This is a genomic window from Prevotella intermedia ATCC 25611 = DSM 20706, assembly GCF_001953955.1.
Classification (GTDB): Bacteria; Bacteroidota; Bacteroidia; order Bacteroidales; family Bacteroidaceae; genus Prevotella; species Prevotella intermedia.
On sequence record NZ_CP019300.1, the window covers coordinates 288,357 to 519,042 of the forward strand.

Consider the following 230,686-nt stretch of genomic DNA (forward strand, 5'->3'; position numbering starts at 1 on the left):
AAGTATGCCGTTGGTGGTAACTACTTTCACGTCGGAATTGTAAGCTAAGCCAACTACCGTTATCAGTCCTTTGTAGTCTGGGCGGACAGGGTTTGGATAGGCGTAGGCATCGCCGTTGTCTGGATTGTCAGACGGTTTTGTTGCATCGCCCATATACGAACAAAGTCCTTTGTCTGTTCCGAAGAACACTTCGCCCGTCTTGTCGTCGATGGCAATGCTCTCTATGTTGTTTGAAAGGAGCTTGCTGTTGCTGCTCAGGAAGTGTTGTACCTGCTTCATATTGTCGGCACTGATGAGGTAAGCACCGTTGCCATTCGTGCCAAACCACTTGCGTCCGCCGCCATCAATCGCCATACACGAAATGTCTACGCCTGCCAATAGGTAGTCGGCAAGGTTTGTTCCGTCGTTGCGTGGCACCTTTATCTGCTCGAAAATAGCCTCTGAAGGGTTTTGCATCTGCTCGGTAGTGAGTCGGAGCGGCCCTACGTTCGTGCCTATCCAAAGGTTCTGATAGGCATCTTCCTGCACGCAACGCATTTGTATAACCATAATGGACGAGCCGTCTTGGTTCTTGAAATTATGGAAAACGCTTAGCTTGTCGGTTTCAGGATTATAGCAGAACAAGCCCGGTGCTTCGTAGTGGCTGTTTACAAACCATATTAAACCGCGGCTGTCGAGAATGGGTCGGCGCATCACTTGCAGGCTTAATCCCTTGTTCATCAGCTCTGGTTTAGAGTGGTCGGTCATAGTTCCGTCGGGCGAAAGCTTCAGCAATGAAGTTGTTTTGGTACCGCTGTTCAGTATCCACAAGTTGTTTTTGCGGTCGAAAACCAATCCTTGAATTGGCACATAGTCGTTGCCCAACTCCATACCTTTATTTATGGTGGGGCGCAGAAGACTGTTGTCTTTGTTGAAATACCTCTTTAACTTGCCGTTCAGAAATTCGTATAAGCCTGCTCGTCCGCCCACAAATACGTGTTCGGGGTTCCGTGGGTCTACTGCCAAACAGTTCATATCGTGATAGTAGTAGCCTGTTATCTTGTCCAATTCGTCTTGGAAGATGCTCCATTCGTCTTTCTTCAACACCTGAACGGTGCCTGCTTGGTTGAGTCCTACTGCGCCCGGCTCGAACGCTCCGCCCGTTGTATAGAGGCGGTCGTTAAGATATTGCATAAAGAAAAAGCGGTTGTACTTGGGTCCGCCTGGCAGTAACGGCTTCACTTTCTCCATCAGTTCGGGCGCAATGGTTTTGCTTTGTGCAACGAAGTCGCCTGTTCTTTTCCAATTGTTTCTATCCAATAGGTTGTCGGAAAGCAAGGCTCGGTAGAGTCCTCGTTCGCTGCTTGCAGCGTAAATATAATTGCCTTCGATGTAAGTATAGTCTACGTTGAAGCCAAGATTGTAGGTATCGCTGATTTCAGCCCTGCCAACGTTTATCTTCAACACGCCAAATCCAGTTGAAACGTAGCAATATGCCCCATCGGTATAAAGACTGTTTATCTTCTTGTTGGCTGTCATCGCCTTTCTGTAATAGTCGGGCAAGCTGACGATTTCGCCTTTCTGGGTAAGCATATCTATGTTTTGGTTGGCATAAACGATAACCAAGCGTTTGGCAACGTTGTTCCATGCGATGAAGTCAATGTCGGTATCGTTCAGTCCGTTTACCTTGTCGAAGGTCTGAATGCTGTTGTCCTTTTCGTTGTAAGTGTAAAGATTGTCGGACGCAAGCACATAAAGCAGGTTGCCGCCCTTCTCTATCCACTGCACATTGCTGTATGCCATATAGTTTTTCCACGTACCTATGCCACTGCCGAAAGTGTGGAGCGGAAGCACAAGAAGCAAGCAAGCGAGTGCAAATATATATGTTCTTTTTATCATTTTCTTATCGAATTATAGTGTAAGAAATAAACGAGTTTATAGATATTAAACAAGAAAACACTCGGATTATTGCCTTTAAGGTTGTGTTTTAATGGTTTATGTAGGAGTTTGTAAAGCCACGCCCCTACCCTGTCGGTGTGCATTTTGTGTAGCTTTTCAGCCATTTCCAACAGGTTTGAATAGCCTTTCAGCTCTGTTTGGAAGGTGGAAAGGGTGCGCAGGGCTTCTTCTGTCTTGTGTAGAAACACTTCGTTGGGTTCGAAATCGTCGAACAAAACGGGGTTGTCAATGTGGTTTACATGGGCGTTTAATGCTTTGAAGCGTTTTCCAAGCAACACATCTTCAAAGCCGTAGTGCTTTATTTCCTCGTTGTAAGGGGTTGTTCCTACCAGCTTTCGGTGCGCCATAAAGTTGGTGCTGAGGTGCTGATAAGGTGTTTTCCTTCGGTTTTCGGCACTGATAGCTTCTTTTGAAGCGTGCTCGTAGCGGTATCTGAGGTTGTTGCCCCATCTGTTTTCGTCTTCAACAATGCTGATTCCGCCCACTACGACGTCGCCTTCGGCTTGCAGATAGTTGTGTATGAACTGGGTATTGTTGAGCGAAAGGTCGCCGTCGATGAATAAAATCCATTCTTTCGACGATTGCGAAACAAGATAATTGCGGATTGCCGACCGACCGACGTTGCGTTCCCGCTCTATGTAACGCACACCGTCGAGGCGCGTAATGGCTCTGTTTTCGGCTATGAACCGTTTGTCGGGCGATGCGTCGTCGGCTACAATAATCTCGAAATCTGCCCCTTCTGCTACACACTGTCGCTGCAATTCGCCGACGAGTGCGGTGCAAATGCAGTTGTAAGTGGGCAGCAGAATGGACAAACTCTTACTCATTACAGTTGCTTTAGATATTCGGCGAGCTTGCGAACGGCACGAGCTCGGTGCGAAATTTGGTTCTTAATGTCTTCTCCAAGTTCGGCAAAACTCTTGTCGTAGCCCTCTGGAACAAAGATAGGGTCGTAGCCAAAGCCCTCCGTTCCCGACTTTTCGGTGGCGATATAGCCCTCTACCCTGCCTTCAAACTGATGTTCCTTACCGTCGATAATCAACGAAACCACCGTGCGGAAGTGGGCTTTCCTGTTTGTTGTATCGCCCAACTTATGGAGCAGTTTGCGCATATTGGCTTCGCTGTCGTGGTCGGTGTGCTCGTCGTAGCGTGCCGAATGCACACCCGGTTCGCCGTTAAGGGCATCTACTTCAAGCCCTGTGTCGTCGGCAAAGCAATTCAAATGATAGTTGTCGTAGATGTAATGCGACTTTATGCTTGCATTTCCTTCCAATGTTTCGGCTGTTTCGGGTATGTCCACATCGCAGCCAATATCCTTTAGCGACACAACATCAAAGTCGTTTCCGAGAATGTCTTTAATCTCAGAAAGCTTGTGTTTGTTGTTCGTTGCAAATACTATTTTCATTTTATTGTTCGTTGTTTGTTGTCGGATAGACTTGCGAAAGCACCTTCTCGGCATTCTTTGTGTTCACTTTTATGCTGTCGAAGCCTTCTCCGAACACACCTATTACTGAACTCTGACTGACAAATGCCGATGGGTCGATAATCTTAACGATGCGGAAAATAGACTGACTTTCGTTGCGTTTTGCCATTAAGCAGATTACTTTCACGTCCTTTCCAGTGTACCAGCCGTGTCCGTCGAGTATGGTTATGCCTCGGTCGCGCTCTTGCATAATGGCGTCAGCAATCTCTTCATACTTCTTTGAAAAGATGAGAAACTGCACCGATTGACGTCTTAGGTTCATTACGTGGTCGAGCATAAAGCACTCAATAAACATAGTACACAAACCGAAAACAACTTTGTGTAAACGTTCTACGTATGTTCCGAACTGTGGGAAAAGCATACAACTGCCGATGATGCATATATCGACAGCCATCAATACCTGCCCCAACGAAATGTTTTTATACTTGTTTATGCAGGCTGCCACAATATCCGTGCCGCCCATACTGCTGCCATTGAGGAAGATAATAGCCATTGCCGTACCCGTAATACAGCACCCCACGATGAGCGACATAAACTTTTGGTCTTCGCCCAGTATCTTTACGAAGTGTCCGCTCGCATCTACGGGCATTAATTCTTGGGCAAATTTCAGCATAAAATATAAGACCACGATTGCATAAATGGTCTTCATCATAAACTTAAAGCCCAAGATTTTCAACGCAACACCTAACAATGCGAGGTTGACAATCATATAAGTGTTCTCCAGTTTAAACTCTGTTGCATAGTAAATAATGGCTGATAAACCTGTTACACCACCTGTTACAATTTCGTAAGGCATTAAGAATACCGTGAATGCCGCTGCATACAGAAGCAGACCGAGTGTTACTAAGACGTAGTCTTTTACCTCGCTTCTGATTAATTGTTGATTTACTGTCATATCCTGATAATCATTGAGCACATTCGTGGCTGTACTTTCAGTTCACGAATGTGCCGTTTTTATTTTATTTAAAAACGATATTTACAATCTTCTTTGGTACAACTATCACCTTTACGATAGTCTTTCCTTCTGTGTATTTCAAACTTCTTTCGTCGCTTACAGCTGCCTTTTCAATGTCTTCCTTGCTGGCATTGGTTGGGAAAGTCATTTGGAAGCGAGCTTTTCCGTTGAACGAAATGGTCAGCTGAACTTCGTTTTCAGCCAGATTGGCTTCGTCCCAAGTCGGCCATTGTGCATCGCAGACGCTGCCATTCTCGCCGATAGACTCCCATAGTTCTTCGGCAATGTGTGGCGCAAACGGTGCTATCAGTATGAGCAATGTGCGTAATAGTTCGCGATTGTTGCATTTTTGCTGTCCCAACTCGTTCACACAAATCATGAAAGCAGAGATAGCAGTGTTGTAAGAGAACTGTTCTATGTCGCCCGAAACCTTTTTAATGAGCTTATGCACGCTCTTCAGCGATTCCTTTGAAGGCTCGTTGTCGTTCAATTCCTGCTGATACAGCTTCCAGAATTTCTTCAGGAAGCGGAAACAACCGTCGATACCGTTGGTGTCCCAAGGCTTGCTTGCCTCGACAGGTCCAAGGAACATTTCGTACAAACGCAAGGTATCGGCACCATATTGCGCTACAATGTCGTCGGGATTGACAACGTTGAACATCGACTTCGACATCTTTTCTACCGCCCAACCACAGATATACTTACCGTCTTCAAGTATAAACTCGGCGTTTTCGTATTCGGGTCGCCACGCCTTGAAAGCCTCAACGTCGAGCACATCGGCATGGACAATGTTCACATCTACGTGGATAGGCGTTGTTTCGTATTCGCCTTTCAGTCCGTGGCTCACAAATACGGGAGCTTTGGAATGGTCGTCTGAATTGATACGATATACGAAGTTGGAACGTCCTTGTATCATTCCTTGGTTCACCAACTTTTCGTATGGCTCTTCCTTGCAGCTGTAACCGTAGTCGTAAAGGAACTTGTTCCAGAAACGGCTGTATATCAAGTGTCCTGTTGCATGCTCTGTTCCGCCTACATAAAGGTCTACATTCTGCCAATATTCGTTGGCTTCCTTGCCCACCAAAGCCTCGTCGTTGTGTGGGTCCATATAGCGAAGATAGTATGCAGAACTGCCTGCAAAGCCCGGCATTGTGTTCAGTTCCAATGGGAAAACAGTCTTGTTGTCTATCAATTCCTTGTCTACAATCTTCTTGTTCTGTTCGTCCCAAGCCCAAGCCTTGGCGCGTCCCAATGGCGGCTCGCCCGTTTCGGTAGGTTCAAACTTGTCGATTGAAGGCAATTCGAGCGGCAAACAATCTGCTGGAACCATATAAGGCATACCGTCTTTATAGTAAACTGGGAAGGGTTCGCCCCAATAACGCTGGCGTGAGAAAATAGCATCGCGCAGGCGATAGTTCACTTTCACTTTACCCAAACCTTGTTCTGTAACATACTTCTTGGTAGCTTTAATGGCTTCTTTCACCGTAAGTCCGTTCAAAGAGAAGCCTCCTTCAACTGGTTTCTCGGGACTATTGATGACGATACCTTCTTTTGCGTCGAAGCTTTCTTCCGAAACGTCGGCACCTTCGATAAGCGGACGGATTGGAAGACCGAAGTGTTTGGCAAACGCATAGTCGCGGCTATCGTGCGCTGGCACTGCCATAATTGCACCTGTGCCATAGCCTGAAAGCACGTATTCTGATATATAGATAGGCAAATCCTCGCCCGTGAAGGGGTTAATGCCATGAGAACCTGTGAAGACACCTGTAACTTTGCGGTCGGTCATACGGTCGCGCTCGGTTCGTTTCTTCACGTACGCCAAGTATTCTTCTACCTCCGCCTTCTGTTCGTCAGTCGTAAGCTCTGGAACCAATTCGCTTTCGGGTGCAAGCACCATAAAGGTTACACCGAACATTGTGTCGGCACGTGTCGTAAAAATGGTGATGTCGTGTTCTATTTCCTTATCGCCTGCGGGTGTAAAGCTTTTAAATACAACCTCTGTACCCTCTGAACGGCCAATCCAGTTGCGCTGTGTCTCTTTCATAGAGTCCGACCAACTCACCTTTTCCAAGCCGTCTAACATACGCTGGGCGTAAGCTGACACACGCAAACACCATTGTTTCATTTTCTTCTGAACAACAGGATAGCCGCCACGCTCGCTGACACCGTCTACAACTTCGTCGTTTGCAAGCACCGTTCCTAAACCCGGACACCAGTTCACCATTGTTTCGCCAAGATAAGCGATACGGTAGTTCATCAGCGTTTCTTGCTGTTCCTTCTCGCTCATGCTCGTCCAATCGCGGGCAGAGAACATTTTTTCTTCGCTCTGTGCTACGTTGAGGTTGAGTGTCCCTTCTTCTTCAAAGTGGCGAACGAGGTCGGAAATGGGTTTTGCCTTGCCCTCGTTATAGTCGTAATACGACTCGAACATACGCTGAAAAGCCCACTGCGTCCAATGATAGTACTGTGGGTCGCAGGTGCGCACTTCGCGGTCCCAGTCGAAACAAAAGCCTATTTTGTCCAACTGTTCGCGGTATCGTGCAATGTTCTTGTCGGTTGTGATGGACGGGTGCTGTCCTGTTTGAATGGCATACTGCTCGGCAGGCAATCCGTAAGCGTCGTATCCCATTGGGTTTAACACGTTGAAACCCTTCAGACGCTTGTAGCGTGCATAGATGTCGCTGGCTATGTAGCCGAGTGGGTGCCCCACGTGTAGCCCTGCTCCCGATGGATATGGGAACATATTCAGCACGTAGAACTTTTGCTTGTTCTTATCTTCAACAACCTTATAGGTTTTGTTTTCAACCCATTTCTTCTGCCATTTCTTCTCAATGTCTGTGAAGTTGTATTCCATTCTTATGTTTGTTTTATTTTTATTTCGTTGTCTGTGAACCATAATTTCGGTAAGGCGAAACGGCTTCCCCCTACCCTATGCTTAGTCCATTTATTAACAATGTGTTACTATCCAAGTTGCAAAATTACAAATTTTAATAGGTATAACAAGTCTTTTACCGAATTAATTTGGTGAAAAGCGGAAAAGAACGGGCAGTTGAAGGTAATTGTTTGGTAGAAATAAGATGGGATATGGTTTTCCTTTTTTGCTGCTTGAGGGCGGTGTTGGGGTAAGTTGGGGCGTGGTTTATTGCTTTCTTGGCACTGGATAAGAAAGGGTTTATATAGTGTTTCTAGTCTTCCTAGGATTTCTAGAAACTTTCAGCCAACACGTGGGAAAATCGCCTCGGTTTTGTAAAGATAATTCGTTGAGAAAACGGTAATTTCGATTTTGCATTGCGAAAGCGGCTCTTTTGCAACGCAAAACCTACGCTTTTACCGTGCAAAACAGCCGCTTTTGCAATGTAAAACAATAGGTTTTGTAATGCGCTGATAAAGAAGATGTTACACGATAGATATACTTTGAAAAATTCTTTACACTATTTCTACCCCTGTAAAGTAAGGTGTATGGGTAGGAGTTTGTACAGGTTTGTTTTGCAGTAGATGTTGTTATTTAGACTTAATTGCAGTATAAAATAAACTATATTACAAGTTTAACCGCTCAATAATGGCACTTGGGGCTATGCTGTACATACATTCGAAGTCGCCACGGTGGCACGGTTTGTTGCCGAATACGGAGCAAGGGCGGCATTCCAGTTCGGTGTTTTGCACGGCATCGTCCTCTTTTTGGTTCCAGCCGAGGAAGCCACAGTAAGGGTGAGTAGCTCCCCAGATGCTTACAACGCGCGTGCCGACGAGCGAAGCAAGGTGCATATTGGCACTGTCCATCGAAATCATTGTGTCGAGATGGCTTATCAATACGAGTTCTTCGTTCAGTCCGTGCAGCACTTCCGATGCACAAGTGCAGCCTTTATACTTCGTAGCCCACGTGTTGAGTATCTGTTTTTCTTCCTTTCCACCGCCAAAAAAGAATATTCGGAGATTGCTGTATTCGGTGGAAAGCACCTTTACCACCTCTTCCATCTTCTCTTTTGGATACATCTTGCCGTTGTGGGCAGCAAAGGGAGCAATGCCTATCCAGCGTTCGCCGTCGGGCTTTTCACCTATTATATTAGGGAGCTGCGACAGCTGATTGCCACCGTTTGCGAATAAAGAAGTGAAAGAAAGGTCGATGGGATAGCCCAGTTTGCTTAAAACTTCTGCGTAGTTCTGGAACGATGTGGGCTGTTGTTCCATTACTTTATCCTTCTGTCGGCACAGCTTGCGCTTACCGTTCTTGTGCTTGTCGATGTGCGCTGTCTTGTATCCGCAAAGGGTAAAGCGTGTTCGTATGTATTTCGAGCGTAGCACATCGTGGAAATCGGCAATGGCTGTAGGCTGTTTTGCCTTCAGCCTGCCGTATAGTTGGTTCAGTCCCTTAATGCCCTTGTATTCGTTTTTCAAGTCGGCTGCAATGAAATCCACATTCTTTGGCATATGGCTGAAGAATGCTTTGGCAAATGGACGGGAAAGAACGCTGATGCGAAGGTCGGGATATTGATGTGTAAGGGAATAGACCACAGGAACCGTCATAGCAACGTCGCCCATAGCAGAAAACCGTATGATGATGATGTGGTCGGTCTTCACCTTTTACTTTTTGTAGAGTACAGGGTTTGTAGCTGGGTCGTTGTACATCTTCATCTGGCGATAAACCTTCATGTACTTGCGTCCTGCCTGAATGTCGTCGAGCAATTGGTCGATAGCCGTTCCAAGATCTACCTGCTGTTCGAGCAGCACGTTCAGCTTGTTCTGGCACTTCTGAATGTGTTCTGCCGATGCGTCGGTGCGTTCAGCTTGCTCCTTCATGTGGTATATTTTGAGCGCAAGAATAGACAGGCGGTCTACTGCCCACGCCGGACTTTCAGTATTGATAGTGGCTCCTTCCTGTATTTTCACGTCCGAATAGAGTTGGCGGAAGTAAGAGTCAATCTGTTCTACAAGGTCTGTACGGTCTTGGTTGGAACGGTCGATGCGACGCTTCAAGCTCATTCCGTCTTCAGGAACGATGTGCGGGTCGCGTATAAGGTCTTCAAAATGCCACTGAACCGTGTCAATCCAACACTTCAAATACAATCTGTTTTCAATAGAATCTCTTTCGTATGGATTATTAATAGGTGTGTCTACATTATCCGTGATGTGGTAATCGCGGATAGCTTGATTAAAAATCTCATTGCAATGTTCCGTAAATGACATATTTCTGCTCTTTTAATTTTTCTGCAAATATAGTTCAAATAAATCATATACACAAAATAAAAGCAAGGCATTTTTATCCGAGAAAGCCTCAATGTTGTAAAAAATACATTAAATTGATGTGCCAATATGGTTGAGAACGATGTACCGAACAAATGGAAGTAATGTTATAATCATCTATTATAATGGCTTGATTTAGCGCAATATAATATCAAAAGTGCTGTTTTTATTGCACAAATGTATATGTTTTGTGCATAGATGAGTGCTTTTTTAAGCAAAAAATTTGCGTGTATGAAAAAATTATCTTTCCTTTGCAGCCGAATTTTAGAATTTAGAAAGTTAATAGTAAACATTTTAAAACTTAACAATTATGTCAGAAATTGAATCAAAGGTAAAAGCAATTATCGTAGATAAGCTCGGTGTAGACGAGGCAGAAGTAAAGCCAGAAGCAAGTTTCACAAACGACCTTGGTGCTGATTCTTTGGATACAGTAGAACTTATCATGGAGTTTGAGAAGGAATTTGGTATCTCTATTCCAGACGATAAGGCAGAAAAGATCGCTACTGTAGGCGATGCTATTGCTTATATCCAAGAGAACGCAAAGTAAGAAGATATATAAATGATGGTTGGGAGCTTCGGCTTCCAACTGACTTTTAATCTTTAACATTTACTTATTTCTTACTTAGGTTTCGTTCATTCAGACTCTAAGACAAGAAAAAAGAGTTAAGGAGTTAAGCCAATCGTTTTACTTACGTTTCATAAGTGTATAGTAGAACCCTTTGCTTAACTCCTTAATTCTATATCTGAAAGAAACCTAAGAGCGTCTCGTAATCACGATGACAGAATTTAAATCAGCAAATTAATGGAATTAAAAAGAGTAGTAGTAACAGGACTTGGTGCAGTTACTCCATTGGGAAATAATCCTGAAGAAACTTGGAAAGCAATGCTTGAAGGTAAGAGTGGTGCAGCTCCTATTACTTATTTCGATACAACTAATTTTAAAGCAAAGTTCGCTTGCGAGGTTAAAAACCTTAATGTGAACGATTATATCGACCGTAAAGAAGCGCGTAAGCTCGACCGTTACACACAGTTGGCACTCATCAGTGCCATTCAAGGTGTAGAAGATTGTGGCATCGACTTGGAGAAAGCCGACAAAAATCGCATCGGTGTGGTTTACGGAGTTGGTATTGGCGGTATTAAAACCTTTGAAGAAGAAATCGGTTATTACGCACTTCATAAGGAAGACGGCCCTAAATTCAATCCTTTCTTCATACCAAAGATGATTGCCGACATTGCTTCTGGACACATCAGCATTCGTTTTGGTTTCCACGGTCCTAACTTCACCACAACATCGGCTTGTGCATCGTCTACCAATGCTATTGCCACAGCGTTCAATTTAATTCGCTTGGGCAAGGCTGATATGATTGTCAGTGGTGGTGCTGAGGCCGCTATTACCGAGGCAGGAGTAGGCGGTTTCACTGCAATGCACGCACTTTCAACTCGCAATGATGACCCAGAACGCGCTTCACGTCCATTCTCAGCAAGCCGAGACGGCTTCGTTATGGGTGAAGGAGCAGGCTGCTTGATTCTCGAAGAGTTAGAACACGCAAAGGCTCGTGGTGCTAAGATATACGCAGAGTTGGTTGGTGAGGGCGAATCTGCCGATGCTCACCACATCACAGCGTCTCACCCAGAAGGCTTGGGTGCAAATTTGGTAATGCAAGCAGCACTCGACGATGCAGGTTTGAAGCCCGAAGACATCGACTACATCAATGTTCACGGTACATCAACTCCTGTTGGCGACGTTTCAGAAGTAAAGGCTATTGTTCAGCTTTTCGGCGATTCTGCCTACAAACTCAATATTTCGTCTACCAAGAGTATGACAGGACACTTGCTTGGAGCTGCTGGTGCAGTTGAAGCAATGGCTTGTGTGCTCTCTGTTCAAAACGATATTATCCCTCCAACAATCAACCACGAAGAGGACGATAAGGACGAAGAAATTGATTACAATTTGAATTTTACGTTCAATAAGGCTCAAAAACGCGAAGTACGTGCTGCACTTAGCAACACATTCGGCTTTGGTGGCCACAATGCTTGCGTGATTTTCAAGAAGTATGCTGAATAAAATAATAGATAGAATAAAGCTCCCTTTCCGCAAGGAAAAGGAGCTTTATTTGTCTTTATACCAAATAATAGGGGTGCTTCCTCACAATCTTTCCTACTATAAAACGGCACTCTTGCACAAGAGTGTGGCACGAAGGAACGAGAAAGGAAAGCCCGTTAACAACGAACGCTTAGAGTTTTTGGGCGATGCCATATTAGATGCCATCGTGGGCGATATTGTTTATGAGCATTTCCCTGGCAAACGCGAAGGCTTTCTTACCAATACTCGCTCGAAGATAGTGCAGCGCGAGACCCTCAATAAGTTGGCGAACGACTTGGGAATAACGAAGTTAATTCTGTCAAGCGGGCACTCGCAGTCGCACAATAGCTATCTTGGCGGCAATGCGTTCGAGGCTTTGGTAGGCGCGTTATACCTTGACCACGGCTACACAGCCTGCATGAAGTTTATGAAACGGCAAATCTTAGGCGAGCTTATCAATATTGATAAGGTGGCTTATAAGGAAGTAAACTTCAAGTCGAAACTCATAGAATGGACACAGAAACACAAGATAAATCTTGAGTTTAAGCCGCTTTCTTTCGGTAAAGACAAAGAAGGCAGCCCCACTTTCAGCTTCCAAGTTGTATTGGAAGGCATTGCCTGTGGCGAAGGAAATGGCTATTCAAAGAAGGAAAGTCAGCAAGAAGCAGCCAAAATAACCCTCCAACGTATTCGCAAAGAGGTGAATTTTGCTGATGGAATATTTGAAGCCAAGAAGAACCGCCTTGCTTTGGAAGAACCAACAGACTCCGACACCGTTGCAACAACGGAAGTGGAAGAACTCATATTGCCGTCGAGTACAGTGCAAAGCGATACCCTTTCCGTTGTAGAAACGCAAGAACAACCTTCCGTTATTGATGTAAACGAGAAAGAAAACATCATCGCCGAAGCCGAAGCAAAGGCGTTTCAGTAGCAAGACAGAGGCGAATAAAGCCCACGTAAAGTATGCTCAAGATTTAGAACCGAAGTGCAAAATAATGTTCTATTGATGATTAATATCAAAATAAAACAGTATTTTTGCACCAAAAGAAAATAAACGTTTATTTAGAATATGGCATTAAAATGTGGTATAGTAGGTTTGCCAAACGTGGGCAAATCTACACTTTTCAACTGTCTGAGCAGTGCCAAGGCGCAGGCAGCCAACTTTCCTTTCTGCACGATAGAACCCAATTTGGGGGTTATTACCGTGCCCGACGAGCGTTTGAACAAGCTCGCCGAAATTGTTCACCCAGGGCGAATAGTGCCTGCTACCTGCGAGATTGTAGACATTGCAGGTCTTGTTAAGGGTGCAAGCAAGGGCGAAGGATTGGGCAACAAGTTCCTTGGCAACATTCGCGAATGCGATGCTATCATTCACGTTATTCGCTGTTTCGAGGACGATAATATCGTTCGTGAAGGCGGTGCAGCAGTAAATCCGATTGAAGACAAGGAGATTATAGATACCGAACTCCAACTGAAAGACCTTGAAACCATCGAGGCGCAACTTGCCAAACAGCAGAAAATGGCGGCTGCAGGCAACAAAGATGCCAAGGTAATGGTGTCTGTGCTCGATGCTTATAAAGCGGTGCTGGAGCAAGGCAAGAACGCCCGTAGCGTGCAATTTGAGAGCAAAGAAGAACAACAGGCAGCTCACGACTTGTTCCTTCTTACCACAAAGCCTGTGCTTTACGTTTGCAACGTGGACGAAAACAGTGCAAAGGACGGTAACGAATACAGCAAGCAAGTAGAGAAAATCGCTGCCGAAGAAGGCGCAGAAGCGATGATTATTGCTGCCAAGACCGAAGAAGACATTGCGTCGTTAGAGAGTTACGAAGACAAGAAGCTCTTCCTCGACGAACTCGGATTGGAGCAAAGCGGTGTAAACCGCCTCATTAACAAGGCTTACCACCTCTTGAATCTTCAGACATTCATCACCGCAGGCGAGATGGAAGTAAAGGCGTGGACGTTCCAGAAAGGTTGGAAAGCCCCTCAATGTGCAGGCGTTATCCACACCGATTTTGAGAAAGGGTTCATTCGTGCAGAGGTTATCAAGTACGAAGACTATTTGAAGTACGGTTCTGAAGCTGCCGTCCGCGAAGCTGGAAAGCTTGGCGTAGAAGGCAAAGAATACATTGTGCAGGACGGCGACATTATGCACTTCCGTTTCAACGTATAGTTCAGGGAGGAATAAAAGATGCTGAACAATCTGCTTTATATAGCTTGGCAACCCGACGAATACCTTGTGCGCTTCGGCTCAATGGGCATTCGTTGGTACGGAATGTGCTGGCTTGTGGGCTTTGCCGTTGCATATTTCCTTATGCGATGGCTCTTCAAACGCCACAAGATAGCCGACGAAAAGTTCGACCCGATGTTTGTTTACGTCTTCCTTGGCGCATTTATCGGTGCCCGATTGGGGCATTGTTTCTTTTACGAACCGCAAGACTTCTTCGACTCGTGGCAGCATTTCGTTGAGATATTTCTCCCTATAAAGTTCCTTGCTGGCGGCGGTTGGAAGTTCGTAGGCTATCAAGGCTTGGCTTCCCACGGCGGAGTTATCGGACTCCTCGTTGGTCTTTACCTTTACATAAAGCGCACAAAGCTGAATGCTTGGGTCGTGTTAGACTTTATGGGCATCTGTTCTACCGTAACATCGGTGTTCATTCGCTTGGGCAATCTGATGAATTCGGAGATTATCGGAAAGGTAACCGATGTGCCTTGGGCGTTCGTTTTCTACGATGTCGATACCTATCCGCGCCACCCCGGACAGCTTTACGAGGCGATTGCCTACTTTGTTTTCTTCTGGGTTATCTTCCTTATTTATAGGAAATATCCTAAGAAAGTGGGTACAGGACTTTACTTCGGCTTATGCCTTGCGCTTATTTTCACTTTCCGTTTCTTCATCGAATACACAAAGGAAGTGCAAGTAGACTTCGAGGCTGGCTTGCCAATTGATATGGGACAGATACTCAGCATACCGTTTATAGCACTCGGTATATGGTCGGTTATGCGGTCGAGAGGGAAAGAATACAATGCGTAAAATATGCAATAATATAAAAGGTAGGAAGTTTTTCCTGCCTTTTTTTATTCCCTTCTTACCTTATTTTATGTGAATAATCTTTATAATGTGAAATAAAATGTGTAAGTTTGCAAATGAGTAAAAGCGTCCATCAGGAAATTGATGGTTCGACAAAGCTCAAATTTTTGTTGGTAAATAAATAACAAGCGTTTGCTGTTTATTCTATAAAACGTTCTGGAAACTTGGCCGTAGAAAGAACCAATGCAGTTGGAATAAGTTGTAAACGTCTGCGCAATATGCGTGGGCGTTTAACTTATCTTCTGCATTGTGGGTTCGGCCAAGTACCTCAGAACGTGGATAAGTTTGCGTCCACGTTCTTTCGTATTTGGTCGTTCCTCGTTTTTAATTGAGTATTCGGTATTCGTGCAAAGTAACTTTTACTATGGCGAATAAAACTTTAACCTTAGCCAAAAAGGCTAAGAACGATGAGTTCTACACGCAACTTGGCGATATAGAACGAGAAATGAAACACTACAAACAACATTTTAAGGGAAAGACAGTGCTGTGCAACTGCGACGACCCACGTGTGAGCAACTTCTTTAAGTATTTTGCTCTGAACTTTGAACTATTGGGCTTGAAAAGGCTTATTGCTACTTGCTACAAGAGTAAAGAAATCAATACCTTCTCTCAAAACAATTCGGAACAAGCCGTTTATATTGTTTACGAAGGCGATAAAAACGACAACCATATCGTTGATAATGAAGAAATAGAGGTTAAACCATTAAAAGGAGATGGCGATTTTCGCAGCAAAGAATGTGTAGAACTATTAAAGCAAGCCGACATAGTCGTTACTAATCCGCCCTTTTCTTTGTTCCGTGAGTATATTACACAGTTAATAGAGTATGATAAAAGTTTCATTGTAATAGGTAATTACAATGCAATAACCTATAAGGAAATATTCCCTTTGATAAAAAATAATAAGTTATGGCTCGGCAATGGCTTTTCAGGCGGAAATGCTTATTTTAATATTATCCCTACTGGGCGTACATTTGCAAATGGTGTATATGATGAAAGTACACAGTTAGTAAAGTTCCGTAACTGCTGTTGGTATACGAATCTTGATATTCAAAAACGCCATGAAGAACTTATTTTGTACAAACGTTATAGTCCAGAAGAATATCCAAAGTACGATAATTATGATGCTATCAACGTTAATAAAGTAAAGGAAATACCGATGGACTATGATGGAGTAATGGGCGTTCCAATAACTTTTATGGATAAGTACAACCCTAAGCAGTTTGAAATAGTAGGCATTGATAGATACGTTGCAGATAATCCAAATTATGGACATCGCTTTACTATTAGTGGAAAAGAGATTTATGCAAGAATATTAATTAGAAGAAAGACTTTATAATATTGTTGTTTGTGAAACAAAAAAGAGAGCATAATAAAATATATATAGAAAGCTTTATATAGTAAGTAATTATGAAAATAGAATTAAAACCTATCAAATTAAAAGACCTTTTTCAAGGATATAAAGATGATGCCGAAGAGGGTGTAGTGGCTTATGGCGAACTTCTTGATGTTCGTCCGAAATATCAACGTGAGTTTGTTTATAAAGACGAACAACGCAATGCTGTAATTGACACGGTGCGAAAAGGCTTTCCTCTCAATGTAATGTATTGGGTGAAAAAAGACGATGGTGGCTTCGAGGTGTTGGACGGGCAGCAGCGCACGCTTAGTATTTGCCAATATCTTAGCAACGATTTCTCTATAAAAGAAGAGTATTTCCACACCCTGACAGACGACCAACAAGCGCAAATACTGGATTACGAACTAATGGTTTACTTCTGTGAAGGTACCGACAGCGAGAAGTTGGAATGGTTTAAAACCATCAATATAGCTGGAGAAAAGCTCTACGACCAAGAATTGCGCAATGCTGTATATACGGGAGAATGGCTCACCGATGCAAAACGCCACTTCTCGAAGACAGGTTGTCCTGCTATGGGATTGGGCGATAAGTATGTGAAAGGTGTAGCAATACGCCAAGAAATTTTACAGCTTGTATTGTGTTGGATTAACGATGGGGCGAAAGGAACACCCGATGAGAAGATACGACAATATATGGCAGACCATCAACACGATGCCAATGCCAACGAATTGTGGCTCTATTTCGTGCAAGTTATAAACTGGGTGCAGACCATTTTCCCAACTTACCGACGTGAAATGAAAGGAGTGCCATGGGGAATACTTTACAACGAGTTTGGACAACAGCCGTTAGACACAAAGAAACTTGAAGATGAAGTTGCGAAACTTATGGCAGACGATGAAGTGCAGAACAAGAAAGGCATTTACGAATATGTGCTTACACGAAACGAAAAGTATTTGAATATTCGCACTTTCGAGCAGCGTATAAGTCGTGCGGTATATGAAAAGCAGCAAGGAATTTGCCCTATTTGTGGAGAACATTTCGATATTGAAGATATGGAAGCTGACCATATTATACCTTGGCACAAAGGTGGAAAGACGGAAAAAGACAATTGTCAGATGCTTTGTATGAAGTGTAATCGCACTAAATCGGGGAAGTAGTTTTTTAGATGTAAAGGAGTTGTTATAGCAGAAAATAGCCCTTGTTTTGTAAAGATAATTCTCTTAAAAAATGATAACTGCGCTTTGGCATTGCGAAAGCGGCTCTTTTGCGCTGCAAAACCTACGCTTTTACCGTGCAAAAGAGCCGCTTTTGGAACGCAAAACAATAGGTTTTGCAAAGTGTTGATAACGAGATAGTTAGACAGTGGATATTGTTTTGAAAAATATTTACACCTTATTTGCTGTTTGGAAGTACAATTCGCTTGATTTCGTTGAGCTTATTCAACGCCTCAACAGGTGTAAGGTTGTTGATGTCCAAGCCTATGATTTCGTCGCGTATCTGCGTCAGTACAGGGTCATCGAGTTGGAAGAACGAAAGCTGAACCCCTTCCCTACTCTGCTCAAGCTTCTCTGCCGACGGCTTTCCTACACTGCCTACCTGCGCATTGTCAGCTTCCAATTCTTTCAAGACAACGTTCGCACGCTTCACAATCGACTTTGGCATACCGGCAATGTCGGCTACGTGAATACCGAAAGAGTGCTCGCTGCCGCCTCGTTCCAGTTTTCTCACGAAGATAATCTTGCCGTCCACCTCTTTCACAGATACGTTGAAGTTCTTTATTCGGCGGAAGTTCTTTGCCATTTCGTTCAGTTCGTGGTAGTGCGTGGCGAAGAGTGTACGTGCCGCAGCACGCGGTTGTTCGTGCAGATACTCTACGATAGCCCACGCTATGCTGATGCCGTCGTAGGTACTTGTGCCACGTCCAAGCTCGTCGAAGAGTACCAACGAGCGGGGTGTAACATTGTTCAGAATGTTCGATGCCTCAGTCATTTCAACCATAAAAGTAGATTCTCCGAGCGAAATATTGTCGGAAGCACCCACTCGTGTGAAAACTTTATCGACCAAACCGATTCTTGCGCCCTCTGCTGGGACGAAACTACCTATCTGCGCCAATAGTACTATGAGTGCGGTTTGACGCAACAGAGCCGATTTACCAGCCATATTCGGACCTGTTATCATCATAATCTGCTGTTGCTCGTTGTCGAGATATACGTCGTTGGGTATGTATGGTTCGCCAAGCGGCAGTTGGGTTTCTATTACGGGGTGGCGGCCTTTCTTTATGTCAATCACCATACTGTCGTCTACCACGGGGCGCACATACTTGTTTTCTTCGGCTATGTTTGCGAATGCCAACAAGCAGTCGAGGCGTGCCACAAGGTTGGCATTGATTTGTATTTGCGGGATAAACTCCTGCATATCCTGCACCAATTCGTTGAAAAGACGTGCTTCGAGAGCGAGTATTTTCTCGTCGGCACCAAGTATTTTGGCTTCGTATTCCTTCAGCTCTGGGGTAATGTAGCGTTCTGCCTGCGCAAGGGTTTGCTTGCGAATCCAGTCGGCAGGCACCTTGTCTTTAAAGGTATTGCGCACTTCAAGGTAGTATCCGAAAACGTTGTTGAAGCCTATCTTCAGCGAATTGATGCCTGTTTGAGCCGCTTCTTTCTCCTGAATGTCGAGCAAAACCTGCTTTCCGTTGTCGCGAATGGAGCGTAATTCGTCCAGTTCGGCGTTGAAACCGTGCGCAATCACGTCGCCTTTGGCAACCAAGTGTGGAGGGTCGGGCTTTATTTCCTGCTCTATTCGGTCGCGAATAGACTCGCAGAGGTTCAGCTGTTCCCCTACCCGCTTCAAGGCTTCGTTGTTCGCATAGAGGCAAGCGGTCTTCATTGGCTGTATCGCACGTAAGGCTATCTTCAGCTGAACCACCTCTCTCGGTGACACTCTGCCTGCTGCCACCTTTGAAATGATGCGTTCCAAGTCGCCCATACGGTGGAGTTGGTCGTTCAGGCATTGACGGAAATCGGGCTCGCGGAAGTAGTATTCCACTATGTCCAATCGCTCGTTAATGGGCTTTACGTCCTTCAATGGGAACACAAGCCAGCGATGCAGCATTCTGCCACCCATTGGTGTGATGGTTCTGTCTACTACGTTGAGCAGCGACGAACCGTCCTCCTGCATGGGTGCGACAAGTTCCAAGGAACGAATGGTGAAGCGGTCGAGTCGCACATACTTCTCTTCTTCGATGCGAGCGAGCGACGTTATGTGGTTGATGTTGGTGTGCTGGGTCAGTTCCAAGTACTGCATAATAGCCCCGGCAGCTATTACTCCGTTGTTCAGATGGTCTACACCGAAACCCTTTAGGTTCTTTGTTCCGAAGTGTTTCAGTAGTTTTTGCCGTGCAGAAAGGTCGGTAAACACCCAGTCTTCCATTTCATACACACACAGGCGTGTACCGAAATGGCGTTCAAAGTCAGACTTTCGGGCACGGTCGTACAGCACTTCCTTTGGCGAAAAGTTGCCAATGAGCTTTTCAACATAGTCGAACGTGCCCTCACCAGTGAGAAATTCGCCTGTCGAAATGTCGAGAAAGCTCACACCACAAGAACCTTTGCCGAAGTGAACAGCCGCCAAGAAGTTGTTTTCCTTGTAGTTCAGCACGTTGTCGCCCATAGCAACGCCAGGCGTAACAAGTTCCGTTATGCCTCGTCGCACCATTTTGTCTTCGGCAGACAAGCCCCGTTTGCCCTTCAAAGCCTCACGTTTCTTCTTCGGGTCTTCGAGTTGGTCGCATATTGCTACACGTTTTCCAGCACGAATAAGCTTTGGCAAGAAAGTGTCGAGTGCGTGATGAGGAAATCCAGCCATCTCGTCGCCCGCTGCTGCACCGTTGTTTCGGCGTGTCAGCGTTATGCCGAGTATTTTAGAAGCTTCTATGGCATCGTCGCAATACGTTTCGTAGAAGTCGCCACACCTAAAGAGCATTAACGCATCGGGGTGCTTCTCTTTCATCGAAAAGAATTGTCGCATCATCGGAGTGAGCCCTTTGTTGTCTTTTGCCATATTGTTTTTACCTTTCTTACCTTTCGTTGTCGTAATTCGTGAAATGCAAAAATACGAATTTTCGGCATATTGTCCAAACGATAGCCAATTTATTTGGGCTTTGTCTGATAGTCTGTTTCAAGAAATCGGCACTATAATCTGAAACCGATTCCGAGCCTTGCATTGTAAGTCGTTGTGTGGCAATTGGGGCGATAGCAGTAATGGAAATTGCGGAAAACAAAGAGCGAAGAAGCCTCCATAAACCAATGTTTCGACAACGAAATTTCTATTTTGGGTTGTAAAAGAAAGGTTACTGCCCTGCCACGGTCGCCCATAACGCTGTAATCAACGTATTCTTTTGTTTCGTCTTCATCTTCGTAGCTATGCCAAGAAGCAAGGTATTTCATATCGGAAAGTAAGCGAAAGCGGACGAAAGACCCATAATCGATGCCCGAATAGTTTTTAATGCTGTAACCGCTGCCCACGCTGTAATCGCGGTTGTAGCGGTTGTCGTGATAATCGGATAGGGCACCGCCCAGCAAAACACCATTGAAGTATAGCTCGGAAAAGCATTTAAATCGTCCTGACTCATAGTACCACGCTACACCAACGCCCATACTTGCGGCTTCAGACACCTTATAAGGCACGGTGCCCTTGATGGAATCGGTGGAGTAGAAGTCGAAATTCTGATACAATCCTATGGTTGCCGTGCTGTTATTGGTTTGCAGCAATGGCCATTGGCGCAGCTGTCCGATGATGTTTGCATTGCTGACGAGCGATAGTTCCATACTGGGACTAACCCCTAAGTCTACTCTAAAGAAGTCGTAAGGGCGTTTGTTAGAGGCATTGACGGGCGAACCGTAAGAGAAACTGATGTTGAAAACAGGCCGATAGTCAGGCTTTATACCTGTGGTATGGCTGTTGAGCATTTGCGCGCTTCCGAGAATGGAAAAGTGGAGTGGGGTATTGTTGATTGTTTCCAGACTGCTGCGAGTGTTGGTTGTGCGGAAAGCGGTGCCCGTTACCATTCGTGTTAAACCTCGGGAAGGGTTCAACACCATACCGATTATTTCGCGAACGACACGCTCACAGCCACGTTTGCGGTTGTCGAAAATGCGGTTTGAAATTCTATGTAGTACTTCGCCCATAGCCAATCCACCTGCCGATGTTGCCAAAAAGTCGTTGATGGAAGGACGTTCCATTTCTCCGCTGATTTCCCACATCAAGCTTCCACCAACGACGTAGGGTATCGCCTCAACGTAGGATAAGCCGTTGCTACGTGCTGCGTTGTAATAGATTGAGCCGTGATAGGGGTGCGAAAACAAGTTGGTTCTGAAGATATCGCTGTCCCAATACCATTTTGTGGGCGACAGATTCCTACCTATCGTCTTCCACGTAACCTTTGAAAAGGGGGCGTCGAGTATGTATCTGTCGAAAGCGAGAATAGCAAGATTAGCACCAACTACGTGTGTTGCGGTGCGCCAAGGATATTTCCGAACTGCTGTATCTTCGGGAATAGAGTCTTGCTGCTGTGTTATCTCTATTTTAATTGAATCCTTATAATTATCAAGCTGTGTATTACTGACGGTTGAATCCGCTTGAGCGGCAAACAGATTGGCCAGCAATAATATATTTGCAAGTAGCATCTATACAGTCTTTCTTGGCGTAAAGATAGCCAATATTGTGATAATCAAATAAAAAGACAGATAGGTTTTAACTACAATTATGATTAGAAGAATGCTTTATTGTTTTTTTAATGGTCGGTCTATATTTACCGAATACCGATATATAGTTTCGCTTTTCCGAATAGAAAGAACCCTTTAGCTGTCTGTTCTGCTACCCTTGTATTCTTCGTTTCATAGGCGGAAAACAGACGATAATAATGTAAAAGTTTTTCACAAACATAAATCTTGTGTAACTCGTTAGTTATCAATGCGTTGCAAAACCTATTGTTTTGCGTTCCAAAAGCGGCTGTTTTGCACGGTAAAAGCGTAGGTTTTGCATTGCAAAAGAGCCGCTTTCGCAATGCCAAATCGAAATTATCGTTTTTCCTATAAATTATTTTTACAAAAGTAGAAGGCAATTACAACTTTTAGAGAAATATTCCGTTAAAAGGGTAGGGCAGTCAAAGCGATTGCCAATTAAAACTTAAAGAAAAAGAAATTATGATTCTTACAACAACTCCAAACATCGAAGGTTATAAGATTTTAGAGTACAAAGGACTTGTAACGGGTGAAACAATTATTGGTGCAAACTTTATAAAAGACTTCTTTGCAGGTATCAGAGACATTGTAGGCGGACGCAGCAAGTCGTACGAAAAGGTGTTGCAGGAAGGCAAGGAAACTTCTGTTCGGGAAATGATGCAACGTGCGCAGGAATTGGGCGCAAACGCTATTGTGGGCATCGACATCGATTATGAGACAGTAGGGCAGGGCGGTTCGATGCTGATGGTGGCTTGTTCGGGCACCGCAGTGCGTATATAATAAAAGGAATTAAAGCGTAAAGGGCAATTTCAAGAGGTTGTTTTTATCCTTCTGATTCCCTTTGCGCTTTAACTCCTTGTTTAGCTTTTATCTTTTATTTATCCAACTTCCAAGTTACGCCGTCTTTGGTATCTTTCACTTGGAAACCAGCTTCGGCAAGAGCGTCGCGTATCTGGTCGCTCACAGCCCAGTCTTTATTGGCTTTTGCTTTCGCACGCAAGTCGAGCACCATATCCACTACTTTGCCGTAAGCAGCCTCTCGTGCGTCGTTGTTGGCACCACGTTCGTTTACCAAACCAAGAATATCGAAAGCAAAAAGACGCATCGTTTCGCTGAGTTCCTTTAGGTCTTCTTCGCTGATTTGCGCTTTATGGTCGATAAGCAGGTTCACTATGTGGCACGCCTCGAACAGATTTGAGATGACAGCAGGTGTCATAAGGTCGTCGTTCATTGCATCGTAGCACTTTTGGCGCAATGCCGCAACGAACTTCTTGGTATTCTCGTCGCTTGCTGCAGCAGTCTGAATGCGTTTCAAATCCTCTATGGCGTTCATCAGTCTTTCGTATCCTTTCTGTGCAGCTTGCAGGGCTTCGTTCGAGAAGTCTACCGTTCCGCGGTAGTGAGCAGACAGAATGAAGAAGCGAATGGTCATAGGCGAATAAGCCTGTTCTAAGGTTTCGTGGTTGCCTGTGAAGAATTGCTCCAACGTAATGAAGTTGTTGAGCGACTTGCCCATCTTCTGTCCGTTGATGGTAATCATATTGTTGTGCATCCAATACTTCACCATTTCTTCGCCCTGCGATGCCACAGCCTGTGCTATCTCGCACTCGTGGTGAGGGAAAACCAAGTCCATGCCACCGCCGTGAATGTCGAAATGCTTGCCAAGATACTTTCTTCCCATTGCCGTACATTCGCAATGCCAGCCCGGGAAGCCGTCGCTCCAAGGCGAAGGCCAGCGCATGATGTGTTCAGGCATAGCCCTTTTCCACAATGCGAAGTCTGTTTGGTTTCGCTTTTCGCCCACGCCGTTCAGCTCGCGCGAGTTATTTATCATATCAGTAAGGTTACGACCAGACAGTACACCGTAGCGATGGTCCTTGTCGTACTTCGCTACATCGAAGTAAATGCTGCCGTTGCTTTCGTAAGCGTAGCCGTTTGCCATTATCTCCTTCACGAGTTCCTCTTGCTCAATGATGTGTCCTGTGGCGCGAGGCTCTATTGATGGCGGCAGAACGTTAAGCGCACGCATTGCATCATGATAGCGATTGGTGTAGAACTGCGCAATTTCCATAGGCTCAAGCTGTTCTAATCGTGCCTTCTTTGCTATCTTGTCGTCGCCGTCATCAGCATCGTGTTCCAAGTGTCCTACGTCGGTTATGTTGCGAACGTAGCGCACTTTGTAGCCAATATGCTGCAGATAACGGAACAAAATATCGAATGTTATCGACGGACGGGCGTGTCCCAAGTGTGGGTCGCCATATACAGTAGGACCGCAAACATACATTCCTACATTGGGAGCAGCTATCGGTTGGAAGCGTTCCTTCTGCCGATGCAGCGTATTATATATAACTAAATTCTGCATTTGTTTAGTTCTTTATCATTAATATTAGGTGCAAATGTACAAAATAAATAGGAGTTAGCCTACTTATCCATTAAGTTTTATTATCTTTGCATTATATAAAGCCTTGACAACAAGGTAGAGAATTAAGAATATATATGCGACAAATAATTCAACATTTCACCGATAACGACGCTTATACGTTTAGTTGTCAGTACTACATATTGCAAACCTATCCTCGCGCTGAGGTGGAATATACATTCTTCGACCGCAATGAAACTGTCTATCCAATGGGATTTGCCGAGCTGCTGAACGAGCAGTTGGGATATATGCCCAACGTGATTATCACGGAAGAAGAGATTGCTTTCATGAAGAAACGTATGTATTATCTGCCCGAATGGTACTTTACCTTCCTTCGAGGTTATCGCTTCAACCCTCACGAACTTACGGTTACACAAGACGAGGAAGGGCATTTGGACGTAAAAGTGCGTGGTAAATGGTACTCTACCATTATGTGGGAGATGCCCATTTTAAGCATTGTTTCGGAGTTGATGCACAATCTTCAGGGGCATATAACCGCCTATAACCCTAAGCGAGAGTATGAACGTTGTGTAGAAAAGACGCGTAAAATTCTTTCAAATGGGTTGATTTTAGGCGATATGGGTACGCGTCGCCGTATGTCGTTCGACCACCAGAATATGGTCATTCGTACGATGAAGGAGGTCTATGAGCAAGGCGGATACACCGACGACAGCGGCTTTCACCCTTGGACGGGGCGTTTTACAGGAACGAGCAATGTTTATCTTGCGATGCGATACGACCTTATTGCCATTGGAACAATGAGCCATCAGATTATCGAATTTGAAGAATGTGTGAGCGGAATATTTGAATGTAACTTCAACGTAATGCGCAAATTCAGCGACGTTTACGATGGCGACAACGGCATTTATCTCTACGATTGTTTTGGCGACAAGGTGTTCTTCAGCAACCTTTCTAAACGTATGGCGATGATGTTTAACGGTTTGCGTGTAGACAGCGGCGTAGAAGAAGAACAAGTAGAGAAGATTATTGCAAAGTATAAGTCGCTCGGAATCGACCCTGCCACCAAGCAAGTGGTGTTCAGCAACGGTCTTAACATCGACCGCGCCATAGAAATTCACAAGTATGTAGACAGCAGAATGAAAGACAGTTATGGTATGGGAACCTACCTTACCTGCAATGTTGAGAACGTGGAACCAATGAATATCGTCGTTAAACTCACCCGAATGCGCATTACGGAAAGTCGCGAATGGAACGACTGCGTGAAGCTATCGTGCGACAAAGGCAAAACTTTGGGTAACCCCGCTAAGTGTGCTTACTTGCAAATGATGATAGGGTAGGGAGGCGATTGTTTTATTTTCAAGTTGTCTGAACGCTATATTCAAGCTATCTGAACGCTACTTTCAAACTGCCTGAATGCTACTTTCAAGCTGTCTGCACGCCACTTCAGAGCTACTTAAAGCCTATAACAGCAGCGCACGGGCAAACTCCCAGACCACGATACCTGCTGTAACGCTTACGTTTAGAGAGTGTTTCGTGCCGAACTGTGGTATTTCAAGGCAGCCATCGCTTAGGTCTACAACCGATTGATGCACACCTTTTACTTCGTTTCCAAGTACTACGGCGTAGTGCTTTTGGGCAGATGTGTCGTTGTTGATGGGCGAAATATGCTCCGAAAGGTCTTGCAATGCGGTTGAACCCTCTACCTGTTCGACGCTGTAAACGAAGTAACCATTGTTTTTCAGCTGTGTTACGGCATCTTCGGCATTGCTGAAATACTGCCAATCAACCGAGTTTTCAGCCCCTAAAGCCGTCTTGTGTATCTCCGCATTGGGAGGTGTAGCCGTTATTCCGCAGAGGTAAATCGCCTCGATACGGAAAGCATCGCACGAACGAAACACGCTGCCAACGTTGTAAAGCGACCGTACATCGTCGAGCACGACAACGAGCGGGAGCTTCCGACTCTGCTTAAATTCCTCAAGCGAGAGGCGGTTCATTTCTATGGTACGTAGCTTTCTCACTTGCCTTTCATATTGAATGCCAACGCGTAAGCCTTTATCTTCTTCACCATCGACAGCAGTCCGTTGCTGCGTGTAGGCGACAGATGTTGATGCAAACCTATGCGTTCGATGAAATAAAGGTCAGCATCGAGTATTTCTTTTGGCGTATGTCCGCTTACAACCCTTATGAGCAGGGCAATGATACCTTTTGTAATAAGCGCGTCAGAATCGGCTGTAAACACCAGCTTACCGTCTTTAATATCGCATTGCAGCCACACGCGGCTTTGGCAACCGTCTATTAAATTCTGTTCGTTTTTATATTCTGCATCAAGCCCTTCAAGGTCGTTGCCGAGGTCGATAAGCATTTGGTACTTATCCATCCATTCGGTAAACTCGGCAAATTCTTCTATTATTTCGTCTTGTATTTCGTTGATTGTCATCTTCCTATTCTGTTTCTTGTTTATCTAATCATCTGAATACGACGGCCTTTATGGCGTCGGTTGCCAATCAGGTTGTCCACTTCCCATATACCATTTCCGCAGGCGAGTATGCCGAAAGCTGCTGCCGAGGCGGTGAAAGCCGAATAGTTCAGCGGTGCTTTAATGCCTACAGACGTTGCCATTGCGATGGCAAAGACAAGTATCATCAGTCCTGAAAGCGATGCAGTCCACTTTAATTTCAGTCCGACAAGCAGGCAGAGGGGGAGCAGAACCTCAAGTATGGTAGCTGTCCATGCCAATACGGGAACGGCATCGGCAGGAATATAGGGTATCAGCGATTGTGTATAGGCAACGAATTTATCCATGTCGCCCCACATACAGAGTTCCTTTGCCCATATTCCGAAGCGGTCGGCTACCGACGAAAGCATTGAGGCGGCTACGGTAAGACGTAGGAACAGTTTGGCAATTTGTCGTAGTTCTATCATTGTTTATCGTTTTTTTGTTTGCGTTTTTACTCTATATTAGTCTTCAGAAGCTTGTAAACCTTATCGTTCGGGCGCACCTTGTCGGGCACCGGGACAGACACTCGCCAGCCCTTTTCAGCCTTTTCAACAGGCTTTAGGTCGTAGCGTATTTCGCTTGCGTCGAACTTCAGTATGCCCGTTGTGGGTCCTGTGATGAGCATTTTCTGTTCTTTCTCTATCTCAGAAGCCTCCACCGCAATTTCAGCTACGCCGAGTTTAGAGAAGTATTTCATAACTTTGCCCACCAAAACTTTCTTTTCCGTAGCCTTGTTGCCGTAGTTCTTTGTCCATTCGCCTAAGCGTTGGCCTTGGTAGTAGCCGTCCCAGAAACCACGGTTGAACACGGTTGAAAGGCGTTCGTCCCACTTGTCTTTCTTCTCTTCGGTGTAAGTGCCGTCGAGTACGCTCTGTATGGCTTCCTTGTAGCACGTTACAACCTCGTAGACATATTCGGGACCGCGTGCCCGTCCTTCTATCTTGAAGACCCTTACACCCGCCTTCATCATCTTGTCGATGAAGCGAATGGTTTTCAGGTCTTTCGGACTCATTATGTATTTATTGTCGATTTCGAGCTGATTACCTGTTTCGTTGTCGGTAACGGTGTACGAACGGCGGCAAATCTGTGTGCATTGTCCACGGTTGGCAGAGCGGTTCGAGTCGTGCAGACTCATATAGCATTTACCCGAAATAGCCATACAGAAAGCACCGTGGCAGAACATTTCTATGCGAACCAATTCGCCACGAGGGCCACGAATGTCCTGTTCCTCAATCTGTCGGTATATTTCTGCCACCTGTTCCATATTCAGTTCGCGTGCCAACACTGCCACATCGGCAAACTGCGCATAGAATTTCAACGCCTCGATGTTCGATATATTGAGTTGTGTAGACAGGTGTACTTCCATACCCACTTGGCGACAATACACCATGACGGCTACGTCGCTGACGATGACGGCAGTGATATTGGCAACCTTTGCCGCATCAATAATCTCGCGCATTGCGTTGATGTCTTCGCCATAAATAACGGTATTCACCGTAAGATAGGTCTTAATGCCTCGTTCGTTGCACGTTTCTGCAATCTCTTTCAAGTCTTCTATGGTGAAGTGATTAGCAGAATGCGACCTCATATTAAGCTGCCCAATACCGAAGTATATAGAGCCTGCTCCTGCCTGAATGGCTGCTGCGAGACTTTCGCGTGAGCCAACAGGTGCCATTATTTCATATTCTTGTATATCCATACTTATCTTTTACGCAGGCAAAGTTACTACAAAATAATGAGAATGATTACGATTTGCGAGTCAAACCCATAAAATTCGTTCGTTGGAGAAGGATTTTCAACTAGTACTTCTAGTATTCCTAAGATTTCTAGAAATATTTAAATGAATATATGTAAAATCGCTTTAATTTTGTAAAAATAATTCCAAAGAAAAACGGTAATTTCGATTTGGTATTGCGAAAGCGTAGGTTTTGCGTTGCAAAAGAGCCGCTTTTACCGTGCAAAACCTACGCTTTTACATTGCAAAACAATAGGTTTTGCAATGCGCTGATAGCAAGATAGTTACGTAATAGATGCGCTTGCGAAAAATATTTACACTGTTTTAGTGCGCTTCGAGCCAATTTTCCCCCCAACCAGCATCGGCTATCAGGGGTACGTTGAGCGGATAGGCATTCTGCATTTCCTCTATCACGATGCGCTCCACTCGTTCTTTTTCGTCGGGAAATACCGAGAAGTTGAGTTCGTCGTGTACCTGTAAAATCATTTTCGAGCGTATGTTTTCGCGTTTGAAACGTTGCCAGATGCGCACCATAGCCACTTTTATGATGTCGGCTTCCGAACCTTGTATAGGGGCGTTGATGGCATTTCGCTCGGCTTCCTCTCTTACAGTTGCGTTTCGGCTGTTGATGTCGGCAAGGTAACGACGACGGTGGAAGATGGTTTCGGCGTAACCCTTTTGCCGTGCTTCCTCTTTCGCACGCTCCATATAAGCCTTTACCTTCGGGAATGTGTTGAAGTAGCCGTCTATCAGCTCTTTTGCTTCGCTTCTTGAAATGCCTATTCGCTGTGCCAAACCGTGAGTAGTAATGCCGTAGATGATGCCAAAATTGGCTTGTTTGGCTTTCTTTCGCTGTGTGTCGGTTACGTTTTCCATATCTTCGTGCCATATTTTGGCAGCCGTAGCACGGTGAATGTCGAACCCTTTGCGGAAGGCTTCCATCATGTTTTCGTCTTCCGAGAGATGCGCCATGATACGAAGTTCTATCTGACTGTAGTCGGCAGAGAAGAACTCGCAGCCGGGTTCGGGTATGAAACACTTGCGAATTTCCTTGCCATCGTCTGTTCTGACGGGTATATTCTGCAAGTTTGGGTTGCTCGACGACAGTCTGCCCGTTGCCGTAAGTGCCTGATTGAACGACGTGTGTATATGTCCTGTTTCGGGTTTGATAAGTTTTGGCAAGGCGTCAATATAGGTGCTGAGCAGCTTTTTAATGCCTCTGTATTCCAGTATCTTATGTACGATGGGGTGTTTGTTCTCCAAACTCACCAGTACTTCTTCGCTTGTAGCATACTGTCCTGTCTTTGTCTTCTTCGGTTTCTCCATTATCTGCAGCTTTCCGAACAGCATTTCGCCCACCTGCTTGGGACTTGAGATGTTGAAACTCTCGCCTGCGAGTTCGTATATCTCCTGTTCGTATTGGTTCATGCGTTCGGTAAAGATGCGCGAAGTTTCTTCTAAGGCAGCCGTATCTAAGCGTACGCCGTGCAGTTCCATATCGGCGAGCACGGGCACGAGCGGCATTTCTATGTTCCAGAACAAGTCTTCGGCTTCCACTTCCTTCAGTTTCAGTTCGAGCACGTTCTTCAGCTGCAGCGTAATGTCGGCATCTTCGCAAGCGTACTCGTAGATTTCGCTCGGTTGCAGGTCGCGCATGCTTTTCTGATGCTTCCCTTTGGCACCGATAAGGCTTTCTATTGGAATGGTTTTATAGTTCAAAAGCGTTTCCGCCATGTAGTCCATGTTGTGCCGAAGCTCGGGTTGGATAAGGTAGTGTGCAATCATCGTGTCGAACAACTTGCCCCTTAACGTTACGCCATATTTGTGCAGAACTTCGTAATCGTATTTAATGTTCTGCCCAATCTTCAGAATTTTCTCGTCTTCGTATAGCGGTTTGAATATATTTACTATCTTTAAGGCTTCTTTACGATTAGCAGGAACGGCTACATAAAATGCCTCTTTTTCGGCTACCGAGAAGCTTAAACCCACCAATTCTGCATCGATGGCGTCCGCCGACGTAGTTTCTGTGTCTAAACAGAGAAACTCTTTTGTAAAGAAATAATCACAAACATTCCGTGCTTCTTCCTCATTCTCAATTAGTTTGTAATTGTGTGGCACTGCTGAAAGGCTGCAGGAAGGGGCTTTTTTTGCGTCGCCTGCATCTTCGGGCGCATTTTCTGCAAATAAATTGAGCTGCAAATTATCGCTTTTTTGCGCTTTTTGACCGCCTTTAACAAACTTGTTAAGAAGTGTTTTGAACTCTAATTCGGTGAAGATTTCGCGTAGTTTGTCTTCATCGGGTTGTTTTATCTTCAGTTCGTCCCATTCCATATTGAACGGAACATCGGTACGAATGGTTGCCAAGAACTTCGACATCTTGATGTCATCGACGGCAGCTTCCACCTTCTCTCTTAACTTTCCTTTTATCTGGTCGGTATGTTCGAGCATATTGTCGATAGACCCAAACTGGTTGATAAGCTTTGCAGCGGTCTTTTCGCCCACACCCGGACAACCTGGAAAGTTATCGGCAGAGTCGCCCATAAGTGCCAAGAGGTCGATTACTTGGGCTGGGGTAGGGATACCGTATCTGTCTTCTACCTCGTTCATACCTACCACATCGTAGCCTCCGCCGTGCCTTGGACGATACATATAGACGTTCTCTCGGATAAGCTGACCATAGTCTTTGTCGGGCGTAAGCATAAAGGTGGTAATGCCCTTGCTGCCTGCCAGCGTTGCTACCGTACCGATAATGTCGTCCGCCTCGAAGCCATCGACTTGCAAAATAGGTATGCGCATAGCTTCGAGAATTTGCTTTATGTAGGGAACAGACAGCTTTATGTCTTCTGGTGTTTCCTCTCTTTGTGCCTTATACTCGGGGAATGCCTCGTGTCGGAAGGTGAGTCCGTGGTCGAAAGCCACGGCAATGTGTGTGGGATTTTCCTTTGTCAGCACTTCGTTCAGCGTGTTACAGAAACCCATAATAGCCGATGTATTCACTCCTTTTGAGTTGATACGCGGATTTCTGATGAGGGCATAATACGACCGATAGATAAGTGCGTAAGCGTCGATGAGAAACAGTTTGTCCATTGTAAAAATATTATTTAAGGGTAAAATTACTAAAAAAATGCCATAATTACCGATATTATTCATTATTTTTGTATCAAAATAATTTTTGAATGGATTATCTGTCGATTATAAAAGAACCGATAAGTCAGGAATTAGACGACTTTATCTCACTGTTTAACAAAGCGTTAATGCACGAAGAAGGGCTGCTTTCGAGTGCGTTGGAGCATATACGGAACAGGGGAGGAAAGCGTATGCGCCCGATGCTGATGTTGCTGATGGCAAAGAATTTCGGCGAAGTTACGTTCGTGGCGCAGCACGCTGCCGTTGGATTGGAGCTGCTGCACACTGCCAGTCTGGTGCACGACGACGTGGTGGACGAAAGCGGAGAGCGCAGAGGACAGGCATCGGTGAATGCCACTTATAATAACAAGGTGGCAGTGTTGGTGGGCGACTACATTCTTTCGACGGCACTGCTGAATGTGGCTTATACACAGTCGGAAGACATTGTGCGCGACCTTGCAGAGTTGGGGCGCACGCTTTCTAACGGCGAAATATTGCAGCTGACCAACATTTCTAATCAGGAAATATCGGAAGAGGTATATTATCAGGTAATAAACCAGAAGACAGCGGCTTTGTTTGAGGCGTGTGCGGTGATTGGCGCAAAGGCGGGCAAAGCATCGGAAAGCGATGTTGAGGCTGCAAGACTGTTCGGACAACGCATCGGAATTATCTTCCAGATACGCGACGACATATTCGATTACTACGATTCGACCGAGATAGGAAAGCCTACGGGCAACGATATGTTGGAAGGAAAGCTGACGCTTCCTGTTATTTATGCGTTGAAATCTACAGGCAACAAGAAAATGATGGCGTTGGCAATGAAGGTGAAAGAGGGCACGGTAAATGCCGATGAAATCGCCCAATTGGTAGCTTTTGCAAAGGAAAGCGGCGGTATAGAATACGCTGAAAAGAAGATGTTAGAGTTCCACAACGAGGCTTTACAGTTTATTTCAAACTGCGTGCACGACGAAGCGATAGCCAATGCGCTGAAGGCGTACTTGGATTTTGTGATTCAACGGAAGAACTAAAACAAATTGCAATGATAGTAAAACGTCTGCGGGATAGCTTGTTTAAGGGCTGTCCCGCAGATGTTTTTTACGGGCAACCAATCTGATAGGGCAGTAAGAATTATCCGTTTAATGTGGCAGTTGAATACACGAATGCAACTACGCATACGGGAATGCCAATAGTGGTATTTTACTTTGGTTTTGTAAAGATAATTCGTAGGAAAAACGGTAATTTCGATTTTGCATTGCGAAAGCGTAGGTTTTGCAATGTAAAAGAGCCGCTTTTACCGTGCAAAACCTACGCTTTTACAATGTAAAACAATAGGTTTTGGAAAGTGTTGATAATAAGGTAGTTAAGTAATAGATATTCTTGTGAAAAATATTTACATACATTTTGCTGTTTTTCTGCTTATATGATAGGCAACATTGCTGCATTTTGAGCTTTGTCAAACCTCAACAAGAACAACTGCAATGTTATCGTTTCTTCTGCTGAATTGGTATATAGGGCAATGTTGTTTTATTGAATCTATGAAATAAAAAATCCCGATTTCAACGCTGAAATCGGGATTTTTGTATTGTTTGAACGGAGGTTTAGAAGAACTTAATCTCTTTGCCTTCAATATCGCTGAGCAGCAGGTTGGTCAGACGACTGGTGCCAAGGCGGAACCAATAGTTTGTGAGCCACTTCTCGCCGAGAATTTCTTTGTAGATGGTATAGAAGATGATAGCGTCCATAACGGTATTAATGCCGCCTGCAGGCTTCAAACCTACCTGAATGCCCGTCTTGTCGTAGAACTCCTTAATCGCCGTACACATTACGTAAACAGCCTCTGGAGTTGCGCTAATCTTCTCTTTGCCAGTGCTTGTCTTGATGTAGTCGGTACCTGCAAACATAGAGAGCAGGGCGGCAATCTTGATGTTGCGGACGTTGTTGAGGTCGCCTGTTTCGAGGATAACCTTCATAGGTATGTCGCCGCAAGTCTGCTTCAGTTCGCTGACTTGGTCGCAAACATCTTCATAATCGCCCGAAAGGAACTTGCCCACAGGCAATACGATGTCAATTTGTGTAGCACCGTCCTTGATGGCAAGTGCGGTTTCGATGGTCTTGACTTCGAGGAATGTTTGTGAAGATGGGAAGTTTCCCGTTACGTTTGTAATGTCTACGCCGTCTACTTCCAAGCTGTCGGCAATGAGTTTTGTGAAGCACGGATAAGCACAAACGGCTCCAACGTGTGGGAGGGTAGGGTATTCCTGTGCAAATTTGTTCACTTTTTCGACCATTGCGAGCACTTCTTCCTCTGTGTCGGTAGTCTTGAGAGTGGTTAATTCGACACTTCCGAGAAGGAATTTCTTAACGTCTAAGGTGTCGTTCTCAGGTACTTTCTCTTCAATAATCTTTTTTACTGCTGCCTTTACTTCCTCGTCTGTAATGTCAAGGTTGTATTGTTTCAGCATTTCATCATACTTACTGTTGGTTTGGATTTTACCTTCGTTGTTTTGCATAATGTCTTATAGTTTGTTTATTATAATACTTCGTCTTTGTTTTGCTATTGTAATTCTTCGGTATTTGTAGGTGTTTCCGCTTGCGTTAGCTTTTTGTTTTGCTTGTGTCTGTCCTTGTCGCGGGTTGTTTTCTTGTCGAAACTCTTTTGCAGTTCCGCTGTAAGGTCTACGCCCGTTTGGTTTGCCAAGCACATCAGAACCCACAGAATATCTGCCATTTCTTCGCCAATATTGTGCTTTTCGCCTTCCTTGAAGCTTTGGTCGCCGTAGGTACGAGCCATTACACGTGCCAATTCGCCCACTTCTTCGGTAAGACAAGCCATATTGGTAAGCTCACTGAAGTAGCGCACACCATACTCGTGAATCCATTTGTCGATGAGCTTTTGCGCCTCTCTGATGCTTAATTCGTGGTGCATTTTGCTATTCTTTGTTCTTTGTGTCCATACATATTGTAACAGGACCGTCGTTCAGCAATTCTACTTTCATATCAGCACCGAACTCCCCTTCGCCCACAGGCTTGCCCATAACGAGGCTCAACTCCTTGCAGAAACGTTTGTAAAGCGGAATGGAAATCTCGTGTTTGGCAGCGTGAATGTAGCTTGGACGGTTTCCTTTCTTGCAACTTGCCATAAGCGTAAACTGCGAAACGACAAGGGCTTCGCCGCCTATTTCCATAACGCTCTTGTTCATTACGCCCTGCTCATCGTCGAAGATTCTCAGGCTTGCAACCTTGTTTACAAGCCATTTAATGTCGTCTTCTCCGTCGTTTTCGCCTATGCCAAGAAGGATAAGTAAGCCTTTTTGTATCGCTGACTTTACATTGCCATCAATTGTTACCGATGCGTGCTTTACACGCTGAATTACAACTCTCATACCGCAAAATTACTTATTTTATTTTGATTATTAGGGGTTTAAGTGGAAATAATTGTATAACAGCGTTGCTCTCGTGCTGCCAATAATCTCTGTAAGTTCTTGAATGTCAGCCTCTTTAATCTTTTTTACGGTCTTAAAGTGCTGCAACAGCTGTTCTTTACTTTTGCTTCCGATTCCCTTTATATCGTCTAACTCGCTGTGTAGCTGATGTTTCGAGCGTTTGTCCCTGTGGAACGATATGGCGAAACGGTGCACCTCGTCTTGTATTTGTGTGAGAACTTTGAAGAGTTCGGAGTTCGTTGGAATGCCGATTGTCTGTGGTGGAAATCCGTAAAGCAGTTCGTTGGTTCTGTGGCGGTTGTCTTTTGCCAATCCTGCAATGGGAATAGCGAGTTGCAATTCGTCTTCAACAACGGCTCTAACTACCTCCATTTGTCCTTTTCCGCCATCGGTTATGATGAGGTCGGGTAGGGGTGTTTCGCTTTCTATCATACGTTTGTAGCGTCGTCGCACTACTTCTTGCATAGACGCATAGTCGTCTGGACCTACAACAGTCTTGATATTGTATTTCCGATAGTCCTTTTTCGAAGGCTTCATACCTTTATATACCACGCAGGCGGCTACTGCATCGGTGCCTGAAATGTTCGAGTTGTCGAAGCATTCTATTTGGTACGGTAGCTTTGGTAGCTTTAAACGGTCTTGCAATTCCTTCATTAAGCGTGTTTGACGCTGTTCTGGATTGAGCTTCTCTGCCTGCTTTAGGCGGTCGAACTTATGCTGTTTTGCGTTCATTTCCGACAGTTCGAGCAAGTGTTTCTTATCGCCTCGCTGTGGAATGAAGAAGGTTGCGTCTTTTATATGAAAGTCTAATTCAAAGGGAACGATAATCTCTTTTGCAGTGCTTTTAAAGCGTTCGCGAATCTCCGGAATAGCTTCGTTGAGCAGTTCGGCATCTGTTTCCTCTAATTTACGCTTGTATTCAAAGGTGAAACTCTGATTGATGGCACCGTTTGTAACGTGCAGATAGTTGATGAAAGCGTTCTTCTTGCTGTCGTCGTTTACAATAGAAAAGACGTCTACGTCGGCTATTGTGTAGCTTACTATCTCGCTCTTGGCTGCAAAATTCTCCAAGGCAATGTAGCGTTGCTTGTACACTTCCGCTTCCTCAAAGCGCAATTCTGCAGCACATTCCTCCATTTTGGCTTTCATTAAGCGTTGCACCTCGCGTGTATTACCTTTCAGAATTTGACGTGCCTGCGCCATATTTTGCTGGTAATCTTCGTACAATTGCTTGCCAATACAAGGCGCACCGCAGTTTCCAAGATGATATTCCAAGCAAGGTTTATACTTCTTTTGCTCTATTCCTTCTTTTGTTATGGGGAACCGACACGTACGCGGCTTATAGAGTTTCTTTACTATTTCGAGTATGGCATACATGCTGCTGATGTGGCTGTAAGGCCCATAGAAACTGCCATACCGCTTGTTTATCGTGCGAGTGTTGAAGATTCGCGGGAAGTACTCGTTTGTTATACAAATGCTGGGGTAGGTTTTGCCGTCCTTTAGCAGCACATTGTAGCGCGGTTGATATTGTTTTATAAGCTGATTTTCTATCAATAGCGCATCTTCCTCGCTATTTACAACCGTGTAAGTTATATCATGGATTTTAGAAACCAACACTTTCGTCTTGAAGCGGTCGGTTTCTTTGTGGAAGTAAGACGACACTCGATTCTTCAAGTTCTTAGCTTTGCCCACGTAAATAATGGTGTGCTCCTTGTCATAGTATTGATATGTGCCAGGCTTGTTGGGCAAATTCGATACTATGTTCTTAAGATAAGCCAATCGTTTCTGATTTTCTTCTTTTGTCATTCGTCTAACTTCTTTATATTAAAGTGTTTTATATGTATCTTGTTTCACGTGAAACAAAGATGCTATTTTGCACTCCTTTGCTCTCTTAAATTTTGTTTTAAGCGGATTGCTCAATTACTTTTAGACAGCGAGAACCGAAAGACGGCAGTGCTGTGTCTTTCGGTTCGCTTGTATTTTATGTCTCTTGCAAAGGTTAGGAATCTCTATTCTACAAAGCAAAAGCACTTATTTTGCGAGATAGAAACAACTATGCTGCAAGATTGCAAGGTTTGTTTTGCTGGATAGAGTAGGGCTTCTATGAAAGGGAACGAAGCACCGTTCTACTCTCAACGTTGCTTAGAATTGTAGCAAAGAGGAAATTTCTATATCCTCGTCGAATGTATTACGGCAATCGGGGAACTCTTCTTTAAGCTCTATAATAAAGTTGCAATAAACCTTCTTGGGCTTGAACTTCTTTACAAGATTGCACGCAGCGCGCATCGTTCCGCCCGTAGCAAGCAAGTCGTCGTGCAACAGAATGACATCGTTTTCGCTGATTGCGTCTTTGTGAATCTCTATTGTATCAATGCCATATTCCTTCGCATAGTTCTCTTGTACGGTTTCGCAAGGCAGTTTTCCGGGCTTACGGCAAAGCACGATGCCTGCTCCAAGACGCAAGGCGAGTGCAGACGACATCACGAAGCCACGACTTTCGATTCCTACAATCTTCGTAATTCCTTTGTCTTTGTATAGTTCATACATTTCGTCCGTTATCTCTTTAAGAGCTTCGGGCGACTTAAATAAGGTGGTAACATCGCGAAAGTTTACGCCTTTGATAGGCCAATCGGGTATGCACCTTAGGTTGTCGAGTAGTATTTTACTATTCATATTCAATTAGTTATGTATTTGTTTTCTTGTCAATTGTTACACGTGAAACATTTAATAATTATCTTCCCATAAGCACTAAAAGTACATTTATGTCGCTTGGACTTACGCCAGGGATTCGGCTTGCCTGCGCAAGCGTTTCGGGTTGTATGCGCTCTAACTTTTGGCGGCACTCTGTTGAGAGATCGTGTATTGCGCTGTAATCAAAGTGTCCTTTTATCTTGATGTCTTCAAGGCGGCGCATTTTCTCGGCAAAAGTGCGTTCACGTTCGATGTAACCTTTATATTTTATTTTTATTTCGGCTGCTTCTGTAATCTCTTCCTTTCTATTTGGCGATGATTCCAATATTTCTTTAAGGTGGGGTAGGTGGTCTGCTAAACCATACAAGCTGACACCTGGGCGTGCTATAAGTTCGGAAATCTTAACCGAACCTTGTATCGCAGAGCTGCCAATACTATCCAGGAAACCATTAATTTCGTTCGATTTAATCGCTGTTTTATTGCAATAGTCGATAATGCGCTCTATGTTGGCTTTCTTATGCAGCCACCAATCATAGCGGTCGCGCTTTGCCAAGCCTATTTCGTAGGCTCTTTCGGACAGTCGCGCATCGGCATCGTCTTGACGAAGCAGTATTCTGTATTCGGCTCTTGATGTGAACATACGGTACGGTTCGTCCACTCCTTTCATCGTTAAATCGTCGATGAGTACGCCAATATAGCTCTCGTCGCGTTTCATAATGAAAGGTTTGCTGCCTGCACATTGCAGTGCAGCATTCACTCCTGCTACCAAACCTTGTCCGCCTGCTTCTTCGTAGCCTGTTGTTCCGTTTACCTGACCAGCCAAGAAAAGTCCTTCAATAATCTTCGATTCCAACGATGGTTTCAGTTGTGTGGGGTCGAAGTAATCGTATTCGATAGCGTAGCCTGGCCGATACATCTTTGCATCGCGCAAAGCGGGTATCTTTCGCAATGCCTCTAATTGAATTTCCCACGGCATAGACGAAGAAAAACCATTCAGATACATTTCGTTTGTGTCCACACCTTCGGGCTCAAGGAAGAGCGGGTGCGTGTTTTTATCGGGGAAAGTTACAAGTTTGGTTTCGATAGACGGACAGTATCGTGGTCCTGTGCTTTGTATTTGTCCGTTGAAAAGGGGCGAATCTGGTACCCCTTTCCGTAGGATTTCGTGTGCCTCCTCGTTGGTATTGCATGTCCAACAAGGCAGCTGTGGGAGCATTCTGTGTTGTCCGAAGTATGAAAACTGATGATAATCGTTTTCTCCCGGCTGTGCTTCCATCTCGTCGAAGTGCACCGAACGTTTGTCGATGCGCACAGGTGTTCCCGTCTTCATTCTGTCTTTCCGCACTCCCCAGCGCGTTATGCTTTCGGCAAAGTTGTGCACGGCAGGTTCGGCACAGCGTCCGCCTTCCACCTGTCGCTTGCCAATATGCATCAGTCCGTTGAGGAATGTGCCTGCCGTAACGATTACCGTGCGTGCGAAAAGTTCTACTCCCCATATCGTGCGCACACCTATGGCACGCCCATTTTCCACGATTAGCTCGTCGGCTTGGTCTTGGAATATATCGAGATTGTCGGTATGGTCGAGTATTCTCTTCCATTCCGTTATGAATTTCTCTCTGTCGCACTGTGCTCTTGGGCTCCAGACAGCAGGTCCTTTTGAGCGGTTGAGCATACGAAACTGTATGGCTGTGGCGTCGGTAACAATGCCCATCTGTCCGCCTAATGCGTCGATTTCTCTCACAATCTGCCCTTTTGCTATGCCTCCCACTGCAGGGTTGCAACTCATTTGGGCAATTTTGTTCATATCCATTGTTACCAAACACACCTTTGCGCCTATGTTGGCAGCTGCCGTGGCTGCTTCGCAACCAGCGTGCCCACCGCCAATGACCAGCACATCGTATTTGAAAGTAATGCTCATTCCGCTTTTATTTTTCGGCAAAAGTAAGAATTTTTATTGAATTATGCAGCACAATTCCGACATATTGCTATTGCAAACTTGTTTCCTTTTATAATTTTGGACATTGTGTTCTCTTCGATATGCTTTTTCAGCTGTTGTTGGTTGTGTTGCCGAAGAATATGTTTTTAATAGTTAAAATAATAAAACAAACGCCTTCGAATTGTTAAATTCGGAACCGTGAAACACGCCAATACTTGCGTTTTTTCGCACAACAAGAAAGTTGATTGCAAATAAGGGCACTTTTTGCGTGCAATATTTATCGTTCTGTCAGTCAGCCGTTAAGATGCTGTTGTGGGTATATGTGTGAAATGAAAACGGCTTTTAGTTATGGATTATAGGGTATAAAAAATGATAAAAGGAATAAAATGGTAGGTGAAGGTGCATTTTTGGCAATTCAAAAATGGCTCTTTTGCAACGCAAAACAATGGGTTTTATAACACGCTGGATATTAAGCAGTTACACAACAGATACGCTTGTGAAAAATATTTACAACTATATTGTCTTCTTTTCGCCTATTCCATAAGGTTTACAAGAGCGCACAACGTCCCCCTTTTTCAATAAAGGAAAACAGATGAAAAGCGATTGCCGTTTCCCTTTTATAGCGGAAAAGCGATGAAAGTTCTTCTTTTTTCAGACTATTTTTTGTATTTTTGTCCTCGTAAAGCATTACCGACTATGGAAAAACTTATCCACTATGTTTGGAAACACAAACTATTTCCGCTTGCACAACTCGCTACTATCGACGGGCAATCGGTAGAAGTGATAGACGTCGGATTGCCCAACAGCAATGCAGGACCCGACTTCTTTAATGCCAAAGTGAAGATAGACGGCACATTGTGGGTGGGCAATGTGGAGATACACGATAAGGCTTCCGATTGGTTTACACACAGGCACGACACCGACGCACACTACAACAACGTCGTTTTACACGTTGTAGAACAAGCAGACACTACGGTACGGAAACAAAACGGCGATGTTCCGCCACAGCTTGTACTACCCGTTCCGCAAACTGTAAAGCTGAACTACAAGGAGCTGCTCAGTGCCGATGCTTATCCGCCCTGCTATAAGATTGTTCCTGAACTATCGAAACTGATGGTTCATTCGTGGCTGAACGCATTGCAAACCGAGCGGTTGGAACAGCGCACAACTGCCATCTCAGAGCGTCTGAAGGCTTGTAACGGCAACTGGGAAGCCACTTACTTCGTGTCGTTGGCACGCAACTTCGGCTTCGGAATAAACGGCGATGCCTTCGAACAATGGGCTAAGTCGATTCCGTTTCACGCCGTAGACCATCATCGCGACGACTTGTTTCAAGTAGAAGCGATATTTATGGGACAGGCAGGGCTGCTTCAAGCCGATGCCCTACCTAAGCAACACCACGAAAAAGCAATTGCCGATGCATACTTCCAACGGTTGCAAAGCGAGTACAAATACTTGGCACACAAGTTCTTGCTCACACCGATAGACGCTCAACAGTGGCGGTTTCTAAGGTTGCGACCGCAGAATTTTCCGTACATTCGCATTGCACAGCTTGCACAACTCTATTACAACCGACGGTCGGGATTGGCAGAACTGATAGATTGCACCACTATAAAAGAAGTTACAGAACTGCTGCAAACACAGGTAACACCCTATTGGGAAACGCATTATACCTTCGGCGGCAACGACAGCAAGCAGGCGAAGAAGAACCTGTTGAAAGCGTCAATAGAACTCATTATCATCAATACCGTCGTGCCCATCTTGTTTGCTTACGGCAGATACAAGATGTCTGAAAAGCTCTGCGATCGCGCTTTCGCATTCTTGGAAGCCCTGAAAGCCGAGAACAACCATATTGTAAGAATGTGGGAAGAGGTGGGTCTGAAAGTGGAAACAGCCGGCGATTCGCAGGCTTTGATACAACTGAAAAAAGATTATTGCGACCGTAAGGAGTGTTTACGGTGCAGAATAGGATATGAATACTTAAAACAAAAGAAACAAGAACAATGAAAAAAAACACTAATTACATCTACGAAACCCGAATGGAAGTGCGCGACTACGAATGCGATATACAAGGTATTGTGAACAACGCGCACTATCTGCACTACACGGAACATACACGCCACCGCTTTATTCAGTCGCTTGGCATCAGCTTTTCAAAGCTGCACGAAAAGGGCATAGACCCTGTTGTGGCTCGTATGAGCTTGGAATACAAGACACCATTGGCTTGCGACGATGAGTTTATATCACGATTGGCGATGAAGAAAGAAGGCATTCGCTACATATTCACACAAGACCTTTACCGTGCAAGCGACGAACGTTTGTGCTTCCACGCCGATGTAACGCTCGTTATACTGACCAACGGAAAGCTCGGCGAAAGCAAGGAATACGACGAGGCTTTCGCACCTTTCCTGAAGCAAGAATAAAATAACAGGAGCAAAAACAAACAGAAACGATGAAGCAAGAACACCTCTATGCCATTGCATTGACACGCACAACAGGGTTCAATCAGCCTGCTTTGCTCGAACTGTACCAAAAGGCTGGGTCGGCAACAGCAGTCTATGAGCATCGGAACAACATACGCGACATATTGCCCGATGCCTCGCAACACCTTGTGGAAGGACTGAAGAAGCTAAACGACATACTGCCTTTTGCCGAACGTGAATTGCAGTACGATGAGCAACACGGCATAGAAGTGCTTTGCTTCAACGACGATAATTATCCGCAACGTATGCGCGAATGTGCCGACGCACCGTTGGTTTTATACAAGCGTGGTACCGCCAACCTGAACAAACAGCGCACACTGAGCATCGTAGGGACACGCAATTGCACGCCATACGGACGCGATTTGATTCGTGTTTTCATACGTGAGCTGAAGTCAATCTGTCCCGATGTGCTCGTATTCAGTGGCTTGGCGTATGGCGTAGACATCTGTGCACACCGCGAAAGTCTTGCAAATGGATTGGATACGGTGGGCGTTGTGGCGCATGGATTAGGCACTATCTACCCACGAATGCACACCGAAACAGCAAAGGAAATGAGCCAAAAAGGGGGCGGAGTTATTACCGAATACACCACGAATACGCAACCTGTGCCCAAAAACTTCGTGCAACGCAACCGCATAGTTGCAGGTTGTGCGGACGCAACATTGCTTATTGAATCGGCAAACAAGGGCGGAGGACTTATTACGTGCAGCATTGCGCGCAGCTATAGCAGAGATGTGTTTGCCTTCCCTGGTGCTATCGGTGCGGAATACAGCGAAGGTTGTAACAATTTAATTCGTGATAACGGCGCAAGTCTTGTTACTTCGGCTTACGATTTCGTAAAGGCAATGAACTGGGACAACGACATAAAGCTCGAAAAAGCACAACAACGAGGAATCGAACGTTCGCTGTTTCCCGACCTTACCGACGACGAAAAGGCGATTGTAAATGCACTGCAAAAGCAAAACGACCTACAAATCAATATGCTTTCGGTACAGGCAAACCTACCTATTGCCCGCCTTATGGCTTTGCTTTTCGAGTTGGAAATGAAGGGAATAGTGAAGACAATGGCTGGCGGTTGCTACCATTTATTAGACTGTTAAAGTCGATTTCACGGGGTTGAATGCTCCATAACGCACTTCAAGCTAAGGCATTCCAACCGTCTGCACATACTTTTCTACCACCGCAGCCTGCTCCCGATAAAAGGCTTTCTGTTCCACTTCGCTCGCAGCAACCACCTCTTCCAAGCTGGCAGAGAGGTTCTGCATTTCCCACGTAATTGAATATTTGGCTGCTTTGCGTGCAGCAATACACTTCTCCAATTCGTATTTTGCATACGGTTTATGATTGTTGAACAGCAGATTAGCGAGCGTAAAGCGCAACCGTTGTCGGAATTTCTCTTCTCGCTGCGTGGCAATGGCACGCGTCAGTAAGGCTATTTTAAGCTGTTTGTCGGTTATCAACTCTGCCAATTTCTGATAAAGGTACGACTGATGGTGGTTTCTCAGCAAATGCCGATATATGTTTATCGCCTTGTCGCGCTTCCCCATAATGGTGTAAATCGTTGCTTTATAGCGTTGATTGTTCGGATTGTAAGGACTATGCTTCAACGATTCGGCAAGAATGGGGGCGGCTTTCAGTGCCATTTCCACCGTAGGGTTTCCCTCAACTTCCTTGAACACTTTGCCAACAATACGCATTCCCAACGACTGAACGGGGTGTCCGTTGCTCTGTGTCATCAACCAATCGTCGTCGGTCAGCTTCTCTATGCCCCATTTGGATATGAAATCGAGAATAGAAAAAGTTGTACTATGGTCGAAAACAAACATGGCAGCGCGCAGCATCGTTGCCTGTCCGCGCAAACTACTGTCGTCCATAGTCGGATAAAGCCTCAACAAGCTTTGAAATATCTTATATGCTTCTTCCAATCGGCGTTGCTGATAGCGCAGCCGCATAACGTCTACACCTACCCAAAACATCGCCATCGTGGTGTAATGCCCCTTGTGTGCCGCATACATAGGGCGGATAGCGTTGTACGCTTCTTCTATCTTGCCTTGCTTTCTCAGTTCAAATACGTCCTTCACTTCCATAGTATCGCTCCTTTCCCTCTGATGTTTACATATCACAAAGATAACAAAAAATATTTACGATACACAATTCAGAGCATAAAAAACTGAAATTATGAATTAAAGATAGTACCTTTGTCGGCAAAAATAATGGTATGAAATATTTATTGGTATCAGATATTCACGGTTGCCGTCCTGCCTTGGAAAAGGTGTTGAAGTTCTACGACGAGCAGCGTTGCGACATGCTTTGCATATTGGGCGATATATTGAACTACGGTCCACGCAACTCTATTCCCGAAGGACTCGACCCCAAAGGCATTGTAGAACTGCTGAATGCACGCGCCAAAGACATTGTGGCAATTCGTGGAAACTGCGACGGCGAAGTAGACCAAATGCTGCTCAACTTCCCTATTCTTGGCGATTACCTGCTGTTGGTAGACGAAGGCAAGAAGCTGTTTCTTACACACGGACACGTATATAACAAGGAGAAGATGCCACAAGGGCAGTTCGATGCCGTGGTGTATGGGCATACACACCTGTGGGAAATTACACCACAAGCGGGCACAATCGTCTGCAACACTGGCTCCATTACCTTTCCGAAGGGAGGCAATGTGGCAACATTTATGACCTATGAGGGGGGTACTTTCACCGTCTACGATATGGAAGGAGCGGTGCTGAAGCAATATACGCTGTAACGAAAGTCCCCACCCTTCCATCATTACGAATACGAAACGAGCCGCTGTTCCTGCACTATGTGGGAACAGCGGCTCGCCGTTTATAACGTATTGAAGACCGTTTTACAACAGTGCTTCTATCTCTTTAGGCAGATTTTTTATCTGTGCAGGGTTCTTCACGACAATGTTGTTGCGGTCGATAAGATAGATAATCGGCGTTGCAGTGGCTGCACTGGTGTAGGCTTCGCTAATGCCTGTGTTGTCGTAAACGTTAATCCAAGGCAGACTCGCAACGCTTTCTTTCCAGAAATGCACGTTTTCATCGAGAGAAACCATATAGATTTCCAATCCTCTTGCGTGATATGCGTCGTACAGTTCGCGCATCTGCATAATGTATTCAGGCGACTCTGGGAGCGAGAAAGCGTGGAAGTTAAGCAACACTACCTGTCCTTTCAAATCGGTCAGATGGTGCATCTTTCCTCTGTTATCGCGCAAAGGCAAGTCGATTACGCCCGTTTCTTCGGCTCTAATCTCCACTTGTTGCTTATTGGCAGACGCAATACGGTCGTCGCGCATACCCTTAATTGTAATATTGTGCAAGTTCTGTCCACGTTCCGAATGAGGATAGAAAGTGTCCCAACTCGTTGCTACCGCACCGAAAACCTTATTGTCTTTGGCGTCCTTGGCAGGGTTGAAGATGAGGCGTGCCGCATTGTTTACGACAATGAACTGAAAGAGTGCAAAGTAGCTGTACGCCTTCATCGGTTCCTTGTAAATGTAGTTGAGGGCTACATCTTCCTTGTAAGTTTGCACAAGCACCTCTACAATCGAGTCGGCAACTTCGGGTTGATGGTTGTACAGTGCCTGACATTGGGTTTGCAAGTTGATTTGCTTCAACGCCAGTTCCTTTATTTTCTCGTTCTCATACGACCCATTGACATCGTATTCGGTTGCCATTTGCGGATACTTTGCCGTTACCTTGACCGTTTCGGTAGAGTCGATGGCAATGTTTATAATCTGTTCGGCAATGCGCAAACGGTAAAACTCGGGGTTGTCAATCTTGTCGCCTGCAAACGAGAAAGCACCTTTCTCGTCGAGCTTCACCGAGTCTACGGTGGTAAAACCTGTCAGACCGTTGTGCTCAAAGTAAAGCACAGAGTCTTGGGCGTTACCGATTGTTCCCTCAACGTGAAACTTCTCGCCGACACAACTACTAATCAAAGCAGTCATTCCCACAAGGAAACCGCCTGCAACTATTGTTTTGATTATATTTTTCATTACGTAAAAATATGATTTATACGTGCAAAGGTAATTCTTTTAATGAAAAATACCAAAATGAATGTATGAAAATTGTCGTCCGTCAGCCCCACCGATTGTGTTTATCCGCATTGTCTTTATAAAACAAAAATAGCACATTGTCGAATTACTTACGTGTAAATAATTCTTTTTCAACGTGTAAGTAAATATTTCTTTACGTGTAAATAAATATTTTTCTACACGTAAATAATTTGGCAAACAAACAGTTTCGGTAGGCGCAACTCCCTTTCGGCAAGCAGAAAAGGTGTGGGCGATGCGCTATTTTCCGCACAATAAGTTCGCCATTGACAAGATAATGTTGTAACTTTGTGTAGAAATAAATGCACTACGATGAAGAAAGAATGGATATTTTTAGCATTTTGGCTGGTTGTTTCGAGCTTTGCAGTGTTGAATTTGCAAGATAGAAACGGCAAGAAACCTGTGCAAGCAGGCAGCAAGCAGTCGCAAAAGTCGGCAACAGCACAGTATATGGAAAAGCAAGGATTGGTGGATATAAAGAGCGTAGACCCCACTATAAAGGTGGCTTTGATGTATGCACGAACCGACAATTTCTGCCATAAACTGCTCTATACCAACCTGCGCGAAGCCTACGCACTACCACAATGTGCTGCAGCCTTGAAGAAAGCGCAAGCAGAACTGAAGCGACTTCGTCCCGATTTAAGCCTCATCATCTTCGATGCGACACGCCCAATGAGTGTGCAACAAACGATGTGGGACGCCGTAAAGCATACCAACCACAGCTTTTACGTGTCGAACCCTGCCAACGGAGGGGGTATGCACAACTACGGAATGGCAGTAGACATCAGTCTTTGCAAAGCATCGTGGAGCGAAAAGCAATGGTGCGACGGCGCAACACCTTGTCGGATAGATACCATTCCAATGGGTGTGAAGGTGGACCATTTGGGCTACGAGAGCCACATCGACAAGGAACAGCAGCTATTGGCAAAAGGAATACTTACGAAAGAAAGCCTTGAGAACCGACAGTTGCTGCGCCGTGTAATGAAATCGGCAGGCTTTCAGCCGTTAAGAACGGAGTGGTGGCACTTCAACCTATGCACACGTGCGTGGGCAAAAGCAAACTTAAAGGTAGTGAGATAACTTTTTCCACATCATTATACACAGCACTTGGAAACTTCAGAATTTATCCGACAGCACGCCAACGACGACGTTAAAACGCTCGCACTCTTAGGAAAACGCTTTCCGAAGGTGGATTTGCCCTACGCACTCGACCAAATAAGAGGGCGGCAATTGGCACGGACGAAGCTGCCTGCGTGGGCGAATACGGAGGGCATTGTCTATCCGCCGCATCTGAATATGGAACAATGTTCGAGCGAACAAACCGCTTTGTATAAACAGGAAATCGCCGTTCGCCTGCTGAAAGAACTTCCAGCGGAGAGCGAACCTACATTTGCAGACCTTACAGGGGGCTTCGGTGTGGACTTCTCGTATATGTCGAAACCTTTCAAGAAGGCACTCTATGTAGAACGAAACGAGCAACTTTGCAGCATTGCGACACAGAATTTCAAGTGCTTGGGATTGAATAACATCAGTACAAAAAACGGCGATTCCATCGAAGTTTTACATCAGTTAGACAGCGTTTCCGTTCTTTTCTTAGACCCTGCACGCCGCAACAGCAACGGCGGCAAGGTGGTTTCGATGGCTGATTGTGAACCTAACGTATTGGAATTGTGCGATGAAATGGTGAAAAAGAGCCATTTCGTGGTGCTGAAACTGTCGCCTATGTTAGACTGGCACAGTGCCGTTTCACAACTGAAATACGTTACGGAGGTGCACATCGTATCGGTTGGAAACGAGTGCAAAGAGCTTTTGTTGGTGCTTACCGACAGAAACAAGACGGCGAAGGGCTGTAAAAGCAATACGATTCAGATATTCTGCGTAAACGACAACGATGTTTTCAGCTACGAAGAAGGTATTTACAGTGAGGGTGAAAACATACTCCAACAACGCATTTTCGACCGAAACGCCAACCTTCCACCCTATCTTTACGAGCCGAACGCTTCGATAATGAAGGCGGGGTGCTTTGCTCAGCTAAGCGAAACATACGGTGTGGCAGCCTTAGGGCATAATTCCCACTTGTTTGTTTCGCCCGACTTCCTGCCCCATTTCCCTGGTAGAAAGTTCCAAATCGTAAATGTCTGTACGCTGAACAAGAAAGAATTGCGCCGTGCTTTGGCGGGTATGACGCAGGCGAACATCGCCGTGAGAAACTTTCCGATGCGGGTTGATGAACTGAAAAAGCGACTGAAACTGCGCGACGGAGGCGAACACTACATCTTTGCAACCACACGTGGCGACAAGGAACATATACTAATAATAAGCAAAAAAGAGGTGTAAATTTGGCAATATTGGTTAAAATGAGTACCTTTGTATGTTCAAAAGTAAAGTATGAAAGAAATATAACGATATGTCATCAATACAAATCAAGAAGGTAACGAACGGAGAAGACCTAAAATCTTTTATAGAATTTCATTACGACCTCTATGCTGGTAGCCCCTACGATGTGCCCAATCTTTACAAAGACGAATGGGACACGCTCTCTAAAGACAAGAATGCAGCTTTTGATTTCTGCGAAGCTGAATACTATTTGGCATTTAAAGACAACAAGATAGTAGGGCGTGTGGCAGCCATTATCAACCATAAAGCCAATCAGAAATGGGAACGGAAGGACGTTCGCTTTGGCTGGATAGACTTTATTGACGATATAGAAGTGTCTACGGAATTGCTCAATGCCGTGGCTGATTATGGCCGTGCAAAAGGTATGGAAACCATTGCGGGTCCGTTGGGATTTACCGATATGGACCCTGAAGGTATGCTTACAATGGGCTTCGACCAATTGGGTACTATGGCAACAAGCTACAACTACGACTATTATCCAAAGCATATGGAGGCAATGGGCGGTTGGGAAAAAGACGTAGACTATCTTGAATACAAGATAAACGTGCCCGATGCCATTCCCGAAAAGCTTGTAAAGCTCTCTGAAATGATTCAGAAGAGATACAATCTGCGCATCAAGAAACTCACTAAAAAAGATATATTTGAAGGCGGTTACGGCAAGAAGATTTTCAATCTCATCAATAGCACGTACAAAGACTTGTACGGTTTCTCTGAATTAACCGACCGTCAAATCGACCAATACATAGCACAGTATTTCCCATTTGCCAACTTGGAGTTTATCACCGTGATTGAAGACGGCAACAAAGACAATCAAATCGCAGGTATGGGCATTACTTTACCTTCGCTTAGCCGTGCTTTGCAGAAGTGCAAAAAGGGACGATTGTTTCCTTTCGGCTGGTGGCACATGTTGAAAGTAATTAAGTTTGCGAAGACAGAAGGCATAGACCTGCTGCTCTTGGGCTTTCTTCCTGAATACCGTGCAAAGGGTGCAAACGCACTGTTGTTTTACGATTTAATCCCACGTTATATCAAACACGGCTTTAAATGGGGCGAAAGTCAGGTGGAAATGGAAACCAATGGCGGTGTGCAAAGTCAATGGGACATGTTCGATACCGTGAATCACAAACGCCGTCGCTGCTTTAAAAAGAGTTTATAAAGAAGAAACAGAAATACCGTTTAAACGAAAATATGGCCGAAGAAAGCAAAAAGACAGTAGCATATACCGACGATAACATTCGACATCTTTCGGATATGGAACACGTACGCACCCGTCCTGGTATGTATATCGGGCGATTGGGCGATGGAAAACTGCCCGAAGACGGTATCTATGTGCTGCTGAAAGAGGTTATCGACAATTCTATCGACGAATTTAAGATGAACGAAGGCACACGCATAGAAATAGAAGTGGAAGACAATCTTCGGGTTTCAGTGCGCGATTATGGGCGTGGCATTCCGCAAGGAAAGCTCGTTGAGGCGGTATCTGTGTTGAATACGGGTGGCAAATACGACTCGAAAGCATTTAAAAAGAGTGTCGGACTGAACGGTGTTGGTATAAAAGCGGTGAATGCGCTAAGCACAAAGTTTGAAGTAAAGAGCTTCCGAGAGGGCAAAGTGCGCTCATTAACGTTCGAAAAAGGTATTAAAAAGACCGATAAAACTACGAAATCGAACGATGAGCAGGGCACTTACATCTACTTTGAACCCGACAACACGCTCTTTAAAAACTACAGTTTCCAAGACGACATTGTCGTTACTATGCTGCGAAACTACACCTATCTGAACACAGGACTTACCATTATGTATAATGGGCATCGCATTCTAAGTCGCCACGGATTGAAGGATTTGCTCTCCGACAATATGACCGTAGACCCGCTTTACCCCATTGTTCACATGAAAGGCGATGACATTGAGATTGCCTTTACGCATACAAACCAATACGGAGAGGAATATTACTCGTTCGTAAACGGGCAGCACACCACGCAGGGAGGTACGCATCAGAGTGCATTTAAGGAGCATATAGCCAAGACTATCAAAGAATTCTTCGGCAAATACGAATATGGCGACATCAGAAATGGTATGGTTGCCGCCATCGCCATTAATGTTGAGGAACCTGTTTTCGAATCGCAGACCAAGATTAAGCTTGGTTCTACGGTGATGGCACCCGATGGCGACACCATCAACAAGTTTGTTGGCGACTTCATAAAGACCAATGTCGATAACTTTATGCACATTCATAAAGAAGAATTTACCGACATTTTGGAAAACAAGATAAAGGAAACCGAGCGCGAACGCAAAGCTATGGCAGGCGTTACGAAGTTGGCACGCGAGCGCGCAAAGAAAGCAAACCTGCACAATAGAAAGCTTCGCGACTGCCGTGTGCACTTCAGCGACGTGAAAAACGAGCAGAAAGAAGAAAGCTCTATCTTCATTACTGAGGGCGATTCTGCCAGCGGAAGCATTACGAAAAGCCGAGATGTGAACACGCAAGCCGTATTTTCGCTGCGTGGAAAACCACTCAACTGCTATGGTCTGACCAAGAAAGTGGTGTACGAAAACGAAGAATTCAACCTCCTGCAAGCAGCTCTCGACATCGAAGACGGCTTAGATACATTGCGCTACAACAAGGTTATCGTAGCCACCGATGCCGATGTAGACGGCATGCACATACGTTTGCTCATCATAACATTCTTCCTTCAGTTCTTCCCAGAGCTGATAAAGAAAGGGCACGTCTACGTTTTGCAGACGCCATTATTCCGCGTACGCAACAAACGCACTAAGATTAAGAACAAGCAAATAATAGAGGAACAGGACGCAAAGCGACTGAAAGGCGAGAAGAAAAACGACCTTATCACGATTTATTGTTACACCGAGGAGGAAAGAATAAATGCGATTGAGGCTCTCGGACCTGACCCAGAAATCACTCGATTTAAAGGTCTTGGAGAGATTTCTCCCGATGAATTCGCCCATTTTATCGGTCCCGACATGCGTTTAGAGCAGGTTACGCTGCACAAAAACGACCAAGTGAAGAACTTGCTGGAGTACTATATGGGTAAAAATACAATGGAACGACAAAACTTCATCATCGACAACTTAGTGATAGAAGAAGACCTTGTGAATGACGTTCCAATGGAATAAAATAAACTTAATTGCACAATAACAAACCCCAAACGGACTTACAACCCTACTTGAAATAAGAACTGAAGATTATGAAAAGAAGTTTTCTTTTATCAATAACGCTTTTGCTGTTCAGCACTTTTGCTGCTGCACAAATCAATCTGAACCTCGGCAGCGACTCGCCTATGCGGAAAATGCAGATGGCAGAGATAGCTATTTCCAACTTCTATGTAGACGATGTGGACGAGCAGAAAGTGGTGGAAGACGCCATTCGTGGTATGCTGAAAGGGCTCGACCCCCACTCTACCTATACCGATGCGAAGGAAACAAAGGCTATGAACGAACCTTTGCAAGGCGACTTTGAAGGTATTGGCGTGCAATTCAACATTATCGACGATACGTTGGTGGTTATCCAAACTGTCGTGAATGGTCCCTCGGAGAAGGTGGGCATCGTTTCGGGCGACCGTATCGTTATGGTGGACGACACGTTGATAGCGGGCGTGAAAATGAACCGCACCGACATTATGAAGCGTTTGCGCGGCAAAAAAGGCACAAAAGTAAAGTTGGGCATTGTGCGCCGTGATGTAAAAGGCATACTGAACTTTATCGTTACACGTGCAAAGATACCCGTTCACACACTCAACGCAGCCTATATGATTCGTCCGGGCATAGGTTACGCACGTTTGGAGAGCTTCGGTATGAAGACCCACGAGGAGCTAATGGAAGCCGTAGAAAAGCTTAAACAGCAGGGTATGCAACGTTTGATACTCGATTTGCAGGACAATGGCGGCGGTTTCCTCGAAGCAGCGGTGCGCATAGCGAACGAATTTCTGCAAGATAACGACATGATAGTCTACACGGAAGGTCGCCGTGTGTCGAGACAGAGCTACAAAGCACGAGGCAACGGACGACTGAAGGACATTCCTGTCTATGTCTTGGTAAACGAATTGAGTGCTTCGGCTGCCGAAATAGTTTCAGGTGCGATTATGGATAACGACCGTGGCACTATCATTGGGCGTCGCACTTTCGGCAAAGGACTGGTTCAACGGCCGTTCGAACTCGCCGACGGAAGTATGATAAGACTAACCGTAGCACATTATTATATTCCGAGCGGACGCTGCATTCAGAAGCCTTACAAGAAAGGAGACAAGGTAGATTACGATATGGATTTGGAGAACCGACTGAAGCACGGCGAACTAACAAATCCCGACAGCATTCACTTTGCCGACTCGCTGAAGTTCTATACCGTTCGCAAACATCGCCCAGTATATGGTGGCGGTGGCGTTATGCCCGACTATTTCGTACCGTTGGACACCACAAAGTTTACGTCGTTCCACCGCAAACTTATGGCAAAGAACCTCATTATGGACGCTTTCTTGAAGTATGTGGACAACAACCGCAAGACATTGAAAAAGAACTACAAGACCTTTGATGACTTCAAGAAGAACTACGAGTTGCCCGTCAGTCTTACCGACCAAATCATTGCAGAGGCTAAAAAACAAAAGATAGAACCGAAAAATGCCGATGAACTCGAAAAAACCGTGGCTTACATGCGCCACCAACTAAAGTCTCTCGTTGCACGCGACCTATGGGATATGACTGAATATTTCAGAATATGGAACGAGCAAAGCGACATTGTTCAGAAAGCAATTGAAGTGATTGAGGCTGATATGAAGAAGTAATTGCAACATTACAATAACCTAATAAAGCGAGCGTAATAGTTATTTAACGAGCTTGGGAAAGTTCTCTTTAATATCCATTACGCCTAAAAATAATCAGAAACTGCTCACTTTCATCTTTATATGCATCGGGTTTCTCCCAATAGTACAAAGCTCGATGCCATAGAGATGTTCTATTTATTATTTAGCATTCATACTTCTATTTTTCTAATTTATGACACTGCATCAAGCATTGTATTCCTGTAAGTAGCCTAAAATGATATAACATTATATAGTTATAAACAAGCAAACAATCTTCTTTTAAATAATCGAATCTCTGGTTTAGTTTATTAAAAAGTTTAGAATAATATTTATCTTCACTCATAATGTTTGAAATTTGTGTGCAAAAATTGATGATAAACTTGATATTACTACCTGTATTGCTATCCTCTATTTGTTCTAATTCTTTTAATAAAGCAATATTATCAATTTTCTTTGGTTGACTATTAGCAATCGAATAATTCCCTGCTTTTATATATGTGTTACAATGATGTCCATATAATGCAGATACCTTTTGAAAATTAGAGAAATCAATAATTCTTTTCGCTTTATGTGCTTCTAAAAGTTCTCTTATATCGTATAATGCTGGTGATACATATAAAATGAGGACTTTACTCTCAAGCTTTTGGTTAATACGCATTAATAGTTCTTGCTGTTTTTGATAAATCTCATACCGGTAATAAGGCTCTCCCCACAAATGCCATTCCTTTCCCCTAGCACTAGATATATATTCTGGCTTTTTATATTGGAATAGTACATTTACTTTTATTTTTGGAATTTTTTTCAGCCAAGAGCTTTCAAAGTTTTCCATTTCTTCAGCTATTTTATGCAAATCTATTCCACGATTATTAGCACTATTTGACATAGACATGAACAAATTCCATAACTGATTATCTCTCGTTAATACAGAACTATCAAACCCCAAAAGACCTTCTAAGATTTGTCCTGGCGGAAAGAAGGTATCACTTCTATTAGACAGCTCAATATTAAAGTAGCTCTCGTATGTTTTTTCTTCAAAATTTACTTTCATATGCTTTCTCGTTTACTTCTTATATTTATAGTATTCCCCGTTTTAAATAGTCTATACATTGATTAAAACTCTGTCAAGGGCAACTTTTGCGAAGTTCCATCTTGACCTTACAAAGATATATAAATTCTTTCATACGCCTCAGTGTTTCCTTATTTTTTTTTATGTTAATACACTATATTTATAGCAGGAAGTAAAATGACAAGACTTGAATGAAGACGTTTATATAAGTGCAAAGTTACGATTTTCTCACTCTTATAACTTTTTAAACTACTTTCTTATACTGAGCTTATGTCACATAAGCCCGCAAATCATTTTATCTCCCAATTTCTTTACGTGTAAATAAATTCTTCTTTACACGTAAAGAAACATTTACTTACACGTAGAAAAATAATTATTTACACGTAGAAAAATAATTATTTACACGTAAATAATTTGTCGGTGTGCCGTTTTTGCAGCTTTATAGGGCAACAATACTTGGGTGTAAATACGTTTAAAGAAAAGAGAAACGGCTTCCGTGAAACATTCACAGAAGCCGTTTTATTTGACTCTTTGCTTAGATTTTTACGACCTTTACGCTGCCATTAGCAAGCCTTAGCTTAGCAACGTAGACGCCACGATGAGGCAGAGTAAGCACAACTTCGTTGCTGCCGACTTGCTTGTTTTCGCTTACCAAGCCACCAGCAGCATTGTATAGCTCTACCGAACTGATATTGGTATCGGCTGTTAAGCGCACTTCGGTTGCACTCAGTCTGACAACCGTGAGGTCTGCGCTTGCAGTTGTAACGCCTTTTATTGCATCTACAACGTCTGGATAGTCGCCTTCGATATTGTCGCCCCATAAGAACAGCCAGTTATTGTCGGCATACGACTTCTCCGAACCTTTTCTTACGTGCAAGTACACCTTATTGAATTCAACATCGCCGAATACCTCTTCTCCGAGAGTAGGAGCTGTTTCGCGATAGCTATAAATATCTTTCAAGCCGTGGCAGGCATAGAAAGCACGTGGACCAACTCCTATTACAGAATCGGGCAGGCTTACTTTCTGCATACTATTGTTGTAAGAAAAAGCATAATCGGCTATGTAAGAGGTTTTTGGTTGAAGCAAGAACTCCGTCTTAGTGCTCTTGCAAGGAATTGCCATCAGGTAGAGTCCGTTGCCGTTTTGGCTTCTGTAATAAAGCGCATTGTCCTCGTAAATCAAGTAGTCGTTCGTAGTAAAGTTGAACGTTGCCATACCGTTGTTCGACAATGCGCCCGTACCAACCTTTTCAAGGTTCTTAGGGAGTGTTATCGCCTTAATGTCCTGACACTCGAAAAACGCCATTGAGCGGATTAATTTTGTTTCAGCTGGCACAACGAAGTTATCGCTTTTCGCTGTCTGTGGGCACTCGTAGAGCGTGGTTTTATCCTTAGAATAGAGCACGCCACCGTCTGCCATCATATACTTACTGCCTGCAACAACGGTGAAACCATCGAATTCGGGACATTGCAAGAACAACTTTGCGCCTGTTTTTTCTATCGATGCAGGAAGTTCGAGTGTTTCGATAGCGATACAACGTTGGAAAGCATTGTCTTTTATTTCTTTCAAACCTTCGTTCAGTTTCACGTTAGTCAGCACCTTGCAGTTGTAGAAAGCACGCTCGCCAATGGTTTCTACGCCCGTAAGCGTAAGCGAGGTAAGCGAAACACAGTTGGCAAAACAGGTTTCGTCTATCTCTTTCAGCGTTTCAGGGAACTTCACTTTCATAAGGTTAGAACAAGACATAAACGTGCTGCGCGAAAGCTTTCTAAGTCCTGTGGGTATTGTTATCTTCTTCAGGTTTTCGCACAATACGAAGGCATTTACACCAATGGAATCTACCGAGTTTGGCAATTCGATGGTCTCAAGGTTCGTGCAATCGCTGAAAGCCTGTTCGCCAATGGTCTTCAGTTTGCTATTCGGTGCAAACGTAACCGACTTCAGTTCGGTAGCATAGAAGAATGCACACTGCCCTATAACTTCGAGCGAAGCTGGACATTCGATACTTCTGACAGATGATGTTGCAAAGGCATTCGGAGCAATTTCGCGTATTCCTTCCGGAATTTTGTAGTCTTTGGGCACACCGTCGCCTCTCACCAACACTTCGCCTTCGATTACCTGTGCCGACAAAACCGCTGGCACAAAGGCTAAGGCTGCTAACAATAAAGATTTAATCTTCATAATGACATTGTTTAGGAAATAAATTAGAACTCTTGTTTTATGCTTTTTTCTTTCCTCTATTCCCTCTTTAGCCAGAGTTCATAACTAAAGGAGAAGTTTACTACAATTACAAAGGTAACAATATTTTTACTTTCTGCCACCCCTTTCAGCGTATTTTATAAGCAGCCAAAAACACAGCGGCAAGACGGTAGGAACTTAATGGAAACAACCTACGTTATGAACGAAAAGAAGACAATAAAACTGTAAATATTCTTCGCAAACGAAAGTGTCGCCTAACTTGCTATATATCAACACCTTACAAAACCTATTGTTTTGTATTCCAAAAGCGTAGGTTTTACACGATAAAAGCGGCTGTTTTGCGTTGCAAAACAGCCGCTTTCGCAATGCCAAAGCGCAGTTATCAGTTTTTAACGGAATTGTTTTTACAAAATCAGCGTAGTGCCAACGCTTTATTTTCGTTCTCTTCCATTATCTCACGTTCGCCTGGCCCTTTATCGTTGATGCCACAAAGATGGAGCACACCGTGGATAATGACGCGGAAAAGCTCGTCTTCGTAGGTCTTTCCGAACTTTTCTGCATTGGTACGAACGGTATCGAGCGATATTATAATATCGCCATTGAGCACGTTGCCCTCGCAATAGTCGAAGGTAATGATGTCGGTGTAGTAGTCGTGTCCAAGATATTCGTTGTTCACTTCCAATATTTTCTCGTCGTCAACGAACATATAACCAATCTCGCCCACCTTACGGTTGTGGGTCGCTGCCACTGCTTTTATCCAGCGTGTGGTATCGCGTTTACCTATCTTTGGGAGCTTTACACCCTCTGCGTTGTATGTTATCATTCTTCGTTTGTTTTATCGTTTCTGTGGCAGAAATTCGCTAACGTCCCTGCCAAAGTGTATAAGTTCGCGCACAAGGCTTGAGCTGATGCTGGCAAACTGTGGTTCAGCCACAAGCAATAAGGTCTCCATACCGCCCAAAAGACGATTTATGTCTGCCTGTTCGCGTTCGTATTCAAAGTCTTTTATGCTGCGCACACCCTTTATAAAGAATGTGGCTTGCTCACGTTTGGCGAAGTCTACGGTAAGGTCGGTATAGGCTTTCACCTCTATCTTTGGCACATCGGCATAGAGCTGCTGTATGGCAGACACACGTTGGTCGGTGGTTTGCATATATTGTTTGCGCTCGTTTACGCCTACACCAATGACTATTTTGTCGAACAAAGGCAATGCCCGACGCACAATAGAGTCGTGTCCGACGGTGAAGGGGTCGAAACTTCCCACAAACAAACCTATCCGTTCTGTGTGCTCGCTGTTGTTTACCATATACTTTAAAGTTTTGTTCGTAACGGTTAGTGAAATCTTCTTCAGCATCAATACCTGCCTGTTCTACTTGCTATCGAAAAAGTACATAGAAATGACTCTTCGGCTTACTGTTCACTACCATAGTGTTGGTAGATGGCGCAGAGATGGTTAATCCGCAGCAAGTATTTATGCGATGCTCGCCCGCATAGGTCAAAGACGAGAAGTAATATTCGGTATGGCGTTCGTATGGAACAAGTTGCGACAAAGCATAGTCGAACCGTTTCGTCAGTTCTGCATCGCTGGCGCAAAGACGATGGACATAATCGGCGAAATCGAAGAATACCACTGGGGTGTAGCCATCGAGAACCTGCAAGCCTGAACCGACATCGGTACCCAAGCGATACTTGTTGTGAACGACATCGAGCACCTTCATCATTTCATCTACCTTGCGGCAATCGGTTACAGAAATTGTTCCGTAATGGTAGTCAGTGCTGCCGATGGAATAGTTGGAATAGAAGTTATAGAAACTTTCTACTGCATTCTTGTAGTCGGGTTGCGTAGGCGATAGGTACTTCCACATCTCACGATAAGGCATTCCGTGCCCCATTATCTCGGTTGGACAGCCTATCAGGTAGTCGGTAACACGGTTCAATTCGTAAGCCGTTTCGATATTCGCCATATAGCAATCGTCGAAGAGGAGGAACTGCAAATGGTTTACTTTGGAACGTCGTATTCCGTCTGCCAAATCGTCGATATTCATCTGAACAGCTCCGCCACCGAAGTAACGGCTCTGTCGAGTAATGGGCAATCCCATCTTCTCGTTTCTATCTCGGGCTGCTGCAATGCGACGTTGTACAGATTCAGAGACTTTTTCGGCATATATCCAGCCTACACCGTGCGAGCCAATCATCATAGAATAAATGTGTGCAGGAGCAACCTCTGCCACCTTATTCAACAAGGCAGCCATCTTGTCGGAGGTATTCATAGCACCGTCGTCGTAGGTTTTGAGCGTGTCGTTATAACACTTTCCGTCGCGGTAAGTAACATTGATAAGATGGCTTTTATCCATCGAGTTGGCTATTAAAATAAGCAAATTGGTATTGTTCAAGCCTCCTTGCTCAACGATTCCTTTCTTCATATCCTTGATATTGTTCACGAAGAATTCATACAAGTTCTTTCCTGAACCCGTCCAAGGCATATAAACAAAGATTGTTTTCTCTTTCGTGGAGGGCGTATCGTCAGGGTCGTCGCCCCCTTTGCTGCAGGAAACCAAGGTCGCAGCAACAAACATACACAAAAGCATAAAGACACTGCCAAGGTGTTTAAACGACTTTTGGCACATTGTAATTGGATATGGAGAGAAGCATTTCATTGTCTATCAATCGGAATAATATTTCTATTTGACTTGCAAATATAACAATAAAATAATAAAATCGTTGGTTCACAACCGTTTTTTAAGTATCAAACCATAATATTTACGGTTATTTCTGCCCACTAAGAGCTTTAGCTGAGATAATAGTTTAATGTGAGTTCGACGAATTTATCGGTTGTTTCATCGTGCGCAAAACTGCTTTTATACCCCACAAGTATAGTGCGTTTATATACCACTCGTGGTATACACTTGCACCCCACTCGTGGTATATGTTCGTACCCCACTCGTGGTATACATTTGTATATCACGAGTGGGGTACAGCAACAACAAATTTACAGACAATTACCATTCGTAGAACTCACATTCATATACTACTAAAAATCCCACAAGGCTTATGCTTTGTGGGATTTTAATATAAGCTGAATGGACTTTAAAAGCCATTCAATACTTTACAGTAATTACTTTAGTCGGCAAGTTTTGCTTTGATAAACTCGCGGTTCAAGCGAGCAATGTTAGCAATAGACTCGTTCTTTGGACACTCTGCTTCGCATGCACGGGTGTTTGTACAGTTACCAAAACCGAGTTCTTCCATCTTCATAATCATAGCCTTTGCACGTTTAGCAGCCTCTGGGCGACCTTGTGGAAGGAGTGCCAACTGGCTTACCTTAGAAGAAAGGAAGAGCATTGCTGAACCATTCTTACATGCTGCAACGCACGCACCGCAGCCGATACACGTAGCGCAATCCATTGCCTCGTCAGCATCTTCCTTAGGAATGAGGATTGCGTTAGCATCTTGTGGCTGTCCTGTACGAATGCTTGTGTAGCCACCAGCTTGGATAATCTTATCGAATGCACCACGGTCTACCATACAGTCCTTGATTACTGGGAATGCAGCAGAACGCCATGGCTCAACTGTGATAACATCGCCATCGTTGAAACGACGCATATAAAGCTGGCAGGTTGTAGCACCTGTAGCAGGTCCGTGTGGGTATCCATTGATGTAAAGAGAACACATACCGCAGATACCTTCGCGACAGTCGTGGTCGAAGACGAAAGGTTCTTTGCCATCTTCGATAAGCTGCTCGTTGAGGATATCCAGCATTTCGAGGAATGAAGTATCACCTGTGATGTCCTTCATCTCGAATGTATCAAAATGACCTTGTGCAGTAGGTCCGTTCTGACGCCATACTTTAAGCGTGAAACTTATTGTTTTTTCCATTACGTTGATTTCTTTTTAATGTGTTGCAAAGCAACTTTGACCTAAATTAGTTCTTGTAGTTACGTGTTTGAACCTTAATTGCCTCGTACTCGAGTGGTTCCTTGATGAGTTCAGGCTCAGCGGTATCGCTGCCCTTATACTCCCAGCAACCTACGTAGAAGTAATTTTCGTCATCACGCTTAGCTTCACCTTCTTCGGTCTGATATTCTTCGCGGAAGTGACCGCCGCAGCTCTCATTGCGTGAAATAGCATCGTAAGCTACGAGCTCGCCCATTGTAATGAAGTCGCGAAGGTGGATAGCCTTGTCGAGTTCGACGTTGAGTCCTTCCTTGCTTCCTGGTATAAAGAGGTTGGTTTCGAACTCCTTACGTATTTCCTTCATCTTCTGCAAACCTGTTTCCAAGCCTTCTTTTGTGCGACCCATTCCTACGTAATCCCACATAATACGGCCAAATTCCTTGTGGATAGAATCTACACTACGCTTACCCTTGATGTTCATAAGGCGGTCGATTTCGTCTTGAACGCCCTTCTCTGCCTTAACAAACTCTGGGTGGTCGGTAGGAATCTTGCCCCAAAGAGATTGGTCTGCCAAGTAGTTCTGTATAGTATAAGGTAATACGAAGTAGCCGTCTGCCAAACCTTGCATCAATGCAGAAGCACCAAGACGGTTAGCACCGTGGTCAGAGAAGTTACATTCGCCAATAGCGAAGAGTCCCTTAATGGTGGTTTGCAACTCGTAATCAACCCAGATACCACCCATTGTATAGTGGATAGCAGGGTAAATCATCATTGGGTTGTAATACTTAACGCCATTGATTTCCTTAGCCAACTCGCCTGGATTTACGTCGGTGATTTCCTCGTACATATCGAAGAGGTTGCCATAACGCTGGCGGATAACGTTCAAGCCAAGACGGTTGATGCTTTCAGAGAAGTCGAGGAACACAGCCAAACCTGTGTTGTTTACACCGAAGCCGTGGTCGCAACGCTCCTTGGCAGCGCGTGAAGCCACGTCGCGAGGCACCAAGTTACCGAAAGCTGGATAGCGACGCTCCAAGTAGTAGTCGCGCTCTTCTTCTGGAATATCTGAACCTTTCTTTGTTCCTGCCTGCAATGCCTTAGCGTCTTCGATGTTCTTTGGAACCCAAATACGACCGTCGTTACGCAACGACTCTGACATCAATGTAAGCTTAGACTGCTTGTCGCCGTGAACAGGAATACAGGTTGGGTGAATCTGAACGAACGCTGGATTTGCGAAATAAGCACCCTTGCGGTAGCACTGAACAGCTGCTGTACAGTTGCAACCCATAGCGTTGGTAGAAAGGAAGTATGCGTTACCATAACCACCTGTAGCGATAACAACTGCATTTGCAGAGAAACGCTCAAGCTCGCCAGTAACCAAATTCTTGGCAATGATGCCACGTGCGTGGTCGTCAACCACAACAACATCTTCCATTTCGTAGCGTGTGTAAAGCTTCACACGACCATCATTAACCTGCTTGCTCAATGCAGAATAAGCACCGAGAAGAAGCTGCTGACCTGTCTGACCCTTTGCATAGAATGTACGTGATACCTGCGCACCACCGAAAGAACGGTTTGCCAACATACCACCGTATTCGCGTGCGAAAGGTACACCCTGTGCCACACACTGGTCGATAATGCTGTTTGACACTTCAGCCAAACGGTAAACGTTTGCTTCACGAGCGCGATAGTCGCCGCCCTTTACCGTGTCGTAGAACAGACGATAGATAGAGTCGCCATCGTTCTGATAGTTTTTTGCGGCGTTGATACCACCTTGTGCAGCAATTGAGTGTGCACGACGTGGTGAGTCCTGAATACAGAAATTGTAAACAGTGAAACCCATTTCGCCAAGCGATGCTGCAGCACTGGCACCTGCCAAGCCTGTACCAACTACAATAACATCGAGCTTTAATTTATTCTTAGGATTAACCAAACGCTGGTGAGCCTTATAATTGGTCCACTTCTCTGCTACTGGTCCTTCTGGGATTTTTGAATCTAATATTTTAGCCATAATCTTGTATCTTTCTATTAGAATTTAATGAATTAAGCAACACAACAAAGACTTGGTGCGCAGCCAAATGCAAAAGCGAGTACAACAATCAAGAAACCTAACATAAGAAGTGAGGTGTAAACCAAACCAATCACCTTCCAACGATTGAACCAAACCTTACCATTGATACCGAGAGTCTGCATAGCCGACCAGAAGCCGTGTGAAAGGTGGAACCAGATAGCGCAAATCCAAACAATGTAAAGTACTACAAAAACAGGATTAGCAAATGTTTCCTTAATGTAAGCGAAGCCGTCTGCTGGGTGGAACTGTGTGTGCATGCCCACAATTTCAGCAAACATCATGTTGTACCAGAAGTTGAACAAGTGAAGCAACATACCCAAAAGGACAATGATACCCAATACCAACATGTTCTTAGATGCCCATTCTACCTTCGGACTTGAACCTGTTACAGCGTAGCGTTCGTTGCCACGTGCACTGCGGTTCTGTGCAGTAAGAATGAATGCGTAAACGATGTGAGCCACTGTCAGTGCTCCCAGAGCCAACGTAGCCACTACCGCATACCAATTCGCACCGAGAAATTCACAAATCATATTGTAGGCCTCTCCAGAGAAAAGCGCAACAATATTCATCGACATGTGGAATGTCAGAAATAGAATAAGTGCAATGCCAGTTACGGACATCACAACTTTTCTACCAATAGAAGAATTGATTAACCACATAAATTGTTTTGTTTTTTTAAATATTTAAACTGTTAGAATTAATTGTCTTTTTCGTGAACGCACACATAACAAGGTCTGCCAAAAAGTGCAATCCCTATATAGCAATACCCATAAGTTGGTATCAAATGGGGGCGTATCCGATGCAAAAATACTATAAAATAATGATTAAACAAACTTTTTCTTTAAAAAACAGCCGTAAAATACCTACTGTAAGCGTAATATTGACAACGTCTAAACAAGCCACGAAAAACGAAATGTAATTCCAAACACAACTATAAGGATATGTAAAGAAGAAGAACTGCAAGAAAAAGCGACAAAAGTTAAGCGGAAACAGCATTTGCAGCTATAACAAGTAAGCGACCGTTTCCAAAAATAAAGAACATTCTATTCTTAGAAGCAACAGACAATCCAAGAATACCATAAAAACCCATAAACAAACTGCAAAAGCCACCAGCAAACTTTAAAACTATTTAAAATCTATCGCCAAATTTAACACGAGAGAAAACAACGAAATAGAATCGTGAAACATTAAAGCCGCTTTCGCAACGTCAAATCGAAATTATCGTTTTCTTAACGAATTATCTTTACAAAATCAAAGCGATTTTTACGTGTTAGTTTAAAGGTTTGTAGGAACCTTAGGAAGATTAAAAATACTATGTGAAAACATTTTTCCTCGGTGTTAGGAACGTGATGAATCATACTCCTACATACATTGTGTGCCTTTCTTCGCTGTGCTATTGTGGCTAAAAAGTAATAAGAAAGGCTGACCCCAACGTCAATGAATGAATACAAGTGCGCTTGCCTTGTGCGCGATAAGGCATCAGGTCATAGTCTAAAAGTAGGCGAATGCCATAGCGTCGGCGTGCTCTGAACGTCAGCGAGAGCCCTGTTCCGAAAGCAAAACTATGTTGCGAGTCGATTAAATAGTTCGTTAGCTGCAAGTCGGGATAGTGCACACGCTCTGCCAAAAGCTTGCTTCCAACGAGCCAACGCTCCGAAAGTGGGTAGGAAAAATATGCACCGCCACTTATCCTCCATGCATCGAAAACATTGTCTTCAGCCTTCACCTTGTCTACGATAACCGAAGTACGTGTAACCCCAATTCTTCCTCCGACGCCTACATACGGATTAAAGAAGTAAGCACCTTCGATAGTCGAGGTGCAGCCCGACGATACTTTAAACTCCGAATGTTGCCCAATGGGGTACGAACCTAACGGCAAGCTAATCTGAAAGTTCAAGCTAAGGAACGATGGGTTTAGCATCTTGTCGAACGTTTCATTGTTGTTTACATTGTTCAGTCCACGTTTTTTGAATATCAAATCGGCAAAGTAGTAGCCCAACTCCGTAGAAAGAATGCCTATTCCTGCACCTGTCAAAACGTCGCTCAGCCAGTGCTTGTTGTTCGCCATGCGCATAAGACCTGTGGCTGAGGCTACGGTGTATGCCCCAATGCCTATCCAAGGGCTTTTGTGCCCGTACTCTTTGGTCAGCATCGTTGCGGTCATAAAAGCCGTTGCAGTATGTCCCGAAGGATAAGAGTGCCTGTCTGTGCCATCAGGACGCTCCACGTGGGTGGTATGTTTCAGCGTGTTTACGATGCTTGCCATTACTGCTACCGACAGCACATCGGAAGCAAGCATACGTCCCCAGCTGCTTCTGCTTTCCTCGCCGCCCAATTTTAATCCCAGCATAACGGCGGCAGGGAGATACTGGGTATAGTCGTCCAAGTGTCGATGAAACTCTGGCAGGTAGTCGTTCCGCAATCCTCGGAAGTGCTTATTCTGTCCTCGCACAATGAGACCGTTTATAATGAGCGGTGCACTTGAATAAACAATCTTATGGAAACGGGTGTTGCTGATGCGTTCGAGCGCATCTCCGACTTTCTGAATGACGATACTGGTATCTACTTCAGCGCACAGACTGTCGGTCAAACCTCTTGAATATGTGTGTTTGATGGTATCATTAAACGAGCTGTACGCCTTTGCCTGACAGCAAAGACATACCAATAGCACAATCAAAAAATATATCCTCTTAAAACAAATCATTCTCTTCAGTCAATTCCTCAATGGTAGTTGAAATTTCAAACTAACCTGTAAAGTGGCTGCAAAATTATAACTTTTTTGTGAGAATATGGTCTAATGCAATGTAAAAAGTGTATGAAAATGATAGTCGAATAGCTGCGAAAGCATTAAAAATAATGAATATTTTTTGTGTTATCTACTAATTCTGCTAACTTTGCAGTAGCATAAACGTGTTTTTATAACGTTTTTACGACAAAGTGAAACTACACAGATTACGATAAAAGAATGAAGATAGCACTAATAGGCTACGGCAAAATGGGGCATATGATAGAACAGATTGCCCTTGAGCGTGGCCACGAAATAGTTTGCAAAATAGATGCAGACAATCAGGAAGAGTTCGACTCTCCAGCTTTTGCAGCTGCCGATGTAGCCATCGAATTTACCACTCCAACAGCCGCTTACGGCAACTATTTAAAAGCTTTTGCGCACAACGTGAAGGTGGTTAGCGGTTCTACGGGTTGGCAACACGAGCACAAAGCCGACGTGGAACGCCTTTGCACAGAGGGCGGACAAACCTTGTTTTGGGCAAGCAACTTCTCTATCGGGGTGGCTATCTTTGCAGCGGTAAACCGCTATTTGGCTAAGATAATGAACCAATACCCACAATACGATGTGGCAATGGAGGAAACTCACCACGTTCACAAGCTTGATGCGCCTTCCGGAACAGCCATTACGCTGGCAGAAGGCATATTGGACAACATCGACCGCAAGGCGAAATGGGCAAAAGGAAAGCAAGTTGCTGCCGACGGTAGCGTTACTTCAGCAGAGCCAATGCCTGCCGACGTGCTCCCGATAGCTTCTGTCCGACGAGGTGAAGTGCCCGGTATTCACAGCATAAGCTACGACTCTGAAGCCGACAGCATTACGATAACACACGATGCACACAACCGAAAAGGCTTTGCTTTGGGTGCTGTATTGGCTGCCGAATATACAAAAGAGCATAGCGGACTGCTATCTACAAACGATTTGTTTCAATTCTAAATAACAACGTCCACAGCGTGGGACTGACATAAGAATAATTTTATAACCAATGATTGACAAAGAAAAAGCAAAGCTCGACCCCAAGAAACAGTGGGCAAAGTGTATTATAGTATCGGTGCTCTACCTCGCTTTCCTCCTTTGGGTGAAGAGCTGGTGGGGGCTCATCGTGTTGCCGTTTATCTACGATGCATATATTACGAAGAAGATAAAGTGGCAATGGTGGAAAAATTCAGACGGTCCCGTGAAGTTCATAATGGGGTGGGTAGATGCCATTGTCTTCGCCCTTGTAGCCGTTTACTTTATCAATCTTTTCTTCTTCCAGAACTATGTGATACCTTCTTCTTCGCTTGAGAAGTCGTTGCTCACGGGCGATTACCTCTTCGTATCGAAGTTGAGCTACGGTCCCCGCATACCACAGACACCGCTTACGGTGCCCCTTACACAACATACGATGCCGTTCTTCAACATAAAGAGCTACATAGAGTTTCCACATTGGGAGTATCGCCGCGTGGCAGGATTGGGCAAAGTGCAGCTGAACGATATTGTTGTGTTCAACTATCCTGCGGGCGACACCATTATGAGCGAGCCCCAATACCAGGCAGACGACTATTATCGTATGGTCTACGAAGCAGGAACGAGCCTCTTGATGCAGCAAAATCCGAAGTTGGCAACTGCCAATAAGAACGCATTACAGCAGCGCGCGTTCTACGACAAGGCGTATGCGCTCGGCAGAAACTACATAGCCAACAACGTAATGACGTACGGCGAGATAGATTCGCGCCCCACCGACCGTCGCGAAAACTATGTAAAGCGTTGCATTGGCTTGCCGGGACAAACCTTGCAGATAAAGAATAAGATTGTATATTTGAACGGAAAGCCAAACAAAGAGCCCGAAAACGTGCAATATACCTATATGGTAAAGTTCAACAACATAACGGCTGCCGACCTGTTGGGCGAACAATACGACGACTTCCGCAAGGAATTGGGCATCAGCAACGAAGATGTGCAAAGCCTCAGCCGCCTGCACGGCTTTGATGTAGAGCAGGGATTGGTGCTGAATCAGGCTGCCTTGCAGTACGATGGCTATATGCCGCTTACCAAACGTGCCGTGGCTGCATTGAAACAGCGTGGCATAGTGAAGGCAATACGCCCCGTAACCGACAAGGATATATATTCTGGTTCGAACTATCCGCGCAATTCCGACCTTGGCTGGAAAGTATGGACGCGCGACAACTACGGTCCTGTGTGGATTCCTGCAAAGGGCAAGAGCATTGCACTGACATTGGACAACCTGCCTGTCTACGAGCGTTGCATCAAGGTTTACGAGGGCAACAAGCTCGAAGTAAAGCAAGGAAAGATTTACATTAACGACAAGCCTGCGACGTCGTACACCTTCAAACTCGACTACTATTGGATGCAAGGCGACAACCGACACAACTCTGCAGATAGCCGTTATTGGGGTTTTGTGCCCGAAGACCACATCGTGGGCAAGCCATTGTTCGTATGGTGGTCGAGCGACCCCGACCGTCGTGGCTTCGGTGGCATACGTTGGAGCCGCCTGTTTAAATGGGTTGATAACATAAAGTAATATCATATTTGCGAACAAGATAGCATTGTCTGAAAGGTCTGACGGGTCAGACTTGCCCGACAATGCTATTTTCTTTTTATCCATCTCTTCCTTTACAACAATTCGATTATGCCAGCACTGCTTTCTTCTGCCTGCTTTGCGCCCATTCAGTGGTATCAGAAACTGAACCGATACGATGTGTGCCTGATAGAGCAACACGACCATTTCGTGAAGCAAACCTATCGCAACCGCTGTGTGATAGCTACGGCAAACGGCGTGCAAACCTTGTCGATACCCGTAGAAAAGTTCGACGACGTGAAGTGTGAAATGAAAGATGTGCGCATCAGCGACCACGACAACTGGCGTCATCAGCATTGGAACGCACTGCTGTCGGCTTACGGCGAAAGTCCGTTCTTCGAGTATTACCAAGACGATATTCGCCCTTTCTATGAAAAGAAATGGAAGTTTCTTTTCGATTTCAATATAGAAATCACCCATACACTCTGCGAATTGCTCGACATACAGCCCGACATTCGTCCTACCGAAGAGTTTCTACCAATGGACAAAGCTGGCGAAACCGCTCTGCCTTATGCCGATTTCAGAGAGGCGATACGCCCGAAACGCCCCCTCGCTGATGCCGATTTCGTGCCCAAACCCTACTATCAGGTATATGAGCAAAAGATAGGTTTTCAGCCCAATCTCAGCATTCTCGACCTGCTTTTCAATATGGGCAACGAATCCATATTCTACCTTTAGTGCGTTGCCTGTTTACTTTTGTTTATTATTTTTACAAGTAATTGCAACGCAACCGACTCTCTGTATAAGATTTAAACCGTAATTTTGCAGCGGCAAATTGATAGTTTATGCAGCAGAGAATTTTACTATTCATAATCTTACTGACGAGTTTTCCCACCGCCTATGCCCAGCAAGTGCAGGTCTGCGACGGTGCAACCAGTCTGCCTATCCGCAACGTTGCCATTGCCGTAGATGGAAAACACTTTGGCAAGACCGACTATCGGGGACTTGTGCGCTTGCCCGATGCCTACGAAACTGCAACTTTCTCTTGTCCCAAATATCACCCCGAAACGCTGACACGTGCAGAAGTGCTGAAAGATACAGTATTTCTTTTTCCCGAAAAGAACTATCTTGACGAAGTTGTGGTATGGGGCAAGCACATCGTAAACGGCAGAGAAATGTTGAAAAAACTACCGAAACGCGACATTCTTGAGAAGGCTCCACAACACAGTGTAGGAGATTTTGACTTAGGTTTAATGCTCGACAAGCGTCTCAGGCGCGACAAAGAACACGTTAGAAAGCAACGCGAAGTGTTCAAGAAGTTCGATGGCATCAATGTCGGCGACCCTATCTTGCGTGCTTACCACGAAGCAATGGCAGAGCAGAAACGCAAGAAAATGGAGAAAGAAATAGAGGAGAAGCACAAGAATGCAGATGGTAAAGTAGAGAAATAGCCCCACTTTCCGTTGCCTATATAATAATCAACATTTGTCTTTAACATATTCTCTGCCTATTTTTAAGTATTCCCATACCTGTTTTTTAGTGTATTCCGAGCTTGTTTCTCTACACTTTTATCTTGCCAAAACATCACACTACCAAATTCTTTACGTGTAAATAATTCTTTTTCTACGTGTATGTAAATATTTCTTTACGTGTAAATAAATATTTTTCTACATGTAAGTAAATTGTCAATGTTCAGTTTTCCCTGGGAAGCAATAGTATGATTGACTTAAAGTCTGTATTGATAATAATGGCAACTACTTGTATGATATTAATCGGAGTAGTCGTATTATTCCAATAAGTTAAGAGCCTTAGGCAACTTCGACAAAGGAGTTACGGAGTGCAGGCGGCAGTCCGTACAATCCCTTATAGAGTATGGAGAATAAGGGAACATGTCCTACAACATCTTGAGTGGTTGCACAAAGTGCTGTATATGTTGGGGCTTTTAAGCCCCTCACTATGATTCTATTCAAGAAATATTGTAAATTTGTATTAGTTTACGTGTCGTAAGGTTACCCAAATGTCCGTGTAATCCTTAAGAATAAAGGATTCTTTAAATATGAAAGTACTACAAAGAGTCCTGTCGAAGCGGGGCAAAAACGAAATAATCCCACAGTCCAAAGGGTATGAGGACTGTGGGATTATTGATTTTTAGATACTGTAAGGCTATTTTGATGAGATAATCTTTTTCGCCTTCAGATGTTATTCAACTTTTTCAAAGAGATGTCTTTTCCTGTCTTAGAACCAGAAACCGCTGTTGTCGTGTGGTGCAGGTTCGCCGTTCAAGCGATAGTATAGCTCGGTAAGTGCTTCTTTATAGGTCATGTTAAAGCTGAATTTCAATGTGTTGATGAGACGTTTGAAGAAAGCAGGAACTTCGTCTTCCTTCATATCCAAAGTAACGTTTGCTTCGCCCTCGCCCAATTCGCTTCTGTCCATATAAACCATTACAGGAATGGTTATCGTAGGATACCACTTTTCGTTTTTGAGTTGCTCTGGTGTAGGAGTCCAATCAGGAATCTTCGAATACTTTTCTACGGGTTTTCCCCAATTATCTCTGAACTCTAAGTCCTTTAGGCGTACATTCTTCTTATTGTGGCTTTCCATCAACATTATCTTGAGATTGCAAGTCTGGCGGCAATATCCAAACGATGCGATACCTTTGAAACCGAGTGGGTCTTTAAGTCCGTTATAACGTGCTTTCCCACTGTGAATGGTTTCGTTCCAAGGTGTTGGGTCTATATAATCGTAGCGCATAAACTCGCGGTTGGCAGGATTGTCGAGCTTCTTGTCGAAGTCGGGGAATGCCTTTTGGTTCTCTACCACGAAGAAATGTTGATAATGGTCGCTCTTTCCGTTTTCTATGAACTGACCGTTGATTAAGTTTCCTGCCTCATCGTAGTATTTAATGTCCAATGCGTGGCTCACAGTTGCTTCAGAGTTATGCATTTGATTGTAGCTCATTGCATAGAGGTAAGGAGGATTTTTAGCGTCAGCTACCCATTTCCCGTTTTGCATTGTAAAGACAAACACTTGCGGTGCGTCCATCTTCTTAACACCATCGTACATTTTATTCTCATGGAAAACTCCATAGCCGTGCAGGTGTCCTTCGTAAACGTTGATTACTACCTTTGCAGGTTTGGGGCCTACAAGTTCTTTAGTCTTATCTGTTGGCTTTACTTCGTCTTCGCTACATGCTGTAAATCCGCCAGCAACGATAAGGCTCATTGCTACGAACAGCATAGATTTAAATACTTTTTTCATCATTGTTTTTTATTAATGGGTTATTGTTATATAAGTTTTTATTGTTTAAGACCTTATCAGTCTTCTATCTCTATGGGAAGTTTGACACTCAAATCCCACAGGGCTTTGTTCAGCTGAGAGGGCGATGGTGCCCAGAAAGGAGAGGCTTTGCCGTCTTTGCCGAACTTTGTTAAGTTGCCAGAGTGCATCAAAGCCACTTTCAAGTTAAACTTTGTGCCTGGCTGCAAGAAACGTATGAAACCGAAAAAGCCCATAGGGTTGCTTTCGCCGATGAACTTTCCTTTGTATGAATCGGCGTAAGTGTATTCGTAAGGCAGTTTTGTGCGGTCTCTTACCAATACATTGGCCGCGCCGTCGTTTACATAATACATAAAGAAATGCTGGTGAATCTTGTCTTGTTCGTTATCGTAGAACTGGTGATTCATGTGTTCTCCTTTTGCGTTGTAGTAGTCCATACGCAAGGAATAAACCACATCGGGGTGCTTCTTCGTGTTTTTTACAACGAATTTGGTCTGTCCTCCGTCGCCTGTCTTGAAGTTTTCGCCTTTCACAACTTCCCAAACGATTTTCTGAACATTGCCTGTCGGCACGAAATCTGCCTCTTGTGGCATATTCTCGAATGCTGCTCCGCTGCGCAGTTTGCCCTCTGTGAGTGTGAAGACAGACTGTGTAGGGTCTTCGTGCAACTTGTTTTCTTTCTCGTCTTCTGGCTTTTCAGGATTGCAAGCAGAGAAGAAACCAATACTGAGCATACCTAATAAAATAGGAAAAATACTGTTTTTAATTTTCATCTTTTTACTTTTTATTGTTTACTTATTATACTTCTGTCTTTATTTAGAACTTCCAACCCAAGGTGAGCCTGATGTCTCGTCCGAGGTCGTGCGCATAGTATCGTGCGCGGTTGGTATATTCCTTATATTCTTTATTGAAAATATTGTCGGCTGAAACGAATATTCTGAGAGCGTTATGCGCATCTATTTTCCACTCTGTTCCCACTTCAAAGCCAAACAAACTGTAAGATGCAGGTGCAAAGTCGATAAGGTCGGTGGCTGCATCGAAGCGGTGCTGGCGTGCAACGAAGCGATGTTTAAGTTCCAACCATGGCGCAAACTTTCCTGAAAGCTTAGGGGTGTATGTCAGACTGTGGTTGAAACGGAACGACGGAATATAGGGCAAGTAGTTGTTTGTATGTCTTTCGTTTGCCCAAATCATTGCCGAAACGAAATGATATTCCACTTCTGCAAGAGGACGAATGCGCAAATCAAGGTCTATTCCCCGAATAAACGCATCGGTTTGCATATACTGGAACAATGGATAAGTGCCCGAAATAACCGTTACGTGTTGGCCTTTCATCGGGCGGTCGTATATGTAGTTCTTCACCCACTGCAAGTAAGCGTCGAGCCGAACATCAAGAAACGTGCTGCGATATTCAGCCGATGTAACCCACTTGTAGCTGTTCTCGGAATTCATAGTAGAGTCGCCACGCACGAAACGTCCCGAACCCAACTCGTTGCCGTTGCTATACAGCTCGAAAACGTGGGGCGCACGCCATGCCAAACCCAAGTTGGAAGTCAGCGTCAGGTTGTCGGTGGCATGGTAATGGCCGCCTATGCTGTAAGTGAAATTAGAGAAAGTGCGATGCCCGCCATAGTAGTCGCCCGTCCAGTCGTAGCCTGCTGCCTTCGTGTCCTGCCAATCGAAACGAATGCCTGCCTCTGCTCCGAGCCTGTTGCGCTCGTACTTTTGGAAAGCGTAAGCCCCTAACTGGGTTTCCGTATGGTTCGGAATAATGGGCACAACGCCTGTTCCTCGCTGGTTGGAATGGCTTGTATTGGTGAGCTGCGCACCTATTTCGCTTTCCCAAAGTCCATAACTCTTGCGCCAACGCAAATGGTTCTGCAACGATTTAAGGTGCATGCTCACAGCTGGAATGTAGGAAAGGTTCATACGTCGAATGCGATTTTCCTCCCTATCGTCCTTCTGAAACGATGCCAACCAATAGAATCTGCCATACTTCTCGCTATCGTAGAACAGTTTCAGCGTGGCGTTTGTGTGAATAATGTGCTGGAATGGGTAGTCGATGTGGCGTGTATAAGGTGTTATATCGACTGGTCTTCCTATCTTGATGCGCTCTGCAAGCAAGTCCTCGTCGCCCATTTGAGCATTGAATAGCACACCTAACTTCAGGTCGTACCGACTGAGATAGCCTTCTATACGGAAGTTCTTATGGCGATAGCCCAATGCCGTTGAAAAGTCAAACTCGCGTGTTCCCGTGTTGTTCAGCAGGTAATTGGCAGACCGCTGGTCGCCGCTGTTGGCATAAGTAGCCTGAATGCGCCACGCCAACGAGGGCAGAAAGGGCATAGAACCTTCGGTATTGCCCACCACCTGATAGCGATAGCCGTTAGAACCGTACATACTCGACAGCTTTCCGCTTGCTCTTTTCTGTCCGTAAGGCAACATATCCTGTTCCATTACCACAATTCCGCCGAGGGCTTCAGAGCCATATCGCACCGCTTCAGCCCCTTTCACAACTTCTATCTTCGAGCTGCTGTTCTTATCAACCTCTGGTGCGTGGTCGGCACCCCACTGCTGTCCTGTAAGCTTGGCACCGTTATTGACGAGCAAGATTCTATTTCCGTACATACCGTGGATAACTGGCTTCGACACGGTACTGCCTGTCTGAATGGAGCTGACACCGCTGACACGTTCCAACATCGCACCCAACGACTGCCCCATGGAGCGTTCTATGATTTGACTGTTAAGCTGTGAACTTACAACATTGTTGCTAACGAGTTTTCGAGTGGAGGTTACTTCCACTTCGTCCATAAGGTGGGCTTTCTGCATTGTAGTATCTGCGTATGCCGTAACATTATTTTGCGGTTGCTGCGCAAAGCCGTTTGCAGGCACGCCAATATACAATCCCACTACGCCCATAACTGTGTAGACGAGCTTTTTCATATTCTTCACTATGAAATAATAATAAAATAAATGGTTAAATGCTGTTCTCTCTGTATTGCAAAGCAGCGTAACAGTGCGGTATCTACTTGATAATATAGCCTCACAGGCATATACAACGATGTGCAAAAAGGCACTATGACAATACAGCAAAGCCTACAAACACAACGTGTTGCAAGCATAAAAAGCGTTCTAAAAACTATTTAGAAACTAAGCAAAAAAGGGAGGAGCGTGTGCGTTTACCGATTCTACCGACCTGTAAACTATAATGGGTTCTAACGCTTGAGGCTTGTGAAAGAGGGTGCAAACCGTTATCGGAACAAAGCTGAACAGTTTCACTGCATCGGCTTTGTGCATCGTAAAGTCGCAGACAAAACAAGATGCGCCTACCTCCGCATTGTTCGTGGTAGCCAGTTTCTCTATGTGAACCTCTTCGTTGTGGTGGAAGTGCAAATCTTTTATAGCAAGTACAGTCGTGAACGTTATCAATAACATCCACGCCATAAGCATTTTCGAAAGATTTGTTCTTCTCATTTAAGTTCTGTTTGCGTTCTCTAAGGGTGATTTTGGTATGCGTAATCCTCTCTGTCCGTAGGGATTTTATGCCCCGAAACATTCATCTTAATGCCTGTTTATTGCATCAGATACTTTGCAAAAGTATAGAAAATACTGGAAACAACCCAAGCAACTCTGTCTTGTTTATATCTTTTTAACGCTACATACACGTATCTGTTATAAAAATTAACCCATTCAGAAAACACCCATATATATAAGGTGTAAAACCTAAAAATAGCGGTAAAATGACAGAAAACACCTATTAATGAAACATTTTCAGCAAATAATTGCAAAAAAGTTAGGTGGTTATTGGAATATTTGTACCTTTGCATCGATTCTATTACTATAACAATTTAATAAAAAATATCACACAAATACTATATGGAGAACTTGGAAGCAATAAAGGTTTCGGGGGAGAGAGTGTCTTCTGAACATCTGAATGCAAATAAAGTTTACTTCGCAACAGAAGTTTTAAACGATAGTAACGTAATGCCAATTTACAACAAATTGTGCATGGTACTTGACATATACGATGTTAAGCACGAAATCGTTGAAGACCCTACAACGCATACTTGTAAGGTTTTGAAACCTTCTTGGCTTGCCAATAACGGAAAGATGGCAGACCACGTGGAATGTCTTGTGCGCTACATTGGCAACAAACGCGTGCTGATGACCAACTGTGCAGAGTACAATGCAGAAGTGGCAGCAACCTTGAAAGAGAAGTTAGAAGCCGACGGCTACGAGGTTGTGGAACTCAGCTATTCGTCTTGCGCAGGTGTCCGCGATGCCAAAGATATGAGCTGGGCATACATCAACTACATTCAAACATCGAAAGTAGTAATCGTACCTATGCAGCGTGCAAAGGAAGACAAGGAAGCTTTGCGCCAAATAAAGGCTTGCTTCCCCGACTTGGCAGTAGTGGGCGTCTATGCAAAGCCCTTCTTCAGCGACGAGGGCGAGTTTATCTGTTACAGTAAGAGCATTAAAGAAAACGCAATATCGTAACATCAATTGAACGTTAAAACAAAGAAATAAAAGAGGCTGTGTCGCAATATCGCAACACAGCCTTAATTGTTTATCCCCCCTCAAGTATCATAAAGAAACAAGAGAGATAACACTTCGGCAAAGGTTTATTAGGCGAATAGTTTTCTCTTTCTTGCTAAAGGTGAATATTTTGTTATCATTGCTCTTTGTTTTGTTTATTATTGGCAGTAGCAAGTCATTCGGAGATAGTGATATAACGAAACCCTTGCTGAAGAGAAAGAGCCTTTTACGAGCAATCTTACTTTTAAGTAAAGATGAATTCGATATAAGAAATTACATTAACATAGTCTAATTGTCTCAAAAAAGTTACCTGAAGGGCACTATAAAAGGAAAAGAGTTGCATAGATTTTGCAACTCTTTTCCTTTTATAGTGGACCAGCTAGGGCTTGAACCAGGGACCTCCAGATTATGAGTAAGACAGATTGATGTTTTGTGATTTTTAATATAAACTTTATTGCTGATTAGCAAATAGTTACTATCTTTGTGCCAGTTTATGATACTCTGTAAAACCCCGTATCAAAACGTCTCTGTTTTCCCTTTGTTTTCCCGATAATCATCGGAAAATATGGGATTTTGGAAGAAAATGAGGGTACTTGTTTTCCCATTGTTTTCCCAAAATAGAGAAAAATGTGAAGTTGAAACCTCCAGACTATTGGCAGAAATGGCAAAGAAATTAGAAACAACTTATAAGAGCGCAAGATTCGGAATTTGCACCTATGCGCTCATCCTTGACAAGCGTCATCCGAAGAAAGACAGAAACACGTTTCCTGTCGCAATGCGCTACACCATAGACAGAAAGTCATGGTACAACTTTGTGGCTGGCGAGTTTACGAAAGAGGATTTTTCAAAGATATGTACGCTCAGTGCCAAGGCGGTTCGTTCAGAACTCTATGACAAGAAGGTGGAATTTGATGCCATCTTTGAGAGGCAAGTAGAGCTTATTGAGCGTCTGGGAAATAGTCTGACGCTCGATAGAATTAAGACTGCCATAACGGGTGTAGACACATCCAAGGAAGCTTCCTTCTTTAGCGTATGGCAGGATAGGATTAATTTCTTTAGGACCAACAACAATGGGGAGCAATACACCACTGCTGAGTCATACGAGTGTGCCATGAAGTCATTTCAAAAGATTCTCTGGGACAGGCCAATTACAGGCTTTAAGGTAGGGAAGGAGGATATTGAATACTGGAGCAACGGAATGCAGAATGGTGTATTGAACGAGAAAGGTGAGATGATCGGTCAAATAAGAGAGGCAACAAGAGGTCTTTATCTCCGAAACTGTCGTGCCGTCTGGAATGAATGCGTATCGCTGGGCTATCTTACTAATCAAGAATATCCATTTTCTAATGTCAAGAAAAAGAAGCTCGTAGCGATACCTGTCGGCGACACAAGGAAGAACCACTACCTAAATGTCCAGCAGATGACAGAACTGTATCGGGTGTTTATAGATAAACGCTATCCTGACACATGGAAGAAAGGTTATGTTGAAAATGCCCATTATTCATTGGGATTGTTCCTTGCCCAATACCTGTGTAACGGTTTCAATATGGCCGATGCAGCCGAACTTAAGTATTCGAAATTCTATTTCGACTCGGGCAGGAAAGCATTCAAGTTCAAACGGGTGAAGACCAGAAATCGCACAGAAGGGGGCGGTGAAATAATAATCCCCATCATAGAACCATTACAGAAAATTCTTGATGAGATTGCCGCAGAACCAGTTCTAAATGGCTTCGTATTCCCTGACATTCTTCAGGGTGCTACGCATAAGGCTATTAAGCGCAAACGAATCTCTCAGGAGAACTCAAATGTGCAAGACCGCGTCATCAAAATCTCTCAGGATGTATTAAATTGGGAGGTTCGCCCATCGGGAACATGGTGCAGGCATTCTTACGGAACAAATCTAACCCATGCCCAAGTAGAGGACAGGTATATTTCACAGAGTATGGGACATTCGACAGACAAGACCATTACAGAAAGATACATTGCTCAATATCCGTTGGAAACAATGTTCGAGTTTAATAGCAAATTGTTGGATATGGAGCCAAAAGTAACAGTGGAGGACATCAAGAACATGACGGAGGAGCAGAAAACAGAGATGCTTCTTAAACTCTTGGAAAAGAAGTAGAACATAGCAAAGGAGAACGGATATGAGACCTTTTGAGGATTCCCAGAAGAATGCCATGAGAGAAGCCATGGAACGTGTGTTTTCGTGGAAGCAGGAGCATACAGAAGAATACTCGCGCTTCTCCCCGGATATGATGAAGGTGGAGCGCAACGACTTCAGTTGTCTTGAACGTATTTTCAAGATGGCTGTTGGCTTTGTGCCAGCCTCCGTGCTTATCGAATGCCAGAAGTTGTTCGCTTCCAATTCGGAAGTTGTCTTGTCTGCCGACGAAAAAGCAGCTGCCGCCACTCGTGTTGTCGATGAACTGATGAAGCTGAAAGGCTATTTGCGCTTCGGGGTATATACGGAAACCATAGGTAAAAAGAGTGATGCCAACCTTGCGCAAACTACAGAGCGAGGAGAGCAGTTCTTGATTAGGGAATTCAGTCTAGCAGACGAAGACCAGAGCGAGAAAGACGACGAGCATATTTACATCCCCTTCGTGACCGCTCAGGAGTTTTGGGATTCATTGCCTTCCTTTATTCAGATGGCGGTATTCACTCTAGGCAAAGGACATTCTGCCGATGAAATGGCTACTCTATCAAAACGTGAGTTCGATATAAGAAAGTTGTTTTAAAAGTTGTAGGAGTGGAATATTTTTTGTACCTTTATACTTGTAAACCAAAGAGTTACAAACAAATACCCACTCCTATGACTGATACAAATTTAATAGAAATATTCTGTATATTCGACGATTTTTGCAAGTATTTTACTCCAGAGTTGAAAAAACATACGCTTCAGGTACCCGGCAAGCGGCACCGTAACCGTGTTTCCCGTATGTCAGACAGTGAAATCATGACCATTCTGGTCCTGTTCCACACTCACCGCTTCCGAGACCTCAAGTCCTTCTACTTAGGCTATATCTGCCAGCATATGCGTGGAGACTTCCCACATCGGATTTCCTACAACCGCTTCGTCGAGCGACAAGCACAGGTCGCACTGCACCTGTTGCTGTTTCTCCAGACATGTGCACTGGGCAAGTGTTCAGGCATATCCATCATTGATTCCACACCACTGGCTTCCTGCCACATCAAGCGTGAGCGGCAGCACAGGACCATGAGGGGCTGGGCGGCAAAGGGAAAGTGCACCATGGGCTGGTTCTACGGCTTCAAGCTACATCTTGTCATCAATGACAAGGGAGAGATTATCCAGTGGAAGCTCACGCCAGGAAACGTAGATGACAGGGAGCCACTGAAGGACAAACGCTTCACCGAGAGGTTGTTTGGGAAACTCTTCGCAGACAGGGGGTATATCAGTCAGAACCTCTTTGAGATGCTCTTTGTGGACAATATACATTTAGTGACAAAGATAAAGAAGAACATGAAGAACTCCCTGATGAGCCTGTATGATAAGTTGTTGCTCAGAAAGCGTTCTGTGATAGAGACGGTGAACGATGAACTGAAGAATGTATGTCAGATAGAACACACCAGACATCGCTCTTTTGATAACTTTGCAACAAATCTGATAGCAGGACTCATTGCATACAATCTGTTGCCAAAGAAGCCAGAAATGAACATAGAAATAATTGATAAAAGCAGAATAATTGCATAGAGCTTATATCGAACTCACGTTATCAAAGAGAATCATGCTCTCTGCCATCCAAGCGTTGCCAGAGATGTTCATCAAAGTTCGCAATCAGATAATGGCAGGTAGCAATTCCTTATTGATGTGTACGTTGTACTATGTCTGCTATGACCACGGACTGCCCAAAAGTGCGATGGCACTTAGCAAGGTTAGCCTTGGCACCAAACAGACTTCGTATATTCGTGAAAGCGTCAAAGCCATCGTTGAAAGCCTTGTTGAGACCAGTATCACGAAGGGACTCGACAAGAAAACAGAGTGGACCAAGCAGTCCAAGGGTGTTGAAGATTCAGAGTTGCGCCAAGCGATAAAGACCACCCTTGCCAATACGCAAGGCAAGCATGGCCGCAGAACCATCCTGCAAGAAGAACGGAGCCTTGATGACATTCTCATTGCAGATGACGAGCAAGCTTTGAAGGAAGCGATAATGACTGCACTCAATGATATGGAACACGAATATGAGACAGCCTACATCAAGGCGGCACTCATCCGATCCAATCATCTTAGTTCTGACATATCCTTTGCGGTATTCCTACGTGCCATTTGTTCTTTCGCTGACAAGGAATACAAATACGACCCAGCCCAGAGGGTTGATTCCTTCATTATGTATGAGAAGAAGAATTTTGAGGCTTCCAAGAGTTCAAAGTGGCAACGTGGAAGAAGGATTGTATCGTATTTGACAGAAGTGTTTAGGGCAATGCCAAATACAATAGACAAACCCTAGCAAAAGTATAGGTTATGGGAAATAATGATTCGTGATAAAAAAGTGCAAAAAGATTATAAAAAACTAAAGGTTATTAATTTCGTTTTATAGAAAATACCTAACTTTGTAAACCAAACTTTATAAGAATATATACTTCTTATTAAATGTAATTTATATGAGTATTAGTAAAGATGTCATCAAACAGTGCCTGATTAGTAAGCAGCGCGAAGTGGATGAGGCGGTACTTGTGAACCGTCCTACAGACTTTGAAGAGAATGGCAATTATGTGATAGTTGGCGTGAGGCATGCGGGTAAGTCGTATCTGCTGTATCAGCGCGTGCGTCAGCTGCAGGAGGAAGGAAAGGGATGGGACGAGATTCTGTTTGTGGACTTTGAGGATGAGCGTCTGGCGGAATTCCAGACGGAAGACTTTAACAGTCTGCTGGAAGCCCATCTGGAACTGTATGGTAAGAAGCCGGTGGTGTTTTTGGACGAGGTGCAGAACATTCCGCATTGGGATAAGTTCGTGCGTAGGTTGACTGATGCGAAATACAGGGTGTATGTGACAGGTAGCAATGCGAAGATGCTGAGCAAGGAGGTGGCGACTACGTTGGGCGGACGGTTCTTTATCTACGATGCGTACCCATATTCATTCAAAGAGTATCTGGCAGCGCAGCAGGTGGAACTGAGGGAGCATTGGGAGTATGACACGATTCAGAGAAGTGAGGTGAAGCGGCATCTGAATGAGTATTTCTATTACGGCGGTCTGCCAGAGATCCTGTCGTTTCAGAACAAGCGGGCTATGCTTTCAAGCTTGTACCAGAAGATCTACCTAGGTGACATCTGCGCCCGAAATAACATTAAAAACGACAGAGTGCTGAACATCTTGATCAAGAAAATGGCAGAAAGCGTGAAGCAACCACTGTCGTATAACAGGCTGAAGAACGTGATAGTGGCAACGGGGTCGCCCATCAGTGTGCCTACTACGATAGACTATGCGGATTATGCCGCTGATAGTTGGCTAATATTGCCCATGGAGAATGAGATTGGGAAGCTGACGGAGAAGGAGACACAGAAGAAATACTACTTCGTTGATAACGGTTTACTGAACCTGTTCCTGATGAACTCAGAGACATCGCTACTGGAGAACATGGTGGCGGTGGAGCTATTCAGACGATACGGCAAGGAGAATGTGTATTATCTGAATGCTGACAAGGAGATAGACTTCATAGTACCTGACGAGAAGCTAGCCATACAGGTGTCCTACAGCATCAAGGATGAGACCACTTACAACAGGGAGGTGCCACCACTGGTCAAGTATGCCAAAGCGCACGAGGACTGGAAGTGCCTGCTGATTACTTACGATGAGGAGGGCACGGAAAAGGAAATACCCGTGGTACCGGTGTGGAAGTGGCTGATGAAGGTGTGATGAATAAGTGGAGGATGAAGGAAGATAAGCAGGATATGTTTCAGAAACTATTGGAGCTAATGGAATAATGCAGGCATGTAAATCAGTATGTATAGGCTATGAGAGCAATAATAAAAACATTTGAATCAGGAGCAGGCGACTGTATCTTTCTCGTAATGAAAGATGAGACGGATGGCAGCCGTTTTCATATTATGATGGACTGCAATGTATTGACAGATGAGATAAAAGCTTATATACGTGATGAACTTTACAAACATATAGATGTACTCATAGTTACTCATATTGACAGTGACCATGCTAATGGTATAACCAAGCTAATGCGTACCCCTGATTTTGCAGAGATGCAAATAGGGATGATTCTGTTCAATGGGTTTCAGCCGCAAACGGAACAATCTCAGCTATTGCCATCCGAAACTATAGCAAAACTAAAAGCAGTGACTGAATTATTGCCACCGACGGTAGATGAAGCATTGCAAAAAACGAATGGAATGGATGCGGCATGTTTAATCACTGAGTTGAATAAGCATCCACGATGGAAAGTCGTATGGAGACAAGCTCCGATATTGGCAGGGGAAACGATACCGCTTGGTAATGATGAAAAATGGGGAAGACTGAGAGTGCTGTCTCCAACACAAGATGTGATGGACAATTTGCTACACGATGTAAAATTGGAATATGCCAAAAGATTAGGTTCTGCACCTCCAAATGAGGATTTCTTGGATCAGGATAAATACTACGAATTGATGCTGCGACTATCAGAATTACGTAAAAGGCCTTCTTTGTCAAGAAAAGTCAATGCTGCAGCCATCACTAAAGAAACGCTGATTAATAACGCAAAAACAAATGCAGAAGAAAATAGTGTTACCAATGCTAATAAAGCTTCACTCGCTTTCTGTTGGGAAGGTGGTGAAGAGCTGAAACGCATTCTTCTGATGGGAGATGCCGTATCATCACAAGTCGTGAATGAATTAAATGATATCGATGATGACAGAATATGGTTTGAAGCTGTGAAGGTGTCACACCACGGGAGCAAGCATAATACTAGTATAGAACTAAATGCTAAAGTTGATTCGGCTCACTACTTCTTTACAGGCGGAAAAGATAATGAGGGGCCAGATGTTGAAACTGTTGCAAAAATAGTTATGAAACCGCTGGCTGAGGGAATAGTACAACGGGAGATTCATTATAACCATGAGAAAGGAATCAACCTTTGGAAAGAACTGAATAAAGAAAATGCAATACAATTGCTTAATAATCATCATACACAGTTGAATACAGACAATACATATGAATTTGAATATTGACAATTACGGAGACAAGGGTGTAGTTCCCGTATTTTGTGGAAGCTATGTAAGTGGCACAGCTTTCTTTGTAACGCCAACACACCTGTTAACAGCAGGCCATGTAATAGCTGAGTATATTTTAGACAAAGAGGCAATGGTTGCAGTGGTTGTGGAAGAGGAGTACAAGGTTTGCCGCGTACTTGTACATCAAGCCAACCCTGATGTCGCTATTTTGGAATGTGTTGACTATATATGCCCTAATGAGTATGTACTGCCATTACTAGCCAGTAAGTTTAAAGAGAGTATTGATTTGTTGATAGTCGGGTATCCGAGAGAACTGGGAAACGGCGTGGATTATTTCGGGGTGACTGTAAAAAATAGTCGGGAGAAAGCAGACCTTAAAGGGGGCTTTGACCGAATGGTTGTAAGAACTGACAGTTTTGGCTTCAATAGCTATGAAGGTTTTTCTGGGTCGCCAGTGATTAATGACTTCGGAATGGTTGTAGGTATAGAAACAGACCAACTCTACTATTCGTTAGGCTATCTTTCCATCGCAGCCATTAAAGAACTGGTTGAAAAGGAAACAGAAATCAGAATAGAGGAGAATAACGATTTATATGATAACACCCCGTATGGTCTGAGAAGGAGTTATAACCACATACGAGAGCACACTGCCGACATGCTCAAAACACGTTATAATGACAAGGTTCATGTAGAAAATGAGGAAGTAGAAAAGACAATACAGCGATTTTGCGGCTATGGATTTGAAGAGGAACGGGTTGAAATACATGATGAGTATAAGGCTTGGTATGATAAAATGGCTGGTGTCAGACTATCATATATTGATAGTATCACTCAACTTGTAAACTATTTACAAGATGGAATTATCACAGATGGGGTCAAAGGCGAAATGGAGAAGCTATTTAATTTGAGGGATAGCGAAAAGAAACTCCATGCTGACCACAGTAAGGAGTTGCGATCCATTTATAAAAAGATATATACATGGCTTCGTAATAAGAGGTTATACGAAGAAAGACAATTTATGCACGTTAGTGGTACTGCTGGGTGCGGAAAGTCTCATTTGCTTTATAGGGAGGCTCTTGAAATAAGTAATTGCCAACGGATATATATGCTATTAGGTTCGGAATTTTCATCCTTGGAAGATCCAGAGAATACTATAGCACGTGTTATGGGGTGGAAAAGTAGTGATCCGCTTAAAGAACTGAATGATGAACTTGCACATGAAGAAGGGAAAACTGCAACTATCATTATTGATGCTCTGAATGAAGGGGCGGGTACTCACTTTTGGATGGAGCAATTACCAATTCTAAAGAACAAGATTTCCCGTTACAGTCATCTGAAGATGATAGTATCGCTTAGGACGCTTTCGAAAGAAGACCAACTCAACGATATCCTGAGAGACGATTGGCATTCTTTGAGGGTAGAAGGTTTTAAGAACCGCAAAAAGGCAATCGGGAATTATTTCGAGGCATACGAGATTATGACGAACGAAGCACCATATACAAAAATAGCGGAATTCACCAATCCGTTATTTCTGAGAATGTTTTGTGAAACTTACTATAGTCAGACACAAGAAGAACGAGAGAAGGTATTAAGGCTTCCCATCTATAAGCGATATTTAGAAAAGCGTAACTACGAAATATCTGACGGCGTGGATGAAGATGTAAAACGGGATATAACCAGCAAGTATATATTGTGGGTTGCACAACGCTCACTTGAACAGTTCCAATGTGATGACTTGCCAAGGCAATTGGCTTATAAGCGTTCTTATAAACTTTGTCCTTTCAGGACGTGGAAAAATAGCCTATTGAGAAACTGTCTAGAAGCCAATCTGCTTCGTGAATATACTACTGAAAAAGATGACTTTGTAGATTTTGAGTTCGATTCGATGGGTGACTACTTGAAAGCAGAACGTCTGCTGAGCCGTAATTGTGATGACGGCGACCGCTTTAAGACACTCGTTAGAATATACGATAAAATGGATGCTGATTATAGTTCGAATCAAAATTGGCAGAAGAAACTTAATTTTGTAAAAGCCTTTCTGAGTGTATGGAACCCACCTGCAGCTATATGGCAAAAACCTGAGTTCATGAAAGGAAAACTGACGAGTCTATTGTTAAGCAGTATGCCTTTACGTAATCAGCGAGATGAAGAGAATACACTTACTTCGGATATTATAGGGAGTATCCTTCAAAACAATCCTGACTATATCCAACCCGAACTTATATTGCAGAACATTGAACTGTACAGTACGGGGCTGATGGATAAAGTACATGCTAAGTTGATGGATATGACTATGTCTGTGCGCGACTTGGCATGGACAACCAATGTGAACGGATTGTTCGATGGAGCGTATTATCAGGATCTTTTAGAACCTCTACAACTTACCTTGCAGCACGAAATAGAAACGTTGCTGACGGTTGAAATATGGATGCTGAGCACAAGTTTCCCTTATTTAAGGGCTTATATGATGAGGAAAGTGAAAGAACTATTATCAGAGCATGCAGACAAAACAAACGAAATGATAGTCAAGTTCCATGCTGTGAATGACCCGTATATCCTATCAGGCCTATATACCGCGGTTTATGGTGTAATTGTCAGCGTTGACAAAGCTGATTTCAGCAGAGGTGTTGCAGAACAAATTTTATCTTACCATTACGGAGAAGCAGGAAAAGCGCCACAAGACTTGATGGTTAGGCATTGGACACTTAAGATTCTAGAGTTGGCTAATCATCAAGACCCTACAATAGATGCATGGAATAAAGCTCAACCGCCTTATAATGTAACTGAAGATATTTTTGCAGAGATGCCCGAAGATGACTACGAGGCTGATGGATATTTTGGTGAAACATATGGTGGAAAACAGATTACCCGTTCGCTGTTTCATTGGGACTTCAGCCGTTACATTATCGGAACAAACAGTAACAACGTATCCAGAATCTTCTTCCGCGACGGAAAAGGCGTGAGCTTGAGGAAAATTGAGTATGCAATAGCTTATTTGATAAAGCATAAGTTTGGATGGAATGATGAGTTGGGAAAATATGATTCAGATGTGCCATATCAAACTCGCGCAGAGAACTCTGTAGAGCGTATAGGAAAGAAATACCAGTGGATAGGTCTGTATAGGGTCTATGCCTATCTGTGCGATACTTGTCAGATAAATATTAACCTCTGGTCTGCACGAGAACGATTTGCAGAAAAGAACTACCCTTGGTATGCCAGAGAGCATGATTACTACGATCCTACGCTCACGGATAAGGATTTGACTTTGGAGAAGTCACACCAACTGTTTGATGTGTTACGACCAGCATCGACGATGAAGCAAATTGCCAAAGAATGGTTGCAAGATGAGCGCCAGATGCCTCCATTGTATTTTAGCTTGAAAGATCACGATGGAAAAGAGTGGATTGTTTTACAAGCCTATAGTACCATTAAGGAAGAGAAGGGTGATGATAAACGTGAGCAATTTGTGTTATACAATGGAGCGTTTGCAAATAAAAATAATTTTGAGAAGCTGAGATCTTGGGCTTCGAACGCGAATTTCTATGGACGTTGGATGCCAGAGCATAGTGGTAGCATTGATTACAGATGGAATGAATATCCATGGGCAGATAGTTATTTGCAATTAGGGGACGAGGACGACGAAATCTTTGATGAAGGTGGCGGAGAAATGAAATTGGCTTACGAAGCCCAACTACAGGAGGATTATAAAGGGATTGATGATGATCATCGATTTATGAGTACGGCATACATGCCATGCAGAGATATGATGGAAATGTTTGGCTGGCATACAGCTGAACGCGGTATTATTCGCGATGCACATGGCAAAATTGTAGCAATCAATCGAAATATACCAGGTGATCCTCTGCATGCGTTGTTGGTATTACGAAGCAAACTGGATGAATATATGGAGGCTAAAGGTTTGGTGTTGTTCTGGAGTCTGGTAGGAGAGAAGCAATATGGCAACCATCCTCATGCGTTAATAGCATGACTGACAGGAGCTGCTGCTTATAGGACGGGTGAGGAAATAGACGAGATACAACCATTGAGGAATGAACCACCAGCACCGCCAAGAGAACGTGTGAAGCTAGAGAAGAAAGATTTTCCATCAATATCAGAAGAATTACTCGATCAGATGAATGAAATGGACGAAAATGAGCTGATGAAGATGATGAGTGAGGGCGTGTCGAAAAAAAGGAAAAAAGATAATAAAGATACTGAATAAGAATTGCAAATTCAAGTAAAAGAGGGGTGTTATAAACTTCTTGTATTAAATAGTTGCACGAGATATAATGATGGTGACTGAGATAAAACAACTGTTTGCTGAAGAGTTAACCTTGTTGAAGAAGATTCAAAAGTACGGGAAAGAACAGCCACAGGGTAAACAGGAACGGGTTGAGAAGGTTAAGCTACTCCTGTTATACCGTATCTACTCAAATCTGTATTCATCACTGCTGTTAACTGCGCAAGTCTTGAAAACTGGAAAAATTTCATTTTTTCAGTTACCGATAGGATTGTTGTTGCGTTGTTGCTTTACCGATTGTTTGTTCACCCTATACATACAGCGTGCTGGCAAGAAACGAGCTTACGAGGAACTTAATCTGAGAACAATAGAGTATGCCAACTCTATGTTGGAGCGCAAAGAGGTATACAGAGATCAAGTGAAAAGTACGGGAAAGATACTTGATGATGTCTTTATAGACCATTTGTGGGAGTTGACAATGGAAGATAGTTTCTTGGAACAGCTGACATTTGACGATAATCTGGAAGAGTTGACGGTAATAAAGCAATCGAAACAACAATTGAAATATGAAGGTTTTTCGAGGGTAAAGAGTGTTATGACCAAAGATGTTGTGATCTTCTTGTCTAGGATTCCTGAGATTGAAAAGGTGGCAACACGATTGTTTCACTATTACAAGTATTTCTCGCAATATGAACACTTCTCGGAGAACGGACAAGGGGATGTGCTCGCGTCATCGAAAAAGGACGGTAATGATAATATCCATTTACCTTCGGCCATCCGAGCATTGAGCGATGGGGTGGAGATTGTGATGAATAATCATGGCAAATAACGAATGAAAAGCGGTGTACAAATGGAAAAAGTAAAGGAAGCGATAGATTTTGCACCTTTATGCCGAAGGCATTAGAGCAAACTTAGAGCGTTATACGGAGGAGGTGTTGAAATTACACTCCCATTCTAAGAAAACCAACAATCGAGTTTATACCACATTTGCATTTTACGAAGGTGGTGTTGAAACGCCCCTTTGTTTCTGCTTTCAGAGTCAAAAATCCATAAAAAAGAATATAAAAGGAGACTCTTTATGATTTAAAGCGATTTAATTTCGTAAAAGTGATTTATTTTCACTACCTTTGTGGCATAAAACCGAATGACATGGAAGATATAAATCGTATTAAAGTCGTATTGGTAGAGAAGAAGCGTACTAACAAATGGCTTGCAGAGCAAATGGGTGTCAAGCCCTCCACCGTTTCTAAATGGTGTACAAACACTTCTCAGCCAGATGTTACAAGTCTACTAAAGATTGCAGACTTATTGGAAGTAGACATAAAAGAACTACTTGTAAGAGAGTATAAACAATACCTGCCTTCACAGGAAACAAACTAAGAGTAGGTAGATATTCACTAATAATAAAAGATACCTTGTATATTTGAAAGTGTCCATTTACTTAAAGAGCTATTTGGTAGCGAAAGATAAGAAAAGAACATGCGATATGGAATAGACATATTTTCTGGTGCTGGAGGTTTGAGCCTTGGAGCGGAGATGGCAGGAATAAAAATTAGTACCGCCATTGAAATTAATCCTCATGCAGCTAAGACTTTCTTGCAGAACCATAAAGGAGCGAAAGTGTTGCAAGGCGACATACAAGAGATAGAGCCGCAGACATTGCATAATGGCAAGAAACCAGTTTTTGTCATTATGGGTGGGCCACCTTGTCAAGGATTCTCATTATCCAATACAAGGACGAGAAATATGGACAACAAGAAGAACTTCCTTTTTCTGGAGTTTGTCCGTTTTGTGAAAGAGTTGAGACCCGAATGGTTTGTATTGGAGAATGTTTGGGGAATAACAAATATCAACGAAGGTAAAACCCAGACGATGATTGAGGATTATTTTCGGACCATCGAAGGCTACGACAATATTTCTTCATCCATTCTTTGGGCTTCCGACTATGGTGTTCCCCAAAACAGGAATCGATTCTTCATGGTGGGTAACAGGCTTGGCATTGACTTCAAATTCCCTGAGAAACATACCGCAAGAGTTACAGTAGACGAGGCCATCAGCGACCTCCCTTCCTTGCAGAATGGAGAGATGCTTGACGAAGCAGCATATACCCTATCGTCAGAAGATGCGAGCGATTATGAACTGTTAATGCGACAAGGATCAGACAAGGCGCGTCAAAACTATGTATCGAGAAATAACGATTTAGTTATTGAGCGCTACAAGTACATTGGGCAAGGCCAAAATTGGCGAGCCATTCCAGACCACCTTATGCAGAACTATGCAGACAAAGGTCGATGCCATAGTGGAATCTACAAGCGTCTGAGGGCAGACCAGCCTTCGGTTGTAATCTCAAATTACAGGAAGAGTATGCTCATACATCCTTATGAAGATAGGGGAATCTCGGTGAGAGAGGCTGCAAGGCTTCAGAGTTTCCCAGACACCTTCATCTTTGAAGGTCCGCTTATGCACATCCAACAACAAATAGGCAATGCTGTCCCTCCCCTGTTGGCTAAAGCTGTTTTTCAACAAATCATCAAACAAACCAAAGAACATGAGCAAAGATAGAAGGCACATACCGAAGGCTTCGACTTTGATGGGGTCTCTTCGCTCTATGGGCTACTCATTTGAGTCTGCTGTAGCAGATGTTGTTGATAATAGCATCAGCGCACATGCACAGAATGTCCGCATATTGTTCCCAACCAATCCTATGGATGAATTGGCTCTTGGCATTATTGATGATGGAGACGGGATGACTGCTGATGTTCTATTTGAGGCGATGCGCTATGGCTGCTTGTCAGCAGAGGAAGAACGCACAGAAGAAGACTTGGGGCGTTTTGGAATGGGAATGAAGTCGGCTTCGCTGTCTCAATGTCGTTGTCTGACTGTGGTGAGCTACGAAGACAAGACTCTGAATGGCTTCACTTGGGACTACAATCATATTCTTGAAACCCAGGATTGGATGATAAAAGAGTTGGAAAACAAAGAAATCGATGCGCTACCCTATATTGCAAAACTAAAGGAACAAAAGAAAGGTACAATCGTTATCTGGCAAGACTTCGATGTGTTGTCCAATTCAAGTGGAGGACAAGTCTATTCCACATTGGTCGATTTACGTTCCACATTGGAAAATACTCTTGCTTTGATTTACCATCGTTATCTGTCGGGTATCGGAACTTCACGAATTCATATCTTTATCAATCAGCTTGATATAAAGCCATTAGACCCATTCCTTAAACAGCATCCAAAGACTACTGTCAAAAAAGAAATCGAGTTGGATATAATGGACAGCTTAGGAATTGAAAGGATGATAAAAATACGTCCGTTTATCCTGCCTTTTGCAACAGAGTTGAAAGAGAAGGACAAACAACTCATCGGTGGTATTGAGAACCTTCGAGCTAAGCAAGGATTTTACATATATCGTAACAAAAGATTGATTATTTGGGGTACATGGTTTGGGATGAAGCAGCGTGCGGAATTAACTAAGAATGCTCGTATTCGTGTTGACATCCCCAATTCGCTCGATGATATTTGGTCTATCGACATAAAAAAACAACAAGCTTCTATCCCAAAACAAATACTTCATAGATTAAAAAAAGCAGTGGAGGATGCGCTTGAATTCTCTGTCCGTCAACAGACATATCGAGGAAGAACAGAAAAAGTAAATGATAGTATTGATTATATTTGGGATAGGAAAAGAGGCAGAAATAACACATTCTTCTACCAGATAAATCGTGAAAGCAGGTTTTTTCAGTTCGTTCGCGATAAAATGAGTGATAAAGATTATGGATATTTGGAGATGCTTCTTAACGAGATTGAAAACAACTTGCCTATCCAGCAGTTGTATATAGACAAGAGCAACGAATCTATTTCTGCACCGGAAGAGACCGATGAACGACTGGATGATGTGTATCAGATGGCTGTGACATTAGCGACTACCATGATGAACATCCGTTCAGACGGGTGGGAAGCAATAGTCAAAGACCTAATGAATTCTGAACCTTGGTGTAAATATCCTTCTATAAAAGAGAAATTACTCAAAGAAAAAACTCAGTAACATGACAGAAAGCCAATATATAGACCTAAGACAGTTGACAAAAACCCTTATCAACCTGTCTGTATCACAGGGTAAAGAACTTAAGCCTGACGATATAGACACCTATATCAATCAGGCTGTCATGCTATCCAAACTAGATTGTGAAGAAGCCACAAAGACACGTCTTTACATTGATATGGAATATGAATATAAGATTGTCCACAACAAAGGGCAAGCGATATTCAACGATTATGATGAAAAGCGTGAGTGGTACTCCTATTTGGAGATACAGGACAACTTCTTCTGGTCGAGATACAAGGATTATCTCATCAACCATTCTTCTATCAGCCGTATTAGCATCAACTTACTTGAAGATGTGACATTGCCAGGCATTATGAATTGTCTCGGCAATCCCAATGATGCTCTGGACGTCCCCCGTCTCCGTCGTGGACTTATCATCGGTGATGTGCAATCAGGCAAGACAGCAACTTATACAGGTTTGGTTTGTAAGGCAGTTGATGCAGGTTATAAGGTGGTTATTCTGCTTACAGGCATCACAGAAAACCTACGTAGACAGACGCAGGAGCGTATTGATGAGGGCATCGTAGGCATAACCATGAAGAAAGAAGGCAAAGTTGAGAAATACCCACGAGTCGGTGTGGGCTTAGACAACAAACAAATCAGGGCTACATCTGTTACGTCAACGCTTAACGATTTCGTTGGCAACTGCAACAAAATTACAATGTCATTGGCCAGCAACTCCTTGGTACTGTTTGTCATAAAGAAAAACGTTTCGGTACTTCAGAGACTTTTCAATTGGCTCAGAGAACAAAATATCGATCCCGTAAAAGGATATGTGGATGTACCAATGCTTCTTATTGACGATGAAGCAGACAACGCATCTGTGAATACTCGCAAGGATGAGACCGACCCTACCCGCACTAACAAGCTCATCCGGCAAATTTGTAATCTCTTCATGAATTCCACATACGTAGGATTTACTGCCACACCATTTGCGAATGTGTTCATTGATCCTGACTCTGTAGACTCCATGCAACATGCGGACCTCTTTCCAGAGCACTTCATTTATGCATTAGAGGCTCCGTCCAACTATGTGGGGGCAGATAAGATATTTTATCCAGAAGGAGCCTATTACCGTAATCTGCGCTATATTACGGATATCACAGAACCAGATTATGCCTCAGAGGAGTATAAAGACCTAGCTCAAAATAATCCAGAAGTGCTCAATTCTGGAGCATTCTACTATAAACACAAAAAAGAATGGGATGGTATTTTGCCAGACTCCCTGCGTGAAGCTATTCTGTGTTTTTGTCTATCAAATGTCGTCCGTGATTTACGAGGGCAAAGTAAAGAACCCAGAAGTATGCTGGTAAACATGTCCCGTTTTATTCACGTTCAAAAAGTAATAACAGAGCAAATCGCTGAATGGTTTGAAGAATTATTCAACGATATTCGTATTAATTTTAACGACGATTCAAGAAAGAATCTCCACTTACCATTATATGTAGAATTGAACTCTATTTGGGAAAAGCATTTCAGTCAAGTCAATGACGTGACATTTGAACGTGTCTCACAGAAAGCATCTCTATTGACAGCATTGGAAAAGATAGAGGTTAAAATGGTAAACGGCTCTAAGCAAAGTGCATCGCTCAATTACAAAGAGAATCCATCACTACGAGTGATTGCAGTGGGTGGTCTTGCTCTTTCACGCGGATTGACACTTGAAGGACTGATGGTGAGCTACTTCTATCGGAATACTGCGACTTTTGATGTTCTGATGCAGATGGGACGTTGGTTTGGTTACAGACGAGGTTATGAAGACCTCTTCCAAATATGGACGAGCCACACAAGCGCCTTGTGGTATGCCGAAGTTGCAAAAGCTTCAACAGAACTGAAAAACGACATCCGTGAGATGTTTGACCAGCAACTAACCCCAAAGGATTTTGGTATTAAAGTTCGTGATAACTGTGATGAGTTGCAAATCACAGCTTCAAACAAAATGAGGACTGCTACCAGCAAAGATATGATGTATTCTTTCTATGGTAATATCTATGATACGCCATACATCACTTCAAAGATAGAGCACAACAAGATAAACACGCAAAGGGTTCAAGAACTTGCTTCCTACCTTCTTGCACAAAGTTATCCACTCAGATTTACTGATTACAGGAAATCCGGCAAGGATGTAAAAGACACTTCCGATGGTAGCTCCCGATACTTTGCTGATGTTCCTAAAGATGTTGTTATTAATTTTTTGCGCAGCATTAAATATTCAATGGCAAATCCTCGCTTTGATGCAAATAACATCATCAGTTTCTTGGAAGATGAGGATACGGAAGGTGTTGATTTGTGGGATATTGTGTTTGAAAGTGGTAAATCAACAACACATTACGATGTGGAAGGGCTTCGGCAGGTAAAATGTATGGAGCGTTCTATCTGCAGCACCACGCGCAACATCATACAAATTAGTACGCGTCGTCGTGTAATGACAGGAAGTATGGAGGGACGTTTTGCTCTGTCACAAGAAGATATTGAAAGAGCAGAAAATGCTCAGCGCAGTCAATGGGAAAAAGATGGCGAGAACAGTCAAGGTAGAGATATTCCTGTTAAGGCCTATTTCAGATTTCTTCCCAAGCGGAAGCCCATGCTGGTAATTATGTTTATCAAACCTAAAGAGGCTGACAGCGAAGAAGAAGATATGTTATGTAAATACAGAGAAGCACTTGGCGAAGACTGTATCGTAGCTTTTGCGGTAGGTTGCCCGGGAGTTCGAGATGAGGGCAAAGCCATAAAATACCAAGTCAACAAGATATTCCAACAACTGAACATAGAGGGTGAAGAACCCGAAGAGGAGGATGACGATGAATAATAACGAAATTTATAAAATATTCAAGGAGGATTTCCCCAGTCGCCACTTTATAAGATTTGGTGATAACCGCCACCTGAGTCTATACATAGGACGTGATGACGACGCACGATATGCCTTTGATTTCAGAGGGAAATACAAACCTGTCAGAATCTCTAGTTCTGATGTGATTTTTGTCGAACAGTATAAAGAAGGAAACATGCTGACTCTGCGTTTCTCACTTGAAAACAATAACCTGCTAGAGTATTTCTGCACCTTCTGTCAAGATCTTTTGGATTCAGTTCGAGCGACGAACGATGATGAAACGGCATATCATACTCTGCGGTCACGTTACTATTCATGGAGGCAACTGTTCCGACCCGACAATGTCCACATGACGGAAACTGAGATGATGGGCTTGATAGGCGAGCTTCTTTTTTTGAGAGACTACATGATACCTAATAGAGGAATTGACAGAGCTCTTGATAGCTGGATGGGGCCAGAGAAAACGCATAAAGATTTTTCAGACCAACAAGACTGGTTTGAAGTGAAAAGCATCAGTTTCGGCAAAGAAAGTGTTCGCATTTCTTCCATTGAGCAACTTGACAGTGACATAGATGGCACATTGGTTGTTTTTGAACTGGAGAAAATGAGTCCATCTTTTGATGGTATTAGGATAAACGAACTTGTCAATAGTATTATAGCTTTGTTGGTGAATGCTCATCAGCGGGAAACCTTTATGGCAAAGCTACAACTATTTGGATTTGATTTCTCTAACGAAAATGACTATTTGGTATTTGCTTTGAAGAATATGTACAAATACAAGGTCGACACCCAAAACTTCCCTCGTTTGCATCGATCTTTGCTGCCCAATGCTATTACACGTGCTCAATATGAGTTGCTTTTAACAAAAATAGAACCATTTAAACTCAACTGATATGGAAATCGAAGAATATCGCAAACAGTTTATCGATGAGATAAGAAATGATGCTAGTCTGGAAGGTTCTGATCCAGAAAGCTACTTCATCGAGCGTGTCCTTACAGATCTTGAAGATATTGGGGAACTAAGCGATCCTATTCCTATGTCGATTGAAATTAGGAATACAAGAAGGCAGATTCTAGCCTTTGATGGATATTCATATGATGAAGCAGATGGAGCTTTAGTTCTTATTGCTAGTGAATTTACTAATCAGCGCGATAGCGCTCCAACTCTGACTAACACACGGATTGAGGAATTGCTATCGTATATGCAGAGATTCATAGAAGAAGCCATCAATGGAAACATTCGCAATTTCTGTGATGATTCCGACCCAGCTGTAAACATTGCCAGCGAGTTTAAGAAAAAGATAGGCAAGGGAATGACGGCAACCGAAATCTTGCGTTTCAAGTTTATCATCATATCAAACTATACTCTGAGTAAACAGGTTAAGAACCTAAAACGTCCAGACTTCTTGGGAAGACCTGTGGAATTAAACGTTTGGACATTAGAGCGATTCTTCCAGACATTTGTCTCTAACTCCAGTGAAATTCTTGAGATTGAGACAAAAGACTATAACTGTGATGGTATTCCATGTTTGAAAGCTGATTTGGGTAATCTTAGTAATTATGATGCATACCTAGGAATTATTCCTGGAGAATTCCTTGCTAAAATATATTATGACTACGGAAGCAGATTACTTCAAGGCAATGTTCGTGCTTTCCTGAGTTTTAGAGGTAATGTTAATAAGGGCATACGAAGTACCATTATGAAGCACCCCGAGAACTTCTTTACCTACAACAATGGTATAGCTATTGTTGCCCGTTCAGTAAGGTTTTCTGTAGATGGTTCTAAAATAACTTATTTCAAGGATTTGCAAATAATCAACGGAGGACAAACTACTGCAGCCTTGGCGAGTGCTATCATCAAAAATGAAGCACCGAAGGGCATGAATAATTTGTTCGTACCTATGAAGTTGACAGTGCTGAATGTTGAAGATGACATGTCAGAAGAACAGGTGCAGAATTACAACGAACTGACCAAGACCATTTCAGAATGTGCTAACAGTCAAAATGCAGTTAAACCTGCCGACTTTTTCTCTAACCATCCTTTCCACGTAAAGATGGAGCAATTATCACGCAAGCTTATGGCTCCACCAATAGGTGGCAATCCTTATCAAACAGTCTGGTTCTATGAGCGTTCTCGTGGTAAGTGGGAGCAGGAACAGATGAAGCTGACTGCGCATCAAAGAGACCTATTTAAGCAGAAGAATCCCAAAGACCAGATGATAACAAAAGAGAAACTGGCGAAATGTTACAATGCTATTCTCATGCATCCTGACCAAGTTTGTAAGAGTTCTGCTGACAACTTCAAAATCTTTGCTCCTTTTATTGATGGCATATACGAAAACGACCGAGACAGCATCAACGATGAATTTTTCAAGAAATGCGTATGTTCGATCATCATTTTCGACAAGCTTGACAAACTCATTAGCAAAGAAGAGTGGTATCCTAAAGGCGGTAACAAAGCGCAGATTACGCCATATACTATTTCCAAACTGATGACTCTTCTGCCCAAAGATTCTGATATTGATTGGGCGAGTATTTGGAATAAGCAAACTCTATATCCAGCTTTAGCAACCGAACTTCTTCGTCTGGCATACTTTACACACTGCTATTTAGAAAAGAAAGCAGATGGTGGACTTGTGCGTAGCTTATCTCGCCTTGTTGGAACATGGAATGATTTCAAAGCTGTAGAGTTTACGCTATCAGATGCCTTCGTCAGCTCGTTAATTTCGAAAGAAGAAATAAAGGCAACGGAACAGGCAGCCAAACGAGCTCACAAATTTAACTCCAAGATTGACGCCTCTGTTGAGATATTCAAGCTTGGTGCCCCATATTGGATTGGAGTCTATAATGCATTAACAAAAGAAGAACTTCTTTCTTACGGTGATTGTGATTTCATTAGGAGTATAGCATCTTATATTGGTAGAGGCTCTCTGCCAAGTCTTGCTCAATGTCGCAGACTCTTGAAAATAGTTGAGAAGGCAGAAGAAAAGGGATATATTATGCCATAGAGATACAATATTACAGAATGAAGAGCCTATGATGGCATCAGAGGACATTCCTGAAGGATATGGAAATAAAGCAACAGATAATACGTTATAAAAGATATGGCACTTACAATAGAGGAATTAAAAACGCTGATACAGAGTGACGAACATCGTCAGCTGGAACTGAAGAAGACAACAGGTGAGCTGAAGGATGGCATGCATACGGCTTGCGCCTTCTTGAATACCGAAGGTGGCTGGCTCCTCTTTGGCGTTGCTCCAACATCATTGAAGATTCTGGGGCAGCAAGTCACAGACAATACTCAAAGGGAGATTGCACAGGCACTGAGTTACATGGAACCGCAGGTTGATGTACGGGTAGAGTATATTGACGTTCCCGAAAGACCAGGTCATAAGGTGATTGCCATGCACTTTGAAGGATGGGCATGGGGTATGGTGCCTTATACTTATCACGGTTGTCCTTACTATAAAGTGGAGAGTACAACGAAAGAGATGCCGCGTGACATGTATGAAGAGCGGTTACGCAGGAGTAAACCTGATTTGTTTGCTTGGGAACGGCAACCATCGGAATTTACTGACATCAGTTCTCTGGATGAGAAACTGATACGTGGCGTTGTACGTCTTGGTGTTGAGAGGGGAAGGTTGTCTGATCTGGCTCTAACCGAACCCGTAGAGGATGTATTGGGAAAATGGAAGTTGACTATAGGCAACAAGCCTCTGAATGCAGCTACAGCACTCTTCACAAGAGATACAGGAATGTACACGCAGTTCACCATGCGCCTAGCCCGTTTTCGGGGAACAGACAAGAATGAGTTTATAGATAATCAGCGAGTGGAGGGCAATATCTTCGTATTACTCAATGAGGCTATGAATTTTTCCGCAAACACTTGAATATGCATGGGAAGATTGTCGGACTAGTTCGTGATGAATATCTGGAAGTTCCAGCAGAAGCTCTGCGTGAAGTGGTTCTGAATGCACTTTGCCACCGTCAGTACGAACGATATAATCTGACTATAGGCATCGCCATCTACGATGACCGCATTGAGATTGAGAATCCTGGCATTTTGCCGCCTCAGATTACACCAGAGAATATCCTTCAGCCTCATATCTCTTATCCATACAATCCGCTTATAGCTAATGTGCTGTATAGTACAACCTATATTGAGAACTGGGGAGCGGGTGTGAAACGCATCATGGAGGCTTGCCAAAAGAGGGGCATTCCATCACCTACATGGACTATCAATGGCGGTTTTGTTGTGGTGACATTCATGAGACCAGCAAAGGGCATTACTCAAGATGGCACTCAAGAAGACAATCTTGATAAATGGATTGAAAATCAAATTAGACAGAATCCTCAAATTACAACAGAGGAACTGGCTAAAATGAGTAAAAAAGGTCTGAGAACTGTCAAGCGCCATATAGCTAAAATGCCTCACATTCGTTATGTAGGTAGTGGTTATAGTGGTCATTGGGAGGTACTTGACAAAGAATAGAATCTTCGTTGCGGTGTGGACAGAGATTCTAACGACATAGGCCTGTTGTCATCAACGATCGACCAAATCAAAGAGCAGTTCCGTCTGAAGCTGCTCTTTGATTTGCTTATTGACCATAATACCGTGCTATTAGCATGGCTATGCCCCCTGCCATTACAGAGACTCCGATGGTAAAGAAGAACCAGAAAAACCATTGAGCATAGTGACCGAGGTAACAGCCATCAAACTCTTTATATCGGTCACGTACTTTCCTGCGTTCTTGAACAAACATGGCATTGACCTCACGGATATGTTCTTGCATCTTGACAAGCATCCATTTGTGTTCCTTGTCGAACGTGTCTTGAATATTCTGCCAATCAGCATCAGACACATTCACTGACACCCTCAACTTTGTGGGCGCATCTTCCATGACTTGCTCGATATGCTCGTGGATGATGTCAACCCTGCCACTGATGGTATTAACGACATTACCTAGTTTCTCCTCGGCTCGCTGATACTGCCGGATTACCGATTCACATTGAAGCGTAGCATTCACACAAGTATTGGTAGCTTTATTGATGTTGTCACTTAGTTCCTTCAGTTCAGGCACACGACTGATGATGTCTTGTTCGGCATCCTTCTCTTGAATTTCCTCCTGAACTTCGTTGAACATTACATCGAAGTCAAGCTTGTTCTCATTGTTTTTACTTTTTCTTATCATAGATATATGTGATTGTTTTAACGGTGGAAACCGCGTTTAACTGACTTTGGCTTGCACATGGAATGAGCCATCTGAAGGCATCGGCGAGCATACTGACGCTCATCCTCATCATCCTTTTTGCCCCAACCTGATTCGAGTGCCGAGCCGCCACCACCTCCGCAAGATTCGGACATGGATGTTGCGGCATCAATGTAGTCAACGAAAAGAAGCATGGCGGTATGAGCAACGTTCTCGACAATGGCGGTATCATTGCCATCAGGAACCTGGGCCTCATTGAGGAAAATATCCTTGACCGAATTGGGAATCTCAACAGCCTTGCTGCCAATAGGTGTATCGATGTTGAATATAGTGAAGGATGGCACAGGCTTTGCCTGGACTCTTGGCTGCACCTTGGGCTGAGTAGATATCATTGTTTGAGCAGTCGGACGAACAGAACGGCTGCTTGGGGTAACAGTCGGTGTAGATGGTTTCACCTTAACTTGAGCAGGCTTCGGATGGAACTTCTTCCATGTGGCTTCAAGCTGTGATACCATGAACTTTCGACCGATTTCAGAAGCCTTGAATACTGAAGCATTCTTGCTAATGGTGTAGCCAACAAGTTGCTTACTCTTGTCATAACGAGGTGTCACATCATAGCCCTTCATGCGAAGCATCTTGAAGTAGAAGTCTATGTCAAACTCCTGCATCTTCTGAAGGGTATATTCGCAAAAGTCAGCAATCTCTTCCTTCCGCATATCACGAATCTCCAGAGGTTGCTGCCAGCCATGCCTCATGTTGATGATTTCCGCAGCCATCATTGCCCTCTTGTGAATATCGTGAACATCGTTGGTATTGCCATCAAGGTCAACACGGCAACAGTCCAGATGCAGGTGCAGCGTCCCAGACTTCGAGTCGGAATGCAAGCCAGACACATTCATTGAATTGCGGAAATTGGTCTTCACTTCCTTCTTCATGCCCTTGGGGAGGAGTCCGACGGAATCCAAAGTTTCCAAAGCTTCATCGCTAAGGCTCGCCCAGTCATTCATGGTGAAGTTCTCTGCCTCTTCCTTTGAGGGGGATATTACAAACGTGGTCATGAAACGTTCCAACTTTCGCCCGACAGTCCTGTCCTGCTGATGCAACTGGCAATGATGCTTCATCATGTACCAAATGGCGGTCGGGGCGATACCTTCAGGCATGTGGTTCACCTTGACCACTTTTGCCTTATCTTTCTCCAATGCGTACCTTACGGCATTGCCGCCGTATGGCACGACTCTTGCAAGCATAATCATGATACGTTCCTTTCTTTGGTCTATAGAGATGATGAGATATTCTCTTCGATGCTATACCAATGTTGGATGAGTTCTGCAACAGACTTAATCCACCATGTCATGAACTTCTCCGTCTTGAATAGTTTCAACTTTTCCTCATCCGTCATCTTGGAAAGGACGTTGGCTATTTTTATCAGGTCAGTTCTCGCATAGACAAGGGAATTAAGGGCATCGACCTCTTCCTTGGAGAGCCGCTGTCGTGGATGATGCTTCAATCCTGTTTCGGTCAGATAGCGATTCAGGCTTATGCCACATTCCTTGGCAAGTGTTTTGAGTTGCAACCAGACTTCATCAGTACACCTGAAAGCGTGTACCTTGGTTGGCGGTTTCTTGGTAATATGTTTCTTCTTCATTGTCAATGAATTGATTAAAAGGGATGAATATAAACTGATTAGAAAGAAGGACAAGGTCTGCGAGCCTGCGAGTAGCCAAAAAACTTTTAGGAGTGCAATAACAGGGACACCTGTTTTGTACTACAAAAGGATTTCTCGAAAAGTCCCTCTAAAAAATCGGAGCTTTTAACAATAAAGTTCCCCTCAGGGCTTAGAGGACTGTTTCGGTTTCCCTTGTAAACTGTATCGGCAAACACCCCTTGAGAAGGTTTGTGATGCAGCTTACAGCCTATGTCCTTCAAGACTGTCATTGGTCGCCGTGAAATCCGTTAGTACAGTAGTTGTCATCGGACTTCTGATGGAAGCCGTCGTTGCCTGCAGATGGGATGGCGTTTTGCTGTAGGACCTGTCCTTCATTCTGTGCTGATGCTTACTCATTTCTTTTCCCTCCATTCCGAATACCATAGGCTTCTTCTTTCGAAGAGAGTATGCCATCGGAGTGAGAGGAATTGTCTTTCTTTGGTACATGGGAAGAATTTTCACCCGTCCCAAACTTACTCACATTGCCACTATCATTAGATTGTGGTGATGGATGGGACACATGAGCGTCGGCTGACGAAATCTTGCCCATGTTTCCTTCTTGGGAATTTTAGCCATCCAAGCCAGAACCATCCTTACCCTTGATGATGCCATCAGCTACCTCAGTTGTGATGACCCTTGCAGGGGGAACATCCACACGAACGATTTCAGAGCCATTGGCATCCCTTCTTAATGCAAACGGATTCTTGACAAACCTGTCATCCACATACCAGCCCGAAAGAGAATGAAGTGTATGGATGCGGTTTTCTCCAATCTTCTGCGAAGAAGAAATACCCAGAGACTCCATTAGCTCTAATAGCTTTGGCACCGTCTTGCGGTCTTTATCCCAAAGTTTGGCAAGTTGGGTATTGTCAACCATCACTTGGCCGGGCAAGATTTCAACCTGTTGGGGCTTACTCAGTGATACAAGTTTAGTTTCTCGTTCAGCGAGAACTACAAGCGACATAAAGTATTCCATGCGATCAATCTTGTACTTCTTACTGCGTAGATACTCCAGTTGTTCCTCGGACAACGTGAAGCAATAATGAACCTTTTCCTTATCCATATAAATTTAATTTTAAGATTTGTCTGCACGATAAGTACCATTGTTGAATACAATTTTCTCTACCATTTCATTGAGTCTGTCGGCTATTCGATCACCATAACACTTACGAATCTGTTTTGGAGTAAGATTGGTAGTAATGATTGTGAACAGTTGTTCATCATATCTCTTTGTCAGCAAGTCTATGACTGGAGTCACCACGTTGCCAAAATCCATAACCTCTTGCGGTTCGGTGCCAAGATCATCAATGCCAAGCATGTCCTTTTGAGAGAGTCTGATGAATGCTGGATAGTCCGTTCTGCCAAGATAAGCAATATATTTTGAGTCAGTAATTTGAATGCCATAATTGCCTTGGCCATTAGGATTTGGAATGGCGAGATAGTTCAGCAGCTGCTGGAATGCTTTGAGCAAAGTGCTTTTCCCGTTACCGCATTCGCCACATAACAGTATACCAAACTTACTACTGCTACTCGTCAACCAGTTAGCCACCTGTCGCAATTGCGACTTGGCATGATCGTTCTCATAGAAACTGCGGTGGCGAAACTCCACTTCTGCCATAATTGCAGCAAGCAGACAATCGTATGCCTGTTCTGCTGACATAGATAGCCTAAAACGTGGTTTCATAGTCCTTCGCTGAAGCAGTATGGACTTCAACCGCTCTACGTCTATTTTTGATGGTACTTGAATCATAATAAGAATTTGGAGTTTGAGGTTTAAAATATTCTTTGTCTTTATCTTTATTATTAAGCGTCAAGTCATGCGTCATGTTAGCCGTCAATTCAAGTAGGAAATATTCAGACGGTAGAAAACGTGATTTCCCATTAGAGAATTTTATAAGCCCCTTCTCAGCAAGATGCTTTCTAGCAGTTATAACAGTCTGCTTTGACATGCGAAGCGTCTCACATATATATAATGTAGAGCATGGCACTGGCATGTTCCAGTAGCGAACATTACATTTGTTTACCAGTAATGCATATAACGCCACTTCACTTGCAGGAAACGAACAAACTGATGCTACACGCCAAAACTGGTTCATATAATCAATGTACGTCATACCTTTTAATATTTGATTCTCGACTTAGACCTTGAACGTTCCGGCTTCCTTCGCAAGGCTCAATGCCAACTCGGAGTCAACGACAATCTTACGACCCACTTGAGTGATAGCAGAATCAATCACACCGCTTTTCTTGATTCTGTTAGCAGTGGGTATGCTGCAACCGAAAATTTTGGCAATGCCAGCGATACCATGTTCATAGTGTCTCTCTGGTACCACCTCGGCAGATACCTTTGCCGGTTTCTTTTCTGCGTTCTGGAGAAGTAGAACAAATTCCTCTCCTGACATCATGCAGATAGGCTTTTCGAGCAACTGCTCTATTGTAACGAGTCTTGTCATACATAATTCTTTTTTAGTCCGCCAGTTGTACTTCCTGACATTCCGATTAAACTTATGTTGTCGGTTCATGAACCATCGTTGAACTCCCGTGGTTTGGAATTCGTAGGCAAAGGTGGTCTGTTTAAGTCGGTGAATAATTATGACTGCTATTGGCCAAAAACTGAGCAAGTTTTTTCTGTATGGTATTTTTACAGTAATTCACAAATAAGCATAGCTATTCACACCGAAAACTGAGTTTTCTGTGTCAAATGATAGGGGACATTATGAGTGGACAGAAATATGGAGTGAAAAGACTAAGAAGATGGGAAAAATGTTTTCCCAACTGTTTTCCCATCGCAATTTTGATACTCTGCGAGACCTCGTTTACATATTTTACTTGTGCTGATATGATGCCAAGTTTAACAAAAAATCATGGAGTTATCAAAATGGCTGTGTTTTTCCATTGTTTTCCCGAAAAGAAAAATCAGTAACTTGAATTTCTTCTAAGTTACTGATTTTCAACGTGGACCAGCCTGGGCTTGAACCAGGGACCTCCAGATTATGAGTCTGTTGCTCTAACCAACTGAGCTACAAGTCCAGTATTCGTTGAATACGGCTGCAAAGGTAATGAATAAATTGGGAAAACGTGTATGGTGAGGGGATATTTTTAAGCGTTTTAACACATTTTGCGTACTGCAAGGCATAGTTTTGGGCTATTTGGTGTATCTTTGCACTGCAATTCGTTAGTCTGTTTTATGCCTTTGTAGAGCATTTCACACTTGCACAATACGTTTTGAACGAATGCTTGCGGACTTAGATAGGAAGCGTTTTATAAAATGAAAACAATATTTCTTAAAGATATAAGTACTGATAAATTGAGGTTGGAGAAACCGTCAGTTGCCACGATAGGCTTTTTCGATGGTGTGCATCTCGGTCATCAGTTTCTTATCAATCGACTTGCTGAAATGGCAAAGCAAGATGGTTTAGAATCGATGGTGATAACTTTCGACCGCCACCCTCGCCAGGTTTTGCAGAGCGACTACCAACCCAAAATGTTATCTACACTCGACGAGAAATTAGAGAAGCTTGAACAAACAGCAGCCAACCATATTGTTGTACTTCATTTTGACAAGGCTTTGTCGCAACTTACATCGAAGCAGTTTATGGAAACCGTACTTCATAAGCAACTCAACGTGTGTAAATTAATGATGGGTTACGACAATCGTTTTGGACATAACAGAAGCGAAACTTTCGATGATTACGTACTTTTTGGCAAAGAAATAGGTATTGAAGTGTTCCAAAATACAGCCCTTTCCATGGGCGATTTCAATGTAAGTTCTTCGGTTATCCGCCGATTTATCGAAGCGGGCAATATGGAAGAAGCCACTCGGTGTTTGGGCATTCCCTATTCGTTGCGTGGCAAGGTTGTCGGTGGCTATCGGAACGGACGCAAGTTAGGTTATCCAACTGCCAATATAAATATATGCGAAACCGAAAAGCTGCTTCCCACAATGGGTGTCTATGCCGTGCGTGTTCGTATTGCAAACAATGAGAAAGAGTATGGAGGAATGCTCAATATTGGTACCCGACCCACTTTCAACGGCACAGATTTATCGGTGGAAGTGCACATTTTTGACTTCTCTGACAACTTATACGACCAAACGATACAGGTTAGTTTTATCAGTCGTGTGCGCTCCGATAGGAAGTTTCCAACCTTAGATGCACTTGCAGAACAAATGCAGTTGGACGAACAACAGATAAAAACTATTTTAGAAAAACAATAGAAATAAATAATAAGAGAAACAACTATGGAGCAAAAAAGCATTTTAAAGAGCCTGTTATATGTCGCTCTTTTCGTTTCATTATTCTTCGTTATACAGTTCATCTTCCAGTTTTCCGCCATTGGTATCTACGCTTATTTGAAGGGTATAGACTTTAGCGAAGTAGCAGAAGACATGCAGGCGGGGCAATACGCCGATGTAATTGTGATTTCTTATTTACTTTCAAGCATTACCATTATTCTTCTTTTTATCAAGAAAGAGTGGTCGCCTATTTCCCGCTCTTATCTTCATTCAAAACCTTGGGGTGTATTGTTTTGGACGGCGATGCTTGCTTTAGGTCTCATTCTTCCTGCACAGTTTATCTACGAAAAGGTACAAATTACGGTGTCAGAGGACATGGTGCAGCTCTTCTCGGGCATTATGAAACAACCGCTTGGCTACCTTGTGATAGGCATACTTGCCCCTATTGCCGAAGAGTTAATATTCCGTGGTGCTATATTGCGTGTTTTGCTCGATGTTTTCGGCAGAAAAGGCAGATGGCCAGCCATAGCCTTAACGGCTTTACTCTTTGCCGTGATACATGGAAATTTGGCACAAGGCACACACGCGTTCGTCATTGGAATAGTCTTAGGTTGGCTGTACGTGCGCACTCGTAGCGTACTTCCTGGAATTGTGTTGCACTGGGTGAATAACAGCACTGCTTACATTATGTTCCACCTAATGCCCGATATGGAAGACGGAAAGCTCATCGACTTCTTCCACGGCAGCGAGAAAACGATGTATTTAGGCTTGTTCTTCTCGCTCTGTATCTTCGTTCCAGCAATTTTCCAATTGGCTGCCCGTATGAAGGGAGCTGACGAATAAAGCCACTTTATTTTGCCTGTGCCCCTTTGCAACATAGGTTGAAAGTAGGTGATAGAAGTGTAAGAAATTTTCATAAGTATAATTACTGCGTAACATTCTCACCACCAGTGTATTACAAAACCTATTGTTTTGCATTCCAAAAGCGGTTGTTTTGCACGGTAAAAGCGTAGGTTTTGCGTTGCAAAACAACCGTTTTCGCAATGTCAAAGCGCAGTTATCACTTTTTAAGAGAATTATTTTTACAGATCTGGACAGAAAAGCTCGCACTTTCTTATTGAGAGGTTGCTTAAAAGAATATCTATAGGATTGCTTATTTAACCAGCTTTCTTATGCCAAGCTAACATCAGTAAGTAATGGCCAACAGATGTGTTTCTATTTACGAAAATTCAATAGAGCTTCCCCAAAGTCTATTATCGAAAAGGTAGAAATACGTACAAACAAAGCATATCAAGAGAGAAAGATAAGTAGATATAAGAAATATTTTTCTAACAGTTTGTTTCTTTTCTCTTGCTTCATCACTTTGTAGAATTGTTCTCTTGCGTCTGTCATTTGTTTTAATAGCTAAAAATTAGGGGACACTGTTCTGTGTCCCCTAATTCAATTATCATATAATATTTTATTCTTTATGCACCCTTCACAAGGTACATATTTTCAAAATAAAATATCTCGTTCCAATCTTATTGAAGCGGATTTTTAATAGTCCCAATGTGATTGGTTGCCGACTTTCTCTCCTATTTCGCTTCCTTCTTCTTCGAAGAAATCGAATTCCTTGCTACCTATTTCTTCGTTAGGGTCATAGTCTCCACCTACGCCAGGACTAGCTGTTAACATTAAGTTCTCTATTGCCAAGCGATTCTTAATGGTCTTTGGCACTACATATATTTTCTTTTCCATTGTCTTCGTATTTTTATCTGATTACTATTTTCTTTCCTTTATGGATATAAATACCCTGCTGTGGCTTGTTAACACGCTGACCATTGAGGTTGTAGTAAGCATTGTCGGCGTTCTTCTCTTCTGCATCAATCGTTACAATGGCATTTGTAGTGTTATCGTCAGAGAAAGAGAACTCTACCTTAGAACCAGCAGGCATTCCTTCTATCTTGGCATAAGCCTTGTGTACAGGGATAGAAACGGTGCTAGCCATAGCCTTTTTAAAGATACCTTTCTGCATTACATAGATAACCTCGTCGACTGTTGATGCCCCTACATTGCGAGGATTTACAGTAACACCATGCATAATGTTGTTGGCAATGGTGTAGTTCTTGTCATCGTCCTCACCGATAGCGTAGTAGAAGTCGCTTGGTGTGGTTTCGTTGTCGAGAGCCTTAAGCAATACGCCTGTATAAGCAGGCACATAGCCAAAGTTACCGTTGCCAACGCCGTTCACATCTACACTTGACATTCTGATGTGGTAAGTAGAGGTTCCATAGTCACCATTGCCTGGCTTCACTTCGCCCAACTTAGCAACGAAGGCACCTATTTTAGCAGTACTCTTTTCTCTGCTGTAGATGTTGAAGTCTACGTCAAACTCACGAGCAAACGTTCCGTACTTGTAACTGATCTTCACGTCCTTAATTTGGTAATCAATTTGTGAGGTGAAGTTGAATTTACTCGTTTCCTCCTTATCGGTATCTTTGTTGTAGACAGTCTTAGCCCACTTTTCCTTATAGGTATCGAGCGCTGACTTCTTTACATATATTGTGGTTGTTGGTGCAAACTCGCTGTAGTTAGTTCCTGTTTCGTCTAACTCGAAGCGAGTGGTACTCAACATCTCCTTGGTAGGATTGCTCTCGATGAAGAACACGCTCTTCACAGTGCTCTCGAGCTTATTTTTGTCTTTGCTGGTGATGAAAGCCTTGGCACCAATGTACTTGACATCTTTTCTCACCACTACTTCCTGAACTTTCTCGCTTAGACCTTCGAAAGCGTAATCACCTATCAGGCTCACGTTGTAAGTCTTGCCTTCATGCTTGATACTTGTAGGCAACACAAAGGTGTGGTCTTCGCGTTTCGTGCTGAGCATATCTACGGCGTTGTCTGACACAGCGATATATTCCTCACGACCTTCGGTGAACGACTGTCCTATGCCTTTAAACTTCTTGTAGAAAGCTTCGGCATTATATTGGCTATAGAGTTCCTTGCGAACGTTAATGGTGATGTTCTTGAACATTTCAGGAGCCTGAGAACCATCGTCGAACGACATTGTATTCTTCGACTGATTGATGTTGTTCGGATTAATCATCTTATCGCAGAGGAAGGTAATAGTATTCAAGTTCTTGCAGAGACCGAAAGCACGTTCACCAATTGTAGTTACCTTGTTAGGAATTGTAACATTGGTAAGTTTGGTACAATCGAAGAAAGCGTAATTTCCAATCTTCACTATAGATGGAGGGAGCAATGTGAAATTGCTGTTCGCCTTTCCAGGAGGGAAGATACGAAGTTCTTTCTTGTCTTTTGACAGCAAGTAGCCGTCTACGCTTGAGTATACTTCATTCTTCTTGCTTACATTGATATCTGTCAGGTTGTCGCAATACTTAAACGCTTCAGGGTCTATCTTGGTTGTGAACTCGGTTACATCAATCTTGTTGAGAACCTTACAGCTACGGAAAGCTTCGCGTTCGATGGTCTTCACCTTCTTAGGTATGCTGATACTTGTCAAACCACAGTCGGCAAAGGCACCTGCGCCAATTTTTTCAATATCTGCATCATCATGAAACTTCACGGTGGTCATATTCTTACAACCACTGAAAGCATTAAGTTCTATATTCTTCACTGACTTGGGGAAGTTGAATGATTCAAGTTTCTCGGCATTGGCAAAGGCATTAGACTCAATGGTTTCCAAATCGCAGCTACCCTCAATATTGAAATTCTTGAGTTTCTTATTTGTCGCAAATGCAGAGGCTTTGATTGTCTTCAGCTTCGAACCTTCAGGAATTGTGATTTTCTCTAACTCCCCACATTCGTAGAAGGCAGCAGCAATCTCGGTAATAGAAGCTGGCAAAACCACTTCTTTCAATTTATCGCAAGCTCGGAACACATCGGCTTTGAGTTCTTTAACTTTAGAAGGGGTTTGAAAATTAACAGTAACAAGTTCTTTCATATTACGGAAAGCTTCCACACCGATGGTTTCCACTGTGTTAGGAATATCCATTGATTTAAGTTTGTTTGCCCCTTGGAAGGCTTTCTGTGCTAACTCCTTAACAGTTGTTGGGATATTGTACTTTTCTCCGTCCTTAGCAGGTGGATAGAAATAGAGGATATCCTTGTTTTTAGAAAAGAGGACGCCTGCTTCGTCAGTAAAGTCAGGATTGTCTGAATGCACCTTGTATTCTTTAAGTTTTGAACACTCCTCAAAGGCTCCTTCTTTTAATCCAGTTGTTCCAGTCCCTTTTAAGAGGGTCTTAGGTATCGTAATCGTCTCGAGCTTCTGTGGTTTGTAAAGTGCAGATACTTCCATTGTTTCCACATTATTCAAATCAAGAGAAGTCATATGTAGATTAAGCATTATTGCAAATACAGCAATCCTCTTGATGTCAGCTGGAACCTGGTAAGCCGCAGTAGTTTTTGCTCTTGGATAGCAAACCAACGTTTTCGTAACGTCATTGAACAGTACGCCATCTTCGACTCTATAGTTTGTTGTACCACCAGCAGGCATCTCAAATTCTACCAAGTTGGTAGAAACAACAATAGAAGGGTATTTCTCTTGTACGTCTTTCAAATTCTTAGGTAGCACTATCTTCGTAAGATTGGTAATGCCGTGAAAAGCATTGACGCAAATTCTTTCCACTTCGCCGTCAACCGTATAAGTGCCAGTTGAATTTCCCTCCATTACTTTTGATGGAACGCAACGAAGTTCTTTTTTGCCTTTCGTATAGAGTGCGCCTTTGTCATCAGACTCAAATACGGTATGACCAGACTCAACAGTACACTTGGGAACCTCTTCCACCGCCGACCATGCCGTTTCTAATATTTGTGTTACACTTTTGGGAATGTTTATTTCGGTGAGTTTCGCACCCTTGAAACAATCATTGTTTAACTTTATAATGGTTTCAGGCAATTTTACAGAGGTAACCCCAAAAGAAGTATAACCACTTTGGAAACCCACCTCGGTAACCTTGAAAGTTGTTCCCTTATTATCGTTTATCGTAGCAGGAATCTTCAACGCTCCAGTTATTTTTGTGCCCAAAAACATTAAAGAAGCGTTTTCCTTTTCTGGCACAAGAACTTTGTAGTAGGTATTACCATTATCGAACGAAACAATCTCATGGACTGTGTAAGCCCAAAGGCTTTGGGGTATTGCCATGAGCAGCAATGGTAATAATAAAAATCTAATTTTTCTCATATTTATCATTTAACGTGATTAATCTTACCCTCAAGCTAATTTTGTCCATACTTACCATTGGACTACTCTTAATACTTAAATAAAGATGAAATTCTTTCAAACTATGGTTTACCCATATTATCCTTAGTCATTGATTACATAATGTTTGCAAAGTTAAACATTTTATTGAAAATAAACAAACTTTTATTGAAAAAATACATTATTGCTATGCAAAACAGACTCACCGCTTCCGAGACCTCAAGTCCTTCTACTTAGGCTATATCTGCCAGCATATGCGTGGAGACTTCCCACATCGGATTTCCTACAACCGCTTCATCGAGCGTCAAGCACAGGTCGCACTGCACCTGTTGCTGTTTCTCCAGACATGTGCACTGGGCAAGTGTTCAGGCATATCCATCATTGATTCCACACCACTGTCTTCCTGCCACATCAAGCGTGAGCGGCAGCACAGGACCATGAGGGGCTGGGCGGCAAAGGGAAAGTGCACCATGGGCTGGTTCTACGGCTTCAAGCTACATCTTGTCATCAATGACAAGGGAGAGATTATCCAGTGGAAGCTCACGCCAGGAAACGTAGATGACAGGGAACCATTGAAGGATAAACGCTTCACCGAGAGGTTGTTTGGAAAACTCTTCGCAGACAGGGGGTATATCAGTCAGAACCTCTTTGAGATGCTCTTTGTGGACAATATACATTTGGTGACCAAGATAAAGAAGAACATGAAGAACTCCCTGATGAGCCTGTATGATAAGTTGTTGCTCAGAAAGCGTTCTGTGATAGAGACGGTGAACGATGAACTGAAGAATGTGTGTCAGATAGAACACACCAGACATCGCTCTTTTGATAACTTTGCAACAAATCTGATAGCAGGAATCATTGCATACAATCTGTTGCCAAAGAAGCCAGAAATGAACATAGAGATAATTGATAAAAGCAGGATAATTGCATAGAGCTTATATCGAACTCACGTTCTCATAAAAGCAATATGCCGTAAGTGCAGAACATAAGTTCATGATAAAGTTATGTACCGAGCGGTGTCGTGAGTGTACGAGGTTAGCTTTGTTCTTTAGCAGTTCATTAATGCACTCGATGATGTATCTTTTTCTCATCATAATCTTGTCCCATACAGGCATAAGCTTATTCTTCATTCTTGCTTTAAGTCCATGAACGAGCCCGATACCTTGACTGAACAGACTCTCGAAGAGTTCCTGTTTGATGTATCCTCTGTCAGCAAATACCTTTCCATAGAGAACCTTTGCAAATACCGACCACACTCTCCTATCCCTGTCATCTACGTTTGCCCCTGTAAGACAGAACGTTATGACTTCACCGGAATCATTGCAGAGCAGATGCAGCTTGAATCCATGACACCAGCCCATGGTACCCTTTCCGTTCTTGGCAAGACCAGCAAACACCTTATTGAAATGCCGTCTTACATTGTGACATACAGGAATCATCGTGCTGTCAACGAACGTTATGCCCGTACACCTGCCGAAGGCATGGAGCTTCATGAACAACATCATCTTGAGGAACACACGGGGCATGAGTTTCACAAAACGGTTATAGGAGACGGCAGCAGGGAATTCATGCCTGAGCCAGCCACGGATACAGTTCTGATAATACTCCTTGAAATTACGATATGTACCGAAGTGATAGCACACAAGGATTGTCATGATTTCACTCTCAGAAAGCCTTCCCTTACGATTCCTGCAACGTTTTCCATTGCTGTTATAGGACGGTAAACATAGGTTTTTACTCAGTACAACATTCAAATTCTTGTCAAACTCATCAATAATACAGAATATTTCCGTAACTTTGTCTTTGGTAATCATCGCTTGGTTGTTTTGTAAGTTATTGATTTACAAATATAAAGTTACAAAAAACTAATGAGATTTCCAACTTTTACAAGGACATTCTTAACCCGAACTCGCGTAAAATTATTATATTTTTCTGTAGAACTCGCATTTTGGTGTCTCAAAATTGAGTTTCTGTTTCGGCGTAGAGTCAACCAGCAAGTGCAAAATTACAAAACTTGTTGTTTTGCAATGCGTTGATAATAAAGCATTTATGCAATAGATATGCTTGTGAAAAATATTTACACCATCATCGTTTGTTTTTCGCCTACGCAACAAGTTTTGTAAGCAAGGAAGAACAAGCATCCAAACAGTTTTTCGGCGTAATGGACATTTGGTAGGCTGAAACCTCTTAAATGTCCTTTATTTATTACCTTTGCAGCATTTGAAAGCTTATGAATAAAAAAACTGTATATTCTGTAACAGTTCAAATGTTAAAAAGAATGGTCATCGGCGTAATGTCCAGATGTACTTTTGCAGGGATTGTGGCAGGCAATTTCAAAGTGGTCATCGTATAGACAATGTTTGTTTATGGAATGACTATCTGACCGAGAAACGAACTATTTCTGAGCTTTCCACTCTTCACAAATGTTCAGAAAGAACCATACGCCGTAGGCTAAATTCTGTGGCAGACAGCTTCACTCCCATCTATCCTGAATCTGCGACAATAATACTGGACACGACCTACTTCTCCAAGACCTTTGTGTGATGCTCTTTCAAGATGCCGCATCAGGCAGGATGCTTCATCGCAGGTTTGTCAGGAACGAGACCAACAAGGAATACCTTGAGGGACTCAGATGCATTGAGGAGGGTGGAACTCGGATAAAGGCAATGGTGTGTGATGGGCATGTCGGGCTTTTACAAGCTGTAACATCCTGCCCTGTACAGATGTGTCAATTCCATCAGTTGCAGATAGTCAGGAGGCTTCTTACCAACAATCCGCATTTGCCAGCAGGCATCGAGCTGCTGGCATTAATGAGAAGCATGTTCTCTATCGGGAAAAAAGAATTCACATCAGGCTTTGATAAATGGTGTGACGAATGGAAAGAGTTCCTTGATGAACGAACTCTACTGATCTCAGGCAAGACCACCTATACACATAGAAGGCTGAGAAGTGCAAGGCGTTCGGTAAAGACACACCTTAAATGGCTATATACGTATGAAGAATATCCTGAATTAGAGATACCCAATACAACAATTCTATTGGAAGGATTCAACTCACAACTTAAAAAGGCACTGCGTAATCATAATGGAATGAAGGAGGTTAATAAAAACGTGAGTTCGATATAAGCTCTATGCAATTATTCTGCTTTTATCAATTATTTCTATGTTCATTTCTGGCTTCTTTGGCAACAGATTGTATGCAATGAGTCCTGCTATCAGATTTGTTGCAAAGTTATCAAAAGAGCGATGTCTGGTGTGTTCTATCTGACATACATTCTTCAGTTCATCGTTCACCGTCTCTATCACAGAACGCTTTCTGAGCAACAACTTATCATACAGGCTCATCAGGGAGTTCTTCATGTTCTTCTTTATCTTGGTCACCAAATGTATATTGTCCACAAAGAGCATCTCAAAGAGGTTCTGACTGATATACCCCCTGTCTGCAAAGAGTTTTCCAAACAACCTGTCGGTGAAGCGTTTATCCTTCAATGGCTCCCTGTCATCTATGTTGCCTGGCGTGAGCTTCCACTGGATAATCTCTCCCTTGTCATTGATGACAAGATGTAGCTTGAAGCCGTAGAACCAGCCCATGGTGCACTTTCCCTTTGCCGCCCAGCCCCTCATGGTCCTGTGCTGCCTCTCACGCTTGATGTGGCAGGAAGCCAGTGGTGTGGAATCAATGATGGACATGCCTGAACACTTGCCCAGTGCACATGTCTGGAGAAACAGCAACAGGTGCAGTGCGACCTGTGCTTGTCGCTCGACGAAGCGGTTGTAGGAAATCCGATGTGGGAAGTCTCCACGCATATGCTGGCAGATATATCCTAAGTAGAAGGACTTGAGGTCTCGGAAGCGGTGGGTATGGAACAGAACCAGAATGGTCATGATTTCACTGTCCGACATACGGGAAGCACGGTTACGGTGCCGCTTGCCGGGTACTTGAAGCGTATGTTTTTTCAACTCAGGAGTAAAATACTTGCAAAAATCGTCGAATATACAGAATATTTCTATTAAATTTGTATCAGTCATAGGAGTGGGTATTTGTTTGTAACTATTTGGTTTACAGGTATAAAGGTACAAAAAAAATATTCCACTCCTACAACTTTTAAAACAACTTTCTTATATCGAACTCACGTTAAGAAAAAGAAGTTCATAGATGGGTTTCTGAATATAAAAAAGTAGGCTGGAATTACCAGCCTACCAAATGTCCATTACGCCAGTTTTTCGTATTCGGAAAGGCAGGGTTAAAGCAATAAAAAAATAAAAAGCCGACACCCAAAGATGTCGGCTTTTGTTCTATTGTCTTAAAAAATTTGAGATATGAAACTTCACAGCTTCGTACTTGTTTTATTAGAAAATGATTTGTTTTATAGAGAAAGCATCAAATGATATTCTTATTTAATTGTACTCTGTTTCAGTGATTGCGCTGACCTTTTGGGTTGAATCTACCTTTGCAGAGTCGGCTTTTGCTACTGCGGAACCTTTAGGTGCCTTGACCGTGTTCGACATTTCAACAGGCTGTTGAGCAGTAGGCGTAGTGTTGGTGAATGTTTCCTGCAACGCATTCTGAAGTGTCAGCAGAATGGCTACAACCGCTGCTGCCTTGAACAATGGCGTCAAGCGTTTGCGCATTGTGATGACACGAGCCTTTACAGGTTGGTCTTCGTTCACCATTTCGAGTATCTTTTGGTCAAAGTCATCGCCCAGTTTGTCGGTTGCCTTCTGTTCTTGTGCGTAGCCGAACAAGTCCTTATAAGGCAGCAAATTGGTAGGAACTTCTCCTTGAGAGAAGAACAAGCGCAATATCTCTTCCTCTTGAAGAGATGTTTCGCAGCGCCAATAACGCTCCATTAACTGTTCTATGTACTTATAATCCATATTGTTCTATTTTCTGAAATCTTTGTTTTACCGCTTGGCGGGCACGGAAAATGTTTACCTTTACCTGTTCTTCCGTAATGCCTAAGATGTCGGCAATTTCTTTGTATTGCTTGCCTTCAAAGTCGCGCAACTGCATACAGGAGCGTTGTTTTTCGGGCAGAGAGTCTACAATTTCCTTTACTACACGCAGCCTGTCTTGGTCTATCAAGCGGTCTTGCGGAGTGGAAGTATGCACTGTGTCGAGTTGTTCCTCCTCGAAAGAGTCGTTTTGGTTGTCTCGCTTCTTCAGCCTGTCGAGCGAAAGGTTTCTACATATCCGCAAGCTGTAGGCTTCTATGGAGTCGATATTGCTCCATTCGTAGCGTTTGTCCCAAACTTTTATCATCGTGTCCTGCACTATGTCCTCTGCTTCTTCCCTGCTGAGAGTTATGCGGAGGGCAAGTCTGAAGAGTTGATTCTTCAGCGGTAACACATCGTTTCGGAAACTCACTTTTTTCATACTCTCTGTTTGTATGACGAATTAGTTGGGGTAGAAGTTACAAGAACAAGTGTAAAAAGGCTATATTTTAACCTTCGTTAAGAACCTGAATACTCTTTCCTGCCGAAAGAAACAATAGTTGGCACCTTGCGCCAATGCACCTATGTTGGAGTTTTTACTCCAAATAGGTGTAGCCGTAAAGTCCGCTGCGGTAGTTGCTAAGGAATTCCTTGCCCTCTTCGAGCGAGATTTTTCCTTGCTTAACGCTCTTTGTTACCCATATTTCGAGCTGACGGACGAGTTTCTTCGGATTGTATTGAACATATTCGAGTACCTCTTCCACAGTTTCGCCATCGATGATTTGGTCGATGTGGTAGCTACCGTCTTTCACTGAAAGGTGCACGGCATTGGTGTCGCCGAAAAGATTGTGCAAGTCGCCGAGTATTTCTTGGTAGGCACCAACAAGGAAAACGCCAAGATAGTAAGGCTCGTTGCGGCGCAGCGAGTGCACAGGCAACACGTGTCCGGTACGTCCTCCCGTTACAAAATTTGAGATTTTGCCGTCGCTGTCGCAGGTAATGTCCTGTAAAGTGGCTTTTCGTGTAGGGCGTTCGTTCAATCGCTGGATAGGCATAACGGGGAAAAGCTGGTCGATAGCCCAACTATCGGGGAGCGATTGGAAGAGCGAGAAGTTGCAGAAATACTTGTCGGCGAGCAGTTTGTCTAAGTTTCGCAGTTCGTCGGGTACGTGCTTCATACTTTTTGCCAGTATGTTTATCTCGTGGCAAACGCTCCAATACATTGCTTCTATTTCGGCACGGGTTTTCAAATCTACCAATCCGTGCGAGAAAAGCTCTAAAGACTCTTCGCGTATCTGCTCCGCATCGTGCCAGTCTTCAAGCATATTGCGCGAGTTTATGTTGTCCCAAATCTTATAAAGCTCACGTACAAGCTGGTGGTCGGTATCCTTTGCCTCAAATTCTTCCGACATTTCGGGGAGCGAAGCTGTTTCCAAAACGTTGATGACAAGTATGGAATGGTGGGCTGCAACGCTACGACCGCTTTCGGTAATGATGTTCGGGTGTGGTATTCCGTGCTTGTTCGATGCGTCTACGAAGGTAGAAACACAGTCGTTCACGTACTCTTGAATGCTGTAATTCACAGAACTCTCGCTGCTTGATGAACGCGTTCCATCGTAATCGACGCCCAATCCACCGCCACAATCTACGAAATCGACATTGTAACCCATCTTTTTAAGATTGGCATAGTATTGCGCAGCTTCGGTGAGAGCGGTTTGAATACGGCGTATTTTCGTAATTTGCGAACCGATATGGAAGTGGATAAGGCGCAGACAATCGTGCATTCCTTTCTCGTCGAGCTTATCAAGAGCCTGCAAAAGCTCCGATGCCGTGAGGCCGAACTTCGATGCGTCGCCACCACTTTCAGCCCATTTGCCTGAGCCAGTGGTCGCCAGTTTAATACGAATACCTATGTTTGGCATTACATTAAGCTTCTTGGCAGCTTTCGCAATAATATCTATTTCGTTCAGTTTCTCTACCACAATGAAGATACGCTTGCCCATTTTCTGAGCCAAGAGCGCAAGTTCTATATAGCTTTGGTCTTTGTATCCGTTGCAGATAATGGGCGAATCGCTCTGGCACTGCACAGCTATAACGGCGTGCAATTCAGGCTTTGAACCAGCTTCCAAGCCGAGATTGAACTTCCGACCGTGCGAAATAATCTCATCAACGACAGGTTGCATCTGGTTCACCTTGATAGGATAGATGATGAAATTTTCGCCTTCGTAATTGTATTCCTTCCTTGCAATATCGAAACAAGACGATGTTTTCTCGATACGATTGTCGAGAATATCGGGGAAACGAAGCAAAACGGGAGGCGTAACATCGCGCAAGACCAACTCGTCCATTATTTCGCACAAGTCCAACTCTGTATTATCCTTGCACGGTGTAACGTAAACGTGCCCAGCTTCGTTGATACCAAAGTAAGAAGTACCCCAACCATTGATGTTGTAAAGTTCCTTCGAATCTTCAATAGTCCATTTTTTCATAACCTATCTGTTGTGTTTATAGAGAGCCTTTGCGCCGTTATGGTGCGGTCGGATTTCGCTCCCGATAATGAAATCGTATTGTTGTTTATTATTTTTCTCTATTCTCTGTTAAGTCTTTTTGCTTATTCCTGTCATCGCAATAAGCTGTTCTGCCATCGTATTTACCTTTTCGCGATTGTCCATCAAATGCACTTCGAGAATGTGCTTTGCCTTCATATAGAAAGCATTACGCTTGCTTATCTGTTCATCTACAAAGGCTTTGACCTCGTCGGACGACTTCCCTATCAGCAGTGGACGAACATTCTTGCTCATATTAAGATGCTTGCAGATAATGTCGGTTGTAGCCTTCAGATATACCGTTTCGCCCTGTTGGTTCAGATAGTCCATATTATCGAAGAAACAAGGAGTGCCTCCACCGCAAGAGATAATGACGTTTTCAAACTCTGCAACTTCGTGCAGCATATTGCGCTCTATGGTTCTGAACCCCTCTTCGCCCCGTTCTCCGAATATCTGTGCTATGGTTTTGCGCATTCGGGTCTCTATGTACCAATCCAAATCGTAGAACGGAAAGCCCAGAATCTTGGACAATGCCCTACCGAGCGTGGTCTTCCCCGCGCCCATATAGCCTATTATGATAATTCGTTTCGGATTGTTTTGTAGGTTCTCCGCCATTCTTCACCATTCTGCCTTCCCCGTTAAGGAAAGGCAGCAGTATGTTTGTTTATTTGCGTCCGCGCCTTGCCTTGGGTTCGGGCGCGTTCTTTATAATGTCCTGACACTCTTCGTAGGTAAGTTCGGAAGCCTTCTCGTGCATTGCCTTTGGTATGCGGTAGTTCTTTCCGTCGTATGCAATGTAAGGGCCGTAACGACCGTTCATCACTTCCAACTTAGGGTCTTCGTCAAACTGTTTCAGGTGTCGCTGCGCATCTTGGAGACGCTTTGACTCTATCAACTTTATAGCTGTGTCGAGCGAAACCGTAAGCGGGTCTTCGTCTTTCGGCAGCGAGACGTACTTTTTGTTGTGCATTATGTAAGGGCCGAAACGTCCTGCGCCTATCACAACGTCGGTTTCCTCAAACTGTCCGATAGTACGTGGCAGCTTGAACAGTTCCAATGCGTCGTCGAGCGTAAGTGTTTCCATACTCTTATCGGCTGGAATCTGCGCAAAACGAGGCTTATCGGTGTCGTCGGCAGTACCAATCTGCACAACAGGACCAAAGCGACCAATCTTTACAAATACAGGTTTGTTGGTCTTAGGGTCGATGCCCAGCTCGCGTTCGCCTGCCTTATGCTCCGACCGTGCATTCATTACGGCTTCCACTTCTGGGTCGAAACGCTTGTAAAACTCTTTCATTGCAGCATTCCAAGTCGCCTTTCCTTCCGAAATCTTATCGAACTCCTGTTCCACCTTAGCAGTGAAATTGTAGTCCATAATGTCGGGGAAGTTCTCCATCAGGAAGTCGTTTACCACAATGCCAATGTCGGTTGGAATGAGCTTTCCCTTATCGGCACCCACCATTTCTTTCTTGTTCTTTGAGGTAATCTTCAACGCCTGCAAGGTGTCTACCACGTATATGCGCTCTTCGCCCTTCTTATCGCCCTTCTGAACATACTCGCGTTGCTGAATGGTTGAAATGGTTGGAGCGTATGTTGATGGGCGACCAATGCCCAATTCCTCGAGCTTATGCACCAAACTTGCTTCTGTATAGCGGCTTGGTCCCATAGAATAGCGTTCGGTAGAAACAATGCTGCGTCGCTCCAACATCTGACCTTCGCTCATAGTGGGCAGTGCGTGAGATGTGTCTTCGGTTTCGTTTTCATCGTCGGTAGATTCGCGATAAACTTTCAAGAAACCGTCAAAAGCGATGACTTCGCCTGTAGCTACGAACTGAAGTTTGTCCGATTCGCGTCCTTCAGCATCTAAAATACCGATGGATACGGTGGTTTTATCAATCTTGGCATCTGCCATCTGAGACGCCACAGTGCGTTTCCAAATAAGGTCGTAAAGACGCTTTTCCTGACTCGTACCATCAATTCCGTGCGCACTCATATCGGTAGGACGAATAGCCTCGTGGGCTTCCTGCGCACCTTTGCTGCTGGTATGGTACTTGCGAGTCTTGCTATATTCTGCCCCATAAAGGGTTTCTATTTCGTTTTTTACAGTGCTGACGGCAAGATTAGACAGGTTTACGCTGTCGGTACGCATATAGGTGATGCGTCCAGCTTCGTACAGTCGCTGTGCCACCATCATCGTCTGACTTACCGTAAAGCCTAATTTGCGTGCTGCTTCCTGTTGCAAAGTCGATGTTGTAAACGGAGGAGCAGGAGTTCGTTTCAGCGGTTTCTTGGCGATGGAAGATATTTGGAACGATGCGTTCTTACACTGCTCAAGGAATGCCAAAGCCTCTTCGTGAGTGGCAAAACGCTTGTTCAGTTCTGCTTTCACTTCGTTTTTCGTGCCGTCTTCGCTGGTTGCAGCAAAGATAGCATTCACTCTGTAATAGGGTTCAGACTTAAACGCCTGTATTTCGCGCTCGCGTTCTACTATCAATCTTACGGCAACACTCTGCACACGACCTGCACTCAATGCTGGTTTCACCTTGCGCCACAACACGGGAGACAGGCGGAAACCCACCAAACGGTCTAACACACGGCGTGCCTGCTGTGCGTTTACAAGGTTCATATCCAACCGACGTGGGTTCTGGATAGCAGCAAGAATGGCTGATTTCGTGATTTCGTGGAACACGATACGGCTCGTTTTCTCCTCGTCGAGCCCTAAAACTTCGCAAAGGTGCCAACTTATGGCTTCTCCTTCGCGGTCTTCATCGGACGCCAACCAAACCTTTTTAGCGGCTTTAGCATTTTTCTTGAGTTCTGAAACAACCTTCTTCTTCTCGTCGGGAATTTCGTAATTGGCTTCCAAAGTGTCTAAATCCACACTTAATTCTTTCTTTTTCAAATCACGAATATGTCCGTACGACGACATAACCTTAAAGTCTTCGCCCAAGAACTTCTCTATTGTCTTTGCCTTTGCAGGGCTCTCTACTATAACTAAGTTTTCTTGCATATCAGCATTAGTAACATTATTCAAGGACGCAAAATTAAGCAAACTTTTTGCATACACCTTATATATATGGACTATTTTTTGTTTTTTTAAGAATACCGTTCCTTAAACCATTACATCAAACACTATGATTCAGTGGGACTTTATCAAAGGGGACAGCTCTCTTTCTTCGCTTGCGACTGATACTAAAACAGCCGCTGTTTTGTAAAGAAAATTCTCTTAAAAAGTGATAACTGCGCTTTGACATTGCGAAAGCGGCTCTTTTGCAATGCAAAACAGCCGCTTTTACCGTGCAAAACCTACGCTTTTGGAACGCAAAACAATAGGTTTTATAATACCTTAAAAATGAGATAGTTACACAATGGTAACGCTTGTGAAAAATATTTACACCTTTATTACCTTCTTTTTACTTATGCTATGAGAGGCGAAAGGGTAATTTACACCTGTTCTTAGGGAATTCATGGTGTCTTTAAAACGACAGCATCATTTTGCAATACCTTGAATTTCTTCCAACGATACACGTCCCAACAAGTTCACAATCGTAAGTTCGTCGCGTTCAACATTCAGCAGTACGTACTCGTTCTTGCCGTTCTGGTATTTCTTTTCGTATATCGTAACATCTTCGCCATTGCTTTTCGTTTTCATCACGACGGCGTACTTTGCTTGCTTGTAATAAGCGAATGCAGCATTTTTTATACTGTTGATGAGCGAAGGACGCTCGCATTCCAACACGTGAATATGGTCTAATCGCTTTGCAATGCGGCTTATGTCTTTGTTGCCCACTTGTACATTGCCCATCATTTTCAGCATTGTTGCCGAGATATAAGCCGTTGATATTCCTTCCTTATCGTCGTACTTGTCGAAGAATGCTTTCTGTGCGAAGGTACAATTGAAAGTAAAACCGAATAGCAAAAGTAGTAATATCTTCTTCATTTCTATTTGTCTGTTGATTGTTTTGTTATGTTATTGATTGATTCCAACCCCTTGTTGAGCGATACGGAGAACTTGGTGAGTGCCTTGTTTGCTGTGGCATAAGCATCTTCGGGGTTATCGTAAGTGTCTGTCTTCTCGATATCCGACAACTGTTTTCCTTCGTGTTTATCGACAAAAACACCTACTGCCAGCAATATCAATATACTGGCTGCAATGCCTACCACCCAACGCAAGCCTGCCTTGCGTGCCGTTTTGCGCGCCGTAGACTCTACCGTGTTCCATTGATTTATTTGTCGTTCTATCTTGTTTTCCAAATCGAACGGCACTTCAATGGCAGCATTTTGCTGCAGCGCAAGGAACATTTCGGCTTCCTCGCGCAACTCCTCGTCTACCTCGTTGTTACAGAAGTACTCCGCAAGACGTTTTTCCTCGGTTTCATCGGTCAATCCGTTGTAAAACCGCTCCAATAGTTTCTTTGTTTCCTTCGTTTCCATTATCGCTTTATTTCCTTTATTCTTTCTCTTATTTTCTTTCGTGCCCTACTCAGAACAGAACGTAGATTGACTTCCGTAAGTCCTGTTTCGGCACTGATTTCTTCGTATGTCCGCCCTTCCACATCACGCATAAGCATCACCTTTCCTTGCGGGTCGGGCAGCGCAAGTATCATTGCTCTGATGCGTTGCCATTGGTCTTGCGCGTCAATGCGTTCGCTTAGGTTCTCGGTTGCTTTGTGTTGCATTTCGCTAACGTCCCGTTCGGCTTCATCAATGTGCTTTGTACGTTTTATATCGTAGAATATTCGGCGCAACGTCATAATGCTGTAAGCCTCTGGGTTGTCGATGTCGGCAAGCTGATGGCGACGTGTCCAGAGTCGCAGAAAGGTTTCCTGCACGAGGTCTTCGGCAGCCTGCGTATTGCCCGTCAGACGCCATGCCACCACATAAAGTCTGCGATGGCACGGCAAGAAGATTGCTTTGAACTGCGAGGCTTCCATTTATAACTGTTTCGTGAGTGTGTTTACTTCTTCTTTTTCTTGCTTTGGCTATTGATAATCTCGCTGAGCTTGCCCAATGGGATTTTACCTTTCACCAATACAAGGGAGCAGTCGGAGCCTTCAGCATCAATGACAACAAGTTCGCGAACTACGCCATGCTTCATCTTAATCTGAACACTTGAAAAGCCATCTTTCTTGTTCTGCCTGACAAGTTCGTGGTAGTTTCTGTTGTTTATGCGCTTTGCCCGTGTCCAAAAGTTTCTTTTCACATCGTCTGAACATCGGTAAAGGTCTAACGTCTTTACCGATTTGATGCACTTCAGCATAGCCTGCGCATCTTCGTCGCTATCTTTTATAAAGGTCTTGGCAAACGCAAACAACAGCTTTCCTACGTGGCTGTACTCTGCATGCTTGGCGTTTTTAAATGTCGCCATTAGGCTATGCACGTCCTCGCCCACTCGTTGGCTGGCACTTACGGTGCTCGTGCTTAGAACAAGAACAAATATAAAAAGTAGCTTTCTCATATTCTTACTTTGATGTTGCACTATCTATGATGCCATCAATGTCTTTCGGAGCGATGTTGCCATCTATTACTACAAAGGCGCATTCGTCCTCTTCTACGGCGTAGATAACTATACGTTTGATAACTTCATCGGTACCTTGCGTCATAATTCTGACCTTTGAACCTTCCGAATTCACTTTTACCATTTCGTCGTAGCCCTTCCAATTGAAGGCTTCCACTGCCTTTTGAAATTCTTCCTTTGTAGCTTTGGTAGCTTCTTCGAGCGACAATACGCGCAGATGGTCTATCTTATCTACCCAATTTTGTGCATCTTTATTGCCCGAAGCCTTTAAGCCAAGAGCCAGCAATTCTTTAGGAACGTCTACCAATTCTACGTTTTCGTGATTTTTGAACTGCTCAAAAATGCTTTCAACGTTTTGTGCTTTAGCAACCATACTTACTGCCAAGAGGGCAAGTGAAATGAATAATGTTCTCATAATCGTATTCTTTTAAAGAGTTTTTAATTTGTTTGTATTGGTATAGACGTAAGTTGTTGCGATTTTGTGGCAAAGAAAACAAGAAAAAATACTTTTTATTTGATTTTTTCTTTATTGCAGTTTAGAGAAGTCGTACTTGAGGTACCGCACGGGCACCTCAAGCCATTGTTATTCAAAGAGCGAAGGTTCGCCTACCGCCGAACCGCGCATTGTCTTGCCAAGATGTTCGTAAGCCAACTCTGTTGCCATACGTCCGCGTGGCGTTCGCTTGATGAATCCTTCCATAATAAGATAAGGTTCGTAAACCTCTTCCAGCGTTCCTGCATCTTCGCCGATAGCCGTTGCAATGGTAGAAACGCCGACAGGGCCTCCACGAAACTTGTCGATAATGGTCAGAAGTATCTTGTTGTCTATCTCGTCAAGGCCGTATTTGTCGATATTCAGCGATTGCAACGACGACTGTGCGATAGCGTGGTCGATGGTTCCGTTGCCTTTTACCTGTGCGAAATCGCGTACACGACGCAGCAAGGCATTGCAAATACGGGGCGTACCGCGTGAGCGTCGGGCTATTTCAACGGCAGCATCGCCTTCAATAGGCACCTTCAACAGGTTGGCAGAACGCTTTATAATGCGACTCAAAGTTTCGGGCGCATAATACTCTAAATGCAGATTAATGCCAAAACGAGCACGCAAAGGAGCCGTTAAAAGTCCGCTGCGAGTAGTCGCTCCAACGAGTGTAAACGGATTTAAGTCTATCTGAATAGAGCGTGCTGAAGGACCTTTGTCTATCATAATGTCGATTCGATAGTCCTCCATTGCCGAATAAAGGTATTCTTCAACAACGGGAGAAAGGCGGTGAATTTCGTCAATGAACAGCACATCGTTGGGTTCGAGCGATGTAAGAATACCTGCCAAATCGCCCGGTTTATCGAGTACAGGACCCGAAGTAATCTTAAAACCGACGCCCAACTCATTGGCAATAATGTTGCTCAACGTGGTTTTTCCCAGTCCCGGAGGCCCGTGAAGCAACGTGTGGTCGAGTGGTTCGCCACGATATTTGGCAGCTTCAACAAACACCCGAAGGTTCTCTACCACCTTGTCTTGCCCGCTGAAGTCGTCGAACTTCGGCGGTCGCAGTGCGTTTTCAAATTCCTTTTCGGCTGTTGTAAATCGCTCTTCTCTTATATCGAAATCTTCATTCATACCTTCTTTCGTCTGTCTTTATCACGAATAAATAGACTTGTAGTTTGCAAAGATAGCCAATAAAAACGAGAAACGAAGTGGGTTCCTCCATAAAACATTTAACGTTTTCGGTGGCTGTATTCACGTCAAAGTGTCCGCAAACGTTCTCTGCAATTCTCCAAAATACCGATGAGTTCGTCCATTTTGTTAGCTCGAAGCATCGCAATTCGTGTTTGCTTGAAATCAGGAACACCTTTGAAAATGGGCGACGCAGCAAGGTGTCGGCGGGTATGCAATATGCCTCTATACTCGTCAATCTTCTCTACATTGATGCGCAACATCTCTTCCAAAATGTCGATTTTATCGTCCAAAGTAAGTTTTTGGGTATCTGGAGCATCGGTTTCGCTAAACAACCATGGGCAGCCAAAGGTTGCTCTGCCTATCATTACGGCATCTACGCCATAGCTGTCGAAACGCTTTTGCGCATCGGAAACGCTGGTTACATCGCCATTTCCTATTATCGGAATGTGTATGCGTGGATTTTTTTTCACTTCACCTATAAGCGTCCAGTCGGCTTCACCTGTGTACATCTGTGCGCGGGTGCGACCGTGGATAGTCAATGCCTGTACTCCACAGTCCTGAAGTTGTTCGGCAAGGTCGGTTATAATAAGGTTGTTATCGTCCCAACCCAAGCGTGTTTTCACCGTAACGGGCGTGTTTACAGCCTTCACAACCTCGCGTGTTATCTCCAATAGCAACGGTATGTTCTTCAACATACCCGAACCTGCCCCTTTATTGGCTACCTTCTTCACGGGACAACCAAAGTTTATGTCGATTACATCGGGCTTTACCTGCTCTACTATCTTGGCAGCCTCAACCATCGATTCAACATCTTTTCCATATATCTGAATACCTACAGGGCGTTCCTCTTCGTCAATAACAATCTTGTTGAGTGTCGATTTTATACTACGTATGACTGCATCTGCCGACACAAACTCTGTATAGACCATTGCCGCACCGAAGCGTTTGCACATTTTACGGAAGCCTATATCGGTTACATCTTCCATCGGTGCCAAGAACAAAGGACGTTCTCCAAAATCTATCGTTCCTATTTTCATACTGCAAAGATACTGCTTTTTATTTGAACTACAAGCGTTAAAATGCACTCACAAAAACAGTAGAAGTCAACCAAAAGTCGCTACAGACTTTCCTGAAACCCCAAAAACGCACAATAAACTTCGTGTTTTACCTTGGTTATTCGTACCTTTGCAACTACCAACAATCAACTAAACAGATAAATCAATTAATTGATTATTTCAATATTTATAGTCGAACAATTTTAAAACATCACATCATTATGAAAAAAGTCTATTTAACTTTTGTGTTCCTAATCGTGGGTATTCTCACATCGTTTGCCCAAAGTGCTGGCTGGATATTCCAACCTGGCAGTGAAGGACCTTGGTTTGAAAAGGAAATCGAACAAGGAAAACCAATGGAGTATTACGATTATGGCGGCCCCGAAAAAGGTATGCGAGGCAACTATGCTTACACCCTTCAACGTCTGAAACCAAGAAATTCAGACTCGCATATTACCATTATATTCGAGAAAATAGAGTTCGGCGAAGAAGACGAACTTCGCATTTACAACGGATTAATCGAGCTTTCTTGCGAAAAAGACCCCGACAGTGGCGACTATTTGTGGGGTTGGGCAAAGCAAGAACCGCTCAAAATAATCAAGGGAACACCTGAAAATCTGCCCATCAGAATAAGTTCAACCGCTGCCGATGGCGGTCTTTCGGTTGGTTGCTATGCTGCTACCACTATGCCAGGGTGGAAAGCGATGGTTTATTGCGTGAAGAACGGAGACCCCGAACCAAGCATTGAGACTCCCGAAGATAAGCCAAACTTCACCTTAAGGGTAGACCCGAACGCAAAGATTGAATACGACGAAGATGGCGAACCTAAGCCAATCTATCTGTATTTAGAGATGAAGGGCATCAAAGACAACCAGAACATTCAGATAGAACAGGACGGACAGAAGAACGACTACACGCTGAACAAGAAGGTTACCAACTCTATACAGTTGGAAGTAGAGCCTAACGACGTCATTAAAGTGTACGCCGACTTAGCTGCCTTCAAGGCACAAGCAGGCAAGTTGGTAACTTGTGAGTTAGGAAAGAACGTCCACCTGGAAACCCTTGACCTTATGATGAACAAGATTACGGAGCTCGATTTGTCTCAACTTCCTAAGCTTCGCGAACTTGCCATCACCGATAACCGACTGACAACCATCGACCTTAGCAAGCTTCCTGAACTGGAAGAGTTCTATGGCAGCTACAACAAGGTGGGCAAATTAGATATAAAAATGAACCCCGAGCTTGAAGTATTGGCGTGCGCTGGTATGGGATTGACAGAATTAGACCTCAGCAAGAACCATAAGCTCGAAAACATTACGGCAGGAAACAACGACTATACCACATTCCCCGATTTAAGCAACAAACCTTATTTGAAGTGGATTGATATGGAAGATTGTGGCATGAAGGAACTTGACGTAACAAAGTTCCCTAAGCTGAAATTCCTCGATTTATCGGGCAATCAGCTTACAAACATCGACCTTTCAAAGAATCCTTTGCTCCGCAAACTCGACTTGGACAACAACCAACTCGATGCTTGTACCATTAACGACATTCTCTTCACAATTCCAAAGGCTAAGAAAGACGATGAGGCAGTATTGCTGATAAAAGGCAATACAGGCTCGGCTACCTGCGACAATGCACTGTTGGAGGGCAAGAACTGGAAGATGAACGTTACAGGCGATGGCTCTGGCTGCAACACAGTGCGCCTGCGCTTCGAGGAAAATACGCAAGGTTCTTTCAAGACAATCGTTGAAGAAAAGAATGTTCCTGAATGGACACCTATCGAAAAAGGCAAGGACGTGAAGATTGAAGCTACACCAATTTCAGGTTATAAGTTTGTAAAGGCAATGCTCGACGGCAAGGACATTACTGGCAACACGTTTAAAATCAACCAATATGGCGTTTTAGCAGCCGTGTTCGATGTTGACAACGGCATTCACAACGCTCAGGCGGAAGCCGTGAAAGTGGTACGCCACAACGGCAACATCGTTGTTATGGGCTTGCAAGCCGAAAAGAACTACAACATCTACGATGCATCTGGTAAGCTGCTTAGCACAGGTCTTACCGATGCAAACGGCGAAGCTACCGTATCTTTGCCAGCAGGACACATTATTATAATACGACAAGGCAACCTTGCTATTAAGGTTATGCAATAATCAAAACATTGTTTCAACAACAATCAACCGTTTTTTCAAGCGCGTGCGTCAGACTATTCTTTGGCGCACGCACTTTTCTTTTTCTGCGCACATAGAGTTCTCTTTCTTATCTTTGTTATAGGCTCGGGAACGTTTCCTTTGTACTTTGCAACTTTATCTTCTCAAGTTTTGTGTTGTATTTATCGTTCTTAAGAATGTGACAAATCACACCCTTACAAGGCTTTCCCCAATATTTTATTTTGTAAAAACAGCACATTGGCAAATTACTTACATGTAAATAATTCTTTTTCAACGTGTAAGTAAATATTTCTTTACGTGTAAATAAATATTTTTCTACACGTAAAGAATTTGGCAAATAAAAGTTTTGATGGGTAGAACTGCCTTTAAACAAAGCCAAAGGGCGTAGTTGTTATGCTGTGAAATAAGGAAAATGTACGGTTCGTTATTGGGGACTGAAGCGTATAAGGATAAGCTTGTGTAAGTGTTTTAGTACAAAAAACGGGTGTGTCAAGTTCTGTTTTTGACACACCTGCTTGTTTTATTTCGTTTCTTAAGCGATTGTTCCGCTGTTGCTTTTTGCTGTTTTGCTCTTTACTTTGAACTTGTCGAAGCCGTGCCCGAATACACTCATTACCTGACTTTGCGTTACAAAGGCGTGTGGGTCGATATCGTTGATGAGGTGGTAGAGCATTCTGGCTTCTCGCTGGCGTGTAACAACCAATACCACTTTCGTGTTTTGTCCGCTGTAATAGCCGTGCGCATCTATCGTCGTGCAACCACGATGGGGTGGCGTTTCTGTAATCTGCTTGCATATTTCTTCGTATCGTTCCGAGATAATAAGGAACTGAACAGACCGCCTGCCTGCATTTACAACTTGGTCTAACACGAACGACACAATGGCCAAGCAAAGGTAACCATAGATTACACGCTCCCAATCTTTCAGCACTACATAACTTAATGTAACGATAGAGGTATCGACCAAGATAAGCACACGGCCGAGAGAGATGTCGTGATATTTATTAACGATGGCTGCTACAATGTCGGAACCGCCCGAACTACCGTTGTATGAGAGGCAGAAACCTAAGCCTAAGCCGCAGAACAGCGAACCTATGAGGGCAACCATAAACGGCTGGTCGTTCAAGATAGTAGGGTTTGGGAAAGCCTCGCGCATAAATCCTACCGCGAAAGTCATAACCAATACGCCGTAGATAGTTTTAACACAGAACCGCCAACCAAGTGTCTTGAGGGCGAACGACAAAAGAAGAGCGTTCATAACGAAGTAGGTAACAGATACCTTAATATCCCATGCCCAAAACAAAATAGACGACAAACCTGCCACGCCACCTGTACTGATGTTGTTGGGTAGTAGGAAGATGGTCCAACCAATGCTATACGAGATACACCCGATAGCAATCATAATGTAATCTACGATTTCACGATAAAGTACCTTTTTTGTAATTGTAATCCCCATTGAATAAGTCTATTTATTTTTTGCAAAAGTACTTATTTATATCGAACAAAGCGATTTTTGCGATATAAAAAATGCCTTCATAAAGCATAAATAGCAATATGAAGGCACTTAATTACAGTTTTGTTTCTATTTATTATCTTGTTTTTTGTGTTGGCATATTGTTTTCTCGAGATAGGTGCGAACTACTTATTTTACCCTTAAAGCGCGGGTAGCATTGAGCACGGCAAGCACCATTACGCCCACATCGGCAAACACTGCCATTCCCATTGTTGCGACGCCGACGGTAGAAAGTGCAAGCACTGCCACCTTAATACCGATGGCAAACACTGCGTTCTGGCGCGCTATGCCGATAGTACGACGAGAAATACCGATGGCTTTGGCTATTTTTGAAGGTTTGTCGTCCATTAAAACGACGTCGGCAGCCTCAATTGCAGCATCGCTTCCGAGTGCTCCCATCGCTATGCCGATGTCGGCACGAGCCAATACGGGGGCGTCGTTTATGCCGTCGCCGACAAAGGCGAGTGTGCCGTCGGCAGGCTTTTCGCCCAGCAAGCGTTCTACATACGCCACCTTGTCGGCAGGCATCAGCTCGCTGTAATGCTCGTCTATGCTCAGTTGTTCAGCTACAAACGCAGCCACTTCCTTGCGGTCGCCCGTCAGCATTACGGTTTTTTCTATGCCCGCTTTCTTCAGTGCGGCAATCGCAGGTGCAGCATCTGATTTTATTTGGTCGGATATTACGATGTGTCCGGCATGTTCTCCGTCCAACGCAACATATATCGTAGTGCCTTTAAGGTGTTGGCATTTTTCGCAAGTTGCTATCGTTGCACCGATTGACTCCATCATTTTCGCATTGCCGACACACACTTTTTTACCGTTGATTTCGGCAAAAATACCTTGCCCGGCAACTTCTTTCGTGTTTTCTATCTTACATTCGCACGACGTTCCCTTGTGGGCATTGCGCAGTGCTGCCGCAATGGGGTGGTTGGAATACTGCTCCACGTGGGCAGCAAGATGCAGGAGTTCTTGTTCCGAAAGTTCGTTCGGGTGAACGGCTTCGACCTCGAAAACGCCGTGTGTAAGCGTACCCGTCTTGTCGAATACAATTGTTTTGGCACGGGCTAATGCTTCCATATAGTTGCCACCTTTTATAAGAATGCCGACGTGTCCTGCACCACCAATACCGCAGAAGAACGACAACGGAATAGAGATAACCAAGGCACAAGGACAACTTACAATAAGGAAAGTAAGCGCACGGTAGAGCCAAGTAGACAGCGCATCGCTGTAGCTTGCTGCAAAAAATGGCGGAATGAACGCTAAAAAGAGGGCTGAAATAACCACGATTGGTGTGTAAACACGTGCAAAACGACGAATAAACGATTCGCTTTTCGACTTGCTTTCGCTCGCTTCTTCTACCAAATTCAATATCCTTGATGCGGTAGAATTGCTGAAAGTCTTGCTCACTTTCACCTTCAACAAGCCCGAAATATTCACACAACCCGACACAACAGCATCGCCAAGCGTTACATCTTTGGGTATGCTTTCGCCTGTCAGGGCTACCGTATTCAAACTTGAGCTGCCCTCAACGACCTCGCCATCGAGTGGAATCTTTTCGCCTGGCTTCACCAAAACCACCTCGCCAACGGCAACGGTAGCGGGGTTTACCACAATGGTTTCGCCGTTTCTTTCCACATTTGCCGTATCAGGGCGTATATCCATAAGGTCGGAAATGGAGTCTCGCGTCTTGTCTTCGGCGTAGTGTTCAAACAGTTCGCCCACTTGGAAGAACAGCATAACGAAGACACCTTCCAAGAATTGCGGTTCTCCGTTGGGCAAAAAGCCGACCACGAAGGCACCTATTGTGGCAACAGACATAAGGAAATTCTCGTCGAAAGGGTTGCCCTCCATAATTCCTTCCACCGCTTCGCCCAACACATCGTAGCTGATAAGCAAGTAAGGAATAAGGTAAACAACAAGCATTTGCCACGTTGGCAAATTGCAATTGCGCTCTACAATCCATGCCAACAATAGCAGCACGGACGTAAGAATGATTCTTATAACTTTTTTCTTCATCGCTTTTTATGTTTTGTTACTGATTTCGATGCAAAGGTAAACAAAAGGTTGCGCAACCAAGTTGCAAAGTTGCCGTGCGCTCATCGAATTGGAATGAGAAAGTCCAACGAATCGTACATAAATGCCTATCGATTAGGGTGAAATGGCTGAAAAACAAGTTAAAGCAAAAAATAAATGGACTTTTATTCGTCTGTTCAGCAATTAATCCTTAATTTTGTGCGATTTTAAAAAGTTATGCGGAATAAGTAAACGCTTCACAAGGCAAAACTATAATTGTTCTTTTGCCTTTTTGTGGTCTTTACTTTTCCTTATGATGTTAGGTCAAAACAATAAGTATTTTAAATTTTAGATGAACGTAATTACGAAAACTCTTCAATTGGCTGATGGAAGAAACATCACAATTGAAACTGGAAAGGTTGCAAAGCAAGCCGATGGCGCGGCAGTAATCAGAATGGGAAACACCGTGCTCCTCGCAACAGTTTGTGCAGCCAAAGAGGCAGTTCCAGGTACAGACTTTATGCCTTTGCAAGTAGATTATCGCGAGCAGTATGCTGCCGCAGGCCGCTTCCCTGGTGGTTTCACAAAGCGCGAAGGCAAAGCCAACGACGACGAAATTCTCACATCGCGTCTTGTAGACCGTGTGCTTCGTCCTCTTTTCCCTTCAGATTATCACACAGAAGTGTTCGTTACAGTAATGCTTCTTTCAGCTGACGGCGTTGATATGCCCGATGCTTTGGCAGGATTTGCAGCATCGGTAGCTATGCAATGCTCGGATATTCCTATCGAACACCCAATCTCTGAAGTGCGTGTAGCACGTGTAAACGGAGAATATATCATCGACCCAACCTTCGAACAAATGGAGGAAGCCGATATGGATATTATGGTTGGTGCCACCAAGGACAACATTATGATGGTGGAGGGCGAAATGGACGAGGTGTCAGAACAAGACCTTATCAATGCCCTCAAGGCAGCGCACGACGCTATCAAGCCTATGTGCGAAATACAGGAAGAACTTGCAAAGGAACTCGGTACAGACGTTAAGCGCGAATATTGCGACGAAGTGAATGACGAAGAGCTCCGCGAGCAGGTGAAGAAAGAAACGTATGATGCTTGCTATGCACAGGCACAGAGTGGCGACAACGACAAGAAGCACCGCGAAGAAGTTTACGACAAGATTAAGTCGGACTTCATTGAACGCTACGATGCAGCACATACCGACCTTTCGGAAGACGACCTCGAGGAAAAACACGCACAGATTGAACGTTACTACGCTGATGTACAGCGCGACTCAATGCGCCGCAGCGTTCTTGATACAGGTAAGCGCATGGACGGCCGTGCATGCGATGAAATTCGCCCAATATGGTGCGAAGTAGACCCACTTCCTATGCCTCACGGAAGCGCATACTTCCAACGTGGCGAAACATTGGCACTCGCTACTTGTACATTGGGTACGAAGTTGGACGAGAAGATGGTAGACAACGTGCTCGACAAGAGCTACCAACGTTTCCTTCTTCATTATAATTTCCCTCCTTTCTGTACGGGCGAGGCAAAGGCGCAACGTGGTGTTGGCCGTCGCGAAATTGGTCATGGACACTTGGCTTGGCGCGGTTTGAAGGGCATGATACCAGAAGATTTCCCTTACACAGTGCGCCTTGTAAGTCAGGTGTTGGAGTCTAACGGCTCTTCTTCTATGGCTACCGTATGCTCTGGAACACTTGCTTTGATGGACGCTGGTGTGCCTATCAAGAAGCCTGTATCGGGTATTGCAATGGGCTTGATTAAGAATCCAGGTGAAGAAAAGTATGCCGTACTGAGCGATATTCTTGGCGACGAGGACCACTTGGGCGATATGGACTTCAAGACAACAGGTACTCGCGACGGTATTACAGCGACACAGATGGATATTAAGTGCGACGGACTTTCGTTTGAAATCCTCGAGAAGGCACTTATGCAGGCAAAACAAGCTCGCGAATACATTCTCGGCAAGATAGTAGAAACCATTTCTGAACCACGCGAGGAGATGAAACCACAGGTTCCACGTATTGAAGCACTCGAAATTCCAAAAGAATTTATCGGTGCTATCATCGGTCCTGGCGGTAAGATTATCCAGCAGATGCAGGAAGAAAGCGGTGCTACCATCACCATAGACGAGGTTGATGGCGTTGGTAAAATCCAAGTTTCTGCACCTAACAAGAGTGCTATCAACGCAGCAATGGGCAAGATTAAGTCGATTGTTGCTGTACCAGAAATCGGTGAGGTTTACGAAGGAACAGTTCGTTCTATTATGCCTTACGGTTGCTTTGTTGAGATTATGCCAGGCAAGGACGGCTTGCTCCATATTTCAGAAATCGACTGGAAGCGTCTCGAAACTGTTGAAGAAGCAGGCATTAAGGAAGGCGACAAACTTCAGGTTAAGCTCCTCGACATCGACCCTAAGACTGGTAAGTACAAGCTTTCACGCCGTTGCTTACTCGAAAAACCTGAAGGCTATGTAGAGCCACAGCGTCGTCCACGTGCCGACAGAGGCGAACGCCGCCCACGTCGCGACGACAACCACCGTTCATAATCGTAGGAACGACAACCATGTTGTGGTTCCAATCCTACTTGACGGACTATTTAACGATTGATTTTAGATAGTTTACATAACTCCAAGTCCCGCAAACTCAAAACGAGTTTGCGGGATTTTTGTTTCTTGCCCTACACGTGAGTTCAGCATAAGAAAGCAGGATAAGCAAGCAATCGTATAAGTATTCTTTCGGTAAGCCTCATAATAAAATAGTGAGAGATTTTCAATCTAACTTTGTAAAGATTATTTTGTTAAAAAGTGATAACTGCGCTTTGACATTGCGAAAGCGGCTCTTTTGCAATGCAAAACCTACGCTTTTACCGTGCAAAACAGCCGCTTTTGGAATGCAAAACAATAGGTTTTGTAATGCATTGATGAACAGATGGTTAGACGATAGTCGCTCTTGTGAAAAATATTTACACTTTTATTATCTTCTTTCCGTTCATAAAACAACTCGTGTTAATCTACCGAAAGCCCGATGAAACCGTAGACTTTTGCATATAAAAGCTATGAGATGGTTAGGTTATTGAACAAGTCTGGTATGGTTATAAGATGAGTACGGCGGCTGTACAGTGGCTTTGTACTGAAACAATCATATCTCTGCAGTTCCATCGTTCTGCATTCCTTGCCTAATAAAAGCAGTCTATTTCTTTGATGTTTCTACTATTTCCATTACCTTTGCATATATTAAAAACTCGAAGATATGGACAGCAAAGAATTGTACAAACTATACGAACAGCACCCTGTTATAACAACCGACAGTCGCAATTGCCCCGAGGGCAGCATATTCATTGCACTGAAAGGAGCTTCGTTCGATGGTAATAAATTTGCAAAAGCTGCATTGGAAAAAGGTTGCAGCTATGCCATTATCGACGAAAAAGAGTATGCCGAAACGGGAAACGACCGCATTATACTCGTAGATGACGCCCTTGTTGCCTACAAGGAAATAGCAAGGGCACACCGCCGCACATTCCAAATACCTGTAATAGGTATTACGGGCACAAACGGAAAAACCACTTCAAAAGAACTAATATCGGCTGTACTGGCAGAGAAATTCAATGTTTTGCATACCGAAGGCAACTTCAACAACGATGTGGGAGTGCCTAAAACCTTGCTGCGTCTGCGTCCCGAACACGAAATTGCCGTAATAGAAATGGGAGCATCGCACAGAGGCGACATTACGAAACTGGTTGAATATGCAGAGCCTACTTGCGGACTGATTACCAATGTGGGTTGTGCGCACCTGCAAGGATTTGGCAGTTTTGAAGGCGTAAAGCAAACCAAAGGCGAACTGTACGACTACCTGAAATCGCACGACTGTCTGCTTTTCCTAAACGAAAGCAACGCCGATTTGGCAGAAATGGCTGCGCAACGCGATTTTGAACGTGTGGTTTCGTATGGTCAGGACGAAACAGCGAATGTGCAAGGTGAGGTGGTAGACTGTGCGCCTTTCCTGCGTTTCCGTTGGCACGAAGCAGGGGGCGAATGGAAAGAAGTGCTGACCCACCTTGTCGGTGCATACAATTTAGACAATATGCTGGCTGCCATTGCCATCGGTTTGCACTTCGGTGTTGCGCCACAGCAAATTTGCCACGCATTGGAAAACTATATACCGAGCAACAACCGTTCGCAACTTACTGAAACACCGAACAACAAACTCGTTGTAGATGCCTACAATGCCAACCCTTCGAGTATGGCAGCAGCCATAGAAAACTTCCGTTTGATGGCAGTAGACAACAAGATGGCAATACTTGGCGATATGCGCGAATTGGGCGAAGCAACTGCCGAGGAACACCAAAAAGTGGTAGACTTGCTTGTGGCAGCAGGCATTACGAACGTTTGGCTTGTGGGCGAGGACTTCGGAAAAACCGATACTACCTTTAAAAAGTTCAAGGACGTTGAGGAAGTAAAAGCGGAAATAGCCCGCTGTCAGCCCAAGGAACACTACATATTAATAAAAGGTAGCAACGGCACGAAGCTATACGAACTGCCCGAACTGTTGTAGGAGCCCTTACAGAAATAGAATCTCGATGCGTTTTTAGCTTAATTAACCTGTAAAAATATGAAGTTATTATTGATATGAAGCGACCTGTACACAATTTGAAACCTACTCTACCCAGTTTCTTTAAAACTATTTTCTGTGCGCTTTATATCTTTATAGCTGGTTTTTCTGTTGCGTTTGCTGGCGTAAATCCTGCCACTGTTCATAGCAAAATGCAGCAATTGCCAAAAGAGAAACAATTGCCCTATTTGCGCAATATCTGCGATGATGCCATTGGAAAAGACGACAAAAAGCAATACGAACTATTGAAAATTTATATTGCAGAAGCACAAAAGCATACTTCAATACCCCATGAGTTGTATGGCTTGAAACGTTTGATAGGCTATTATTACAATTACGACAAGACCAAAGAACTCCAGAAAGAACTGCCCGAAGCTATGAGTAAAATGATAACTCACGGCTATACCGACTACTATTATGAAATGTGGTCGCTTTTGGTAGAACAGTATTTCTACACTGAGAAAATCATTCATGCACTTTCAGAGGCTAAAGAATTGTTTGCCGATGCGAAGAAACGGAAAAACGGATATGGGCTTGCTGTGGCAAACAACCTATTGGGAGAAATCTACGCAGGTATGTACGATGGTGTCATATCGTTGAAACACTTCGCCATTGCTCTTGAATATGCCAAGAAACTGAAACACAATAACCGCCTGCTCGTACTGATTTATTCAAACTATACCGATGCTTTGTATAATGAAAGAAAATACGACCAAATGCTAAAGGTTGCTCAGGAGTGGGAGAAAAAGCTAAACGATTATGCAGAAAAGACAAAGAAAGAAGGCAAATCTTTATTGCTCTTGACACCGTGGTATTCTTATTGTTACCTTTCAATAGCTGACGCACAAATGCAATTGGGTAACTATGATGAAGCTAATGGGTATCTGCAAAAGGTTGCTTCGACCATAAACACTCAAACCATAAGGGTAAAATCGGCTTACTATCATAGTATAGCGCAGTTTTGGGCGTGCAAGAAAGACTATAAGAATGCTCTGAAATACAGCGATATTTGCTTGAAAATAAGTGCCGAAATTAACGATGCTATGGGTATGAACAGCCTACTCATCGACCACGCCAACATCTTAAACAGTGCTGGTAGATACAAGGAAGCATCGCAACTATACAGCAGTTTGATGGAAAAACGCGATAGTCTGGAAGAAGAATATATGCGTAACCAACTCAACGAAATGAGCGTGAACTACCAATTGGAGAACGAACGAGCAAACAAAAATCAGGCAAATGCAAACTTAGCCATATCCTTAGGTGCGCTGTTGGTATCTATATTATTAGGTGTGATTTATTATATTTACACACGAAAGCTCAGACAACGGGAAAAGATAATGTTTAAAACTGTGCAACGTTTCAAACTGACGGAACGCTTGAACCTTGCTTCGCTGGAAACTTTATCCGAAGAAAAGCTAACGATGGAAGAACGTTTGTTTATAGAAACTTGCCAAATGATGGATAGGGACAAGCCTTATCGCGACCCAGACTTTAATCGCGATACGATGGCTACGCTGTTAAATACAAACCGAACATACTTAGGAAGTGCCATCAGGAAGTATGCCGACGGACTTACCATATCTGAGTTTATTACGCGCTATCGCCTACGCTATGCAGCTGCATTGTTGGTAGGGCGGCCCGATATGAACATTAACGACACAGGATTGATGGCAGGGTTCAATTCGCGAAGCACTTACAACCGCCTTTTCCGTAACTTCTTCGGTGTATCGCCCACCTCGTTCCGCGATATAAAAATACAATCTACTGACGAACAAAGAACCGAAATGGAGGATATGTAATGCATACGCTTACACTTTTTGCCGTGTATTGAGCCAACGCAAAGGGGTAGTACCTTCCAGTCGTAAAAAGATTTGAATGAAGTAGCTGCTTGACGAAAAACCCACTTTATAAGCAATCTCCTCTATCGTGAGCGTTGTGTCCGACTGCATAATTTGCTTGGCTTTGCGAATACGCAAGCTGCTTATCCAACTGCTGAAGTTAGAATTGTAAGTCTCGTTAATATATCTTGATAGGTAACTGCGGTTAGTTTTTATTTCACGAGCTACCGAATCAATAGTCAAATCCGAATTACAGTACTCCTCATTTGAAAGCCAAATACGCATTAATCCCTTTTGTGCTTCGGTTAAAATATCTTCCTTTTTAATGCTTGAGGTACGGGATTGAGTTTTTTTCAACAAGATTTGTTGTTCGTAACTTAATCTAAAAGAACGTTCTACCCTTTCAAATACGAACGAATAGTTAATGAACGACACGGCTATATAGACATTCATAATGGTTGCTGCCACAAAGTAAACCACTCTAAATATATAAGGTGCAAAAAGCACTACAACGCTGAAGACTCCAAGAAGAACAATGAACATAATGCTTCGGCGTATCCAAAGCACGAAATTATACATTTGGTCGGTATAATAATTATCGAGTTGTGCACGCGCTATCTTATGCAACCTAAGGAAGCGAAGAACACAAACAATGGTAAAACATATCAGCATACCCCCTCCGACAAAAGCCAATATTATTTGAAACGTATGATTCTTAGTGGTTAGAGATGTCAGACAGGTGGCACATACTGCGCACCACGACAACAAATCGAATAGCACACGTTTGAATGTTCCGAAAGAATGGTCGAGCAAATGAAAGAAAGCTAAACATAAAAATATAAGCTCCATATAAAAGAAAGGTGTATCGAAAGCAGCAAGAACTTCTGCTGGAAGTGTATTTTTAGGTAGTGTCCACCCCAAAAATATCTGCGAAAAGAGAAAGAAAAAAGCCACCACCATAAATCCACGCGACCTCCGATAAGGTGCAAATATTTTCCGTTTCGGAATCCTCATAAATATAAAGATGAAGATGAATACAAGATATATGCCCCACGAGGCATTTAATATGCTTTGCACTAAGTTTTCTATTGTCATATATACGTTTTTATTAGTTGTTTGTCAAATTTACGAATTTTATTTTAAAAGAATTGCTCAATTTCGTAAATATTATGCCTTAAATGAGCAAGTATTTGTTTTTCAGTTTATTATAATACATTGTAATATTGATTTATTATCTATTTTCGATAAATTTCTGCAATTTTAATAAAGTATTAATATAGCAATTTTACGTTTTTAGAATATCTTATTTAACGTTTTTATGATATTAGAATCGAGTGGAAAGGCTATTATATATTTTTGCAGAAAAATAACAAGCCTGCATTAAGTCAGCATGAAAATAAATGTAAAACCAAAACAATTATTATTATTATTATTATTATGAAATTAAAAAGACATTACTATCAAGCGAAAGAAAGAAGATGGTATCGCACCATTATGCTTCTTTTCTTATTGTGTCTATACGGACACACGCAAGCACAAAATGTAACCATTAGTCCCAAGACGGGTAAGCTGATGGCTGCATTAACAGAAGCTAACGAAATCGGATTTGAGAAAGGTTGGTCATCTCTTTGGCGTCACGAACAAATTCCGTTGTCATTAACAGTAGCAGACTATGGTGACCTTACACCAGGTGGGGAGCTGAAGAGACCCGCTGGCAACATTGCTATTCACAATGACGAATTGATTTTAGTGGGCGGAAGAAGATACAACCTATTTATGGAAGTTTCTTTGCCTAAAGGTTATCGCATTACAAGTTATACGCTTGTAATGAAAAACAACTTAAATGGTAAGACTGTAAAAGATATGCCATTTGGCAATGTAAAGAAGCAATTGTACGAAACCAATGCAAGTTTTGATATAGCTGGTTATAAAGCTACATCTGGAGAGATTAATGGTTTTAAGGAAGATAATAAGGAATACACGATTACTCGTACATCAACCGCAAGTGGTGATATGGGCAACCAGCTTTATTTCTGTTTGGATAAAGGAAACGCAGATGCGTTTTTTGGTGTAACTATTAAGTATTTTGAAATTCACTTTACTGCCGAAGGCGACTTTACAGAACACGTAGTGCCTGTATCGCTTGGTGCTATGCCAAAGCCTACTGTAAGCTGTTATGAAATGCCATTTACCACATCGAAGCTTGACATTGGCCCTATTCAGTCACGTGAAAAGAATGGTAAAACTTATTACAGCTACGACTATAAAAATGTTGCTGACCTTACTGCAAATATGATTATTTATCAGAAAGATGCAGTAAATGGCAATAAGCAAGCTGCTGATGTTGCTCCTAACAAGCATATTTCTGCTTTTGTAATGGACGGCAAAACTCATTTCGGATTAGGGAACGATACTTACTTTATTGAAACACCTACAACTGCTAAGACTGCACATGGCGAGAACCTTTTGTTAGGTTATCGCATTGTAGGTGCAAAATTCAACTGTGCATACGCTAAAGCTCGAAACTATGCAGAGTTTATAGTAAGTGGGAAATTTTTTGGCAAACCTCATTACTTGACGGCAACAGGAGGTAATAATACTGATTATGCACAAGCTGCCAAATGGTTTATTGATGATTATGGCCATATGCGTACAGGAAATAACTATTTGAAGGTAGATGATTCGGGCACAATATCTGTAACTTCTAATAAAAATGGCGCAAGTGTGCTACGTAGAGATGGCGACAATATATTTTTCGGTAACAAGAGATTGAGTTATGATAGAAGAAAGTTCTTTTTTGGCTCATCAACATATAATGTAGCATCTGCTAAAAATACAGGAACTGATTTTACTGTTAATTCTTACGGTGCACCTTACATTCTGAAGATTTACGATAAGACGGGTAAGGAAATTATACAAGAAATTGTCATTAACAATGCTGACGCTACCGGTACTTACGAACTCACGGGTTTGAACAACGACGCTGTTAAGTTTGAAATTACAGGATTGACAGGCGATGATACGAAAGCGGTGGTTTCTGTTGATGTAACAATGCAAGCACTCAACCCATTCATACACAGTATTGATATTGTGTGCCACGATTGGCAGAATGTAGGCAAGATGACACAAACCTTTACTGCTAACGACTTCTCTGTACGTGGTGGCAAGTTTACTTTCTATGTACCGAAAGATTTCAGCATCAAAGATGGCGAACAACAACCATGTAAGTTTACTTTTGAAAACTTGTACAGCCTCTATGGCGATAATACCTATTATACGGGAACACCACAGCAAAAGAACGGTAACGCACGTTACGTCTTCATTGAGTCGCCATATGACAAAGCATTCAATGGCTTGTATGCCCCAACCTACAACCCTAATGCCGACTACAAAGATAAGGTTCAAGCTATCGTAAGTGGTACAAAGGCTTTCCGTTTTAACAATGCTGACGAATTGGGTAATGACAATCATAGCACTGAAATCAGATACTTCAAGGAGTTTCCATTCACAAAAGATGATTATGAGAATACTACCCATGGTGAATTTAAAGAGTTGAAGTTAAAGGAAAATGGCAGCGAAGTGCGTTACTTGTTCACCGCGGACGAAACGCGCTACAACATTTCTCCAGCTACTGCAACCGAACACCGTAGCCACGCCTACTATGTAATGGACATTCAATTGATAATCAAGGAGTATAAACCTAAGTTCACATGGACTAAGATTTATACATCAACATGCTACGATGAGAATGGCAAGGACGTTGAAAAACCACAATATGGTTTGGAACTTGGTACTACAGAAGTAGACGAAGATAGCAAGATGGGCTATTTGACTATAGAACAAATTAATAACATTCTTCAAAATAAGACTGATGAATTAGGAGCGGAAGAGGGCGAACCTCGTCCAGCAGACATTGAAAAGCTAGACCAAGTGCTTTATGTTGATGCCAGCGACCTTAAGACGGTAGTTTATAAAAAGGCTGCTGAGGGTGCTAAAGACGATTTGGACAATACGATGAGCCTACTCGGCAAGAACGCACTCTTCTACTTGCCAGAAAATCTTGCTCCTGCAAAGGACAACTTCGCAACAAAGACTGGTTCAGGCGAGTTCCGTGCATGTAAAGACATTGTGCTTACCGACAAGAAACCTTTCTATGCACCATACGATATTCGTGTAGATGCTGCACAAACAGCAACTTATACTCGCAAAATAACTGTACCAAAGAATGGTAAGGTTGCATTCGCTTCTGTTATGTTACCATTTGCACTTAACGTACAAGATGGTGTACATACCAATGCCGATGGTCTATGTAAATTTAGATTGAGCACGATGAATGAGAGCAATTGTATTACTCTTGAGCAAGGCGAAGCTACATCACCTAAGGACTATAAGGCAAAGGCTAACTTCGTACCTATTACAGGTTCTTCAACAGTGGCTAACAAGCCTTATATGGTAGAAGTTCTGACAGCTCCTACAAACGAAAAGATTTCGTTCATAGCAAGCCAGAAAGGTTCTACTGTTGTTACAAGTAAAACTATGGACAGCGACTCTTACCTCTTCAAAGGCGAAACTGCAAATGGTAAGATTGGTCCATACGATGTGAGCTTCACAAACTATGGTTCTTACTCTGGAAAGAAGATTGATAAGAATAAGAAAATATTCTACTTCTCTGGCAACATGTACTTGTGCTCAAGAAACTTAAGCCCTAGCTTGAATTGGCTGTATGTATATCCATTCCGTGCATTCTACGAATACACAGGTGGAGCAGATGCTAAAGACTTGAACGGTATGTCGATTAACTACGACGACAGCGAAGGTGAAACTACTGGCATCGAATACTTGCAGACACGTCCTGACTTGGCTGTACAGGCTGGCAATGGTACCATTACCTTCACAGCAACAGCAGACAGAAAGGTGAATGTTTACACCGTAACCGGTACTTTGGCTAACAGCGTAAGCATAAAGGCGGGCAACACCGAAACCATCAATGTTCCTGCTGGCATGTATGTGGTAAATGGAGTGAAAATAATCGTTAAGTAAGGAAGGAGTACAATCATGAAAAAGAAATATATAGAGCTCCAAATGGAGTGTATGCAAATGCAATACGAAGGCAATCTGCTTGAAGGTAGTTGGAATGACCACGCAGATTCAAAGGAATTTGATTTCGACTTCGATGCAGAATTTGATAATTACGATGACGATGAGATTAATACTTTAAAAGATAAGAAAAACTCATGGGACTATTAACTTACGTACCACTTAACTATCTATGATTAGTTATTAATTTATTTAATTGCTGATGTTTGAGTAAGAGGGTGTCCAAGATAGCGATTTTGGTTCACCCTCTTATTTCGCAATGTCAAAGCGCAGTTATCGCTTTTTAACGGAATTTATTTTACAAAATTACGGTGAATGTTGTGTTGGGAAGGGTAGGAATTATTATATCCTTCCTTCTTCACGATAGGAGTAAAAACGTTGGTCGGCAACAACGATGTGGTCTATGAAATGTATGCGCATAGTGTCGGCAGCCTTCTTTACGGATATGGTTATGCTGTCGTCTTCTTTGCTGGGTGAGGGGTTGCCGCTGGGGTGGTTGTGGCACAAGGCAATGGCGGTGGCGTTTTTCAGCAGTGCTTCTTTTAGAATGATGCGCACGTCGATGGCGGTTCCTGTTATGCCTCCGTGCGAAATACACTTTGCTTCGATAAGGTCTAACTTTTGGTTCATCAGCAAAATCCACGCTTCTTCTACGTCTTTGTCTTGCAGTTTCGGGTGCATATAGCTGTATATGGCAACAGCCGAATTGAGGTTAGGGCGTTTTGCAACATCTGCTGCCTGTCGTCGTTTTCCCAATTCGCAGGCGGCAAGAATGGTAATGGCTTTTGCTTCGCCTATGCCGTTGTAGGTTGTAAGGTCGGCAATGGATAGTTTTCCAAGCGTATTAAGGTTGTTCTCGCAGTCTGCCAAGACACGCTTCATTAGTTCTACGGCACTTTCGCGCGGCGAGCCAGAGCCTATCAGAATAGCCAACAGTTCGGCATTCGAGAGGGTTTCAGCCCCAAGGTTCATCAGCTTTTCGCGTGGGCGGTCTTCTTCTGCCCATTTGTTGATGGTGAGTTTCTTCTTTTCCATCACGCAAGACAGTTATTTGTAGAAGTTCTTTTCAAAGGCTGCAAATTCGTCTTTGCCCTTTATGCAGCGTTTCCACCACGCTTCGAGAAATCCGAAACCGTAGCCCATAAGCTGTACAAAAGCTGCACGAATGCTGAGGAAACCTATCTTTATGCTTTTGTTCTGAAGAGTGCTATCCAACAAAATCAGAAGCGAATAGAGTAGGACGGGAATGATGGCACATATACAAAGGAATATGCCAATGGCTTTCGATGCAGAAGAAAGAGATGGTGCGAACGAAAAGAAAAGCCCGATACAGAGAAGCAAGACAAGGAAGATGACGCCCACCGTGAAGACCATTGGCAGCAGATGGACGAGCTTCAGCGACTCTGGATATTTCTTATAAAGGTTGATGCGTGCAATGCCCGAGTTGTATACTTGGCGGTAGAACTTTCTGAAGTCGGTGCGGCGTTTGTGCCATACCCACGCTTCGGGAAAGAGTCGGCAGCGTTTTCCTGCCTTGAAAATGCGGATAGAAAAGTCTATGTCTTCGCCAAAGCGCATCTTGGAAAACCCTTTGAGTTCCATATAGACGTCGCGGCGTATGCCCATATTGAAAGAACGGGGATAGAACTTGTCTAATTTCTTCTTGCCACCACGGATACCGCCTGTTGTAAAGAACGAAGTCATAGAGTAGGAAATCGCCTTTTGGGTGTCGGTAAACGAATCGTGGGCTGCGTCAGGGCCGCCAAATGCGTCGGCAGGTTCACGCTTCAGCTCCTCTTCAATGGCGTTTAGGTAGCCCTTGGGCAACACTACGTCAGAGTCGAGAATGAGCAGGTACTCGCCCTTTGCACGTTCAGCACCATAGTTGCGGCTTTGTCCCGGCCCCGAGTTAGGCTTCATAAAGTAGTGCAAATCAAGTCGGTCGGCATATTTGTTGCAAACCTCGTCGCACGGTTTCTGCGAGCCATCTTCCACGATGAGCACTTCAAAATCGGTGAAAGTCTGGTTCAATAGGCTCGACAGAAGTTCGTCTACTTCGTCTGGGCGGTTGAAAACGGGAACGATGATGCTGTATTTCATAATACTTGGGCGATGTTAGGGTGTTACAAGGTGTTATAGAAAGAACAAAAGGACAAAAAGGTGGGCTTGACGTCCTTACCTTTTTGTCCTTTTGTTGTATTATGCGTTTACACGACCTAAGTAGCTTCCGTCGCGTGTATCAATCTGAATGACTTCGCCTTCGTTGATGAACAATGGCACACGAACTACAGCACCAGTTTCAAGTGTGGCAGGCTTTGTTGCGTTGGTGGCAGTGTTGCCCTTTATGCCTGGCTCGCTGTGTGTAATCTTCAATGTTGTCTTGACAGGCATTTCGGCTGAAAGGATAGTGCCGTCAGAAGTGTCTGTAACAACTTCTACCACATCGCCTTCCTTCATGTAGTCAGCACCTGTAATCTGATGGAGAGGAATTGGGATTTGTTCGAATGTTTCTTGGTTCATGAAGATGTAGCCCGTTGGGTCTTGGTAAAGATACTGATAAGGGCGACGCTCTACGCGTACATCTTCGAGTTTGAAACCTACTTGGAACGTACGCTCGAGTACACGGCCATCAGATACATTCTTCAGTTTTGTAATCATAACGGTGTTACCCTTGCCTGGCTTTCTGTGTTGAAAGTCGATACAAGTCCAAATCTTTCCATCAAGGCGGATACATGTTCCGATTTTGATTTCCTGTGAATTAATCATAATCTGCTTATATATAATTTGTTATTTATTTGTTACGGAATAATTTGCTTTGCGGTGCAAAGATAAGCAAAATATAGAAAAAAACATAAATTATTTTGCTAAAAAACTTTCTTTTCTTGGTTAATTGAAAAAGAATGAGTAATTTTGCAGCCCATAACGTGAGATTATGTCTCGGCGTGATGTTTATAATCGCATAATAACATAAAAAAGAATATAAAGCAATGAAAAGAACATTTCAGCCTCACAACCGTCGTCGTGTAAACAAGCACGGTTTCCGTGAAAGAATGGCAACAAAGGACGGCCGTCGCGTATTGGCAGCTCGCCGTGCTAAGGGTCGTAAGAAACTTACAGTATCTGACGAGCATCACGGAAAATAATCTGAAGGGCTTGCAGAAAATTGAGTTGAAAACGGAAAGAAGGAGAGGATATTCTTTGCTTCTTTCCGTTTTTTTCTTTAACTTTGCCCCTATAATAAGTTATTAATAAGGTAAGATGACATCAAAGGATTTTGTCCATAGCTTTTTCAGCACCTACATTTGGGGAAATATCCTCGCAATAGTCATTCTCGTAACGATGCTCTCGATAGGAGTCAGATACGGAATTGACTATTATACCCACGTTGGCGAGTCTATCGTTGTGCCCGATGTGATTCATAAGCAGTACGACGATGCACTCGATATAATGGACAAAGTGGGACTGACAATGGAGGTTGCAGATACTGGATACGTAAAGGAATTGCCGCCAGACTGCATTCTTGAACAGACGCCGGCAGGCGGAAAGCGTGTGAAATCTACACGTGTCATCTATGTAACCATTAATGCAGCCACTGCACCGACCCTTCCTTTGCCCGACCTTGCCGACAATAGCTCGCTTCGAGAAGCGCAGGCTCTGTTGCTCTCAATGGGCTTTAAGGTAGGCGACCCCGAATATATATCAGGCGAGAAAGACTGGGTTTATGGTGTTTTAGTAAATGGAAAGCTCGCTCAAGCAGGCGACCGTGTGCCTAACGACGCAGTTATTGTATTGCAAGTGGGCGACGGCACGCGCGATGCAAATGATACAACGAGCCACCGTCCTGCAGTTCAGTACGAAGAAGTACAGGTGGAAGAGCCCAGATACGAGGAATATTACGATTGGGTAGAAGTGCCTGTGGACGAGAATGGCAACGAAATTAAAGATGGCGACGGCACTCTGCCACGCACAGTACCGTCGGTTCCACCGCAGCAACCTGCATTGCCGCCCGACCACAATGCGCCAAAGCCAACCGATTAAGTAGTATGATAGACGACGAGGAATACTTTGACGACGAGCTGATTGACAATCTTTTGGACGCAGACGAGGCTGTTACTGGTGGCGAAGAACTGTACGAGCACTTTCGTATAGAGGTGGATAAAGGGCAAGATGCTGTACGAATAGACAAGTTTCTCTTCGAGCGAATGCAGCATTCCAGCCGCAACCGCATACAGAAAGCTGCCGACGCAGGCAGCATTCACGTAAACGGAAGCCCTGTAAAGAGCAGCTATAAGGTGCGACCGAACGACGTTATCACCTTGATGCTCGACCGTCCGAAGCACGATAACACCATTGTCGCAGAGGATATACCGCTTGACGTGGTGTACGAGGATAGCGAAATAATGGTGATAAACAAGCCCGCAGGACTTGTTGTGCACCCCGGAGCAGGCAATTTCCACGGTACGCTCATCAATGCAATAGCCTGGCATCTGCGCGATTTGAAGGATTTCGACCCTAACGACCCTGCCGTGGGATTGGTTCATCGCATTGATAAAGATACAAGCGGATTGCTCTTGATAGCCAAAACCCCCGATGCAAAGACGTTTCTCGGCAAGCAGTTCTTCAATAAAACCACGCATCGAAGTTACACGGCCTTGGTTTGGGGAAACTTTATCGAAGAAGAAGGGCGCATAGAAGGCAACATTGGGCGTGACCCAAAGGACAGATTGCGTATGAATGTGTTTGTTCCAAATTCTGGAATAGGCAAGCCTGCCGTTACGCACTATCGGGTTTTGGAACGATTTGGCTACACTACGCTCGTCGAATGTATATTGGAAACAGGAAGAACCCACCAGATTCGTGCGCACATGAAGCACATTGGGCACCCGCTGTTTGGCGATGAACGCTATGGAGGTGCGGAAATACTGCGCGGACAGCGCACCGGCACATACAGAGCCTACATACAAAACTGCTTGAAGTTGTGCAACCGCCAAGCCTTACACGCACAGACGCTCGGCTTTGTCCACCCACGAACAGGGCAGCAGATGGACTTTACAAGCGAGCTTCCCGACGATTTAGCAGCCGTAATAGAGAAATGGCGAAATTATATAAACGGTAAACAAGAACTGTTGTGAGTTTCTTCGACAAGAATCCTTGCAAGGTTAAAAACAAAAGAATATAGAATGAAAGATATGAAACGTACAATAGCCATCGTTTGTGGTGGCGATTCTTCAGAGCACGATGTCTCTCTCCGTTCTGCACAGGGGCTGTATTCCTTCTTCGACAAAGAGCGTTACAACATCTATATAGTAGATGTAAAGGGCACAGACTGGCACGTAAACCTTGACAATGGACACGTTGCAGCCATCAATAAGAACGATTTCTCGTTCAATAACGGTGCACAGACCGTCTTTTTCGACTATGCGTACATTACAATACACGGGCGTCCGGGCGAGAATGGTATAATGCAAGGATATTTTGAGTTAATAAACATTCCTTATTCTACCTGCGACGTGCTGATGTCGGCACTCACTTTCGATAAGTTTGTGCTGAACCGATATTTGAAATCATACGGTATTCGTGTGCCAGAGAGTATCTTGCTGCGCATCGGAGACGAGTATGACGAAAAGGAAATCGAAGCGAAGATAGGTATGCCTTGTTTCATTAAGCCAGCAACCGACGGCAGCAGCTTTGGCGTTTCAAAGGTAAAGAATGCCGACCAGATAGCTCCTGCCCTCCGCAAGGCGTTCATGGAAAGTTCGGAAGTTATGGTTGAAGGTTTCCTCGACGGTATAGAAATAACGCAAGGTATCTATAAAACGAAAGAAAAATCGGTTCCGTTCCCCATCACAGAAGTGGTTACGAGCAACGAGTTCTTCGATTACAACGCCAAATACAATGGCGAAGTAGACGAGATAACACCTGCCCGCATCAGCAATGAGTTGGCTGAAAAGGTAACAGAAATAACCTCTCGTATCTACGATATTCTGCATGCGAATGGCATTATCCGCATTGATTACATCATAACGAAGGACAACGAGGGCAACGATGTTATCAATATGCTCGAAGTAAACACCACGCCGGGAATGACAACCACAAGTTTCATTCCGCAGCAAGTGCGTGCAGCAGGTCTTGATATTAAGGACGTGCTGAGCGATATAGTGGAAAATCAATTCTAAACATATATTCATATAAGGCGCAAACCGTAAGGATTGCGCCTTTGTTGCTTTATAGCGACGTTCAAAGAATAAGCAAACACATAGTAAAACAAGTTATGAAAACACCATCTGAATTTGACGATATACGACCTTTTGAGTCAGAAGAACTGCCTGAAGTCTACGACAGACTGCTTGCAAGCGAGCAATTCCAGCAAGTGTTGAATTATCTTTATCCCAATGTTCCCATTGAGGCGATTGGGCAGAAGATGCACCAATGCAAAACCAGTCTTGAGTTTCAGAAGGTTTTTGCTTATCCTTTCCTCAAAGGACTCATCAGCAAGGCAAGCACAGGCTGCGAGATGGACTCGTCGGCAATAGACAATACGAAGCAATATACCTTTGTCAGCAACCACCGAGATATTGTGCTCGATTCGGCTTTCCTTTCCGTATTGCTGATAGACAATAAGTTTGAAACTACTTGCGAAATAGCGATTGGCGACAATCTGCTATCGTTACCGTGGGTGCGCGACTTGGCACGACTCAACAAGAGTTTCATCGTGAAGCGTGGACTGACGCCCCGAGAACTGATGCTGTCAAGCGTAAAGATGGCACGCTATATGATTTTTGCACTTAAAGAAAAGCACGAAAATCTGTGGATAGCACAGCGCGAAGGGCGTGCCAAGGATTCCAACGACCTTACACAGAAGTCCATTCTCAAGATGTTTGCACTGGGAGCAGAAGGCACATTACTCGAAAAGCTGCAGCAGTTCCACATTGTTCCACTTGCCATTTCTTACGAATACGACCCTTGCGACTATCTGAAAGCTGCCGAAATGCAGGCGAAACGCGACGATGCGAATTGGAAGAAAGGTCCGATGGACGATGTTGTAAGTATGCAGACAGGAATTATAGGCTATAAAGGTGCTATCCATTACCAAGCAGCCCCTTGCATCGACGAATATCTGGAAACGCTGAAGGCGGCTACGGATATGTCGAACGGACAAATGTTAGACGCCATTTGCTTGCACATCGACAAGGAAATACACCGCAACTATCGCCTTTATGCCAACAACTATGTTGCGCTCGACGAACTTGAAGGTACGGTAGCTTATACCGACAAGTACACCGCCGAAGACAAGGCAAAGTTCGATGCCTACCTCGAAAAGCAGTTGGCAAAGATAGAAATACCCAATAAGGACGAGGCGTATCTCCGCCAACGTATGCTCGAAATGTATGCAAACCCTACCCGCAACTACCTAAAGGCGAATGCGTAAACATATATTTTTCTTGTTAGTTGCAGCCCTCGTGTCGGTTGCCTGCACCAACGACGCCTTCAAAACAGGCGATTCGGAATATTCTTATTTACGTTCCGACTTCGTTGAGGCTGCTACCGACGGCACCGCCGCCTTTGTTTCGGCAATCACCGACGATGGCGATACACTTTCGCTGCACCCTCCTTTGCGTGCGAAATGGGCGACGAAACCCGATACAACCTATCGGGCGCAACTGCTGTATAACAAGAAAGATGCAGAAATAGAACCTGTCTTAATCTCTAAAGTGTATGTTTTGTCGGTTCAGCAACAGCCCAAGACCGAACCTATAACCACCGACCCAGTGGGCTTTACGAGTGCGTGGCTTGCTAAAACAGGCAAGTATATCAATCTCGAATTGGCTTTAAAGACGGGCAAAATCAATGCCGAACAGCAACCGTCGCAGTCGTTGGGCATAGTCTTGGAGTCGGTCGAGGCGTTGGAAAAGGGTGCAAAGAAATACAAACTCCGCTTACAGCACAAGCAAAACAATGTTCCGCAATACTACACGGTGCGCACTTTCGTAAGCATTCCTACTGACTTTTTCCATAAAGGGGATAGCGTAGAGTTGCACATAGATACCTATAAAGGCGAAGTTATCAAAGGCTTTATAATGAGCAACAGCAGGTAGGGAGGTAATTTATCGCGTTCTTTTACCTATGAATTCTAGTCTTCCTAGAATCTCTAGATATATTAAGCAACACGTAGATACAGCCTTGATTTTGTAAAGATAATTCCACCGAAAAATGATAATTTCGATTTGGCATTGCGAAAGCGGCTCTTTTGGACGGCAAAAGAGCCGCTTTTACCGTGCAAAACCTACGCTTTTACAATGCAAAACAATAGGTTTTGCAACACGCTGAAAGCAAGGTGGTTACGCAATAGTTTCGCTTGCGAAAAATATTTACACCTTTATCGCCTTCTTTTCGCCCAAAAAGCAGGTTCTCATCATCAATTTTCCACCCTTCTCACGCCTATGTTCTGAAAGGCTGTTTAGAGCGTTTAACCCAATAAGAAAAGGCAAGTGAAATTGTTTTCACTTGCCTTTTCTTATGTCGGGATGACTGGACTCGAACCAGCGACCCCTACGTCCCGAACGTAGTGCGCTACCAACTGCGCTACATCCCGATGTTTTCCGTCTTGTTTCTGTGCATTTATATCTTCTGCAAAGTTATAAAAAAAAGTAGAATTGCAGAAACTTTTACTCAACAATCGAATAAATATTCTCGTGCTTTTGCCTGCCTTTTACTTTGTAAACTGTTTGCTCATATAGCGTACAGGATACCATACAGCAAGCCAACCAACGATGATGACGGTAGCGAAAATGCCGACAATGTCCCACGGGTGCACGCTGATGGGGTAGGCATTCACTACAAAGTTGCCTGCTTGGTCGCCCAATTTCACCAATCCGTAAGTCTGTTGCAGCCAGCAAAGCAGCAGTCCGATGGCAATGCCGATGATGGCTCCTGCAGCCGAAATCATACGTCCCTCAAACAGAAACACTTGATTTATTTGCTTGTCGGTAGCCCCGAGGTTGCGCAAAGTCTGCACGTCGTCCTTCTTGTCAATCATCAACATCGAGAGCGAACCTATGATATTGAAGCACGCCACCATAAGAATGAAGGTAAGGAAGACGTATGCGAAGAGCTTTTCGATGCGCATAATGTTGAACGTGTCGGCTTGTTGCTCGTATCTGTCTTTCACAACGAACTTGTCGCCGCCAATTTCTTCTATTTCGTTCTTCACCTTATCAACGTCTTCGCCTGCTTTAAGGCGTATTTCGAGCGAAGTTATCTCGCCCTGACGATTGAATATTCTGCGTGTAAAAGCCAACGAAGTAACGATGTAATTGTTGTCGTACTTTCCCTGTTTCACTTGGAAGACTGTCTTCGGCGACAGTAACGAGTCTGCTACGAAGGCGTTTGTAGGGTTCGATGCATCGTATTGACCTTTGCGTTGTGGCGCGTAGATGTGCAAATAGTTGTTCCATTCCACGCCAGTGTTCAGCTGTTGCGCCACGCCAATGCCGAGAACGCCGTAGTCTAAGTTGGCTACATGCAGTTTAAACTCTCCCTCTCCGAAAAGAATGTCGCTGATGTGGGTGAGCGAATCGAAGTTGTCGGCTACGCCTTTCACCATTACCATCATCTGTCTGCCTTGGTAGGTAGCCAATGCTTGGTCGGTTACACACTCCGTGGCAACCTCTATGCTTGGCAACGACTTTATTTTTTCCAGTGTAGGGTCGTCTGCTGCTATCGCCTTTCCCTTTGCCGCTTCCACCTTTATCTGTGGGTCGAAGTTGGTAAAGAACGATGCCACGAGGTCGGAAAACCCGTTGAATCCACTCAATACCACTACCAACGCCATAGTAGCAACGGCTACGCCAATCACTGAAATCAGACTGATGACATTGATGGCGTGGGTGCTTTTCTTAGAAAAAAGATAGCGTCGGGCGATGTAAAAGGGAAAGCTCATTACTTTTTCAATAATTCATCAATGCGCTCGATATAGTCTAACGAGTCGTCAAGGAAAAATCTTAGTTCAGGAATGATGCGCAACTGATTGTGGACACGCTGCCCAAGGTCGTAGCGTATCGTCTTTTCGTTTGCGTTGATGTTCTTCAACAGCTCTTCTGCCTTGTCGGAAGGGAATATGCTTAGATACGCCGTGCAGACGCCCAAGTCGGGACTTACCTTTGCACGTGTTACGCTGACCAACACGCCATGCATTGCGCGTGTCTGACTTTGAAATATGCTTGCCAACTCTTTTTGTAGGAGTCGGGCTATGCGGTTTTGTCTTGTTTCTTGCATTTTGTTCTTATTTTATTGCAAATTTACAGCAATTCTCTCACATATCAAAATAAGCCTCTGAAAATTAACATAGCTTGTGCGTAGAATGGGGTTGGTATTTCTTTTAGAAAAAAGCTCTTTTATATTATTCTTTGTATATGCCTGTTTATTAGTTGGTTATGTGCTTTTGTAGTGTTGGGGGTTGAAAATAATAGTATAAAAGAATGTTAATTATGCGGGTAGAGTAGGGGTTTTGCTTTTTTCGCTGTTTTATAATCGAAGTTCAGCGGATACTTCAGAAGTTAGTAATGAACTTTTTAAATACAATATATGCTTTTTTCTACAGATTAAGTTAATGTAACTATGTGATGAATAAGTTGATGCCCTTCGTTGTTGAAACGCGGGGCACCACAAAAAAGAAAGACAAGACTGTCTACAAACCCTGAAGGTAAACTGAAGCTGAGTAGATTTTAATCATTTTTCGAAAAGTCTGAAGAAAACCAAGAACCTACTTAAATATAATCTACAAATCGGAGAGGGCGCATCTGAAAAGATGCGCCCTCAATGTTTCTGTATGATATATGAATGTTCTGAACAGTCGCTGCTGTTTGCGTTAAAAAAACACTATTTAGGCTTAAATTGAAAGAAAAATGCTATATTTGCGAAGAAACAAAAGAACGATTATGCAGAAATATGCCGATTATATTGAAGAGATTGAAATAGATTCGCTGTGGGCAGGCTTGAAGCACATACGCTGGACACTCGACCGAAAGGTGAATATTCTGAGTGGTATCAACGGTGTGGGCAAGAGCACCATATTGAACAAGGTGATAAAAGGGCTTTCGCAAGGGGGCGAATTTCCAAGCCATATGATGAAGGGCGTGCATATAAAGGTGTCGCCGAGAGATGCAAATTGGATAAGGTACGATATCATACGTTCGTTCGACCGCCCACTGCTGAACATCGAAAGCATAAACAAGGTAGACCTGAACCTTACCACCGAGCTTGACTGGCAGCTGTTCCAATTGCAGAGAAAGTATCTCGACTATCAGGTAAATGTGGGCAATAGGATTATAGAGGCATTGCAAAGTGGCAATGGCGAGGCTGCTGCAAAGGCGCAGACCTACTCTGCACCGAAGAGATTGTTTCAAGACATAATCGACGAATTGTTTGTAGAAACGGGCAAGAAGATTGTGCGTTCGGAAAACGAGATACGCTTTTCGCAGGTTGGCGAAACGTTGTTCCCCTACCAGCTGTCGAGTGGCGAAAAGCAGATATTGGCGATTTTGCTCACCGTCTTGGTGCAGGACGGGCTGCCTTACGTCTTGTTCATGGACGAACCGGAGGTGAGCATGCACGTAGATTGGCAAAAGAAGCTCATCGCACTGATATTGAGTTTGAACCCGAATGTGCAAATCATACTCAGCACCCACAGCCCGGCGGTTATCATGGACGGTTGGATTGACAAGGTAACCGAAGTCAGCGAGATTACGATAGGATAGGTCAAAGGAGAACGAGCGATGGGAAAACGGCTTAAGGATAATTTATCGTCGGCTTACTTTGATGCGGCCAACTACCTGAATGGCCGCAATGCGCGAAAGCGGATAGTGGCGTATGTGGAGTCGTACGACGATATATTCTTTTGGCGCACGGCACTTAGCAGTTTCGAGAACAAGCACCGTTATTTTGAAGTAATGCTTCCTTCGCGCCACACGCTGACGAAGGGAAAACGCTCGGTGCTGATGAATTTGATTTCGGAAAATGTCGGCGAAAGTATGATAGCCTGTGTAGATGCCGACTACGACTATCTCCTGCAAGGTTCCACGTCGATGTCGCGCGCCGTAAACCATAGTCCTTACGTGTTTCATACCTATGCATACGCCATCGAAAACCTGCAGTGCTATGCCGCTAGCCTGCACGATGTGAGCGTTGCTGTTACGCTGAACGACCGTGCCATCTTCGATTTTGAAGAGTATCTGCGTCTTTACAGCGAGGCTATTTTCCCGTTGTTCGTGTGGAGCGTATGGTTTTACAGGAAAGGAATTTATGGAAAGTTCACCATTACCGATTTCAACCATATCATAGAAATGGGCAACTTCAGCTTTCAGACGGCTTATGCGAACATAGAGAAGTTGCGCCGAAAGGTGGCAAGGAAGATACGGCAGTTCCAGCACGAATATCCCGATGCCAAGGCTACCTACTTGGCTGTGAAAGAGGATATAAAGCGATTGGGTGTAACGGCACAAACCACTTATTTGTATATACAGGGGCATCATTTGTTCGACAATGTGGTGGTGCCCGCTCTGAAAAGAGTGTGCGACAAGCTTATACGCGACCATGAACAGGAGATTTATCGCAATGCGCGACACATTGTGCAACAGAGAAACGAACTTTCAAACTACAATCACAGCATAGAAGAAATTGTACCAATGCTGCGGCGCAACGTGGGCTATACCAACAGTAAACCTTATTTGCGTTTGAAAGCCGATTTAAGAGATTTCTTAGACGGAAACAGCGAGGAGTAAGCTGTTATTTCCGTTTTCCACATCTACTTCTTTAATTTTTCTGATAAATATGGTGTCATATTCGGACAGTTATGATGCCATGTTTGGACAATTATGTTTCCATATTCAGACAAGTATGACGCCATATTCAGACAAGCATGACGCCATATTCAGACAAGCATGACGCCATATTCAGACAAGCATGACGCCATATTCAGATAAGTATGACGCCATGTTCAGATAAGCATGACGTCATGTTCAGATAAATATGACGTCATATTCGGATAAATATGACGTCATATTCGAGCAAATATGACGTCATATTCTGGCAAATATGACGTCATATTTTTCACGCACTGCTAAGTCGTTGAAATAGAGTAGATAAGAAGTGCCTTTCCAGTACAGGTTTTTTCTCTAATTTTCTTTCCAGAAAGAAGGGGTGAAAAGCACCAAAACCGAGAAGAGTTCGAGACGTCCGACAAGCATCAGGAACGAGCTAATCCATTTGGCAAAGTCGGGCAGTTCGTTCCACGACATCGTTGGGCCAATCTCTAAACCTAACGTAGGTCCCACGTTGCCAAGGCAGCTTAGCGTTATCGTCATCGAATTGGTGGAGTCGATGCCTGCCGCAATCATCGTAAAGGCACAGATAACGGCAAGGAAAAGGTACAAGCCGATGAACCCCAATAGGGTTACACGCTTGGACATTTGAACATTGTAGCCGTCTATTTTCATCGGCAAGACAGCATTCGGGTGGAGTATTTGGCGAAATTCGTTCTTCACAACCTTCAGCAACATCACGCCGCGAATGCTCTTGATTCCACCGCTTGTAGACCCCGACGAACCGCCAAAGAACATGCAGGCTGCCAGCACCACCCACGTTACATGAGGCCATTTGGCAGCATCGTCGCTGTAAAGTCCTGTGGTGGTGATGAACGAAACCACTTGGAAAACAGAGCTGCGAAAGGCATGCTCCACTTCGTAGTTGCATTGGAAAATGAGTTCCAGCATGATGAAGACCGTGAAAGCCGCAATCATCGTCGTGTAGAACTTGAACTCGCTGTTCCTGAACAGTTGCTTGAACTTGAAGCCTGCCACAGATGTGTAGAGCAAAGTGAAGTTCACACCCGATAAGAAACAGAAGATGGTGCAGACATACTCTTCGGCAGGCGAATGGAACGTGGCAATCGAGCCGCTTTCCGTACCGAAGCCACCCGTTGCAGTGCTTGTCATGGCATAGTTGAAGGCGTCGAACCAGTTCATGCCGCACACCTTGTAGCTCAATATACATGCCACGGTGAGTACGAAGTAAACTATCCATATCCACTTGGCACCTGTGCTGAGGCGAGGGTGGAGCTTGCTCTTAATCGGTCCGGTAGACTCTGCTGCAAACACCTTGAGCGAACCGCCGACGAGCGAAGGAAGTATGGCGATGGTGAAGAACACAATTCCAAGACCGCCAATCCACTGCGTCAGCGAACGCCAGAACAGCAATCCCTTCGGTAAATGCTCGGGATAGTCCACGATGGTGGCTCCAGTGGTGGTGAAACCCGACATCGTTTCAAAGAAAGCATTGGTGAAATCTGGAATGTCGCCACTGATTAGGAAAGGCAGCGTGCCGAAAAGCGAGAATATAACCCACGCTACTGCCACCACGAAGTAGGCGTCTCGGCGACCAATGGTGTTGTTGGCGTGTCTGCCCATCAAGCGGAAGACGGCTCCTGCCATCACGGTGATAAGGATAGCCCATAGGAAAGCCACAATATCGTTGTCCTTGTACCACAGCGAAACGAATAGGCAAAGCGACATCAGTAAGGCTTCTATTCCTAAAAGCGCACCTAAGATTTTCGATATAGTTTTTAGATTGAGCATTGCTAACCTTTCTTACAGTCTTTAATTGAACAGTTGTTCCACCTTCTTCATGTTGGTATTGTAGCAGAATACGACTACAATGTCGCCCGCCTCAATTTGCGTATTACCCGAAACGAGCATACCCTCCTCGTGGCGAACCAGTCCGCCAATGGTCATTCCGCTTGGCAAATTCATGTCCTTGATAGGCTTTTGCGTTATCTTAGAGCCTTGAACGGGAATGAATTCGGCAACGTCGGCATCGACAGACATAAGGAAGCGCACGTTGTCTACGTTGGCATCGAGCAGCATCTGATAGATGTAGCCTGCGGCAATTGCCTTCTTGTTGATGATGGTACCAATGTCCAAATTGGCTGCCATGTCTACATAGTCGAAGTTTTCTACTGCTGCAATGGTTTTCTTGACGCCCAAACTCTTTACAGCCAAGCATGCAAGAATATTCGTTTCGGCATTCGGCGTAAGCGCAACAAAGGCTTGCGTGTGGCGGATACCCTCTTCTATGAGCAAGTCGGTGTCGCGTCCGTCGCCATTGATGACAAGCTGCGACTCGTCGAACATTTCGTTCAGGTATTCGCAACGGTCGATGCTTCTTTCTATAACCTTTACGTCCATGTATTCGGGCATTATCTTTACCGAACGGACAGCCGTGCGTCCACCGCCCATAATCATTACGTTTTTCACATCGACATAATGTTCTTTGCCCGTGAGCTTGCGTATGTAAGGTATGTATTCCTTAGTCGTCATGAAGTAGGCGAGGTCTTCCTGTTTCAGCGTCTCGTTACCATCGGGAATGATAGTTTCGTTCCTGCGCTTGATGGCTACAACGTGGTAAGGGTCGTTGGGGCCGCTTATGTCCCTGAGCGGCTTGTCTAATATCTCGCAAGTCTTGCGGAGCTTTATGCCCAGCATAACCAATGCACCGCCTTGAACGTCCCAGCGTTGGCGAACCCACGACATTTTCAGTCCGTTTATTATGTCTTTTGCCGCCAAGAGTTCGGGGTAGATGAGACTGTCAATGCCCAATTGCTTGAAAAGCTCTTGGTTCTTAGGCTCCATGTATTCGGGGTTGTCAATCTTAGCCACGGTCTTTTTTGCGCCAAGATTGTGCGCCATGGTGCAGGCTGTTATGTTGATGGTCTCTTTGAGGTCTACCGCAATAAAGAGGTCGGCATGCTTTACACCTGCTTCCTGCAGCACTTTTATGCTTGTCGGCTTCCCTTGCAATGTAAGAAGGTCGTAGTTCTGACCAATCTTGTTCAAGTTCTCTTCTTGCTCGTCAATAAGTATAATGTCGTACTTGTTGCGAGAAAGAAACTGTGCCAAATAAGTTCCAATGGCGTATGCTCCTGCTATAATTATCTTCATACCTCTGTCCTCCGTGTGTTGCTTACAATCTTTTTTCTATTTCCCGCTTTATGCTGTCCTTGTCAATTCCACACAATTGGCGGAGTTGCTGCACTGTTCCCTGCTCGATAAATTCATCGGGAAGGGCTAACCTTTGCACGTGTATGTTGTGGTTGTGCTCGTTCAGCCATTCCATAACGGCTGTTCCGAGTCCGCCGTTCTTCGCTCCGTCTTCCACGGTGATGACTTTCGAAAAGTTCTGTCCTACCTCTTCGAGTATGTTTTCGTCTATTGGCTTCAAGAAACGCATATCGTAGTGGGCAATGCGACCTGTGCATTTGTTTTCTTGTTCCAACTCCTCGATTGCTTTCTGCGCATCGTGTCCCACAGGGCCAATGGTAAGAATGGCTATGCTTTTCGTAGCTTTCTCTTGGTCGGTGCCGAAAGTCTTGTCGTAAAGTTTACGTCCTGTGCCCACTTTTACCTCTTCTAATGGGCATTGCCAATCCACCAGTACGCCACCGCCACGAGGGTATCTTATCACGAAGAAACCTTTTTCGGGCAATTGGGCAGTAAACATAAGTCGGCGCAATTCGTGCTCGTCCATTGGCGAAGCAATGGTAACGTTCGGGATAGGGCGCAAGAAAGCCATATCGAAAGCACCGTGATGGGTTGCTCCATCTTCGCCAACGAGTCCTGCGCGGTCTAAGCAGAGTACAACGGGGAGGTTCAAGATGGCGGTATCGTGAATGATGTTGTCGTAAGCGCGTTGTGCGAAAGAACTGTAAATGTTGCAGAATGGTTGCAAGCCGTCCTTTGCCATACCTGCCGAGAAGGTCATGGCGTGTCCTTCGGCAATACCTACGTCGAAGGTGCGGTCTGCCATTTCCTTCATCATAATGTTCATTGAGCAGCCTGTCGGCATGGCAGGCGTAACGCCAACAATGCGTGGATTGCTTCTTGCAAGCTCTAAAAGAGTGTGCCCAAACACATCTTGGAACTTTGGTGGCTTATTGCTGTCGTCCTGCACAAGACGCTGTCCTGTTTCGGGGTCGAACTTTCCAGGTGCGTGCCACACCGTTGCGCTCTTCTCGGCAGGTTCGTATCCCTTGCCTTTCGTGGTGTGCAGGTGCAGCAGTTTGGGGCCTTTCATATCCTTAAGTTGGTTCAACACCCTTACCACTTCCTTGACATCGTGCCCGTCGAATGGTCCGAAGTAGCGTATGTCCATACCCTCGAAGAGGTTCTGCTGTTGGGCAAGAGCCGACTTGATGGCGTTGTTCAGACGAATAATGCCCTTGCGTCGCTTGTCGTTCAGTATGCCTTTGGCGTGCAACCATTGCGATGCCTTGAAACGAAGCCTGTTGTAAGTTTCGTTCGTATCGAGGTTGAGCAGGTATTGTTGCATACCGCCAACGGCTCTGTCTATCGACATGTCGTTGTCGTTCAAGATGATGAGTAAGTCGTTGGGCTGGCTCGAAGCATTGTTCAAGCCCTCGAAAGCCAAGCCACCGCTCATCGCTCCGTCGCCGATAATGGCAACTACGTGGCGTTCGGGGTGGTTTGTCATCTTGGCAGCTACTGCCATTCCCAATGCTGCTGAAATGGAATTGGAAGCGTGCCCACAAGTAAACGTGTCGTATTCGCTTTCTTTTGGAGAGGGGAAAGGCATAAGTCCGTCTTTCTTTCTGTTCTCGCAGAAGCATTCGCGACGATGCGTTAAAATCTTGTGTCCGTATGCCTGATGTCCTACGTCCCATACAATTCTGTCGTCAGGTGTATTGAAAACGTAATGGCAGGCTACGGTTATTTCGGTTGCGCCAAGACTCGATGCGAGGTGTCCGGGGTTTACAGCCACCTCGTGAATGATGTCCTTGCGCAGTTCTTCGCATAGTATAGGGAGCTCGTCTATGCTCAATTTTCTTAAATCGGCAGGCGAGTCAATCTTGTTTAAAAGTTTGAAAGTATTCTCGTTCGACATTATTATAATGTGATAATAAGTGCAAAGGTAATCCAAATAGCTTGAACGGCAAAATAAATATAGGCGAATTTAGGGTAATACCGACTTATTGTGAGTAGCCGACGAAATAGTTTGCGATATGTGCAGAAAGGTTCGGTGGAAATGGAAAAGTGCAGCAGTTTTCCATTGAGGTAATTCGGACAGAATGGCACGAAATATCTCTGATTTTGTAAAGATAGTTCTGTTAAAAAGTGATAACTGCGCTTTGGCGTTACGAAAGCGGCTCTTTTGCGATGCAAAACCTACGCTTTTACCGTGCAAAACAGCCGCTTTTAGAATGCAAAACAATAGGTTTTGTAATGCGTTGGTAACAAGCTGGTTAGGTGATATGGATGTTTTGAAAAATTCTTTACAGTCCTATTGCTTTGTTTCTGGTTGTAAAATACGAAATGTGAGAGAAGTTATATTGCTCAGATATGTATAGAATGAGAGGTTCCTTTATAAAAAAAAGAGGGCAAGCCAGCGATGGCCTGCCCTCTTTTGGATTATGAATAATCAAGTGTGTGTGCTTCTTTTCGTAATCGTTAATAGACCCGATATTATCTTATTAGCGTTTCAGTTTGAACAGCAAAGGTGTGTTTCCTGTTTCGATTGCAACACGTCGCTCGCCGAGATACATACCTGCCATTTGAATGATTTGCATTGCCAGCTTGTCTTTTCCGACAGCTTGTGCTGCCGAACTTTTGCTATTAATTAGGAAAAGTGTCTTGATTTCTTGCTCCTTGCCGTTGTAGTTTATTTTGAAAGTAGCAGGAAGCGGATTTACTAACATTGTTACAGGGTCTTTACGCATAAAGCCTATGTTGCATTTTAGGTCGATGGCTCCAGCTTCTTCTATTGCTTTTTTCAGGTTTCCGTTTTCTAATATTCCTGCAATTGCCTTGGTGGGAAGGTTCTTAATAGTGAGCATAGTGCCAGAGTTGAGGCTTACCGAAACGGGCAGACTGTCTTTTTCTAATTCGTGTGAATTGTTTTTTCTCTTGTTGAAAAATACGTATCCCGTGTATTCGCCCTTTACACTTTCGTATGCAGCTTGGGCTTCTGCAGGAGTAAGATCGTTTTCTGGTTCGTCAGCGTTGCATGATGTCATACCGAGCATTGCTATGCCAGCAAATGCAACCAACATAATTTTGCTTAAATTCTTCTTCATAATTGTTCTTTGTTTCTTTTGTTGTCTTTTCTATTTATTATGCACTAAATGGAAAAAGCAGGAAAACATTGCTTCTGTTGTGTGAAAAAATGAAAAGAAGCAATGTTTTCTGCTTTTTTAGATAAAGACGTGTATGTATTTCTACATTATCTTCTATCGTTTGCCTTAGTTTCTGTTACCGAAGAAACGGAGCAGGTAGAGGAAAAGGTTGATGAAGTCTAAGTACAGATTCAACGACCCAAGCAATGCTATTTTCTGTGCCGATTCACCTGCATCGGGTGCACGCATCACCATTTCCTTAATCTTTTGTGCGTCCCAAGCTGTCAGACCTGTAAAGATAAGTACTCCTAATCCGCTGACAATCAAGTCGAACATAGTGCTGCGGAAGAACATGTTTACCAAGCCTGCAATGATTAAACCAATGAGTGCCATAAACAAAATGCCCCCCATCTTGGTTAAATCTTTCTTTGTGGTAGTGCCCACAATAGCCATTGTAGCGAATGTTCCTGCCGTAATGAAGAAGGTTTTGGCAATGGAAGCAGCAGTGTAAGCTGCAAAAATCCAGCCCAAAGTAAGTCCGTTCAAAACAGAAAAGATAATGAACCACGTTGTGGCAGCTGCCAACGAGAGTTTCTGAATGCGTGCAGAAAGGTAGAAAACAATGCCCAATTCTGCAAAGATGCAAATCAGTAGTGGCGCCATTCCGTTGTAAAGCATCATCAACATTGCCTCCGATGTACCAACACCGTATGCCACAACGCCTGTAATAGCCAGTGCCATTGCCATCCATGTGTAAACCTTGCGCATGAGTAAAGGCCATGTGCGCGACATTTCTAACTCACTGTAACGGTCTTTGCTTGTTTTTGAAAAATTGTCAAAATCCATAATTTGTCTTTTTTTATTTTATTTTTTCTATCTCGTATTGCAAAGAATATGCCAACTCAACATCAAGAAGGCGTGTCTTAAATCATTTTGCAAATATACTTTAAAGCTATGATAAACGCAAAAAACCACTTCTTTTTTATGTTTCTTTTATTTTTCTGATGTCCAAAATCTGATGCGATAGATAGACTTTTGGCTTTCCTGAAGCTGAAAAACGTGGGGTCATGATACTTCTCATGTCTCTTTAATGATGTAAATCTGACTATATATTATAAGGTGTAAATTGTTTCGCTTGTTGATTTATGTCAAATCTCTCCTGCAAAATGCAGTTTTTTTCATTTTTCTTCTTGAAACATTTGGTGCGTATTGTTTTTTGTTATACCTTTGCACTCGCTTTCAAGAAATGCCGCCCTGCGGTTTCTTTTTAGCACATTCGTTCTTTGAGAAGTTTTACATATACAGAGAAGTAGTACAAGAAGCGTCTGCCTCGTCTTTGATGTTGGCAGATGGGTAAAAGAAACGTCCTATCATTTTTCTTGATTTTGGTGTTTTGAACTTGATACTTCGGATGAGGGTTCTGAGCAGAGACAAATGGAGTGCGTCGCCTCGCTCGTCATGGTATGGGTTTTCCTTTACTTATATGACGAGTGCTTGTGATTGCATTTTCTTTATATGATTTTTTACAATGGAGAGTTTGATCCTGGCTCAGGATGAACGCTAGCTATAGGCTTAACACATGCAAGTCGAGGGGAAACGGCATTATGTGCTTGCACATTTTGGACGTCGACCGGCGCACGGGTGAGTATCGCGTATCCAACCTTCCCTCCACTCGGGGATACCCCGTTGAAAGACGGCCTAATACCCGATGTTGTCCACATATGGCATCTGACGTGGACCAAAGATTCATCGGTGGAGGATGGGGATGCGTCTGATTAGCTTGTTGGTGCGGGTAACGGCCCACCAAGGCTACGATCAGTAGGGGTTCTGAGAGGAAGGTCCCCCACATTGGAACTGAGACACGGTCCAAACTCCTACGGGAGGCAGCAGTGAGGAATATTGGTCAATGGACGTAAGTCTGAACCAGCCAAGTAGCGTGCAGGATTGACGGCCCTATGGGTTGTAAACTGCTTTTGTTGGGGAGTAAAGTGAGGCACGTGTGCCTTTTTGCATTTACCCTTCGAATAAGGACCGGCTAATTCCGTGCCAGCAGCCGCGGTAATACGGAAGGTCCAGGCGTTATCCGGATTTATTGGGTTTAAAGGGAGTGTAGGCGGTCTGTTAAGCGTGTTGTGAAATTTAGGTGCTCAACATTTAACTTGCAGCGCGAACTGGCGGACTTGAGTGCACGCAACGTATGCGGAATTCATGGTGTAGCGGTGAAATGCTTAGATATCATGACGAACTCCGATTGCGAAGGCAGCGTACGGGAGTGTTACTGACGCTTAAGCTCGAAGGTGCGGGTATCGAACAGGATTAGATACCCTGGTAGTCCGCACGGTAAACGATGGATGCCCGCTGTTAGCGCCTGGCGTTAGCGGCTAAGCGAAAGCATTAAGCATCCCACCTGGGGAGTACGCCGGCAACGGTGAAACTCAAAGGAATTGACGGGGGCCCGCACAAGCGGAGGAACATGTGGTTTAATTCGATGATACGCGAGGAACCTTACCCGGGCTTGAATTGCAGACGCAGGATACAGAGATGTTGACTCCCTTCGGGGCGTCTGTGAAGGTGCTGCATGGTTGTCGTCAGCTCGTGCCGTGAGGTGTCGGCTTAAGTGCCATAACGAGCGCAACCCCTTTCCTTAGTTGCCATCAGGTCATGCTGGGCACTCTGGGGACACTGCCACCGCAAGGTGTGAGGAAGGTGGGGATGACGTCAAATCAGCACGGCCCTTACGTCCGGGGCTACACACGTGTTACAATGGCCGGTACAGAGGGACGGTGTAATGTAAATAGCATCCAATCTTGAAAGCCGGTCCCAGTTCGGACTGAGGTCTGCAACCCGACCTCACGAAGCTGGATTCGCTAGTAATCGCGCATCAGCCATGGCGCGGTGAATACGTTCCCGGGCCTTGTACACACCGCCCGTCAAGCCATGAAAGCCGGGGGTGCCTGAAGTTCGTAACCGCGAGGAGCGACCTAGGGCAAAACTGGTGATTGGGGCTAAGTCGTAACAAGGTAGCCGTACCGGAAGGTGCGGCTGGAACACCTCCTTTCTGGATTGGGCTTTTGTTTGTTAGTATCTTAATTGTTCGATACACTTTTTTGAGAGAGGGATATGGAGTTTCCCTTCTTGGCTACACACTCTGATATGTTTCATATATTGAATGGAAGACAAGGTTCAAGGCCTGCACGGCAACGGTTCAAGTCCGCCATCTTCACTTTTCGATGCATCTCATGCTTCATGCGTTTTGTTGCATTGACATCGTTCTTTGACTTATTGACACAAGCAAGACTGTAAAGTAAGACATTTCATTCCGCTTTTTTGTGGAGTGGTTATAGATTTCAAGATACAGCTGAAAGTATGAGCAACCCTGTGGCGCGTATTTCATATATGTGCCACTTGGCGAATAGAAAGTAACTAAGGGCGTATGGCGGATGCCTAGGCTCACGGAGGCGATGAAGGACGTGATAAGCTGCGATAAGCTCCGGGTAGGTGCAAATGACCTTTGATCCGGGGATTTCCGAATGGGACAACCCAGCACTCTGAAGGAGTGCTATCCTGATTTTCGTTCAGGAGGCTAACGCAGGGAACTGAAACATCTTAGTACCTGCAGGAAAAGAAAATAACTTAATGATTCCCCCAGTAGTGGCGAGCGAACGGGGAACAGCCCAAACCCACGACGTGGCAATGCGCCGTGGGGGTTGTAGGACCACGTTGTCGTACTCTGATTGTGAGGAGAACGTTCTGGAAAGTTCGACCGTAGCGGGTGACAGTCCCGTATCCGAAGCATGATGAGGCGTAGTGTCATCCTGAGTAGCGCGGAACACGAGTAATTCTGCGTGAATCTGCCGGGCCCATCCGGTAAGGCTAAATACTCCCGTGAGACCGATAGTGAAGTTAGTACCGTGAGGGAAAGGTGAAAAGCACTCCTATTAGGAGAGTGAAATAGTTCCTGAAACCATACGCCTACAAGCGGTCGGAGCATATTTTTTTATGTGACGGCGTGCCTTTTGCATAATGAACCTACGAGTTACCATGCCCAGCGAGGTTAAGGGGTTCAGCCCCGTATCCGCAGTGAAAGCGAGCCTGAACAGGGCGTTCAGTTGGGTGGGGTAGACGCGAAACCAAGTGATCTACACTTGACCAGGTTGAAGTTCCGGTAACACGGAATGGAGGACCGCACGGATAAGCGTTGAAAAGCTTCCCGATGAGTTGAGTGTAGGAGTGAAAGGCCAATCAAACTTGGAGATAGCTCGTACTCCCCGAAAGGCATTTAGGTGCCGCGTGCGATGTTCTCCGTGAGAGGTAGAGCGACCGATAGGTCAAGAGGGCTTCACCGCCTATCGAGACCTGACGAACTCCGAATGCTCACGGACCGTAGTCGTGCAGTAAGGGGGCGGGTGCTAAGGTCCGTCCCCGAGAGGAGAAGAATCCTGACCGTCGTCTAAGGTCCCCAAATTCTGTCTAAGTTAGTCTAACGAAGTCTGGTCCCAGTGACAGCTAGGATGTTGGCTTGGAAGCAGCCATTCATTCAAAGAGTGCGTAACAGCTCACTAGTCGAGGGTCCGGGCGTGGATAATAATCGGGTATGAAGTCAGATACCGAAGGCGCGGGATAGCAATGTATATTAAAAGTATCGGTAGGGGAGCATTCCATATGCGTTGAATGGTGATGGTGATTGATCCTGGAGCGTATGGAAAAGCAAATGTAGGTATAAGTAACGATAAAGGGGGTAAGATTCCCCCTCGCCGTAAGACTAAGGTTTCCCGGGCGATGCCAATCATCCCGGGGTTAGTCGGGTCCTAAGTCTCAGCCGAACGGCGATGGCGATGGCAGACACGGTCAATATTCCGTGACTTGCCCATTCAGCGATGTGGAGACGGAGCAGTGACACTGTCGCGCCCTTACGGATATGGGCGTTGAAGGCTTTAGGCTATGATGGGTGCAGGCAAATCCACACCCTGAGCTGATGGCCGATAGTACGGTTTTCCCCTCGGGGCGAACCGATAGCACAGGTAATCATACTTCCAAGAAAATCCGCTAAGCTCAATGTTTGGGCAACCCGTACCGCAAACGGACACACGTAGTCGGGTAGAACATACTAAGGCGTTGAGAGATTCATGGTTAAGGAACTAGGCAAACTGACCCCGTAACTTCGGGATAAGGGGTCCTCGTTTTTTACGAGGCGCAGAGAATAGGTCCAGGCAACTGTTTAACAAAAACACAGGGCTGTGCCAACTCGAGAGATGATGTATACAGCCTGACACCTGCCCGGTGCTGGAAGGTTAAGAGGAGAGCTCAGACTTTTGTCGAAGGCTTGAATTGAAGCCCCAGTAAACGGCGGCCGTAACTATAACGGTCCTAAGGTAGCGAAATTCCTTGTCGGGTAAGTTCCGACCTGCACGAATGGTGTAATGATCCGGACGCTGTCTCAATCATGATCTCAGTGAAATTGTAGTATCGGTGAAGATGCCGATTACCCGCGATGGGACGAAAAGACCCCGTGAACCTTTACTACAGCTTAGCATTGACCTTGGTCATCCGATGTGTAGGATAGGCCGGAGGCTTTGAGGCGCGCACGCCAGTGTGCGTGGAGCCATCCTTGAAATACGGCCCTTTGGCTGTCTGAGGTCTAACGCGCTTGTTGCGCGGACATTGCTTGGTGGGTAGTTTGACTGGGGTGGTCGCCTCCAAAAGCGTAACGGAGGCTTCCAAAGGTGCCCTCGGGTCGATTGGTAACCGACCTCACAGAGTGTAATGGCATAAGGGCGCTTGACTGGGAGGCAGACATGCCGAGCAGGCAGGAAACTGGGGCATAGTGATCCGGTGCAAGTGTATGGAAACTGCATCGCTCAAAGGATAAAAGGTACTCCGGGGATAACAGGCTGATCCCCCCCAAGAGCTCATATCGACGGGGTGGTTTGGCACCTCGATGTCGGCTCGTCACATCCTGGGGCTGGAGAAGGTCCCAAGGGTTGGGCTGTTCGCCCATTAAAGTGGCACGCGAGCTGGGTTCAGAACGTCGTGAGACAGTTCGGTCTCTATCTATCGTGGGCGTTGGAGTTTTGCGTGGTTCCGCCACTAGTACGAGAGGACCGTGGTGGACAGACCTCCGGTTTGCCAGTTGTGCCGCCAGGTGCACCGCTGGGTATCTGAGTCTGGTATGGATAAGCGCTGAAAGCATCTAAGTGCGAAGCCTTCCGCAAGATTAGAACTCCTCATAGGGTCGTCACAGACGATGACGTTGATAGGGTGCAGGTGTAAAGACAGCGATGTCAAAGCCGAGCACTACTAATTGCCCGAAGCTTTCATTCCGGTGTTTATTCTTTTAGCTGTACGTGTCTTGTATGGCTTGTTTTACATATCCTTGCTTGTGGCATGGTCACCCTTACGGTGTGCTGAGGAGCACACTGACGGTTTTATCAGGTGGTTATTGCGTCGGGGTTCCACCTCTTCCCATTCCGAACAGAGAAGTTAAGCCCGATTGCGCCGATGGTACTGCAATGCAATGTGGGAGAGTAGGTAGCTGCCTTTTTTGTATTGAAGCCCCGACTGCGATGAGTGGTCGGGGCTTCGTGCGTTTATATAGCTTTTAGCAAGAGCTTGTATATGGTAAGATGGTTCCCTTTCATCGAATAGGGAATAGGCGAGTGCATTTTTTTAGAAATCGCTCTTGTTATTTCATTAGGAGGGCTTTTTCTTTCATAACCTCTGCTCCTATAATCTGATTCAATTTAGAGCCTATAATATCATCAGAGTAAATACTCTGCCAATGGCTTTCAAATAATGGCTTTTCTATATTGCAACTTCCTGAAGAGTCAAGAGCGTAGATGATGAGCCTTTCCTTGTCGCAAATGCCCATTAAGTTAGAGCGTAACATACGAGCGTATGACAATGCTTGGCGAAATGCTTTTTGTTCCTCTAACATTGATGAAATGTCTAGTTTAGCTTCAATTACCAGCGGAGCACTTTCAAAATGTTTAGCCCCTTGTGGGAAGAATACAAAGTCGGGAATAGCCTTCTCTTTTATCCCTGCTTTTAGCTGTAATTGTCTTGTCCAATCAGAAATGTGATAGCCTATTCGTTTTAATATGGGAATAAGAATATTCTCTTCTATATCCTTTTCTTGTTTAATTTCCCCAAAATCAATTGCTTTGCCAACATAGAGTTGGGGATAATTATCAGTTTTTACACCCTTTTCTTCTGCTAACCTCAATAACTCTGAATAGTCTTTGGCTGAAAATGCTACTCCGTTTATTCCTTGTAAATTCTTACGGACAATAGGTTGCTGCGAGAAATAAGGATCATTCTTCAAGTCTGCAAACGATATCTGTGGAAGTCTTATCCCTTTACATACAGTCGTTCGGCAATGGTAATAATCGAAAGGGTTAAAGATACCAACAGATTCTGTACGCCAAATAGAATGGATAAAACTTCTTGGCGATGTGCAATATATAATAACGAGGTCTCCTTTACGTGTTCTCTCGTTGCAAGCCCAAATAGATGTTTGGGCTTGTGAATCTTTCCCTAATGAATCGAGAAACTCAAAATCTCCTTTGCCAGATCCTCCAGTTAGCCATACATTTGTAGGTGGTGGCAATTCTTCATTCTCTTGTTTTTCTTCTTCTGACAAGACTCTTGCTCCGTAATCGTATATGCAGGCGCAGACTTCAGCGTCTGTTAGTCCATTTTCTTCTTGAAATTTATTTATTGCGCCACAAATATCATAGTAGTACATTAAATATTCTTTATAACTTTTGGTGCGAGGAATAGGTGGCAGTTCTATACCCAACGCATCACAGCTTTTTTGAATAATATCAAATCTACGTGGAAGAAGAATAGGCTTGAAGTAAGCATTATAAAAGTATAAGTACATTGATAGAGCATCTATTGTAGCTGCTTTTTGTCTGAATTTATCTGCTTTGATAAAATAATTTTCTTCAAACCAAACAACCTTTTCTTCCTGAAATTCAAACTCTTTTAAGTCATAGGATTCTACAAAAGTTTCGAAACTCTTGCGCTCGGAAAGTTCTTCGATTAAGAGATTCCGTTCGGAAAGGTTAACTCTGTGCACATATATAAAATCTGTAAAATACTGAGGTTCGATATCACTGTCCAACTTTTGTAAGAAAGTTGCTATGTTCTCTATTTCTTTATGAGTATCGTTTGGTTCAGGATTAAACATTGCAATTGCATTTTGTCCATCTGCTGACTGCTTATAGTAATTCCATAATGTTTTGTTCATAGTTTTATTTTATATATTTATCTCTTGGTATTGTTCGTCATAGAACGAAGATGCAATAATTAGAGATGTCTAAAATATTGATGCGATACTTCTTTACATAAGCCTTGTAGCGTAAATCTACTATCAATAACAGAGTATTAGAACTTATCGGTAACTATGGCATCTTCTTGTCTGTATATCAGTACTGCAAATGTAATTATTTCTATTGATAAAGGGAAATATTAGAAATAGTTTTTTGTATGATAGTATGATGAAAGTTGTCCTTGCGAATGTTTTATCATAAAAAGTTGATATTTTTTGCTGAAATATTTGGTGGATTAAAAAAAACGTCGTACTTTTGCACTCGCTAAAAAGAAATAGCAACCTGCTTCAGTAGCTCAGTTGGTTAGAGCACCTGACTGTTAATCAGGGGGTCGTTGGTTCAAGCCCATCCTGGAGCGCAAAGAGAGGATAGTCGTAAGGCTATCCTCTCTTTTTGTTTGTATTCTGTTGTTGGGTTTAATATGCTTGGGTAGTTTAGGCGTGTTTTTAATACTTCAACGGTATTGTTCTTTAATGGGGTGGCGTTGTGTCTTCTCGGAGCTGGACTGTAGGTCAGTAGAGTTTTGGTGGAAAGGGTGGTTTCTTTCTTGTTGTTTTTGGTAAGCGTTCTGTAAAAAGCATCTTGGTTTTGTAATAATAATTCGTAGAAGAAATGGTAATTTCGATTTGACGTTGCGAAAGCGTGGGTTTTGCGATGCAAAAGAGCCGCTTTTACCGTGCAAAACCTACGCTTTTGGAATGCAAAACAATAGGTTTTGTAAAGTGTTGATGATTAGGTGGTTAGGCGATGAATGGTGTTGTGAAAAATATTTACAGTGTTGTTGCGTTTTTCTGCTTATAGAATGATGTGTGTAAGGGGAGTAGGGACAGCATTTGAAACGTTTGTTCTATTCTGTAGGATTGCACTGTATGACAATTCTTTTGCTGCGTTTTTACAGTTCCACTTTATACCAGTAGGCTTGCAGGCAAATAGCTTTGAATGGTTTGTTGCTGTGGTAGCTTTTGTCTTTCGTATGGAAGTCTGTTTGTAAAAAGATGTTGCATAGTAACTTGCACATAGAATAAGAGAATCGTTTTATTCTGATTTTCTATTTTGAGTTTGTAGAGTATAGTGTGCATATAAACAGAGTAGAATAATAGCAAGCGTAATTGTTAATTGCTGTGTTTGTTGGTTGTTTTTTTTATTTTTTCTTGCATAGTATTATTATTTAGTTTATCTTTGCCCATTGGAAAAGAAGAATATTAGGTTCTTTGCAAATTTAACTACAAACAATTTAACAACAAACAATTTTAAATTATGAAGAATTTTTTACATTTGAGAGTTTTGGTGGTAATGCTTACTGCCGTTTTAGGAGTGTCTAACAGTTTCGCTGACAATGATCTTGACGAACAACTTGTTTTTCTTGGTCAGAAGATGACAAAAGAAAATGGTAACAAACTTGACTCTGAACGTAAGTGGGTTAAGTCTGGAACTGTGAAGTTTGATGCTGATACTCGTACTATTACATTAGAAAACGCTGAGATTGTTGTTACTGCAGAAAACTGCCCTCAGTATCAATCAGAAAGCGGTACTTGGTATCCAGTTATCGGTACTTTCCGTTTTTATTGCCCAACTGACAATATTACTGTGAAGTTGATAGGTAAAAACTCTATTACGACAACTCAGACAGGTTTTGTGATGCTGACATATCAAGATGCAGAGTCTGTGAATATTGATATGACGGGCGGAGGTAGCCTTACTATTAATGCTGGATTGAATGGTATCGATGCCAGACATACAGGTACACTTAACATAAAAGACGTAGATATGAACATTAAAGGAGCCAGATGTGGTATTTGCGGCGGATATGCAAGTCGTTTGATAGTTGATAACTCAAATATTACATCTGAAGGTAAATACGGCGCAATTTGCTCTTTCAAGAAGTTTTCAATGAAGGGTGTAAAGTGTGTTTCACCTGTTCCAGACCCCAGTGCAACTCCAGAAGATGAAGAGGACCCACAAAGTACTAAAACCGTTTCGTTTGAAAAAGGCGGTGTAACCAATGCGTATGGCACTCCATGGGGCTTGGTTGTTTTGGAGCGCGAAACGACTGGTATTGCTACTAAGCCAGCTGTTAAGAACAATGTAACAGTAGTTGCTGTTTACGATGTATCTGGCCGATTGCTCAACGATTTGCAGAAAGGCATCAATATCGTTCGTTACAGCGACGGTAGCGTGAAGAAGATTGTTAAGTAAGCAATGTTGAAAAACGAATTTGCATCGAAAGAACAGTAGTTTATGAATGTTTGAGTATGATGTAGAATTCGTTCGGAATACTTTAGGAAACTCATATCCGCAATTAGGTTATGAGTTTCCTTTAAACAAAAAAGAAGTTAAGGTAACTTTAAAGAAGTTTGCTATTGTAACTTGTAGAGTTGGGAGAATTTTAGACTATAAATATAATAGAATTAGAATTACTTTAGAACTAAACGTATAATCTTATGAAGAAAATATTGCTTTTACTTGTACTCTTTTCAGTGGGAAGTATAGTACGAGGCAATCCTGTGAGTTTGGAGAAAGCACGCCAAATAGCTTTAAAGTATATTAAAGGCAACAGTGCTCGCTCCCCCCATATGCACGCACAAACTTCAAACGCTGTAAAGAGCGTGCAACTCTCTACCGATGCTTATTATGTTTTCAACGTAGGGAGAAATGATGGATTTATTATTGTAGCTGCCGACGATAAGGCACCAGCCGTTTTGGGACATTCTTACAACGGTACATTCGATGAGAAGAATATTCCCGACGGAATGAAATGGTGGTTGGAATGTTGTCAGCGTTATGTGAAATATGTTGCTACCCATAAGCAACCGACAATGTTGGCAAAGCCAGCAAAGCTTCAGGATTTGTCAGGATTGATGACTACAAAATGGAATCAGACAAGTCCTTATAACCTCAGATGTCCGAAATTCGATGAAGGATATGCTGCAACGGGCTGTGTTGCCACTGCAGCAGCGCAGATTTTGAAGTATCATGAATGGCCACAGAACGAAACTTCGGTGATTCCAGGCTATGAATCAAAAATGCAGAAGTACGAACAAACTCTTCAAGACCTCCAACCAAAGAAATTCAATTGGGGAGCAATGAAGGATAGTTACAAATTTCAAGAAGATGCGGACGAGGTTGCTTGGCTTATGCGCTATGTTGGACAAGCTGTGAAGATGCAATACTCTCCTAAGGAATCGGGTGCCAATGTCTTGCTGACATCGTTCAAGGAATATTTCAACTATGCAGCTACGGCACAAGAAATAGAACGCTCGTTATATACGGAAGCTGAATGGCAGCAGAAAATCTATGACGAGATAAAGGAAAAACGCCCTGTGTTGTACACGGGTGGTAAGTTTGATGTTGTGTCTGGAGTCATTGGTTATCACGCCTTTGTTTGCCACGGATATAAAGATGGCAAGTTCCTTATAAACTGGGGTTGGGGCGGTTTGTCAGATGGCGAATACGATTTGTCTGTGCTCAATCCGACCTTACAGGGAACAGGTTCGTTCTCTGGTGGCAGCGGTTACACCATTAAACAAGCTGTCATTGTTGGTTTGAAGCCAAACAAGACGGGTCAGCAGCCTGAGAATGCTACCAATACCATCTTTGTGCAAGATATAAAAGACGTACAAGACAAGTATCAGCGAGCAGACAATTCTGCAGATTTTGTCATCGACAGAATTGGCTTGAAGGTCTTGGCAAACAATTACACGAAGCAGAAGATAACATTTGGCTGGCAGCTTAGAGATGCAGAGAACAAGCCAGTAGAAGGCACTGCAATTCTTGGTCAGGTAGATATTCTTAATATGATGCCCAACAACCGCACATACGAATGTGTGAGCAATTCGTTGACTTTTGGTAAGAATCTGTCTGCGGGGATTTATTATCTTGTTCCAATGTATGCTGCCGAGTCAGATGGCGGCAACACTTGGAAGCCTTGTGTAAACTCAAGTATGTATATCAAACTTGATGTTAAAGATAAGGAAATGCTTGCTACAGCTTTCAGCAACAGAAGCGATGTGGAATGCAAAACGCTGACACACGAAGGACAAGCAGAAGAAAATATCGAAACAAAGATAACTGCAACGCTTCTTAATAAAGGTATATCAAATACCGTAACTGTATATCTTTACGACGCAACGATAGGCAAGAATGCGAATGCCGTTGGCTTTATGATAGATGCAAAAGCAGAGCAGAAAGTTGAAATTCCTTATACTCCTAAAACAGCGGGCAAACATCGCGTTGAACTCTATGCTGATAACGTAAGGAAAGTGAAGATAGGCGAATTGGAAATAGATGTTAAGGAAGGCTTAGATGCTGAATTAACGCAAAGTGGCTATAAGATTAAGAATGCCCAAGGCAATGTTGTAATGGACAAATTTGAATGTGATGTTACAGTAGAAAACTGGGATAGTAAACCTTATAAGAACAAAATCATAGCCATTCTTTCCGACCGCAGTTCTGCCAATGTGGAAGTATTGACCCAAGATGTTGATATTGCTGCAGATGAAGCACAGAAACTTACATTTACCTTTAGTAAGATGGAAGATGGTGGCGAGTACTGTGTGAAGATTTATTATATGAAAAAGAATCTGCAAACAAGACTTTCTCTCGCTGCTCCGCCATATTATACATTCCGTTTGAGCAATGGTATTGAGAATGTAGAGAGCGGTAATGCAGAGAACGGTATTGTAACAATCTACCGTATTGATGGCAGCGTGGCAGCACGTGTGAAGCAAAATGTCGTGAAGCAGACGCTGAAAGAAATGCCTCATGGTGTTTATATCATAAATGGTAAGAAATATCTGAGCTATTAAAAGTATAAGAATGTCTAAATTTAATATACATAAACCGTAACTAATTGGAGGCAGTGTAGGCTTTCGAGAGCAATCTTAAGAGCCTATCACTGCATAAGATTAAAAAAGAAACTATAAACTATGAAACATTTATTTATGTCATTAATAGTAGCTTCTGCCTCAATGTCGGCAGTAGCACAAGACATACAGATGATGGATACACCAGTCCTTTCAGGAGTGGTGGCAAAGGCTAAACCACAAATTGAAGCAAACCAACGTTTAATAAGCGATTATCACGAAGTAGGAGGATATGGGAATGCTCCATTTAACAATGGAGAAAAAATGATAGGTTCTTTCTACTCTCAAGAGATGTTGAAGCCTTTTATTGGTTGCAAGGTTAAATCAATTAGAGTACTTTCTGCAGATGCAAGTCGTATCCAGAATGTTTTTATTAAGGAAGGAAACACAATATACGATGCCGAAGAAGTTAAGGCAGAGGGAACACTTGGCAATTCTATTGGCGACAATTGGTACGAAGTTAAGCTAAGTAAGGAAATTGAAATAACAGCAGAAACTAAGGGATTTGCAATCGGATACAATTTGGTTGCTGGCAATCAAGGTAAAATAACCGTCGGAAAGAATGGTGTAAACTCTTATAGAGGCAATCTTTACACTTATTTTGGAGCAACGAATGAATGGATAAACCGTTCTACAACCCAGCCATTGACATTACCATTGCAATTGGTAGTAGAACCTGCTGCTGGAACAACTATGAGCGAATTGGTGGTCAGCCATATCGAATTGCCAAATTATACTGAGGTTGGAAAAGCCATTAATGTAGATTATTGGCTAACCAATGCAAGCTCAACACCGATAAACGACTTTGAACTTGACGTTCAGATAGACAATAAGAGCGTAAAGACCATAACGGTGGAACAAGGTGTTGGTGTTGGAGAAACTAACAGGAAGTTTAGTATTGCTGAACTTCAGCCGAATATCTCTACTGCAGGTAAGCACAATCTTGCTTTGGTATTGAAGAAAGTAAACGGAAAGGAACTTAAAGATGTGAAGGGCGTTGAGAACAATCACAAGGTTCTTTATTATAAAGAGGTGGTTGCACGTCAAAAGACATTGGTGGAGGAATATACTTCTGAACGTTGCAGAAACTGTTATAGAGGTGTTCAGAATATTAAAGAACTTAAGAAGCGACAGCCTGATATGGTGATGGTTGCAGTACACCTTAACGAAACTGCATATCCTGATGATGTAGCTGCACCAGAGAGCCAGTTTATCAAACGAATGGCAAATGTCCGTGGCTTGCCTTCTTTTGCTTGCAATAGAACTGCATTTATTTATAATAAACAGGAAACTATAGCAAATCCTAATATTGCTGGTGAGTCTTCTCCTGAACTTACACAGGTGATTGATAATTTCTACAATTTTTCAAAGAAGAATACTTGCGTGTTCTCAACACTTGGCATCGTGAACAAATACGATAAGGACAGCAGGAAGATTAACATAACAGTAACAGGCACAGGCGTGAACAAGGCGAAGGAGTTGCTTGAAGACTATGCGCTCTTTGTACTTGTTACGGAGAATAATGTAGACGGACACCAAGGCGATGAAAATGGATTGCTCGTGGAAGCTAAGCACCAAGATGTACTTCGTGGATATGTTTCAGATGTAAAGGGCGACAACGACCTTGTGTGGGAAGGTGATAACTTCACAAAGACTTACGACTTTGCCATACAGAATGATTGGAAGCCTGTTGATTTGGAAATAGTAGCATTTATTGCTCCTAAAATAAAGGAAATCGGTGTGAATCTTGAGAGCTTGGCTGTGCAGAACTGCATTAGTGAGCCTCTTGCGAAGGACCCTAATGCTATTGAAAATGTAGCGACAGACTTGCCTGCAAAGGAAATTGGACGCTACAATGTCAAAGGTCAGCGCATATCAGCACCACAGAAGGGATTCAACATAGTGAAGTTCTCTGATGGCAAGGTGTTGAAAGAAATAGTCAAGTAACGATTAAAAGAGATATGCTGTTCCGCAGAAATGATGGAACGCATATCTTTTTATTCCAACGAATGCAAGACATTTTTATTTATTAACAATTAATACATCATGTTATGAAAAAAACTTTTTTATCACTTTTAGTACTACTTACTTGTGCTATCAGCACAGTTAGTGCGCAATTACCATCGGTAACGCTTAAGGACATTAATGGCAAAACTGTACGTACAGATACTTTGTCAAATAATGGAAAGCCATTCATTATTGATTTTTTTGCAACTTGGTGTAAGCCTTGCAACCGTGAGCTGAAGGCTATTAGCGAAGTATATAATGAATGGCGTGAAGAAACTGGTGTGAAAATCTTTGCTGTTTCTATTGACCAAGCACAGAATGTGAACAAGGTGAAGCCACTTGTAGACGAGAACGGCTGGGAGTATGAAGTGTTGCTCGACCCGAACAGTGAGTTTAAGCGCGCTTTAGGCATACAGATGATTCCTTATGTTCTTATTTGCGATGGCAAGGGGAATATCGTGTACAAGCACAACGGCTATACAGAAGGAGCCGAAAACGAGTTGATAGAGAAAGTTCGTGAACTTGTAAAATAGCAAATAGTTATGAAAAAAAGTATCTGGTTGCTATGTTTGCTTGCTCTTGGTGCAGTAAAGGCTACTGCACAAGAGCAGGACGATACCGACAACGGGAAGGTCTCTGTTACAGGAAGTATTCAGAGCGATATTCTTATCCCACAGGAAGACCTCAAGATTGGGTCGCCCAAGTACAAAGACAAGGTATTGACGAACTCTTTTCTCGACCTTAATCTCATTAGCAAGAATGTAGATGCGGGTGCTCGATTTGAATTCTTGAGATTCCCATTGCCAGGTTTCGAAAAGGATTATAAAGGGTATGGCGTGCCTTATTTTTATTTGAAAGGAAAGTTCGAGAAGCTTGAAATCACATTAGGAAGCTATTACGAGCAGTTCGGTTCTGGTTTTATTCTTCGAACTTACGAAGAGCGTAGTTTGGGAATAGACAATTCATTGTTAGGAGCACGAGTTGTTTACAAACCTTATAAAGGTATTGTGATGAAAGCCATAACTGGCGAACAGCGTAGATATTGGGCGCACAACGACTCTTGGATAAATGGTGCTGACCTTGAATTAAACCTTGGCGAATGGTTCAGTGGATTGCAAAAGAGCGATACACGCATTATGTTAGGAGGTTCTTTCGTAAACAAATACGAGAACAACAAGGACGACAACATCATGGTAGACCGTACACACAAGTTAAATCTACCACAGAATGTAAACGCATGGGACGCTCGTATTCAATTGCAAAAAGGCGGATTCAATGTACTTGCCGAGTATGCAGAGAAAACACAAGACCCTTCGTTTACAAACGGCTACATCTATCGTAAGGGAAATGTGGCTATGCTTTCTGCCTCTTATTCACAGCGTGGAATGAGCGTTCTGTTACAAGCAAAACGTTCTAACGATATGGCTTTCAAGAGCGACAGAAACAGCATTGGTGTATCTTCGTACATCAACCACTTGCCAGCATTTACCCAAGACCAGACCTATGCGCTTGCGGCATTCTATCCTTATGCAACCCGTCCTGACGGCGAGTGGGCATATCAAGCACAGTTAGGCTACAAGTTTAAGCGCAAAACTTTCCTTGGCGGTCCTTATGGAATGAATGTGAAAGTGAATTTCTCACACGTTCATGCCATTGACAAGCACACCAACCTCGCAGGTTCTATAGACAACGCTACTGTAAAAGGTTCAAAAGGCTATGGCTCTGCCTTCTTTAAGTGGGGCGACCAAACCTATTATCAAGATTTGAATATACAGCTTGAGCGTAAAATCTCTAAAGCATTCAAGCTGAATTTGATGTATATGAACCAGTTCTACAACAAGACTGTGGTAGAAGGTGAAGGCGGTATGATACACTCTGACATCTTTGTTGCAGACGGTAAGTACACTTTCTCGCCAAAGGTAAACCTTCGCGGAGAGGTACAATACCTTTCTACAAAAGAAGATCAAGGCAACTGGTGGTTCGGTTTGCTTGAATTGGCAATCGTTCCTCATTGGATGTTTACAATAAGCGATATGTATAATTCTGGTGACAGCAAGCTACATTACTATCAAGGATTGGTAACTTTCAATGCTGGTGCCCACAGGTTGCAGGTTGGCTATGGCCGTACACGTGCAGGCTTTAACTGCTCTGGCGGTGTATGTCGCTATATACCAGCAAGTAGAGGTGTTACAGTTTCATACAATTATAATTTCTAAACAAGACATAAAATGAAAAGAATAATTCCATTACTAATAGCGTATGTGGCAATATTTTTCTCTTCATGTGCAAATGTAGATGAAGGCGATAGATATATTAAAGTAGAATCTTCTGAAGCTAAGCGTGCCGTACTTGTTGAAGAATTTACGGGGCAGAGATGTATAAACTGTCCAGAGGCGCACGAACAATTGACAAAGATACAAAAGGAATATGGAGAAGACAAAGTTATCGCTGTTTGCATACACGCTTCTGCGTTGGCGGTGTCTCCATTGAAAACAAAGGTTGGTGAAGAATATTATAAGCACTGGAAGGGCGACGGTATTCCGAGTGCCATTATTAATCGCTCTGGTCGTATGCAGCGAGTAAGTGCATGGGCAGGTATTATTAACAGTGAACTTCAGAAACCCACCTCTGTTTCGCTTTCTATGACCAACAAGTACGATGCTGCTAATCGTCAATTATCAATTGATGTGAATGCGTTGAGCCGAGAAAAGTTCGATGGCAAGTTGCAAATATGGATAGTAGAAGATGGTATTGTTGCCAAGCAACTTCTTAAAGACAATCGCGTTGATGCCAACTATGTTCACAACCACGTATTCCGTGCTGCTGTAAATGGAACATGGGGGACAGATATTGCTTTACAAGAGAATGTTGAAGCAAAGAGCAACTTCTCTATTCAGTTAGACGCAAAATGGAACGAGAAGAACGTTTCAATTGTAACTTTCGTTTACAATGATTCCGGTGTGCAACAAGTGGTTAAACAACATGTAAATAGCTAATGATATTTTTTAAGTTAATAAGAAAGGGAAAAACAATGAAAAGAATACTATTTTTAGCAGCTGTGTTGCTCTCAATGGGTATGGGTGCAATGGCTCAAAGTGCAAAATCTGCACTTCAGTTTGTTGATGACAAAGGAAATGTAATAGCTGATGGAGCTGTTTTTGAAGTTACTGAAGTGACAGTTGATACTGACTTTGGTACAACTTATATGAAACCCCATCTGTTTGTAAAGAATGTAGCTCCTCTGAGTAAAACGGTAGCGGTGAAGCTTGATTTAACTTCTATGCCTTATGGAAACTTTCAATGTTGTGTGGGGCAGTGTAAAACATTTGAAGGGCCTTCTGTGGAAATGTCAGATACAAAGGCTGTAAATCCTGGTGAGTCTTTAGATATTCAAGCAGAATGGTTCCCTACAGGAGAAGCCAATTCTCCAACAACTTGGATTGCAACGCTGACAACAGGTTATGCTGAACAGACAAACAGCCCAGATGGAGTGCCTGAAACTAAGATGACAGACGAAGGTCCTTCAGTTAAAGTTAAGTTCGTTTATACTCCAACAGGTGTTGCCTCTGTTAAAGACAGCAATGCAACTGTAACTGAAGTTGAGCGTTACAATGTTCAAGGTCAGAAGATTTCAAAGCCTTGCAAGGGCATTAACATCATCAAGCTCTCTAACGGAAAGACCGTTAAGAAATTGATGCAGTAATGTGCAATGATGGGCAGAACTATCTACTCTAAAGAAGCAAAGGTCTTGTAATTTACTAAGTTCGTATAAATACAAGGTTATATAAAAGCCATATCTTTTTCCTGTTAAGGGATTAAGATATGGCTTTTTTTGTTTTAACGTGAGTTTGAGAATTATAAGTGTATGCAACAATGGGAAATCGTTAATTTATATTAACTATTCGGTGGAGGTGTAGGTATAGATAACGACAAGTCCTACTTTCGTGGGGCACGAAAGTAGGACTTGTGCCCCACAGGTTATACTTTAGTTGTTATTAACATTTCGATTCTTTTTGGAGTATAAAACATTCAGCACGATAGTCTATTTGTCGAACTTACGTTGTTTTTTATAATCGCATCAGCTATTTCCTGTATTTTTGAAGGAAGGTAGATAGTGCGTGGCGAATGGAGCGCAATCCAAATTCTTCGGTGTGTACTTCTTCAAGGTCGAGCCACAATGCTTCTTCCGCATCGTCGTTGGCTTGCAGTTCTGTTTCGTTGCTGACTTTACAGATGAAGAACGAATCGAGTGTAGGCACAACAAAACCACTGTATTCGTATCGGTTGGGGAGGGTGGTGAAAAATTCAAATTCCGTAACTGTCAGTCCTGTTTCTTCTTTCACTTCGCGTATCAAGGCTTCGTCTATGGTTTCTCCAATATCGGCAAATCCTCCTGGCAAGTCGAGCGTTCCCTTTGCAGGTGCCTTGCTGCGACGCAGCGTCAGCAGTTGTCCTTTGCTGTTCAGAACGAAGGCTGCAACGGCAGCACTTGGGTTCAGGTAGTATTCAAAGCCACAGCGTTTGCAGCGTTTGCTTTTCTCGTCTTGTTCTTCAAAGCTGCTGCTGCCACATACGGGGCAGTATCTGAATTTCTCTAATACGTGCATTGATTTTACTCTGTTTAGTAAGTTGTTAATATAAAGTCTATATTCTTTAAAAATAGTTTAAGTGCAGATTGAATCGTCTGCTATGTTTGCAAATATACTAAAAACTCTAAACATTCAGAATTATTCCACCGTTTTTTACTAAATTTGCCTATAATACTTGATTTTTGCCCATCTTTTACAGCGAGGCAGATAATTTTCAGAAATAAAGACAATGAATTTTAAGAAGTTCTTTTTAGTAGCAGGCTTAGCAGCCACCACAATGTTTGCTGCTGCACAAAGCAGATTTGAAGTGAAACTATATAATAGTCGCCAGCCTTATAACAACGGCGATAATATGGACACAGCCAAGGTGCGTGTCTATTTGCCTATCGACCGCGAGGCTACCGGCAGAGCGGTTATTATTTGTCCTGGCGGCGGTTACAGTTCGCTTTCTATGGATACGGAAGGCTACGACTGGGGCGAGTTCTTCCAAAACCAAGGCATTGCTGCCATTGTTCTGAAGTATCGTTTGCCACACGGCAATCCCGAAGTGCCCATTGCCGATGCCGAGCAGGCTATAAAACTGACACGTATGAATGCAGCTTCGTGGAAGATAAACCGCGACAATGTGGGCATTATGGGCTTTTCGGCAGGCGGACACTTGGCTGCTATGGTAGCAACAGCATCGAAAGGCGAGGCAAAGCCCAACTTCCAGATTTTGTTCTATCCTGTTATTTCCATGATGGAAGGATATGGACACGAGGGAAGTTTCCACAGTTTCTTGGGCAAACGCCCTGGCAAGAGCGAGCAAAAGAAGTATAGTGCCGATATGAATGTTACCCGAATTACACCTCGTGCCTTCATCGCACTTAGCGACGACGACGACACTGTACCACCTGCAAACGGCGTAAACTATTATACCGAACTTTATCGCAACGATATTCGCGCATCGCTCCATGTATATCCTGGTGGCGGACACGGTTGGGGCAGCAAGATAGGCTTCCGCTATCACGAGGAAATGATGATGGACTTGAAGGCGTGGCTTAGAAGTTTCTAATGGGTATTGAGGCGGAAAAATGCACTTTTTAAGGAATTTAAAAAGTGCATTTTTAGCGAAATGTAATAAAAAAGACGTACATTTGCACCCTAAAAGAAACTATAAACAAAATACTCATCTAATAAAAATGAAAAGAAAAGCGATTGCAATAGCACTGCTGTTGCTAAGTGTGCTGACCGTAAGTGCGCAAGAAGAGATAGTTCGCGACAAGAGTGTTTATCTTGAAGTCTTTGGCCCTTCAAACTATATTGGCGTAAATTACGACGCTCGTTTCAGTAAAAACTCCAAATGGGGGTATCGAGTTGGTTTCGGCTTTGGTTATTCCGGTTCTTCAGATCCATTAGGCAACGCTTCTACCCGGGCTTATTCTGTGCCGTTAGGAGTGAACTATTTTGTAGGAAACAATAAGCACAATTTGGAACTTGGCTTAGGTGTGAATGTGGGTCTCTATAATGTCCACGACTATATATTGGAAGGAATGGATGGAAATGATGCCGCTAGAAATCCTTGGCTTTTAGGTGTAAAGAGCGTTCCTACGAAGGATACCAAATTCGGTATGTTTGGTTTTGGAACCGTTGGCTATCGCTACACAGCCAAAAAGGGCTTTCAGTTCCGCATAGGTGTTACTCCAGCCCGAATTATTGCTGCCGATAACATTTACGACCGTAAGACGGTGTTAATGCCTTACATTAGCTTCGGTAAAGCCTTTTAGCGACTCTTCGCAGTCCATTTTGAGGCGAGAAGAAGCTTACAGATATGTAAAAATTCTTCATAAGAACACTTGTTGTCTAATCTTCTTATTATCAATACATTATAAAACCTATTGTTTTGCATTCCAAAAGTGTAGGTTTTACACGGTAAAAGCGGCTGTTTTGCATCGCAAAACAGCCGCTTTCGCAATGTCAAACCGAAATTGCTATTTTTTATCAGAATTATCTTTACAAAATTGAAGAGCTTTTTAAGCATCTCCCTTGAATAATAAAAGGAAAAGCAGTTCTGCATAAAATCTCTGCCAAACTCGTTTAACAGCAGTGCAAATAAAAAACAAATGCACCGATGAAGCTATTTACACGTTTCATCGGTGCATTGCGTTTTAATCGATTAAGGAATTATAAATACATCTTTTACAATACAATGCCATATCCTATTGTTAAGACCCAATTGCGGTTGCAGATATTTTCCTCTATGTAGTTATAGACTTTCGTTAGTCCGATATTGTATCTAAGGTCTAACGAGAACTTGTTATATTCGTAGGAAAAGCCAATAGGTATAGAGAGGTTGGTGCGTTTGTAGACCTCTGTGGTGGTGCCACTTGATTTCCCAGAGCCTTCGTTGTCTGGCATCCAAGTGTTTCCATTCTTATTATAAACTTCTGTTGTATTTTTGTTTTTTCCTTTTAATAAATATCCTATTTGAATACCGAAATCAAAGGAAATAGAAGCGTTTTGCCATTTCATTATATCAATCGTTGCCATAATTGGTAACTGCAAGTAATGAAGTTGAGAAGAAAAATCTTTTATATCCCATTTTTTTGCTTCGCTCTCAATTGTATAGTCAGCGAGCTTGCTGCCCTCTGTGGAATATAGAAGTCCAATGCTTGCTCCTGTCTTTTCGGTAATTTGCTTGTGCAACTCAGCCCCAATCGTATATCCAGACTTAAATTTACTTTTTGTCAGTTTCGATGGTTCATATTCTGGTTGAACTGGTATTTGCTTGCTGTATTTGCTGATATTATAGCCTAAGCGTGGATACAGTGTTATATCTCCCTTACTGCGTTGAGCAGTTATGGTTATACAGGAAATGCTAAAAAGCAACAATAGTGCCCATTTTCTCATAGAATGTTTATTTTAAGAATTAATTCTCTTTTCTTATTAAAACGTTCTTTTCTCGTTCGTTATTATTTCTATCAATACATATACTTAGTCTTTCTTCTTGGAAGTAAACCATCTGAACACTTCGCCAAGCAGCAGAACTCCCGATGAGGCTACGATGATGATTTCCCAATCGGTAAGACTTAATGGCGTTACGCTGAACATCTGACCGCCCAACTCGACGATGAGGATTTGTCCGATGAGTATCATCAGGACGATAAAGCTAAAGCCTCGACAGCCTTTAAAGTGGAAAGCACTTCGGTTTGTTGCAAAGGCACGTGCGTTAAACATATTCCAAAATTGCAGCATTATGAACATTGTGAAGAACAGACTTAACTCGTAGGGGGTGAGTTCTTTATGATTGCTGAAGTTGAATTGCAGCAAGTCGGTCATTTGTCTTATATCCGAATGTTCCAATACATACAGGAAAGCCAAGAGTGTGAGGAAGAAAATGCCACCAAGCGTGCCGATGCGTATCCACATGTCGCGCGTAATGATGAATGCGTGGCGGTTGCGTGGCTGGTCGTCCATCACCTGTTGCGATGGTGGCAATGAAGCCAGTGCCATTGCTGCAAAAGTATCCATAATGAGATTTACCCACAACATCTGCGTAACCGTGAGCGGACTCTGTGTTCCCATGAAAGCACCTGCCAGGACAATGAGGCACGCCACAACGTTTACGGTAAGTTGGAAAAGAATGAAACGCTGTATGTTCTGATACAGACTGCGCCCCCACATGACAGCACGGCCGATGGAAAGGAACGAATTGTCGATGATTGTGATGTCGGAAGCCTCTTTGGCAACACTCGTTCCGTCGCCCATTGACAGTCCTACGTGTGCAGCTTTCAGCGCAGGGGCGTCGTTTGTTCCGTCGCCCGTAACGGCTACTACTTGGTTGAGCGACTGCAAGCACTCTACCAAACGCTTTTTGTCCATTGGCTTTGCGCGTGCTATAATCTTTAAGTCGAGCACACGTTGCTTCAGTTCTTCGTCGGTAAGGGCTGCAAATTCAGGACCTGTAATGATGCTGCGGTCGGTGTCTTCCTCCGTCCATAAACCTACCTGTCTGCCTATTTCCTTTGCTGTTCCAGGTGTGTCGCCTGTTACAATCTTCACACTGATGCCTGCGTCGATACATTCTTTTACTGCAGCGGGCACCTCCTTGCGTACAGGGTCGGCAATGGCAACGGTGCCCAAGAAGCAGAAATCAGCGGCTATGTCGGTTTCGCCATTCATTATTTTGGCAATAATGCCTGTGCTCAAATCGGTTGCAACCGCTTCGGGCAGTTCGAGATAGGCAAAGCCCAAGGTACGCATAGCCTTGTTCTGCCACGTTTGCAGCTGTGCGAATATCTCGTCCCACGACGTGTTGTCTGCTAAAGAGGTGCAGAATTGTTGGATAATGTCGGTTGCACCTTTCACGTAAAGTATGGTTTTGTTGGGCAGCAAAGCCGACCGCACCATCGTAGCCATATACTTTCGTTCGGTAGAGAAGGGGAGTTCGTCTACGATTTCAACATCGTTGCGCATTTGCTGATAGTCAGACCCTTGCTCGCGCAGCCATAAAAGCAACGCTCCCTCGGTAGGATTGCCCAAGGCAACAGGCTTTTCGGGGTTGGAAAGGTCGAGTGAAGCCGTCGAGTTTACGGCAATTCCTTCTTTCAGCAGTGCTTCGTACGTAGCGTTTTCCCTGTTGGTTTGCATGGCGTAAACGCGCATTTGGTTTTGCGTGAGCGTACCTGTCTTATCGGTACAAATCACGGTTGTCGCACCCATTGTTTCGCAAGCGTGCATCTTTCTTACGAGGTTGTTGGTTTGAAGCATTCTGCGCATCGAGTACGCCAAGCTCAGTGTAACCGCCATTGGAAGTCCTTCGGGTACGGCGACAACGATAAGGGTAACACAAATCATAATGGTGTCTAAGAAATACTGAACGAAATGCACCCAGTCGAAGGTGTTTTCGTTGAAATACATCAACAGACGCCCTACCAATATCAATGTTCCCAAGACGTAACTTGCCCACGTTATAAGTTTGCCAAGTCTGTTCAGCTGTTCTGTGAGTGGCGTTTTTACACTGTTGTCTATCTGTGCAGCCGTGAAAACCTTTCCGTTTTCGGTTGCATCGCCTACACGTGTAACACGGAAAACGCCGTGCCCCTCCATTACTTTCGTGCCACGCAGAACGTGGTTGGTGGGGAAGGTGGCATCGTTGTCGAACTCTTCTGGCTTTATACCCTTCTTGCAAATGGGTTCGCCCGTAAGTGTAGACTCGTCCACGCTCAGCGATACGGCATTGAGAAGCTCGCCGTCGGCTGGTATGTTTGCGCCTGTGTTGAGCAGGACAATGTCGCCCACGACAACTTCGCGCTTGGGAATGTTCGTCGTGTTTCCGTTTCTTATCACTTCTACAAGTTCCTCATCGTCTACTTGATTTAATATGGAGAAGGCTTTGTTGGCTTTTTCCTCGAAGAAGAAAGCCAAACCCGTTGCAAGCAAAATGGCTATGAAGATACCCACAGGCTCAAAGAACGCCTGCGTTCCTTCGTTGAGACCAAAATGCTCGTAAAACGATATGCCGATAGAAAATACACCTGCTACAAGAAGAATGACGATGAGAGGGTCGTTGAACTTTGCAATAAATCTTTTCCAAAGTGGGGTTTGCGCAGGGGGAGTGAGAATGTTTTCTCCGAACTTTAATCTACTTTCTTCGACTTCCAGTTCATTAAGTCCTACATAATGTTGTTTGTGTTCCATAAAAAACAATGAATAAAGTGCAAAGATAATCAATCTATTAGAAATAGCAACTTATTTTCTGCAGGAATAAAGCCATATATAAAGAAAAACTATAAAACATTTGGTAGACTGCGGATTTATTGCTAACTTTGCATCGTTCAGTGGAATGAGGAGCTTTTAGGAGTTCCTCATTTTTCATATTTTAATGTGGGATTGGTAATGGTTTTAAATTAAAAACTGCCCCACGATAAAATTGTAAAAGTTCGGTGGTAATAATCAGAATCCACCTAAAACAGTATATGATAGATAAAAACGTTGTTAAAAAACTTGTTGATGAATGGTTGGAAGGTAAAGAATACTTCCTTGTTGACATTCAGATAAGCCCCGATGCCAAAATCGTAGTTGAGATAGACCACGCCGACGGTGTGTGGATTGAAGATTGTGTAGAGCTGAGTAAGTTCATTGAAGAACGCCTCTCTCGCGACGAAGAAGACTACGAACTCGAGGTTGGGTCGGCTGGTTTAGGGCAGCCATTCAAAGTTCCACAACAGTACATCAACTTCATTGGAAAGGAAGTGGAGGTGTTAGACCAAGACAGACGCAAGATAAGAGGAATCTTGAAAAGCGTTGAAGGTGAAAAGTTTGTGGTTTCGGTCAATGAGAAAGTACAGGTGGAAGGAAAGAAACGTCCTGTGAAGATGGACGTAGATCACGAGTACGATATGAATGAAGTAAAATATACAAAATATATAATTAGTTTCAAGTAAAACTATGGCAGCAAGAAAAGAAGAAGAACGTCCGAATATGGTCGAAACCTTCAAGGAGTTTAAGGATATGAAGAGTATCGACCGCACAACATTGGTAAGCGTTTTGGAAGAGAGCTTCCGCAACGTTATTGCCAAGATATACGGCTCGGACGAAAACTTTGATGTTATTGTAAACCCAGATAAGGGCGACTTTGAGATATATCGCAACCGTGTTGTTGTTGCAGACGGCGAGGTGCAAGACGAGAATAAGGAAATCAGCTTGACCGATGCACAGAAAATTGAACCTGACTATGAGGTGGGAGAAGATGTTTCGGAACCTGTAGACTTTGCCAAGTTCGGTCGCCGTGCTATTCTTAACCTTCGTCAGACGTTGGCTTCAAAGGTTTTGGAATTGGAACACGATTCGTTGTATAATAAATACAAAGACCGTGTGGGACAAATTATTTCTGGCGAAGTTTACCAAGTCTGGAAGCGTGAGGTGTTGCTCGTAGACGAAGACAATAACGAGCTGATTCTGCCTAAAGGCGAACAAATACCACGCGACCAATATCGTAAGGGTGAAACCGTGCGTGCCGTAATTCTGCGTGTAGACAACGAAAACAATAATCCGAAGATTATTCTTTCGCGTACTGCGCCAACATTCTTGGAACGATTGCTTGAAGCTGAAGTTCCTGAAATAGAAGACGGACTTATCAGCATTAAGGGCATTGCCCGTATGCCAGGCGAACGTGCAAAGATTGCGGTGGAAAGTTACGACGACCGTATCGACCCTGTTGGTGCTTGTGTCGGTGTACGTGGTAGCCGTGTTCATGGTATCGTGCGCGAGCTTTGCAATGAGAATATAGACGTTATTAACTGGACAGCAAATACAAAGTTGTTTATACAACGTGCCTTGTCGCCAGCTAAGGTGAGCAGCCTTACTATCGATGAAGAGAACAAAAAGGCAGAAGTATATTTGCAACCGGAAGAGGTTAGCTTGGCAATCGGTCGTAGCGGTATGAATATCAAGTTGGCAAGTATGCTGACAGGATATACCATTGATGTGTTCCGTGAGCTTGACGAGCAAGCTGCTGAAGAGGATATCTACTTGGACGAGTTCTCTGACGAAATAGATAAGTGGGTTATCGACGCTATCAAGTCTATTGGCCTCGATACTGCTCGTCAGGTATTGAACGCTCCTCGTGAAATGCTGATAGAGAAGGCAGACCTTGAAGAGGAAACCGTTGATAACGTATTGAATATATTAAGAGCAGAATTTGAAAGTTAGGTGTTGTAAGGTAGATGCTTCGCATAGAAGCAATATCATAGGAAGAAGGGCGTAGCATCTATCTTTAAAGTTTGAGAACAAAAACATAACACCACATTCAAAAAGAAAGAAAATATTAATGAGCATCAGATTAAACAAAGCAATTCGAGAACTGAATATAGGACTCCAAACGGCAGTGGAGTTCTTGGAGAAACGACAGGAACTGGGCGAAGTGAAGGGAGACCCGAACTTCAAGCTCAGCGATGACCAATTTAAGGCACTTGAAAAGGAATTTAAAACCGATCAGGCAGTAAAGAACGACGCTGCTAAAATCTTCCAAAAGAAGCAAAAGGATAAAGTGCGCACAAAAAAGACGACCGAGCAAAAGGCGGAAACAATTACTAAGCAAGAATTTCCAAAGTTCAAACCGCTTGGTAAAATCGACCTCGAACAGCTTAATAAGCCTGTGGCTAAAACATCTGCTGCTCCTGAGGAAAAGAAAGAAGACAAGAAAGAAGCGGGCGTTGCCGAAAGCCCAAAGAAAGAAGTAAAGGTGGAAACTGCTCCGTCAAAGGTTGAAAAGCCAGTAGAGGCAGAGTCTGAAAAGCAAGAAAAGCCACAAGAGAAGCAAGTTTCAATCGATACAAAGAAAAGTCCGAAGAAAACTGAGGAAGTTCAAAAGACCGAGACTCCTAAGGCGGAAACCTCAAAGAAGGAACCTATGGTTGAAACAGAACAAGAAGAAAAGAAGAGCGAAAAAGAAATGGAAGCTGAAGACAATGGCATTTTCCAAACGTCAAACGAGAAGAAAATGCTGAACCAGCCAAAGGTGAATATCTTAGGTAAAATAGACCTTAGTAGCATTAACCAAAGTACGCGCCCAAAGAAAAAGACAAAGGAAGAGCGCAGAAAGGAACGTGAAGATAAGTCTGCGCAAAATGCGCAAGGAAAGAAAAAACGTGTTCGTATAAATAAGGAACGCGTAGATATAAATGCTGCTGCAAACCAACAACAAGGCGGTAAGCGCAGTGGAAAGAAGAATAACAACGACAACAATGCTAAGAATGCTGCTGGCGGAAAGAAAAACCGCAACCGCAATCAGAAGCCATTGGAAGTTGATGACGAAGCAGTAGCACGTCAGGTAAAAGAAACACTTGCACGCCTTACAAGCAAGAGTCAGAATAAGAAAGGTGCCAAGTATCGTAAGGAGAAGCGTGAAGCCGTTCAAGAGCGACTGAGTGCTGAGGCTAAGGCAGAGCGCAAGGAAAGCAAAACACTGAAGCTGACAGAGTTTGTTACCGTTTCAGAGTTGGCTACAATGATGAATTTGCCAGTAACGCAGGTTATTTCAACTTTGATGTCGGTTGGTATAATGGTGTCAATCAACCAGCGTCTCGATGCGGAAACTATTAACTTGGTGGCTGACGAATTTGGTTTTAAGACCGAATACGTAAGTGCAGAAGTTCAGGAAGCTATCAGCGAAGAGGCAGATGAAGAAACCGACCTTGTAAGTCGTGCACCTATCGTAACGGTAATGGGACACGTAGACCACGGTAAGACATCGTTGCTCGACCATATCCGCAATACTAACGTGATTGCTGGTGAAGCGGGTGGTATTACACAGCACATCGGTGCTTACAGTGTAACTCTGAAGAGTGGACGTAAGGTAACATTCCTCGATACTCCAGGACACGAAGCGTTTACCGCTATGCGTGCTCGTGGTACACAGGTAACCGATATTGCCATCATCATTATTGCTGCCGACGACTCTGTTATGCCTACCACGAAAGAGGCGATAGCGCACGCTCAGGCAGCAGGTGTACCAATGGTATTTGCCATTAACAAGGTTGATAAACCTGGAGCTAATCCTGATAAGATACGTGAAGACTTGTCGCAAATGAATCTGCTTGTAGAAGAGTGGGGCGGTAAGTATCAATGTCAGGAGATTAGTGCAAAGAAAGGCTTGGGTGTAGCTGACTTGCTTGACAAGGTTTTGCTCGAAGCCGATATGCTCGATTTGAAAGCTAATCCTAATCGCAATGCAACAGGTACGGTGATTGAATCTTCATTGGACAAGGGACGTGGCTATGTAAGTACGGTGCTCGTTTCTAACGGTACGTTGAAGGTTGGCGACAATATGATTGCAGGAACATCGTGGGGACGCATCAAGGCGATGTTCAACGAACGTAACCAACGTGTAGAAAAGGCTGGTCCTTCTGAACCTGTTATCATTCTTGGATTGAACGGTGCACCGACAGCGGGTGATACATTCCACGTTATGGAAACTGAGCAAGAGGCGCGCGACATTGCCAACAAACGTGAACAGTTGCAGCGCGAACAAGGCTTGCGTACACAAACACGCTTGACATTGTCGGATATTTCTCATCGTATCGCCCGTGGCGAGTTCCACGAAATGAACATCATTGTGAAGGGTGATACCGACGGTTCTATCGAAGCACTTGCAGATTCATTCATCAAGCTTTCTACTGAAAAGGTGAATGTGAACGTAATCAGCAAGGCGGTTGGACAGATTTCCGAAAACGACGTGATGCTCGCTGCGGCTTCAGATGCTGTCATTGTCGGCTTCCAAGTGCGCCCTTCTGCCGATGCCCGTAAGTTGGCAGACCGTGACGGGGTAGAAATCAACACCTATTCAGTTATCTACGATGCGATTGACGACGTAACGTCAGCGATGGTCGGAATGCTTGACAAGGTGAAGAAGGAAATCGTTACTGGTCAGGTGGAAGTGCAACAAGTATTCAAAATATCAAAGGTTGGTACTGTTGCGGGTTGTATCGTTACCGAAGGAAAGGTACACAGCAAGGACAAAGGACGCGTTATTCGCGATGGTATCGTAATCCATACGGCACCAATCAGTGCGTTGAAGCGTTACAAAGACGATGTGAAGGAAGTTGTAACAGGATTGGAATGCGGTATTTCGCTTGTTAATTACAACGACCTGCAAACGGGTGATATGATTGAGACATTCACCGAAATAGAGGTAGAACAAAAACTCTAAGATATGTGCCAAACCGCCTCTCATTTCCATAGGAAAAGCGAGGCGGTTTGTATTTTGGTAACAAATGTTACGGAAAAGAATATCGGCACAATCTTTGTCTGCATATAATATATTATGTATAAGGTGGCTCAAGAAGAATGAAAAGCAGATGTTGGAATTTGCTTTTCATTGGTTCAACCGCCTAATAAAAAGGTAAAAAGTAAATGTCAGAAAATAATAGTAATGAGTATGTAAGGAAGGTGGCTGAACAGAAATACGAGTTTGGTTTCACTACCGATGTACATACAGATATTATCCCGAAGGGCTTAAACGAAGATGTCGTTAGGCTTATTTCGGAGAAGAAAGGGGAACCTGAATGGCTCCTCGATTTTCGTTTAAAGGCGTTTCGCCATTGGCAAACTATGGAGATGCCAAAGTGGCCGCATCTGAACTTGCCTGAAATAGACTATCAGGCGATTTCCTATTATGCCGATCCATTGGCGAAGAAGCCTAAGAACAAGGAAATAGACCCCGAATTGGAAAAAACCTTCGACAAACTTGGTATTCCACTTGAGGAACGGTTGGCATTGAGTGGTGTGGCAGTAGATGCCATTATGGACTCGGTGTCGGTGAAGACTACTTTCAAGAAGCAGTTGGCTGAGAAAGGAATTATCTTTTGTTCGATTGGTGAAGCCGTGAAGGAGCACCCCGAATTGGTGCGCCAATATTTAGGAACGGTCGTTCCCTACAAGGATAACTTTACGGCGGCACTCAACTCAGCAGTATTCAGCGATGGCTCGTTTGTGTATATTCCGAAAGGTGTTCGCTGTCCGATGGAGTTGAGTTCGTACTTCCGTATCAATGCGATGAATACGGGGCAGTTTGAGCGCACATTGATTATTGCCGACGACGATTCATATGTGAGTTATCTTGAAGGTTGCACGGCTCCGATGCGCGACGAAAACCAACTTCATGCAGCCATTGTCGAAATCGTCGTACTGGCGAATGCGGAAGTGAAGTATTCAACGGTTCAGAACTGGTATCCGGGCGATGAAAACGGCAAAGGTGGCGTGTTGAACCTCGTAACCAAGCGTGGCGACCTGCGTGGCAAGAACTCCAAACTCTCGTGGACACAGGTAGAAACGGGCTCGGCTATTACGTGGAAATATCCGTCGTGCATCTTACGTGGCGACAACTCGCAGGCTGAGTTCTATTCCGTAGCCGTTACCAACAACTATCAAGAAGCCGACACGGGCACGAAGATGATACATTTGGGCAAGAACACAAAGAGTACCATCATTTCAAAAGGTATTTCGGCAGGCAAGAGTCAGAACTCCTATCGCGGATTGGTGCGTGTTGCGCCCAATGCCGACAATGCGCGAAACTACAGTTCTTGCGACTCGTTGCTTTTGGGTTCAACCTGTGGCGCGCACACTTTCCCTTATATGGACGTGCATAACGATTCGGCAATCATCGAACACGAAGCCACAACATCGAAAATCAGCGAAGACCAACTGTTCTATTGCAATCAGCGAGGAATTCCTATGGAAGATGCTATCGGGTTGATAGTCAATGGTTATGCGAAAGATGTGCTGAACAAACTTCCGATGGAATTTGCTGTTGAGGCGCAAAAACTTCTCTCCGTTACCTTGGAAGGTACGGTGGGCTAAAACGAAAGATACCGAACAGACTCCAAAAAGATACCGAGCGAACTCCAAAAAGATACCGAGCGAACTCCAAAAAGATATCGAGCAATCTTCAAAAAGATACCGAGCGATTTTAAGAAGACTCTCGAACTGCTTTTTCATAGTAGAAAAGAAACAATACGAAAGGTATGGAATACCCACTGAAAAGGAACAAACAGATGAAAAGAAAAATGCTGACGGCAGGACTGTTCTTAGCCGTTTCTGTTTTGAATGCTCAAGACTGGCACCCCAAAACGTGGCAGAAATACGTCATAGAACAGAAAGTAAAGAGCGACACACTCTGTGCTTCGCAAACGATTATGACTTACCGCAGAGCCGACGACGTGAAGATTGCACCGCAGGCTTTTCGCTGTGGACCTTTCTATGTTCCCGACCCTCCAAGTCTGTTTGCAGAGCAGGAAAAAGCTCTTGAAAGAGCACGTTGGGAAGATAGAGACTATACTTTCGGACAAGCAATGGGAGAAGTCTTCTTAGAATTCGTAGGAAATGTCTTTGTAGGAGCATTAGATAATTTATTATTCAAGAAACGATAATACAAAAACAATATGTTAGAAGTAAGAAATCTGCACGCTACTATTGCAGATAAAGAAATATTGAAAGGCATCGACCTTACCGTTAAAGATGGCGAAATACACGCCATTATGGGACCGAATGGTTCAGGAAAATCAACCCTTAGTGCAGTGCTCACGGGCAATCCGCTGTACACCGTAACCGATGGTTCGGCAGTGTTCAACGGTAAAGACCTCTTGGAAATGGGCGCAGACGAACGTGCCAACGAAGGCATCTTCCTTTCGTTCCAGTATCCAGTGGAAATTCCGGGCGTAAGTATGACCAACTTCATGAAAGCTGCCGTGAATGCAAAGCGCAAGTATCAAGGCTTGGAACCTTTGAAAGCAGCCGACTTTATGAAACTGATGCGCGAGAAACGTGATCTCGTGGGCTTGGATTCAAAACTCTCGCATCGCTCCGTAAACGAAGGTTTTTCGGGTGGTGAAAAGAAACGCAACGAAATTTTCCAAATGGCAATGTTGCAGCCAAAGCTCAGCATCTTGGACGAAACCGACTCAGGTCTCGACGTCGATGCTATGCGCATTGTTGCCGATGGTGTGAACAAGATGCACACTTCGGAAACTTCAACCATCGTCATTACCCACTACGACCGACTTTTGGATATGATAAAACCAAGCGTAGTACACATTCTGTACAACGGACGCATTGTAAAGACAGGTGGTCCTGAACTTGCACGCGAAATAGAAAAGCGTGGCTACGATTGGATAAAAGCGGAAGCAGATAAATAGAAAGGCTGAACATGCAAAGCGAAAAACAATATATAGACTTATATAACGAGGCGCAAGGAATGATAAAGCAACATTCCTGCGACGTCTTGAACAAGGTGCGCGACAAGGCTTTCGAGGATTTCAAGGCACAGGGCTTTCCCACGAAAAAGGTGGAACGCTACAAATATACCGATATTCCAAAGCTGTTCGCACCCGACTATGGATTGAATTTGCAGCGATTGAGAATGCCCATCAATCCTTACGAAGACTTTAAGTGCGACGTTCCAAACCTAAGCACTTCGGTCTATTTCGTTGTGAACGACCAGTTCTACAACGACCAGTTGCCCAAAGCACAGCTCAACGACGGCATTGTTGTCGATAGCTTTTCAAACGCCATTAAGACGCATGGCGAAATCATAACCAACCATTATGCCAAGCTTGCTGATACTGCCAAAGACACCTTGACGGCTTTCAACACAATGTTGGCGCAGGACGGCTTGTTCGTTTATGTGCCGAAAGGTGTAAAATCCGACCGCACCATACAGGTTATCAACATTCTTCGTTCCGATGTAGACCTTATGCTGAACCGTCGCATACTCATCGTACTTGAGGAGGGAGCGGAACTTTCAATGCTCTTTTGCGACGACTCTGCCGACGACCGCAAGTTCCTTGCCACACAGGTAATTGAGGCATACGTTGGCGACAATGCAAAGTTGGAACTGAACTGTTTGGAGGAAACCCATCTGAAGAACGTGCGCATTTCAAATGTTTACATCGACCAGCAAAGCAACAGCCGTGTGTCGCACAATATTATCACGCTTCATAATGGAGTAACCCGCAACAAGCTCGATTTGACTTTCAGCGGGGAAGGCAGCGAATGTTTCCTGAATGGTTGCGTAGTTGCCGACAAGCATCAGCACGTTGATAACAATACCGTCATCAACCACGCAGTGGGCAATTGTACGAGCAATCAGCTCTACAAGTATGTGCTCGACGACCACGCAGTGGGTGCTTTCGCAGGTCTTATCTATGTGGCAAAGGACGCACAGAAGACACTCTCGCACGAAGTGAACCAGAATCTGTGTGTCGCTTCTACTGCCCACATGTACACCCAGCCTATGCTCGAAATCTATGCAGACGATGTTCAGTGCAACCACGGCTCAACGGTTGGTCAGCTTAACGATGCCGCCCTCTTCTATATGCAGCAGCGTGGTATCGACAAGCGCGAGGCAAAACTCCTTCTTGAGTTTGCTTTCGTGAACGAAGTAATCGATAAAATGGAACTTGTTCCGCTCCGCGACCGTCTCCACCACTTGGTGGAAAAACGCTTCCGTGGCGAGCTCGACAAGTGTGGCGGCTGCAAGCTGTGCCAATAAAAGAAGTAAAGATGATGTACGATATATCTAAGGTGCGTGCCGATTTTCCAATCCTTTCACGCACGGTCTACGGAAAACCGTTGGTTTATCTCGACAATGCGGCAACCACGCAGAAACCTCTCTGCGTGTTGGACGCCATGCGCGACGAGTATCTCAACGTAAATGCAAATGTGCATCGTGGCATTCATTGGCTTTCCCAACAAGCTACCGACTTGCACGAGGCTGCGCGCGAAACGGTGCGGAAGTTCATCAACGCCCGCTCCACTGCCGAAATAGTGTTCACGCGTGGCACCACCGAGAGCCTTAACCTTGTGGCTTCTTCTTTCTGCGAAGGTTTTATGCAGGAGGGCGACGAGGTTATTGTTTCCAACGTAGAGCATCATTCCAACATCGTGCCTTGGCAAATCCTTGCCCAGCGTCGTGGCATAGTTCTGAAGGTAATCCCTATCGACGACGAAGGTGTGTTCGATATGGAGGCTTTCCAACAGCTCATTACCGAGAAGACAAAGCTCGTCAGTGTAGCCCACGTCAGCAACGTAATGGGTACGATTAACCCAGTTCGTGAAATCGTTCGCATTGCCCACGCCCACGATATTCCCGTAATGCTCGACGGCGCACAGAGTGTTCCTCACTTTGCGGTCGATGTTCAGGAGTTGGATTGCGAGTTCTTCGCTTTCAGCGGGCACAAGGTTTATGGCCCTACGGGTATTGGCGTGCTTTACGGTAAGGAAGAATGGTTGGACAAGTTGCCACCTTATCAGGGTGGTGGCGAGATGATAGAGCGTGTCAGCTTCAGCGGTACAACCTTCGAGCGTCCTCCTTTGAAGTTCGAAGCGGGTACCCCCGACTATGTAGCCACCCACGGTTTGGCAACTGCCCTTGACTATGTTGCCGAGCTTGGAATGGAGAACATACATCAGCACGAGCAAATGCTTACTGCCTATGCCATAGAGCAAATGCGCAGTATTCCCGATATTCGCTTCTTCGGCGTGCCCAGCGATGCTACTGCTGTGGTATCTAATCATGATGCTGCCATAAGTTTCCTCGTTGGCGATATACACCCAATGGATTTGGGAACACTTCTCGACCAACTCGGAATTGCTGTGCGCACAGGTCATCATTGCGCCCAGCCACTTATGGAACGTTTCAATATTGCAGGAACAGTCCGTGCTTCCTTCGCACTCTATAATACAAAAGAAGAGATAGACACCCTTGTGGCAGGCATTGAACGAGTGGTCAAGATGTTTTAGCAGATAGTCTTTGAACAATTAGATTCTGACGATTGTCATTCGTCGAAATAACTCTTGTTTTGTAAAGGATATTTCCTTAAAAAATGATAACTGCGCTTTGACATTGCAAAAGCGTAGGTTTTACAATGCAAAAGAGCCGCTTTTACAGGGTAAAAGCGGCTCTTTTGGAATGCGAAAACGTATGTTTTGTAATGTCTTGATAGTTAATAAGTTAATTGGTAGATGCGCTTGTGAAAAATATTTACACTTTTCTTGTCTGTTTTCTTCTTAATTATAAAAGGTGTGCAGGGGTAATTTTGTTCATTTCTTTAGCTTCCATACGCACACCAATAGCCACGCCACGAGCCCTGCTTTCAGTAAAAAGCTGTTGGTTGTAGCGAATACCGATAGAAACAAAGCTATCTGTGCCTGCGTCAGTAGCGAAGCCTGATGGCTGCTGACTTCTTCTTCCAGCATTGCACTGTAATATTTCCGCAACCATTCTGCAGGGGCTGTTGCCCACGCTCTGATGTTACGCACCATTTCCAAACTTTCGCTGTTGCTGTTGGCAGTTGCCATACTTATTTCTCTTTTCATACTTATTTCTTTTTGGTTTTTCTTTTTCTGTTGGCAAAAATACGCTACCTTTGTGCAATATATGTTCAATCCCATAAAAAGTTTAGTTATATAAAGTTAATATGCTGAAGAATGCTTACTATATAAATAAGGTGGAAGCAGGTTGCGATGAGGCAGGGCGTGGCTGTTTGGCAGGCAGCGTCTTTGCTGCAGCCGTAATTCTTCCGCCCGATTACGAGAACGAATTGCTGAACGATTCTAAACAACTTTCGGAGAAAAAACGCTATTTGCTGCGCTCTATGATAGAGAAAGATGCCCTTGCTTGGGCGGTTGGAGTGGTTACGGCAGCGGAGATTGACAAGATAAACATTCTCAATGCCAGTTTTCTTGCCATGCACCGAGCGTTAGATACGCTTAGTGTTCGCCCCGAAGCCATTATTGTAGACGGCAACCGCTTTAAGCCTTACCAAGACGTGCCGCATACTACCATCGTGAAGGGCGACGGCAAATATCTTTCCATTGCTGCGGCTTCAATCCTCGCAAAAACCTATCGCGACGATTATATGAAAGCGATTGCCGAAGAGTTTCCGCAATACGATTGGCGGTCGAACAAAGGTTATCCCACCAAGAAACACCGTGCAACCATTAAGGAGTATGGCATTTCGCCCTATCATCGTAAATCCTTCACCCTGCTTCCGCCCGAAGAATTGAGTATTGATTTTGAAATGTAGTTTCTCAATTTTGGTTCTATGCGCTATTCCAAACTTCAAAACGAACTTCAGCTTATTCTGCTGCTTGCCGATTCTGTAGGCTATTCTGCCGTTGAATTGAGCAAAAAGATGAATATCTCTCGTCGGCAAATCTATTATTTGCTCGATTTTATAAAGTCGGCAGGGTTTATCCTTTTCAAGCAAGGCGACAAGTATCACATCGACCGCCGTTCGCCTTTCTTCACCAATCTGTCGCAAACCCTTCAGTTCACCGATGCCGAAGTGCGCACTATATATAATGTGTTGCTTATGACGGGCAACAGCAGCGATATGGTGAACCAGCTGCGTGCAAAACTCGACCGTGCCTACAACTTTTCGCATAGTGTAAGCACGGCAAAACAACAGGCATATATTAATAATGTGAAAATCATTACGCATGCCATCGAAAATAAGAAGATGCTTCGCCTTGTAGGCTATTCCAGTCCGCATAGCCATTCTGTTTCCGACCGTATTGTTGAACCTTTCTTTCTGATGAATAACAACCAAGATGTGCGTTGCCACGAGATTAAGTCGAAGATGAACAAGACCTTCCGCCTTAACCGTATGCAGCGCATCGAGGAAATAGACGCTCCGTGGATATACGAGGATTGCCATCGACAGTTATTTACCGACATTTTTATGTTCAGTGGCGAAGAACATTATAACGTAAAGCTTTGTTTGGGGCAACTCGCTCACAATCTTTTCTTGGAAGAATACCCACATGGGGCAAAGTATCTCTCCGTTATCGACGAGAAACATTGGCTGCTTGATATTGAAGTTTGCGACTTCCGTGGGCTTGGTCGCTTTGTTCTCGGTCTGTATTCAGATATTGAAATTCTTGAGAACGATGCCTTTAAGGAATACATACGGCAGACACTTGCGGCTTATTTGGCAAAAGAGTGAAACGTTCACTCTGTATGCTTACATTATTATAAAAGTATCTGTCAAAACCTTTAAGGCACACATCACATAGTTTGTTATATTTACATCTTTTTCCATTCTTTCTAATCACAATTACGTTTTTGCGCTCTTATCCATAGACAAACGGTGCCTTAACACCTTGCAAACTAACATTACAAAGCGGTTTCAGCCACCTTTCATTAAGGTTTAATCCCTTTCTTGTTAATAAAAGTAAAAAAAGAGGTCATTTCATTAAATTTATTTGTTCCGTTACGTACGAAATACTATCTTTGCAATTACGTTAAAAGATGAAAACACTTTCGTTTTTAACTAAGCTATGAGAAATTGGGACAAAATCCCAAGCAAAAATGAAACAATAACTGTTAATAATTAAATTTTAAAGTGAGAGATTTTATGAAAAAAAGACTAACAATGTTTCTCGCCTGCCTTTTCCTAAGTTTAGGAGTGGCTATGGCACAGACACATGTTACGGGTGTTGTTATCTCGGCAGAGGACAATCAACCTGTAATTGGAGCTTTTGTTAAGGTGCTCGGTACTACTGACGGTGCTCAGACCGACCTTGATGGTAAGTTCGAGTTGAAGGTACCTGCTGGTGCAATGCTCGAGTTTTCATATGTAGGTATGACTCCTAAGAAGCTAAAGGCTGCTCCAAACATGCGTGTTGTTCTCGAATCAGACAGCAAGACCATGGAAGAAGTTGTGGTAGTAGCTTATGGTACACAGAAGAAATCAGCATTTACTGGTTCGGCTGCCGTTGTAAAATCTGGTGATATTACAAAGGTACAAGTAACAAGTGCTGTTGATGCTTTGAAGAATAAAGTATCTGGTGTGCAGATGACACAAAGTTCTGGTGACCCAGGTTCTTCATCAGGTATCCTTATTCGTGGTATCGGTTCTATCAATGCTGGTGGTTCTCCTTTGTATGTTGTAGACGGTTCACCATTCGACGGTGATATTAAGTCTATCAACCCACAAGATATCGAAAGCATGACAGTCCTCAAGGACGCTGCTTCTGCTGCGCTTTATGGTGCTCGTGGTGCTAATGGTGTAATTATTATTACAACAAAGGCTGGTCGTGCAGACCGTGGTACCATCACTGTTGATGCCAAGTGGGGTTCAAAGTCTCGTGCAATTCCTGACTATGATTATATCACTGACCCCGCTGCTTACTATGAAATGTATTATAAAGGTCTTTATAACTATGCGGTATCTCCAGACGGCAAGGGTATGAAACCTGAAAAAGCATACATTTGGGCAAATAAGAACCTTACAAACTCTAGTAGCTTTGGCTTGGGATACAACGTTTACACATATCCAGCTAATGAAAAACTCATTGGTACTGATGGTAAGTTGAATCCTAATGCAACTCTTGGTCGTATGGTAACTGGTAAAGACGGTCAGCAATATTGGCTCCAACCAGACAACTGGATTGATGCAATTTACAGCAACGCTCTTCGTCTGGAATATTCTGCAACAGCAGTAGGTAATACTGATAAATCTACATTCTATGGTTCTGTCAACTATTTGCAGGACGATGGTATTACCGTAGCTTCTGACTACCGCCGTTTCACTGGTCGTTTGAAGGCTGATTACCAAATTAACGATTGGTTGCGCATTGGTGGTAATATGAACTATTCTCACTATTCTACACATTATGCAAATGGTGGTACTGGTGACTCTGGTGATTCTGGAAATATGTTTGCCTTTACTCGTATTGCTCCTATCTATCCTTTGTATCTTCGTGATGGAAACAAGAACATTATGCGCCATGATGCATCAGGTCTTGAAGCTTATGATTATGGCGACAATACAAGTACAGGTCTTGGTTTGCTACGTCCATTCTTGAGTGGTTCTAATGCCTTGTCAGATAACCGCGTAAACCTTGATTTTACTGATGGTAATACTTTCAATGGTGTTGCTACTGTTGATGTTCGTTTCTTGAAAGACTTAACTTTCAGAAGTGTTAATAGCGTTTACTTGAACGAGTCACGTGGTAAGGGCACAACGAATCCTTGGTTTGGTCTTTATGCTACCGAAAAAGGCTCTGTTTCTGTACAACATAGCCGCTCTTGGTCATACAACTATCAACAAGTTTTGAATTGGAAGCCTGTATTTGGCTTACATGACTTCGATTTTATGGTTGGCCATGAATACTATCGCTTTACGTCTACAAGTTTGAGTGGTACCAAGACTAATATGTTCGATTTTGACTATTCTGAACTTTCTGGTGCTGTTGTAACAAAAAATACAAACTCTTCTAGTGGTTTTTATAATACAGAAGGTTGGTTCGGTCGTGTAAATTATAGCTATGACAATAAGTACTTCGGAGAAGTATCTTATCGTCGTGATGCCTCTTCTAGATTCCACCCAAACCATCGTTGGGGTAACTTCTGGTCATTAGGTGGTGCATGGCTTATCTCTAAAGAGTCTTGGTTCAATGCTCCTTGGGTGGACGAATTGAAGTTCAAGGCTTCTTATGGTGCACAGGGAAATGATAATATTGGTGCATTCCGTTATACAAATACCTACTCTATCGTTCCTTCTGATAATGCTGTTGCTACAGTTAAGAGATCTCGTGGTAACGAAAAGATTTCTTGGGAAAAGCAAGGTATGTTTAATGTTGGCTTCGACTTCTCGTTCTTCCGTCAACGTTTGAGTGGTAGCATCGTTTACTTCGACCGTTCTACAAAAGATATGCTTGCATTCTTCTCATTGCCAATTACTTTTGGCTGGGCAGGCTACTATGATAACATTGGTGATATGAGTAACCGTGGTCTTGAAGTTGAGTTGTTCGGTGATATTATCCGCACACGCGACTTTAAATGGGGTGCACATTTGAACTTGACAACTTATAAGAATAAAATCACTCGTATTGCAGATGCAAATAAGACAATGTGGGCTGATGGTGCTCCAGGTTACCAAAGTGGTCGTTACTTCTATGGTGAAGGTCAGTCAATGTACACATACTATTTGAAGAAATATGCTGGCGTAGATCCTGAAACTGGTAAGGCTCTTTATTGGCAAGACAAATACAAGAAGAATGCTGCTGGCGAATTTGAGTTGGATAAGAATGGCCAACCAATCGTAGAAGAGAGGGTTAAGGTAGAGAATACAGAAAAGGCTACTTACCATCTCTGTGGTACATCTTTGCCTGACGTATATGGTGGCTTCGGTACAAACTTTGCTTGGAAGGGCTTCGATTTCTCTATTGATTTCGGATACCAACTTGGTGGTCAAGTATATGATGACAACTACGCTGCAGCAATGAACCACAACCGTGGTAGTGCTATGCACGTTGACTTGTACAAGGCATGGTCTCCTGAAAATAAGGGTTCTAATATCCCACGTGTACAACACCAAGACCAATATACAAACGCATCTTCTGACCGTTGGTTGACATCAGCTTCTTACTTCAGTCTGCAAAATATCAACCTTGGATATACTTTGCCTGCAAAGTTAACACGTAAATATGGTGTTTCTAAGGTTCGTATCTATGCTGTAGGTGACAACTTGTGGCTATGGTCTAAGCGTAAGGGTCTTGACCCACGCCAATCTATTAATGGTGGTGTTTCAAACGTACTCTACTCTAATGTTAGAACAATTTCTGGTGGTATTACAGTAACATTCTAAAAATATACGAAAGAATATGAAAAAAATAAATAAATCAATATATGGTGTCCTTTTAGCTGGTCTTACCTTATCTGCAATGACCGGTTGTATTGATGAGGCAGAGCCACGTAATGGTACTGTTACTCAGGAACAGCTTGGACGTTCCGCAACTGCGACAGCTTCTATTGTAAATGGATTGCCTGCATATGGTAAAACTGTTTGGAACAGAGACTATCACTTCTCGTATGGAACTTCGTCTATTATGCGTATCCGTGATGTCATGACTGACGACTATGTGGTAAAAGACCACGACTATAATCAGTTTAGTGCTTGGGCTGCAACCAAGGCTCTTGGTCCTTCTTATCTGATAGGTCAGTATGTGTATACATTCTATTATAGCTATGTTTTCGCTTCAAACTTGGTCATTGCTGCTGTTAATCCTGAAAAGGCATCAAACGAGCAGTTAGGTTACCTTGGTTTGGGATACGCTTACCGTGCTGCTAACTATCTTGATTTGGCACGTATGTATGAGTGCTTGCCAACGGATGTAAATCCTGCATGTACAAATGAACAAGGATACAATGTCAAGAATCTTACAGTTCCTATTGTTACTGATACTTTGAGCGAAAAAGCTTCACGTAATAACCCTCGTGCTACACATGAAGAAATGTTTAAGTTTATCGAATCTGACTTGAACAATGCTGAAAAGTATATTGTGCATTTAGTATCAAATAACAAGAATACGCTTCCAGACTTGGCTGTTGTTTATGGTTTGAAGGCTCGTCTTTATATGTGGAATGAAGACTATGCGCAAGCGAAGGAATATGCTCGTAAGGCTATTGATACTTATGGAAAAGCTCCTATCTCTGAAGCAGACGCTACTGACGTTAAGAAAGGTTTCAATGACATTTCTAAATGGATGTGGGGTGCTCAGTACACATCAGAAGATTATGCTGTGAAGACTGGTATTATAAACTTTACCTCTTTTGCTTCTAACGAAACGGCATTCGGTTATGCTGGAAATGGTCCTATGAATATGATTGGTAAATCATTCTACGATAGAATTAGTGACACAGACTGGCGTAAAACAATGTGGAAGGCTCCTAACGGCTCACCATTGGAAGCAAAGAATAAGTATATAGATGGTTCGGCGCATAAGATTGATTTTAAAAAGAGAATTCCTACATACGGTTCATTAAAGTTCCGTCCTAATGAGGGTAATTATTATGAATCTCCAGTCGCTACAGCTTCTGCTTATCCTTTGATGCGTGTTGAAGAAATGTATTTCATCGAAGCTGAAGCAGCTGAACGTGTAGCTGCGGGTACTGGTATTGCTCTTCTTGAGAATTTTATGAAAACATATCGTGATAAGAACTATACTTATACAGGCACGGATGCTATTGATGAAATTATCTTCCAAAAACGTATTGAACTTTGGGGTGAAGGTCAATCATTTTTCGATATCAAGCGTGCTAACTTGTCTGTAACGCGTGGTTATCAAGATACAAACTTCTTTGAAGATTGGAGATTTAACACTAACGGTCGTCCTGCATGGATGAACTTCTGTATTGTTAGCTTGGAAGAAAATGATAACCCTGCTGTTAAGGGTAAGAACAATCCTGACCCCTCTAGGGCTTATCCACTTTGGAAAGAATAAGAGTTGCTATAATTAAGTTTATTATGATTTTATAGACAAAAAATTAAAGTAACTATTATATAAAAAAGCGAGGGTGTGTAAAAATGGCGCACCCTCGTTTTCATATTGAGAATAGTAAAGTATAAAAAGATTTTTTACGCATTTATTAAACTTAAAAACAAAATTCATTATGACGCAATTTAAAACTATTGCACGGAGAGCCGTGTGGATTTGGTTGCTGATTGCATTGTTTGGTGTAACAAGTAACTTGCATGCACAGGTGCAGGAACTTGATTTCAGTAAACTGGACGATGCCCAACCATTACAAACTTTATCGCAAACCAAGAAGTACAAGGAAGCTATTGGAAATACTTGGTTTAGTATATCCAACGTTAAAACTGGTGTTTCTTGGAGTGCACCTTTTTCCAATCAAGAGTTTAGTCTTAATATATCTTTACCAACTATAAAGAAGTTGACAGAGAATTTTAAGTCTTACTTGGTTTCTCCAGCATTGAGCTTAAAGGATATTGCTGGTAAGCAATTGAATTTAGAGTGGAAGACAGGAACTGTTAAAGGCGATACTAAGCTTTCGGTTATTCTTATTAATAAGAAAGGTGAATTAATCGACAAGATTGGCGATGTGCTTCCTACATCATCTAATTCGGCGTATGAAAACTATTCTGTAGCAATCCCTGAAACAGTAAAGGATAAGGGCATTGGCTTTGTTGCTTTTTATATGGAAGGCAATAAAGATAGTTATGCGCTCTTTAAACTCAAGAATATTGAGACAGGAGAGAAGTCTGACCCTATTGATATTACTGCGGAACCTGCTGAACTCGATTTCGGTTCAGTTGGTATAAATCAAGTATCTGAAGAGAAGTTTACTACCATTACTGTTGCTAATTTTAAGGGCGAAAAGATAATACCTGTGTTAGAAGGACAGGACAAAGATGACTTTATTGTCAGAACAGAGACAGGTGATGCACTATCTGCAACAGGTGGAAAGTTGTTTGTAAAGTTCCAACCAAAAGCAGTTGGCAATAAAACTGCAACGATAACAATAACTATTGGCAACAAGGTTGTAACCATAATGTTGAAAGGTAAAGGTACAGATGAAGCTAAACCCGACAAACCTGAAAAGGAGTTGTTGGAAAATCAGTTCTTCTGGGACTTCGATACGAACAATATGCCTAAGAACTGGGAAGTTAAAGGTGAGCAAATCTTTAAGCGTGAAAAGCGCGACAGTTACCATTCAGACACAGGCTTTGGTGTAGGAATTAAGACAGGAAACGATAAAGGTTTCTTGAAACAAGTAATTGATTTACAGAAGAACGATGTTACTCTTGGCGATGAAATAGAATGCCAAATTCACTATACCACCATTTCAAGTGCTAAGAAGGAAGGGCCTTTGCGTCTTGCACTTCGTTGGCTCAACGACAATAACGAAGTAGTGAAGTGTGGCGAAGATGCCTTTATCAACAATCCTAAAGTATTCTTTGGTAAGATGAAGTCGTGGGGAACATTGACTTTCCGCACCATCTGCCCTGAGAATGCAACGAAGTTAGAGTTTGCTGTTGAAGTACAGGAAAACAGTGAAGTAAGTTTAGACGACTTCAGTGCCAACCGTATGCCTGCTTCTGAAGCTAAGGCTACGCCACTTATCGCCATACTCCCACAGGTACGTACAATCTATGGTGAGGTAGGAGAGACCGAAACATACGACATTGCTATCCAAACGATGCACTTGAGCCAAGCACAGAAACCAAACTTCAGCGGTGGCGACAAATATACTTTGGCAAGCAATATGATGAAGCTCGATATTGAGGAAATAGGAAAGAACCAATCTGTAAGCGCACAACTTATCGTTACTCCAACAAAGAAAGGTGCTTTCAAAGATACTGATTCGTTTAAGCTGAGTTTTGCAGGTGCTGACGAAACGCATAACAGCAACTTGGTGCTTATAGCTTACTTTATGGAGAAAGGCAAGAAACCATCTGTTAAGTTGTCTGAAAAGACTCCTATTACCGAAATGAAAGCTGAACCCGGAAAGACGGTTACACAAAACTTGGAGTTTGATGTAAAAGATATAATCACCGATGTAAAGCTTGCCATTGAACATACCTCAGAGGTAAATTGCTTCAAGAGCAACACCAACATTTTTATGTATAACAAGAGCAAGGGAACGCTCTATGGCGAACCTAAGCTCCGCATCGACTTCCGTCCGCTTGCCGTAGGTACATACGAGGCTACACTTGTGGTTTCAACAATCTTGGGCGACACCGTTCGCTACAACTTGAAGGGTATCTGCGAAGAAGCCACAGCAGGTACAAAGGTTGAGAAGTTCACAGCCAACACCATTGAAGAGCGTTTTGCGAAAGAACCCGAATGGAAGAACTTCGGCAAGTACGACCTTGGCTATTGGAAGATAGAAGGCAAGTGGAACGGCGCAGGCGATATTACGCTGAACAAGGGCGGCATGCTCTATTTTGACGATGTTTTGATAAACGGATTGAACAAGGTGAAGATGACTCCAGCCACTGCTGCCACTTCTTTCCGTGCCGAATATTCTATCGATGGTGGTGGGCACTGGCTGCCTATGAACAACGAGGGCAAGGCAAGTGCTACCGGTGAGTTCACGCTCGACAGCCATCGTCCTACACTCGTTCGCTTCGTGAATACCACCGAAGCTGATGTAAATGTAAACACTGTACTTTTCTATCATAACGATAGCGAACAGCGCACTGCCTTCAACGATATTGCCAAGGCTATGATAGCAAATGCCGATGCTACACCATTGACGCTTCTCAACGAACGATTCGACGGTATGCGCCACAGGCAAATCCTAAGCATACAAGGTTGGCAAAACCTGATTATGCGTGGCGACCGTCCATTCTGGGTGTGGAAACAAAGAGAAAACAACCTTGTCGATGGTAAGATACAGCACGAAGGAGCATACATTACGTTCTGGAAGACGGGCGTTGTAGACCACAACCCATACGAGTCTTGGCTTGTTTCGCCAACACTTTCTTACAAGCAGGCTGCAAGCAAGTTCCTCACCTTCAGCCTCCGTTTCAACGGTTTAAGCAAGGACGAACAGCACGAAGAGTTCTTCCAAGCATACATCATCACCGAGAAAGACGGCGTTATAAAGGAGCAAGTGCTCGATATTGAGAAGTACAAGCCAGCTGGCGTTGAAATTGAAAACGAAACTTGGTTGAACTATCGCATAGACCTTTCAAAGGTAAAAGACATCAATATCGACGATAATTTCCACCTTGCATTCTCTTTCTACAGCAAGGAAGGTGGCAACTACTCTGCTTTGAACTGGATGATTGACAACGTTTCGTTCGGTCGTACCGACTTGCCCGAAATCACTGTCGATAAGGAGTTCCTCTACGTTCCATACAAGATGAAGCAGAAGACAGACCCAGTTGTGTTTAAAGTAACAACCAAGAACAACCCGTTTGATAATGTAAGTATCGTGTTGTCTCCTTCAAAGATGAAGAAATATTTCCAATTACTTACTCCAGAATTGGCTCCTGAAGGAGGCGATGCTTCGTTTGTTTTCTATAGCGAAGACAATAAAAAACATGCAGCAATGTTCATAGTTCAAGTTCCTGGTGCCGAAACAGTAATTGTGAAAGCACTTGCCGACCTTTATACAGGTATTAATAGTGCAGAAACACCCAACAAAACAGAAACTCCCTATATTGTTGATAAAAACATTTGCTTGTCTAATAAATACCAGAGTTATAAAATCTATTCAACAACAGGACAACTTCTGCAGCAAGGAGGCTACGAGTCTAATATTAGTATAGCCAACTTACAGCATAGCATTATTATTTTAAGACTATTTGATGGTAACGAAACTAAAACTTATAAGTTGCACAATAAATAAACATCAATAAAAATCAACTGGTTATTAGGGTTATTCAAACTCTAATAACCAGTTTTTTTATCACAAAGTTTCTTTCTCAACAATGTATATTTGCTAAGTTTCAAGGTTTTTTCGATATTCTGTATCCAATAGTCAGCATAACATAGCTTGGAATGTTGTTGTAAAATGTTTCTTCTCTTCCTTGTCCATTCACAATGTATGTGTGGTTCGAGATATTCTGTAGAATGTCGTAGCCTGTAATGCTGATGTTTAGCCTATCGTGCATAAATGTTTTTATGAGCGATGCATTCCAGACAAGACAGTTGTTGTTGGAAGATTGGTCGCTGTATCTTCTCCTGCCATACATTTTCAGGTCGGTGGCAAACTGTATATCGTAAGGAAGCGTATAGTTGCCAGCCAAACCGTAGTAAAAGTCGCAAACACTGAACGTCTTAAAATAGCTGTTCAAACTTTTCGAGTTATGAATATCTATATTTCCTATGAAAGCTATGCGCAAACTATTTTTCTGTACAGTGAGTTTTATACCATCGGTAAAATAGAAGTTACGCACTTTGCTTATGCCGTAACTCTGAATGGAGTTTAGGGTAACGAAGTCTACATTGTTGTTGAGTTTTAAACTCATATTGTTTTCTAAAGTCCATATCCTTCTCTTGTCTAAGCAGACTGAAAAGCCATTATTAAATTCAGCAGTCCAATTACCATTTATATTGCGTGGCTGATAAGTGTAAATTCCTGTTGTTGTGTTATACGACATTGCATTGCCCACAGCCTGATGAAACAATTTAAAGTCGGCACTTAAATAATACTGTCCTTTTAGTTTCTGTATAATGTTGCCATAACTTGCCGAGAAACTGTGCGTCGTAGTATTCTGCAAATCACCATTCCCCATATAAACCGACAACGGCTTCGATGTATCGGTTACTCTTATTGTTTGTTTCAAATCGGGCGTTGTAACTTCCATGTTGTATGCCAGTTGCCAATTTTTTCCATTTGCACCTCTGAAACTATACGAAATTGTAGGCGTAAAAAGCCAGTCGCGTCGAGAAACCAATGTGTCAATATCACTGCGCAGATAATTCATACAATTATGCTTATAAGCCAATGGTAATAAAAAATCTATCCGCGTAGTACCTTTTCTACCTTCTTTATCATAGAAAATCCGCATTGTTCCACTATGCACGTGAAATCTATTCCATGTTTGGTAGCTGTTGTTCAAGTCCATAGCCAACAATAGTGAATCTCTTGTAGAAGGCAAATCCGTGAGCCGATGTCTGCTATTTGTCCACCCCGAAAGCTTATCTAACCGGTACCTGTTAAAACTGTCGTATTGATAATTTTGCTGATAACCGTAACTTGCATTAAAGTTCCAATTATTTAGCAGATGAATGTTATATGCCAACTTGGCTGCAATATTATAGTGGTGCGAAGGCTCATTCACATATTGGTGTTCCGTTTCATTTGTATTTGTTTGCATAAACTGAAGCTGGTAACCATTAAAATTCTTTTTGCGTTCCTTTACGTACGATGCTTCTGCTTCTAAACTAATATTGTCTCCCCATGGAAGTTTTTTCGAAACCTCAAGTGTCTGCCATATTCCATAACGATAAAATCGGTTGTCGCTGTCTTGTTTATTGCTATTTACAAGCTGTTTCTTTATAGTGGAATCGTTTTTATTAAAGACGTCATTCAGCAAATCTTCTGTATTCTTAACGCTGTTGAAAGGATTAGCTTGGAAAGTTGCCAATTTCGAATTCAGTGTACCCGATGTTTTCCAATATTCAAAGAATGTAGATGCATATAGATAGAACGATTTAGAGACAATAAAATCGTTTTGCGCTGTAATCGAAGTTTCTTTCCCATTTGTATGCAGAGTAGACGCAGTATAATTGTTATGTGTAGGCAAGAAAGTCGTGGTAATAGTTTTAGCATCGTAATTACCATCGCGCCAAAGTGTCTTTACATAAAATTCGTTGGACACCGACTTATCTGTATTTTTTAGAAACCAGTCTAAACCTGCAATCTTGAAACTTAAAACTCCGTCTCCTGCTTTATAAGCGTCCCATTCTCCATCAGAACCCGGACGCAAATCTTGGTTAATATTATTGGCACTACTAAAAAACGACAAGCGCGAAAGTGGAGTATATCTTAGTCCGAATAGTTTTGTATTGTAACGTTTGTGTGTAGCAAGACCAGCCTCGGCATTTACAATATAGCCTGTAGCATATTCTTTTTTAATTGCACGTCCATTACAAACTCTTTCTTCTCGTTGTTGTAACCTAAATATTGGTTCTTCTCATTCGTTCGGTTATAAAATTTTATATTCTTTACCGTGTAAGCCGGGAGATTTCTCAACAATATCTTTTGGCTCTTCTCTCCCTTCATAAATTTTTCTCCTTGCAGCAAAAGATTATCAACCTTCTTTCCATCTTTGAATATCTCTCCTGCCGAATTAAGTGTTACCGAAGGCATTTGCCTGATAAGTTCGTCGAGCATAGAACCATTGGGCAAATTAAAAGCGTCTGCATTATAAACAACTGTGTCGCCTTTAAAAACTATCTTTACTTTAGTAGCTTTTACCACAACTTCGTCTAATTCGTTCACCTGTTGTAGTTTCGATTTTCGTTTCATATATATTGTTGGAACTTGGAACGACTGGTTTCTTGCAATATACTTCACATTATAATTAGAAAAAGCCGATTCGTATCCAGATTGTTCCGCTTTAACAATATACTTTTTAGGAGAGGCAGGAATATTGAAACTGTAATAAGATTCCATATAAGTTTTATCCTCATCAATGTATTTCACGGTTTGTTTATCTATAATGGTACTGTCTTCATCCATCAAAATCACAGACACATTTTTTATGCCTCCGTTTGTAAATGCATCTCTCACATATCCCTGCAGCAAAATGGTTCGTTCTTGTGCTTTTGCCCCTATACATATAAAGAGCAGAAGCAATAATAGTTGTTGTGGTTTGATAAGCATAGGTATATTGTTCTTAGTTTTTATTATTATTTGTGAAGAAGTTATTTTCTTACGGATAGATAAAATAATTTTATCTTGTTGTTTATTCGTAAAGGCAAGAATTACATACTCCCCTTTCATTTCATTGTTGGTCCAATTATTTGGGCAGATCGTAATAATATGCTTTTTCCTAATATTCTCTACGTACAAATTTATAAATATTATTCCAAAAAGTTATCTCTTTTCTTTGTTTTTAATAAATATCAACTATTAACCGTCGTGTTTTTATACTTACTTTATTACTAAAGTATATTTAGACTCCCATTCTAAAACTTTATTTAACTGTGCTTATTCTTTTAGTAGCTCACCATTTGTAGCGTCTATTTGTATAGAGAAAATAGCTAAAAATGGAGTTTGCAAATTGTTAGTTGTCAGATAATTATATGGAGGGTGGAATTTATAATAAGAAATTATTTTTTTTATATTATAAAATTATCGTTTTTATATTACAAAAAAATAATTTTCCATATAAAATTAGGCACATATAACCAATGGTTTTGGACAACTCTTTTTGAATATTGCCGACTCTACAATAATTCAAGTGGAAAGCATAATTGTGTTCCCCCTATTTGGCTTTTTTAATTTGTAGATAAAGACACAGAAAAAACGCTTATAGCTATGAGTATCGGTAGAAATGGTGGTGCGCTAAAAGCTAAAGTATAAATACACCTTATTATATTAACAGGAAAAGAGGAATATAGTGTAAATATTTTTCGCAAACCCATCTATTGCTTAACTCTTTCATTGCCAGCAGTTTACAAAACCTATTGTTTTGCATTCTAAAAGCGTAGGTTTTGCAAGGTAAAAGCGGCTCTTTTAGCCCGCAAAACCTACGTTTTCGCAACGCCAAAGCGCAGTTATCGCTTTTTAACAGAATTATCTTTACAAAGTTAGATGGAAAATCCCACCAAATACCTTCGGTAATCAAAATGTACCTCAACGCCCTTTTTGTAAAATTAAAAGTTTTATAGGTGCAGCAATTGTGTTGAATTGATAGATATGTTTGCCTGTATTGACGCAAGTTTGGTTACTGTTAACAGCATCTTGGTGTATCTATAAACAAAAAGCAACTCCTTTTAGCTCCTTTCTTATCAATGTGTTATTACTTGTCGTTACTTCCTTTATGATATGGTATGTTTTAAATTGTTATAAATTATTCTTTATATTTTTTTTTTGAAATAAAATCTTTGCAAAAGCTAATAAAATAGAAGAAAAATTTTGTTGGTATGTGTTTTATACCTATCTTTGCACGCATAGACGCATATAACCAATACTTAGCGAAGTATTCAATATATAAGGTAGGCTTTATTATGTGAATAATTAGATATGGGCGTACCAAACTATTGTGAAGCAAAAATTAGAATTAGATAATAATAAAAACTTAAAAATGTATGAAAAAAGTCTACTATTTTCTTTTCTTGGCGGTCATGGCTCTAATGTCAATGAACGCAATGGCTGACATTCCTATTAAGTTAGACATAGATGATGCCAGTAGAGTTACGGTAAAAGTCAATTATGCACCCGTTGCGAATATAGTCAATGGTGTGAATAATGTGACGGTTCCGCAGTATGGTTCTGTTCAGATAGAAGCCAAAGAAGGCTTTTATTTAAAGCGAGTTTATAAGCCGAACAAAGACGGCGAGGCTCTTGAACAAACTATTTCAAACCTTACTAATTGCAATATTTATCTGTCTGATGCCGACAAGGACTTGACTTTTACGGTGAAGTCGGGTGTGTTTGCCGATGCTCGTACTGCATCTTGCACCGTTAAGGTTGATAATGCAGCTAAGGTAAGAATGGAACGTTACGAATCGCACACGATTGTAAACCTGCAAGATGGTGATAATATCGTGAAGTGGATTCCTAACGTAGAGAAGACTTTGATAGTTGGTAATGCCAACTATGGAGATATACCTATTTATAAAGTAACGCTCGATGGCGTGGAAGTAGAAAGTTCTGGCAATCAGTTCTTTGTTACACCTAAAGAGGGTAGCATAGTTGTTGTTATGGCAAACTATCCTGATGTGGACTGCCCTGTGAAGTTCAACTTCTCAAGCGACGACATAAAGCCTATTCTTACCAAGGTTACAGCCGATGGTAAAGAAATAATCAATTATACTGATGCTAATTTTACGGTAAAGGCTGGAACAAAGCTGGCACTTACTTTCGATAAAACGAACTACGCTTTGGAATCGTTCAAGGTCAATGATGTTGCAACAAGTGTTTATGGAACCTTTGAATATCTTGTGAAAGCTGCAACCACTTTCGACATCAAGGCACACAAATATGCTACAATAAAGGCAACGCTGAATGTTGATAAGGCTGAAAACATCACGGTTTATGAAGGCAGCAGCTATAATAATAAGGTGATAGCCATTAAAGATGGCGACAATACCATTGAACTGAACGAAGCCAACAGTATGATTCAGATAAAGCCGAACAGCGGTTGCAAAATAGAAACGCTTAAGGTAGACGGTAATGCAATGAGTGCTGGTGGCGATGGTTCTTACGAGATTAGGCTAACCGATGGTATGAAGATAGAGATAACAACTTCTGCCATTGTACGCGACCAAAAGGCAATTGTTTATATCGATGACATAAGTCTTGCTAACTATGGCTTCCAGTTCTATCGTTCTGACCGTTCAGCAGTTACAATGCAGAGTGGAGAAAACACGTTGATGTTCTCTGCCGAAGATAATCCATTTATGTTTGGTGCCTATGGCAACGACCTCAGCAAGATGCTTGTACAGTTGAATGGAGAGAAGATTAAGCCTTCTTATGAAGGCGGAACCAGCTTTGAAGTAACATTGAAGAACGGCGACCGTTTGGATATTCTGCTAAGTGGTCCTACTGGAATTGATGGAGTTCAACAGCAGGTAGGTAATGGAAAGACAGTGGTTTATCGCTTTGACGGCACTCGTGTAGCGGGCGAAAACCTTCCATCTGGTTTGTATATAATTAATGGTAAAAAAGTTATAATTAAGAAGTAATGAGAAAATTAGGGTTTATTATTTTATGCTTGTGTACGGCTTTGACTGCTTTTGGTCAGTCTAAGCTCGACTTGCAGAGTCAGATGATGCTATTGCAGATACGGAATACAGCGATTCCTACATACAATAGCCGCACACGTTCTTTTGAGCGTCCGAGAGAAGTTCAGCAGAATGTTATGGCAATGGTGGAGTTTAAGGGACAGAATGCCCTTGATGAGCTTGATGCACAAGGTGCCAAGGTACTCAGAGTGCGTGGTGATATTGCCATCGTCATGGTGCCTACTGCCGACGTAGAACGCATTGCAGAGTTGAAGTGCGTACGCCGATTGGAGTTGTCGCGTCCTGTTTATCAGAAGATGGACATTGTTCGTAAGACGATAGGTATTGATAAAATACATCAAGGAATTGACCTTCCACAGGCTTATACTGGTAAGGGCGTTGTAACAGGTATTGTTGATGGCGGCATCGACCCTAACCACATCAACTTCCTGAAGCCTGACGGCACTACGCGTTTCGGTTATATCAGTAAGATAACGGCTACTACAACAACCCAACAGGGCTATCTCTATCAGAACTATTATCCTCGTGCGGTACTCGATACAATGAAGCAGCAGGACAATACGTATGCCATTGAGGACTTTGCTACCGATAGCTATACAAACTTCCATGGTACACACACGTCGGGTATTATGGCTGGTGGCTACAAGGGAAACATCTTGGCTGCAAAGACCGATGACCAGAATCTGTCTTACAATGTTACAGTGCCCAACCTTTATTATGGCGGTGCTACTGAGTCGGAGATTGTGGCTTCATGCGGTGATTTGCGCGACCAGTTTATTGCTTTTGGCGTTGATGACATTATCAACTATTCTAAACTGTCGGGTCCTAAGCGCAAGCCTTGTGTCATAAACCTTTCGTTAGGAAGCAATCTTGGCGCACACGACCCTAACAGTGTTATGAATCGTTTCCTTTCTTTGTGCGGCGAGGATGCTATCATCTGTGTGGCTGCTGGTAACGAGGCTGACAACACCGTAGCTTTGACGGCGAAGTTCGATAAGGCAGACTCTACTGTTCAGACCTTTGTTCGTCCAATGATAGAAGGGGAATATAAGACGGCAAAGAAAACCTATTATAACCTTCGCAACGGTCAGGTTTGTGCTTATAGCAATGATGCTGACGAGTTTGAATTGCAGATAGTTGTTACCAATAGCGCACGTAAGAATAAAGTTGCGGTTCGTATCCCCGTAGCTGAGAACACCAATGGACAGCCGGTTATTTACTCTTCTGGTGGCGATTATGCCATAAACGGAGCTGTTGTGAACTCTACTTTCGCCAAAGCGTTCGAGGGATACGTTAGTGCTGCGTCTATTAAAGACCCTGAAACAGGACGCTATTATGTACTTGCCCAGTTCTTGACAAGCGATAATCAGACGACCAATAAAGATGGTAACTACAAGTTAGGGTTGCTCATTAAGAGTAAGAAAGCGGGACAGCGTGTCGATGTTTATGGCGATGCTCAGTTTGTTTACTTCGACGATTATGCTCAGGAAGGCTGGACAAAAGGCTCACGCAATGGCTCTATCAGCGATATGGCATGTGCAAACAACGTTATTAGCGTTGGCAGTTATAATGTTCGTAACCACTGGCCTTCGTTGGACGGCTATGTCTATGGTTACAATAAACAAGGCGAAGCTAACGACTTCCCAATAGGCGAAGCATCACGTTTCTCTTCATTCGGTACGCTGGCTGATGGCAGGAACCTGCCAGATATCTGTGCTCCTGGTGCATCAGTTATATCTTCTGTCAATACATATTGTGTAACTAACCCGAATATGGGTTATACTTCTGCAGCGTTGCAAGCCAAGTTGGAAAAAGGCGGAAAGGCTTATTATTGGCATCAATCGCTCGGTACTTCAATGGCAACACCTGTTGTAGCTGGTGCTATCGCACTTTGGTTGGAGGCTGACCCTACATTGACTTACAAAGATGTAGTACGTATTATCAGACAGACTGCAGTGAAAGACGATTATGTAAAGAACACTGGCGACCCTGTGCAATGGGGTGCGGGTAAGTTCGATGCTTATGCTGGCTTGAAGCAAGTACTGCTTGAGAAGGGTGCAAATGGCATTCAAGGTGTGAAGACAGAGCAAAGAGAAATGCCCGTTCTCACAATGACAGGTAGTCGTTCGTTTACAGCTTTCCTTGCAAAGGCTAAGCAAATGAATGTACGCGCTTATACGCTCTCAGGGCAATTGGTGCACTCGCAAGTGGCTCAAGGTAATGAAATCAATATCAATGCTTCTTCATGGGAGAAGGGAGTCTACCTTATCCAAGTGAACGGAAGCCCAGCACAACGAATTATTATTTACTAAGTATATGAAGAATAAGTTAAATTTGCTATCATCAGTTTTTCTGATTTTGATGGCGATGATTTTCAATCCTCTCGGTGCGCATGCACAAAATGAGGAGCTTATCATAAGTTTTCATACGAATATCTATGAGAAAGCGCAAGGTAGTGGCATTACGCCAAGTGTTTCATTTGTTCTTGGAGCAGCAGAGAAAAAGCAGGTTGTCAGCATCGATTGTGGTGCCGGCGAAGAAGAGTTTGAAGTCGATGTTGCTCAATTGAAGGAAGACCAGTCTATCAAAGGTTCCCTTTACACAGGTCAGGTATCAAAGGAAGGCTGGGTAAAAATTTACGGCGACCCAACACAGATTTACTATTTCAATGCTGCAGGTAACGAGATTGACGAGATTAAGTTCCACAGCAATTTGAAGGTTCAGGTACTTAATTTGGAGCACAATGTCTTGAATGCTCTTAATATAGACGATTTGAAGAATCTGCAAATTCTCTATTTGCAGGATAATCCGTTCACGAAAGCAACACCGCTGATGATAGGTTCCTTGCCGAAGTTGTTGGTATTGGAGATTCCACAGTGTGGTCATGTTTCTCCAAACTTCACGCTCCGTAACTTCCCAGCGTTGCGTTCATTCGATGCTTATCACTCTTTGACTCTGACAAATGTAGACCCAACGGCTTGTCCTAAGCTGCAACGTTTGAGTCTTGATATGACCAATGTTTCTTCTGTAGACCTCTCTAAGAACCCTGAATTGCAGGTGTTGAATGTAAGCGACTCACGTATTAAGACACTCGACCTCAGCCATAATCCAAAGATAAGGGAACTTTATATCTCTCATAGCTCTGGTTCAGTGAATACTGATGTGAAGTTTGATAACATTGATGTTTCACATTGTCCTGAACTTTATTACTTCTTCTGTGGTGGTAACAACTTCAAGACGCTCGATGTCAGCAAGAATCCAAAGCTCTTTACTTTCTCTTGCGACAACAACCTCCTACGTTCTCTCGATGTAACCAATAACCCAGACCTTTACAGTGTCAATGTTCGCTACAACTATATGGACTTTGCCACATTGCCTTGGCCTGGTAACTGGTTCGAGTATTACCATGCACAGCACGAAATGGAGTTGAACGACACCTATAAGGTGGGTGATGTCATTGACCTCACCAAGCGCGTGTTGCGTCAAGGTACAACGACCAATGGAAAGCTTTATAGAGTTCCGAAAGCCGACCCGACGCAGCCTGTTGAGTTAGATGATACATATTATAAGTATGAGAATGGTAAGATTACGTTGTTGAAGGCACTTTCCGACCAAGTGTTCCTTCAGTTTACCAATACCGTATTAAAGGATTATCCTATCCGCACCGAGAATTTCACTATCAGAACTGCTGAAGACTTTGGTAAGGATATAAAGGCTGTTGAAATTTCAAGTCTTGGTTCAGCAGGTGCTCCAATAAAGATGTCTGTCGGTATTTTGGGTGCTACCAACGCTGCTCCTGTTACTGTAAAAGTAGATTTGGGCGATGGCAATCTTACTCCAATGGCAATTAAGTCAGACCGTCCAACAACACCAAACATCGATACTCAGCGCAAAGGTTCAGGCAATATTATTGTCTATGTACCGCAAGACCATTATGTAACTGCATTGGAAACCAACAATTTGAGCATCGATAATATCGACTTGACCGCATTACCCCAATTGCGCGTGCTTTCTTTGAGGAATGCAGGCTTGAGAAATATTGACCTCGGCTATAACAATAAACTTGAAAAGCTTGACCTTTCAGGCAACTTGCTTACCCGACTCACGTTGAAAGGTCCATCATCTTATTTCTATAAGAGTCTGTTGACTGACATTAATTTAAGTAACAACCAGTTGGAAAACTACGAGTTTGATGACTTCTACGCTGTTCGCAACTTCGATATAAGCCACAACAAGATGACCAAGTTAGATGTATCTGATGCTGATAACCTCCGTTCGCTCAATATCTCTAATAATGGTTTCACTCGCTTGTTGCTCAATCACAGTGAACTCTTAGAGCGTTTGGACGCTTCAAACAACGAACTTACGGAAATCAAGATACCTCCTGTTGCACCTATGGCTTATCTGAATGTGAGTGGAAACAACTTCACATTGGCTAATATGCCTAAGGACTTTGGATTGGAGAACGACCAATTCGTCTATGCACCACAGCACGTACTTGAAATCTCTGCATCTTCTCCTGGCATCGACCTTTCTGAGCAATTCATTACAAAGAACGGTGCTACAACACAATACGTATGGAAGAAAGAGAACGGTGAAAAGCTGAAAGAAGGCACAGATTACACCATAAAAGATGGTGCCTCTAAGTTCCTTAACCTCAGTGTGGGTAAGATTTACTGTGAGATGACGCATGCTGCTTATCCTGCTTTCAAGGGCGAAAATGTGTTCAAGACAACTCTTGTGCAGCCCATTGATATGCCTAAATACGAATTGGCATCTTTCACAACACTAAATGCAACGGACAGCGTAGAGCTTTCTTTGGCAAGTCCTGTTAAGGGAACCTCTGTTTACTTCGAGTGGAATGCTGACGGAAACGTTACTCAGTACACATTGGACACTACTTACAAGCTCTTCAGAGCGAAGTCAAAGGCAAATGCCAAGGTGCGAGTTCTTGTTGCCAACGAGCAAGACAAGCTGTCGGTATTCAGTGTATCACGCGTTAAGATTGGAGCGTCTGACTTCTCTGGCTTGAAAGATGCTCGTTCAATTACAGTTGCTGATGCAGGACTTACATCAGTAAAGATTCCTGCTTCTACTGCCCTTACGCAGTTGAACCTCAGTGGAAATGAACTGACGGAACTCGATTTGTCGAAGTATCCGAACCTTTATTTCATTGCTTTGAACGATAATAAGTTTACGACTTTCGACTTGTCGAAGGCTAAGAAGCTTGGTCTTGCACTTCTGGCAGGTAACAATATGAAAGAGATTACGATAGATAACCCTGACCTTTGGAACCTTGACCTAAGCAAGAATGCGTTTGAAAGCGTTTCGCTCGACAATGCGCCTGCTTTGGAGCAGCTTTGGTTGAACGACAACAAGCTTGCCAAGGTTGATGTTTCTAAGAACTCTAAACTGAATGTTTTGAACCTTGTAAAGAACAAGTTGAGATTCTCTACGATGCCAATAGCTGTAGACCGTGATGGCAAGAGTATTTATGGTAAGTACTCTTATAACCTTCAGGAACCGCTTGACGTGAAGTGCATCAATGGTAAGGTAGACCTAAGTTCTGAGGCTAAGGTTGATGGTGAAGCAACGAACTACCGTTGGTTTGTTGGCAATATCACTGTAATTGACGGTGAACCACAAGGCGAGGAGTTGGAAAGCGATGAGTTCTCTATTGACAATGGTGTAACTACACTGAAGTTGGCAGGGGTTGCTAACAATCTTGTTTGTTTGATGCGAAACAGCCGTTTGCCTAATCTCTACCAGATAACCAACTATATAAGCTTCGACCCGAACCCAACAGGTGTTGATGGTGTCGGCGCAGGCGAAGATGTAAAGGTACAGCTTGTAGATGGCGGTATAACTGTCGTTGGTGCAAAGAACAGCACGCTTGCTGTCTATACCATTGATGGTAAGTTGGCTTACCAAAGCAAGCTGGCTGATAACGAAGCACGTGTATCTCTCGCTGCTGGCACTTACATCGTGCGTGTAGGCAACAAAGCCGCTAAGGTGAATGTTCGATAAGGGGGAGTTATCAACTCTCTGACAATATAAAAAAGCGTGTTTGCCCATTGGGTAAACACGCTTTTTGGCTTCTATGCGTATCTGAAAATGCGAAGCAAACAGAAGTGTGGATAGGCGGAATGTGATGAATTACACCCCTATGCAAATGCGGTTGTTTTCGCTGAAAACAGCTGTTGTTTTGTAAAGATAATTTCTTAGAAAAACGGTAATTTCGATTTTGCATTGCGAAAGCGGCTGTTTTGCGATGCAAAACCTACGCTTTTACCGTGCAAAAGAGCCGCTTTTGGAATGCAAAACAATAGGTTTTGTAATGCGTTGATAAAGAGTGTGTTGCGCAAGAGATACGGTTGTGAAAAATGTTTACAGATTTGTTACCTTCTTTTTATTCTTAAAGTAGGCTTTTTATTAAGTTTATGTGGAGTTCAATGAAGTTTTACCAAAAGTACAGAAAGGGCTCTGTACTCTTGGTAAATGTATTAATTGTGTTGCTTTGGTGCTAATATCTTCTTGTATTCTTCTGCATTTTCGAGTAGCTTCACGGCTTCTTTCCATTGCTTATCGAATTGCAGACTGTTTGCTATTGCGCCCCGTTGGTAGTGGTAGGCTGCCACAAGGTCGGCTGTAACAAGCTGTTTTATGGTTTGCTTGTGGTGGTCGAGTTCCTTTGCGAGGTTGTGTTGCAGTTTCTTTTCCAACGCTTCAAACTCGGGTTTGGCATCGTCGTAGTAGCCTTCAAACTTTGCAATGTCCACAAGGTTCTTTATTGCTTTCTCGCTTTGGCGGTCGTATTTGAAGCCGCTCTTTATTACAGCCGCTTTGAAACTCTCGTAGTCGGCATCTGAAATAACGAAGTTCTTAGCCTCGCCGATAGTTGGGTGCTGCTTTATATAGTCGAGTTCCCAGTTCAGCATCACTTCGGTTGAGTCCATACCAGAGCTTGCAAGGTAGAACGCAATGTTTGGAAGCGAGTCTGGAAGAACTTTCACGTCGGGGTTGATACCGCCACCGTCGCGCACGATTCTGCCGTTTGCCGTGCGGAATTCCTTTGTCAGCGAGTCAGGAACGTGCTCCACGTAGCCCCCACGGCTGTGCTTGTAGTTGATGGCTTGAATGCATCGACCGCTCGGAATGTAGTATTTGCTTGTTGTAAGCTTCAGATTTCCGTTGTAAGGCAAATCCATTGGTGCCTGCACCAAGCCTTTGCCGTAGGTTCGGCTTCCCATTACGACAGCACGGTCTAAGTCTTGCAGGCTTCCGCTTGTTATTTCGCTTGCACTTGCTGTTTCGCCATTCACCAGCACAACTATCGGCATAAGGGTGTCTATTGGTTCAACTGCGGTCTTGTATTCGCGGTTGGCACGTTGCAGTTTACCTTTGGTATTTACGAGCGTAAGTCCTTTTGGCACAAACATATTCACAATGTTTATGGCTTCTTGCAGGCTGCCACCACCATTGTTTCGCAGGTCGAGTACGAGCGATTTCATACCTTCTTTCTTCATTTCTATGAAGGCACGGCGGACGTCTTTTGAGCAGTCTACGGTGAAAGAGTTCAAGTTTAGGTAGCCTATTCCGTTTTGCTGCAATCCGTAATAGGGCACAGCGGGCATTTGAATAGACTTACGGGTAAGCTTCAACTTCATAATTTTGCCTGTCGATGGGCGTTTAATCTTTAAAAGAAAGGTGGTGCCCACATCGCCACGCAAGTGGTTGCTAACATAGGTTGTAGTCTTTTTGTGCATCGCCGAATCGTTGATTGACAATATTATATCGCCCTTTTTCAGTCCTGCTTCCGCAGCAGGCATATTCTCGTAAGGCTCGTCTATCACCACGTTGTCTAATTTGAGGTTGTACCTTATCAGCGCACCAATGCCTGCATACTTGCCCGAAATCATCAGGTTTAGCTCCTTTACCTTGTCCTCTGGATAAAAAACGGTGTAGGGGTCGAGCGAGCGCAGCATAGCGTTGATGCCGTTGCCGATGACTTCGTCGGCATTCAACGTGTCTACATACATCATATCGAGGTATTTGTAGATGGCAGAAAAAGTTTCTAAGTTCTTTGCAACCTTGAAGTTATGGTTTTTGTCTGACGTACCTTGCGCCAAGGCATCTGTTTGCGATATGAATGCGAAAGCACACAGCGCAACAAGCAGTTTCTTTATCATTCTTTTCTATTTATAAACGATTTTGTATTTTAAGAATTAGTGCAAATTTACACTATTATCCTGAAATACGATTGAGAAATGGCATTAAAATAACAAAATAGTGAGATTACACGTTACTTGAACAGCATTGTTTTTGGCAGTTTCACCCACTTGTTGTCTACCACGATGCGTATGGTGCTACCCTCTACCTGCTTTAAAGTGTAGGTGCCGTCGGCATTGTGCGTAAGCGTTGCCACAAGGTCTTCGCTGCCGTAGTCGTTGATAATCGTAAGTGTGGCGGTGTTTCCTTTTATTGTTACGTCGGATATAATCCATTTTCGCGTGTCGCGTTTTGCGCCAAGATAACCTGCAACCTCGCCAAAAATCTCTTGTTTCGGCACTACGATGTTCTGTTTGTAGAAGTCTATGTCGAGCCAAACTTGGTATTCTTGGTTCTCTATGTGCCCTTTAAACGTCGTCGTATCGGTGGGGACGCCTTGCTGATATGTTGGTTGAGCAGTTGCAACCATAGATGGCAACGCCATTGCAGCCAAGCCGAAGGCTGTGAATATGAATATAATGAGCTTTGTTTTCATAACTCCTACAAAGATAGTTCTTTTTCTTTTGGGTTGCAGAAAAGAGGGTGTTTCTTTTTCAAACTTTAAATGTTTTGCTGATAAAAACGTGATTTATATCATATTTTAAAGGTCAAAAGTCTTAAAATGGTAAGTTTCCTTCTTCATTATTCGTTTTTTATAGTACCTTTGCAAAGATTGATAAGTAGTAACAAAAAGATGTTTCTGGATTTTATTTTTGAGGCAAGCTGGGAAGTATGCAACAAGGTAGGCGGTATCTACACAGTACTTTCTACACGTGCCAAGACATTACAGGAGAAGATGCGAGACCACGTTGTGTTTGTTGGTCCCGACTGTTATAACGGAACGGAGAACCCTTTCTTTACGGAAGACAACGAACTTTTTAAGGAATGGGTGGCAGTTGCAAACCGTGAAGGCTTGACTTTGAGGGTGGGACGATGGAACGTTCCGGGCAGCCCGATAGCATTTTTGGTAGATTTCCAATCTTTTTATGCCAGCAAGAATGAATTTTACGGTAAACTTTGGGAGCACTATGGCGTAGACAGTCTGCACGCTTATGGCGATTACGACGACTCTGCGATGTTCTCTTTGGCAGCTGCGAAGGTGCTAGAAAGCTATTATCGTTTCTATCTGAGCAACTCTAAGAATGTCATATTCCACGCCAACGAATGGCAAACAGGCTTTGCAGCGTTGGTTTTGCAGCACAATGTGCCCGAAATAGCAACACTTTTTACTACCCACGCAACTGGAATAGGGCGCAGTATAGCAGGAAACAACAAGCCGTTGTACGGTTATCTTCAGGCTTACAATGGCGACCAGATGGCAGGAGAGCTGAATATGGAAAGCAAACACTCCATTGAAAAGCAAACCGCGCATTATGTAGACTGTTTCACAACGGTGAGCGAGATTACCGCTTCTGAATGTAAGGAACTCTTGGATAAGCCTGTAGACGTTGTATTGCCAAATGGTTTTGAAGACGATTTCGTACCGAAAGCAGCCACGTTCAGCAAGAAACGCAAGGCAGCGCGCAAGCAATTGCTGCGTATAGCAGAAACTCTTACGGGCACAACGCTCGGCGACGATACGCTTATTGTATCTACCAGCGGTCGTTATGAGTTCAGAAACAAGGGCATCGACGTGTTTATTGATGCGATGAACCGACTGAATCACGACGAGAAACTGCAACGCAACGTTCTCGCTTTCATAGAAGTGCCAGGCTGGGTGGCACGTCCTCGTGCCGATTTGCAGGAGCGTTTGGCAACCGACAGTGTGTTCGACACAGCATTGGAACAACCGTTTGTTACCCACGAACTGTACGATGCGGACAGCGATAAAGTGCTGAATATGATGCGCCACTTGGGTATTGCGAATGCACAGACCGACAAAGTGAAGCTCATACTTGTGCCTTGCTACCTGAACGGCAGCGATGGCATCGTCGATAAGCCTTACTACGACGTTGTGTTAGGCAACGACCTCTGTGTCTATCCATCGTATTACGAGCCTTGGGGATACACTCCGTTAGAGGCGGTAGCGTTTAAAGTACCTTGCATAACAACCGACCTTGCAGGCTTTGGCTTATGGGCGAACCAGCAGAAGGGCAGATATTGCGAGATAACAGATGGCGTAAAGGTGATTCATCGCACCGACGACAACTACTCGGAAGTGGCAGATGCCATCAAGGAAACCATTAAGGAATACGCCGTAATGGACAAGAAGGCTGCCGATAAATGCAGGGCAAACGCACAGAAACTATCGAAGAAAGCCCTATGGAGCGAGTTCATACACGCTTACGAAGCCGCTTACGACATCGCAATAAAGAACCGCGACGCAAGAATAAATGCGAAATAACGACAGCAAGCGTATAAAACAGCAACGATTAACGCATAAAATATAAAAACAGAATAAATAAAATTATGAAAATTAAGTCTGATTATTCAAATGAACCTCAATGGAAAGAGGTGAATGTTAAGTCAAGTCTTCCGAAAGAATTGGCTTGTCTCGACGAGATTGCACACAACCTTTGGTTTGGTTGGACACACGAGGCACGCAGCCTTTTTACTCATTTGGACGAAGAACTTTACGAGAAAGTAGGGCACAACCCAGTATTGTTGCTCGAGCAATTGAGCTACGACCGCAAGGAAGCCATTGTTAAAGACAAAGACCTGATGAAGCGTGTGAAGAACGTTTATAAGATGTTCACCGACTATATGAACGTGAAACCTAACGCAAAACGTCCTTCAGTAGCTTACTTCTGTATGGAGTTCGGACTCAACCAAGTGTTGAAAATCTATTCAGGTGGTTTGGGTATGCTTGCCGGCGACTACCTTAAAGAAGCATCAGACTCTAATGTAGACCTCTGCGCAGTGGGTTTCCTCTATCGTTTCGGCTACTTCCGCCAGAGCCTTTCAATGGACGGTCAGCAGATAGCAAAGTACGATGCGCAGAGCTTCAACTCGCTTCCTATCGAGCGTGTGCTCGATGCTGACGGCAACCAAATGAGGGTTGAAGTGCCTTATAACAACTATATGGTGCATGCATTGGTATGGCAGGTGAACGTAGGACGCATAAAACTCTACTTGCTCGATACCGACAACGAAATGAATTCAGAGTTCGACCGTCCTATCACCCACGCACTTTATGGAGGCGATTGGGAGAACCGCATCAAGCAGGAAATATTGCTCGGTATCGGCGGTATGCTCACTTTGAAGAAGCTCGGCATTAAGAAAGACATCTATCACTGCAACGAAGGCCACGCTGCACTTTGCAACTTGCAACGCCTCTGCGATTATGTTGAACAAGGTCTGAGCTTCAATCAGGCAATGGAACTTGTACGTGCATCTTCGCTCTACACCGTTCACACACCTGTACCAGCAGGCCACGACTACTTCGACGAAGCACTCTTCAGCAAGTATATGTCGGGTTATCCAGCAAAGTTGGGCATTACTTGGGACGAATTCATCGGCATGGGACGCACCAATCCCGACGACCACAGCGAACGTTTCTGTATGAGTACCTTCGCTTGCAATACATCGCAGGAAATCAATGGCGTATCTCGCTTGCACGGTTGGGTAAGCCAGAAGATGTTCGCACCGCTGTGGAAGGGCTACTTCCCTGAAGAAAACCACGTTGGCTACGTTACAAACGGTGTTCACTTCCCTACTTGGGCGGCTACCGAATGGCGCAGAGTCTACAGCAAGTATTTCGATAAGAACTTTATGGCAGACCAAAGCAATGAGGACATTTGGCACGCAATATACAGCGTTTCCGATGCCGAGATTTGGGAAACCCGTATGGCTTTGAAGAACAAGCTTATAAAATATATCCGCGACAAGTTCACCCAGCAGTGGCTCCGCAACCAAGGCGACCCAGCAAAAGTGGTTTCTATCCTTGAGAAAATCAATCCTAACGCATTGATGATAGGTTTCTGCCGTCGCTTTGCAACCTACAAGCGTGCGCACCTTCTCTTCACCGACTTGGAGCGTTTGGAGAAGATTGTGAACAACCCAGAGCGTCCTGTGCTCTTCTTCTTCTCAGGTAAGGCACACCCAGCCGACGGTGCAGGTCAAGGATTGATTAAGCGAATCTTTGAAATTTCGCGTATGCCGCAGTTCCTTGGCAAGATTATCTTCCTCGAAGACTACGATATGGAACTTGCACGCCGCCTTGTTTCGGGTGTCGATATTTGGATGAACACACCAACACGCCCATTGGAAGCCAGTGGTACATCGGGCGAAAAGGCAGAGATGAACGGCGTTGTAAACCTCTCTGTGCTCGACGGTTGGTGGGTAGAAGGCTACCGCGAAGGCGCAGGTTGGGCATTGCCACAGAAGCGCACCTACCAAAATCAAGAATATCAAGACCAGCTCGATGCTGCCACCATCTACGGTTTGTTGGAAAACGAGATTACTCCATTGTTCTTCAACAAGACCGAAGGCAAGACCTACTCGGAAGAATGGGTGAAGGTAGTAAAGAACTCAATCGCCACAATCGCGCCTCATTACACGATGAAGCGTCAGTTGGACGACTACTATACTAAGTTCTACAACAAGCAGGCAGAGCGTGCTGCAAAATTGCACGACAACGACAACCGCCTTGCAAAGGAAATTGCACAGTGGAAGGAAACCGTTGCCGAGCGTTGGGACAGCATCAATGTCGTAGAAAGCAACTTCGATTCGTTGCACAATGCCGTAACAGGTAAGGTAACAACCCTTACCTATACCATCGACGAACAAGGTCTTCAAGATGCAGTAGGTTTGGAATTTGTGATGCTCAAGAGCAATCCTACCGATGATGTAACCATTCACAAGGTACTTCCGTTCAAGCTTGTAAATACCAACGGCAACCTCTACACCTTCCAGTTAGACTTCGATGCTTCTGATGCAGGTGCTTTCAAGTGTGCCGTTCGTATGTATCCTAAGAACGATTTGTTGCCACACCGCCAAGACTTCTCATACGTTAAGTGGCTCGACTAATCCGCCACTGACATGTAGTATATATGCAAGCCCCCTTTTGAGCACACGCTCAAAAGGGGGCTTTGTTTATCAATCAGGTTCTGAAAACTCCTCTATGGTTTTTAGCTTTATCGCCTTTCGTTTTCTCTTTTGTGCTGTTCCGCTCTCAATACAATAGTATATAATGCGATTTTTAAAGGATATTTTTAAATTATCTAAGCTTTGATAATTTATTATCTAAGCTTAGAGAAATATTTATCAAAGCTTAGATAAATGTTTATCAGACTTTAGATAATTTAAAATTCACCAGCAAAAATCTCTTTATAACGGTTCTTTTGCAGAGTGCGACCATACTTTTTACTTCTTCTTTCCCTTTGCATCGAAGTGGTAGTTGAAGGTTAAGGAAACATAGTGGTGCAGTGTTTCGTTCCACTTTTCGGTGCGACTCGTTGAGTTTACATTGAGAGAGTATTCGCGATTTTGGTTCAGAATGTCGTCGAAACTTAATCCAATCCAGCTCTTGCTCTTCTTCCAGACGTAGCGAATGTAGCCCTCCCAGAGTATGCGGTGGCGGTTCAGCTCTTGTGCAAGATAGCCCGTTGCGGCTTTGTCTTGTATTTCGCTGCTTATTTCCCAGCCTTTCCACTTCAGTGTTGCGCGCAATCCGTAGGCATATTCAATAGGTGTGTTGTTGTATTGGCTCGCCAGCGAGTATCGGTTTCGTTGCAAATTAATTTCTCCGAAGATGCCTGCTTGCAGCCAATCGCTTTCGTACGACAGTTCAGGATTTGATACGAAAGTAAACATTTTCAGTTGGTTTTGCTCTTGTGCAGCGTGTCCGTTGAAGTCGGCAAGATAGCCATACGCTTTCTTGAAATGCGCTTCTGCCTTGTTGGAGAAGCGTATGTAGTCGCCAAAACTTCGGTCGTAGGTTATTTCAGCGAACCAATCGTTGCCGCTTCGCACGTTTTCGCTGTGGCTACGGTACACGCCTGTTTGTGGGTCGAAGTTATACACGGTAGCAATGGGGTTGACAATGTGTGTGTAACCCACTTTAAAGAGGAACATAGCTTGCTGTTTTGCCGTTGTGGCAGCATAGTTTAACGAGGTTGTATGCTGGTGGCTGCGATGCAAGAGAGGATTTCCTTCTACTATCCAGAATGGGTCGGTGTCGTCGCGATAGCCCAATGTAGCCAGCAGTTCGGGCAGTTTTGTCGTATAGTTGAAGGCGAAGTCGAAGCGGTTGTT

169 protein-coding genes, 3 tRNA genes, 3 rRNA genes and 3 pseudogenes (2 of these 178 only partly in view) are annotated in these 230,686 nt (G+C 43.5%); 92 read left to right on the forward strand and 86 right to left on the reverse strand.

Annotated elements, in window-relative coordinates; all coding sequences use genetic code 11:
* From porZ to BWX39_RS01315, 8 genes are all read right to left on the reverse strand, one after another.
* Positions 1–1,878: the 5' portion of a type IX secretion system anionic LPS delivery protein PorZ gene (gene porZ / locus BWX39_RS01285; RefSeq protein WP_028905560.1), read on the reverse strand. The gene continues 150 nt to the left of window position 1, outside the view; only the first 1,878 of its 2,028 coding nucleotides appear in the window; it begins with the start codon at positions 1,876–1,878; its stop codon lies beyond the left edge, outside the window.
* Entirely contained in the window at positions 1,875–2,765 is an 891-nt protein-coding gene (locus tag BWX39_RS01290; protein WP_028905561.1) for a glycosyltransferase family 2 protein, read from the reverse strand. Before BWX39_RS01290 ends, porZ begins: the two co-directional genes overlap by 4 nt.
* Entirely contained in the window at positions 2,765–3,343 is a 579-nt protein-coding gene (locus BWX39_RS01295) for a non-canonical purine NTP diphosphatase (protein ID WP_028905562.1), read from the reverse strand. Before BWX39_RS01295 ends, BWX39_RS01290 begins: the two co-directional genes overlap by 1 nt.
* A gap of 1 nt (position 3,344) precedes the next feature.
* Entirely contained in the window at positions 3,345–4,316 is a 972-nt protein-coding gene (locus tag BWX39_RS01300; protein WP_028905563.1) for a YitT family protein, read from the reverse strand.
* A gap of 64 nt (positions 4,317–4,380) precedes the next feature.
* Positions 4,381–7,230, reverse strand: a complete 2,850-nt coding sequence (leuS, locus tag BWX39_RS01305) for a leucine--tRNA ligase (protein ID WP_028905564.1) — start codon at positions 7,228–7,230, stop codon at positions 4,381–4,383.
* A gap of 349 nt (positions 7,231–7,579) precedes the next feature.
* A complete protein-coding gene (locus BWX39_RS12320) occupies positions 7,580–7,771 on the reverse strand; it encodes a hypothetical protein (RefSeq protein ID WP_244271503.1) in 192 nt (63 codons plus the stop codon).
* 142 nt (positions 7,772–7,913) lie between these two features.
* Positions 7,914–8,954, reverse strand: a complete 1,041-nt coding sequence (locus BWX39_RS01310; RefSeq protein ID WP_028905565.1) for a glycosyltransferase family 9 protein — start codon at positions 8,952–8,954, stop codon at positions 7,914–7,916.
* A 3-nt stretch (positions 8,955–8,957) separates the two neighbouring features.
* Entirely contained in the window at positions 8,958–9,560 is a 603-nt protein-coding gene (locus BWX39_RS01315; RefSeq protein ID WP_028905566.1) for a DUF4254 domain-containing protein, read from the reverse strand.
* 367 nt (positions 9,561–9,927) lie between these two features.
* Here BWX39_RS01315 and BWX39_RS01320 point away from each other — a divergent pair, with 367 nt between their 5' ends.
* From BWX39_RS01320 to BWX39_RS01350, 7 genes are all read left to right on the forward strand, one after another.
* Complete coding sequence (locus BWX39_RS01320; protein WP_004365096.1) at positions 9,928–10,164, forward strand: acyl carrier protein; 237 nt, start codon at positions 9,928–9,930, stop codon at positions 10,162–10,164.
* 255 nt (positions 10,165–10,419) lie between these two features.
* Positions 10,420–11,682 (forward strand): beta-ketoacyl-ACP synthase II, encoded by a 1,263-nt coding sequence (gene fabF / locus BWX39_RS01325; RefSeq protein WP_028905567.1) that lies wholly within the window; start codon positions 10,420–10,422, stop codon positions 11,680–11,682.
* Complete coding sequence (gene rnc / locus BWX39_RS01330; protein WP_028905568.1) at positions 11,672–12,631, forward strand: ribonuclease III; 960 nt, start codon at positions 11,672–11,674, stop codon at positions 12,629–12,631. The genes fabF and rnc overlap by 11 nt, the downstream gene beginning before the upstream one ends.
* Before the next feature lie 138 nt (positions 12,632–12,769).
* Complete coding sequence (gene ychF, locus BWX39_RS01335) at positions 12,770–13,873, forward strand: redox-regulated ATPase YchF (RefSeq protein ID WP_028905569.1); 1,104 nt, start codon at positions 12,770–12,772, stop codon at positions 13,871–13,873.
* Positions 13,874–13,891: 18 nt separating this feature from the next.
* The gene (lgt, locus tag BWX39_RS01340; protein ID WP_028905570.1) at positions 13,892–14,734 is read left to right on the forward strand and encodes a prolipoprotein diacylglyceryl transferase; all 843 of its coding nucleotides are present in this window, start codon (positions 13,892–13,894) and stop codon (positions 14,732–14,734) included.
* Positions 14,735–15,155: 421 nt separating this feature from the next.
* A complete protein-coding gene (locus BWX39_RS01345) occupies positions 15,156–16,127 on the forward strand; it encodes an adenine-specific methyltransferase EcoRI family protein (protein WP_036860549.1) in 972 nt (323 codons plus the stop codon).
* 71 nt (positions 16,128–16,198) lie between these two features.
* Complete coding sequence (locus tag BWX39_RS01350; RefSeq protein WP_028905571.1) at positions 16,199–17,302, forward strand: HNH endonuclease family protein; 1,104 nt, start codon at positions 16,199–16,201, stop codon at positions 17,300–17,302.
* Between the two features lie 235 nt (positions 17,303–17,537).
* On the opposite strand, the gene mutS is transcribed toward BWX39_RS01350, so the two are convergent.
* Together mutS and BWX39_RS01365 are read right to left on the reverse strand one after the other, a co-directional pair.
* Positions 17,538–20,204: a DNA mismatch repair protein MutS gene (mutS, locus tag BWX39_RS01360; protein WP_028905572.1), complete on the reverse strand. Its 2,667-nt coding sequence runs from the start codon at positions 20,202–20,204 to the stop codon at positions 17,538–17,540.
* Between the two features lie 131 nt (positions 20,205–20,335).
* A complete protein-coding gene (locus tag BWX39_RS01365) occupies positions 20,336–21,829 on the reverse strand; it encodes a DUF3943 domain-containing protein (protein ID WP_028905573.1) in 1,494 nt (497 codons plus the stop codon).
* Between the two features lie 519 nt (positions 21,830–22,348).
* On the opposite strand from BWX39_RS01365, the gene BWX39_RS01370 reads away from it, so the two are divergent.
* Positions 22,349–22,666, forward strand: coding sequence for a heavy metal-binding domain-containing protein (locus BWX39_RS01370; protein WP_004366941.1), 318 nt, complete (start codon positions 22,349–22,351; stop codon positions 22,664–22,666).
* A gap of 94 nt (positions 22,667–22,760) precedes the next feature.
* On the opposite strand, the gene cysS is transcribed toward BWX39_RS01370, so the two are convergent.
* Positions 22,761–24,248 carry a cysteine--tRNA ligase gene (gene cysS, locus BWX39_RS01375; RefSeq protein ID WP_028905574.1) on the reverse strand — a complete coding sequence of 496 codons (1,488 nt, stop codon included), beginning with the start codon at positions 24,246–24,248 and terminating at the stop codon, positions 22,761–22,763.
* 134 nt (positions 24,249–24,382) lie between these two features.
* Here cysS and pncB point away from each other — a divergent pair, with 134 nt between their 5' ends.
* On the forward strand, positions 24,383–25,603 hold the full coding sequence (gene pncB / locus BWX39_RS01380) for a nicotinate phosphoribosyltransferase (RefSeq protein ID WP_028905575.1): 1,221 nt from the start codon (positions 24,383–24,385) through the stop codon (positions 25,601–25,603).
* 123 nt (positions 25,604–25,726) lie between these two features.
* Here the strand turns inward: pncB and BWX39_RS01385 are convergent, their stop codons facing one another.
* From BWX39_RS01385 to polA, 5 genes are all read right to left on the reverse strand, one after another.
* Positions 25,727–26,284 (reverse strand): RNA methyltransferase, encoded by a 558-nt coding sequence (locus BWX39_RS01385; RefSeq protein WP_028905576.1) that lies wholly within the window; start codon positions 26,282–26,284, stop codon positions 25,727–25,729.
* A complete protein-coding gene (locus tag BWX39_RS01390; protein ID WP_028905577.1) occupies positions 26,281–26,703 on the reverse strand; it encodes a SufE family protein in 423 nt (140 codons plus the stop codon). Before BWX39_RS01390 ends, BWX39_RS01385 begins: the two co-directional genes overlap by 4 nt.
* 20 nt (positions 26,704–26,723) lie before the next feature.
* Complete coding sequence (locus BWX39_RS01395; RefSeq protein ID WP_028905578.1) at positions 26,724–27,188, reverse strand: DoxX family membrane protein; 465 nt, start codon at positions 27,186–27,188, stop codon at positions 26,724–26,726.
* Between the two features lie 26 nt (positions 27,189–27,214).
* A complete protein-coding gene (locus BWX39_RS01400; protein ID WP_028905579.1) occupies positions 27,215–28,462 on the reverse strand; it encodes a peptidase U32 family protein in 1,248 nt (415 codons plus the stop codon).
* Between the two features lie 360 nt (positions 28,463–28,822).
* Complete coding sequence (gene polA, locus BWX39_RS01405) at positions 28,823–31,585, reverse strand: DNA polymerase I (RefSeq protein WP_028905580.1); 2,763 nt, start codon at positions 31,583–31,585, stop codon at positions 28,823–28,825.
* A gap of 89 nt (positions 31,586–31,674) precedes the next feature.
* On the opposite strand from polA, the gene BWX39_RS01410 reads away from it, so the two are divergent.
* Positions 31,675–32,652 (forward strand): polyprenyl synthetase family protein, encoded by a 978-nt coding sequence (locus BWX39_RS01410; protein WP_028905581.1) that lies wholly within the window; start codon positions 31,675–31,677, stop codon positions 32,650–32,652.
* A gap of 570 nt (positions 32,653–33,222) precedes the next feature.
* On the opposite strand, the gene deoC is transcribed toward BWX39_RS01410, so the two are convergent.
* The 6 genes from deoC to mnmG form a co-directional block, all read right to left on the reverse strand.
* A complete protein-coding gene (gene deoC / locus BWX39_RS01420; protein WP_028905582.1) occupies positions 33,223–34,134 on the reverse strand; it encodes a deoxyribose-phosphate aldolase in 912 nt (303 codons plus the stop codon).
* 44 nt (positions 34,135–34,178) lie between these two features.
* A complete protein-coding gene (locus BWX39_RS01425) occupies positions 34,179–34,550 on the reverse strand; it encodes a nucleotide pyrophosphohydrolase (protein WP_036860554.1) in 372 nt (123 codons plus the stop codon).
* 4 nt (positions 34,551–34,554) lie between these two features.
* Positions 34,555–35,007: a D-aminoacyl-tRNA deacylase gene (gene dtd / locus BWX39_RS01430; RefSeq protein ID WP_028905583.1), complete on the reverse strand. Its 453-nt coding sequence runs from the start codon at positions 35,005–35,007 to the stop codon at positions 34,555–34,557.
* A 30-nt stretch (positions 35,008–35,037) separates the two neighbouring features.
* The gene (uvrC, locus tag BWX39_RS01435; protein WP_028905584.1) at positions 35,038–36,873 is read right to left on the reverse strand and encodes an excinuclease ABC subunit UvrC; all 1,836 of its coding nucleotides are present in this window, start codon (positions 36,871–36,873) and stop codon (positions 35,038–35,040) included.
* A gap of 336 nt (positions 36,874–37,209) precedes the next feature.
* A complete protein-coding gene (locus BWX39_RS01440) occupies positions 37,210–37,740 on the reverse strand; it encodes an adenine phosphoribosyltransferase (protein ID WP_028905585.1) in 531 nt (176 codons plus the stop codon).
* 58 nt (positions 37,741–37,798) lie between these two features.
* Positions 37,799–39,670, reverse strand: coding sequence for a tRNA uridine-5-carboxymethylaminomethyl(34) synthesis enzyme MnmG (gene mnmG / locus BWX39_RS01445; RefSeq protein WP_028905586.1), 1,872 nt, complete (start codon positions 39,668–39,670; stop codon positions 37,799–37,801).
* A gap of 720 nt (positions 39,671–40,390) precedes the next feature.
* On the opposite strand from mnmG, the gene BWX39_RS01455 reads away from it, so the two are divergent.
* From BWX39_RS01455 to dprA, 3 genes are read left to right on the forward strand one after another with little or no spacing between them, the layout of a single operon-like run.
* The gene (locus tag BWX39_RS01455; RefSeq protein ID WP_028905587.1) at positions 40,391–41,701 is read left to right on the forward strand and encodes a DUF2851 family protein; all 1,311 of its coding nucleotides are present in this window, start codon (positions 40,391–40,393) and stop codon (positions 41,699–41,701) included.
* The gene (locus tag BWX39_RS01460) at positions 41,698–42,117 is read left to right on the forward strand and encodes an acyl-CoA thioesterase (RefSeq protein WP_014709129.1); all 420 of its coding nucleotides are present in this window, start codon (positions 41,698–41,700) and stop codon (positions 42,115–42,117) included. The genes BWX39_RS01455 and BWX39_RS01460 overlap by 4 nt, the downstream gene beginning before the upstream one ends.
* Before the next feature lie 29 nt (positions 42,118–42,146).
* On the forward strand, positions 42,147–43,277 hold the full coding sequence (gene dprA / locus BWX39_RS01465) for a DNA-processing protein DprA (protein WP_028905588.1): 1,131 nt from the start codon (positions 42,147–42,149) through the stop codon (positions 43,275–43,277).
* A gap of 42 nt (positions 43,278–43,319) precedes the next feature.
* Here dprA and BWX39_RS01470 read toward each other — a convergent pair whose 3' ends face one another.
* The gene (locus tag BWX39_RS01470) at positions 43,320–44,264 is read right to left on the reverse strand and encodes a tetratricopeptide repeat protein (protein WP_028905589.1); all 945 of its coding nucleotides are present in this window, start codon (positions 44,262–44,264) and stop codon (positions 43,320–43,322) included.
* Positions 44,265–44,395: 131 nt separating this feature from the next.
* Between BWX39_RS01470 and yfcE the strand changes: the two genes are divergently transcribed.
* Positions 44,396–44,935: a phosphodiesterase gene (yfcE, locus tag BWX39_RS01475; protein WP_028905590.1), complete on the forward strand. Its 540-nt coding sequence runs from the start codon at positions 44,396–44,398 to the stop codon at positions 44,933–44,935.
* 102 nt (positions 44,936–45,037) lie between these two features.
* Here the strand turns inward: yfcE and BWX39_RS01480 are convergent, their stop codons facing one another.
* Positions 45,038–46,192, reverse strand: a complete 1,155-nt coding sequence (locus BWX39_RS01480) for a TlpA disulfide reductase family protein (RefSeq protein ID WP_014709133.1) — start codon at positions 46,190–46,192, stop codon at positions 45,038–45,040.
* Positions 46,193–46,561: 369 nt separating this feature from the next.
* Here BWX39_RS01480 and BWX39_RS01485 point away from each other — a divergent pair, with 369 nt between their 5' ends.
* The 5 genes from BWX39_RS01485 (at position 46,562) to BWX39_RS01505 (ending at position 53,442) form a co-directional block, all read left to right on the forward strand.
* Positions 46,562–47,329: a M15 family metallopeptidase gene (locus BWX39_RS01485; protein ID WP_028905591.1), complete on the forward strand. Its 768-nt coding sequence runs from the start codon at positions 46,562–46,564 to the stop codon at positions 47,327–47,329.
* A 27-nt stretch (positions 47,330–47,356) separates the two neighbouring features.
* Entirely contained in the window at positions 47,357–48,586 is a 1,230-nt protein-coding gene (locus tag BWX39_RS01490; protein ID WP_028905592.1) for a THUMP-like domain-containing protein, read from the forward strand.
* Positions 48,587–48,656: 70 nt separating this feature from the next.
* Entirely contained in the window at positions 48,657–49,802 is a 1,146-nt protein-coding gene (locus tag BWX39_RS01495; RefSeq protein ID WP_028905593.1) for a hypothetical protein, read from the forward strand.
* Between the two features lie 32 nt (positions 49,803–49,834).
* Positions 49,835–51,781, forward strand: a complete 1,947-nt coding sequence (locus BWX39_RS01500; protein WP_028905594.1) for a DNA topoisomerase IV subunit B — start codon at positions 49,835–49,837, stop codon at positions 51,779–51,781.
* 71 nt (positions 51,782–51,852) lie between these two features.
* Positions 51,853–53,442 (forward strand): S41 family peptidase, encoded by a 1,590-nt coding sequence (locus BWX39_RS01505; protein ID WP_028905595.1) that lies wholly within the window; start codon positions 51,853–51,855, stop codon positions 53,440–53,442.
* A 196-nt stretch (positions 53,443–53,638) separates the two neighbouring features.
* On the opposite strand, the gene BWX39_RS01510 is transcribed toward BWX39_RS01505, so the two are convergent.
* From BWX39_RS01510 to BWX39_RS01555, 9 genes are all read right to left on the reverse strand, one after another.
* Positions 53,639–54,508 carry a hypothetical protein gene (locus BWX39_RS01510; protein WP_028905596.1) on the reverse strand — a complete coding sequence of 290 codons (870 nt, stop codon included), beginning with the start codon at positions 54,506–54,508 and terminating at the stop codon, positions 53,639–53,641.
* A gap of 553 nt (positions 54,509–55,061) precedes the next feature.
* Entirely contained in the window at positions 55,062–56,708 is a 1,647-nt protein-coding gene (locus tag BWX39_RS01515) for a leucine-rich repeat domain-containing protein (protein ID WP_028905597.1), read from the reverse strand.
* A 430-nt stretch (positions 56,709–57,138) separates the two neighbouring features.
* A complete protein-coding gene (gene ybeY, locus BWX39_RS01525; protein WP_014709139.1) occupies positions 57,139–57,549 on the reverse strand; it encodes an rRNA maturation RNase YbeY in 411 nt (136 codons plus the stop codon).
* Positions 57,550–57,561: 12 nt separating this feature from the next.
* The gene (gene coaD, locus BWX39_RS01530; protein ID WP_028905598.1) at positions 57,562–58,032 is read right to left on the reverse strand and encodes a pantetheine-phosphate adenylyltransferase; all 471 of its coding nucleotides are present in this window, start codon (positions 58,030–58,032) and stop codon (positions 57,562–57,564) included.
* A 70-nt stretch (positions 58,033–58,102) separates the two neighbouring features.
* Complete coding sequence (locus BWX39_RS01535) at positions 58,103–59,383, reverse strand: clostripain-related cysteine peptidase (protein ID WP_028905599.1); 1,281 nt, start codon at positions 59,381–59,383, stop codon at positions 58,103–58,105.
* A 463-nt stretch (positions 59,384–59,846) separates the two neighbouring features.
* Positions 59,847–60,602 carry a succinate dehydrogenase/fumarate reductase iron-sulfur subunit gene (locus BWX39_RS01540; RefSeq protein WP_028905600.1) on the reverse strand — a complete coding sequence of 252 codons (756 nt, stop codon included), beginning with the start codon at positions 60,600–60,602 and terminating at the stop codon, positions 59,847–59,849.
* Positions 60,603–60,648: 46 nt separating this feature from the next.
* Positions 60,649–62,631, reverse strand: coding sequence for a fumarate reductase/succinate dehydrogenase flavoprotein subunit (locus BWX39_RS01545; RefSeq protein ID WP_028905601.1), 1,983 nt, complete (start codon positions 62,629–62,631; stop codon positions 60,649–60,651).
* Between the two features lie 32 nt (positions 62,632–62,663).
* A complete protein-coding gene (locus BWX39_RS01550) occupies positions 62,664–63,350 on the reverse strand; it encodes a fumarate reductase (protein WP_028905602.1) in 687 nt (228 codons plus the stop codon).
* 743 nt (positions 63,351–64,093) lie between these two features.
* A complete protein-coding gene (locus BWX39_RS01555; RefSeq protein ID WP_244271488.1) occupies positions 64,094–65,395 on the reverse strand; it encodes a phosphatase PAP2 family protein in 1,302 nt (433 codons plus the stop codon).
* A gap of 261 nt (positions 65,396–65,656) precedes the next feature.
* Here BWX39_RS01555 and dapB point away from each other — a divergent pair, with 261 nt between their 5' ends.
* The 4 genes from dapB to BWX39_RS01575 all read left to right on the forward strand — a co-directional run bounded on the left by dapB (position 65,657) and on the right by BWX39_RS01575 (position 69,448).
* Positions 65,657–66,412, forward strand: coding sequence for a 4-hydroxy-tetrahydrodipicolinate reductase (gene dapB / locus BWX39_RS01560; protein ID WP_028905604.1), 756 nt, complete (start codon positions 65,657–65,659; stop codon positions 66,410–66,412).
* Between the two features lie 49 nt (positions 66,413–66,461).
* Positions 66,462–68,000 (forward strand): S26 family signal peptidase, encoded by a 1,539-nt coding sequence (locus BWX39_RS01565; RefSeq protein ID WP_014709125.1) that lies wholly within the window; start codon positions 66,462–66,464, stop codon positions 67,998–68,000.
* Between the two features lie 108 nt (positions 68,001–68,108).
* On the forward strand, positions 68,109–68,735 hold the full coding sequence (locus BWX39_RS01570) for a WbqC family protein (protein WP_028905605.1): 627 nt from the start codon (positions 68,109–68,111) through the stop codon (positions 68,733–68,735).
* A 107-nt stretch (positions 68,736–68,842) separates the two neighbouring features.
* Complete coding sequence (locus tag BWX39_RS01575; RefSeq protein WP_028905606.1) at positions 68,843–69,448, forward strand: hypothetical protein; 606 nt, start codon at positions 68,843–68,845, stop codon at positions 69,446–69,448.
* Positions 69,449–70,232: 784 nt separating this feature from the next.
* Here BWX39_RS01575 and BWX39_RS01580 read toward each other — a convergent pair.
* The 4 genes from BWX39_RS01580 to BWX39_RS01595 form a co-directional block, all read right to left on the reverse strand.
* Positions 70,233–71,261: a hypothetical protein gene (locus BWX39_RS01580; RefSeq protein ID WP_036860559.1), complete on the reverse strand. Its 1,029-nt coding sequence runs from the start codon at positions 71,259–71,261 to the stop codon at positions 70,233–70,235.
* Positions 71,262–71,314: 53 nt separating this feature from the next.
* Positions 71,315–72,049 (reverse strand): hypothetical protein, encoded by a 735-nt coding sequence (locus BWX39_RS01585; RefSeq protein WP_036860561.1) that lies wholly within the window; start codon positions 72,047–72,049, stop codon positions 71,315–71,317.
* 43 nt (positions 72,050–72,092) lie between these two features.
* Positions 72,093–74,219, reverse strand: coding sequence for a TonB-dependent receptor (locus BWX39_RS01590; RefSeq protein ID WP_028905609.1), 2,127 nt, complete (start codon positions 74,217–74,219; stop codon positions 72,093–72,095).
* A 207-nt stretch (positions 74,220–74,426) separates the two neighbouring features.
* Positions 74,427–74,750 carry a hypothetical protein gene (locus BWX39_RS01595; RefSeq protein WP_028905610.1) on the reverse strand — a complete coding sequence of 108 codons (324 nt, stop codon included), beginning with the start codon at positions 74,748–74,750 and terminating at the stop codon, positions 74,427–74,429.
* A 534-nt stretch (positions 74,751–75,284) separates the two neighbouring features.
* Here BWX39_RS01595 and BWX39_RS01600 point away from each other — a divergent pair.
* The 18 genes from BWX39_RS01600 to BWX39_RS01680 all read left to right on the forward strand — a co-directional run bounded on the left by BWX39_RS01600 (position 75,285) and on the right by BWX39_RS01680 (position 98,675).
* Positions 75,285–75,776 (forward strand): agmatine deiminase family protein, encoded by a 492-nt coding sequence (locus BWX39_RS01600; RefSeq protein ID WP_244271489.1) that lies wholly within the window; start codon positions 75,285–75,287, stop codon positions 75,774–75,776.
* A gap of 700 nt (positions 75,777–76,476) precedes the next feature.
* Positions 76,477–77,940 (forward strand): site-specific integrase, encoded by a 1,464-nt coding sequence (locus tag BWX39_RS01605; RefSeq protein ID WP_036860572.1) that lies wholly within the window; start codon positions 76,477–76,479, stop codon positions 77,938–77,940.
* 22 nt (positions 77,941–77,962) lie between these two features.
* Entirely contained in the window at positions 77,963–78,556 is a 594-nt protein-coding gene (locus BWX39_RS01610; protein ID WP_147285766.1) for a hypothetical protein, read from the forward strand.
* Between the two features lie 74 nt (positions 78,557–78,630).
* Positions 78,631–79,530, forward strand: a complete 900-nt coding sequence (locus tag BWX39_RS01615) for an IS982 family transposase (protein WP_076123173.1) — start codon at positions 78,631–78,633, stop codon at positions 79,528–79,530.
* Between the two features lie 34 nt (positions 79,531–79,564).
* Entirely contained in the window at positions 79,565–80,284 is a 720-nt protein-coding gene (locus BWX39_RS12325; RefSeq protein WP_244271490.1) for a hypothetical protein, read from the forward strand.
* Between the two features lie 154 nt (positions 80,285–80,438).
* The gene (locus BWX39_RS01625) at positions 80,439–81,692 is read left to right on the forward strand and encodes an ATP-binding protein (protein ID WP_028906081.1); all 1,254 of its coding nucleotides are present in this window, start codon (positions 80,439–80,441) and stop codon (positions 81,690–81,692) included.
* Between the two features lie 98 nt (positions 81,693–81,790).
* A complete protein-coding gene (locus BWX39_RS01630; RefSeq protein ID WP_028910953.1) occupies positions 81,791–82,996 on the forward strand; it encodes a ComEC/Rec2 family competence protein in 1,206 nt (401 codons plus the stop codon).
* Positions 82,980–86,987: a serine protease gene (locus tag BWX39_RS01635; RefSeq protein ID WP_028906079.1), complete on the forward strand. Its 4,008-nt coding sequence runs from the start codon at positions 82,980–82,982 to the stop codon at positions 86,985–86,987. Before BWX39_RS01630 ends, BWX39_RS01635 begins: the two co-directional genes overlap by 17 nt.
* Before the next feature lie 54 nt (positions 86,988–87,041).
* Positions 87,042–87,221: a hypothetical protein gene (locus BWX39_RS12085; RefSeq protein ID WP_036860785.1), complete on the forward strand. Its 180-nt coding sequence runs from the start codon at positions 87,042–87,044 to the stop codon at positions 87,219–87,221.
* A 67-nt stretch (positions 87,222–87,288) separates the two neighbouring features.
* Positions 87,289–88,068, forward strand: a complete 780-nt coding sequence (locus tag BWX39_RS01640; protein WP_028906078.1) for a hypothetical protein — start codon at positions 87,289–87,291, stop codon at positions 88,066–88,068.
* Between the two features lie 320 nt (positions 88,069–88,388).
* Positions 88,389–88,619 carry a helix-turn-helix transcriptional regulator gene (locus BWX39_RS01645; protein ID WP_036860783.1) on the forward strand — a complete coding sequence of 77 codons (231 nt, stop codon included), beginning with the start codon at positions 88,389–88,391 and terminating at the stop codon, positions 88,617–88,619.
* Between the two features lie 99 nt (positions 88,620–88,718).
* Positions 88,719–89,801 carry a DNA cytosine methyltransferase gene (locus BWX39_RS01650; protein ID WP_028906076.1) on the forward strand — a complete coding sequence of 361 codons (1,083 nt, stop codon included), beginning with the start codon at positions 88,719–88,721 and terminating at the stop codon, positions 89,799–89,801.
* Positions 89,788–91,290 (forward strand): ATP-binding protein, encoded by a 1,503-nt coding sequence (locus tag BWX39_RS01655; protein WP_028906075.1) that lies wholly within the window; start codon positions 89,788–89,790, stop codon positions 91,288–91,290. The genes BWX39_RS01650 and BWX39_RS01655 overlap by 14 nt, the downstream gene beginning before the upstream one ends.
* A 1-nt stretch (position 91,291) precedes the next feature.
* On the forward strand, positions 91,292–94,159 hold the full coding sequence (locus BWX39_RS01660) for a Z1 domain-containing protein (RefSeq protein WP_028906074.1): 2,868 nt from the start codon (positions 91,292–91,294) through the stop codon (positions 94,157–94,159).
* The gene (locus tag BWX39_RS01665) at positions 94,152–95,072 is read left to right on the forward strand and encodes a PD-(D/E)XK motif protein (RefSeq protein WP_036860788.1); all 921 of its coding nucleotides are present in this window, start codon (positions 94,152–94,154) and stop codon (positions 95,070–95,072) included. The genes BWX39_RS01660 and BWX39_RS01665 overlap by 8 nt, the downstream gene beginning before the upstream one ends.
* 1 nt (position 95,073) lies before the next feature.
* Entirely contained in the window at positions 95,074–97,188 is a 2,115-nt protein-coding gene (locus tag BWX39_RS01670) for an AIPR family protein (RefSeq protein ID WP_028906072.1), read from the forward strand.
* A gap of 96 nt (positions 97,189–97,284) precedes the next feature.
* Positions 97,285–98,073, forward strand: coding sequence for an AlbA family DNA-binding domain-containing protein (locus tag BWX39_RS01675; RefSeq protein WP_051129515.1), 789 nt, complete (start codon positions 97,285–97,287; stop codon positions 98,071–98,073).
* Between the two features lie 2 nt (positions 98,074–98,075).
* Entirely contained in the window at positions 98,076–98,675 is a 600-nt protein-coding gene (locus BWX39_RS01680) for an ATP-binding protein (RefSeq protein ID WP_051129514.1), read from the forward strand.
* A gap of 106 nt (positions 98,676–98,781) precedes the next feature.
* Here BWX39_RS01680 and BWX39_RS01685 read toward each other — a convergent pair whose 3' ends face one another.
* From BWX39_RS01685 to BWX39_RS01720, 9 genes are all read right to left on the reverse strand, one after another.
* Entirely contained in the window at positions 98,782–99,375 is a 594-nt protein-coding gene (locus BWX39_RS01685; RefSeq protein ID WP_099046229.1) for a hypothetical protein, read from the reverse strand.
* Positions 99,376–99,392: 17 nt separating this feature from the next.
* Entirely contained in the window at positions 99,393–100,592 is a 1,200-nt protein-coding gene (locus BWX39_RS01690) for a hypothetical protein (protein ID WP_244271491.1), read from the reverse strand.
* 74 nt (positions 100,593–100,666) lie between these two features.
* Complete coding sequence (locus BWX39_RS01695) at positions 100,667–101,038, reverse strand: plasmid mobilization protein (protein WP_028906069.1); 372 nt, start codon at positions 101,036–101,038, stop codon at positions 100,667–100,669.
* Positions 101,039–101,299: 261 nt separating this feature from the next.
* Positions 101,300–101,512: a hypothetical protein gene (locus tag BWX39_RS11980; protein WP_147285767.1), complete on the reverse strand. Its 213-nt coding sequence runs from the start codon at positions 101,510–101,512 to the stop codon at positions 101,300–101,302.
* 154 nt (positions 101,513–101,666) lie between these two features.
* Positions 101,667–102,161: a hypothetical protein gene (locus BWX39_RS11985; protein WP_099046231.1), complete on the reverse strand. Its 495-nt coding sequence runs from the start codon at positions 102,159–102,161 to the stop codon at positions 101,667–101,669.
* Positions 102,162–102,173: 12 nt separating this feature from the next.
* On the reverse strand, positions 102,174–102,758 hold the full coding sequence (locus BWX39_RS01705; protein WP_036860780.1) for a P-loop NTPase family protein: 585 nt from the start codon (positions 102,756–102,758) through the stop codon (positions 102,174–102,176).
* A 7-nt stretch (positions 102,759–102,765) separates the two neighbouring features.
* Positions 102,766–103,212: a helix-turn-helix domain-containing protein gene (locus BWX39_RS12090; protein ID WP_154654563.1), complete on the reverse strand. Its 447-nt coding sequence runs from the start codon at positions 103,210–103,212 to the stop codon at positions 102,766–102,768.
* A 24-nt stretch (positions 103,213–103,236) separates the two neighbouring features.
* Complete coding sequence (locus BWX39_RS01715) at positions 103,237–103,551, reverse strand: DUF3853 family protein (RefSeq protein WP_028906067.1); 315 nt, start codon at positions 103,549–103,551, stop codon at positions 103,237–103,239.
* Positions 103,552–104,054: 503 nt separating this feature from the next.
* Positions 104,055–104,128 (reverse strand) — tRNA-Ile (locus tag BWX39_RS01720).
* A gap of 238 nt (positions 104,129–104,366) precedes the next feature.
* On the opposite strand from BWX39_RS01720, the gene BWX39_RS01725 reads away from it, so the two are divergent.
* From BWX39_RS01725 to BWX39_RS12330, 3 genes are all read left to right on the forward strand, one after another.
* Positions 104,367–105,314, forward strand: coding sequence for a bifunctional riboflavin kinase/FAD synthetase (locus BWX39_RS01725; protein ID WP_028906066.1), 948 nt, complete (start codon positions 104,367–104,369; stop codon positions 105,312–105,314).
* A 24-nt stretch (positions 105,315–105,338) separates the two neighbouring features.
* Positions 105,339–106,175, forward strand: coding sequence for a CPBP family intramembrane glutamic endopeptidase (locus tag BWX39_RS01730; RefSeq protein WP_028906065.1), 837 nt, complete (start codon positions 105,339–105,341; stop codon positions 106,173–106,175).
* An 85-nt stretch (positions 106,176–106,260) separates the two neighbouring features.
* Positions 106,261–106,479, forward strand: coding sequence for a hypothetical protein (locus tag BWX39_RS12330; RefSeq protein ID WP_076123175.1), 219 nt, complete (start codon positions 106,261–106,263; stop codon positions 106,477–106,479).
* Between the two features lie 389 nt (positions 106,480–106,868).
* Here BWX39_RS12330 and BWX39_RS01740 read toward each other — a convergent pair whose 3' ends face one another.
* The gene (locus tag BWX39_RS01740; RefSeq protein WP_028906064.1) at positions 106,869–107,069 is read right to left on the reverse strand and encodes a hypothetical protein; all 201 of its coding nucleotides are present in this window, start codon (positions 107,067–107,069) and stop codon (positions 106,869–106,871) included.
* 13 nt (positions 107,070–107,082) lie between these two features.
* Positions 107,083–110,517 carry a leucine-rich repeat domain-containing protein gene (locus tag BWX39_RS01745; RefSeq protein ID WP_036887550.1) on the reverse strand — a complete coding sequence of 1,145 codons (3,435 nt, stop codon included), beginning with the start codon at positions 110,515–110,517 and terminating at the stop codon, positions 107,083–107,085.
* Positions 110,518–110,735: 218 nt separating this feature from the next.
* Between BWX39_RS01745 and BWX39_RS01750 the strand changes: the two are divergent.
* A pseudogene (locus BWX39_RS01750) lies at positions 110,736–111,467 on the forward strand (IS982 family transposase); the annotation flags it as partial.
* 3 nt (positions 111,468–111,470) lie between these two features.
* Here BWX39_RS01750 and BWX39_RS01755 read toward each other — a convergent pair.
* On the reverse strand, positions 111,471–112,349 hold the full coding sequence (locus BWX39_RS01755; RefSeq protein WP_076123179.1) for an IS982 family transposase: 879 nt from the start codon (positions 112,347–112,349) through the stop codon (positions 111,471–111,473).
* Between the two features lie 433 nt (positions 112,350–112,782).
* On the opposite strand from BWX39_RS01755, the pseudogene BWX39_RS12855 reads away from it, so the two are divergent.
* Positions 112,783–112,830: pseudogene (locus tag BWX39_RS12855) on the forward strand (hypothetical protein); the annotation flags it as partial.
* A 6-nt stretch (positions 112,831–112,836) separates the two neighbouring features.
* Positions 112,837–113,660: pseudogene (locus tag BWX39_RS01765) on the forward strand (IS256 family transposase, variant Zn-binding type).
* Between the two features lie 3 nt (positions 113,661–113,663).
* On the opposite strand, the gene BWX39_RS01770 reads toward BWX39_RS01765, so the two are convergent.
* From BWX39_RS01770 to dusB, 13 genes are all read right to left on the reverse strand, one after another.
* On the reverse strand, positions 113,664–114,563 hold the full coding sequence (locus BWX39_RS01770; RefSeq protein WP_076123182.1) for an IS982 family transposase: 900 nt from the start codon (positions 114,561–114,563) through the stop codon (positions 113,664–113,666).
* 369 nt (positions 114,564–114,932) lie between these two features.
* Positions 114,933–115,412, reverse strand: coding sequence for a hypothetical protein (locus BWX39_RS01775; protein ID WP_028906030.1), 480 nt, complete (start codon positions 115,410–115,412; stop codon positions 114,933–114,935).
* Positions 115,402–115,911: an RNA polymerase sigma factor gene (locus BWX39_RS01780; protein WP_014709080.1), complete on the reverse strand. Its 510-nt coding sequence runs from the start codon at positions 115,909–115,911 to the stop codon at positions 115,402–115,404. The genes BWX39_RS01775 and BWX39_RS01780 overlap by 11 nt, the downstream gene beginning before the upstream one ends.
* Before the next feature lie 154 nt (positions 115,912–116,065).
* Positions 116,066–117,958, reverse strand: coding sequence for a biosynthetic arginine decarboxylase (speA, locus tag BWX39_RS01785; RefSeq protein WP_028906031.1), 1,893 nt, complete (start codon positions 117,956–117,958; stop codon positions 116,066–116,068).
* Positions 117,959–118,066: 108 nt separating this feature from the next.
* Complete coding sequence (locus BWX39_RS01790) at positions 118,067–118,630, reverse strand: shikimate kinase (RefSeq protein ID WP_028906032.1); 564 nt, start codon at positions 118,628–118,630, stop codon at positions 118,067–118,069.
* A gap of 49 nt (positions 118,631–118,679) precedes the next feature.
* Positions 118,680–121,025 carry a type I DNA topoisomerase gene (topA, locus tag BWX39_RS01795; protein WP_028906033.1) on the reverse strand — a complete coding sequence of 782 codons (2,346 nt, stop codon included), beginning with the start codon at positions 121,023–121,025 and terminating at the stop codon, positions 118,680–118,682.
* 480 nt (positions 121,026–121,505) lie between these two features.
* A complete protein-coding gene (locus BWX39_RS01800; RefSeq protein ID WP_028906034.1) occupies positions 121,506–121,955 on the reverse strand; it encodes a DUF4252 domain-containing protein in 450 nt (149 codons plus the stop codon).
* Positions 121,956–121,957: 2 nt separating this feature from the next.
* A complete protein-coding gene (locus BWX39_RS01805; RefSeq protein WP_028906035.1) occupies positions 121,958–122,449 on the reverse strand; it encodes a hypothetical protein in 492 nt (163 codons plus the stop codon).
* Positions 122,449–122,949, reverse strand: coding sequence for an RNA polymerase sigma factor (locus tag BWX39_RS01810; protein ID WP_014709086.1), 501 nt, complete (start codon positions 122,947–122,949; stop codon positions 122,449–122,451). Before BWX39_RS01810 ends, BWX39_RS01805 begins: the two co-directional genes overlap by 1 nt.
* A gap of 23 nt (positions 122,950–122,972) precedes the next feature.
* Entirely contained in the window at positions 122,973–123,473 is a 501-nt protein-coding gene (locus tag BWX39_RS01815; RefSeq protein WP_028906036.1) for a DUF4252 domain-containing protein, read from the reverse strand.
* 4 nt (positions 123,474–123,477) lie between these two features.
* Positions 123,478–123,948, reverse strand: coding sequence for a DUF4252 domain-containing protein (locus tag BWX39_RS01820; RefSeq protein WP_028906037.1), 471 nt, complete (start codon positions 123,946–123,948; stop codon positions 123,478–123,480).
* A gap of 168 nt (positions 123,949–124,116) precedes the next feature.
* Entirely contained in the window at positions 124,117–125,151 is a 1,035-nt protein-coding gene (gene ruvB, locus BWX39_RS01825) for a Holliday junction branch migration DNA helicase RuvB (protein ID WP_028906038.1), read from the reverse strand.
* 125 nt (positions 125,152–125,276) lie between these two features.
* Complete coding sequence (dusB, locus tag BWX39_RS01830) at positions 125,277–126,248, reverse strand: tRNA dihydrouridine synthase DusB (RefSeq protein WP_028906039.1); 972 nt, start codon at positions 126,246–126,248, stop codon at positions 125,277–125,279.
* A 239-nt stretch (positions 126,249–126,487) separates the two neighbouring features.
* Between dusB and BWX39_RS01835 the strand changes: the two genes are divergently transcribed.
* Entirely contained in the window at positions 126,488–128,422 is a 1,935-nt protein-coding gene (locus BWX39_RS01835; protein WP_028906040.1) for a leucine-rich repeat domain-containing protein, read from the forward strand.
* A gap of 550 nt (positions 128,423–128,972) precedes the next feature.
* On the opposite strand, the gene BWX39_RS01840 is transcribed toward BWX39_RS01835, so the two are convergent.
* Together BWX39_RS01840 and BWX39_RS01845 are read right to left on the reverse strand one after the other, a co-directional pair.
* Positions 128,973–129,893: a YitT family protein gene (locus tag BWX39_RS01840; RefSeq protein ID WP_028906041.1), complete on the reverse strand. Its 921-nt coding sequence runs from the start codon at positions 129,891–129,893 to the stop codon at positions 128,973–128,975.
* A 186-nt stretch (positions 129,894–130,079) separates the two neighbouring features.
* Positions 130,080–131,966 carry a heavy metal translocating P-type ATPase gene (locus BWX39_RS01845; protein ID WP_028906042.1) on the reverse strand — a complete coding sequence of 629 codons (1,887 nt, stop codon included), beginning with the start codon at positions 131,964–131,966 and terminating at the stop codon, positions 130,080–130,082.
* Positions 131,967–132,315: 349 nt separating this feature from the next.
* On the opposite strand from BWX39_RS01845, the gene pnp reads away from it, so the two are divergent.
* From pnp to BWX39_RS01860, 3 genes are all read left to right on the forward strand, one after another.
* Positions 132,316–134,532: a polyribonucleotide nucleotidyltransferase gene (gene pnp / locus BWX39_RS01850; protein ID WP_028906043.1), complete on the forward strand. Its 2,217-nt coding sequence runs from the start codon at positions 132,316–132,318 to the stop codon at positions 134,530–134,532.
* Between the two features lie 703 nt (positions 134,533–135,235).
* On the forward strand, positions 135,236–136,537 hold the full coding sequence (locus tag BWX39_RS01855) for a UDP-N-acetylmuramoyl-tripeptide--D-alanyl-D-alanine ligase (protein WP_028906044.1): 1,302 nt from the start codon (positions 135,236–135,238) through the stop codon (positions 136,535–136,537).
* A 209-nt stretch (positions 136,538–136,746) separates the two neighbouring features.
* Positions 136,747–138,396, forward strand: a complete 1,650-nt coding sequence (locus BWX39_RS01860; RefSeq protein ID WP_244271493.1) for a helix-turn-helix domain-containing protein — start codon at positions 136,747–136,749, stop codon at positions 138,394–138,396.
* Positions 138,397–138,405: 9 nt separating this feature from the next.
* Here the strand turns inward: BWX39_RS01860 and BWX39_RS01865 are convergent, their stop codons facing one another.
* The gene (locus tag BWX39_RS01865) at positions 138,406–139,530 is read right to left on the reverse strand and encodes a helix-turn-helix domain-containing protein (protein ID WP_028906046.1); all 1,125 of its coding nucleotides are present in this window, start codon (positions 139,528–139,530) and stop codon (positions 138,406–138,408) included.
* 342 nt (positions 139,531–139,872) lie between these two features.
* On the opposite strand from BWX39_RS01865, the gene BWX39_RS01870 reads away from it, so the two are divergent.
* Together BWX39_RS01870 and BWX39_RS01875 are read left to right on the forward strand one after the other, a co-directional pair.
* The gene (locus tag BWX39_RS01870; protein WP_028906047.1) at positions 139,873–143,475 is read left to right on the forward strand and encodes a hypothetical protein; all 3,603 of its coding nucleotides are present in this window, start codon (positions 139,873–139,875) and stop codon (positions 143,473–143,475) included.
* Between the two features lie 42 nt (positions 143,476–143,517).
* On the forward strand, positions 143,518–143,682 hold the full coding sequence (locus BWX39_RS01875) for a hypothetical protein (RefSeq protein WP_244271494.1): 165 nt from the start codon (positions 143,518–143,520) through the stop codon (positions 143,680–143,682).
* Positions 143,683–143,874: 192 nt separating this feature from the next.
* Here the strand turns inward: BWX39_RS01875 and radC are convergent, their stop codons facing one another.
* The 3 genes from radC to efp form a co-directional block, all read right to left on the reverse strand.
* The gene (gene radC / locus BWX39_RS01880) at positions 143,875–144,567 is read right to left on the reverse strand and encodes a RadC family protein (RefSeq protein ID WP_172460531.1); all 693 of its coding nucleotides are present in this window, start codon (positions 144,565–144,567) and stop codon (positions 143,875–143,877) included.
* A 12-nt stretch (positions 144,568–144,579) separates the two neighbouring features.
* Positions 144,580–145,632, reverse strand: a complete 1,053-nt coding sequence (locus BWX39_RS01885) for a glycosyltransferase family 2 protein (RefSeq protein ID WP_028906050.1) — start codon at positions 145,630–145,632, stop codon at positions 144,580–144,582.
* Between the two features lie 99 nt (positions 145,633–145,731).
* On the reverse strand, positions 145,732–146,298 hold the full coding sequence (gene efp, locus BWX39_RS01890) for an elongation factor P (RefSeq protein ID WP_014709075.1): 567 nt from the start codon (positions 146,296–146,298) through the stop codon (positions 145,732–145,734).
* Positions 146,299–146,519: 221 nt separating this feature from the next.
* Between efp and rpmH the strand changes: the two genes are divergently transcribed.
* From rpmH to BWX39_RS01920, 6 genes are all read left to right on the forward strand, one after another.
* A complete protein-coding gene (gene rpmH / locus BWX39_RS01895) occupies positions 146,520–146,675 on the forward strand; it encodes a 50S ribosomal protein L34 (RefSeq protein WP_004354441.1) in 156 nt (51 codons plus the stop codon).
* A 115-nt stretch (positions 146,676–146,790) separates the two neighbouring features.
* A complete protein-coding gene (locus BWX39_RS01900) occupies positions 146,791–147,570 on the forward strand; it encodes a PASTA domain-containing protein (protein ID WP_028906051.1) in 780 nt (259 codons plus the stop codon).
* Positions 147,571–147,575: 5 nt separating this feature from the next.
* Positions 147,576–148,664, forward strand: coding sequence for an RluA family pseudouridine synthase (locus BWX39_RS01905; RefSeq protein WP_028906052.1), 1,089 nt, complete (start codon positions 147,576–147,578; stop codon positions 148,662–148,664).
* Positions 148,665–148,712: 48 nt separating this feature from the next.
* Positions 148,713–149,708: a D-alanine--D-alanine ligase gene (locus BWX39_RS01910; protein WP_028906053.1), complete on the forward strand. Its 996-nt coding sequence runs from the start codon at positions 148,713–148,715 to the stop codon at positions 149,706–149,708.
* 95 nt (positions 149,709–149,803) lie between these two features.
* Positions 149,804–150,961: a 1-acyl-sn-glycerol-3-phosphate acyltransferase gene (locus BWX39_RS01915; RefSeq protein WP_028906054.1), complete on the forward strand. Its 1,158-nt coding sequence runs from the start codon at positions 149,804–149,806 to the stop codon at positions 150,959–150,961.
* Entirely contained in the window at positions 150,954–151,628 is a 675-nt protein-coding gene (locus tag BWX39_RS01920; RefSeq protein ID WP_028906055.1) for a NigD1/NigD2 family lipoprotein, read from the forward strand. Before BWX39_RS01915 ends, BWX39_RS01920 begins: the two co-directional genes overlap by 8 nt.
* A gap of 424 nt (positions 151,629–152,052) precedes the next feature.
* On the opposite strand, the gene BWX39_RS01930 is transcribed toward BWX39_RS01920, so the two are convergent.
* The 3 genes from BWX39_RS01930 to rbfA form a co-directional block, all read right to left on the reverse strand.
* Positions 152,053–152,125, reverse strand: a tRNA-Pro gene (locus BWX39_RS01930).
* Positions 152,126–152,242: 117 nt separating this feature from the next.
* Complete coding sequence (locus BWX39_RS01935) at positions 152,243–153,472, reverse strand: FtsX-like permease family protein (RefSeq protein ID WP_028906056.1); 1,230 nt, start codon at positions 153,470–153,472, stop codon at positions 152,243–152,245.
* Positions 153,472–153,807, reverse strand: a complete 336-nt coding sequence (gene rbfA / locus BWX39_RS01940) for a 30S ribosome-binding factor RbfA (RefSeq protein ID WP_014709068.1) — start codon at positions 153,805–153,807, stop codon at positions 153,472–153,474. The genes BWX39_RS01935 and rbfA overlap by 1 nt, the downstream gene beginning before the upstream one ends.
* Positions 153,808–154,469: 662 nt before the next feature.
* Here rbfA and BWX39_RS01945 point away from each other — a divergent pair.
* The gene (locus tag BWX39_RS01945; RefSeq protein ID WP_028906057.1) at positions 154,470–155,288 is read left to right on the forward strand and encodes an AAA family ATPase; all 819 of its coding nucleotides are present in this window, start codon (positions 154,470–154,472) and stop codon (positions 155,286–155,288) included.
* Between the two features lie 18 nt (positions 155,289–155,306).
* Positions 155,307–156,311, forward strand: coding sequence for a DUF4435 domain-containing protein (locus tag BWX39_RS01950; protein WP_028906058.1), 1,005 nt, complete (start codon positions 155,307–155,309; stop codon positions 156,309–156,311).
* 393 nt (positions 156,312–156,704) lie between these two features.
* On the opposite strand, the gene BWX39_RS01955 is transcribed toward BWX39_RS01950, so the two are convergent.
* The 5 genes from BWX39_RS01955 to BWX39_RS01980 form a co-directional block, all read right to left on the reverse strand.
* Positions 156,705–158,162, reverse strand: a complete 1,458-nt coding sequence (locus BWX39_RS01955; protein WP_028906059.1) for a TrkH family potassium uptake protein — start codon at positions 158,160–158,162, stop codon at positions 156,705–156,707.
* 21 nt (positions 158,163–158,183) lie between these two features.
* The gene (gene trkA / locus BWX39_RS01960) at positions 158,184–159,524 is read right to left on the reverse strand and encodes a Trk system potassium transporter TrkA (protein ID WP_028906060.1); all 1,341 of its coding nucleotides are present in this window, start codon (positions 159,522–159,524) and stop codon (positions 158,184–158,186) included.
* Between the two features lie 22 nt (positions 159,525–159,546).
* On the reverse strand, positions 159,547–161,484 hold the full coding sequence (gene dxs, locus BWX39_RS01965) for a 1-deoxy-D-xylulose-5-phosphate synthase (protein WP_028906061.1): 1,938 nt from the start codon (positions 161,482–161,484) through the stop codon (positions 159,547–159,549).
* Positions 161,485–162,070: 586 nt separating this feature from the next.
* A complete protein-coding gene (locus tag BWX39_RS01975; protein WP_028906062.1) occupies positions 162,071–162,673 on the reverse strand; it encodes a DUF4840 domain-containing protein in 603 nt (200 codons plus the stop codon).
* 165 nt (positions 162,674–162,838) lie between these two features.
* Entirely contained in the window at positions 162,839–163,558 is a 720-nt protein-coding gene (locus tag BWX39_RS01980; RefSeq protein ID WP_028906063.1) for a Bax inhibitor-1/YccA family protein, read from the reverse strand.
* A gap of 679 nt (positions 163,559–164,237) precedes the next feature.
* On the opposite strand from BWX39_RS01980, the gene BWX39_RS01990 reads away from it, so the two are divergent.
* The 3 genes from BWX39_RS01990 to rrf all read left to right on the forward strand — a co-directional run bounded on the left by BWX39_RS01990 (position 164,238) and on the right by rrf (position 169,253).
* Positions 164,238–165,770: ribosomal RNA gene (locus BWX39_RS01990) — 16S ribosomal RNA — on the forward strand.
* A 355-nt stretch (positions 165,771–166,125) separates the two neighbouring features.
* Positions 166,126–169,032: ribosomal RNA gene (locus BWX39_RS01995) — 23S ribosomal RNA — on the forward strand.
* Positions 169,033–169,140: 108 nt separating this feature from the next.
* A 5S ribosomal RNA gene (gene rrf / locus BWX39_RS02000) occupies positions 169,141–169,253 on the forward strand.
* Together the 16S, 23S and 5S rRNA genes form the textbook arrangement of a ribosomal RNA operon.
* A gap of 141 nt (positions 169,254–169,394) precedes the next feature.
* On the opposite strand, the gene BWX39_RS02005 is transcribed toward rrf, so the two are convergent.
* On the reverse strand, positions 169,395–170,963 hold the full coding sequence (locus tag BWX39_RS02005) for a restriction endonuclease subunit R (protein WP_028910957.1): 1,569 nt from the start codon (positions 170,961–170,963) through the stop codon (positions 169,395–169,397).
* Between the two features lie 366 nt (positions 170,964–171,329).
* Between BWX39_RS02005 and BWX39_RS02010 the strand changes: the two genes are divergently transcribed.
* The 8 genes from BWX39_RS02010 (at position 171,330) to BWX39_RS02060 (ending at position 181,617) form a co-directional block, all read left to right on the forward strand.
* Positions 171,330–171,403 (forward strand) — tRNA-Asn (locus tag BWX39_RS02010).
* Between the two features lie 899 nt (positions 171,404–172,302).
* Entirely contained in the window at positions 172,303–173,241 is a 939-nt protein-coding gene (locus BWX39_RS02025) for a hypothetical protein (RefSeq protein ID WP_028905698.1), read from the forward strand.
* 245 nt (positions 173,242–173,486) lie between these two features.
* Positions 173,487–175,850 carry a C10 family peptidase gene (locus tag BWX39_RS02035; RefSeq protein WP_028905696.1) on the forward strand — a complete coding sequence of 788 codons (2,364 nt, stop codon included), beginning with the start codon at positions 173,487–173,489 and terminating at the stop codon, positions 175,848–175,850.
* A 135-nt stretch (positions 175,851–175,985) separates the two neighbouring features.
* Positions 175,986–177,854, forward strand: coding sequence for an Omp28-related outer membrane protein (locus BWX39_RS02040; protein ID WP_028905695.1), 1,869 nt, complete (start codon positions 175,986–175,988; stop codon positions 177,852–177,854).
* A 104-nt stretch (positions 177,855–177,958) separates the two neighbouring features.
* Positions 177,959–178,447 carry a TlpA family protein disulfide reductase gene (locus tag BWX39_RS02045; protein WP_024998745.1) on the forward strand — a complete coding sequence of 163 codons (489 nt, stop codon included), beginning with the start codon at positions 177,959–177,961 and terminating at the stop codon, positions 178,445–178,447.
* A gap of 9 nt (positions 178,448–178,456) precedes the next feature.
* The gene (locus BWX39_RS02050) at positions 178,457–180,130 is read left to right on the forward strand and encodes a DUF6029 family protein (RefSeq protein ID WP_028905694.1); all 1,674 of its coding nucleotides are present in this window, start codon (positions 178,457–178,459) and stop codon (positions 180,128–180,130) included.
* Positions 180,131–180,142: 12 nt separating this feature from the next.
* Positions 180,143–180,910 carry an Omp28 family outer membrane lipoprotein gene (locus BWX39_RS02055; RefSeq protein ID WP_028905693.1) on the forward strand — a complete coding sequence of 256 codons (768 nt, stop codon included), beginning with the start codon at positions 180,143–180,145 and terminating at the stop codon, positions 180,908–180,910.
* A gap of 35 nt (positions 180,911–180,945) precedes the next feature.
* Complete coding sequence (locus BWX39_RS02060; protein ID WP_028905692.1) at positions 180,946–181,617, forward strand: hypothetical protein; 672 nt, start codon at positions 180,946–180,948, stop codon at positions 181,615–181,617.
* A 379-nt stretch (positions 181,618–181,996) separates the two neighbouring features.
* Here BWX39_RS02060 and BWX39_RS02065 read toward each other — a convergent pair whose 3' ends face one another.
* Positions 181,997–182,521 carry an NUDIX domain-containing protein gene (locus BWX39_RS02065; RefSeq protein WP_028905691.1) on the reverse strand — a complete coding sequence of 175 codons (525 nt, stop codon included), beginning with the start codon at positions 182,519–182,521 and terminating at the stop codon, positions 181,997–181,999.
* A 211-nt stretch (positions 182,522–182,732) separates the two neighbouring features.
* Here BWX39_RS02065 and BWX39_RS02070 point away from each other — a divergent pair, with 211 nt between their 5' ends.
* Complete coding sequence (locus BWX39_RS02070; protein ID WP_028905690.1) at positions 182,733–183,557, forward strand: alpha/beta hydrolase; 825 nt, start codon at positions 182,733–182,735, stop codon at positions 183,555–183,557.
* A 127-nt stretch (positions 183,558–183,684) separates the two neighbouring features.
* Positions 183,685–184,269, forward strand: a complete 585-nt coding sequence (locus tag BWX39_RS02075; protein ID WP_051129504.1) for a hypothetical protein — start codon at positions 183,685–183,687, stop codon at positions 184,267–184,269.
* Positions 184,270–184,681: 412 nt separating this feature from the next.
* Here the strand turns inward: BWX39_RS02075 and BWX39_RS02080 are convergent, their stop codons facing one another.
* Together BWX39_RS02080 and BWX39_RS02085 are read right to left on the reverse strand one after the other, a co-directional pair.
* Entirely contained in the window at positions 184,682–185,392 is a 711-nt protein-coding gene (locus BWX39_RS02080) for a porin family protein (RefSeq protein WP_028905688.1), read from the reverse strand.
* An 84-nt stretch (positions 185,393–185,476) separates the two neighbouring features.
* Positions 185,477–188,182 carry a calcium-translocating P-type ATPase, PMCA-type gene (locus BWX39_RS02085; RefSeq protein WP_028905687.1) on the reverse strand — a complete coding sequence of 902 codons (2,706 nt, stop codon included), beginning with the start codon at positions 188,180–188,182 and terminating at the stop codon, positions 185,477–185,479.
* Positions 188,183–188,460: 278 nt separating this feature from the next.
* Between BWX39_RS02085 and rimP the strand changes: the two genes are divergently transcribed.
* From rimP to BWX39_RS02125, 8 genes are all read left to right on the forward strand, one after another.
* Positions 188,461–188,928, forward strand: coding sequence for a ribosome assembly cofactor RimP (gene rimP, locus BWX39_RS02090; protein WP_028905686.1), 468 nt, complete (start codon positions 188,461–188,463; stop codon positions 188,926–188,928).
* A 4-nt stretch (positions 188,929–188,932) separates the two neighbouring features.
* A complete protein-coding gene (gene nusA / locus BWX39_RS02095; RefSeq protein ID WP_014709026.1) occupies positions 188,933–190,195 on the forward strand; it encodes a transcription termination factor NusA in 1,263 nt (420 codons plus the stop codon).
* A gap of 118 nt (positions 190,196–190,313) precedes the next feature.
* Positions 190,314–193,193, forward strand: a complete 2,880-nt coding sequence (infB, locus tag BWX39_RS02100) for a translation initiation factor IF-2 (protein ID WP_028905685.1) — start codon at positions 190,314–190,316, stop codon at positions 193,191–193,193.
* A 203-nt stretch (positions 193,194–193,396) separates the two neighbouring features.
* The gene (gene sufB / locus BWX39_RS02105) at positions 193,397–194,842 is read left to right on the forward strand and encodes a Fe-S cluster assembly protein SufB (protein WP_014709024.1); all 1,446 of its coding nucleotides are present in this window, start codon (positions 193,397–193,399) and stop codon (positions 194,840–194,842) included.
* Between the two features lie 194 nt (positions 194,843–195,036).
* Positions 195,037–195,411 carry a hypothetical protein gene (locus tag BWX39_RS02110; protein ID WP_244271495.1) on the forward strand — a complete coding sequence of 125 codons (375 nt, stop codon included), beginning with the start codon at positions 195,037–195,039 and terminating at the stop codon, positions 195,409–195,411.
* Between the two features lie 12 nt (positions 195,412–195,423).
* Positions 195,424–196,176 carry a Fe-S cluster assembly ATPase SufC gene (sufC, locus tag BWX39_RS02115; protein ID WP_004363237.1) on the forward strand — a complete coding sequence of 251 codons (753 nt, stop codon included), beginning with the start codon at positions 195,424–195,426 and terminating at the stop codon, positions 196,174–196,176.
* An 11-nt stretch (positions 196,177–196,187) separates the two neighbouring features.
* Entirely contained in the window at positions 196,188–197,531 is a 1,344-nt protein-coding gene (sufD, locus tag BWX39_RS02120) for a Fe-S cluster assembly protein SufD (RefSeq protein WP_028905683.1), read from the forward strand.
* 14 nt (positions 197,532–197,545) lie between these two features.
* Positions 197,546–198,781, forward strand: coding sequence for an aminotransferase class V-fold PLP-dependent enzyme (locus tag BWX39_RS02125; protein WP_028905682.1), 1,236 nt, complete (start codon positions 197,546–197,548; stop codon positions 198,779–198,781).
* Positions 198,782–199,081: 300 nt separating this feature from the next.
* On the opposite strand, the gene BWX39_RS02130 is transcribed toward BWX39_RS02125, so the two are convergent.
* Positions 199,082–199,357 carry a hypothetical protein gene (locus tag BWX39_RS02130; protein ID WP_028905681.1) on the reverse strand — a complete coding sequence of 92 codons (276 nt, stop codon included), beginning with the start codon at positions 199,355–199,357 and terminating at the stop codon, positions 199,082–199,084.
* A 101-nt stretch (positions 199,358–199,458) separates the two neighbouring features.
* On the opposite strand from BWX39_RS02130, the gene BWX39_RS02135 reads away from it, so the two are divergent.
* The 5 genes from BWX39_RS02135 to BWX39_RS02155 all read left to right on the forward strand — a co-directional run bounded on the left by BWX39_RS02135 (position 199,459) and on the right by BWX39_RS02155 (position 210,149).
* Positions 199,459–200,067 carry a ribonuclease HII gene (locus tag BWX39_RS02135; RefSeq protein WP_028905680.1) on the forward strand — a complete coding sequence of 203 codons (609 nt, stop codon included), beginning with the start codon at positions 199,459–199,461 and terminating at the stop codon, positions 200,065–200,067.
* 18 nt (positions 200,068–200,085) lie between these two features.
* A complete protein-coding gene (locus BWX39_RS02140; RefSeq protein ID WP_028905679.1) occupies positions 200,086–200,988 on the forward strand; it encodes a helix-turn-helix transcriptional regulator in 903 nt (300 codons plus the stop codon).
* Positions 200,989–201,399: 411 nt separating this feature from the next.
* Positions 201,400–204,636, forward strand: a complete 3,237-nt coding sequence (locus BWX39_RS02145; RefSeq protein ID WP_028905678.1) for a SusC/RagA family TonB-linked outer membrane protein — start codon at positions 201,400–201,402, stop codon at positions 204,634–204,636.
* Between the two features lie 16 nt (positions 204,637–204,652).
* Complete coding sequence (locus tag BWX39_RS02150) at positions 204,653–206,272, forward strand: RagB/SusD family nutrient uptake outer membrane protein (RefSeq protein ID WP_028905677.1); 1,620 nt, start codon at positions 204,653–204,655, stop codon at positions 206,270–206,272.
* 169 nt (positions 206,273–206,441) lie between these two features.
* Positions 206,442–210,149: a choice-of-anchor J domain-containing protein gene (locus BWX39_RS02155; RefSeq protein WP_028905676.1), complete on the forward strand. Its 3,708-nt coding sequence runs from the start codon at positions 206,442–206,444 to the stop codon at positions 210,147–210,149.
* A gap of 100 nt (positions 210,150–210,249) precedes the next feature.
* On the opposite strand, the gene BWX39_RS02160 is transcribed toward BWX39_RS02155, so the two are convergent.
* Positions 210,250–212,274 (reverse strand): outer membrane beta-barrel protein, encoded by a 2,025-nt coding sequence (locus BWX39_RS02160; RefSeq protein WP_244271496.1) that lies wholly within the window; start codon positions 212,272–212,274, stop codon positions 210,250–210,252.
* Positions 212,275–212,351: 77 nt separating this feature from the next.
* Complete coding sequence (locus BWX39_RS12335) at positions 212,352–213,254, reverse strand: hypothetical protein (protein WP_244271497.1); 903 nt, start codon at positions 213,252–213,254, stop codon at positions 212,352–212,354.
* Positions 213,255–214,564: 1,310 nt separating this feature from the next.
* On the opposite strand from BWX39_RS12335, the gene BWX39_RS02165 reads away from it, so the two are divergent.
* The 3 genes from BWX39_RS02165 to BWX39_RS02175 are packed head-to-tail and all read left to right on the forward strand — an operon-like array spanning position 214,565 to position 222,250.
* The gene (locus tag BWX39_RS02165) at positions 214,565–216,163 is read left to right on the forward strand and encodes a hypothetical protein (RefSeq protein WP_028905674.1); all 1,599 of its coding nucleotides are present in this window, start codon (positions 214,565–214,567) and stop codon (positions 216,161–216,163) included.
* A complete protein-coding gene (locus BWX39_RS02170; protein ID WP_028905673.1) occupies positions 216,163–218,535 on the forward strand; it encodes a S8 family serine peptidase in 2,373 nt (790 codons plus the stop codon). Before BWX39_RS02165 ends, BWX39_RS02170 begins: the two co-directional genes overlap by 1 nt.
* 4 nt (positions 218,536–218,539) lie before the next feature.
* A complete protein-coding gene (locus BWX39_RS02175) occupies positions 218,540–222,250 on the forward strand; it encodes a hypothetical protein (RefSeq protein ID WP_028905672.1) in 3,711 nt (1,236 codons plus the stop codon).
* A gap of 476 nt (positions 222,251–222,726) precedes the next feature.
* Here the strand turns inward: BWX39_RS02175 and BWX39_RS02180 are convergent, their stop codons facing one another.
* Positions 222,727–224,412, reverse strand: coding sequence for a S41 family peptidase (locus BWX39_RS02180; RefSeq protein ID WP_051129502.1), 1,686 nt, complete (start codon positions 224,410–224,412; stop codon positions 222,727–222,729).
* Between the two features lie 113 nt (positions 224,413–224,525).
* The gene (locus tag BWX39_RS02185) at positions 224,526–224,987 is read right to left on the reverse strand and encodes a hypothetical protein (protein WP_028905670.1); all 462 of its coding nucleotides are present in this window, start codon (positions 224,985–224,987) and stop codon (positions 224,526–224,528) included.
* A 198-nt stretch (positions 224,988–225,185) separates the two neighbouring features.
* On the opposite strand from BWX39_RS02185, the gene BWX39_RS02190 reads away from it, so the two are divergent.
* Positions 225,186–226,835: a glycosyltransferase gene (locus tag BWX39_RS02190; protein WP_028905669.1), complete on the forward strand. Its 1,650-nt coding sequence runs from the start codon at positions 225,186–225,188 to the stop codon at positions 226,833–226,835.
* Positions 226,836–226,900: 65 nt separating this feature from the next.
* Positions 226,901–229,459 (forward strand): alpha-glucan family phosphorylase, encoded by a 2,559-nt coding sequence (gene glgP / locus BWX39_RS02195; RefSeq protein ID WP_028905668.1) that lies wholly within the window; start codon positions 226,901–226,903, stop codon positions 229,457–229,459.
* 336 nt (positions 229,460–229,795) lie between these two features.
* Here the strand turns inward: glgP and BWX39_RS02200 are convergent, their stop codons facing one another.
* Positions 229,796–230,686, reverse strand: partial view of an outer membrane beta-barrel protein gene (locus BWX39_RS02200; protein ID WP_028905667.1) — the final stretch only. Its footprint extends 1,896 nt past the window's final position; the window shows 891 of its 2,787 coding nt (coding positions 1,897–2,787); the start codon falls outside the window, past its right edge — the gene reads right to left on this strand; it ends in the stop codon at positions 229,796–229,798.

Excerpts from the sequence above, each read along its gene's own strand:
- BWX39_RS01290 (WP_028905561.1), bottom strand. The coding sequence starts at position 2,765 with ATGAGTAAGAGTTTGTCCATTCTGCTGCCCACTTACAACTGCATTTGC.
- BWX39_RS01295 (WP_028905562.1), bottom strand. The coding sequence starts at position 3,343 with ATGAAAATAGTATTTGCAACGAACAACAAACACAAGCTTTCTGAGATT.
- BWX39_RS01300 (WP_028905563.1), bottom strand. The coding sequence starts at position 4,316 with ATGACAGTAAATCAACAATTAATCAGAAGCGAGGTAAAAGACTACGTC.
- leuS (WP_028905564.1), bottom strand. The coding sequence starts at position 7,230 with ATGGAATACAACTTCACAGACATTGAGAAGAAATGGCAGAAGAAATGG.
- BWX39_RS01315 (WP_028905566.1), bottom strand. The coding sequence starts at position 9,560 with ATGTCATTTACGGAACATTGCAATGAGATTTTTAATCAAGCTATCCGC.
- BWX39_RS01320 (WP_004365096.1), top strand. The coding sequence starts at position 9,928 with ATGTCAGAAATTGAATCAAAGGTAAAAGCAATTATCGTAGATAAGCTC.
- fabF (WP_028905567.1), top strand. The coding sequence starts at position 10,420 with ATGGAATTAAAAAGAGTAGTAGTAACAGGACTTGGTGCAGTTACTCCA.
- rnc (WP_028905568.1), top strand. The coding sequence starts at position 11,672 with ATGCTGAATAAAATAATAGATAGAATAAAGCTCCCTTTCCGCAAGGAA.
- ychF (WP_028905569.1), top strand. The coding sequence starts at position 12,770 with ATGGCATTAAAATGTGGTATAGTAGGTTTGCCAAACGTGGGCAAATCT.
- lgt (WP_028905570.1), top strand. The coding sequence starts at position 13,892 with ATGCTGAACAATCTGCTTTATATAGCTTGGCAACCCGACGAATACCTT.
- BWX39_RS01345 (WP_036860549.1), top strand. The coding sequence starts at position 15,156 with ATGGCGAATAAAACTTTAACCTTAGCCAAAAAGGCTAAGAACGATGAG.
- BWX39_RS01350 (WP_028905571.1), top strand. The coding sequence starts at position 16,199 with ATGAAAATAGAATTAAAACCTATCAAATTAAAAGACCTTTTTCAAGGA.
- mutS (WP_028905572.1), bottom strand. The coding sequence starts at position 20,204 with ATGGCAAAAGACAACAAAGGGCTCACTCCGATGATGCGACAATTCTTT.
- BWX39_RS01365 (WP_028905573.1), bottom strand. The coding sequence starts at position 21,829 with ATGCTACTTGCAAATATATTATTGCTGGCCAATCTGTTTGCCGCTCAA.
- BWX39_RS01370 (WP_004366941.1), top strand. The coding sequence starts at position 22,349 with ATGATTCTTACAACAACTCCAAACATCGAAGGTTATAAGATTTTAGAG.
- cysS (WP_028905574.1), bottom strand. The coding sequence starts at position 24,248 with ATGCAGAATTTAGTTATATATAATACGCTGCATCGGCAGAAGGAACGC.
- pncB (WP_028905575.1), top strand. The coding sequence starts at position 24,383 with ATGCGACAAATAATTCAACATTTCACCGATAACGACGCTTATACGTTT.
- BWX39_RS01390 (WP_028905577.1), bottom strand. The coding sequence starts at position 26,703 with ATGACAATCAACGAAATACAAGACGAAATAATAGAAGAATTTGCCGAG.
- BWX39_RS01395 (WP_028905578.1), bottom strand. The coding sequence starts at position 27,188 with ATGATAGAACTACGACAAATTGCCAAACTGTTCCTACGTCTTACCGTA.
- BWX39_RS01400 (WP_028905579.1), bottom strand. The coding sequence starts at position 28,462 with ATGGATATACAAGAATATGAAATAATGGCACCTGTTGGCTCACGCGAA.
- polA (WP_028905580.1), bottom strand. The coding sequence starts at position 31,585 with ATGGACAAACTGTTTCTCATCGACGCTTACGCACTTATCTATCGGTCG.
- BWX39_RS01410 (WP_028905581.1), top strand. The coding sequence starts at position 31,675 with ATGGATTATCTGTCGATTATAAAAGAACCGATAAGTCAGGAATTAGAC.
- deoC (WP_028905582.1), bottom strand. The coding sequence starts at position 34,134 with ATGCAAAACAACGAAGGTAAAATCCAAACCAACAGTAAGTATGATGAA.
- BWX39_RS01425 (WP_036860554.1), bottom strand. The coding sequence starts at position 34,550 with ATGCACCACGAATTAAGCATCAGAGAGGCGCAAAAGCTCATCGACAAA.
- dtd (WP_028905583.1), bottom strand. The coding sequence starts at position 35,007 with ATGAGAGTTGTAATTCAGCGTGTAAAGCACGCATCGGTAACAATTGAT.
- uvrC (WP_028905584.1), bottom strand. The coding sequence starts at position 36,873 with ATGACAAAAGAAGAAAATCAGAAACGATTGGCTTATCTTAAGAACATA.
- BWX39_RS01440 (WP_028905585.1), bottom strand. The coding sequence starts at position 37,740 with ATGAATAGTAAAATACTACTCGACAACCTAAGGTGCATACCCGATTGG.
- BWX39_RS01455 (WP_028905587.1), top strand. The coding sequence starts at position 40,391 with ATGGAAAAACTTATCCACTATGTTTGGAAACACAAACTATTTCCGCTT.
- BWX39_RS01460 (WP_014709129.1), top strand. The coding sequence starts at position 41,698 with ATGAAAAAAAACACTAATTACATCTACGAAACCCGAATGGAAGTGCGC.
- dprA (WP_028905588.1), top strand. The coding sequence starts at position 42,147 with ATGAAGCAAGAACACCTCTATGCCATTGCATTGACACGCACAACAGGG.
- BWX39_RS01470 (WP_028905589.1), bottom strand. The coding sequence starts at position 44,264 with ATGGAAGTGAAGGACGTATTTGAACTGAGAAAGCAAGGCAAGATAGAA.
- yfcE (WP_028905590.1), top strand. The coding sequence starts at position 44,396 with ATGAAATATTTATTGGTATCAGATATTCACGGTTGCCGTCCTGCCTTG.
- BWX39_RS01480 (WP_014709133.1), bottom strand. The coding sequence starts at position 46,192 with ATGAAAAATATAATCAAAACAATAGTTGCAGGCGGTTTCCTTGTGGGA.
- BWX39_RS01485 (WP_028905591.1), top strand. The coding sequence starts at position 46,562 with ATGAAGAAAGAATGGATATTTTTAGCATTTTGGCTGGTTGTTTCGAGC.
- BWX39_RS01495 (WP_028905593.1), top strand. The coding sequence starts at position 48,657 with ATGTCATCAATACAAATCAAGAAGGTAACGAACGGAGAAGACCTAAAA.
- BWX39_RS01500 (WP_028905594.1), top strand. The coding sequence starts at position 49,835 with ATGGCCGAAGAAAGCAAAAAGACAGTAGCATATACCGACGATAACATT.
- BWX39_RS01505 (WP_028905595.1), top strand. The coding sequence starts at position 51,853 with ATGAAAAGAAGTTTTCTTTTATCAATAACGCTTTTGCTGTTCAGCACT.
- BWX39_RS01510 (WP_028905596.1), bottom strand. The coding sequence starts at position 54,508 with ATGAAAGTAAATTTTGAAGAAAAAACATACGAGAGCTACTTTAATATT.
- BWX39_RS01515 (WP_028905597.1), bottom strand. The coding sequence starts at position 56,708 with ATGAAGATTAAATCTTTATTGTTAGCAGCCTTAGCCTTTGTGCCAGCG.
- ybeY (WP_014709139.1), bottom strand. The coding sequence starts at position 57,549 with ATGATAACATACAACGCAGAGGGTGTAAAGCTCCCAAAGATAGGTAAA.
- coaD (WP_028905598.1), bottom strand. The coding sequence starts at position 58,032 with ATGGTAAACAACAGCGAGCACACAGAACGGATAGGTTTGTTTGTGGGA.
- BWX39_RS01535 (WP_028905599.1), bottom strand. The coding sequence starts at position 59,383 with ATGAAATGCTTCTCTCCATATCCAATTACAATGTGCCAAAAGTCGTTT.
- BWX39_RS01540 (WP_028905600.1), bottom strand. The coding sequence starts at position 60,602 with ATGGAAAAAACAATAAGTTTCACGCTTAAAGTATGGCGTCAGAACGGA.
- BWX39_RS01545 (WP_028905601.1), bottom strand. The coding sequence starts at position 62,631 with ATGGCTAAAATATTAGATTCAAAAATCCCAGAAGGACCAGTAGCAGAG.
- BWX39_RS01550 (WP_028905602.1), bottom strand. The coding sequence starts at position 63,350 with ATGTGGTTAATCAATTCTTCTATTGGTAGAAAAGTTGTGATGTCCGTA.
- BWX39_RS01555 (WP_244271488.1), bottom strand. The coding sequence starts at position 65,395 with ATGATTTGTTTTAAGAGGATATATTTTTTGATTGTGCTATTGGTATGT.
- dapB (WP_028905604.1), top strand. The coding sequence starts at position 65,657 with ATGAAGATAGCACTAATAGGCTACGGCAAAATGGGGCATATGATAGAA.
- BWX39_RS01565 (WP_014709125.1), top strand. The coding sequence starts at position 66,462 with ATGATTGACAAAGAAAAAGCAAAGCTCGACCCCAAGAAACAGTGGGCA.
- BWX39_RS01570 (WP_028905605.1), top strand. The coding sequence starts at position 68,109 with ATGCCAGCACTGCTTTCTTCTGCCTGCTTTGCGCCCATTCAGTGGTAT.
- BWX39_RS01575 (WP_028905606.1), top strand. The coding sequence starts at position 68,843 with ATGCAGCAGAGAATTTTACTATTCATAATCTTACTGACGAGTTTTCCC.
- BWX39_RS01580 (WP_036860559.1), bottom strand. The coding sequence starts at position 71,261 with ATGATGAAAAAAGTATTTAAATCTATGCTGTTCGTAGCAATGAGCCTT.
- BWX39_RS01585 (WP_036860561.1), bottom strand. The coding sequence starts at position 72,049 with ATGAAAATTAAAAACAGTATTTTTCCTATTTTATTAGGTATGCTCAGT.
- BWX39_RS01590 (WP_028905609.1), bottom strand. The coding sequence starts at position 74,219 with ATGAAAAAGCTCGTCTACACAGTTATGGGCGTAGTGGGATTGTATATT.
- BWX39_RS01595 (WP_028905610.1), bottom strand. The coding sequence starts at position 74,750 with ATGAGAAGAACAAATCTTTCGAAAATGCTTATGGCGTGGATGTTATTG.
- BWX39_RS01600 (WP_244271489.1), top strand. The coding sequence starts at position 75,285 with ATGGTACTTGACATATACGATGTTAAGCACGAAATCGTTGAAGACCCT.
- BWX39_RS01605 (WP_036860572.1), top strand. The coding sequence starts at position 76,477 with ATGGCAAAGAAATTAGAAACAACTTATAAGAGCGCAAGATTCGGAATT.
- BWX39_RS01610 (WP_147285766.1), top strand. The coding sequence starts at position 77,963 with ATGAGACCTTTTGAGGATTCCCAGAAGAATGCCATGAGAGAAGCCATG.
- BWX39_RS01615 (WP_076123173.1), top strand. The coding sequence starts at position 78,631 with ATGACTGATACAAATTTAATAGAAATATTCTGTATATTCGACGATTTT.
- BWX39_RS12325 (WP_244271490.1), top strand. The coding sequence starts at position 79,565 with ATGCTCTCTGCCATCCAAGCGTTGCCAGAGATGTTCATCAAAGTTCGC.
- BWX39_RS01625 (WP_028906081.1), top strand. The coding sequence starts at position 80,439 with ATGAGTATTAGTAAAGATGTCATCAAACAGTGCCTGATTAGTAAGCAG.
- BWX39_RS01630 (WP_028910953.1), top strand. The coding sequence starts at position 81,791 with ATGAGAGCAATAATAAAAACATTTGAATCAGGAGCAGGCGACTGTATC.
- BWX39_RS01635 (WP_028906079.1), top strand. The coding sequence starts at position 82,980 with ATGAATTTGAATATTGACAATTACGGAGACAAGGGTGTAGTTCCCGTA.
- BWX39_RS01640 (WP_028906078.1), top strand. The coding sequence starts at position 87,289 with ATGATGGTGACTGAGATAAAACAACTGTTTGCTGAAGAGTTAACCTTG.
- BWX39_RS01645 (WP_036860783.1), top strand. The coding sequence starts at position 88,389 with ATGGAAGATATAAATCGTATTAAAGTCGTATTGGTAGAGAAGAAGCGT.
- BWX39_RS01650 (WP_028906076.1), top strand. The coding sequence starts at position 88,719 with ATGCGATATGGAATAGACATATTTTCTGGTGCTGGAGGTTTGAGCCTT.
- BWX39_RS01655 (WP_028906075.1), top strand. The coding sequence starts at position 89,788 with ATGAGCAAAGATAGAAGGCACATACCGAAGGCTTCGACTTTGATGGGG.
- BWX39_RS01660 (WP_028906074.1), top strand. The coding sequence starts at position 91,292 with ATGACAGAAAGCCAATATATAGACCTAAGACAGTTGACAAAAACCCTT.
- BWX39_RS01665 (WP_036860788.1), top strand. The coding sequence starts at position 94,152 with ATGAATAATAACGAAATTTATAAAATATTCAAGGAGGATTTCCCCAGT.
- BWX39_RS01670 (WP_028906072.1), top strand. The coding sequence starts at position 95,074 with ATGGAAATCGAAGAATATCGCAAACAGTTTATCGATGAGATAAGAAAT.
- BWX39_RS01675 (WP_051129515.1), top strand. The coding sequence starts at position 97,285 with ATGGCACTTACAATAGAGGAATTAAAAACGCTGATACAGAGTGACGAA.
- BWX39_RS01680 (WP_051129514.1), top strand. The coding sequence starts at position 98,076 with ATGCATGGGAAGATTGTCGGACTAGTTCGTGATGAATATCTGGAAGTT.
- BWX39_RS01685 (WP_099046229.1), bottom strand. The coding sequence starts at position 99,375 with ATGATAAGAAAAAGTAAAAACAATGAGAACAAGCTTGACTTCGATGTA.
- BWX39_RS01695 (WP_028906069.1), bottom strand. The coding sequence starts at position 101,038 with ATGAAGAAGAAACATATTACCAAGAAACCGCCAACCAAGGTACACGCT.
- BWX39_RS11980 (WP_147285767.1), bottom strand. The coding sequence starts at position 101,512 with ATGGCATACTCTCTTCGAAAGAAGAAGCCTATGGTATTCGGAATGGAG.
- BWX39_RS11985 (WP_099046231.1), bottom strand. The coding sequence starts at position 102,161 with ATGGATAAGGAAAAGGTTCATTATTGCTTCACGTTGTCCGAGGAACAA.
- BWX39_RS01705 (WP_036860780.1), bottom strand. The coding sequence starts at position 102,758 with ATGTCAGCAGAACAGGCATACGATTGTCTGCTTGCTGCAATTATGGCA.
- BWX39_RS12090 (WP_154654563.1), bottom strand. The coding sequence starts at position 103,212 with ATGACGTACATTGATTATATGAACCAGTTTTGGCGTGTAGCATCAGTT.
- BWX39_RS01715 (WP_028906067.1), bottom strand. The coding sequence starts at position 103,551 with ATGACAAGACTCGTTACAATAGAGCAGTTGCTCGAAAAGCCTATCTGC.
- BWX39_RS01725 (WP_028906066.1), top strand. The coding sequence starts at position 104,367 with ATGAAAACAATATTTCTTAAAGATATAAGTACTGATAAATTGAGGTTG.
- BWX39_RS01730 (WP_028906065.1), top strand. The coding sequence starts at position 105,339 with ATGGAGCAAAAAAGCATTTTAAAGAGCCTGTTATATGTCGCTCTTTTC.
- BWX39_RS01740 (WP_028906064.1), bottom strand. The coding sequence starts at position 107,069 with ATGGAAAAGAAAATATATGTAGTGCCAAAGACCATTAAGAATCGCTTG.
- BWX39_RS01745 (WP_036887550.1), bottom strand. The coding sequence starts at position 110,517 with ATGAGAAAAATTAGATTTTTATTATTACCATTGCTGCTCATGGCAATA.
- BWX39_RS01755 (WP_076123179.1), bottom strand. The coding sequence starts at position 112,349 with ATGATTACCAAAGACAAAGTTACGGAAATATTCTGTATTATTGATGAG.
- BWX39_RS01770 (WP_076123182.1), bottom strand. The coding sequence starts at position 114,563 with ATGACTGATACAAATTTAATAGAAATATTCTGTATATTCGACGATTTT.
- BWX39_RS01775 (WP_028906030.1), bottom strand. The coding sequence starts at position 115,412 with ATGGATTATAAGTACATAGAACAGTTAATGGAGCGTTATTGGCGCTGC.
- BWX39_RS01780 (WP_014709080.1), bottom strand. The coding sequence starts at position 115,911 with ATGAAAAAAGTGAGTTTCCGAAACGATGTGTTACCGCTGAAGAATCAA.
- speA (WP_028906031.1), bottom strand. The coding sequence starts at position 117,958 with ATGAAAAAATGGACTATTGAAGATTCGAAGGAACTTTACAACATCAAT.
- BWX39_RS01790 (WP_028906032.1), bottom strand. The coding sequence starts at position 118,630 with ATGGCGGAGAACCTACAAAACAATCCGAAACGAATTATCATAATAGGC.
- topA (WP_028906033.1), bottom strand. The coding sequence starts at position 121,025 with ATGCAAGAAAACTTAGTTATAGTAGAGAGCCCTGCAAAGGCAAAGACA.
- BWX39_RS01800 (WP_028906034.1), bottom strand. The coding sequence starts at position 121,955 with ATGAAGAAGATATTACTACTTTTGCTATTCGGTTTTACTTTCAATTGT.
- BWX39_RS01805 (WP_028906035.1), bottom strand. The coding sequence starts at position 122,449 with ATGGAAACGAAGGAAACAAAGAAACTATTGGAGCGGTTTTACAACGGA.
- BWX39_RS01810 (WP_014709086.1), bottom strand. The coding sequence starts at position 122,949 with ATGGAAGCCTCGCAGTTCAAAGCAATCTTCTTGCCGTGCCATCGCAGA.
- BWX39_RS01815 (WP_028906036.1), bottom strand. The coding sequence starts at position 123,473 with ATGAGAAAGCTACTTTTTATATTTGTTCTTGTTCTAAGCACGAGCACC.
- BWX39_RS01820 (WP_028906037.1), bottom strand. The coding sequence starts at position 123,948 with ATGAGAACATTATTCATTTCACTTGCCCTCTTGGCAGTAAGTATGGTT.
- ruvB (WP_028906038.1), bottom strand. The coding sequence starts at position 125,151 with ATGAATGAAGATTTCGATATAAGAGAAGAGCGATTTACAACAGCCGAA.
- dusB (WP_028906039.1), bottom strand. The coding sequence starts at position 126,248 with ATGAAAATAGGAACGATAGATTTTGGAGAACGTCCTTTGTTCTTGGCA.
- BWX39_RS01835 (WP_028906040.1), top strand. The coding sequence starts at position 126,488 with ATGAAAAAAGTCTATTTAACTTTTGTGTTCCTAATCGTGGGTATTCTC.
- BWX39_RS01840 (WP_028906041.1), bottom strand. The coding sequence starts at position 129,893 with ATGGGGATTACAATTACAAAAAAGGTACTTTATCGTGAAATCGTAGAT.
- BWX39_RS01845 (WP_028906042.1), bottom strand. The coding sequence starts at position 131,966 with ATGAAGAAAAAAGTTATAAGAATCATTCTTACGTCCGTGCTGCTATTG.
- pnp (WP_028906043.1), top strand. The coding sequence starts at position 132,316 with ATGAACGTAATTACGAAAACTCTTCAATTGGCTGATGGAAGAAACATC.
- BWX39_RS01855 (WP_028906044.1), top strand. The coding sequence starts at position 135,236 with ATGGACAGCAAAGAATTGTACAAACTATACGAACAGCACCCTGTTATA.
- BWX39_RS01860 (WP_244271493.1), top strand. The coding sequence starts at position 136,747 with ATGCAGCAATTGCCAAAAGAGAAACAATTGCCCTATTTGCGCAATATC.
- BWX39_RS01865 (WP_028906046.1), bottom strand. The coding sequence starts at position 139,530 with ATGACAATAGAAAACTTAGTGCAAAGCATATTAAATGCCTCGTGGGGC.
- BWX39_RS01870 (WP_028906047.1), top strand. The coding sequence starts at position 139,873 with ATGAAATTAAAAAGACATTACTATCAAGCGAAAGAAAGAAGATGGTAT.
- BWX39_RS01875 (WP_244271494.1), top strand. The coding sequence starts at position 143,518 with ATGGAGTGTATGCAAATGCAATACGAAGGCAATCTGCTTGAAGGTAGT.
- radC (WP_172460531.1), bottom strand. The coding sequence starts at position 144,567 with ATGGAAAAGAAGAAACTCACCATCAACAAATGGGCAGAAGAAGACCGC.
- BWX39_RS01885 (WP_028906050.1), bottom strand. The coding sequence starts at position 145,632 with ATGAAATACAGCATCATCGTTCCCGTTTTCAACCGCCCAGACGAAGTA.
- efp (WP_014709075.1), bottom strand. The coding sequence starts at position 146,298 with ATGATTAATTCACAGGAAATCAAAATCGGAACATGTATCCGCCTTGAT.
- rpmH (WP_004354441.1), top strand. The coding sequence starts at position 146,520 with ATGAAAAGAACATTTCAGCCTCACAACCGTCGTCGTGTAAACAAGCAC.
- BWX39_RS01900 (WP_028906051.1), top strand. The coding sequence starts at position 146,791 with ATGACATCAAAGGATTTTGTCCATAGCTTTTTCAGCACCTACATTTGG.
- BWX39_RS01905 (WP_028906052.1), top strand. The coding sequence starts at position 147,576 with ATGATAGACGACGAGGAATACTTTGACGACGAGCTGATTGACAATCTT.
- BWX39_RS01910 (WP_028906053.1), top strand. The coding sequence starts at position 148,713 with ATGAAAGATATGAAACGTACAATAGCCATCGTTTGTGGTGGCGATTCT.
- BWX39_RS01915 (WP_028906054.1), top strand. The coding sequence starts at position 149,804 with ATGAAAACACCATCTGAATTTGACGATATACGACCTTTTGAGTCAGAA.
- BWX39_RS01920 (WP_028906055.1), top strand. The coding sequence starts at position 150,954 with ATGCGTAAACATATATTTTTCTTGTTAGTTGCAGCCCTCGTGTCGGTT.
- BWX39_RS01935 (WP_028906056.1), bottom strand. The coding sequence starts at position 153,472 with ATGAGCTTTCCCTTTTACATCGCCCGACGCTATCTTTTTTCTAAGAAA.
- rbfA (WP_014709068.1), bottom strand. The coding sequence starts at position 153,807 with ATGCAAGAAACAAGACAAAACCGCATAGCCCGACTCCTACAAAAAGAG.
- BWX39_RS01945 (WP_028906057.1), top strand. The coding sequence starts at position 154,470 with ATGCAGAAATATGCCGATTATATTGAAGAGATTGAAATAGATTCGCTG.
- BWX39_RS01950 (WP_028906058.1), top strand. The coding sequence starts at position 155,307 with ATGGGAAAACGGCTTAAGGATAATTTATCGTCGGCTTACTTTGATGCG.
- BWX39_RS01955 (WP_028906059.1), bottom strand. The coding sequence starts at position 158,162 with ATGCTCAATCTAAAAACTATATCGAAAATCTTAGGTGCGCTTTTAGGA.
- trkA (WP_028906060.1), bottom strand. The coding sequence starts at position 159,524 with ATGAAGATAATTATAGCAGGAGCATACGCCATTGGAACTTATTTGGCA.
- dxs (WP_028906061.1), bottom strand. The coding sequence starts at position 161,484 with ATGTCGAACGAGAATACTTTCAAACTTTTAAACAAGATTGACTCGCCT.
- BWX39_RS01975 (WP_028906062.1), bottom strand. The coding sequence starts at position 162,673 with ATGAAGAAGAATTTAAGCAAAATTATGTTGGTTGCATTTGCTGGCATA.
- BWX39_RS01980 (WP_028906063.1), bottom strand. The coding sequence starts at position 163,558 with ATGGATTTTGACAATTTTTCAAAAACAAGCAAAGACCGTTACAGTGAG.
- BWX39_RS02005 (WP_028910957.1), bottom strand. The coding sequence starts at position 170,963 with ATGAACAAAACATTATGGAATTACTATAAGCAGTCAGCAGATGGACAA.
- BWX39_RS02025 (WP_028905698.1), top strand. The coding sequence starts at position 172,303 with ATGAAGAATTTTTTACATTTGAGAGTTTTGGTGGTAATGCTTACTGCC.
- BWX39_RS02035 (WP_028905696.1), top strand. The coding sequence starts at position 173,487 with ATGAAGAAAATATTGCTTTTACTTGTACTCTTTTCAGTGGGAAGTATA.
- BWX39_RS02040 (WP_028905695.1), top strand. The coding sequence starts at position 175,986 with ATGTCATTAATAGTAGCTTCTGCCTCAATGTCGGCAGTAGCACAAGAC.
- BWX39_RS02045 (WP_024998745.1), top strand. The coding sequence starts at position 177,959 with ATGAAAAAAACTTTTTTATCACTTTTAGTACTACTTACTTGTGCTATC.
- BWX39_RS02050 (WP_028905694.1), top strand. The coding sequence starts at position 178,457 with ATGAAAAAAAGTATCTGGTTGCTATGTTTGCTTGCTCTTGGTGCAGTA.
- BWX39_RS02055 (WP_028905693.1), top strand. The coding sequence starts at position 180,143 with ATGAAAAGAATAATTCCATTACTAATAGCGTATGTGGCAATATTTTTC.
- BWX39_RS02060 (WP_028905692.1), top strand. The coding sequence starts at position 180,946 with ATGAAAAGAATACTATTTTTAGCAGCTGTGTTGCTCTCAATGGGTATG.
- BWX39_RS02065 (WP_028905691.1), bottom strand. The coding sequence starts at position 182,521 with ATGCACGTATTAGAGAAATTCAGATACTGCCCCGTATGTGGCAGCAGC.
- BWX39_RS02070 (WP_028905690.1), top strand. The coding sequence starts at position 182,733 with ATGAATTTTAAGAAGTTCTTTTTAGTAGCAGGCTTAGCAGCCACCACA.
- BWX39_RS02075 (WP_051129504.1), top strand. The coding sequence starts at position 183,685 with ATGAAAAGAAAAGCGATTGCAATAGCACTGCTGTTGCTAAGTGTGCTG.
- BWX39_RS02080 (WP_028905688.1), bottom strand. The coding sequence starts at position 185,392 with ATGAGAAAATGGGCACTATTGTTGCTTTTTAGCATTTCCTGTATAACC.
- BWX39_RS02085 (WP_028905687.1), bottom strand. The coding sequence starts at position 188,182 with ATGGAACACAAACAACATTATGTAGGACTTAATGAACTGGAAGTCGAA.
- rimP (WP_028905686.1), top strand. The coding sequence starts at position 188,461 with ATGATAGATAAAAACGTTGTTAAAAAACTTGTTGATGAATGGTTGGAA.
- nusA (WP_014709026.1), top strand. The coding sequence starts at position 188,933 with ATGGCAGCAAGAAAAGAAGAAGAACGTCCGAATATGGTCGAAACCTTC.
- infB (WP_028905685.1), top strand. The coding sequence starts at position 190,314 with ATGAGCATCAGATTAAACAAAGCAATTCGAGAACTGAATATAGGACTC.
- sufB (WP_014709024.1), top strand. The coding sequence starts at position 193,397 with ATGTCAGAAAATAATAGTAATGAGTATGTAAGGAAGGTGGCTGAACAG.
- BWX39_RS02110 (WP_244271495.1), top strand. The coding sequence starts at position 195,037 with ATGAAAAGAAAAATGCTGACGGCAGGACTGTTCTTAGCCGTTTCTGTT.
- sufC (WP_004363237.1), top strand. The coding sequence starts at position 195,424 with ATGTTAGAAGTAAGAAATCTGCACGCTACTATTGCAGATAAAGAAATA.
- sufD (WP_028905683.1), top strand. The coding sequence starts at position 196,188 with ATGCAAAGCGAAAAACAATATATAGACTTATATAACGAGGCGCAAGGA.
- BWX39_RS02125 (WP_028905682.1), top strand. The coding sequence starts at position 197,546 with ATGTACGATATATCTAAGGTGCGTGCCGATTTTCCAATCCTTTCACGC.
- BWX39_RS02130 (WP_028905681.1), bottom strand. The coding sequence starts at position 199,357 with ATGAAAAGAGAAATAAGTATGGCAACTGCCAACAGCAACAGCGAAAGT.
- BWX39_RS02135 (WP_028905680.1), top strand. The coding sequence starts at position 199,459 with ATGCTGAAGAATGCTTACTATATAAATAAGGTGGAAGCAGGTTGCGAT.
- BWX39_RS02140 (WP_028905679.1), top strand. The coding sequence starts at position 200,086 with ATGCGCTATTCCAAACTTCAAAACGAACTTCAGCTTATTCTGCTGCTT.
- BWX39_RS02145 (WP_028905678.1), top strand. The coding sequence starts at position 201,400 with ATGAAAAAAAGACTAACAATGTTTCTCGCCTGCCTTTTCCTAAGTTTA.
- BWX39_RS02150 (WP_028905677.1), top strand. The coding sequence starts at position 204,653 with ATGAAAAAAATAAATAAATCAATATATGGTGTCCTTTTAGCTGGTCTT.
- BWX39_RS02155 (WP_028905676.1), top strand. The coding sequence starts at position 206,442 with ATGACGCAATTTAAAACTATTGCACGGAGAGCCGTGTGGATTTGGTTG.
- BWX39_RS12335 (WP_244271497.1), bottom strand. The coding sequence starts at position 213,254 with ATGAAAGGGGAGTATGTAATTCTTGCCTTTACGAATAAACAACAAGAT.
- BWX39_RS02165 (WP_028905674.1), top strand. The coding sequence starts at position 214,565 with ATGAAAAAAGTCTACTATTTTCTTTTCTTGGCGGTCATGGCTCTAATG.
- BWX39_RS02170 (WP_028905673.1), top strand. The coding sequence starts at position 216,163 with ATGAGAAAATTAGGGTTTATTATTTTATGCTTGTGTACGGCTTTGACT.
- BWX39_RS02175 (WP_028905672.1), top strand. The coding sequence starts at position 218,540 with ATGAAGAATAAGTTAAATTTGCTATCATCAGTTTTTCTGATTTTGATG.
- BWX39_RS02180 (WP_051129502.1), bottom strand. The coding sequence starts at position 224,412 with ATGATAAAGAAACTGCTTGTTGCGCTGTGTGCTTTCGCATTCATATCG.
- BWX39_RS02185 (WP_028905670.1), bottom strand. The coding sequence starts at position 224,987 with ATGAAAACAAAGCTCATTATATTCATATTCACAGCCTTCGGCTTGGCT.
- BWX39_RS02190 (WP_028905669.1), top strand. The coding sequence starts at position 225,186 with ATGTTTCTGGATTTTATTTTTGAGGCAAGCTGGGAAGTATGCAACAAG.
- glgP (WP_028905668.1), top strand. The coding sequence starts at position 226,901 with ATGAAAATTAAGTCTGATTATTCAAATGAACCTCAATGGAAAGAGGTG.